General features: G+C 68.9%; 133 protein-coding genes and 3 pseudogenes. 59 read left to right on the plus strand and 77 right to left on the minus strand.

The genetic code is table 11. From position 1 onward, the window contains the following. Nucleotides 1-217: 217 nt before the first annotated feature. Nucleotides 218-1120, plus strand: a complete 903-nt coding sequence (locus ACFULQ_RS04725; protein ID WP_383538144.1) for an aminoglycoside phosphotransferase family protein — start codon at nucleotides 218-220, stop codon at nucleotides 1118-1120. Between the two features lie 221 nt (nucleotides 1121-1341). On the opposite strand, the pseudogene ACFULQ_RS04730 reads toward ACFULQ_RS04725, so the two are convergent. From ACFULQ_RS04730 to ACFULQ_RS04750, 5 genes and pseudogenes are all read right to left on the minus strand, one after another. Next, nucleotides 1342-1455 (minus strand): annotated as a pseudogene (locus tag ACFULQ_RS04730) (IS5/IS1182 family transposase); the annotation flags it as partial. Between the two features lie 27 nt (nucleotides 1456-1482). Continuing rightward, a complete protein-coding gene (locus ACFULQ_RS04735; RefSeq protein WP_383538146.1) occupies nucleotides 1483-2010 on the minus strand; it encodes a hypothetical protein in 528 nt (175 codons plus the stop codon). A gap of 101 nt (nucleotides 2011-2111) precedes the next feature. Next, a complete protein-coding gene (locus ACFULQ_RS04740; protein WP_383538148.1) occupies nucleotides 2112-2474 on the minus strand; it encodes a transposase in 363 nt (120 codons plus the stop codon). A gap of 512 nt (nucleotides 2475-2986) precedes the next feature. Next, nucleotides 2987-4135, minus strand: a pseudogene (locus ACFULQ_RS04745) (serine protease); the annotation flags it as partial. Next, entirely contained in the window at nucleotides 4132-4470 is a 339-nt protein-coding gene (locus ACFULQ_RS04750) for a CU044_2847 family protein (RefSeq protein ID WP_383538150.1), read from the minus strand. The pseudogene ACFULQ_RS04745 and the gene ACFULQ_RS04750, both read right to left, overlap by 4 nt. Before the next feature lie 205 nt (nucleotides 4471-4675). Between ACFULQ_RS04750 and ACFULQ_RS04755 the strand changes: the two genes are divergently transcribed. From ACFULQ_RS04755 to ACFULQ_RS04780, 6 genes are all read left to right on the plus strand, one after another. Then, a complete protein-coding gene (locus tag ACFULQ_RS04755) occupies nucleotides 4676-5020 on the plus strand; it encodes a hypothetical protein (protein ID WP_383538153.1) in 345 nt (114 codons plus the stop codon). Nucleotides 5021-5830: 810 nt separating this feature from the next. After that, nucleotides 5831-9580, plus strand: a complete 3750-nt coding sequence (locus ACFULQ_RS04760; RefSeq protein ID WP_383538156.1) for a LamG-like jellyroll fold domain-containing protein — start codon at nucleotides 5831-5833, stop codon at nucleotides 9578-9580. A 97-nt stretch (nucleotides 9581-9677) separates the two neighbouring features. Then, nucleotides 9678-16259 (plus strand): RHS repeat-associated core domain-containing protein, encoded by a 6582-nt coding sequence (locus ACFULQ_RS04765; RefSeq protein ID WP_383538159.1) that lies wholly within the window; start codon nucleotides 9678-9680, stop codon nucleotides 16257-16259. A 51-nt stretch (nucleotides 16260-16310) separates the two neighbouring features. Next, nucleotides 16311-16778 carry an SMI1/KNR4 family protein gene (locus tag ACFULQ_RS04770; RefSeq protein WP_383538161.1) on the plus strand — a complete coding sequence of 156 codons (468 nt, stop codon included), beginning with the start codon at nucleotides 16311-16313 and terminating at the stop codon, nucleotides 16776-16778. A gap of 1289 nt (nucleotides 16779-18067) precedes the next feature. Next, nucleotides 18068-18502: a hypothetical protein gene (locus ACFULQ_RS04775; protein ID WP_383538164.1), complete on the plus strand. Its 435-nt coding sequence runs from the start codon at nucleotides 18068-18070 to the stop codon at nucleotides 18500-18502. After that, a complete protein-coding gene (locus tag ACFULQ_RS04780; RefSeq protein ID WP_383538166.1) occupies nucleotides 18499-20004 on the plus strand; it encodes a UvrD-helicase domain-containing protein in 1506 nt (501 codons plus the stop codon). Before ACFULQ_RS04775 ends, ACFULQ_RS04780 begins: the two co-directional genes overlap by 4 nt. Before the next feature lie 210 nt (nucleotides 20005-20214). Here the strand turns inward: ACFULQ_RS04780 and ACFULQ_RS04785 are convergent, their stop codons facing one another. From ACFULQ_RS04785 to ACFULQ_RS04830, 10 genes are all read right to left on the minus strand, one after another. Beyond that, nucleotides 20215-21237 (minus strand): branched-chain amino acid ABC transporter permease, encoded by a 1023-nt coding sequence (locus ACFULQ_RS04785; RefSeq protein WP_383538169.1) that lies wholly within the window; start codon nucleotides 21235-21237, stop codon nucleotides 20215-20217. Continuing rightward, nucleotides 21234-22097 (minus strand): branched-chain amino acid ABC transporter permease, encoded by an 864-nt coding sequence (locus tag ACFULQ_RS04790; protein WP_383538171.1) that lies wholly within the window; start codon nucleotides 22095-22097, stop codon nucleotides 21234-21236. The genes ACFULQ_RS04785 and ACFULQ_RS04790 overlap by 4 nt, the downstream gene beginning before the upstream one ends. A gap of 55 nt (nucleotides 22098-22152) precedes the next feature. Beyond that, a complete protein-coding gene (locus tag ACFULQ_RS04795; RefSeq protein ID WP_383538174.1) occupies nucleotides 22153-23355 on the minus strand; it encodes an ABC transporter substrate-binding protein in 1203 nt (400 codons plus the stop codon). Next, complete coding sequence (locus tag ACFULQ_RS04800) at nucleotides 23352-24992, minus strand: ATP-binding cassette domain-containing protein (RefSeq protein ID WP_383538177.1); 1641 nt, start codon at nucleotides 24990-24992, stop codon at nucleotides 23352-23354. Before ACFULQ_RS04800 ends, ACFULQ_RS04795 begins: the two co-directional genes overlap by 4 nt. 332 nt (nucleotides 24993-25324) lie before the next feature. After that, entirely contained in the window at nucleotides 25325-25825 is a 501-nt protein-coding gene (locus ACFULQ_RS04805) for a VOC family protein (protein ID WP_383538180.1), read from the minus strand. Between the two features lie 42 nt (nucleotides 25826-25867). Beyond that, on the minus strand, nucleotides 25868-27547 hold the full coding sequence (locus tag ACFULQ_RS04810) for a thiamine pyrophosphate-binding protein (RefSeq protein ID WP_383538184.1): 1680 nt from the start codon (nucleotides 27545-27547) through the stop codon (nucleotides 25868-25870). 31 nt (nucleotides 27548-27578) lie between these two features. Continuing rightward, nucleotides 27579-28343: an SDR family NAD(P)-dependent oxidoreductase gene (locus tag ACFULQ_RS04815; RefSeq protein ID WP_383538186.1), complete on the minus strand. Its 765-nt coding sequence runs from the start codon at nucleotides 28341-28343 to the stop codon at nucleotides 27579-27581. After that, entirely contained in the window at nucleotides 28340-29221 is an 882-nt protein-coding gene (locus ACFULQ_RS04820) for an SDR family oxidoreductase (protein WP_383538189.1), read from the minus strand. The genes ACFULQ_RS04815 and ACFULQ_RS04820 overlap by 4 nt, the downstream gene beginning before the upstream one ends. A 5-nt stretch (nucleotides 29222-29226) precedes the next feature. Next, the gene (locus ACFULQ_RS04825; protein ID WP_383538192.1) at nucleotides 29227-30735 is read right to left on the minus strand and encodes a carotenoid oxygenase family protein; all 1509 of its coding nucleotides are present in this window, start codon (nucleotides 30733-30735) and stop codon (nucleotides 29227-29229) included. A 34-nt stretch (nucleotides 30736-30769) separates the two neighbouring features. Then, nucleotides 30770-32239 carry a benzaldehyde dehydrogenase gene (locus ACFULQ_RS04830; RefSeq protein ID WP_383538195.1) on the minus strand — a complete coding sequence of 490 codons (1470 nt, stop codon included), beginning with the start codon at nucleotides 32237-32239 and terminating at the stop codon, nucleotides 30770-30772. Nucleotides 32240-32432: 193 nt separating this feature from the next. On the opposite strand from ACFULQ_RS04830, the gene ACFULQ_RS04835 reads away from it, so the two are divergent. From ACFULQ_RS04835 to ACFULQ_RS04870, 8 genes are all read left to right on the plus strand, one after another. Continuing rightward, nucleotides 32433-32927, plus strand: a complete 495-nt coding sequence (locus ACFULQ_RS04835) for a VOC family protein (RefSeq protein WP_383538198.1) — start codon at nucleotides 32433-32435, stop codon at nucleotides 32925-32927. A gap of 5 nt (nucleotides 32928-32932) precedes the next feature. Next, nucleotides 32933-34600, plus strand: coding sequence for a bifunctional 3-(3-hydroxy-phenyl)propionate/3-hydroxycinnamic acid hydroxylase (locus tag ACFULQ_RS04840; RefSeq protein WP_383538200.1), 1668 nt, complete (start codon nucleotides 32933-32935; stop codon nucleotides 34598-34600). After that, entirely contained in the window at nucleotides 34597-35439 is an 843-nt protein-coding gene (locus tag ACFULQ_RS04845) for a fumarylacetoacetate hydrolase family protein (RefSeq protein WP_383538203.1), read from the plus strand. Before ACFULQ_RS04840 ends, ACFULQ_RS04845 begins: the two co-directional genes overlap by 4 nt. A 65-nt stretch (nucleotides 35440-35504) precedes the next feature. Further along, nucleotides 35505-36290 carry an IclR family transcriptional regulator gene (locus ACFULQ_RS04850; RefSeq protein ID WP_383538206.1) on the plus strand — a complete coding sequence of 262 codons (786 nt, stop codon included), beginning with the start codon at nucleotides 35505-35507 and terminating at the stop codon, nucleotides 36288-36290. Nucleotides 36291-36961: 671 nt separating this feature from the next. Next, a complete protein-coding gene (gene dctA / locus ACFULQ_RS04855; RefSeq protein WP_383538208.1) occupies nucleotides 36962-38392 on the plus strand; it encodes a C4-dicarboxylate transporter DctA in 1431 nt (476 codons plus the stop codon). Then, nucleotides 38392-39543: a glycerate kinase gene (locus ACFULQ_RS04860; RefSeq protein ID WP_383538210.1), complete on the plus strand. Its 1152-nt coding sequence runs from the start codon at nucleotides 38392-38394 to the stop codon at nucleotides 39541-39543. Before dctA ends, ACFULQ_RS04860 begins: the two co-directional genes overlap by 1 nt. Nucleotides 39544-39614: 71 nt before the next feature. Further along, complete coding sequence (locus ACFULQ_RS04865) at nucleotides 39615-40514, plus strand: LysR family transcriptional regulator (RefSeq protein WP_383538213.1); 900 nt, start codon at nucleotides 39615-39617, stop codon at nucleotides 40512-40514. 122 nt (nucleotides 40515-40636) lie between these two features. Beyond that, the gene (locus ACFULQ_RS04870) at nucleotides 40637-41728 is read left to right on the plus strand and encodes a tartrate dehydrogenase (protein WP_383538216.1); all 1092 of its coding nucleotides are present in this window, start codon (nucleotides 40637-40639) and stop codon (nucleotides 41726-41728) included. On the opposite strand, the gene ACFULQ_RS04875 is transcribed toward ACFULQ_RS04870, so the two are convergent. From ACFULQ_RS04875 to ACFULQ_RS04905, 7 genes are all read right to left on the minus strand, one after another. Then, nucleotides 41725-41922 carry a hypothetical protein gene (locus ACFULQ_RS04875; RefSeq protein WP_383538219.1) on the minus strand — a complete coding sequence of 66 codons (198 nt, stop codon included), beginning with the start codon at nucleotides 41920-41922 and terminating at the stop codon, nucleotides 41725-41727. The two genes, ACFULQ_RS04870 and ACFULQ_RS04875, sit on opposite strands and share 4 nt — an antisense overlap. Before the next feature lie 149 nt (nucleotides 41923-42071). After that, entirely contained in the window at nucleotides 42072-44183 is a 2112-nt protein-coding gene (locus ACFULQ_RS04880) for an acyl-CoA dehydrogenase family protein (RefSeq protein WP_383538221.1), read from the minus strand. Nucleotides 44184-44387: 204 nt separating this feature from the next. Continuing rightward, the gene (locus ACFULQ_RS04885; RefSeq protein WP_383538223.1) at nucleotides 44388-45473 is read right to left on the minus strand and encodes an NAD(P)-dependent alcohol dehydrogenase; all 1086 of its coding nucleotides are present in this window, start codon (nucleotides 45471-45473) and stop codon (nucleotides 44388-44390) included. Between the two features lie 27 nt (nucleotides 45474-45500). Next, a complete protein-coding gene (locus ACFULQ_RS04890) occupies nucleotides 45501-47018 on the minus strand; it encodes an aldehyde dehydrogenase family protein (RefSeq protein ID WP_383538225.1) in 1518 nt (505 codons plus the stop codon). 24 nt (nucleotides 47019-47042) lie between these two features. Beyond that, entirely contained in the window at nucleotides 47043-47444 is a 402-nt protein-coding gene (locus ACFULQ_RS04895; protein WP_383538228.1) for a Zn-ribbon domain-containing OB-fold protein, read from the minus strand. A gap of 14 nt (nucleotides 47445-47458) precedes the next feature. Next, the gene (locus tag ACFULQ_RS04900) at nucleotides 47459-48634 is read right to left on the minus strand and encodes a thiolase family protein (RefSeq protein WP_383538231.1); all 1176 of its coding nucleotides are present in this window, start codon (nucleotides 48632-48634) and stop codon (nucleotides 47459-47461) included. A 33-nt stretch (nucleotides 48635-48667) separates the two neighbouring features. Further along, complete coding sequence (locus ACFULQ_RS04905) at nucleotides 48668-51880, minus strand: crotonase/enoyl-CoA hydratase family protein (RefSeq protein WP_383538234.1); 3213 nt, start codon at nucleotides 51878-51880, stop codon at nucleotides 48668-48670. Nucleotides 51881-52178: 298 nt separating this feature from the next. On the opposite strand from ACFULQ_RS04905, the gene ACFULQ_RS04910 reads away from it, so the two are divergent. After that, the gene (locus ACFULQ_RS04910; RefSeq protein WP_383538237.1) at nucleotides 52179-53093 is read left to right on the plus strand and encodes a LysR family transcriptional regulator; all 915 of its coding nucleotides are present in this window, start codon (nucleotides 52179-52181) and stop codon (nucleotides 53091-53093) included. A gap of 58 nt (nucleotides 53094-53151) precedes the next feature. On the opposite strand, the gene ACFULQ_RS04915 is transcribed toward ACFULQ_RS04910, so the two are convergent. Together ACFULQ_RS04915 and ACFULQ_RS04920 are read right to left on the minus strand one after the other, a co-directional pair. Beyond that, the gene (locus ACFULQ_RS04915) at nucleotides 53152-55521 is read right to left on the minus strand and encodes an acetyl-CoA acetyltransferase (protein ID WP_383538239.1); all 2370 of its coding nucleotides are present in this window, start codon (nucleotides 55519-55521) and stop codon (nucleotides 53152-53154) included. A gap of 56 nt (nucleotides 55522-55577) precedes the next feature. Then, nucleotides 55578-56540 carry an SDR family NAD(P)-dependent oxidoreductase gene (locus ACFULQ_RS04920; RefSeq protein WP_383538242.1) on the minus strand — a complete coding sequence of 321 codons (963 nt, stop codon included), beginning with the start codon at nucleotides 56538-56540 and terminating at the stop codon, nucleotides 55578-55580. A gap of 259 nt (nucleotides 56541-56799) precedes the next feature. On the opposite strand from ACFULQ_RS04920, the gene ACFULQ_RS04925 reads away from it, so the two are divergent. Then, nucleotides 56800-57597: an alpha/beta fold hydrolase gene (locus ACFULQ_RS04925; protein WP_383538245.1), complete on the plus strand. Its 798-nt coding sequence runs from the start codon at nucleotides 56800-56802 to the stop codon at nucleotides 57595-57597. Nucleotides 57598-57733: 136 nt separating this feature from the next. Further along, on the plus strand, nucleotides 57734-58162 hold the full coding sequence (locus tag ACFULQ_RS04930) for a TetR/AcrR family transcriptional regulator (RefSeq protein WP_383538247.1): 429 nt from the start codon (nucleotides 57734-57736) through the stop codon (nucleotides 58160-58162). Nucleotides 58163-58186: 24 nt separating this feature from the next. Here the strand turns inward: ACFULQ_RS04930 and ACFULQ_RS04935 are convergent, their stop codons facing one another. Beyond that, nucleotides 58187-59059 carry a helix-turn-helix transcriptional regulator gene (locus ACFULQ_RS04935; RefSeq protein WP_383538250.1) on the minus strand — a complete coding sequence of 291 codons (873 nt, stop codon included), beginning with the start codon at nucleotides 59057-59059 and terminating at the stop codon, nucleotides 58187-58189. Between the two features lie 380 nt (nucleotides 59060-59439). Between ACFULQ_RS04935 and ACFULQ_RS04940 the strand changes: the two genes are divergently transcribed. Next, nucleotides 59440-60918, plus strand: a complete 1479-nt coding sequence (locus ACFULQ_RS04940; protein WP_383538252.1) for an aldehyde dehydrogenase family protein — start codon at nucleotides 59440-59442, stop codon at nucleotides 60916-60918. Between the two features lie 182 nt (nucleotides 60919-61100). On the opposite strand, the gene ACFULQ_RS04945 is transcribed toward ACFULQ_RS04940, so the two are convergent. After that, nucleotides 61101-61412 carry a hypothetical protein gene (locus tag ACFULQ_RS04945; RefSeq protein WP_383538255.1) on the minus strand — a complete coding sequence of 104 codons (312 nt, stop codon included), beginning with the start codon at nucleotides 61410-61412 and terminating at the stop codon, nucleotides 61101-61103. 457 nt (nucleotides 61413-61869) lie between these two features. Beyond that, on the minus strand, nucleotides 61870-62460 hold the full coding sequence (locus tag ACFULQ_RS04950; RefSeq protein ID WP_383538258.1) for a TetR/AcrR family transcriptional regulator: 591 nt from the start codon (nucleotides 62458-62460) through the stop codon (nucleotides 61870-61872). A gap of 118 nt (nucleotides 62461-62578) precedes the next feature. Between ACFULQ_RS04950 and ACFULQ_RS04955 the strand changes: the two genes are divergently transcribed. The 6 genes from ACFULQ_RS04955 to ACFULQ_RS04980 all read left to right on the plus strand — a co-directional run bounded on the left by ACFULQ_RS04955 (nucleotide 62579) and on the right by ACFULQ_RS04980 (nucleotide 65852). Then, entirely contained in the window at nucleotides 62579-63316 is a 738-nt protein-coding gene (locus ACFULQ_RS04955) for an SDR family NAD(P)-dependent oxidoreductase (RefSeq protein WP_383538260.1), read from the plus strand. Nucleotides 63317-63363: 47 nt separating this feature from the next. Further along, on the plus strand, nucleotides 63364-64302 hold the full coding sequence (locus ACFULQ_RS04960) for a cyclase family protein (RefSeq protein WP_383538263.1): 939 nt from the start codon (nucleotides 63364-63366) through the stop codon (nucleotides 64300-64302). A 47-nt stretch (nucleotides 64303-64349) separates the two neighbouring features. After that, entirely contained in the window at nucleotides 64350-64754 is a 405-nt protein-coding gene (locus tag ACFULQ_RS04965) for a nuclear transport factor 2 family protein (protein WP_383538266.1), read from the plus strand. Between the two features lie 89 nt (nucleotides 64755-64843). Then, complete coding sequence (locus ACFULQ_RS04970; RefSeq protein ID WP_383538269.1) at nucleotides 64844-65494, plus strand: DsbA family protein; 651 nt, start codon at nucleotides 64844-64846, stop codon at nucleotides 65492-65494. Continuing rightward, nucleotides 65487-65642: a hypothetical protein gene (locus ACFULQ_RS04975; RefSeq protein WP_383538271.1), complete on the plus strand. Its 156-nt coding sequence runs from the start codon at nucleotides 65487-65489 to the stop codon at nucleotides 65640-65642. Before ACFULQ_RS04970 ends, ACFULQ_RS04975 begins: the two co-directional genes overlap by 8 nt. Before the next feature lie 21 nt (nucleotides 65643-65663). Further along, entirely contained in the window at nucleotides 65664-65852 is a 189-nt protein-coding gene (locus ACFULQ_RS04980) for an enoyl-CoA hydratase-related protein (RefSeq protein WP_383538456.1), read from the plus strand. Nucleotides 65853-65910: 58 nt separating this feature from the next. On the opposite strand, the gene ACFULQ_RS04985 is transcribed toward ACFULQ_RS04980, so the two are convergent. The 3 genes from ACFULQ_RS04985 to ACFULQ_RS04995 form a co-directional block, all read right to left on the minus strand. Beyond that, on the minus strand, nucleotides 65911-66225 hold the full coding sequence (locus ACFULQ_RS04985) for a hypothetical protein (protein ID WP_383538273.1): 315 nt from the start codon (nucleotides 66223-66225) through the stop codon (nucleotides 65911-65913). Between the two features lie 172 nt (nucleotides 66226-66397). Next, nucleotides 66398-67573 carry an FAD-dependent monooxygenase gene (locus ACFULQ_RS04990; RefSeq protein ID WP_383538276.1) on the minus strand — a complete coding sequence of 392 codons (1176 nt, stop codon included), beginning with the start codon at nucleotides 67571-67573 and terminating at the stop codon, nucleotides 66398-66400. Nucleotides 67574-67745: 172 nt separating this feature from the next. Further along, nucleotides 67746-68627: a LysR family transcriptional regulator gene (locus ACFULQ_RS04995; RefSeq protein WP_383538278.1), complete on the minus strand. Its 882-nt coding sequence runs from the start codon at nucleotides 68625-68627 to the stop codon at nucleotides 67746-67748. A 549-nt stretch (nucleotides 68628-69176) separates the two neighbouring features. On the opposite strand from ACFULQ_RS04995, the gene ACFULQ_RS05000 reads away from it, so the two are divergent. The 5 genes from ACFULQ_RS05000 (at nucleotide 69177) to ACFULQ_RS05020 (ending at nucleotide 76575) form a co-directional block, all read left to right on the plus strand. Further along, on the plus strand, nucleotides 69177-69767 hold the full coding sequence (locus ACFULQ_RS05000; RefSeq protein WP_383538280.1) for a TetR/AcrR family transcriptional regulator: 591 nt from the start codon (nucleotides 69177-69179) through the stop codon (nucleotides 69765-69767). A 273-nt stretch (nucleotides 69768-70040) separates the two neighbouring features. Further along, the gene (locus ACFULQ_RS05005) at nucleotides 70041-72266 is read left to right on the plus strand and encodes an MMPL family transporter (protein ID WP_383538282.1); all 2226 of its coding nucleotides are present in this window, start codon (nucleotides 70041-70043) and stop codon (nucleotides 72264-72266) included. Between the two features lie 128 nt (nucleotides 72267-72394). Continuing rightward, nucleotides 72395-73183: a LuxR C-terminal-related transcriptional regulator gene (locus ACFULQ_RS05010; protein WP_383538285.1), complete on the plus strand. Its 789-nt coding sequence runs from the start codon at nucleotides 72395-72397 to the stop codon at nucleotides 73181-73183. Next, nucleotides 73123-73878, plus strand: coding sequence for a response regulator transcription factor (locus ACFULQ_RS05015; RefSeq protein WP_383538288.1), 756 nt, complete (start codon nucleotides 73123-73125; stop codon nucleotides 73876-73878). Before ACFULQ_RS05010 ends, ACFULQ_RS05015 begins: the two co-directional genes overlap by 61 nt. 240 nt (nucleotides 73879-74118) lie before the next feature. Next, nucleotides 74119-76575 (plus strand): family 78 glycoside hydrolase catalytic domain, encoded by a 2457-nt coding sequence (locus ACFULQ_RS05020; protein WP_383538292.1) that lies wholly within the window; start codon nucleotides 74119-74121, stop codon nucleotides 76573-76575. Nucleotides 76576-76638: 63 nt separating this feature from the next. Here ACFULQ_RS05020 and ACFULQ_RS05025 read toward each other — a convergent pair whose 3' ends face one another. Next, nucleotides 76639-77610: a LacI family DNA-binding transcriptional regulator gene (locus tag ACFULQ_RS05025; protein ID WP_383538294.1), complete on the minus strand. Its 972-nt coding sequence runs from the start codon at nucleotides 77608-77610 to the stop codon at nucleotides 76639-76641. A gap of 164 nt (nucleotides 77611-77774) precedes the next feature. On the opposite strand from ACFULQ_RS05025, the gene ACFULQ_RS05030 reads away from it, so the two are divergent. The 12 genes from ACFULQ_RS05030 to ACFULQ_RS05085 all read left to right on the plus strand — a co-directional run bounded on the left by ACFULQ_RS05030 (nucleotide 77775) and on the right by ACFULQ_RS05085 (nucleotide 97745). After that, nucleotides 77775-79226 carry a hypothetical protein gene (locus tag ACFULQ_RS05030; protein ID WP_383538297.1) on the plus strand — a complete coding sequence of 484 codons (1452 nt, stop codon included), beginning with the start codon at nucleotides 77775-77777 and terminating at the stop codon, nucleotides 79224-79226. Beyond that, entirely contained in the window at nucleotides 79223-79630 is a 408-nt protein-coding gene (locus tag ACFULQ_RS05035) for a hypothetical protein (RefSeq protein ID WP_383538299.1), read from the plus strand. Before ACFULQ_RS05030 ends, ACFULQ_RS05035 begins: the two co-directional genes overlap by 4 nt. Before the next feature lie 321 nt (nucleotides 79631-79951). Beyond that, the gene (locus tag ACFULQ_RS05040) at nucleotides 79952-81010 is read left to right on the plus strand and encodes a LacI family DNA-binding transcriptional regulator (RefSeq protein ID WP_383538302.1); all 1059 of its coding nucleotides are present in this window, start codon (nucleotides 79952-79954) and stop codon (nucleotides 81008-81010) included. A 93-nt stretch (nucleotides 81011-81103) separates the two neighbouring features. Next, the gene (locus tag ACFULQ_RS05045) at nucleotides 81104-82516 is read left to right on the plus strand and encodes an ABC transporter substrate-binding protein (RefSeq protein ID WP_383538305.1); all 1413 of its coding nucleotides are present in this window, start codon (nucleotides 81104-81106) and stop codon (nucleotides 82514-82516) included. A 7-nt stretch (nucleotides 82517-82523) separates the two neighbouring features. Beyond that, entirely contained in the window at nucleotides 82524-83516 is a 993-nt protein-coding gene (locus ACFULQ_RS05050; protein ID WP_383538308.1) for a carbohydrate ABC transporter permease, read from the plus strand. Continuing rightward, complete coding sequence (locus tag ACFULQ_RS05055) at nucleotides 83513-84394, plus strand: carbohydrate ABC transporter permease (protein WP_383538311.1); 882 nt, start codon at nucleotides 83513-83515, stop codon at nucleotides 84392-84394. The genes ACFULQ_RS05050 and ACFULQ_RS05055 overlap by 4 nt, the downstream gene beginning before the upstream one ends. A 42-nt stretch (nucleotides 84395-84436) precedes the next feature. Further along, the gene (locus ACFULQ_RS05060) at nucleotides 84437-85942 is read left to right on the plus strand and encodes a glycoside hydrolase family 32 protein (RefSeq protein WP_383538314.1); all 1506 of its coding nucleotides are present in this window, start codon (nucleotides 84437-84439) and stop codon (nucleotides 85940-85942) included. Continuing rightward, nucleotides 85939-86883, plus strand: coding sequence for a carbohydrate kinase (locus ACFULQ_RS05065; RefSeq protein ID WP_383538316.1), 945 nt, complete (start codon nucleotides 85939-85941; stop codon nucleotides 86881-86883). Before ACFULQ_RS05060 ends, ACFULQ_RS05065 begins: the two co-directional genes overlap by 4 nt. Nucleotides 86884-86915: 32 nt before the next feature. Next, nucleotides 86916-88526: a glycoside hydrolase family 13 protein gene (locus ACFULQ_RS05070; protein WP_383538319.1), complete on the plus strand. Its 1611-nt coding sequence runs from the start codon at nucleotides 86916-86918 to the stop codon at nucleotides 88524-88526. Nucleotides 88527-90051: 1525 nt separating this feature from the next. Continuing rightward, nucleotides 90052-96291: a DNRLRE domain-containing protein gene (locus ACFULQ_RS05075; protein WP_383538322.1), complete on the plus strand. Its 6240-nt coding sequence runs from the start codon at nucleotides 90052-90054 to the stop codon at nucleotides 96289-96291. A 57-nt stretch (nucleotides 96292-96348) separates the two neighbouring features. Beyond that, entirely contained in the window at nucleotides 96349-96570 is a 222-nt protein-coding gene (locus ACFULQ_RS05080) for a hypothetical protein (protein WP_383538325.1), read from the plus strand. An 860-nt stretch (nucleotides 96571-97430) separates the two neighbouring features. After that, complete coding sequence (locus tag ACFULQ_RS05085; protein WP_350837810.1) at nucleotides 97431-97745, plus strand: thioredoxin family protein; 315 nt, start codon at nucleotides 97431-97433, stop codon at nucleotides 97743-97745. Between the two features lie 267 nt (nucleotides 97746-98012). Here ACFULQ_RS05085 and ACFULQ_RS05090 read toward each other — a convergent pair whose 3' ends face one another. After that, nucleotides 98013-98420: a hypothetical protein gene (locus ACFULQ_RS05090; RefSeq protein ID WP_383538328.1), complete on the minus strand. Its 408-nt coding sequence runs from the start codon at nucleotides 98418-98420 to the stop codon at nucleotides 98013-98015. Nucleotides 98421-99127: 707 nt separating this feature from the next. On the opposite strand from ACFULQ_RS05090, the gene ACFULQ_RS05095 reads away from it, so the two are divergent. The 3 genes from ACFULQ_RS05095 to ACFULQ_RS05105 all read left to right on the plus strand — a co-directional run bounded on the left by ACFULQ_RS05095 (nucleotide 99128) and on the right by ACFULQ_RS05105 (nucleotide 101164). Beyond that, entirely contained in the window at nucleotides 99128-100483 is a 1356-nt protein-coding gene (locus tag ACFULQ_RS05095; protein ID WP_383538330.1) for a hypothetical protein, read from the plus strand. A 76-nt stretch (nucleotides 100484-100559) separates the two neighbouring features. Then, nucleotides 100560-100832, plus strand: a complete 273-nt coding sequence (locus ACFULQ_RS05100) for a hypothetical protein (protein WP_383538333.1) — start codon at nucleotides 100560-100562, stop codon at nucleotides 100830-100832. A 74-nt stretch (nucleotides 100833-100906) separates the two neighbouring features. After that, complete coding sequence (locus ACFULQ_RS05105) at nucleotides 100907-101164, plus strand: DUF6207 family protein (protein WP_383538335.1); 258 nt, start codon at nucleotides 100907-100909, stop codon at nucleotides 101162-101164. Between the two features lie 10 nt (nucleotides 101165-101174). Here ACFULQ_RS05105 and ACFULQ_RS05110 read toward each other — a convergent pair whose 3' ends face one another. The 3 genes from ACFULQ_RS05110 to ACFULQ_RS05120 all read right to left on the minus strand — a co-directional run bounded on the left by ACFULQ_RS05110 (nucleotide 101175) and on the right by ACFULQ_RS05120 (nucleotide 103883). Further along, entirely contained in the window at nucleotides 101175-102101 is a 927-nt protein-coding gene (locus tag ACFULQ_RS05110; protein ID WP_383538337.1) for a DUF4238 domain-containing protein, read from the minus strand. A gap of 72 nt (nucleotides 102102-102173) precedes the next feature. Further along, complete coding sequence (locus ACFULQ_RS05115) at nucleotides 102174-102473, minus strand: hypothetical protein (protein WP_383538340.1); 300 nt, start codon at nucleotides 102471-102473, stop codon at nucleotides 102174-102176. Between the two features lie 150 nt (nucleotides 102474-102623). Then, nucleotides 102624-103883: an MFS transporter gene (locus ACFULQ_RS05120; RefSeq protein ID WP_383538458.1), complete on the minus strand. Its 1260-nt coding sequence runs from the start codon at nucleotides 103881-103883 to the stop codon at nucleotides 102624-102626. Nucleotides 103884-104138: 255 nt separating this feature from the next. Here ACFULQ_RS05120 and ACFULQ_RS05125 point away from each other — a divergent pair, with 255 nt between their 5' ends. Together ACFULQ_RS05125 and ACFULQ_RS05130 are read left to right on the plus strand one after the other, a co-directional pair. Next, on the plus strand, nucleotides 104139-104663 hold the full coding sequence (locus ACFULQ_RS05125) for an ATP-binding protein (protein ID WP_383538343.1): 525 nt from the start codon (nucleotides 104139-104141) through the stop codon (nucleotides 104661-104663). A gap of 68 nt (nucleotides 104664-104731) precedes the next feature. Continuing rightward, nucleotides 104732-105100, plus strand: a complete 369-nt coding sequence (locus tag ACFULQ_RS05130; protein ID WP_383538346.1) for a hypothetical protein — start codon at nucleotides 104732-104734, stop codon at nucleotides 105098-105100. 210 nt (nucleotides 105101-105310) lie between these two features. Here ACFULQ_RS05130 and ACFULQ_RS05135 read toward each other — a convergent pair whose 3' ends face one another. Beyond that, on the minus strand, nucleotides 105311-106183 hold the full coding sequence (locus tag ACFULQ_RS05135; protein WP_383538349.1) for a class I SAM-dependent methyltransferase: 873 nt from the start codon (nucleotides 106181-106183) through the stop codon (nucleotides 105311-105313). A gap of 118 nt (nucleotides 106184-106301) precedes the next feature. Next, a complete protein-coding gene (locus ACFULQ_RS05140) occupies nucleotides 106302-106946 on the minus strand; it encodes a chloramphenicol phosphotransferase CPT family protein (RefSeq protein WP_383538461.1) in 645 nt (214 codons plus the stop codon). Between the two features lie 183 nt (nucleotides 106947-107129). Here ACFULQ_RS05140 and ACFULQ_RS05145 point away from each other — a divergent pair, with 183 nt between their 5' ends. Next, nucleotides 107130-107843, plus strand: a complete 714-nt coding sequence (locus ACFULQ_RS05145) for an HAD family hydrolase (protein ID WP_383538464.1) — start codon at nucleotides 107130-107132, stop codon at nucleotides 107841-107843. 171 nt (nucleotides 107844-108014) lie between these two features. Here ACFULQ_RS05145 and ACFULQ_RS05150 read toward each other — a convergent pair whose 3' ends face one another. The 5 genes and pseudogenes from ACFULQ_RS05150 to ACFULQ_RS05170 all read right to left on the minus strand — a co-directional run bounded on the left by ACFULQ_RS05150 (nucleotide 108015) and on the right by ACFULQ_RS05170 (nucleotide 113873). Then, nucleotides 108015-110576 (minus strand): tyrosine-type recombinase/integrase, encoded by a 2562-nt coding sequence (locus ACFULQ_RS05150; protein WP_383538352.1) that lies wholly within the window; start codon nucleotides 110574-110576, stop codon nucleotides 108015-108017. Then, nucleotides 110479-111678 carry a tyrosine-type recombinase/integrase gene (locus ACFULQ_RS05155; protein WP_383538353.1) on the minus strand — a complete coding sequence of 400 codons (1200 nt, stop codon included), beginning with the start codon at nucleotides 111676-111678 and terminating at the stop codon, nucleotides 110479-110481. Before ACFULQ_RS05155 ends, ACFULQ_RS05150 begins: the two co-directional genes overlap by 98 nt. After that, nucleotides 111563-112051, minus strand: coding sequence for a hypothetical protein (locus ACFULQ_RS05160; RefSeq protein WP_383538467.1), 489 nt, complete (start codon nucleotides 112049-112051; stop codon nucleotides 111563-111565). The genes ACFULQ_RS05155 and ACFULQ_RS05160 overlap by 116 nt, the downstream gene beginning before the upstream one ends. Before the next feature lie 87 nt (nucleotides 112052-112138). Then, nucleotides 112139-112468, minus strand: a complete 330-nt coding sequence (locus ACFULQ_RS05165) for a hypothetical protein (protein WP_383538356.1) — start codon at nucleotides 112466-112468, stop codon at nucleotides 112139-112141. Nucleotides 112469-112656: 188 nt separating this feature from the next. After that, nucleotides 112657-113873 (minus strand): annotated as a pseudogene (locus ACFULQ_RS05170) (IS256 family transposase). A gap of 525 nt (nucleotides 113874-114398) precedes the next feature. On the opposite strand from ACFULQ_RS05170, the gene ACFULQ_RS05175 reads away from it, so the two are divergent. Together ACFULQ_RS05175 and ACFULQ_RS05180 are read left to right on the plus strand one after the other, a co-directional pair. Further along, the gene (locus tag ACFULQ_RS05175) at nucleotides 114399-115169 is read left to right on the plus strand and encodes an aminoglycoside phosphotransferase family protein (RefSeq protein ID WP_383538357.1); all 771 of its coding nucleotides are present in this window, start codon (nucleotides 114399-114401) and stop codon (nucleotides 115167-115169) included. Between the two features lie 217 nt (nucleotides 115170-115386). Further along, nucleotides 115387-115704 (plus strand): carbamoyltransferase C-terminal domain-containing protein, encoded by a 318-nt coding sequence (locus ACFULQ_RS05180; RefSeq protein ID WP_383538360.1) that lies wholly within the window; start codon nucleotides 115387-115389, stop codon nucleotides 115702-115704. Here the strand turns inward: ACFULQ_RS05180 and ACFULQ_RS05185 are convergent. The 3 genes from ACFULQ_RS05185 to ACFULQ_RS05195 form a co-directional block, all read right to left on the minus strand. Then, nucleotides 115701-116810, minus strand: a complete 1110-nt coding sequence (locus ACFULQ_RS05185) for a glycosyltransferase family 4 protein (RefSeq protein WP_383538361.1) — start codon at nucleotides 116808-116810, stop codon at nucleotides 115701-115703. The two genes, ACFULQ_RS05180 and ACFULQ_RS05185, sit on opposite strands and share 4 nt — an antisense overlap. Before the next feature lie 656 nt (nucleotides 116811-117466). Beyond that, nucleotides 117467-118762 (minus strand): hypothetical protein, encoded by a 1296-nt coding sequence (locus tag ACFULQ_RS05190; RefSeq protein ID WP_383538364.1) that lies wholly within the window; start codon nucleotides 118760-118762, stop codon nucleotides 117467-117469. Nucleotides 118763-118812: 50 nt separating this feature from the next. Next, the gene (locus tag ACFULQ_RS05195) at nucleotides 118813-120063 is read right to left on the minus strand and encodes a nucleotide sugar dehydrogenase (protein ID WP_383538366.1); all 1251 of its coding nucleotides are present in this window, start codon (nucleotides 120061-120063) and stop codon (nucleotides 118813-118815) included. A 66-nt stretch (nucleotides 120064-120129) separates the two neighbouring features. Between ACFULQ_RS05195 and ACFULQ_RS05200 the strand changes: the two genes are divergently transcribed. Beyond that, a complete protein-coding gene (locus ACFULQ_RS05200) occupies nucleotides 120130-120903 on the plus strand; it encodes a glycosyltransferase family 2 protein (RefSeq protein WP_383538368.1) in 774 nt (257 codons plus the stop codon). A 122-nt stretch (nucleotides 120904-121025) separates the two neighbouring features. Here the strand turns inward: ACFULQ_RS05200 and ACFULQ_RS05205 are convergent, their stop codons facing one another. Next, nucleotides 121026-121949 (minus strand): TauD/TfdA family dioxygenase, encoded by a 924-nt coding sequence (locus ACFULQ_RS05205; RefSeq protein WP_383538371.1) that lies wholly within the window; start codon nucleotides 121947-121949, stop codon nucleotides 121026-121028. 230 nt (nucleotides 121950-122179) lie between these two features. On the opposite strand from ACFULQ_RS05205, the gene ACFULQ_RS05210 reads away from it, so the two are divergent. Then, complete coding sequence (locus tag ACFULQ_RS05210; protein WP_383538373.1) at nucleotides 122180-122674, plus strand: hypothetical protein; 495 nt, start codon at nucleotides 122180-122182, stop codon at nucleotides 122672-122674. A gap of 96 nt (nucleotides 122675-122770) precedes the next feature. Here the strand turns inward: ACFULQ_RS05210 and ACFULQ_RS05215 are convergent, their stop codons facing one another. Continuing rightward, nucleotides 122771-123262, minus strand: coding sequence for a LexA family protein (locus tag ACFULQ_RS05215; RefSeq protein ID WP_383538375.1), 492 nt, complete (start codon nucleotides 123260-123262; stop codon nucleotides 122771-122773). A gap of 233 nt (nucleotides 123263-123495) precedes the next feature. Between ACFULQ_RS05215 and ACFULQ_RS05220 the strand changes: the two genes are divergently transcribed. Further along, nucleotides 123496-124740 (plus strand): IS110 family transposase, encoded by a 1245-nt coding sequence (locus ACFULQ_RS05220; RefSeq protein ID WP_383538377.1) that lies wholly within the window; start codon nucleotides 123496-123498, stop codon nucleotides 124738-124740. Between the two features lie 17 nt (nucleotides 124741-124757). Here the strand turns inward: ACFULQ_RS05220 and ACFULQ_RS05225 are convergent, their stop codons facing one another. From ACFULQ_RS05225 to ACFULQ_RS05245, 5 genes are all read right to left on the minus strand, one after another. Further along, nucleotides 124758-124922: a hypothetical protein gene (locus ACFULQ_RS05225; protein ID WP_383538380.1), complete on the minus strand. Its 165-nt coding sequence runs from the start codon at nucleotides 124920-124922 to the stop codon at nucleotides 124758-124760. A 195-nt stretch (nucleotides 124923-125117) separates the two neighbouring features. Further along, complete coding sequence (locus tag ACFULQ_RS05230) at nucleotides 125118-126512, minus strand: glutamine synthetase family protein (protein WP_383538381.1); 1395 nt, start codon at nucleotides 126510-126512, stop codon at nucleotides 125118-125120. Beyond that, entirely contained in the window at nucleotides 126509-127933 is a 1425-nt protein-coding gene (locus ACFULQ_RS05235) for an amino acid permease (protein WP_383538469.1), read from the minus strand. Before ACFULQ_RS05235 ends, ACFULQ_RS05230 begins: the two co-directional genes overlap by 4 nt. A gap of 190 nt (nucleotides 127934-128123) precedes the next feature. Further along, complete coding sequence (locus tag ACFULQ_RS05240; protein ID WP_383538384.1) at nucleotides 128124-129116, minus strand: hypothetical protein; 993 nt, start codon at nucleotides 129114-129116, stop codon at nucleotides 128124-128126. Between the two features lie 499 nt (nucleotides 129117-129615). Further along, a complete protein-coding gene (locus ACFULQ_RS05245) occupies nucleotides 129616-130134 on the minus strand; it encodes an ATP-binding protein (RefSeq protein WP_383538386.1) in 519 nt (172 codons plus the stop codon). Nucleotides 130135-130292: 158 nt separating this feature from the next. Between ACFULQ_RS05245 and ACFULQ_RS05250 the strand changes: the two genes are divergently transcribed. The 4 genes from ACFULQ_RS05250 to ACFULQ_RS05265 all read left to right on the plus strand — a co-directional run bounded on the left by ACFULQ_RS05250 (nucleotide 130293) and on the right by ACFULQ_RS05265 (nucleotide 135051). Further along, complete coding sequence (locus ACFULQ_RS05250; RefSeq protein ID WP_383538387.1) at nucleotides 130293-131549, plus strand: XRE family transcriptional regulator; 1257 nt, start codon at nucleotides 130293-130295, stop codon at nucleotides 131547-131549. Continuing rightward, on the plus strand, nucleotides 131534-132076 hold the full coding sequence (locus ACFULQ_RS05255) for a GNAT family N-acetyltransferase (protein ID WP_383538390.1): 543 nt from the start codon (nucleotides 131534-131536) through the stop codon (nucleotides 132074-132076). The genes ACFULQ_RS05250 and ACFULQ_RS05255 overlap by 16 nt, the downstream gene beginning before the upstream one ends. Nucleotides 132077-132153: 77 nt before the next feature. After that, the gene (locus ACFULQ_RS05260) at nucleotides 132154-132882 is read left to right on the plus strand and encodes a prepilin peptidase (protein WP_383538472.1); all 729 of its coding nucleotides are present in this window, start codon (nucleotides 132154-132156) and stop codon (nucleotides 132880-132882) included. A 303-nt stretch (nucleotides 132883-133185) separates the two neighbouring features. Continuing rightward, nucleotides 133186-135051: a DUF2637 domain-containing protein gene (locus ACFULQ_RS05265; protein ID WP_383538392.1), complete on the plus strand. Its 1866-nt coding sequence runs from the start codon at nucleotides 133186-133188 to the stop codon at nucleotides 135049-135051. Nucleotides 135052-135580: 529 nt separating this feature from the next. Here ACFULQ_RS05265 and ACFULQ_RS05270 read toward each other — a convergent pair. From ACFULQ_RS05270 to ACFULQ_RS05385, 24 genes are all read right to left on the minus strand, one after another. After that, nucleotides 135581-139009 (minus strand): hypothetical protein, encoded by a 3429-nt coding sequence (locus ACFULQ_RS05270; RefSeq protein ID WP_383538395.1) that lies wholly within the window; start codon nucleotides 139007-139009, stop codon nucleotides 135581-135583. Beyond that, nucleotides 139009-139461: a TadE/TadG family type IV pilus assembly protein gene (locus tag ACFULQ_RS05275; protein WP_383538398.1), complete on the minus strand. Its 453-nt coding sequence runs from the start codon at nucleotides 139459-139461 to the stop codon at nucleotides 139009-139011. Before ACFULQ_RS05275 ends, ACFULQ_RS05270 begins: the two co-directional genes overlap by 1 nt. Beyond that, nucleotides 139461-139904, minus strand: a complete 444-nt coding sequence (locus tag ACFULQ_RS05280) for a TadE/TadG family type IV pilus assembly protein (RefSeq protein WP_383538400.1) — start codon at nucleotides 139902-139904, stop codon at nucleotides 139461-139463. Before ACFULQ_RS05280 ends, ACFULQ_RS05275 begins: the two co-directional genes overlap by 1 nt. A 14-nt stretch (nucleotides 139905-139918) precedes the next feature. Continuing rightward, on the minus strand, nucleotides 139919-140344 hold the full coding sequence (locus ACFULQ_RS05285) for a TadE/TadG family type IV pilus assembly protein (RefSeq protein WP_383538403.1): 426 nt from the start codon (nucleotides 140342-140344) through the stop codon (nucleotides 139919-139921). Then, complete coding sequence (locus ACFULQ_RS05290; RefSeq protein ID WP_383538405.1) at nucleotides 140344-140664, minus strand: hypothetical protein; 321 nt, start codon at nucleotides 140662-140664, stop codon at nucleotides 140344-140346. The genes ACFULQ_RS05285 and ACFULQ_RS05290 overlap by 1 nt, the downstream gene beginning before the upstream one ends. 36 nt (nucleotides 140665-140700) lie before the next feature. Further along, nucleotides 140701-141585, minus strand: coding sequence for a type II secretion system F family protein (locus tag ACFULQ_RS05295; RefSeq protein WP_383538408.1), 885 nt, complete (start codon nucleotides 141583-141585; stop codon nucleotides 140701-140703). Then, nucleotides 141582-142541 (minus strand): type II secretion system F family protein, encoded by a 960-nt coding sequence (locus ACFULQ_RS05300; RefSeq protein ID WP_383538410.1) that lies wholly within the window; start codon nucleotides 142539-142541, stop codon nucleotides 141582-141584. The genes ACFULQ_RS05295 and ACFULQ_RS05300 overlap by 4 nt, the downstream gene beginning before the upstream one ends. Then, a complete protein-coding gene (locus tag ACFULQ_RS05305) occupies nucleotides 142538-144025 on the minus strand; it encodes a CpaF family protein (RefSeq protein ID WP_383538413.1) in 1488 nt (495 codons plus the stop codon). The genes ACFULQ_RS05300 and ACFULQ_RS05305 overlap by 4 nt, the downstream gene beginning before the upstream one ends. Then, nucleotides 144015-144842 carry a hypothetical protein gene (locus tag ACFULQ_RS05310; RefSeq protein WP_020123817.1) on the minus strand — a complete coding sequence of 276 codons (828 nt, stop codon included), beginning with the start codon at nucleotides 144840-144842 and terminating at the stop codon, nucleotides 144015-144017. The genes ACFULQ_RS05305 and ACFULQ_RS05310 overlap by 11 nt, the downstream gene beginning before the upstream one ends. After that, nucleotides 144842-145486, minus strand: a complete 645-nt coding sequence (locus ACFULQ_RS05315) for an SAF domain-containing protein (RefSeq protein WP_383538415.1) — start codon at nucleotides 145484-145486, stop codon at nucleotides 144842-144844. The genes ACFULQ_RS05310 and ACFULQ_RS05315 overlap by 1 nt, the downstream gene beginning before the upstream one ends. Before the next feature lie 73 nt (nucleotides 145487-145559). Next, entirely contained in the window at nucleotides 145560-146447 is an 888-nt protein-coding gene (locus ACFULQ_RS05320) for an ATP/GTP-binding protein (RefSeq protein WP_383538418.1), read from the minus strand. Continuing rightward, a complete protein-coding gene (locus ACFULQ_RS05325) occupies nucleotides 146441-147046 on the minus strand; it encodes a hypothetical protein (RefSeq protein ID WP_383538420.1) in 606 nt (201 codons plus the stop codon). Before ACFULQ_RS05325 ends, ACFULQ_RS05320 begins: the two co-directional genes overlap by 7 nt. A gap of 512 nt (nucleotides 147047-147558) precedes the next feature. Next, a complete protein-coding gene (locus tag ACFULQ_RS05330; RefSeq protein ID WP_383538423.1) occupies nucleotides 147559-148473 on the minus strand; it encodes a replication-relaxation family protein in 915 nt (304 codons plus the stop codon). Beyond that, nucleotides 148464-151103: an ATP/GTP-binding protein gene (locus tag ACFULQ_RS05335; protein ID WP_383538425.1), complete on the minus strand. Its 2640-nt coding sequence runs from the start codon at nucleotides 151101-151103 to the stop codon at nucleotides 148464-148466. Before ACFULQ_RS05335 ends, ACFULQ_RS05330 begins: the two co-directional genes overlap by 10 nt. After that, on the minus strand, nucleotides 151079-151705 hold the full coding sequence (locus ACFULQ_RS05340) for a hypothetical protein (protein ID WP_383538428.1): 627 nt from the start codon (nucleotides 151703-151705) through the stop codon (nucleotides 151079-151081). Before ACFULQ_RS05340 ends, ACFULQ_RS05335 begins: the two co-directional genes overlap by 25 nt. Continuing rightward, the gene (locus tag ACFULQ_RS05345; protein ID WP_383538431.1) at nucleotides 151702-152811 is read right to left on the minus strand and encodes a C40 family peptidase; all 1110 of its coding nucleotides are present in this window, start codon (nucleotides 152809-152811) and stop codon (nucleotides 151702-151704) included. The genes ACFULQ_RS05340 and ACFULQ_RS05345 overlap by 4 nt, the downstream gene beginning before the upstream one ends. A 38-nt stretch (nucleotides 152812-152849) precedes the next feature. Then, nucleotides 152850-155666 carry a hypothetical protein gene (locus tag ACFULQ_RS05350; protein WP_383538434.1) on the minus strand — a complete coding sequence of 939 codons (2817 nt, stop codon included), beginning with the start codon at nucleotides 155664-155666 and terminating at the stop codon, nucleotides 152850-152852. Between the two features lies 1 nt (nucleotide 155667). Continuing rightward, nucleotides 155668-156024 carry a hypothetical protein gene (locus ACFULQ_RS05355; RefSeq protein ID WP_383538437.1) on the minus strand — a complete coding sequence of 119 codons (357 nt, stop codon included), beginning with the start codon at nucleotides 156022-156024 and terminating at the stop codon, nucleotides 155668-155670. After that, the gene (locus ACFULQ_RS05360; RefSeq protein ID WP_383538439.1) at nucleotides 156024-158714 is read right to left on the minus strand and encodes an ATP-binding protein; all 2691 of its coding nucleotides are present in this window, start codon (nucleotides 158712-158714) and stop codon (nucleotides 156024-156026) included. Before ACFULQ_RS05360 ends, ACFULQ_RS05355 begins: the two co-directional genes overlap by 1 nt. Then, nucleotides 158711-159265 (minus strand): hypothetical protein, encoded by a 555-nt coding sequence (locus ACFULQ_RS05365; RefSeq protein ID WP_383538475.1) that lies wholly within the window; start codon nucleotides 159263-159265, stop codon nucleotides 158711-158713. Before ACFULQ_RS05365 ends, ACFULQ_RS05360 begins: the two co-directional genes overlap by 4 nt. Before the next feature lie 23 nt (nucleotides 159266-159288). After that, the gene (locus ACFULQ_RS05370; RefSeq protein WP_383538477.1) at nucleotides 159289-159612 is read right to left on the minus strand and encodes a hypothetical protein; all 324 of its coding nucleotides are present in this window, start codon (nucleotides 159610-159612) and stop codon (nucleotides 159289-159291) included. 23 nt (nucleotides 159613-159635) lie between these two features. Continuing rightward, a complete protein-coding gene (locus tag ACFULQ_RS05375) occupies nucleotides 159636-160574 on the minus strand; it encodes a conjugal transfer protein (RefSeq protein WP_383538441.1) in 939 nt (312 codons plus the stop codon). A 1565-nt stretch (nucleotides 160575-162139) separates the two neighbouring features. Then, on the minus strand, nucleotides 162140-162466 hold the full coding sequence (locus ACFULQ_RS05380; RefSeq protein WP_383538444.1) for a hypothetical protein: 327 nt from the start codon (nucleotides 162464-162466) through the stop codon (nucleotides 162140-162142). A gap of 44 nt (nucleotides 162467-162510) precedes the next feature. Beyond that, on the minus strand, nucleotides 162511-163329 hold the full coding sequence (locus ACFULQ_RS05385) for a sulfotransferase family protein (RefSeq protein WP_383538447.1): 819 nt from the start codon (nucleotides 163327-163329) through the stop codon (nucleotides 162511-162513). Between the two features lie 1116 nt (nucleotides 163330-164445). Here ACFULQ_RS05385 and ACFULQ_RS05390 point away from each other — a divergent pair. Both ACFULQ_RS05390 and ACFULQ_RS05395 read left to right on the plus strand, forming a co-directional pair. Then, a complete protein-coding gene (locus ACFULQ_RS05390) occupies nucleotides 164446-165882 on the plus strand; it encodes a hypothetical protein (RefSeq protein WP_383538449.1) in 1437 nt (478 codons plus the stop codon). After that, entirely contained in the window at nucleotides 165879-167333 is a 1455-nt protein-coding gene (locus ACFULQ_RS05395) for a hypothetical protein (protein WP_383538452.1), read from the plus strand. The genes ACFULQ_RS05390 and ACFULQ_RS05395 overlap by 4 nt, the downstream gene beginning before the upstream one ends. A 453-nt stretch (nucleotides 167334-167786) precedes the next feature. Here ACFULQ_RS05395 and ACFULQ_RS05400 read toward each other — a convergent pair whose 3' ends face one another. Beyond that, entirely contained in the window at nucleotides 167787-169847 is a 2061-nt protein-coding gene (locus ACFULQ_RS05400; RefSeq protein WP_383538455.1) for a hypothetical protein, read from the minus strand. Nucleotides 169848-170338 lie beyond the last annotated feature (491 nt).

Below are 170338 nucleotides of genomic sequence, written 5' to 3' on the forward strand. Positions count from 1 at the left end.
ACCGTCCCCATCGGTACCCGGACCCTCTTGCGCACCTCAGTCCCGCACTCCAAGAATCGCCACATAAATCAACGAAATAGGTTAAAACGACCTCTGAGTGCCTGTTCCTGATCCGAACATGACAGGCAGGCTTTGTGATCTCTCGCAGTGAAGGTCGTTCGGCTAGATCTTCTGGAGAGCGAGAGCCGCTCCACCTGCCCCAGTACTGTGACTTCGCATGACCGACTCTGAGATCGAGATCACCACCGACCTGGTCCGCGAGCTGCTGCAGGAGCAGCATCCGGACCTTGCGGGGTTGGCCATCCGTGAAGTAGCGGGCGGCTGGGGCAACCAGATGTGGCGCCTTGGGGACGAGTTGGCCGTGCGCATGCCGCGCATGGAAGGTGCCACGGATCTCCTGCGCAAGGAGTGCCGGTGGCTGCCTGTCCTGGCCCCGCGTCTTCCGCTCCCGGTTCCGACGCCTGTACGGATCGGTCAACCGTCCGCGCGTTTTCCGAGGCCCTGGAGCGTTATGACGTGGGTCCCCGGCGAGCCACTGGACTACACCTCGATCAGTCGCGGCGACCATTCGGCCGACACTCTGGCGGGTTTCCTCAGGGCACTCCATGTGGAGGCGCCCACCGAGGCGCCCACCATGTCGGACCGGGGCGCCCACCCCAAGAAGTGCACGGACGGCTTCGAGGATTTCCTGCAAGGCGTTGCCCCCGGCGGCCTTGCCGCCGATGTCCGGGCCGTCCGGGCCGTCTGGGACGATGCTGTTGCGGCCCCCGAGTGGGAGGGTCCGCGGGTATGGCTGCACGGTGATCTCCATCCCGCGAATGTCGTCGTCTCGGACGGGACGCTCTCGGGCGTGATCGACTTCGATGCCATGTTCGCCGGCGATCCGGCGTGGGACCTCGCAGCCGCGTGGGTGCTGCTTCCCGCGGGCGCGGGCCGACGGTTCTTCGAGGTGTACGCGTATGCGGACGAGGCGACGGTCCGGCGCGCCCGCGGGCTGGCTGCCATGAAGAGCCTCTTCCTCATCCTCATGGGCCAGGCCGGAGATCGGGGCCTTCCGGGCGGCAAGCCGACCTGGGGACCCGCAGGTCGGGCAGCGCTCGATCGTGTTCTGGCAGCGTGATGAGGTTAAGCATCGTGTTCTGGCCCGCTGCCGTGGTGTGCAAGTCGGAGGTCAGGGAATCGGTGTTGCGGAGCCTGGCCAGCTGAACTGCCTCATGGGAAAGTGGTCGCCCGGTCGGGAACCCGGGCTGATCTGGGTGGAGTTGCCGACCGTGAACTTGAGAACGATCAGTCCCGGTTGGCCTCGCGGGAGGCGGGCTGTCCGCTCCGGCGGGAAGACCGGCGGGTGATGCGCCTGGTCATCAGCGTGATCGCGGCCCAGGTGATCAGAGATTCCGAGTGCTGGATGAGCCGTTCGTAGTCCCGGGCGTGACGGCGGGCGTGCATGATCCAGGCGGGCTCTGTCCGCAGTTCCGTGATGGCCTAGAGTCCGGCAGGGTCGGAAGCACTGGAGTCAGCTCGGCGTGCCGACTGCCGAATCGAGAAGGGCAGCGGTTCTTGACTGCCGCGAAGGACGTTGATCGCCTCGGCGACCGCTGCAAAGTACCCGCCTCTGGCCTCGCGGTACTGCGTGCTGCCCGTCCGTTCGCCTGCGGCAACGGTTTCACGGTAGCGGCGCAGGGCATCTAGAAGAGCTTCGCAACCAGCGACAATCTCTGGTGGCGACGAAAGGGCAAGCCGATAACGCCAGGTGTAGAGGTCCGCTTCTCGGAAGGCTTCGCGAGCGCGTTGGTTACCGTCCTCGGTTGGAGGCTGGTCTTGGTGCGCGACGTTCCAGACGATGTCTGCACTGCGAGCGACGGCTGCGATGAAGTCGGCGCGGAGCTGTTGCTGTGCAAGCTCTATGCGCTCCCGCTTGTCGCGTATCCACCTAGTTCGGTCGGCCAGCAATGTGGAACCTACGCCGATCGCAGCGCCAACGAGCGTGCTGACGAGCGGAACCACGTCCATGTTTCCCCCTGGAAGGTCCATTGCGCGCATGTGGGCAGAACCTGCCCACTACGGCCGCAATGTAGGTATCCCTCCAGTTGTAAGTCTGCACTCCCAGATGGTCAGGGCTGGGTGAGGATCCGGGTTCGGAGCAGTTCGAACGAGGCTCTGCCGTACATAGCCCGCTTGAGTGTCTTCACCCGGTTCACGTTTCCTTCGACGGCTCCAGAGCTCCACTGGAGGGTCAGGCCGGCGGTCACTGCGTCGAGGTCCTGGCGGAGGAAGCCGGCGAAGCCCTTCATGGGCTTCGGTGCGTCCTGCTCGGCCTGCCGGATCCACTCCAGCAGCAGGTGTCCGCGCTGGTGACGGACCATGTCGGCGAACGTCCGGGCGAGGTCGCAGGCCCGGGTGATGTCGGGGCAGGCGAGCCGGACTTGAAGGAGCCGCTCGTCCCGGCTCTGGGTGAGCGTCTCCCGGGGCCGCATGATCCACGAAGTGATTTTCCGAGGACTGGGGACGTCGGCCCGGACCGGTTCGGCGGTGCCCGCGCGGAGCGGCGAGGTGTTTGCGGACGACCTGGCGGCTGCCGCGATAGCCGCGAGCCTGGATCTCCAGGAAGAGCTGGGTGCCGCTGGCCTGGCCTTGGGCTTCGGTGAAGCGGGCGTTGAGGTATGCCTTGAACGGCTCCAGGACGCCGTTGGGGCGACGCTCGCGGGCGGAGGCCAGTAGCTCGTCGAGAGCGGTGTCGCGGAAGCGGCGCACGGTCTTGCGGTCGAGGCTGAGACGGCGGGCGATGGCGCTGATCGTAGGCCAGCCACGGCTCCATCGTCGTCCAGTGCTCCCAGGCGATGCCGACGACGCACCCGCCGGCGACGGCAAGGAGACCGCCCACTGCCACGGCAGTCCTGGCGGCAACCTGGACGCGGCCGTTCAGCAACGTCTCGTCGCGCCAGTACGCGGGCCACCTGTCGGAGGTGAGCAGGCCGGCCATGCCCGGTTCGACGAGGCCGTCGAGCGAGCCGTGCCGGAGCGTCGCGACGATGCGGAGGGTGCGGCCGGATGTGGGGTGTACGGTCCGGGCCATCGCCACGGCCAGTGCCAGCAGTCGGCGCGCCTCCTCGGGCTCGGTGGCGGCGATCTCCTCGAACTGATCGAGGAAGAGGATGTGGCCCTGCTCACCGCTGCGGGCGAGGAGTTCATCCATGAGCAGGGGGGCGGTTTCGGCCAGGTTCCCGTCCGTGGCGTCCGGTTCGACCTCCAGCGCCCGTGCCAGGGCTCGTACCGGGCGGGCACCGCGGATGGGTCGGAATGCGGTCACCGAGTAGCCCCGGGAGCGGAGTTCGGGCAGCACTCCGGCACGTACGAGGGAGGACTTGCCGCTGCCCGACGCGCCGACGACGGTGTACCGCAGCACCGCGTCGGTCACCCGGCGGACATCCGTCTCCCGACCGTAGAAGAACTCCGCGTCTTCCTCCCGGAACGGCTCCAGGCCTCGGTACGGACAGCGTCGCAGTTCGGGCTGCAGTTCGACCAGCGTGGCGGACGGTACGAGGTAGGCGGTGTCCTCGCGTTCGCCGCGGGGCGTTGCCACCACCATGCCGATGACGCCGCCGAGTTCTTCGTCCCATACGGGGCACCCGCTGAATCCTCGGGAGATGCGGCGCAGTCTGTCGTACTCCTCGGACAGCGCGATCCAGCCGGCACCGACACGGTCGCGCACGCGGCCCTGCGCCCACTGGCCGTGGTCGCTGCCGGCCGGGAAGCCCACTCTGAAGCGGTGCCCCCACATCTCGCTGCTGCTGACCAGGGGCACCGGGCGGACTGTCTGCGGGAGTTCCTCGGGCAGCCGCAGCAGGGCGATGTCCCCGCTGCCGTCCTCGCCGACCGGTTCCCAGGAGGAGACCCGGACCGGGTAGGCCCGCCGTACGTGCGACGCGTCCCGCAGCAGCGGGGAGTCGAGAGTGACCGTGCCGTCGGGGAGGTCTCCGGACCGCTCCGCCTGCTCCGTGCCAAGCGCCTGCGCGACGACGTGCGCGCAGGTGCACACGGTGTCCGGCGCGATGAGGAATCCGGCTCCGGCCACGGTGCCGTCCGGCGCCAGCACTCTCGCAACCGCCGGCGCGAGACGGTCGACGGGGCTGCTCATGGCGGGTCGGCCGGGCTCGCGGAGGCGGAGTTGTCCCAGGTCGCGGTCACCGTGAAGCTGGCCTCGGTCGCCGCCCTGGCCACCACGACCCCCGCCCCAGCCACGACCGTGATGCCGAACTGCACGGTCATGGTCTGCGGTACGGCGGCCAGTCCCCGTACCGTGTCGACGACCGATTGCAGAGCGGGGCGTACTCCGGCGAGCGCTTCGTCCAGGGACTGGGCCCCCTGGCGCAGACCATCGGTCAGTCGTCCCACCCGGTCAACGCCCGGCGGAGCCTCCCCCTGCACCTCGACCAGGAGCACGCTGCCGTCCGCTAGAGCCAATTCCCCCATGTGCGACATGGTTTCCCCCGACCAGCCGTCATCCACCGCACTGTAGCTATTGCAGCCAGTGACATCCATGAGCACAAGACGGGGAGGACAGGAGGGTGTGATGAACTTTTGTCGCCTGCGTGAGCGGGCGGCCTACGATCCGTCACCGTGTCGACGCGCCGGGAATCGTGGGCAGGGTGTGGGATTGTCCGAACTGGAGCAGATCATGGCTCGCCGTAACGAACTGGACGCGCCCGCCGAGGAGTTGGCCCAGCGGTTTCAGGAGGTCGAGGCCGAGCGGGAGGAGTGGGGGAGCGCTGAGCGGGTCCTGCTCCGCCTGGCCGAACGGACCGGGCCGATACGGAGGCCGCTGGGGCGGGTGTCCGGCCGCCGTATTCCATGGGTTCTGTGGCTGTCGGGGTTCTTCACCGCATCAAGTACAAGGGGGGGTACGACCCGTTCGGTGCCGTACCGCCCTTCCGTGATGGGTCAGACAGCGGGTTCGGCGGTCGGCACGGCCGCGGTTGCCTCCACCTGTGTCGCGGCGGTCCGGCCGGGCAGGGCCGGGTGATCTGGGCCGATCCGCCGAAGGCGCGCCCAGGTCACGCACCCCTGGTCGCCGGGATGGCGGCTGCGGCAATAAACGAGCCAGCTGTTGCGTCACCTTGTTAGGGGATCCAGTCCGCGTCGACTGTTGTGCGGCTCCAGCGGCCGAAGCTGTGAACTTCCTGTGTTTCCATCGGTCATCTTTGCATTCCTTTGTCTTTTCTTTCTCTTTCTGGGGAGCACTTACAAGCCACCGTCGCTCTTGCGTCGACGCTGGGATGTAGGTGCTGAGAACGTGCTGGATGTGATCCGCATGTCGACGCAGGTAGGGGCGGGCGGGGGAGTGGGAGCTGGTCGTGGCTCTGTGGTGGTTGGCCGTCAAGGCTGTGTGTGCATTTTGCTAGTGCTGATCAGGTGCATGAGTGAACGAGTGATGCGTCCCAGGGGTTTGATTTGCCGCGTATAGATCTTTCATAGAACTTTCTCCGCAGAGAAGAGAGTCTCTGCTGCTGCTCAGCTGGCGGGGCAGTGTGCAGCGCGTGCCTTGTTTGGTGTGGATTGTTTGCTGAAGTGACTCCTTGACTGGCCGGAGTGACTCCTAGTCCGTGCGCCCTTGCCGGACGACGCGCGTCGGCTCCAGGGGTGTCGCTCGAGTGTCGTGTGCCTGATCTGTAGGGCCGTTGTTCTGGACTCCTTCCGTCCTGTTTAGTCATTTGTGTGTGGCTGGATCTTGCTCAACTTGCTTGTGTTAGCCATTGACCGGTTGCGAGAGGGACGGTTCTGATGAGGCGGCCATAAGGGCGGAGTAAGAACTCCGTGAACGGTTGGGGTGGGGATGGCGTTTCTTTGGCGTGCGCGCTCGGCGGTTGGCGCGCGTAGACGGGTCGCTGCACTTGTGGCGGCGGTCGCTGTGACGGCTGCCTTGCCGACTCTGGTCCTCCCGCCGGCGGGAGCCCACGCGGACGACACGACGACGACCAGCCAGGCGACGCCCGAGGCTCGCGCGGATGCGGAGAAGGCGGCGGAGACTGGTGAGCAGGTTGAGGTCGTGGGTGAGCGCACCCCGTACACCACCACGTTGGCCAATCCGGACGGTGTGACGTTCACGCTCAAGGACTCTGCCGTTCCGGTGCGGGTGAAACAGGCCGACGGTTCCTGGGCGCAGCCGGACGCGACCTTGGAGGAGCGGTCGGACGGTTCCGTCGGGCCGAAGGCGGCGGTTGCCAAGATGTCCTTCTCGGGCGGCGGCTCCGGCGCAGACCTGGTGAAGCTGTCGCTCAACGGGCGATCGCTGACCGTGGGGTGGCCAGGCACTTTGCCGAAGCCGACCCTGGACGGTGACTCCGCGGTGTACGCGGACGTCCTGCCCGGCGTGGACCTGCGGATGACCGCCACCACCGAGGGCTACCGCGAGGTGCTCGTCGTCAACTCGGCCTCGGCCGGGGCGAACCCGGACCTGAAGAAATTGTCTTTCCCGGTGAAGGCCAAGGGGCTGACTCTCCAGGATGGCGGCGACGGTGGCGTGTCCGCGGTCGACGACGACGGCAACGCCATCTTCCGTTCTCCCGCCGCCCAGCAGTGGGACTCGGCAGGCGACGCCACCGTGACCGCCTCCGCCACGCCCGAGGACTCATCGGGTTCGGCGTCCCAGGCCTCGTTCATGACGACGGCGCAGGACACCGCCACGGCGGAGACCGCGGGTGACGACGGTGAGGTGACGCCGGATCCGGCCGAGGGGCCCAGCGACGGGGACTCCTCCACACGTCTGCCAGTCACCGCGGAGCAGACCGCGATCACGGTGACACCGGACGCGTCGATGCTAACTGACGACTCCGCGGTGTTCCCCCAGTACATCGACCCGGATGTCGGCATGACGGCCTCTGAGCGGACCTTGCTGTCCTCGGACGGGGACACGTTCTACAACTTCTCCGGGGGCGACAGCGGAAAAGGCGTCGGCTACTGCGGCACCTACGTCACCGGGGGTGTCTCGTACTACTGCGGCTCCGGCTACAAGAACCGCATGTACTTCGAGTTCTCACCGGCGAAGCTGGCAGGCAAGCACGTCCTGGACGCCACCTTCGCCATCACGGAGAAATGGTCGATGTCCTGCACGGCGTCGTGGGTGGACCTGGTGCGCACGGGAAACATCTCGTCCTCGACGAACTGGCCGGGCCCGACGGCGAACTGGGACTTGATGGTGGACCGGGACGTGTCCGCGGGGCGCGGGTCGGCCTGCGATCCCAGTCAGCCCGCCGCCCCGATCGAGTTCAACGACAACCCCGCCGAGACCAACGAGAACCTGACCTCGACCGTGACGAAGTTCGCCGCCGGCGACTTCTCCCGGCTGACGCTGATGCTCAAGGCACACGACGAGAGCGATCCGAACAGCTGGAAGCGGTTCGACGACGACGCCGAACTCGATGTCAAGTACGTCGGCATTCCCGCCAAGCCCACGAAGATCGGCCTGGTCGTCGGGACGAGTGTTGTCTGCGAGACCGACCAGTCGGATCCGCTGGTGGTGTCCAGCCCGACGCCCTCACTCGCCGCGACACCGCAGACCGCGGCCGGCGGTGAGTCCGGGGCTTCGCTGCGGATCGCCTACGACGTCGACAAGTACAGCTCCAGCACTTGGTCGGACGCCTACGAGGCGGAGCGGCCGACCAGCGGCTATGTCGGAGACAACGTGTCGCCCGGCACCGTGCCGACGTCCACGCTGACCGAGGGCACGCTGTACCGCTACCGGGCCTGGACGCGCTCGTACTACAACAGCGGGGCCGACTGGCTGTCCGGGCCGTCGAACGCGTCGACGACGGGCTGGTGCTATTTCAAGGTCGACCCGACCCGTCCCAAGGCCCCGGGGATCGCCCTGTCGAGCCCGTACTCGGTGTGCAACAGCCCCTGCACGGCGGCGGGCGGACCGGGCACCGATGTGACGTTCACGTTCAGCGCCGCCTCCGGAGATGCGGCCACCGTCACCGGCTACCAGTACAAGATGTCGTCCTCGGCCGCCTGGTCGTCGGTGATCCCGGCCTCGAAGCCGACCACCGTGTTCACGCCACCGGCCTCGGGCACCTTCACCGTCTTCGTACGGGCCGAGGACTCGTTGGGCTGGGGTGCCACGAATTCGGTGGACTTCCTGGTCGCGGAGGGCAGCGGCCCGATCGGCCAGTGGCACTTCGACGAGGCGAGCGGTGTCGCGCTCGACACGTCCACGACGGTGGCGGCGGAGCAGGACGACGCGACCCTCTCCGCGACCGGCGCCTCGCGTGATGGCCGTGGCCGTCGCGGTGTGCTGACACGGGACGCGACAGGAGCAGAGCTGGCGACGCCGGTGACGGACACCGGTCTGACCCTCGACGGTTCCGCTGGTTACGCGGCCACCTCGGGCGCGGTGGTGGAGGCCAGGTCGTCGTACACGGTCGAGGCCTGGGCCCGGATGGCTGCCGCCCCGACCCACAACTACGTGGTGCTCTCCCAGACCGGCACCGGAAGCACACAGCCCGGTTTCGCGATCTACTACTCCACCGCCTACAGCAAGTGGATCTTCAACTGGCACTGGGTCGACTCCTCCGGCACCTGGCACTACGTGCGTTCGTTCGCGGACGCCACCTCGCCACCGGTGAAGGTGTGGACGCACCTGGCCGGGGTGTACGACGCGAAGGCAGGAACGATCCAGCTGTACGTCAACGGCAAAGCCCAGGGCAGCCCGCAGGCCGTGCCGAGCGGAGAACCCGAAGCGGACACCGGCCCGCTAGAGTTCGGTCGCGGAAACGCCGCCACGGCAGGCGCCTTCACGGACTACTTCGACGGTCAGATCGACGAGGCCACCGTCTGGCAGCGCGCCCTGTCGCCGGATGAACTGTCCACCGAGGCACAGCTGAAGACCAACGACAGCTTCGCGGCCGCGGAGCTGGTGGCCGACTGGGATCCGTCCACGGCGAACGGCACCACGGTGACCGACACCACCTCCGGCTACGGCTCGGCCTTGACCCTGTCCGGCGGCGCGACGCTGGACGGAACCGGGATCGTCCTGGACGGCACCGACGACGCGGCGACCGCACCGGGGCCGCTGGTGGACGACACCGGTTCCTTCACCGCGACCACCGCGGTACAGCTGGACAGCGCCACGCTCGCGGCGAAGCCGGTGGGCTATGTGGGACAGGTGCTCGGACAACGCAGCTCAGACGGATCCGGCTGGGGCCTGTGGTACCAGCTGACGGGAACCGACACCGACCCCGAGACCGACGCGACCATCCCGGTCGGCTTCTGGCACTTCGGCCGACTGAACGCCAACGGCAGCTTCACCGGAGTGGTCTCCGACACCGTGGCCGACCTGGGCAGCGCGGTGCGCCTGACTGGCGTGTTCGACGCCCAGGCCGGGACGGTCAGCCTCTACGTGGGCGAGGCGCAGAACGGCGACGCGACCGCCTACACGGCGACGGCGGGGACCGGCGACTTCGCCGTCGGCAAGGCGTATGTGAGCGCGGCATGGGGTCACTATCTGCCCGCCACGGTCAGCGACATCCGAGTCTGGGCCGGCGCCATGGCCGGACAGGAGCAGATCGCCGAAACGGTCGGGGACTGACCTCCCGGACATCCTGGCGGGGCGGCCCCATGCTGCCGCCCCGCTCCGCACCGCGCCATCTTCAGTCCCGAATTCCCTTTATTGATGCCTTTCTTCCATGTGTGAGGGGTTTGTTGTCGTGAGTGCCGGTATACGGGCCCGATGGCTGCGGGCGACATTCCATCCCGCCTTCCTGCTTCCCGCGAGAAGTCCTCACCACAGAGGTGCGGGACGCCGCAGACACAGAGCGGTCACCGTCGGTGTGTCGCTCGCACTGGCCCTGGCAGGTCTGAGCCCCGCGGCCGCCGAGGCCGCATCCGGAACCAAACAACTCGTGCCCAGCGTACCGGCGCAGCGCTCCGACACGGTCAAGACGGTCACCAGCCTGGGCGCACAGAAGGCCCGCAAACAGGTGGCGGCGCAGAAGGCCGCCAACAAGAAGCAGATCAACGCCGCGCTCGCGGAACAGAAGGCCACCTGGCCCCACGCAGCCACCGACACCGCCGAGCTGCCCCCATCCGGCACCGCCGGACTGTCTGCCGGAGGACTGCCCATCACCGTCCGGCGCGACAAGGGCACCAGGGCGGCCGCAGGGTCGGTCACTGTCACAGTGCTCAGCCGCAAGGCGGCGGCAGCCGCGGGCATCAAGGGCGTACTGCTGACCGCGAGCGCCGAGAGCAGCGGCAGAGCCCAGGTCGACGTCGACTACAGTGCCTTCGCCTCGGCGTACGGCGGCGACTGGGCGGGCCGTCTGCACCTGGTGCGACTGCCGAACTGCGCGCTGACCAGTCCGGCGAAGGCCGCCTGCCGTGCCCAGACCTCCCTGGACTCGCGCAACGACGTCACCGGCCAGAACGTGTCGGCCACGGTGCCGCTGGAGCAGACCTCCCTGCCACGGGCCGATGAACGCGCATCCCGTTCGGACTTCCGTTCGTCCGCGCTGACGCAGGAAACGGCCTCCTCCGCGACCGTGCTCGCGCTGACGGCCACTTCGGGAGAGTCCGCGTCGGGATCGGGCAACTACTCCGCCACGCCACTGTCCCCGTCGTCGAGTTGGCAGGCGGGCGGCTCCTCCGGGGCGTTCACCTGGAACTATCCGCTATCCACACCCCCCGCGGCGGCAGGCCCCTCGCCGACCCTCTCCCTGGACTACGACTCGGGAAGCACGGATGGCAAGACGGCATCCACCAACAACCAGTCCACCCAGGTCGGCGAGGGCTTCGACCTGACCGCCGCGTCGTACGTCGAGCGCTCGTACGCGTCCTGCGACGACGACGGTCAGACCGACAAGCACGACCTGTGCTGGAAGTACGACAACGCCTCGCTCGTGCTCAACGGAAAGTCCACCGAACTGGTCAAGGACGACACCACCGGAGCCTGGCACCTCAAGGACGACGACGCGTCCACCGTCACCCACTCCACAGGAGGCGACAACGGCGACAACGACGGCGAGTACTGGACCGTCACCACCGCAGACGGCACCAAGTACGTCTTCGGCCTCGATAAACTGCCCGGCGCCGACACCCAGCGCACCAATTCCGTCTGGACCGTCCCGGTCTTCGGCGACGACTCCGGCGAACCCGGCTACGACCAGGGCTCCAGCTTCGCCGACCGTTCCCTCACCCAGGCGTGGCGATGGAACCTCGACTACGTCGTCGACCTGCACGGCAACGCCATGTCGTACTGGTACACGGCCGAAGCGAACTACTACCCCAAGAACGGCGCCTCGACCGCCAACGCCGCCTACACGCGCGGCGGCTACCTCACCAAGATCCTCTACGGGCAGCGGGCCAGCACCCTGTTCACCGGCACCGCCTCGGACGAGGTGACGTTCTCCTACGACGAGCGGTGCACCGCCTCGGACTGCTCCTCGCTGACCAGCTCCACCTCTGACAACTGGCCGGACGTGCCGTACGACTCCATATGCGCCAGCGCGGCCGACGACTGCGACACCTCCAGCCCCACCTTCTTCACCCGCAAGCGCCTCACCGGCATCAACACCCTCGCGTACTCGGCCGCCGGCTCCGCCTACACCGCGGTCGACTCCTGGACGCTGACCCAGAAGTTCCTGGACGGCCAGGACATCGACAACACCTCCGACCAGACCCTGGCACTCTCCTCGATCCGGCACACCGGCAAGAACGGCAGCGACATCGCCCTGCCGCCGGTCACCTTCACCTACCAACTGCGGCCGAACCGGGTGGACTCCACCTCCGACGACATCCTGCCGCTGAGCATGCCGCGCATCGCCTCCATCACGTCCGAGACCGGCGCCATCACCACCGTGACTCTGTCCGACCCGGAGTGCGTACGCGGCTCGAACATGCCAGCGTCCGAGGACAAGGACACCCTGAGCTGCTATCCGCAGTACTGGCACATCAACGGCGCCACCGAAGCCTCCCTCGACTGGTTCAACAAGTACCGCGTCACCGCCGTTCTCAGCTCCGACCCGACCGGCCTGGGCCAGGGAGTCCAGACCTCCTACAGCTACGCCGACCCGGCCTGGCACTACAACTACGACCCCCTCGTCCCCTCGGATGAGCGAACCTGGTCGCAGTGGCGTGGCTACGGCAAGGTCACCACGACCACCGGCGCAGCCGACACCACCCAGTCCAAGACCGTCAGCATCTACATGCAGGGCATGGACGGCGACAGACAGTCCGACGGCAGCACCGCCTCCGCCACCCGGACCGGTCTGAACGTCTCAGGCCTGGACGTCCCCGACCTCGCCGACAGCGACCAGGACGCAGGCTTCCTGCGCGAACAGGTCACCTACGACGGCGACACTCCGGTCACGGTGACGGTCGATACTCCCTGGTCCCAGCAGACGGCCAGTCAGCAGAAGTCGTATGCCGCCATCAAGGCGTACTACCTCCGCACCGGCCAGACCTCCACCTCCACATATCTCACGAACTCCGCGACCTGGCGCACCCGCACCACCAGCACTAGCTACGACGACTACGGCATGGTCACCCAGGTCAACGACACCGGCCAGACCGGCGTCAGCGGGGACAACACCTGCACCCGCACCTGGTACGCCCGCAACACCGCCATCGGCCTGACCGGCCTCGTATCCCGCACGCGGGTCGTGGGCCAGGACTGCTCCGTGGCCGAAAGCAGCCTGGCGCTGCCGACCTCCTCGGCCTCCCGCGGTGACGTGCTGTCCGACACGGCCACGGTGTACGACAACACCTCCGCCACCGCCTGGTCCGCCACCCAGACCCCGACCTTGGGCGAGGCCACCTGGACCGGGCGGGCCTCCGCCTACCCCGCGTCGACCACCAACGGCGAGCGCTATCCGACGACTTGGCAGACGGTCGCCACCACCACCTACGACGACAGCGGCAGCACCACCGGCCTCGGCCGGCCGCTGACCGTCACCGACGCGGCAGGCAACACCACGACGACCACGTACACCCCCACCGACGCCGGCCCGCTGACGAAGACCAAGGTCACCAACGCCAAGTCCCAGAACACCTACGTCTACACGGACTACGGATCGGGGCTGCCCACCAAGGTCTACGACGTCAACAACAAGATCACCGAGACGACATACGACGCGCTCGGCCGACAGACCGCGACCTGGCTACCCAACCGCTCTCACTCAGCGGGCCAGACCCCGAACTACACCTACGCCTACAGCGTCACCAGCGATGCCCCGTCCTGGGCGTCGACCGCCGCGATCAAAGCCGACGGGACCACCTACAACACCACCTACACGATCTACGACTCCCTGCTGCGAACCCTCCAGACCCAAACCCCCACCCCCGACGGCGGCCGCCTGCTCACCGACACCCGCTACGACAGCCGGGGCCTGGCCTACGAGACCTTCGCGGACGTCTTCGACTCCGCGAAGGTGCCCGACGGCACCTACACGCGGGCCGAGTACGGGGGCGCGCCCAAGCAGACCGAGACCGTCTACGACGGCGCGGGCCGGGCCACCAGCAACAGCCTGTACGTGTACGGCGTCAAGAAGTGGACCACCGCGACCAGCTACACCGGCGACTCCATCGCGACGAGCGCACCGAACGGCGGCTCGGCGACCCGAGCCATCACCGACGTCTTCGGCCGCACGGTTGAGAAGCGCTCCTACTCGGGCGCCGATCCGGCCGACACGTCCTACGGCGCCGGGGCCGGAGCCGCCTACACGTCCACCAAGTACACCTACACCCTGGACGGCAGTCCCTCCACCGTCACCGGGCCGGACGGCGCCCAGTGGTCCTACGGATACGACCTGTTCGGCCGGCAGACCTCATCAACCGACCCCGACCTGGGCACCACGACCACCACCTACACGAACCTCGACCAGACGGCCACCACCACCGACGCTCGCGGCACCGAACTGCTCTACGGATACGACGTGTTGGGCCGCAAGACCGACCAGTGGCAGACCGCGATGACGAACGCGGACAAACTCGCCCACTGGGACTACGACACCCTTGCCAAGGGCCAGCTCGACGACTCGATCAGCTACGTCGGCGGCACCGCGGGCAGTGCCTACACCCGCAAGGTCACCGGCTACGACAGCCTCTACCACGCCACCGGAACCCAGCTGATCCTGCCGTCCGGCGACCCTCTGGTCACCTCCGGCGCGGTCACGGCGACCCTCGCCTTCAGCGCGTACTACAACATCGACGGCACCCGGCAGTACTACAGCGAACCCGCCGCCGGTGGCCTGAGCGGAGAGACCGTCGACTACGAGTACGACGGTCTGGGGCTCCCGACCGACGTCGGCGGAGCCACCGGCTACCTCCTCGCCGCCGACTACAACGCCCTCGGCCAGACCAACCAGTACACGCTGGGCACCTCCACGGCCTCTACAGCAAAAAAGGCGTACATCACCAACACCTACGAGGAAGGCACCGACCGCCTCACCCGCAGCCTCACCACCGACGCCACCCGCAGCGTCCAGGACCTGAACTACACGTACGACGACGCCGGCGACGTCACCTCCCTCTTCGACAACGCCAACCTCTCCGGCACCGGTGCCACCGACTACCAGTGCTTCAGCTACGACGGCTACCAGCGCCTCACCGAGGCATGGACCCCGTCCAGCGCCTCCTGCGCCACCAGCAGTCGCACCACCGCCAACCTCGGCGGAGCCTCCCCGTACTGGACCTCGTACACCTACACCAGCAGCGGCCTGCGCACGACAGAGACCGCGCACACGACCAGTGGAAACTCCACCCACACCTACTGCTACAGCGCCACCAAGCCCCATCGTCTGACCGCGACCACGACCACGTCGTCCTGCGACGGCGTGAGCGCCACCTACGGCTACGACCAGATCGGCGACACGACCACCCGTCCCAACGGCACCGACACCCAGTCGCTGACCTGGAACGCCACCGGAAAACTCGACACGGTCACCGAGAAGTCGAGCAGCGGCACCACCAAGAGCACCACCAGCCACGTCTACGACGCCGACGGCAACCTCCTCATCCGCCGCAACACCGCCGGCGAGACCGTCCTGTACCTCGGCACCACAGAGGTTCACCTCGACACATCCACCTCGACCGCCAAGCACTGGGCGCAGCGCTACTACAGCGCCGGCGACACGACGATCGCTCTGCGCACGAACAAGGGCGGAACCGAGAGCCTCTCGTACCTCTCCGGAGACCAGCACGGCACGTCCACCGTCAGCCTCGACGCCACCACCCAAGCCGTCACCAAGCGCTACCTGACACCGTTCGGTACCGCACGCTCCGGCGGCACCGGGACGTGGTCGGACGACAAGAGCTTCCTGGGCAAGAGCACGGACCCCACCAGCGGGCTCAGCTATATCGGCGCACGCGCCTACGATTCCGCGCTCGGCCGCTTCCTCAGCGTCGACCCCGTCCTCGATGCCAGCGACGCGCAATCCCTCAACGGCTACTCCTACGCCGACAACAACCCCGAAACGCTCGCTGATCCCACGGGCCTGGAAATCGGGTCCCGGCCGAACTCGTGCCAGTACGACCTGAGCAACTGCCCCAAGAAGGTACAGAAAGAGGTCGGTTACGACCCGAAGACCGGGACCGCGGACCCGAGCCGGGGAACGGCCACCACCAGCAGCAGAGGAACCGTCGAGAAGCTCAACCATCCGAAGCTGCCCACCGCGCACCTGTCCACGACCGGGGCTGCCGCGATAGGTGCCGGTCTGTACCGGGAGGCCATGAAGGCGGTCGCAACCTACCTCGGAAAGAACTCGTGGGCCTACAGCAGGTTCACCCTCGTGCTCTCACGCGTCTACGTGAACACCGTGGACGGGGTCGTGCCGCGCATCATCGGATTCGTGAGCAAGGGCGGAATCGACGACAAACTCCTCGACATCCTCACGGAGATGGAAGTCACCGTGTACAAGGCGGCACCCGACTCGGGCAAGGGGCATGCCGAGGACTCCGCGCGTGACTTCAAGAAGGACGCCGCCAGACAGGTGGAGGACCTGGGCGGTGAGATCACGGAGGTGGACAACGCCTACGTGACGAACCGGGTCTGCTCGGAGCACTGCGGGAGGAGCCTCACCGAGTACCTCGGGAAACCCGGAGTAGAGGTCACGGAGGGAAGCCATGGATTCCTGGAAGGAAGGGTCGTCGACGAGGGAACCCTAGAGGAATTCAGGGACGCCTACGGGGCAGGACGGGCCATAGACGTCATGACACGGGCGATGGAGGCCGGGTTCCTGTCCGAGGGGGCTGGAATGGAGGACGAAGAGAAGTGACCACCAAAGGCCAGCTTGACGGAGACAAGGGAAGGTCAGACCATGAGCGCCATGACCGACGATGAGATCATCGCCGCCGTAGGTGCGGACCTCGCAGCAAAGGAACCGACGCCCCCGGCAACACCGGACGCGGTAGCCGAAGCGGAACAAGTGATCGGATATCCGCTTCCCCCGCTGCTGCGGCGCCTTTACCTTGAGGTGGCGAATGGTGGATTCGGTCCCCGTGGAGGCGTCCTAGGAGTTCCCGGCGGTAAATGGCGCGGAGACTGGGCGGACATTGTGGACGCCTACCAGGCGTTCTCCGAAGCCCCCGACAGTCCGGTTCCGGCTGGATTGGTCTGGCTGTTCGATTGGGGCGATGCCATCTGGTCCCTCGTGGACTGCCGTGATCCCGCAGGGCCGATGTGGGGATGGGACCCCAACGACGGCCTTGACCGTGCGCTTTTTCCCCAGGGAAAGAATCTCGCGGAATGGCTTGCTGGGTCGCTCGCCGGAACGGAAACTATTCCGACCAGGTAGAACAGCTATGGGCTGTGTCCAGGACGAGTTCGGCGCGGGTCTGGAAGCCGGTCTCCCAGACCCGCCCCCCGAACGTTGACCGCCCTCGCGTCGCAACCGTCATTGCGGCTCTCCGCGTACCCGACATGCTCTGCTCCTCCTCGCACAGCGCCGTCCCTGTGCAGCAACTAGGACGGCTCATGCGCGACAGTTCCCAGCTCAAGGATGCCCGCAAGCCGCGACAGCGGCCCTGGACCGGAACGACCAGCGCATGATGACGCCCCGTCGCTCCAAAGCCCTAATTCCACGGCGCACCCTACGGAGCACCGAGACGATGGTCAGGGGCCCCGGTGACCTGTGCGATGTGACCGCTGCGAGGCCGTCGATCAACACACCGACGGCGCTGGGGGACCGTCGGCCTGATCCGGGCGAGCTGACTTGGCGGAGCCGCCCTCAGGGGAGGGCATCGCTCGCAGGCGCCGAGGCCGCTTGTATGGACGGCGCCCGCGGACCGCTATCACGTCGTCTGGTACGTCCACTCGGCCGTGCGGAGCACTGGGAAGGGTCAGAGGTTTATCAGTGAGGATTCCGCGGCGTACCGTTTCCTCGACGGTGAGTCCCTGCCGCTGTGCCAGGGTGTGGAAGGCTTCGCGTTCTCGCTGCCAGTTCAGGGCACGCTCGGCGGCCGTCTGGCGGACGTACTCATCCGGGGTCAGGCCTAACAAGGACGCGTGGGCGACGATGGCGTCTTGCTCGGCGGGTGTGAACTCCACAAAGAACTCCTGAGGTTGACCGACCGGCTCGGCTGGCATCTGTTCTGCACTGCCAGTACCCCGCCCAGACCGTCACGCTATCGCAGCGTTTGCCCGTCCGTATTGCCTGGTTCAGGCCTGGCAGTGGTGCGATATCGGATGTTGATGTGGCGGCTGCTTTGCCACAGTGGGGGAGTGGCTGATGATTTCCGGTTTCTGGCGTTGCGGGCGTTCGCGCGGCCGCCGCGCCTGTTGGTGGTGGTGCCCTCTGCCGAGGCGGAGTGGGTGCGGTGGGCGGCGGCAGGGCTGGGCGCGCTGAGCCGGGTCCGGGGAGGCTGTGCCGGAGCGGTCGTTCCTGCTTCAGTAATTGATCATCCTGCGCTGGCGGACGTGATGCGGCGGATGCAGCCTGACCACGTATTGGCGTACGTGCCTTCCGGCGCCACGGTCGAAGGGATCTACCCGGGGGCCATAAGCCGGGCCTTGGGCGGCCTCGAGGGCGAGACGAGACGTCAAGCCGAGAGTCTCGCCCGCTCGGAGGCATGGAGCCTCGGGGGGTTGCCGGATCTTGAACCGGCGATTACGGCGCTGCGGGAGCGGCTGAGCGTGAATGCCGCCCGCCTACTCCCGCTCGCGGCCAACCGTGACGCCACCCGCCTCATGGCCCTCCTGGCCGCCAAGACTCCCCGCCGGGCCGCACACCGGCTTGCGGCACGGCTGCACTACTCGGACACCGACCACACGGTGCTGCTCAACGTGGTCTTCCCCCCAGCCACGCATGCCGCCCTCGAGGCTCAGGCTCACCACGCCGCCCAAACCCCCGAGCGCTTCCTGGAACTGGCCGTCCGCCGCGCCCTGGCCGAGCGTGCCGACCAGGAGACCGACCGCCTCGACCGGGCCGTACGCCAACTTCTCGCCCATACCCTCCCCGCCTACCTCCTGTCCGCCGTCGGTCAGGCACTCACCCGACTCCCCGAAAGCCTCACCCCATGAAATCCACCGACGAACAGACCGCCGCCGCCGACGCCTTCCACACCGGCGGCCACCTCGCCCTGCAGGCCGGCGCCGGCACCGGCAAGACCACCGCCCTGGCCCTGCTTGCCCACAGCACCAACCGCCGCGGCCGTTACCTCGCCTACAACCGGGCCATCGCCCAGGACGCACGCGCACGCTTCCCCGCCACCGTCCAGTGCAAGACGGCCCACGCCCTCGCCTACGCCGTCGTCGGCCACCGCTACACCCGCCGCCTGAACGCACCCCGCCGCCCGGCTTGGCAGACCGGACAAGCCCTCGGCCTGACCAAAGCCGTCCGCATCGGCGATCGCGAGATCTCCCAACGAGCCCTGTCCAACGCCGCCCTGCGCACCGTCACCCGCTTCTGCCACACCGCCGACGAGATCATCACCCGCCACCACGTGCCCCGCCTGCGCGGCCTGGACGACCCCGGCCTCCACCGCGAACTCGCCACCCACATCCTGCCCTTCGCCCGCAAAGCCTGGGCCGACCTGCAGCACCCCGACGACGGCGCCGTCCGCTTCGACCACGACCACTACCTCAAGATCTGGGCCCTTGCACGGCCGCGTATCCAGGCCGACTTCCTGCTGCTGGACGAGGCCCAGGACACCAACCCCGTCGTCGAACAGATCTTCCTCGCCCAACGCGAGCACGCCCAGCTGGTCATGGTCGGCGACTCCGCCCAGGCCATCTACCACTGGCGCGGCGCCAAAGACATCATGACCGGCTTTGCTGGCACTCACCTGGCCCTGTCCCAGTCCTTCCGCTTCGGCCCCGACCTCGCCGCCGAGGCCAACCGCTGGCTGCACCTGGCCGACGCCCCGATCCGTCTCACCGGCACCCCCGCCGTCCCCACCGAACTCGGCCCCGTCACCCAGCCGGACGCCGTGCTGTGCCGCACCAACGTCGGTGCCATGGCCCAGGTCATGACCCTCATGGCGGCCGGCTACCGGGTCGCCTTGGCCGGGGGAGGGGACAGCCTGCAGGCTCTGGCACTCGCCGCCCGCGACCTGAAGGAAGGCCGCCGCACCCACCACCCCGAACTCATCCTCTTCCCCTGCTGGAGCGACCTGCAGGACTACGCGGCCCACGACCCGGCCGGACGCGACCTGCAGCCCCTGGTCAACCTCGTCGACACCCACGGCACCGACGTCATCCTCACCGCCGTCGCCCGCCTCGCCCCCGAACCGCACGCCCAGGTCACCGTCTCCACCGCCCACAAAGCCAAAGGACGCGAATGGCCCCGCGTCCTCATCGCCGACGACTTTGCCCTCCCCAAGGACAACGCGACCGATGGACAAAAAGGCACCACGACGCCACCCGACCCCATCGACGACGCCGAAGCCCGTCTGGCCTACGTAGCGGTCACCCGCACGCGCCACCGCCTCGACCTGGGCGGCCTGTCCTGGATCCACGACTACCCCGACGGCACTCCGCCCGCTGCGACGTCTTCCTCCCGGGACTCAACAAGACTCGGCTGATCGCACGCATCGATGAGAAGTTCGAACGCCATACCTTGCCGCAACCCAAACACCATCAAGTGGGCGATGTTCGGCCGGTGGTGGACCAGAGTGCGAGAACGCTGAAGGACCCGGGCGGGTGCCCCTGCAATCGAACACCGCCCCCCTCCGCGACCGCTGACCAGGATCTGAGCCCGGGACCCCGTGAACGGAGCCAGGCCAGGGAACACGTCAAGCGTGCTCCGGAGTCCGCGTGATGGCGTTCGAGCCGGTGTCCGTTGCGGTGAGTGCGGCGCGGCGGCGGGTGAGGGGAAGCCGGATGGCTCGGCAGATCAGGGGCCAGGCTCCCTGCGGGGCGAACCGCACGATCGCGATCAGCAGGACTCCTTCGATGACCATGGACAGTGTCTGCTGGTTTTGGAGCGCACGGGTCAGTCCGTAGTAGACGATGCCCACACCGGCGACGGGACCGAGCACGGTGCCGGCGCCGCCGACCACGGACATGAGGACGGCGTTCAGGCTCCAGTTGACGCTCGCCACGCCGTCCGGGGAGATGACGACGAACTGGAAGGCGATCACGGCTCCGGCCAGACCGGTGAGCGCGCTGGTGGGGACGAGGGCGGCGAGCCGGTGCCGGTAGACGGAGACACCAAGACCGGCGGCGGCCGGTTCGTTGTCGCGTACGGCGGCGATCCGCAGGCCGAAGGCGCTGTGCCGGACGTACAGGGTGAGCGCCATGGCCAGGGCGGCGACGAGGACCGCGATCTGATACAGGTTGCCGCCGCTGGGGATCCGCTCCGTGGGGAGGGTGAGGCCGCTGGCACCGCCGGCCCAGTTCCAGTTGCTGAGCAGGGCCTGGATAGCGATGGAGACGGCCAGGGTGCCCACGGCGAAGTAGTCGCCGCGCAGCCGCAGCAACGGTACGGCGAGCAGCAGGGCGAGCAGTGCCGCGCCGACGCCCGCGCCGAGGAAGGCGACGGGCCAGGGCAGGCCGGTGTGGGCCAGGATCAGAGCGGTGGTGTAGCCGCCGGTCGCCATGAACGCGGCGGCGCCGAGGGAGATCTGGCCGCTGAAGCCAGCGAGGACGTTCCAGGCCTGGGCGATGGTGAGATACGTCAGCAGGGTGACGCTCAGGTCCAGCTGTCCCAGGGAGAGCACCGGGGCGAGCGCGAAGGCGGCAACGGCGAGGGCCGCGAGGGCGGCCGCAGGCCACAGGGCCTTCGACACCCCTGCTGGGACGGACGGGGTTTTCATCCGGTGGCCGCCTTTCGGAACAGGCCCTGGGGGCGTACGGCAAGGACGAGGAAGAAGGCGAGGTAGACAACGACGTCGCGCATGCCGCCGCCGAACAGTTGGACACTGGCCGACTGCAGGACGCCGAGAGCGATGCCGGCGAGGAGGACCCCGCCGACGCTGCCGATGCCGGCCAGGGCCATCACGGCCATGCCGGTCAGCAGCAGTGGCAGCCCGCTGGTGGGAGTGAAGCTCTGGGCGACGCCGGTCAGGACCCCTCCGGCCGCGGCCAGGGCCGCGGCTCCGGCGAAGGTCATGGCATACACCGTCGACACGTTGATGCCGAGCACAGCGGCCGTGGCCGGGTCGGCCGAGGCCGCCCTGACCGCGCTTCCGGCACGCGTACGGGTCAGGACGACGTGCGTAGCGGCACACAGGACGGTGGTCAGCGCGAAGGCGATCAGATAGATCGTCTGGATCCGCAGGCCGAGGACGGAGATGCCCGAGTCGGCATAGGGGGCGGGCAGGCTCTTGGGGTGGGTGCCGAACACGCCCTGGAACAGTGCCTGGGCGAGCAGGGACAGCCCGAAGGTGGCCACCAGCGGGGCGCTCTTGTCCCCTCTCAGCAGAGGGGTGAGCAGATGCCGCTGGAGGGGATAGGCGATCAAGGCGACGCCCGCCATGGCGAGGGGCAGGGCCAGCAACGGGTCCCAGCCCGAGTCCACCACCAGCAGGGACGCCAAATAGGCGCCAGCGATGACGAGTTCGCCGTGGGCCAGGTTCATCAGGCCCAGAACGCCGAACACCAGGGAGATGCCCAGTCCGATCAGGGCGTACAGGCCGCCGGAGAGAATACCGGCGGCCAGGACGTCGAGGGTCACGATGTGCTCCGTTCGCTCACACTCGTAGTGGGTCGTGGTGCGCTCATGCCGGGCCTCAGCCGAGCCCGGTCAGCGAGGCGAGCGGGGAACCGCCCTTGGCCGGCCAGACCTGCTTGATGACGCCGCCTTCCCACTGGCCGATGAAGGTGGGGGTCACGCTCTTGTTCTCCACGAACTTCACGGGGCCCTGCGCGGAGACGGTGGTGCTCTTGGCCAGTGCCTTGTTGATGGCGTCGGCGTCAGTGCTCCCGGCGGACTTGATGGCGTCCATGAGGATGGTCGCCTCGTGCAGTCCGAGGGCGACCGAGCCGAGGTCGGTGAGGTTGGTGTACTTCTTGCCGTACTTGCTGACGATGAGGTTCGTGTCCGGAAGGCCGGCCGTGTCGGACCAGTTCAGCTGGACGAGGGTGCCGTCGCCGAGCTTGCCGAGGGAGCCCCAGCCGGGCGTCTGCGCGCACTGCACACCGACGGCGACCTTGGGCTTATAGGCCAGGGCTTTCATCTGCTTCCACATCGCGAAGCAGTCCGGAGGGGCCATGGCAGCGATCAGCACCTGCGCGTTCGAAGACTTCCCGGCCTTGATGACGTCGGAGAAGTCCGTGGTGCCGGTGGGGACGGCCTTGGTGGCGGTGATGGTGAAACCGGCCTTCTTGCCGGTGGCGCCCCACAGCTTGCCGGTAGAGATGCCCTGGGCGTCGTTGTTGGTGACGATCAGTGCCTTCTTGTCGGTCTTCGCCCCGGCAGCGACGGTGTAGAAGTCCTTGGCCCCGTCGGCGAGCGACTGGAAGGAGTCCCAGGTGTAGCCCTTGCCCTTGGGCAACAGCTCAACGGGGAGCGCGCCCATGACCAGCGGCACCTTCAGTGCGTCTGCCTGGCCCTGCATGTCGATGTTCTGCTGGCAGCACGAGCCCAGCAGCCCCACGACGTGGTCCGTGAGCGCCAGGGAACGCACCTGCTGGACCATGGTGTTGGTGTCACTGCGGTTGTCGAGCACCTTCAGCTCGACCTTCCGCTTCTTGCCGCCCACGTCCAGACCGCCCTCGGCGTTCACCCGCTGCACGGCCAGGAGGTAGCCGTCGCGGATCTGGTTGAGGACGGTGGTGCCGGACAGCGAGATGCTGGTCCCGATGACGATGGGGCCGTCGTCGTTCTTGCCGCCGCTGCTGCTGCTCGAGGCGTTGCCCGCACAGCCCGCGGTCGCAGCGAGCAGTGCGGCCGCGCCGAGTGCGTGGATGCGGCGGCTGGTGGATCTGATCACGAGAGGTCTCCTTCGGATGCGCCGAGCGGACGGGGAGCAGAGGGGACGGGGGGTGGGGAGGAGCCGGCGGCGGATGCGTCGTCGGCAGTGCCGAAGTAGGCGGCGTCCAGGGCCTCGTCACTGAGCAGGGCCTCAGGGGCACCGCTGTAGGAGACCCGTCCGCGGGAGAGCACGACGGCGTGGTCGGCGATGCCCAGCGCCCGCTTGACGTTCTGCTCCACCAGCACGATCGCGACGCCCTGGGAGTTGATCTCGGCCAGCGCCCCGTACAGGGCGTCGATGGCCACCGGTGCAAGGCCGAGCGAGATCTCGTCGCAGATCAGCACCTGAGGGTCGGCCATGAGGGCCCGGCCCACGGCCAGCATCTGCTGCTGGCCGCCGGACATGGTCCCGGCCGGCTGGGCGGCACGCTCGGCCAGCACCGGGAAGATCGCGTGGACACGCTCCATACGACCGCGTACCTCATCCCTGGCCAGTGCCAGCGGGGCACCGAGCATCAGGTTCTCGGCGACAGTGAGGCCGGTGAAGATACGGCGGCCTTCCTGGCAGTGGGCGATGCCCAGGCGCGCCCGGTGGTGGGTGGCCATGCCGGTGATGTCCTGGTCGAGGGCGTGCACGGATCCCGACCTCGCCTCGACGGCGCCCATGATCGTGGCGCACAGAGTCGACTTGCCGGCCCCGTTGGCACCCAGCACGGTCACGATCTGCCCGGCCCCGACGCGCACCGAGAAGTCCCGCAGTGCGAGCAGGTCGCCGTAACCGGCGCTGACCGAGTCGAGAGCGAGTACAACGGCGGCATCCGAGGCCGTGGGGGTGGCCACACGTCGGGCGGCAGACGTCTGCGTCTCGTCGCCGTCGCCGAGGTAAACGGCACGCACTTCCTCGTTGGCGGCGATCTCGGCGGGTGTGCCCTCGACCATGGGGCGGCCCCAGTTGAGGACCAGGACGCGGTCGACGAGTTCTCGTACCACCCGCTCGATGTGCTCGACCAGGAGCACGGTGACGCCCTGGGCGTGGACCTGGCGGATCAGGTCGATCGCCTCGTCCAGCTCGCGGCCGACGAGCCCCGCCGCGACCTCGTCGAACATGAGCAACCGCGGACGGGTGGCCAGGGCCCGCGCCACCTCCAGTCGCTTCAGGTCCAGGACCCGCAGGGAGTCAGCGGGACGGGACGCCTTGGTGTCCAGCCGGCACTGAGCGAGGATCTCGTCGATCTCGCCGGGGGGCAGGTGAGGCCGGCTCGCCATGGCTCCGACGCGGACGTTCTCGCGGACGGTCAGGCCATGGAAGGGCCGTGGGACCTGATGTGCCAGGGCGACACCGCTGCGGGTGATGCGGTGCGCCGGCATTCGGTCCAGCCGCTGCTCACCCAGCCACACCTCTCCCTCGCTCGGGCGGTGCACGCCGGAGATCAGTTTCAGCAGCGTGCTCTTGCCCGCACCGTTCGGACCGATGACGGCGACCGCTTCTCCGGACGCCACCGACAGGTCGACGCCGTCGAGAGCCGTGACACCGCCGAAACGCTTGGCGAGTCCCTGCACTCGCAGAGGGGCCCCGGGAAAGGCGCTCGGCAGGGGAGCGGGGGTGGCCGCGGTACGAGGTCCGGCCCCCGGCAGGGGCGCATCCAGTTTCTTCACGCCGTGACTCCTCACCGCCGCGCCGGGAATGGCCCGGTGTCACGCGGCGAGTGGTAGACCGTAACTTCGCCGAAGCGTACGGTCCCTTATGTTGAAACGCTAGTCCTAATTTACGGGACAGCGAGGATGGGTGGTGGCTGTGGGCTGCGGAGCGGGGGGCGTGCTGGACGACGTGCGACTCTGCGGTGCGATTCCTGCCAGGCCGGCTTTTCTTGGTCGCCCTGGTGGTGGCGCACGTCAATCGCCCCTCCCAGTGAGTCCGGTTTCCCAGGAGGATGGTCCGATATATCAGGAGGCCCGCCCAGGCCCCCAGGAAGCCCGTGTCTGTGTGCTCAGAGGGATTCCCTGTACATCGCGGTGAACGTCGCGTTGAGGCCGGAGCTCGTTTCGATGAGTTCGGTCATGCCGGGAAGGACGTCGCGGGTGTCGAAGTAGGCGACGCGGGAGTCGGGCCCTACGGACGCGGTGAACACGGTTTCATACCCCTTCCGGTGCATCGCCTCCACCGCTGCGTCGAAAGTGGTTGTGGCGCGGCCGAAATGGTGGAAGCCGTAGCCCTGCTGGGTGATCACATCGCGGTGCACGGACGGGAGTTCGTCCGCGGGCTGGATGAGTTCGTACTGCATGTGCCCGCCGAAGCCGAGCGCCACGTGCGCGCGTGCCTGGGTGGGTTCGCCTCGGTAGCGGGGGTTGTCGCCCGCGAAGTCGCGCAGGACCGTCCACGGCCCCACTCCGAAGCTCTCGTTGAACCGAGCCATCGCCGCGTCGAGATCCTCGACGACGAACGCCAATTGGATGAGGCCGTCGGTGGGTTGGCCGAAGTCGAACAGCATGGGAGTTCCTGACGAATCGGACGTGTGCGGAAGAAGGTGCGTTCAGAACGGGCTGCCGCCCATGATCACCCGCTCCTCCGGCGGGATCGGGTCGAGGCTGACGTGGACCTCGAGGCAGGACGGCCGGCCGCTGTGGAGGGCCTTGGTGAGGGCGGGCCCGAGTTCGCCGAGGGCGCGGATCTGATGGCCGTCCGCGCCGAGCGCGATCGCTGCGGCGGCATAGGAACCGTTCTCCAGCCGGTTGTTGGTCACCCGGTCCTTGCCGTGAAGGATCTCCTGCGCGTGCAGAGTGGCGCCCCACGCCCGGTTGTTGAGGACGACGACGACCACCCCGAGCCCGGCACGGACCATGGAGTCGAACTCGCCGAGGCTGTAGCCGACGGCCCCGTCACCGGTCACCAGGACGACGCTCGTGCCAGGGGCGACGGCTGCCTGCGCTCCCAATGCGATGCCCATGCCGACCCCCATGGAGCCGAGATAGCCGTGGCAGAGGAACGCGGACACCGGCGTGCCGGAGATCGTCTCCGACAGCCAGAGATAGGTGAGCGCGCCGTCGGCGACGACCACCGATGCCTCGGGCACCGTCGCGGCGATGGCGCGCACCGCGTCATAGGGGTGGACGCGGTCGTCGTGGACGACCTGAGCGGCCACGGCTTCGCGTCGCCGGTGCAAGTGCGCCCGCAGGACGGCCCGCCAGCCGGTCAGATCCCGACCGTCAGCCTGCCTGAAGGCGAGTGCCCGGTTGAGGTCCTCGAACACCGGCAGCGGGTCGGCGGCCACGGAGAGGGCGACCGGCTGCAGGTGTCCCAGTTCGCCGCCGGAGGGGTCGATCTGCACCACCCGCGCGGCGCGCGGGATCAGCGCGCCCGAGCCGTGCGCGGTCGTGAGGCCGAACCGGAGCCCCGCCATGATCACCAGGTCGGGTTCGTCCGCGGACGGCAAGCCGTGTAGTCCTTGCAGCAGGCCGAAGCTGAGGGGGCTGGGCGAGATCGCGCCGAGGCCCTCATAGTCCGACATCAGCGGCAGGCCGAGTCGCTCGGCGAAGGCCCGTAGCTCGCCGTCGGCGCCGGACCTCGGCACCTCGGACCCGGCGATGATCACCGGCCGTCGGGCCTTTGACAGCAGATCCAGGATCCGGTCGGCCCCTGTGCCCGAGAGGCCAGGACCGTGGTCGGCGCCATGGACCAATTCCGTGGTCAGGTCGGGCAGGTCGACCTCTTCCGTCAGCACGTCCCAGGGAATGTCGACCAGCACCGGCCCGCGTGGTGCGGTGAGCGCGGTGCGGATCGCGCGGGCCAGGATGCGGGGGATCAGCGAAGCGCGCGTCACCCGGTGCGCCCACTTGGTGACGGGTGTCGCAACGGCCACCTGGTCCAGGCCCGCCTGCAGAGTGTTGGTCTGGTCGTCGGCCAGCGGCCCCGACGCGGCGAGGTAGAGCACGGGGGTGCGGTCCAGATGGGCGTTGGCCATCGAGGTCACGGCGTTGGTGAACCCGCCGCCAGCGGTGAGCAGCGCGACGCCGAGGGCGTTGCGCACCCGCGCGTAACCTTCCGCCGCGTGGCCCGCGTTCATCTCGTGCCGCACGTCCACGATGGGCAGCCGATGGTCGAGTGCGGCCTGGTACACGGAATCGATGTGCGCCCCGTTGATGCCGAACATCCGGTCCACACCGGCCTGTTGCAGGAGACGGACGACGAGGTCGCCACCGGACACGCGAGTCATGGAACTGTTCCTTTCCAGACGCCGGACGACGTCAGACACAGGTCTCGCCGCCGTCGACGGCCAGCACATGACCGGTGACGTAACTGGCCCGGGGGGAGGCGAGCCAGTACGCGGCTTCGGCGACCTCCCGCGCGTCGGCCACGCGGCCGAGCGGAGTCGCGGCGGCGGCGCCGTCGGCGTCGAGGTGCTCGTGTTCCTCCAGGTGCCGCAGCATGCCGGTGCGGGTCAGGCCCGGGGCTATCGCGTTGACGCGGATCCCGTGACGGCCGTGCTCGGCGGCCGCGGACCTGGTCAGCCCGACGACGCCGTGCTTGAACGCGGAGTACGCGGCCCCGCCCCCGGCATTGCCCACCAGGCCGGCGACCGAGGAGGTGTTCACGATCGCGCCGTGCCCCTGGGGCACCATGACGGCCAGTTCGTGCTTCATGCACAACCACACGCCACGCAGGTTCACCGACTCCGACAGCTCCCAGCTGTCGCTGCCGAGTTGCTCGATCGGCGCCACCGGGGGTGCGATTCCCGCGTTGTTGAACGCGGCGTTGAGAGCGCCGTAGGTGTCGACCGCCGCGGCGACCATGTTCTCGACGTCTTTCTCGACCGACACGTCCACCTGGACGAAGATCGCCCTGCCGCCCGCCGCGGTGACGGCGGCGACGGTGTCGGCGCCGGACTCGCAGCGGTCCGCCGCCACGACGGCCGCGCCGCGCTCGGCGAACAGTTCTGCTGCCGCCCGCCCGATGCCCGAGCCGGCGCCGGTCACGAGCACGACCGATCCCTCCATGCCCTGCGCCGTCACCGTCGGGCCTCCGCCGCAGTCAGGACCTCGTCGTAGACGGGGTTGGCGAGCACCGACCTTTCCACCGCGGCACGGTGCGGGTTCTCCCGGCCGGTGGGGACCGATGCGAGGATCGCGTCGAACCGCCGGGCGAGCAGGTCCCGGTGCTCGGGATGGGTCAGGACGTAGAGGCTTTCCTCCTGTATCGCCAGCAGGACCCGCTCGCCGACTTCCCGCGGCAGCATTGCCGTCCGGTGCAGGTCGGCCTCGGCGAGGGCGCCCGGCGCCTGCGACCCTGGGCGGCCAGGGGGCGGCGGACCCTGGTGGATGTTGGTGCGGACGATCCCCGGTGTCAGGACGGACACGTTGACGTGGGTGTCCCGGAGTTCGGCCGCCAGCGCCTCCATCAGCCCCACCACACCGAATTTCGCGGCCACGTAGAGCGCTCCCGGGGTGCCGAGCAGACCGCCGATCGACGCGGTCGAGACGATGTGCCCCGGACGGTCGGCGGCCAGCATGCGCGGCAGGAAGGTCCGGATGCCGTTGAAGACGCCCGTGAGGTTGATGTCAAGCACCCAGTCCCACTGCTCGAAGCTCGCCTCGACCGCCGGTGCGAGGAAGCCGACGCCCGCGTTGTTGACCAGCACGTCCACGCCGCCGTAGTCCGCGTCGAGACGGTCGGCGACGGCGGCGAACGCCTCCCGGTCCCGCACGTCGAGCCGGATCGCTTCGGCCTGGCCGATCCGCGCGAGTTCGCGTTGCGCGCTCTGCAGCGTCTCCGTGACGACTCCGCAGATGACCACGTTCATGCCGGCGTGACACAGCACCTGCGCCACGCCGAGACCGATGCCGCTGTCCCCGCCGGTGATGAAGGCGGTCCTGCCCGCCAGATCTCGCACGGCGCTCAGCCGTCCCTGCGGTGGGCGGCGATGGCCCGATCCAGGGCGTGGTGGTCGGCCCAGCTGCCGTGGAAGCCGAAGGGCACCCTGCTGGGGAGCTTGACCCGGGCCAGCGGAGTGCGGCGCAGGTCGGCGGCGTCGTGGATGAGCAGTTCGCTGAGATCGGTGGTGCGGTTCCACCACAGGGACAGCAGGTAGCCGTCGTCCTCGCTGTGGGCATTCTCACGGGCCACGAAGACCGGTTCGCTCGGGTTGGTCAGACTGTCCGGGCCCTCGACGACGGTGGTGCGGTCGAGGAGGTAGTCGTGGCGGGCGAGGCCGTCGGACATGGTGTCGTCGGCCAGGCCGCGCGTGGTGACGAAGTAGCCGTAGCGGTGCGGCCGGCCCGTGCAGGCGTCGTTGATCTTGGGGAACTCCCCGAAGACTCCGCTGATCATCTCTTCCGTGGCCCGGCCGGTCGCCAGGTCGACGCGCCACCGGTAGGGCATGGCCGGCGGGAACCACTCATGGGACCCCATCGGCGTGGAGAGGCGGTCGACGGGGCTGCCGAGCCGGTCGATGCGGTGACCGTCGACGACCAGCTCGCCGTTCTGTTCGTCGGCGTTGTAGAAGTGGGTGTTGGCCCAGTGGCCGCCGAGTTCGTGCCAGGTGACGTCGTGGGTGTGGCGGTTCATCAGGACGATCTGGACGCCGTGTTCGAGGGAGTCCTCGTCCCAGACCACTCCGGGCCTGCTCTGCGCCACCAGGTCGAGGCGGAACTGGGCGGGGGTGACGAAGAAGACCGCGTACGTGTCGCTGACGGCGAAGTCGTGCATAAGGACCGGCACGCCGATGTCGAAGGAGTGCGAGTCGATGATCTCGGCTGTCTTCACGTCGGCGCGGTACCAGGTGATGACCGGCCCGGTGGCGGCGAAGAACAGCATGTCGCCGGTGTCGGGGTCGGTCTTGTAGTGGCCGGTGCACAGGACGTCGATGCCGCCGTGGAAGTCGTAGGTGCCCAGGGTGCGCAGGGTCTCGGGGTCCAGGGCGTGCGGGAGTCCGCCGTCGAAGTAGACGATCAGGTGGTCGTCGAAGAGGCCGGCGTTGATGTTGGCGACGTTCTTGGCGCGCGGGGCGCCCTCGGGCAGCCGTCCCGGAGTGCCGCCGTTGACGAAGCCGCTGTAGACCGCCTCCCCGGCCTCGACCTCGACCTTCATCGAGTCGGTCTCCACCCAGCGGGTGCGGTAGGCGGCCATGCCCTCGCGCAGGTAGATCCCGCACACCATGCCGTCGCCCTCCCACCAGTGGTAGCGGTCGGTATTGCGGGGCTGGAAGCGGGGGTTGGAGGAGACGCGGAACAGCGCGCCCGCGAGGTCGGCCGGTATCTCTCCGTCCACCTCCAGGTCGTACGCCTCGCTCTCCTCCGTCCAGGGCGCGAACGGGCCGTTGAGGAACTTGTTACCGGTCGGCCAGTCGGCCTTGGCAGGCGGCGGGGCGGTCCGACGGGGAACGACGGTCATGGGGTCCAGGGGCATGGAACTCTCCGTGCGGCTCTGTGGGGTGGGGCGATCAGAAGGGGTAGTGCGGGAGTTCGCCACGTACGGTGACCCACTGCTGTTCGGTGAAGGCGTCGAGGTTGGCGGCCGCACCGCCGTGGCGGGCCCCGGTGCCGGAGTCGCCGACCCCGCCGAAGGGGATGAGCGTCTCGTCGTTGACCGTCTGGTCGTTGATGTGCACCAGACCACTAGGGATCCGCTCCGCGAGGGCCAGGCCCTTCATGACGTCCCGTGTGAGGATGCCGAGGGAGAGCCCGTACTCGGTCCCGGCGGCCAGGGCGGCGGCCTCGTCGAGGTCCCGGAAGGTGACGACGGGCGCCACGGGCCCGAAGATCTCCTGGGCGTAGGCGGGCGCGGTGAGCGGTACGCCGGTCAGGACGGTCGGACGGTAGAAGAGCTCCTCGTAGGTGCCGCCCGCGGCCAGGTGGGCCCCGGCCCCGACGGACTCGGTGACGATGCGGTGGATGGTGTCGCGCTGGCCGGCGTCGATGACCGGTCCCAGGGCGACCTGCTCGGTGGTCGGGTCGCCGACCGGGAGCGCGTCGGCGTGCTGGGCGAGCAGGGCGGTGTACTCGTCGGCGACCGAGGCATGCACGAGGTGGCGGCTGCTGGCCATGCAGATCTGGCCGGCGTGCACGAAGGACCCCCAGGCGCCCACCGAGGCGGCCTTCTCCAGGTCGACGTCGTCCATGACGACGAGCGCGGAGTTGCCGCCCAGTTCCAGGTGGACCCGCTTGAGATGTTGGGCTGCGGCGACACCGATGGCGCGGCCGGCGCGGGTGGAGCCGGTGAACGCGATGACGGGGATCCGCGGGTGCTCGACGACGGCCGCTCCGACGTCCGCGCCGCCGGGCAGGACGTGCAGCAGACCGGGCGGCAGGCCCGCCTCCTCGAAGATCCGGGCGAACACGACGCCACCGCTGACCGCGGTGCGCGGGTCCGGCTTGAGGACGACCGCGTTGCCGAGGGCGAGTGCCGGGGCGACCGCCCGCATGGCCAGGATGATCGGCACGTTGAACGGCGCGATGACACCGACGACTCCGACCGGGAGGCGGCGGGCGAAGGACAGCCGCTGTTGTCCGGAACGCAGCAGCTCGCCATAGGGTGCCCCGGCGAGGGCGGCCGCCTCGTGACACTCCTCCGCACCACCGCTGGTGACCTGGAGGGTGGCGAAGGGCCGGATCGCGCCGGACTCCCGCATCAGCCAGGTCTCGATCTCCTGCTGGTGTTCCTCGAACAGACGCGCGGCGCGGCGCAGTACGGCAGCCCGGTCGGAGTAGGGCCGTGCCGCCCACTCCCGCTGGGCGCGCGCCGCCCGCTCCACCGCCCTGTCCACGTCGGCGGGCGTGGCGGAGCCGACGCGGCCCAGCGCCTTGCCCGTTGCGGGCTCGACGGCGTCGTAGACCTCGCCCGAGCCGCTGATCCATTCTCCCGATCCGGAGAAGACGCGGCCTTCCCAGGTGCTGCTGTCCAAGAGCGTCATGGTGTCCCGTTCCCAAAGTCTGATGTCCCGCATATTCGGACTTCTATAGCGTGATACAGGACGCTGCATCGGAAGGGGCCGCTGCGTCAAGAGGTATGCGGCTGTGATCTCGTCTTGCTCTGTTGACCCGGCCCGCCCATCGTCCTAGTGTCCTATTAATCGAAACTATCATCCTGCTAAAGGAGACGACAAGATGGCGATCACTGGGCTGGGGCACACCGGCTTCTGGGTCGACGACCTGGAGACGATGCGCGACTTCTACGAGCGGGTCCTGGGCCTGACCGTCACCGACGAGGACGAGCAGCAGGGCATCGTCTTCTTCTCCGCGCGCCCCGATGAGGAGCACCACGAGTTCGTCCTCCAGCGGGGCCGCACCGCACCTCCCGGCGCCAAGCTCACCCACCAGGTGTCGTGGCGGGTGGACTCGCTGGACACGGTCATCGACTTCCACCACAGGTTCCGCGCCGAGGGCATCGAGGTCCAGCAGGAAGTGACCCACGGCAATGCCATCGGGATCTACTTCTTCGACCCGGAGGGCAACCGCAACGAGGTCTATCTGCGGCTGGAGCGAGACGTACGCCAGCCCTTCCGCAAGTCCCTCGACCTGGACCTGTCCCCGGAGGAGATCTTCGCCGAGGTCGAGCGGCTGCTGACCGAGGGCGGCCCCGCCTACCAGCCGGTCCAGTGACCGCCATGCCCACGGCCTCCCCGGCACCGCCGGTCCTGGTGGTCGGCGCCGGCCCGACCGGACTGACGGCCGCCCATCTGCTCGGCTCCAGGGGGGTACGGGTCGTGCTGGTGGAACGCAACGCCACCACCAGCAACGACGCCAAGGCGATCAGCCTGGACGACGAGTCGCTGCGCACCCTGCAGTCAGCCGACGGCCTTGACGAGGCGGTCTACCCGATCATCGTGCCGGGTACCGGGACGAGGTACTTCGGCGTCGGCGGGCGGCCCCTCCTGCACGCCCGCGGCACCGGCGACCAGCGCCTCGGACATCCTTTCAAGAACCCCTTCGCCCAGCCCGACCTGGAGCGAGTACTGCGCGAACAACTCGACCGGCTCCCGAGCGTCGACGTCCGCTTCGGCACCCGGTTGACAGACCTCACCCAGGAACCCGGCCGAGTGCGCGCCTCGCTCCGTACGGGCGGGGAGGACGGGCCGGTGGAGGAACTGGAGGCCGCGTATCTCCTTGGCTGCGACGGCGGCCGCAGTACCGTGCGCGACCTGCTGTCCGTCCCCATGCGCGGGCGCAGCTTCCCGGATGTGTGGCTGGTGGTCGACACCCTTGAGGACACGCACGACCAGCGATTCGGTATGCACCACGGAGATCCCGACCGGCCCGTGGTCATCGTCGCCGGTCGGGACGGTCGCTGCCGTTACGAGTTCCGGCTGAAGCGCGGAGAGTGTGCGGCTGGGTCGCCTCCGCCGCTCGCCCTCGTGCGTGAACTCCTGGGCCCCTACCGGGAAATCACTCCCGGGCAGATCGAGCGTGCGGTCGTGTACAGCTTCCACGCGCTGCTCGCCGACCGGCTGCGCGACGGGCGCTGCTTCCTGCTGGGCGACGCCGCACACATGATGCCGCCGTTCGCCGGACAGGGCCTCAACTCCGGTCTGCGGGACGCGGCCAACCTGTGCTGGAAGATCGCCGACGTCCTGGCGGGCCGGGCGGGCGACGCCTTGCTCGACACGTACGACACCGAGCGCCGCCCGCACGCCCGAGCCGTGATCAACCTCTCCGTACGCCTCGGCCGCGTCGTCATGACGACCAGCCGCCCCCGCGCTCTGCTGCGTGACCTGCTGGTGCGCACAGCCATGCTCACCCCGCCGGGACGCCGCTATCTGACCGAGATGCGCTACCGCCCCGACCCCCGCGTACGGAAGGGGGCCGTCCTGCACGCGGAAGGCCCGGGCGGTGCGTTCGTCGGCACGATGCTGCCCCAGCCCCGCGTGCTGCACGGTCCGCACCATCGCCCCACCCGGCTGGACGACGTGCTCGGACAGGACTGGAGCCTGCTCGGGATCGACGTGACCGACGCGGACTGGACGGCCGTCGAGCGGGCCGGCCTTCCCGACGCAACCGCCGTGGACGTCTTCCTGGACGACCGCGCGCCGCGTGACCGAGCCGGCCGTGCGGGGATCGCCGACGCCGACGGCCGGCTCGACGCCCTCTTCACCGGACTGACCGGCTTCTTCGTCCTCGTACGCCCCGACCGCCTGGTGGCCGCCGTCTTCACCTCCGACCGGGCCGCGGACGTCGGAGCGCAGCTGAGGTCCTTCGCCGCCCGGCCCAGGACGGACGACGGTGACCTCGACCTCGATCCCGAGATCCAGCACGACTCCCAGGGAGTGCCCCGATGAGACTCAGCACCGTACGCGTCGCCGACGGCCGTCACACCGCTGCCGCCCGACAGGAAGGAGACGAACTCGTCCTACTGCCCCACTCCGACGTCGGCGCGCTGCTCGCCACCGGCGAGGACTGGCAGGAACGGGCGACCGCCACGGACGGCGAGCGCGTGTCGCTGGCCCGGGCCTCACTGGCTCCGCTCGTCCCCCACCCCAACAAGATCATCTGCCTGGGCCTCAACTATGCCACCCACATCTGGGAGATGGGCCGCCCGACCCCCACCCACCCCACCCTGTTCGCCAAGTACGACGGCTCCCTCATCGGCGCCCACGACGAGATCCACATGCCGCCGGTCAGCGACGACCTCGACTGGGAGGCCGAGTTGGCGGTCGTCGTCGGACGCCCCGGCCGCCATGTGCCGCGTGAGAAAGCCCTGGAGCATGTGGCCGGCTACACCGTCGCCAACGACGTCACCGTGCGGGACTGGCAGCACCGCACCCGAGAGTTCCTCTCCGGCAAGACCTTCGAGGCCACCACACCGATCGGACCGACACTTGTCACCTCCGACGAACTCCCGGCCGGGGCCTCGGGGTTGACCATCTCGTGCAGTGTCGACGGCGACATCGTGCAGAAGTCCAACACCGCCGACCTGCTCTTCGACGTGGGCGACACCATCGCCTACATCAGCACCATCATCACGCTGCTGCCCGGCGACCTGATCCTGACCGGAACCCCGGGCGGCGTGGGAGCCGGCCGCGACCCGAAGGTCTTCCTGCGCCCCGGCCAGGAACTCCTCACAGCAGTGGAGGGCATCGGGGAACTGCACAACACCGTCGTCAAGGACCGGCTGTAGACCGGGCGAGCGGACGGCCGGGCACAGTCTCCATCACGCCGCGCCCACCCGCTACAGTGTCTCGCATGTCAGGAAACACGTCCCCCAGCTACCGCGACCGCAACTCCACGGCCGACCGGGCACTCGACATCCTGACCATGTTCGACGACGTCCATCTGGTCGTCTCCGGGACGGCCGTGGCCGAGCGGCTCGGCGTGGCACGCTCCACCGCCTACCGCTACCTCCAGAGCCTCGTCGCCGGACGGTTCCTCGAAGAGGCCCCCGGCGGCGGGTTCCGGCTCGGCCTGCGGGTGCTGGAGATCGCCCGGCTGGCCCGCCGCAGCTACGGCCTCTCCGAAGTCGCCATGCCGTCGATGGAGGACCTCGCCGTCGAGACGCACGAGACGGTCCTGCTCACCCGCCGCACCGGCGACCTCGTCGTGTGCGTGGACCGTGCGGAGAGCACCCGCGCGGTCCGCATCTCCTACGAGCGCGGCAGCGCTCTGCCCATCAACGCCGGTGCCTCCGCTCTCGTGCTGCTGGCCTGGAGCCCTGAGGATGAGGCCCGCAGGCTGCTGGAGAACGCCGAACTGCGCCGGTTTACCCCGGCCACCCTCACGGATGTCGACGCGCTGATGGAACGCCTCGGCCGTATCCGCCGCATCGGCTATTCCGTCACCCGCGGCGAACTGGACCCGGACGTGGTCGGCGTCGCCGCGCCGATCCGGGACGAGAACAAGAATGTGGTCGCGGCCGTGAGCGTGGCCGCCCTCGCCTCGCGGCTGTACCCGGAGGCCGAGGCGGAGATCGCCCAAAAGGTCCTCGCTACCGCACAGGAGATCAGCGACCGGATGGCCGTCGTCGCAGGATGACCCCGCTCGGGCGGGAGCCCGTCGTCCGGGGCCGCCACCTGATCGAGGTGTGGTCCGACCGGACATCCTGATCAGCATGGGACCTGCATTCGCCGTCTTCGTCGGCGGTCGTCGTCCCTGGCCCGCCGTGCCGTCCCGGCCGGGGTGGGTGAAGTAGAAGATGTACGCGGTGCCACCGTGGGCGACCACATCGGCGTGCTGCCCGATTATCCCGTCGTCGGGGCGACTGCCGGGCTTGTTGAGGATGAGGCCCTGGTGCTCCCAGATGGTGGGTCGTCGGAGCGCAGGATGCCTTGGCCGCGGACGTCCAGGGGCGTCGGCCTCGTTCCTCACACCGACCATGGGTCGCGGTACGTGTCGATTCGGTGCAGCGAGAGGCTGCCGGACATCGGTGTCTCCGTTTCGGTCGGTTCGATCGCGGACAGCTACGGCAGCGCGGGCACTCCGCCCTGGCATGCTCGGCCCGCTCGCGTGTGAAGTCCGCACCCCACCCACCAGTAACCCGAGACCAAGCAACTCGACGCGTCTCCAACTGCGCGAGGAACAGATAGGCCCTGCCTATCCGGGGCATCGGTTTTTGGTCGTGGACCCTCGACCGATGGCCCGGTTCACTGTCGCTCAAGCTAGCGCGGACCGATCGGGCTCGGTGCCGCGTGATCAGGGAGGCTGCAATGACGCATACCCCGGGCAACCAGCGAGCCGAGCAAGCCACGCGCATCGCCGCGAAGCCGTGGTATCGGCAGTTGTATGTTCAGGTGCTGGTGGCGATCGTGATCGGTATCGTACTGGGCTGGAAGTGGCCGGATCTGGCCACCGACATGGAGCCGATCGGCACGACGTTCATCACCGCGATGAAGATGCTGATTGGCCCGATCGTCTTCCTGACGATCATTGGTGGCATCGCTGGCGTCGCGGATCTGAAGAAGGTTGGCCGCACCGGTATCAAGGCGCTGGCCTACTTCCAGGTCGGGACGCTCGTAGCCTTGCTGACGGGGCTCGTGGCGATCAACGTGTTCCGGCTCGGCGACGGCGTGCACGCCGATCCGTCGACGCTGAAGACATCGGGCGACGCGAGCCAGTACATTTCGCAGGGCGAGCACCAGCACTGGTGGGAGTTCCTCACGAACATCGTGCCGAACAGTTTCTTCGGCCCGTTCGTCGAGGGGAACATTCTTCAGGTGATCTTCCTGGCTGTGGTCTTCGGCATCGCCATCAAGATGGTCGGCAAGACCGGCGAGCCGATCATCGCGGCCGTGGGGCGGCTCACCGACGTCGTCTTCAAGGTGTTGTCCTTCGTCATGAAGGCTGCGCCGCTGGGCGCCTTCGGCGCCATGTCGTACGCCATCGGCAAGTTCGGCCTGTCCACGCTGACCAGCCTCGGCTCGCTGATCGTCCTCTTCTACGTCACCTCCGCGCTGTTCGTCGTGCTCGTGCTCGGCGGAGTGCTCGCCCTGTACGTGCGGCTGAACATCTTCCAGCTCTTCCGCTACTTCAAGGAGGAGTTCTGGCTGGTCCTCGGCACCTCCACCGCCGAGCCCGCTCTGCCCGGGCTGATGCGCAAACTCCAGTTCATGGGCGCGGATCGCTCCACGGTCGGATTGGTCGTCCCGACCGGTTACAGCTTCAATCTCGACGGCGCGGCGATCTACCTCTCCCTGGCCACCCTCTACATCGCCCAGGCCACCGACACGTCCCTTTCGATCGGCCAGCAACTCGGTCTCCTGGCCGTCATGCTGCTGACGTCCAAGGGCGCCGCGGGAGTTGCCGGCGGCGGTTTCATCGCCCTCACGGCGACGCTGTCGACGGTCGGATCTGTCCCGGCGGCGGGCATCATGCTCATCTTCGGCATCGACAAGTTCATGTCGGAATGCCGGGCCCTGGTGAACTTCTTCGGCAACGCCGTCGCCACACTGTTCGTCGCCAAGTGGGAGAACGGTCTGGACCTGGAGCGGGCGCGGGCGGTGCTGGCAGGCAAGGCAGGAGATCCGCCGATGTCCGCCGAACCGGCGATGGACAGTGCGCCCGATGCCGATGCCGATGCCGGGCAGAGGCGGCCGACCGCAGTGGCGTCTGCCGCCCGGCCCGCCGAGGTGACGTCCTGATGGTGTCCGTGCTGATCGCCCCGGACAAGTTCAAGGGCTCCCTCAGTGCCGACGAGGTCGCCCGCGCCCTGGCGGGCGGGCTGCTGAAGGGCGCCCCTCACGCCCGGGTCAGCCGGCTCGCGCTGGCGGACGGAGGAGAGGGGAGCGTGGCCGCGGCCTGTTCGGGCCGGTTCGAGACCGAGAAGGTCGTGGTGACCGGGCCGACCGGACACCCGCTGACCGCCCGCGTCGCCGTGCACGGGCGAACCGTCCTCGTCGAGGCCGCCGCCGTCTGCGGACTCGGCGTCCTGCCCAACGGTCGCCCGGCACCCCTCACTGCCACGAGCCGGGGTATCGGCCAAGCCGTCCAGTACGCGCTGGCGGGCGGGGCGGACACGATCGTCCTCGCGCTGGGAGGCGTGGCTACCACCGACGGCGGCGCGGGCCTGCTGCAGTCCCTCGGTGCCGCCCTGACCTGTGCGGACGGCACGCCGATCGGCCCCGGCGGCCGAGGACTCGCCGACCTCCACACGGTCGACCTCACCGAAGCCCGTGCCGCCCTGAACGGGGTCGACCTCGTTCTCGCGACGGACGTGGACAACCCACTGCTCGGACCGACGGGCACAGCCGCCGTCTACGGGCCACAGAAGGGAGCGACAGAGAGCGACGTGCGCCAGTTGGACGACGCCCTCGGCGCTTTCGTACGACGGCTGGAGGCCGCGGGCGTCACGGACGCCGCCCGACTCGCCCAGGCCCCCGGAGCCGGGTCGGCCGGCGGGCTCGGATATGCCGGGATGCTCCTCGGCGGACGGGTGCAATCCGGCGCCGACTACTTCCTCACTCTGCTCGGCGCGGACGAACTCCTCGCCGACAGCGACTTCGTCGTGACCGGGGAGGGGAGTCTCGACGAGCAGTCCCTGTCGGGCAAGCTCCCGGTCGCACTCGCCCGGCTCGCCCGCGGGCACGCCACAGCGGTGCACGCCGTGGTGGGCCGGTGCACGTTGCCCTCGGACAGGACCGCCCCCCATTTCTCCTCCGTCCAGGCCCTGACAGATCTGACCGACCGGGACTGCGCTCACGACAGTGTCCTGTCCGCCCGGCTGCTCGCCCAGTGCGGACAGACTCTCGCCGACCGCTGGATCGTGCCTCAAGGAGCGGAAACCAGCAGGTGAGAGCGGACAGCTGTCGATCACACAAGGGATAGGTTGGCTCCGGACCGCCTCAGACCGACCGCGGAGGCACCTTGGACGCCCGGCAACTCGAGTACTTCCTCGCCATCGTGGAGCACGGCGGCTTCAGCAAGGCCGCCGCCGCGCTCCACGTAGCCCAGCCCTCCCTCTCCCAGGCCATGGCGAACCTGGAGGCCGACCTCGGGGTCGCCCTGTTCCACCGGGTGGGCCGGGGTGTCGTCCTGAGCGAGGCCGGCGCGCAGCTGCTGGAGCCATCCCGCCGCGTCCTGCGGGACCTGACGGTCGTACGAGACACCGCGGCCGCACTCGCCGGCCTGCACGGCGGCACCGTCGAGGTCGCCACCATGCCCTCGCCCGGCATCGAACCCCTCACCACCCTCATCCACCGCTTCGCCGAACTGCACCCGTCCGTGACGGTGAGCACCCAGGCGGCCTTCACCCCGGACGAAGTCGTCTCCCTGGTCCGCAGCGGCGCCTGCGAACTGGGCCTGCTGGGCTCGGCGAGCCCTGTGACCCCGTCCGGACTGGACGTCCTGCACATCGAGGACCAGCCGTTCGTGGTCGTCGCCGCGCCCGGCGGCAGCCTCCTGGACGGTGTCACGATCCATCCCGAGGACCTTGCCGGGCAGCGACTGATCGCGTCCCGCACGGGCAGCCTGATGCGCAGCATCGTCGACGATGTCACCGCGGGAGGCGCCGGCACGGAGATCGTGACGGTCGTCGACCACCGCACGTCCATCCTGCCGCTGGTCCTCACCGGGGTGGGCGTGGCCGTGCTGCCCTCGTCCTGGACGCGCCTGGCCCGGCGCTGCGGCGCCGTGGTGGCGCCCGTCGAGCCGACCGCCCACCTGCATGTGACGATGGTCAGCCTGCCCGCCCATCTCACCCCGGCCGCCCGCGCCTTCCTCGCCCTGACCAGATCGCTGGCCGAGCGCCGGGGAGGCGACACCTGAGCCGAGTCCGCCGTCGGATCTATCGGCTGAGTCTATGGGTCGCATCGGAAGCAGGTCTTGGACGCGCCCCTACGGCGCTGTGTTGACTCGAACCGACCGCACACAGTGAGCCGGAGGTCCCCATGCCAGCACCCCGCACGTTCCGTATCGCAGCCATCCCCGCCGACGGCGTGGGCAAGGAGGTCGTCGCCGCCGGGCGTGCCGTCCTCGATGCCCTGGCCGAGAACTCCCGGGGCACCGACGACGCGTTCGCCTTCGCCTGGGAGGAGTTCCCCTGGGGCTGCGAGTTCTACGAGCGCACCGGCAAGATGATCGACGACGACGGCCTGGACCGCCTCAAGGACTTCGACGCCATCTACTTCGGCGCCGTCGGCTGGCCGACCGTCCCTGACCACATCAGCCTGTGGGGTCTGCGTCTGAAGATCTGCCAGAACTTCGACCAGTGGGCCAACGTCCGCCCCGTGAACTTCCTCCCCGGCGTCACCAGCCCGCTGCGCAAGGCCGACGACACCGAACTCGACTGGGTGGTCGTGCGGGAGAACAGCGAGGGCGAGTACGCCGGTCTCGGCGGTCGCAACCTCGGCGGGCGTGGGCCGGGCGGCGAAGTCGCCGTCCAGTCGGCCCTGTTCACCGAGGTCGGCTGCGAGCGCATCATGCGCTTCGCCTTCAACCTGGCCCGCACCCGGGCGCACAAGAAGGTCTCGTCGGTGACGAAGAGCAACGCCCAGCAGTACGGCATGGTGCTGTGGGACGACGTGTTCAAGCGGGTCGCCGCCGACTACCCGGACGTGGAGACCGAGAGCGTCCTCGTCGACGCGATGTCCGCGAAGTTCGTACTGAAGCCGGAGGACCTGTCGGTCGTGGTCGCCTCCAACCTCAACGCCGACATCCTCTCCGACCTGGGCAGCGCCCTCGCCGGCAGTCTCGGGCTCGCCGCTAGCGCCAATCTCAACCCGGAGCGCCGCTTCCCCAGCATGTTCGAGCCCGTCCACGGCTCCGCGCCGGACATCGCGGGGCAGGGTCTGGCCAACCCGATCGGCGCGGTCGGCAGTGCGGCACTGATGCTGGAGCACTTCGGCCTGCCTGACGAGGCGGCCCGTCTCCTCAAGGCGATCGAGGCCACAACCGCCGCCGGGATCCTGACCCGCGACGTCGGCGGTACGGCCTCGACGGACGCCGTCACCAAGGCGCTCATCGACGCGCTCAAGAGCTAAACGGCCGTCCTGCCTGGTCGCTTGCCGCCGGGCGGCCGGAGCACAGCCGCGATCGAATGCGTGGTGCTCTCCTTCACCTGCTGAGCCTCTTCCGACCTGCCGACCTGCCGACCTGCCGACCTGCCGACCTTGCGGTGCGCGGCCTTGTCCTTGAGCCCGGTGTTGATGCAGGGGCGGTCGCCGAGCACGGTCACCCCTCGCCATGCTCGGCCAGGCCCGAGTTCCATCAGGCCTTCACATCTCGGTCGTGGCCGGCACCGGATCCCGCCGTGCGCTGCGGGGGCCCAGACAGTGGGGGAGCGAGAGCACACGGCGGCGCCGAAGAGGGGGAGGGGGTGGGTGATCAGCGGGGCAAGCCCAGGCCCCGGGCGATCATGCCGCGCTGGATGTCGTTCGTTCCGCCGCCGACGACATACATGATGGACAGACGCAGGCCGTACTCGAAGGCCCCGCCGCCGAGCGCGCCGGGTGCGGATGCCGATAGCGCGGCGTCAGGGCCGAGGATGTCCAGGACGGCCTCGCCGAACCTCTCGGCGAGTTCACCGGCCAGGACGCCGGCCATCGGGGCCGCGAGGCGCTCGCTGCTGCTCTGGCCGGCGGCTTGGAGCCCGGCCGCGACCAGGACACGGGTGGCCTGCACACCGACAGCCAGTTCCGTCACCAGAGCGCGGGCGTGGGAGCCGCGCGGGCCGGCTGCGGCGCCGGAGCCCTGGCGGGCGAGGGCCAGCAGGTCGTCGAGTTGGCGGTGCAGAACGGCGGCGATGTTGCCCATGGCGACGCGCTCGCTCGCCAGGGAATCGGTGATGACCTTCCAGCCAGCGTTCACCTCGCCCACGCGCAGATCGTCCGGGACCCGGACATCGTCGTAGAAGACAGTGCAGGAGATCTCGCCGGACAGCGCCCGGTGCTGCTGCACGGTGATGCCGGGAGTGTTCATAGGGACAAGGAACATGGTGATGCCCGCGTGCCGGGGGGTGGCGTCGGGGTCGGTCCGTACCGCCAGCCACACCCAATCCGCCTCGTGACCGCCGCTCGTCCACAGTTTCTGCCCGTTGATCACCCAGTCCTCTCCGTCGCGGACCGCGCGGGTGCGCAGCGAGGCGAGGTCGGAACCGGCCTCCGGCTCGCTGTAACCGAGGCAGAAGGTCAACTGTCCGTTGCGGACGAGCGGCAGGAACCGTTCCTTCTGCTGCGGTGTGCCGTGCCTGAGGACCGAGTCGCCGAGCAGCGAGACAGCGCCGAGCGCCTTGATGACGGGCGCCCGCCGGTAGGCGGCCTCCTCGTTGAGGACGACCTGTTCGCTCAGCGGGGCACTCCGGCCGCCCGCCTCCTCGGGCCAGGTCAGGCCGAGCCAGCCGCGGTCCGCGACCGCTCGCACCAGTTCCGCGTCCTCTCCCATCTCGATGCGGCCGAGCTTTTCGGCGTACATGTCGAAGAAGGCGCGGACCTCGGTACGGAACGCCTCGCCCGTCTCGCCCAGCTCGCCCTTCGGCAGTGATCCGGTGCCCTCGACGAGGGTGTCGGCCACGTCGCCGCAGGCGCGGGGCAGGTTCCGCAGACGGGCGAGGTCGCCGTGGACGCGGCGGAACAGCCAGGGGGCGTCGTGCTCCTCGAAGTAGCCGATGGCTGCGAGAGTGTGGTGTGCTCCGAGCTGGACGCGGGGGGCGGCGGTACGGGCGTGCTCGATGGCGATCTCGGCTGAGAGGAGCCGGTCGGGCAGATTGTGCTCCAGAGCCTGTACGGCGTCGGCGACCAGCAGGTTGCCCGCGCCGACGTCGATCTGGCAGGTGGCGGTGCGCTGCTGGACGGCCCCGAAGGAGCCGATGATCTTGCCGAACTGGCGTCGTTGCGTGGCATGCTCGACGGCCATCTGATGGGCGTGCTCGGCCGCCGCGAGGGCACGGACGGCCAGCTGGAGGCGGAGCAGGACCACTGCCTCGTCGGCGGTGTCCGCGGCGATTTCCATGGTGAGTGCTGGCTCACCCGGTGTCACCGTGGACCAGGCCGGGACGGCGAGGCCGGCCGTCTCCTCCGTCTGTGTCACGGGGCGTAGCACCGCCGTGCCGCCGGCCGCGGGGAACGTGAGCAGGTGGGTGGCCTGCCGGCCTGCGTCCAGGTGCCGGACCTGCGGCTCGCTGCCGTCGCCGACACAGGCGACGACGCGCACCTCGCCTCGGCCGATGCCGTCGATCAGGTTCTCGTCATGGGCGAGGAGACGGGTGGCCACGAAGGCGTCCATCACGGGCAACGGGCAGGCCACCCGGCCCAGTTCACGCACCGCTGCGACAGCGGCAGCAAGTGCTCCTGCGGCGCCGAGCTCCAGCCAGCCCTGCTCGGCGGCGGACTGCCACAATTTCAGCAGATCGGCCTCGGGGGCGGTGACGGGGCCGGGCCAGTGGCGCGTGAGCGTCCCTTGCACGCTCTGGGCGAAGCTCGACACCTCGTCAGGGGTCATGGGAATCAGAGGGGCGGCGGCAGGCATGCGGTTCCTCACAGGTTGGAGCGGTTCAGGGCGTTCACCGAACAGAGTCCGTCGGCGATGCGTGCGGCCCGGCGGCCGCCTGTGTCGCGGCGAAGGCAGGAGGCGCGGCGCTGCGGGGTGGGCCCGCTTGCTGCGGGAGGCCGAGGCGGCGGTTGGGGCGTCGGCCCGTGCCTCGGCTCAGAAGGTGAGGACGGGTTTGACGACGTCTGTCTTCATGGCCGCGACCGCTTCGTTGATCTCCTCGAAGGGGAAGGCGGTGACGATCCGGTCGACGGGGAAGCGGCCCTGCGCGTGCCAGTCGAGCAGGAGCGGGACGAAGTCCTGCGGATTGGCGTCGCCCTCGATGCAGCCCCGGATCGTCTTTCCGTAGCCGATGAGGTCTCTGACGTCGATACCGGCGTCCGTCGGGCCGACGGCGACGAGGGCCAGCGAACCCAGAGGAGCGAGCGCCCGGGCGGCGTCGCGGATCACCGTGGGGACCCCCGTGGTGTCGAAGGCGTGGGTGGCGCCTCCCGAGGTGAGGTCCCTGATCCGGCCGATGGTGTCCTCACCGGATGCGTCGAGTGTGTGGGTGGCGCCCACCTGCGCCGCCAGATCGAGCCGCTGCTTGGAGAGGTCGACGGCGACGATAGTCTCGACGCCCAGCGCGGCCCCCGCCATGACCGCGGCCATGCCGACCCCGCCGGTTCCGAATACGACCAGGCTGGAGTCGGGGCCGGGCCGCAGCACGTTCACCACCGATCCCGCGCCTGTCTGGAACCCGCAGCCCATGGGCGCGGCGGTCATCAGGTCGGTGCCCTCGGGGACGACGACCACGTTCTCGCGCGTGGTGATCGCATGGCGGGCGAAGCTCGACTGGCCGAAGAAGGAGGACCACGCGTCGCCGTCCCGGCCTGTGAGGGTCGCGCTGCCGTCTGGGCGGCGTCCGGCGGCGTTGAGGGCCTCGAACCGCTCGCAGTACGACCGGTGTCCGGTGGCGCACCGTGTGCAGGTGCCGCAGCTGCCGTAACTCAGGACGACGTGGTCGCCGGGCCGCACGCCGGTGACCTCGGCGCCGGTTGCCTCCACGACACCGGCGCCCTCGTGCCCGAACACGGCGGGGATGCCGGCGGGCAGCATGGCCTTGGTGGCCAGATCGGTGTGGCAGACGCCGGTCGCCGTGAGGCGGACGAGGATCTCGTCGGGGCGCGGGTCGGATATCTCGATGTCCTCCATCGTGAAGCCGGTGTCGGGTCCGCGGGAAACGGCGGCCTGGGTGCGCATGTCGTCCTCCTGGCGCAGGCGGTCTTCTCAGGGCCGGCCCGCAGGCTCGACGTCGAGGCTGCGGTGCCGGATGGCGTCGAGGGTGTGGGCCACGAAGCCGCGCAGGGCATCCGTCTCGGCCTTTCCGGCCGGGGGCAGGATCTGCTGGGCGAGCCCGATCGCAGAGGTGCTCGCGGCCACGGTCCGGCGGTGGCTGAACGTCAAGAAGCCGGTCTTCCCGGAGTACGCGCCCATGCCGCTGCGCCCGACGCCGCCGGACGGCGCGCCCTCGATCCCCCAGTGGATGGCCAGATCGTTGCGGGAGACACCGCCGGAGGTGCTCCGCGTGATGAACCGCTGGAACTCGCTTCCGTCGGATCCGAAGAAGTAGGCGGCGAGCGGGCTGGGCCGGGCGTTGACGTAGGCGATGACCTCGTCGAGATCGTCGTACGGGTACACGACGAGGACAGGTCCGAAGACTTCCTGCGACGCGATGGTCATGTGCTCGGTCACGTCCAGCAGCACAGTGGGTGCTATGCGACGTCCGGCGCGCCGGGGCAGGACGTCAACTTCCTCCGACGCGGCGATGGTCACTACGCGCGCGCCCTTCGCCTCGGCGTCGGCGACGAGCGCCGTGACCCGGTCGAAGTTCTTGTCGTCGACGATGGAGACCACGTCCGGGTTGTCCAGCCAGGTCGGGAAGTGGGCGCGGACGGACCGCTGGCAGTGGTCGACGAACTCATCGAGACGGGCGCGGGGTACGAAGACGTAGTCCGGGCAGAGGCAGATCTGACCGCCGTTCAGCAGCCGTACGCCGCAGATGCGTTCGGCGGCCCGGGCGACGTCCGCGTCCGAGCCGAGGACGACGGGGTTCTTCCCGCCCAGCTCCAGTGTCACCGGGACCAGGTTCGCCCCGGCGGCCGCGGCCACCTTGGCGCCGACCCCGGGGGAACCGGTGAAGATGAGGTGGTCGAAGGGGAGTGAGGAGAACGCCGCCGCGGTGGTGACATCGCCGCGTATGACGACCACTTCCTGGGGGGACATGCGCGTGGCCACGGCCTGGGCGAACACCTCGGCGGTCCGCTCGGGTACCTCCGAGAACTTGATCATCACGCGGTTGCCGGCGGCCAGCGCCTCGATCGCGGGCTGGACGACCAGGGCGACCGGGAAGTTCCAGGGCCCGACCACGCCGACCACGCCCTTCGGGCGGGTCTGGATGAAGGCGGGCGTCCCGGCTTCGGCGGAGCCGGGGACCTCCTCATCCGCCATCCACGCCTCCAGGTTCCGGCGGATCGCCTCCACGCCGGGGATGGCGCTGACGATGTCGCTCGCCAGGTTCGCCAGCGCGGGGCGCGAGCCGAAGTCGGCGTCCAGGGCGGCGGACAATTCCTCGGCGTGTTCCAGGACGCAGGCGAGGAAGCGGTCGATGCGTTCGAGCCGCACGCCGACGGAGGGAGGTCCTTCTTCCAGGAAGGCGGCTCGCTGCGCGTCAAGGAGACGGCGCTGGAGGTCGGGCGAGGGATCGACCGGCAGGGGTGTGGTGACGTCCGGTGGCAGAGTGCTCATCTGGGGTCTTCTCCCGTGCGGCGTTCAGACGGTGGGGCGGAAGACGGGGATCGCCTCGCCGCCCTCGGGGCGTTCGAAGGCGACGACGACGGACATCCCGGCCCAGGGGCGCTCCCCGGGGCCCAGGTTCCGCAGGGGGGCGTAGAGCCAGGGCCCCTCGGTGAGTTCGATGAGCGCTGACACGGCCTCGGAGGCGGGAGCGCCGTCGCGTGGACGGCCATGGACGGCGGTCCACGCGACCACGGTGCCGGTGCCGGCGGCCGCCGCCCAGGTCGCCGCAGGGGTGTGGCAGACGGGGCAGGCGCCGGACTGGGGGGCGGCGTGCGCCCCGCAGGCGGTGCAGCGGCGGATCAGGAGTTCGCCGCGTGCGGTGGAGTCGAAGAAGACTTCGGTGGCGGTGTCGCGGTGGATGACGGGCACGGTCATGGTGGCTCCAGGGCTCAGGCGTGGGGGTGGGGGCTGAGGACGAGCGTCGAGTGGTGGGCGAAGCAGCCGCCGTTGCCGCTGACCAGGACGACGTCGTGCCGGGGCACCTGGCGTTCGCCCGCCTCGCCGCGGGCTTGGATGACGGCCTCGGACAGCGGGGTCATGCCCCACAGGTAGTACGAGGAGAGCTGACCGCCGCCGGTGTTGACCGGCAGTGACCCGCCCGGGGCGAGCGCCCCGCTCGCCGCGAAGGCCCCGCCCTCGCCCTTGGCGCAGAAGCCGTAGTCCTCCAGGGTGAGGAGCACCGTGAAGGTGTAGCAGTCGTACAGTTCGGCCACGTCAATGTCCTCGATGGTGACCCCGGCCATCTTCAGGGCCGCCGGGCCCGCCTGGGCGGCGCCGCTGACCAGGCCGAGGTCGCTGTCGCGGTTCATCGGGTAGCCGGGGTGGGCCTGCGCCCAGCCCAGCAGGTGGACCGGTGGCTTGCGCAGATGGGCGGCGCGTTCGGCGGTGGTGACGATCACGGCGACGCCGCCGTTGCTGACCAGACAGCAGTCGAGCAGATGCAACGGCTCGGCGATCAGCCGCGACGCCTGATGGTCCTCGACCGTGATCGGGTCACGGAACTGGGCCCGTGGGTTCATGCCCGCCCAGGCCCGCTGGGCCACCGCGATGTGGGCCATCTGCTCGCTGGTGGTGCCGTAGGTCTCCATGTGGCGGCGGGCGGCCACCGCATACTGCGGGGTGGCGCTGATCATCCCGGCCGCCGCGGTGAGTCCCAGCCAGCCCGACGTGCCCAGACCCGCACCTGAATACAGGGCGCCCGCGGAGGTCTTCTCCTTGAGCGGTGCGTCGGCGAAGACGCAGGCGATGGCTTCGGCCATGCCGGCGCGGACCGCCATCGCGGCGTACTGCACCATGCCGCCGGCGGTGGAGCCGTACGCCTGCATCTCGGACAGCAGCCGCAAGTCGCGCAGGCCCAGTTCGGTCTGCAGGCTAAGCCCCACGCCCGGCATGACGCCGCTGCTGGTGAGCAGGCCGTCGATGTCGGAGAGGGCGAGACCCGCGTCGTCGGCGGCGCGGCGGACGGCGTCGGCCGCAAAATCGGCGGCGCTGCGGCCGTACACTTTGCCCGTCTCCGTGATGCCGAGGCCGGCGATGACCGGGCCTCGGGCGGTGTCAGTGGTCACGATGGTCAACTGCCTTTCTCCGCGGACCGGTTGTCAGCGGGCTTGCCAGACGGGGACACGCTTCTCGGCGAAGGCCCGCGGGCCTTCCTGCGCGTCCTGGGACACCCAGATCCCCTGTGCTTCCTGGTCGGAGAGCTTCCAGGCGCTCTGCTCGGTATCGATCCGTCCGTCGTTGATGCCGCGCGCGATGCGCTTGCTGGCCTGGACGGAGAGCGGGGCGTTGGCGGATATACGGTCGGCCAGGGAGAGTGCCTCGGCCAGCACCTGGTCACCGGGCACGACCCGGTTGACCAGGCCGAGCGACCTGGCGGTGGTGGCGTCCAGCGTGTCGCCGGTCAGCAGCAGTTCCATGGCGACCTTGGGCGGCAGCTGGGCGGCGAGACGGAAGGCACCGCCGGCGCCGGCGAGCAGGCCCCGCTTGACCTCCGGCAGCCCGAAGGACGCATCCTCTGACGCCACGACGAGGTCACTGGCCAGTGCGATCTCCGTGCCGCCGCCGAGGGCGAAGCCCCGCACGGCGGCGATGGTCGGCTTGCCGATGTGGTGGTTGACGTAGGCGGCGAAGCCCCATTCCTTCGTTTCCGGCGGCATGATGTCCTCGCCGCGGGCGACCGCTTTGAGGTCCGCGCCCGCGCTGAACGCCTTGTCGCCGGCGCCGGTGATGATGACGACGCGGACCTGCGGATCACGGTCGGCCTCCTCCAGTGCCGCGCCGATACCTCGGGTGACCGCCGCGTTGATCGCGTTGCGGACCTCGGGCCGGTTGAGGGTGATGACCATGACGTGGCCGTGACGCTCCACCAGGACCGGCTGGGGGGTGGGATTCATGGGGGGTGTCTCCTTGGCGGACGCGTAGGTTTCAAGCACTCCTCGGGCGATGAGCTGGTCGATGTCGGCGTCGGACAGACCGAGGAGTTCGCGGCTCAGCTCGCGGGTGTGTTCGGCGGGCAGCGGAGCGGGGCGCAGTGGCGGGTCGGCGAGGTGGAAGGAGTGGGCGAGGCGGGCCTCGGTGGGCAGCGGCTCATCGAGCGTCGGCTGCCGCAGCTCGGCGAAGAAGCCGCGCGCCGCCAGGTGCGGGTCCCTCAGCAGCTCGCCCACACGCAGCATGGGCGCCGCCGGGACGCCAGCCGTCTGGAGCAGCTCGGTGACCTCGTGAGGGGTGCGTGTCTGCGTCCAGGACGAGATGGCCTCGTCGATCCGGGCTCGGTGGGCGCGGCGTCCCTCGGCGTCGGCCAAGTCCGGGTCGGCGGCCAGGTCGTGGCATCCGACGGTGGCGGACAGCCGCTGCCAGTCGGCCTCGTCGCGTACCCCGATCACACACCACTGATCGTCTCCCGCGCAGGGGTACACCCCGTCCGCCGTCCCGTGCGGCAATCCCGGGACGAGCCACTCAGCCGTCAACTGCTCCGCCAGCGCGTCCAGGATGACCTCGGCCTGCGCGATGCCGACCGTTCCGCCCCGCCCCAGGCGGCGCAGCCGAACCAGCAGGGCGATCACGGCCGCCGCACCGACCCGTGCCACCACGTGGTCCGGATAGATCGTGATCGAGTCGCTGTGTCCGTTCGCGTCGCCCGGATAGCGCCACAGGTCGCTCAGGCCGGTCGAGGCGCGCACCAGCGGGCCGTAGCCCAGACGGCGGCTCCACGGTCCGCTCGCCCCGAAGGCACTGCTGTCGGCGATCACCAGGTGCGGGTTGAGGGCCAGGAGGACGTCAGGACCGAGCCCGAGGGAGTCGAGAGTGCCGGGCTTGAAGTTGGACAGGACGACATCCGCTTCCGCGGCGAGCTGCTTGAACAGGGCGACGCCCTGCGGATCGCGCAGATTCAGACCCAGTCCGCGCTTGTTGCGGTGTCCCCAGGAGGCCGACGCGGTGATCACTTCGCCGGTGAGGGACTGCCGTCCACCGTCGGGGAAGGCACGGTTCTCCACCTTGATCACGTCGGCGCCGTGGTCGGCCAGCATCCGGCCGAGCTCGCCTCCGGCGACGATCACGCCGAGGTCAAGGACGCGCAGCCCGGCGAGGGGGTGTGTGCGCTCGGGCCGCGCGTTGTGCTGACGCGTCTGGGGCTGTCGTGCCCCAACCGCGGCGCGGATCTCGGCGAACACTTCGCCGTTGTGTTCTCCCGGTAGCGGAGCCCGGCGGTGCGCAGCCATGCGGACGCCGTCGATCTCCAGGAAGCCCGTGGGCACGCGTGCCGCGAGAGCGGGGGAGAGCTCCGTGTCCGTGAGCGCACGGCGCTCCAGGTAGTGCTCGGCGTGCAGAGCCTCGCCCGGGCTCAGCACGGCCGCGATGGGGACTCCGTGCTCCTGGCCTTGGCGTACGAGGTCGTCGCGGGTGCGGTCCGCGAACAGGGCGGCGATCAAGGCATGGATCCGGTCCGCTTCCTGGAACCGGAGGGCGATCCTGTCGTAGCGGGGATCGGTGAACTCCTCCGGTTCCCCCAGCCAGGCCCGCATGCCGTGCCACTGCCGGGGGTTGAGCACGGCGATGCGGACCAGGCCGTCGGCACAGGGGAAGATCGGGTACAGGTGCCCGGCCGCGGGGCGTCCGGGCGGCAGGTCGGCGGGGCGGAGCCCGCCGGTGGCGGAACCGCCCATGCCAAAGCCTGGGTCGATGACCTGGGTGGTGGCCTCGTGCACGGAGAAGTCGACGTGGTCGCCATGCCCGGTTTGAAGGCTGTTGTAGTGGGCGAGCAGCGCCACCAGAGCGGCCTGGATGTTGGCGGCCTCGGTGACGATCGAACCGGGCGGCGGCAGCGGCGGGCGCCCCGGCAGGCCGGAGCGGGACAGGAGGCCGCTGAGGGCCGCGTGCACAGCGTCAGTCGCGGCGTAGCCCACATATGGTCCGGTCAGCCCGAAGTCGCTCACCGTGAGCAGCACGAGCCGCGGGTTGCGGGCTGCCACCCGCTCGTATGTCAGGTCTTGCGTACTCGGCCGTTCGGACTCGACCCAGATGTCCGCCGTCTCCAGCAGCGCGAGCAGAGCACGGCGGCCCTCCTCGGTCTCCGGATCGAGGATGACGCCCCGCTTGCCCGCGTTGCGGACGGCGAAGTAGAGACTGGTCTCCTCGTGCAGCGGCGCCTTACGTCGGGCGCGGGCGCCGCCTGGCGGTTCCACCAGGATCACGTCGGCACCCAGGGACGCGAGGAAGCGGCCCACTCCCTCGCCCCGCCCGTCGGTGGTGTCCACCACCCGCACCCCTTGCAAAGGGGCCTGCGTGACGCCGCCGATCACTGTTTCGCTCATCGTCCGCCTCCGAAACCGGGCCTGCCGCGCCGCACACCGACGCGAGGCATGGCGGACCTGCCCGAGGCCGAGGCGAAGGGGGTCACGTCCGGGGCACGGGGAACACACGGCCGTACCAGCGCGCGTCGGAGATCTGTGGCAGTTGCATGTCGGCCGTTTGAACTCCGCGTTTCCGTGACCCAGCCTCGCCCCGGGCGAAGGCATCTGTACACGTCCGTTTCGCTGATGTGCACGTGTCCGCAACGGCAACGTCGCAGGTGTCTGGAGCCGGGCGCGGGACCGGTGATCTACTGGCCTCGTGGACATCCAGCAGCTCCGCTACTTCCTCGCCGTCGCTGACGAGTTGCACTTCGGCAGGGCAGCGGAGCGCCTGCACGTGACCGCCTCACCGCTGAGCCGCCGTATCCGGGAGCTCGAGCACGAACTCGGCCGTGAGCTGTTCGTCCGTGAGCATCACCACGTGGAACTGACATCCTTCGGTGACGTCTTCCGTGAACGGGCGCACGAGGTGGTCCGCGCCTTCGAGGGCCTGCGCGACCTCGCACGCGACCATGCGGATGCCGTGCTCTGCCGGGTCGGGGCGGCTCCGCTGGCCCCGCCGAAGGTCCTGGACGCCGTCCTTGACGTTTACGCAGAGATCGCCCCGGACGTCGAACTGCCCATCACTCTCGCTCCCTCAGCCGAACTCCTTGAGGAATTGACCGCGGGCCACATCGACCTGGCTGTCGTGCATCTCCCGGTCGGCCAAGCCGACCTTGAGAGCCTGCTCATCTCCCGGGGCTCGTTCGGCGTGGCGATGACGGCCGACGACGAGTTCGCCGACCGCCCCTCGCTGACCCTGCGGGACCTGCGCCGCCGTCAGGTGCTCATGACCTCTGCCAAGGTGCATCCCTCGGTGGTGGCCGAGAGCAGGGCGGCGCTGGTGGAGGCCGGGGTCACCCGACTGGTCGACCTTCCGCACAACGACCTGGTACAGCTCGCCGCCCATGTCCTGCGCACCGGCGCTCTGGCGATCACCGTTCTCGGTGACGACCTCCCCGCCACGCGGATCTACGATTCCCCCGCCTTCCGCGTCGTGCCGCTCGACGAACCCGCAATGGGCCTGCGAGCCGGGCTCGCCTGGCGCAAGACCGCCGAGGAACACGTGCCGGGCCTCCGAGACGTGCTCGCCGCACTGAAGGAGCGCTATGAGGACGAACCCGTGACCTCGTGAACCGGCGCCGCCCCGGGGCCGGTTCCGGGCGCAGAACCGGGCCCTTCCTGCAAGTCCCTCAGCGGCCCACCCACCGCGGCTTGCGCTTCTGGGCGAAGGACAGCATGCCCTCGATGGCGTCCTCGCTGACGAAGAGTTCGTCCAGCACGGCGCTGGGGTGCCGGGTGGCCGCCACGGTGTCGGTGATGCCCGCGGTCTCGGTCATGAGCCTCAGGGTGGACCGTATCGCTGCCGGAGACCCTTCGAGGATCCGCGCCGCCATTTCCCGCGCGGCGGCCAAGGCCTTGCCGGGCCCGGTGATCTCGGTGACCAGGCCCCAGCGATGTGCCTCCTGCGCACCCATCCGACGGCCGGTCAGGAGCATCTCGGTGGCGACCTTGGGCGGCAGCGCTCGCGCCAGCCGGATTGCCCCGCCTTCGCCGGCCACCAGACCCACCCGGACCTCGGTGAACGCGAACTGCGCGGTGGCGTCGGCGACGATGAGGTGGCAGGCGAGGGCGATCTCGAAGCCGCCGGCCATGGTGTAGCCGTTCACCGCGGCGATGACGGGTTTGGTCATGCCTTCGCGGTGGGTGAGGCCGCCGAACCCGTTCTTGGGCACCCACATCGGCTTGCCCGAGGAGGAGTAGCGCAGGTCGTTACCGGCGCAGAATGCCTGCTCTCCGGCGCCGGTGATGATGGCGACCCACAGGTCGGGGTCAGCGAAGAAGCAGTCGAAGGCGTGCTCCAGCTCGTCGTTCGCCATCGGGTGCAGGCAGTTGCGCACCTCCGGTCGGTTGATGGCCACCTCCAGGAGGTGGCCGTCGCGGCGAACGGTGATGTGCTCGTAGGACTCGCGCAAGACAAGCGGGGGAGTGGGCAGGAGCTGTTCCATCCGCTGCGGCGTGGCGGTGACCCGGTTGCCGTACCCGAAGGAGCGCACGAAGACGCGCTCGCCGATGGGCTGTTCGGCCACGAGCAGGTCGAGCATTTCGGTGTCGCCGGGCTGTGTCATGGCCACGAAGCGGCGGCCGTCCCGCTCCAGCCGGCCGATGACGATCCCCGTCTTGTCGCCGGATCGCCCGTATTTGACTGTGAACGTCTCGATCGTTGCCCACCCGTCGGCGTGCTTCGCCTCCACGGGGGCGGGCACCGTGTCGAGCTCGGACTGCAGATCGGCGTCGTTGGAGGGTTTCCACTCGGCCGGTGCGGTGGAGTAGACGCCGACCGAGTACTTGCTGAGGAAGCCGCCGTTGGCGCCGACGAACCCGAAGGAGCCGGGCGCGCTACGGGCCCGGTGCACCGTCTCGGCGAGGCCGTGCATCGAGTAGTTGTTGCCCGGACCGCCGAAGAACGGCAGCCCGCCGGTGAGGGTGAGACCGCGCGGGTCGTCCTCCTTGAGACCGAGGCCCTCGGTGACGGCGAAGACGGCCACAGGGAAACAGCTGTAGAAGTCGAAGGTAGCCACCTCGTCCACGCCCACGCCCGCCATGTCGAGTGCGCCGCGTGCCGCCGCAACCGCTGCGGGAGCCGAGCCGAAGTCGGCACGGTCCATCAGGTCGCGTTCACGCAGGTCGGCGCGGCCGTGCAAAAACACCCACCGCTCCTGCGGCACGCCGAGCCGACGGGCCGCTGCGACGGACATGAGCAGGACGGCCGCGCCCTGGTTGACCTTGTCCCGGGCCACGACATAGCGGGTGTAGGGATCGGCGAGGAGGCGGTTGTCCCCGGTCGGCGTGACGAGTTCCGCCGCGGACCGCTCGACGGGAGCCGCGGCATGCGGGTTGGCCGCGGCGACCTTCGTGAACGGTGCGAATAGCCGGCCGACGGAGGCGGCGTATTCCTGCCGGGACTGCTTGAGCCGGGCCCGGCGGGCGTTCTCCAGCAGGGCGTACTGGGAGGGCGCGTCGGTAAGCCCATGAGCGCTGCGGTGCATACTCGCCAACCCCTGCATGCCGTACCCACGGTCCTCCAGCTGGCCGCCCACCTGCTCGGACCAGTCGGGTCTGTCCTCGGCTCCGGTGAGAGCCTGCGCGGTGGAGATGGCCTCAGCGCCGAAGACCAGGGCCACCTCGCACCGGCCTGCCGCGATGGCGCCGGCGAGTTCGTTCACCAGATGCTGCGGGCTGTGGCCGCCCGTGATCTCCAGGATCGCCCGGCGCGGGTCCGCCCCCAGACGAGCGGCCACCGACCGCGGGAAGTTGTCGGAGCGACCAAGCGGGGCAGGCATTCCGGGCGCCGAGATCTCGAACTGGCGTACCCCAGCGACCGTGTCGATGGCAGCCGTGACCTCCGTCGCGGCGCCGCTGTCCGCGAGGGCCTCCCGGGCGGCGTCGGCGGCGAGTTGGACGGGCGAGCGCTTGCGATAGCCGGGGCTGCCCAACTGCTCGGACACCTGGCCGACACCGACGAGCACGGGGGTGCGGGGGTCGAGTCCGTCGTACTGCATCTGGGTTCCTCTGGTCCGTGAGATCTGTGGTCCTGTCGGTGTTGCGTGCGCCCTGATCACCGCGCGCCGGTGAGCCGCAGGGACTCCTCCCACAGCCGGTCGGCGCCGGCCGGGTCGAGGGCGTAGGGGGCGACGGCGTTCATGTGCTCAGCGGCTTGCGTGGTCATCGACGGCGGGCTGGTTACGGGCACCGCCTCGGCGCAGTCCGCGAAGTACCGGCCGCTGACGCCCTCCAACAGCGGCGACGCGGCGGCCAGGACCGGGGTGGCCGCGCCCTGCGTCGCCGTCTTGATCAGATCCTTGACGCCCTTGAGCATCTCGCCCATGCCCTGTGACCGTGGCACGTTGCGGAAGAGGTTGGTCATGGCGGTGCCCGGCGAGGCTGCGTTGACGGAGATCCCGTCGTCGGCCCAGCGCGCGGCGGCGCCGACGGCGAAGAGGATGTTGGCGGTCTTCGACTGTCCGTAGGCGAGCATCGGGTCGTACGGCCGGAAGGCGAAGTGGAGGTCGTCGAGGACGACCGGCGACGACAGGTGCATGCTGGAGCTGACCGAGACGACCCGTGCGTCCCCGGCAGCCGTGAGTGCCCTGTGCAGGCCCACCGCGAGGGCGAAGTGCCCCAGGTGGTTGACGGCGAACTGCTTCTCCCAGCCGTCCGGAGTCAGTTCCCGTTCCGGCAGCGCCATCACGCCCGCGTTGTTGACGAGGATGTGCAGGGGGCCGTCCCATGCGGCGACGAAGGCGGCGACCGACGTCCGGTCGGCCAGCTCCAGTTGAGCGATGTTGACGTCCTTGTTGCCGGTGTCGGCGGTGATGTCGGCTGCGGCCCGCTCTCCGGCCGTCGTGTCGCGCACCGCGAGGGTGACCTCGGCGCCGGCGGTCGCGAGGGCCCGGGCGGTCTCGAATCCGAGCCCGGAGGAGCCACCGGTGATGATTGCCCGCCTTCCTGCCAGGTCGACTCCGGCGACGACCTCGGCAGCGGTGGTGCGGAGTCCGAACGGTGTGTTGATGAGTGTCATGCCAGCAACGGTCGGCGAGCGTCCATGCGGTACCCAGTGCCCTGCCGACCCTAGGAGTGACAGGACCAGGCTGTGCGACGCCCGCGAATGGATCCGCCCCGCCCCGCGCCTTTCACGTTGCCCTTGCGGACACGTGCGCGTCAGGCAAACGGACATGTACGTGGGCTCCAGCCTGCGGCAAGGATGCACCTCGCCAGGTTGTTCATCGGTTCACGGGTCCTCCTCCCGGGGAGCTGGCCCTACGCAAAGGAGCGTCACGATGGCCTTCTTCATCCGGGACGACGACGTGCGGCTCTTTCATACCGACGAGGGCTCGGGGCCGGCGGTGCTGCTGTTGCACGGTTGGGCCTGCGACTCTCACGACTGGAGCTGGCAGATCCCCGACCTCCTGACGCAGGGATACCGGGTGATCGCCCTCGACCATCGCGGTCACGGCCGTTCGTCGGCGCCCCGCGGGGACTATCTGCCACAGACCCTCGCCGACGACGCCGCAGCCCTGATCGAAGCGCTGGGCATAGGACACGTCTTGGTGCTGGGCCACTCCATGGGCGCGGTGGTGGGCTCCGCGCTCGCCGTGCGCCGACCCGACCTCGTCAGGGCGCTCGTTCTTGTCGACCCCGTCTACACGGCCGACGACCTGACCGATCCCGTGGTCGAGGCCATGAGCGGACCGGGAGCCGCCGGGATCGCTGCGGAGGCGTTCGGCGGGGCCTTCTACACACCGCGTACACCGCCATTCCTCAGAGCGTGGCACCGGCGCCGGGTACTCGGCACGCCGGACCATGTCGTCGGCGGTTGTATCCACGGGCTGTTGGGCAGCGAGGGACTCGGGCGGTGGCGCAACGCCGCCGGATATCTGCGGGACCGCACCTGCCCTCGCCTGGCCGTGTACGCCGACGCCAAGGGCGCCGACCGGGAGCGCCAACTCCCACTGGGGCCGTACGACAAGGTCGAGGTGTGGGAGAAGAACGGGCATTTCCTCCACCAGGAGAACGCCGAGCGATTCAACTCCCGCATGCGGAGCTGGCTGAACGCACTCCCGGGGGCGCCTTCCTGAACAGCCCTAGAATCTCGGGCGGGTTCGGGTACTCCCGTCCCCGCCGCGGCCGGTCGGTCACCTCACCTCCGCACGTGGCCCCGCTGCAGGGCTGCGGGTCTCCGTCGGCGCATGGGCGTGTCGGCCCGGCGCGGGCGTGGACAATGCCACGCTCTACCGGCACTTCCCTGCTCGCGACGCCCTCCTCGTCGCGGTGTACACCGCCGAGGTCGAGGCACTGACCGACGCCGCCCGCGAGCTGTTGGAGACGACGCAGAACGGCCACGGGCTCAAGGCATGGCTGCGCGTAATCATCGACCACAGCACTGCCCGCAGGGGCCCGGCCCCGGCTTCGCTCTACACCGTCGGCGAGCGCAAGAATCTTGTCTGCCGCTGGCACGACCCGCTGGTGGCAACGACCACCGAACTGATCACCGACGGTCGCGAGCATGGCGCCGCCCATGGGGATGTGAGACCGGCGGAACTGCTCATGATGGCCTACCCCATCGCGGCCGTCGCCGAGTCCACCCCCGATGTCGGCGAACCTCTCCTTGACATCGCCTTCGACCGCATCACCCCCTGCTGAGCGCAGGAGACGTGCAGGCTCAGCTCATGGACGCTGGACGTCCTGGGCCGCGCGTTCGGTGTGAGTGGACTCCGGTGTGGAGGCGAGGGCGGCCAGCAGGGTGAGGCGCTCGGATGTGGGGGTGCCGGGTTCGGCGTGGTAGATGACGAGGGTCTGCCGGTCGGTGTCGGTGATCAGCAGTTTCTCTTGACGCAGTTCGAGGGGACCGACCTGAGGGTGTTCGAAGGTGAAGGCCCCACTGCGCTTGGGGCGGACCTCGTGCCGGGACCACAACTTGCGGAAGTGCTCGCTGCGTACGGACAGCTCGCCGACGAGCTCGTTGAGGGTGGGGTCGTCGACGTCGGGGCCGACGAGGGCGCGCAGTGCGGCGACCATGCCCTCGGCGTTGACGTCCCAGCCCCCGTACGTGGCGGCGGAGGCGGGCGCGAGAAAGGTGGAGCGGACCAGGTTGGTGCCGGGAGTGAGGATCGGAGTGAGGGCCTGGGCGAGCGGGTTGGCGGCGAGCACGTCCATCATGCGGCCGAGGACGTAGGCGGGCGTGTGCGGCCAGCTGCCGACGAGCTGCCGGATGCCGTCGGGGGCGCGTTCCGGGCGGCGGGGCGCCGGGCGCCGTCGGGAGCGCTCCGGGCGGGCGAGACGGTGCAGGTGGGCGTTGGCATCCCCGTCGAGGTGCAGGGCGCGGGCGAGGGCGTCGAGGACCTGCGCGGAGGGGTTGCGGTCACGGCCCTGTTCCAGGCGCAGGTAGTAGTCGGCGCTGATACCGGCGAGCAGGGCCAGTTCCTCCCGGCGCAGGCCGGGCACCCGGCGCCGTCCGGACGAGGCGAGACCGACATCCTCAGGGCCGATCTGCTCACGGCGGGCCCGTAGGTACTCGCCGAGGGCGTTGTCGTTCACCATGCCCTCCACGGTACGGCCGCCTGTCGCGCCGAACCTGGTCCTGTCACCCCCAGGATCGGCGGGGCTCTGGGTAAACCGTGGGCGGTGGCGCACCGTGGCAGTCATGACACGGATCCCGACGCCTCAAGGGCGCGGGATCGGCGCCGAGGTCGCCTTCGCCGTACGTGTCAGCGGCCGGTTCTTCGCCGACAGCGCCGAAGTGCTGCCGTCACCCGGCGGCCCCGCCGATGGCACCGGCCACCAGCGAGTTCATGCCTGCCAGCGCTCCCTACGCACCCGCCCCGGCGGGCGCCGACCGGCGGTGGGAGGACTCGCCACGGCTCATCGGCGTCCCGGCAGCCGGCTAAAAGTCAACGACCCCCTTCGAGGAGCCAGTTCGCATGTCCACAGGTCTTACCAACCCCACCCCCGCCCACGTCAGCCGTGAGGAACTCGACCGGCTCGTCGAACTGCAGCGGGCGGCCTTCCACCGGGAGGGCCCGCCCAGCGCGGAGGTCCGGCGCGGCCGGATCGACCGGCTGGTCCTCGCCGTACTCGATGCCGCCGACGAGCTCACCGCCGCCCTGACAGAGGACTTCGGCCGGCGGCCGGTGGCCCTGACCAAGGCGGGGGAGGTCCTCGGCCTGCTCGGAGAGTCGCAGGTATTGCGCGAAGGACTGGAGGAGTGGATGAAGCCGGTCCCAGTCGAGGGCCCGGTCCCGGCCTTCGTCCAGCAGCAGCCGCTTGGCGTCGTTGGGATCGTCACCGCGTGGAACCTGCCCGTCGGGCTGGCGGTCCGCCCGGCCCTGGACGCGCTGGCCGCCGGCAACCGTGTGATCATCAAGTTCACCGACGTCCACGTCCGCACCGGCGAGGTGTTCGCCCGTGCCGTGTCCAAGTACCTCGGCGAGGACGAGGTCACCGTGGTGTGCGGGGATCTGAAGACCGCCCAGGAGTTCTCGGACCTGCCCCTGGACCACATCCTGTTCACCGGCTCCCCCCAGGTGGGCAGGCTCGTGGGCCAGGCCGCCGCGGCGAACCTCGTCCCCGTCACCCTGGAGCTGGGAGGCAAGAACCCCGCCGTCGTCGCCCGGGACGCCGACCTGGACTTGGCCGCCGAGCGCATCGCCGGCAGCAGGATGAGCAACGGGGGCCAGGTCTGCCTCTGCCCCGACTACGTCTTCGTGCCCCGGGAACACCTGGACGACTTCACCGAGCGCCTGCGGGCCGCCCTGGTCCGCCTCTTCCCCACCTACACCGACCACCCGGCCGCGGTCTCCCTCGTCAACGACCGCAACTTCGACCGGGTCCTGGGCCTCGTCCGTGACGCCGAGGCGCACGGCGCCCGGAAGATCACCTCGGTCAACGAGGAGCCGTCCCGCGAGCTGCGCCTGATCCCGCCGACGCTGCTGCTGAACGTCCCGGAGGAGGCGGAGATCTCCCGGGAGGAGATCTTCGGGCCGGTGCTGGTGATCTACGCTTACGCCGACCCCGCCGAGCCCGTCGCGTACATCAACGCCCGCTCGGCACCGCTGGCCGCGTACTGGTACGGCGAGGACAGCGAGGACTTCCGGCGCTTCCTGGACGGTACGACCTCCGGCGGCGTCACCCGCAACGACGGCCTCCTGCACGCCGCCCTCAGCAACGCCCCCTTCGGCGGGGTCGGCGGCTCCGGATCCGGGGCGTACGGCGGCAGGACCGGCTTCGACACCTTCACCCACCGGCGCACCGTGGCCGCCCAGCCCGGCCCGCAGGGCGTCACCGCGACACTGGTCGGCGCCCCCGCGCTCGCCCCGGAGGTGGAGGCAGGCCTCGACCAGGCCATCAAGGTGTCGGCGGCGGAGATCCGGACCCGCCTCGGCCAGTTGACGAGCGGTTGACGCGGCGGCCCTGCACACGCCCTACCAGAGCCTGTGCAGGGCTGTTGGCCGTCTGCCCGCTGGCTCTGCTCATGAGAACGGGCTCTGGCACCACTTGTGTGATCGCGCTGAGTCACCAGGGCGATGTCTTGTACCGCCGCGACCGCCAACTTACTGGTCTGCAGTGTCCCCGCGAACGCCCCTCAGATCTCCTCGACGACCAGCGAGGACGTCGTGCCGTCGACATCCGCAGCCAAGGCCATGGTGTCGGCCGTGACGACGGTGCTGCGGCCAGAGAATCCGGCGTCCTCGTACAGGGTCACCCGGAAACCCTGGTCGACGGCCATGGAGCTGATGGTGTCGTTCAGGGCTCCCAGAGCCTCGGTGTCGTAACGGCCGATGGCCAAGTGGCGGTAGGCCCCCCGCATGTTGGGCTCCGCGTAGACGACGACTCCTCCGCCTAGAGACTTAGGCGGGACATTGCCCTCGTAGACCTTCACGTACAGCGTGGCCACGTTTTCGCCTCCACGGATCTCCCAGCTCGGACCGACGGCAGAAGTATGTCCGTATAGCAGGCGAAATAGTGGCCTAGTGGCGCTGTGTCCGGCGCGCCATGTCTGGGGGGACGGCGGGAACATGCGTGCCGGCTATCCGCCATCCTCACGGCGGGCCGTTCATCCATGCAGGTCATGGCTTCGGACTCTCCCGTAGCCGGAACCCCGCTGTGCCAAGCCCGCACAACGCCAGCGTGAATCGTGACGGAGTTCATTGCCGCCCTCTCGGCGTATGCGGGTCGTCGGCTCCGATTCGCCACCGTCGGTCGGGCCTCGCCCCATCCCCCTGACCAGGTGCGGCGCTTTTGCGCGGGAGGGGGGCCATGCGCCGGCCGGGACGGGACACCGACGCCTACGGGCCTACCCGCACGCGCTTGTCGATGTCGGGAACGGACGCGAACTGTGGCCCGCGTGCCTGTCAGTTGGCGGGTACCACCTGGGCGGCGAGGACGGCGGCGGCCATCAGTTCCTCGCGGGGCGCGTCGGAGGCGGCGTTGACGGCGAGGCCTTCGGCGGTGGCCATGAGGAAGCGGGCCAAGGTCTTACAGTCGGTGCCGGCCGGCAGGTCCCCGTCCGCCACGGCCTTCTCGAATCGGTCCTGTACGGCCCGCCGGTAGTCGTCGCGTGCGGCCTTGAGCACCTCCACGATCGCGCGGCCGTCCTCGCCGGAGGCCAGTCCCGCCTGCACGGTCAGGCAGCCGCGGGGCTTGCCCGGTGTGGTGTAGGCGTCGACCAGGCCGGTGAGCAGCCGTAGCGCGACGTCGCGCGCGGTGGGCTGGGCCAGCGCGTCGCGGGACAGCGGCGAGCGGGCATGGGCATAGCGGTCCAGGACCTTCTCGAAGAGCTGCTGTTTGTTGCCGAAGGCCGCATAGAGGCTGGGCGGGCGGATGTCCATGGCCTCGGTCAGGTCGGCGATCGAGGTGGCCTCGTAGCCCTGGCGCCAGAACAGTTCCAGCGCCACGTCCAGCGCGGCCTCCTCATCGAAGGCGCGCTTACCGCCTCTGGGCATGACGTTCTCCTCCCTTCCCGGGCCTTCGGGCACCCGGTTGCACGATCGCTTTAGCGGTCGTTACAGTGTAGCTGTTCACCGCTTTAGCGATCGCTACAAGGAAAGGTGGGTGGCTCTCATGGGCAAGCTGGACGGCAAGACCACGGTCATCACCGGCGGAAGCAGCGGGATCGGCCTGGCGACCGCCCGGACGTTTGTCGCCGAGGGCGCCCAGGTCTACATCACCGGCCTCGACGCCGAGGAACTGGCCGAGGCCCAGGCTCGGATCGGCGGCGATGTCACCGCCGTACAGGTCGACATCTCCCGTCTGGAAGATCTCGACCGTCTGTGGCGGCAGGTCAAGCAGGAGCGGGGAGGGGTCGACGTCCTCGTCGCCAACGCCGGCCGCGGTGAGCAGGCCACCCTGGCCCAGGCCACGCCGGAGCACTTCGACCGGATCTTCTCCGTCAACGCCCGGGGCACGTTCTTCACCGTGCAGAAGGCGTTGCCGCTGCTCAACGACAACGGCTCCGTCGTCCTGATGGCATCCGCCGGACACCTGAACGGCGCGGCGGAGCGCACCGTCTACAGCGCCACAAAGGCCGCCATCCGCTCCTTCGCCCGCACGTGGGCGAGTGAGCTGAAGGGCCGCGGGATCCGGGTTAACACGGTCAGCCCAGGACCCATCGACACCCCGATCATCGACACGCAGGACGACCCGGACGCCCTGCGCGCCGCCCTCGCGGCCATGGTCCCCCTGCGCCGCCTGGGCCGGCCAGAGGAGATCGCGGCAGCCGTGCTGTTCCTCGCCGCCGACGACAACCGCTACACCACCGGATCCGACCTCGTCGTCGACGGCGGCCACACCCAGATCTGACCACCACCACAACACCACGGCTGCAAAGCCCTCTTGAGGAGAAACTCATGAACGACACCACGACCTGGTCGCATCACGCACTCGGCAAGGAACTGAGCAACTGGGGACGGTGGGGCGACGACGACGAGATCGGCACCCTGAACTTCATCACGCCCGCCAAGCGCGTCGCCTCGGCCCAGCTCATCAGGACAGGCAAGACGTTCGACCTGGGCATGTCGTTCGGCAAGGAGGGCCCGGCCGGCCCGAACACCTTCCGCAACAACCCCCAGCACCTGATGACCCTGCTGCCCTCGGACAGCGCCGGCGCCCCGGACGGCATGTTCGGCACCGACGACCTGGTGGTCATGAGCCTTCAGGCGGCCACCCAGTGGGACGGCCTCGCCCACATGGGATACGGCGGCCACTTCTACAACAACGTGCCGGCCGCCGCGGTGAACAACTTCACGGGCGCTTCGAAGGACTCCTTCGACAAGGTGGCCGGACGCCCCATCTCGCGCGGGGTGCTCCTGGACATCGCCGCACTCAAGGGCGTCGACCGCCTGGCGGACTCCTACGAGATCACCGCCGCCGACCTGACGGCAGCCGAGGAACGCCAGGGCGTGCACGTGGAGTCCGGTGACATCCTCTGCGTGCGCACCGGGTGGCACCGCTGGTTCGCCGAGGGAGACCGCGACCACTACATGGGCGAGAACGAGGCCGGCCTCGGCTTGGACACCCTGCGCTGGCTGTACGACCGAGAGGTCGCTGCCGTCGCCGTGGACAACTGGGCCGTCGAGGTCTACCCGTCCCCGATCGAGGGCACCTACGCACCTTTCCACCAGGTCGCGATCCGGGACATGGGCCTGACCCTCGGCGAGATGTGGGACTTTGAGGCCCTGGCCGCCGACTGTGCCCAGGACGGCGTCTGGGAGTTCCTCCTGTGCGCCCCCGGCCTCAAGATCACCGGCTCGGTCGGGTCCCCCATCACCCCCATCGCGCTCAAGTAGAGGCCGCGGTCCTTCGGATCTGGAAAAGCGGGCAAGGAGTACGCGTCATGAGTGAAACCGACAACACCGCTGTGGTGCTGCGGTATTTCAACAGCTTCGCCGCGGGCGACGCGGAAGCGGCATTCGCCCTGCTGGACGAGCAGGTGGTGTGGTGGGTGTCGGGCAAACCCGACCAGTACCCCTCCGCCGGCAACCACAGCAAGGCCGAGGTCATCGAGATGCTGGGCCGGGTCGGACAGATCATGCCGAACGGACTGGACATCAAGGTCACGTCCATCACGGCCCAGGATGACCGGGTTGTGGCGGAGGTCGAAAGCCGCGGCGTCTCCGCCGCCGGAAAGGTCTACGACCAGCGCCTGGTCTTCGTCCTCCAGGTGCGGGACAACAAGATCTTCCGCATCCGGGAGTACCTCGACACTCAGCACGCCGTCGCCGTCCTGGCGACGGCCTGACCCCCGGTCCCGGGAATTGCTCCTGATCACAGGACATCCCCGGGGTCCACAGCAGTTGACGTTCGGTTCCCGGAAGGCAGCGCACCGACATGACATCCCCCCGACTGACGATCGACGTGTGGGCAGACGTGCTCTGCCCCTGGTGCTACGTCGGCGAGCATCGTCTGAGCACCGCGGTCGCGCAGTCCCCGCACGCGGCCGACATCGACCTGAAGATTCACACCTGGCAGCTCGACCCGAACGTCCCCACCGAGATCAGCTGGATCCCGGAGTACCGGGTCAAGAGGTATGGGGTGACGCCCGACCAGGCGCGTGCCATGGAGAAAGACGTGGCGGGGCAGGCCGCCGCCGACGGCCTGCCCTATGCCCTCGACCGACCGGTGCGCAACACCCTCGACATGCTGCGCCTGGTCCACCTCGGCAACGAACACGGCGTCGGGCGGCCGTACATGGCGGCGATGCAGGACGAGCTGTTCGGCGGCAACCCCGACGCCTTCGGGCACGACACGCTGATCCGCCTCGGCGTGAACCTGGGCGTCCCCGCGAACGAGATCCGCTGCGTTCTTGCCTCGGACCGCTACGCCGACGCCGTACGGGCCGACCACGCGGCCGCCGCCGCCCTCGGTGCCCGCGGAGTGCCCTTCACCGTCCTCGGCAACAGGTTCGCCCTTTCCGGTACGACGAGTATCGCTCAGTACACCGACGCCATCGAGCAGGCGTGGGAGCACGTCCATGGCTGACACCCCCTCCATCCCGTCGCCACTGGAATTCATCGAGACCGGCCCGGACGACGGCTGGTGCGATGTCGAGACCGGAATCTGCACCACCACCGCAGCCGACCAGGAAGGCCCGCTCCCCGACAGTGAAACCGCCGTCGGCGACAAGTGACCCACGCTCGGCGCAACTCCACTGGCGGCCGACGGGGGCGAGGCCGCCCGGCTGCTGCGGGCGCTGCCGCCTGAGGTCGCCGACGTGATGCTCCCCACGGGCCGCCGGATGGGTGCGGAGGAGGCGCATCGCTGGGGCCTGGCCACCGAGGTCACCGGGCCCGGCGAGGTCCTGGATGCCAAGCGCAAGCCGCGGTGGGTGGGCCGCTGAGGGACTTGCAGGAAGGGCCCGGTTCTGCGCCCGGAACCGGCCCCGGGGCGGTGCCGGTTCACGAGGTCACGGGTTCGTCCTCATAGCGCTCCTTCAGTGCGGCGAGCACGTCTCGGAGGCCCGGCACGTGTTCCTCGGCGGTCTTGCGCCAGGCGAGCCCGGCTCGCAGGCCCATTGCGGGTTCGTCGAGCGGCACGACGCGGAAGGCGGGGGAATCGTAGATCCGCGTGGCGGGGAGGTCGTCACCGAGAACGGTGATCGCCAGAGCGCCGGTGCGCAGGACATGGGCGGCGAGCTGTACCAGGTCGTTGTGCGGAAGGTCGACCAGTCGGGTGACCCCGGCCTCCACCAGCGCCGCCCTGCTCTCGGCCACCACCGAGGGACGATCCTTGGCACCGTGCGCTGCGGAGGCATCCTGGACATCGCATGATCGCGGCATCCAGGAGGGAGTCACCCGCATCAGAACGTCGCAGGGGCAGGCTCGCGGAGTGAGAACACCGGTTGAGGGCCGGATGGCTCTCTGCGTCAGGTAGGACGGAGGCGCGTCAGTAAGCCTCCTGAGCGAGTCGCGCCTGTGCTCCCGGTATGCCGAGCTTCACCATTTCTTGTTCGTCGGGTGTCATGTCAGCCCTCATCTCCTGCTTGAGCAGAGCCAGGGACATGTCGGCGACGAACAACGCACGGTCTCGGCGCCTGGCGTACCACGCGTCCAGAGCCACGGGCAGAGCGGAGTGCTCCGCCAATGCGGTGGCCAGGGTGACGGCGTCCTCGACCGCCATGGCAGCCCCCTGGGCCAGATGAGGAGGGCTGGTGTGGGCGGCGTCCCCGGCGATCGCGACCCGGCCGCGGTACCACGGCTCGCGGACCGTGACGTGCTCCAGGGGGGTGTAGTTGATCTCGTGAGCGCCGGTGATGGAATCCCGCAGCGCCCCCAGGGGCCCTGAGAAGCCGCGCATGCGTTCGTGGACGAGTCGAAGGAAGTCCGCTGGGTGGTGACGCGGATTGCCCGGTTCCGGGGTGACCAGGGCGATGTACATCTCGTCGGCGCTGATGGGCGTCAGGACGGCCTTGACGTCCTTGTCCATGACGAAGCGGATCTGGTTGAGATCGGCAGGCCGGGGCATCTTGACTCGCCAGTTGGCGAACCCGGTGAACGTCGGTGTGTAGGTGTCCGCGAACAAGTGCGCGCGGATGCGGGAGCGGACGCCGTCGAAGCCCACCACCAAGTCGTAACGACTGCTCGGCGCGCCTTTTCGGCGCAACGCCGCACCGTGCTTGCCGGTCCAGGTCGCAAGCTCGACGTCGATGCCGGTGCTGTGTTCGGCCATTTCCCGGACGGTGACGCCGGTGATGATGTTTGCGCCGGCCTTCTCGGCGGCCGTGCGCAGGATGCCGCTGTACAGCGGTCTGCTGATCGCGTTGTTCGACGGTTTGCCATAACGTCCCTCCGGAGGAGGGACGGCGGCTACCTCAAGGCCCGGCGTGTTCCATATGGTCAACGTCTCGAACGGGAACCCGACTTCCAGGCAGGCCTCGCGGACGCCGATTTCTTCCAGGGCGGCCAACGCGTTGTTCGGCTGATTGAGACCGACGCCGAGGACAGACCCAGGGCCAGTGGCCTCCGCGACGTCCACCTCGATCCCGCGCCGGGCCAGAGCCGTGGCCAGTGTCAGCCCGCCGATGCCGCCACCTTGGACAAGAACCTTCCGCACAGCGCTCATCGCTTCACTCCCGGGCGACCTCTCGGGGCTGCAACACGGGGAATCGTCATCGACCCTCCTTGAGGGGCCAGGCTGGGGGAGATGACGGCACTGTAAAAAGAGCCTGGTTCGCGGGGAACTCACGATCAGCGATGTGGCTTATCGATCGGATCGATGAGCTGTGGATCGGCCGCTACCGGCCGCTGATCTCGTGGGCGGCACGCAGGACGACATCCCGGAACCACGTGTGGACAGGATCGTCGTCGTATACCGGATGCCACCACATCGCCACGGACAACGGCCCGGCGTCGACGGGGCAGGGCAGCACACGCACGTCCTCCCGGTGCGGCATCAGATGCAGGAGCCGCCTTTGCAGCAGAGCGATTCTGTTGCTGCCGGCTACGTGCCCGGGGACGGTGAGGAAGTGATCCGTGACCACCTGTACGTGCGGTTCGATGCCCTTGACCCGCAGTTCCGCCATGCCGTGTGTGGTGCCGACCGAGCTGTGGAAGGTGGCCACCCACGGCAGTGCCTGCAGGTGTTCCATGGGCAGGACCTCCCCGACCGCCTCGTTGTCGGCGGCCACCAGGCAGACCCACTCGTCGTCGTACAGGGCTTGGGAATGAAGGTCGGTGACGAAGCCGTGCGGCATGATGACCAGGTCGGTGCTCAGCATCCTGGCGTCGGCCCGGTCCAAGGGCTGTACGACGTTGCCGATCAACCGTAGGCGAGCCCGAGGCGCCTCCCGTGCCAGCCGGTCGACCACCGCCGTGGCGAGCACTGTTTCGGCGTAGTCACTGACCATCAGGGAGAAGTCTCGGGGCGTCGACGCCGGATCGAACTCCCGCTGCAGACCGAACACCCGCTCAGCCCCGGCGATCGCCATCCAGGTGCGCTCCCGCAGTTCCGCCGCCAGCGGCGTCAGCAGGTACTGGTTGCCCGCCCTGGCGAGCAGTTCGTCACCGAAATGCCGGCGAAGCCGTGCCAGGGACGCCGACATGGCCGGCTGCCCCACTCCCATCTCCTGCGCGGCCTTGCTCACGCTGCGCTGCCGCAACAGCGCGTCAAGAGCCATCAGGAGATTCAGGTCCAAATTCCGCAGCTGCACGTTCCCCATCCGATTGCTTCGACCGACACCGAGACCTTCGCACCGCCGCACACCCCCCGGCAGGGCGCTGGACCGGAAGGGGGATGGACTACGACACCGGCGCCGGGGGTCGGGCCCACCAGCCGTCAGCGTATGGCTGTCTGCGACCAGGGGCAGGCGACCGGCATTCGTCCCGTGACCCGCGACAGCACCCCGTCGAGCGTCTCCGAGTAGACCGGCGTTGCGCGTAACACCGTCTACAACCACCTGAAGGACAAGCCGGCGCGCCATGCTGGCCGTGCTCGTCTCTCGGCACACGGACGACGTGGGTATCAGCGCCGACGAGAGGCTGATCGCCGTCATCGCGGTGGCGACGAGCGCCCGTTAACGGCAAGCGCCGGGAGGGCCGAGAGGGTTTGCTCCCACGTCATGAAATGTGACCCAGGGCACATAGAAAACGGTGCCGTTTTCTCAAGGGCCTGGCTAGGCTGAAGGCGTCCAGAAAACGGTAGCGTTTTGCGAAGGGGGAGGCGGGGCATGGCGGAACAATCGATGGCTGCCCGCAGTCGTTTCACCCCTTTGCGTGCGGCCCAGCTCTATGACACTGTGCTCGATCTCCTGCGCACAGTCGGATACGACGCGCTGTCGATGGAGGCCGTGGCCACCAAGGCGCGGTTCAGCAAGGCCACCCTCTACCGCGACTGGGGAGGCAAGCCACAGCTGGTCGTTGCCGCCGTGAAGTACCTCAGGCCCGTGCGGATCGATACGATCGACACCGGCTCGCTGCGCGGCGATCTGTACGCCCTGGCCGACCACTCCCACAACAAAGAGCTCGCGCAGGACATTGCCCTGCAGCTGGGACTGAGCCACGCCATCTTCGACAACCCCGAGCTCCGCCAAGCCCTGAGGGAGGTGATGATCAACCCCATCCTCGATGACATCCATGCCATCCTCCAGCGCGGCGTCCGCCGAGGCGAGGTCGCCCCGGACAACCCGGCGTTGGCTCTCGTTCCGCCGATGCTGTGCAGTCTTGCTGTCGCCCGTCCGCTGCTCAGCTGCGAGGCGATGACTCAGGACGATGTCAGGCGGAACGTGGAAGCACTGGTTTTCCCCGCTCTCGGCATCTGACCGGCCCCGTTCGGGCCGTCACGCACCGGTCTTCCCCGGCGTAGGGCGCGCATCACACTCGCCTCCCGCCCTCGGCCTCCCCATGCCGTCGGGCTCTTGCGCCCCATCCGCCGGCGACGGCCGCGTGATCGAGGCACCTTTCTTTCTCCCCCGCGTGCCTGCGCAATTGAACACTTCCCCCACCTGACGCGCGCCGCTCACGTCGTCGGGCCACCCCCACACGCCCTCATGCCCTGACGGGCGATCCCAACGACTGACCGAGAGAGCAAGCTCATGGCAACATTCCTGTACAGACTGGGGCGGACCTCCTTCCGGCGACGCCCTGTCGTCCTCCTCGTCTGGCTGGCCCTGCTGGGCGCGGCGGTCATCGCCGCTCTCAGCGCGCCGGCCACGAAGGCGCTGCCCTTCACGCTGCCTGGGGCGGAGTCCCAGAAGGCGTTCGACCTGCTGGACGAGCGTTTCCCCGGCTCCAGTTCGGACGGCGCCACCGCCCGGATCGTCTTCAAGGCCCCCGAGGGCCAGACGATGGCCACCCCGGCCAACAAGGCCGAAGTGCAGAAGGTGACCAAGGAGATCGCGAGCGGCTCCGACCAGGTCGCCTCCGCCGTCGACCCCTACACCGCCGGAGCCGTCAGCAAGGACGGCTTGACCGCGTACATCTCCGTCACCTACAAGGTGACCGCGGCCGAGGTAGACGCCGACTCCCACGATGCGCTCGACAAGACCGTGGAGCAGGCGCGAGAGTCGGGGCTGACTGTGGAAGCGGGCGGAAACGCCGTCAAGGTGGCGTCGCACGGTGCGGCCGCCGAGGTCGTCGGTGTGATCGTCGCGGCGGTTGTCCTGGTCGTCACCTTCGGTTCCCTGGTCGCCGCCGGACTGTCGCTGCTGACCGCCCTCATCGGCGTCGGTATTGGCTTCCTCACCCTCGCCGCGCTGAACTCGCCCCTCGAACTCGGGGACAACGCAGGGGTGTTGGCCCTGATGCTGGGGCTCGCGGTCGGCATTGACTACGCGTTGTTCATCGTCTCCCGCTACCGCTCCGAACTCGCCGAAGGACACCCCAAAGAGGAGGCGGCCGCCCGCGCCACGGGCACCGCCGGATCCGCGGTGGTCTTCGCCGGCCTGACCGTGATCATCGCGCTTGCCGGTCTCGCCGTGGTCCACATCCCGATGCTGACCAAGATGGGCCTGGCCGCCGCCGGATCCGTCACCATCGCGGTGATCATCGCCGTCACTCTCGTACCCGCCATGCTCGGCTTCGCCGGCGACCGGGTGCTGTCCAGGCAGAGGTCCGGCAAGAAGAAGCCCGCCGAGGCGAACGGCGCGGAGAAGACCCCGATGGGTGTGCGCTGGGCACGGTTCGTGCTGCGGCGTCCCGTCGCCGTCCTGCTGGCCGGCGTCGTCGGCCTCGGTGTGATCGCCATCCCGTCGGCCTCCATGACCCTGGGCCTGCCCGACGACGGTGCCCAGCCCACTGACACCACCCAGCGCCGCGCCTACGACCTGCTCTCCGAGGGCTTCGGCGTCGGCTTCAACGGCCCCCTCGTCGTCGTGGTCGACGCCGCTCACAGCGGCGCGCCGAAGACGGCTGTTGCGGAGGTGGCCAGCAGGATCGGCAAGCTCGATGACGTGGCCGCCGTCGCCCCGGCCCGCTTCAATCAGGCCGGCAACACCGCGATCATCACCACCGTCCCGTCGTCCAAGCCGGCCTCCGAGGCCACCGAGAAACTGGTCGAGCACATCCGGGACACCGGCTCGGCCATCGAGAAGGACACCGGAGCGAAGCTGCTTGTCACCGGTCAGACCGCGGTGAACATCGACTTCTCCCAGAAGGTCAACGACTCCCTCATCCCGTACCTGGTGCTGGTCGTCGGACTCGCCTTCATGCTTCTGATGGCCGTCTTCCGCTCGCTCCTCGTCCCGCTCAAGGCCGCCCTCGGCTTCCTGCTCTCCGTCCTAGCCGCCCTCGGCGCCGTCGTCGCTGTGTTCCAGTGGGGTTGGCTCGCGGGCGCGATCGGCGTGGAGGAGACCGGGCCCATCATGAGCCTGATGCCGATCTTCATGGTCGGCATCGTCTTCGGGCTGGCCATGGACTACGAGGTCTTCCTGGTCACCCGCATGCGGGAGGCGTACGTCCACGGCGAAGGACCGGCACAGGCCGTCCTCACCGGCTTCCGCGACGGCGGGCGCGTGGTCACCGCCGCCGCCGTCATCATGATCGCCGTCTTCTCCGGCTTCATCGGCGCGGCCGGGGCCATGATCAAGACGATCGGCTTCGGCCTCGCCGTCGCCGTCCTCTTCGACGCCTTCGTCGTCCGCATGGCCATCGTGCCAGCCGTCCTGGCCCTGCTCGGCAAGTCCGCCTGGTGGCTGCCCGCCTGGCTCGACAAGATCCTGCCGAACGTGGATGTGGAGGGCGAGAAACTCGCCCATTCACCTTCCCCGCATACGGGTTCGGGACCGGACAACGACGACCGGCACCAGCCCGTCCCCGTCTGACCCCACGTCGACGCCCCCGGAGCCACGTGCGCACAACGCCTCGGCGCCGGGGGCCGACCGGACCACCCACGCATTCCGCACACCGCTCCCGTCACCCCGGTGAACCCCCCACACTGGAGCAGTCCGGCATGATCACTGTTCTCCTCACCGACCCCCACGCCCTGCACCGCCTCGGCCTGCGCACTCATCTCGTCGCCCAACCCGACCTGGCCATCGTCGGCGAGGCGACCACCGGCACCGAGACGGCCCGTATGCACGAGCGTCTGCGTCCGGACGTCGTTCTGCTGGGCAGCGGCCTGCCGCCCACCGACGTCACCACGACCGTCCGCCGCCTCAGACAGACCCGTATCCCAGGCTTCGCACCGCCCCATGTCCTCGTCTTGAGCTCACAGGACCGCGACGAGCACGCCCACGAGGTCCTGCGCGCCGGAGCCGACGGATTCCTCCCCGCCACCACCACTCCCGGCGAACTGATCGCGGCCCTGTTCACCGTGGCCGCCGGGGGCGCCATCGTCTCGCCGCGCCTGGCCCGCACCCTCATCCACGTCGTCTGTCACGACCCCCGCCCCGAACCCCCTATGCCCAAGTGTCAGTTGGAAGTCCTCACCGAACGTGAACGTGACGTCCTGAGGGCGGTGGCCGCCGGCCGGTCCAACGCGGAGATCGCCGCGCAGCTCTCCATCGCCACGACCACCGTGAAATCCCACGTCCGCAGCATCCTCACCAAGATCGGAGCCCGCGCCCGCGTCCAGGCCGTGATCTGCGCCTACGAATCCGGACTCGTACGCCCTCCCCTAACCCTGGACGCCCCTTCCTTGCCAGCCCCCCACCGAATGAAGAACCGCGAGGAACTGACATGCACGTACTTCTCGTTGAGGACGACCCCGCCATCGCCGTACCGCTCGAACGCGGCCTGAAGCGTTACGGCCACACGGTGCGGCGGGCGGCCACCGGAGGGCAGGCCCTGCGCGCCGGAACCGCCTGGGACGTGGTCCTGCTCGATCTGGGACTGCCGGACATCGACGGACTGGACGTGTGCAGACAGCTGTGCGCCGACAGTGACGTCTCCGTCATCATGATCAGCGCGAGAGGAAGTGAGACGGACAAAGTCGTCGGTCTTGAGCTCGGCGCTGATGATTACCTCGTCAAGCCCTTCCAGGTGCGGGAACTGGTTGCCCGTATGCGCGCGGTGCAACGCCGCCGCGTGAGCGTCCCGCCGCCCGCTCCGGAACCTTCCGAACCCGGCCGGCCCGGCGTGGTGATCGACATGCCCGCGTCCGGACGAACAGCCGACCGGTACGGCCGGGTGGTCATCGACCGCCAGGCCCACCGGGCCTTCCTCGACGGGACCGAAGTCGCACTGCCGCCCCGGGAGTTCGCCCTGCTCGCCTTCCTCGCGCAGCAGCCGGACGTGCTGATGACGCGCGAGACGATCATGGCTGCAGTCTGGGACGTCAACTGGTTCGGTTCCACCAAGACGCTCGACACCCATGTCTCCGCTCTACGGCACAAGTTCGGCGATGCCCTGACCATCCAGGCGGTACGAGGAGTCGGCTTCCGCCTGTCGGTCGGTTCCGGGACCGCCGCCCCACATGTCTCTGCATGTGAATGAATCGATTCATGAGGTGGAGCTGTCGAGAGCGATGTGGCCGGTCACCGGCCCTTCGCAGCGCAGGAAAAAGGCAGGCGATCAGCCATCTAAGACCAGTTAGAAACGTTTAAGTACGCCTATTGACTCGAAATGCGCCTCCTCACTAGCGTGCGCCGAAACGTTCCAACTCGGCGGAGCGCTGCGGGCCCTCGCGTGCCACGCGGCCCTGCCCGGCGGGTTCACTGACAAGGAGGGAATGGCATGCCTCTCAACAGGTCGGCCACGCGTCGGCAGGTAGTGGGTGCCGCAGCCGCGGCCGTAGTGCTCGGCATGATGAACCCCGCACGCAGCGCCGCGCTTTCCGGCGCCCCGTCGGCCACGGCCGTCGGTGCCGAGGACGGCTGGACGGCGCAGTGGATCGGGCGGGACACCCCGCCGGTGGCACCCGAGCTGGGCAAGCAGAACCCCGCGCCGCTGCTGCGCCGGAGGTTCGGGCTCGGCAAGCGCGTCGCACGAGCGGAGTTCAGCATCGTCGGACTGGGCTACTACGAGGCGTGGATCAACGGCCACCGGGTCGGTGACCAGGTCCTGGATCCGCCGCCGTCGGCTTACGGCCAGACCGCGTACTCGCGCACGTTCGACGTCACGAAGGCGCTGCGCGGCGGAGACAACGCCCTTGCCGTCACCTTGGGCCGCGGCTACCTCAGCACCCCGTCGACCACTCCGGCCACGATATTCGGCCTGTCAAAGGCCCCATGGACGCAAGAGCCCCGGCTTCTGGCCCAGTTGGACATCGTCTTCAGCGACGGCACCCGGCGCCGGGTCGTCAGCGACGACACGTGGAAGATCACCGACGGGCCGACCCTCGACGCGCTGTACTTCGGCGAACACTATGACGCCCGCCGGGCCAGACCCGGCTGGACCAGCCCCGACTACGACGACTCAGGGTGGGAAGACGCGCACGTGCAGCCGGCGCCCACCCAGCAGGTGGTGCCCGCCGACATGCCCCCGGTCAAGGTCACCGACACCTTCGGCCCCGTCAGTTCCACGCAGCTGAAGACCGGCACCCGGGTCTACGACTTCGGCCGCACGACGGCCGGCTGGGCGCGCATCACGGTCAGCGGCGCACCCGGAACGACGGTGACCCTCATCTACGGCGAGCAGCTCAACGACGGCGGCACCGTGTACCAGTCGGGCATGCTCGGACCTGCAGCGGTCAGCCACCTGGACACCTACACCCTGGGCGGCAAGGGGGTGCAGACGTGGGAACCCAGCTTCACCCGGCACGGTTTCCGCTACGTCGAGGTCTCCATCTCAACACCGCTGACCTCGTTCGGGATCGAGGCCCGCGTCGCGCACACCGCGGTGGCCTCGACCGGCCGCTTCGACAGCGCCAACCCGCTGCTGAACCAGATCCACGCCAACCAGCGTGCGTCGCTGCTGGACAACATGTGGGGCATTCCCACCGACACCCCCTGGCGGGACCGGCAGGGCTGGACCGCCGACGCCTACCTCTACCTCGACTCAGCAGCCCTCAACTTCGATGTCCAGGGCCTGTACCGCCAGTGGCTGCGGACGTTCCGGGAATCCCAGCGGGCCGACGGCAGCCTGCCGATCATCGCCCCGGACCCCGGCGGCCTACCCCTGTTCAACGACCCGTCCTGGTCGGGCACGTTGATCTCTTCTACATGGACCCACTACCAGCACTACGGCGATACCGCTGTCCTGTCCGACAACTACCAGGCCATGGCGCGCTGGCTCGACCTGATGGGCGCCGCCCTCGCCAAGATGGGCGGTCTCTACACCGGCTTCTCCTTCGGCGACTGGTCGCCGCCCGGCGCGGAGAACGCCGCCACGGTGGCGCTCAGGCCACCGGAGGGCTCCCTGCTGACCGCCAACGCCGACCTCTTCCACGAGGCCCGCCTCCTGGCCCGGATCGCGAAGGAACTCGGGAACTCGGCGGATGCCGCCCGGTTCGACGCCATGGCCGACGCCCTCGCCGAGAAGTTCAACGAGACCTTCCTCGACGCCGACGCGGGCGTCTACCGCACGAACGTGGACGCCGGCTACCGCCAGACGTCCAACCTGGTGGCCCTGGCCTACGGCCTGGTGCCCGAAGAACACCGGGACGCGGTCTTCGCCAATCTCGTCAAGGACGTCACCGAGCGAGGCAACCACCTCAACACCGGGGCCATCGGCACCAAGCTGCTGCTGCCGGTCCTGACCGAGAACGGTCGCGCCGACCTCGCTTACAAGATCGCCGCCCAGAGCGACTACCCCAGCTGGGGCTACTGGGTGAAGCAGGGCGCCACCACCTCGTGGGAGACCTGGTCTATGACCAAGAAGGACCTCTCGATGAACCATCCGTTCCTGGGCACCGTGGACGATTGGTTCTACCAGCATCTGGCGGGTATCCAGGCGGCTGCTCCCGGCTATGCCAAGGTGCTCGTCGCTCCGGTCGTGCCGGACGGCCTGCGGTACGCCTCCGCCCAGGTGGCCACCCCGCGCGGTGAGGTCAGCGCCGGCTGGCGCCAGGAGAGAGGTGGTCTGATCCTCACCGTGAAGGTGCCCGCGGGGACGCCGGCCGACGTCCGCGTCCCCCTGACGGACGGAACACGAGGCGTCACCGCGAGCCGGGGGGCGACCGTCGTGGAGCGGACGGACGGTTACGTCACCTACCGCGTGCGGGCCGGGACGCACGTCTTCCACGCGTCCTGACCGGGCATCGGGCCCGATGCCCGCCCCGTTGGCGGGCCCGGGCCCGATGCTTGGCTGGCTTGTTCACGTGGACAGGCGGACAACGACCTCAGCCGAAGCCGCACTCTCCCAGATTGTGCGGCCGAGCGGCGTCTGCTGACCGTTCAGCTCCGCCTCCAGCCAGGTATGCACACCTGCGAGACGGTCGGAATCGACCAGGCGTGTCGTGGTGAGCGCGGGCAGTGCCAAGCGGCCTTCCACGGTGTCCTCGGCCCCGATGACCGCCACATCCGCCGGGACCCGCCAGCCGAGATCCGCGGCCGCGGCCAATACGGCAAGTCCATGGCGGTCGTCGGCCGCGCAGATCGCCGCGCCCGGCGTCCGGGCCAGTGCCGACAGGGCCGTCACGGCGCGGGGCCGGTCGAGCGGCAGAGTGAAAACCACGGGCTGCGGCATCCCCCGCCGCTCGCACTCCTCCCGTACGCCCTTCAGCCGGTGCTCGGCCACCACGCGTCGGCTCGAAGGCTCAGGAAGCGCGTAGTGGACCGTTTGGAAACCGCGGTCCGCCAGGTGGGCCACCTGGGCGCAGCCGATTGCCCGCTCCCAGGGCCGGTCCGCCGCCTCCGGATCGGTCTCGACGGCGGGGAATCCGAAGACGTGCCGGGCTCCGGCGGCACGCATCTCCTCACAGGTGCGTGCCGTGACGAAGGCGAACAACGCGACACCGACAGGCTGCAATGCCGCGACCACTTTCACCGCCTCTGCCTCCTGCAGCAGGGTGTGCGTGACGACGGTGTAGCCGAGGCCGGACAAAGAATCGACGACCGCGCCGTTCCAACGCTCGCTGACATCCCCGACGAAGGTCGGGTCGAGGACCAACAGGACAACGTTCGAATGCCCGCGGCGCAGAGCGGTACCCACAGGGTTGCGCACATAGCCGAGCTCGGCGACCGCCGCGGCCACGCGTCGCTTCGTCTCCTCGCTGATCGTCTGGGACTCCTTGCCGTTCAGCACATAGCTGACCGTGGCCACGGAGACCCCGCTGAGCTTCGCCACGTCCCGGATCGTCGGACGGCGTACCCCGACACCCACTCGCCCAGCCCTTCCTCGACTTCAACCAGGGTATGCGCTGCTTAACGCCGTGGGTGCCGGGGCCAGCCGGCACTTGGTAGTGCAGCCATCACTGACGGCCGCCCAGCAGAGCGACAATGTGTGGTCACATGATGCTGTCCGGCTGGCTGGACAACGGACAGCATCAAACCCTGTCCATAACGGCCCGGCCCGATCCGCTGGCGGCACTCCACGCCCTGCTGGACGACTACCGCCGCCGCGGGCAGCCGCTGCCCGCGGCCCCGCCGAACCTGGCCCTTGCACGTCACCATCCCGAGACCTCCCCGAGCAGCAGCTACCTGGCCCGGCTGGTGGGTTTTCCCGAGCGCCGACTCGCAAAGGGCGCAGCGTCCCGGAGAATGATCGCCGAGGCTGCCCGCGAGCTCGGCGTGGACACCGACTGCCCCCTCACCCACGTTGTCCAAGGCCGGCTGGAGGGCAGCCCTTGGCTACAGCGCATCTCGTACTACGAGGCGGCCCGGCTGGAGCGGCTTTTGCAGGTGTCCTGCTGGACCGTGATCGCCTACCTCTCTGGCATGCGCGATTCGGAGATCAAGCACCTTCAGCGCGGCTGCGTCAGCGTGCAGCGTGACCCGGACGGCCAGATCTACCGATACCGGCTCAGCAGCCTGGCCTTCAAGGGCGAAGACGCCCACGGCGCCAAGGCCACCTGGGTCGTCACCGCCCCCGTCGCCCGCGCCGTCGCGGTCCTCGAGCGCCTCCAGCCGCAGGGCCAGTCCTACCTGTTCGCCAAACCGCCCAGCTCACCCAGCCACCGACAGCGCCAGGACGCGCACCATGTGCCGAACAGCAACACCACGAACCGCGACCTGGCAGCACTGATCACCTGGATCAACACCTACTGCGCCGCACACCACCGCCCGGACAGCATTCCCCAGGTCAAAGGGCAGATCCCGCATCTGACCACCCGGCAGTTCCGCCGCACCCTGGCTTGGTTCATCGCCCGCCGACCGGGCGGCACCATCGCCGGCGCCCTGCAGTACCGCCACCAGGGCATCCAGATGTTCGAGGGCTACGCCGGCACCAGCGACTCCGGCTTCCGCGACGAGGTCGAGGCAGAACAAGCCCTCGCCCGCGGCCAGTACCTCGTCGGCATGAGCACCGACAACGACCGGCTGGCACTGACCGGCCCGGCGGGCGCGGAGGCCGAAGAGCGGCTCGCCGAGTTCGCCCGCCACACCGTCTTCGACGGCCAGGTCGTCACGGACGAGGCTCGGCTGCGCCGCATCCTCGCCCGACACGACCCGCACCTGTACCCGGGCACCTTCATCACCTGCGTCTACAACCCCGACCGGGCCCTGTGCCACACCCCAACCGGCCCCACCGATACGCCGGCCCTGGCCGACTGCCAGCCGCTGGCCTGCCGCAACGCCGCCCTCACCCCCACCAACCGCTCCGCCGTGACCGACCACCTCGCCTCGCTGGACACCGCCCTCGCCGAAGGTGATCGCCTCGCCCCCTACGTCCGCCACCGCCTCGAAGCCCAGCGCCGCGACACTGCCGTCTTCCTCGCCCGACACGCCCCGGAGTCCCCGCCGTGAAACGTGCCCTGCCCGACGCCGACACCGTCAAGGCTGCTATCGACACCGTCCTGGACGAGGCGTCGGTGAGCGGACGGCGGCCGACCGTGACCGCCATCGAGCGGCATCTCGGCATTCCCCACGCCACCTTCCACCGCCACTACGCCGACCTGATCGACACCCACTTCCGGCCCCGGATCCCCGTGCCCCGCGCCGGGTTGCACACGGACCGGCCACAGACCGCCGCGGCGAAGGAGGAGAACCTCCGCCGGCTGCGGCAGGAGAACGCAGACCTGCGCCGAACCCTCGCCCTGTACGAGGAAGCCATCCGCCAACTCACCCTCGAAAACGGCGCCCTGCGCAGCGGCGCCACCGTCGTCCCCCTGCCTGCCCGTAGCCGAACCTCCCCACAAGCACGGACCTGACCTTGGGCCCAGTAGGGTCCGCCCAGCGCGAGCGGGGATGGTCGCGCGTAGATGTGACCGTGTGGCCCTGACTCCCCCCGATCGAGCCGATGCTCGCCGAGGCGAAGGACCTGCCTGCGGACGGCCGTCGGCCATGAGGTCGGCTCAGCACAGCAGGTCGAGGCTCTCCACCACGACACGTACGCAGAGCCGGGCGAGGACATGCTGCGGCCACGAGTTCGTAACGAGCCATTGACAGCGGCTTCGGCCGCAGGCACTCTCAGTGCACGCGGTTGGTGAAACGATTGGCCAACCCGGTTTCCACCACTTTGGGCAGGGGTTATGGCGCGCCGGATCGGGATCAAGGACGTGGCTGCGGCGGCAGGCGTGTCCGTCACGACCGTGTCGTACATCCTCAATCGCGTGGAGGGGAAGCGGGCCAGCGAGGAGACCCGTCAGCGCGTCTGGCAGGCCGCCGAGGAACTTGGGTACAAGCCGAACAACCTGGCCCGGGGGCTTCGCACGCAGCGGTCGCAGACCATCGGGTTCATCGGCGACGAGATCGCCACCACCCCGAACTCGGGCCGGATCATTCTCGGCGCGCAGGAGGCCGCGGCGGCTCAGGGCATGCTGCTGCTGCTGGTGAACACCGGCGGGGACCAGGACTTGGAGCGGCGCAGCATCGACATGCTGCTGCAGCGTCAGGTCGACGGCGTGCTGTACGCGGCGATGTACCACCGGGTCGTGGAACTCCCCGAGAGCCTGCGCTCGACGCCGACCGTGCTGCTGGACGCCCGCTGCGAGGACCCCTCGGTGCCCTTCGTGGTGCCGGACGAGGTCCAGGGCGGTCACACGGCGGTGCGTGAGCTGATCGAGCACGGGCACCGCAGGATCGGCATGACGGTCGGCGTCGACGACATTCCCGCGCTGCAGGGCCGTATCGAGGGCTATCGCAAGGCGCTGGAAGAGGCGGGCATCGCGTACGACCCCTCCCTGGTGGCCGCCGAGAAGGCGGAGGCCATCGGTACGCCCGCCGGGGACGCGGATGCCGGTTACCGTGCCGCGCGGCGCCTGCTGACACTGGCGGAGCGCCCGACCGGGCTGTTCTGCTTCAACGACCGCATGGCCGCCGGCGCCTACCGCGCGGCGGCCGAGCTGGGTCTGTCCATCCCCGGTGATCTGTCGGTGGTGGGCTTCGACAATCAGGAGCTGGTCTCGCAGACGCTGCATCCGAGGCTGAGTACGGTCCAGCTCCCGCACTACGAGATGGGGGCGCGGGCTGTCGCACAGTTGCTCGCGCTCACCGGAACGCCGGACTCGCCACCGGGCCCGGTCACGCAGGAGATGCTGCCTTGCCCGCTGGTGGCGCGGGCATCGGTCACTTCGCCGCCCCGGCTCTGAACCCGGGACGGCGAAGCACTCGCACAAAGACAGGCGGCCGCTGCAATCGGTCGTCATTCCTGTCTGTACTTGGAACACAGTGAGGGTACACGTATGTCCTCTGGGGACTTCAAGACTCAGCTCAGCCGCCGCTCTCTGCTCAGAGCGGGCGCCGCATCCGTCGCGGTGGCGGGCGTGGGCTCGTTGGCGGCCGCCTGCTCGTCCGGCTCCTCCTCCAGCTCGTCGGGCTCGAAGACGCTGAAGGTGGCGATCTTCACCGACCAGACGCAGGCGGACAAGATGCAGAAGGCGGCGGCGCAGTTCGAGGCCGCCCACAAGGGCGCGGCGGTGAAGTTCATCGGCACCACGGGCACCGACTGGAACGACTTCTTCAGCAAGCTGCTCACCCAGATCTCCGCGGGCAACCCGCCGGACGTGTGCTGTGTGGCGACCGAGGGCCTGCAACTGTTCGCGGCCAAGGGCCTGGCCGAGCCGCTGGACGACTACGTCAAGCGGGACGCGGCCGAGCTCAAGTCCTACTTCGCCGACGTCCATCCGGCGCTGGTCGAGGCGATGATGTACCAGGGGCACCTGTACGAACTGCCCACCGACTTCAACGCCGGCAACATGTTCTACAACACCTCCCTGTTCAAGAGCGTCGGCGTGGAGCGTCCGGCCGACGACTGGACCCGGGACGACTTCCACACCATCGCTAAGAAGATCTCCGCCAAGGGCGGCAACACGGTCGGCTACGACTGGGTCGTACGGCTGTGGGGCAGCTGGACGTCCTGGATGTACGCCAACGGCGGCAACCTGCTGACCGAGGGCAAGTGGGACGGCGGCGACTGGCTGTGGAACACCTTCTACCCGAACGACCCAGCCGCCTCCGGCCGCAAGGGCGGCTGGCGCTGGGGCGACCCGACCGCGAACTCCGCGCCCACCGTCGAGTCGCTGGAGTACCTGATCCAGCTGCAGAAGGAGGGCATCTCGCCCAAGCCGGACGTCGGCGGCGGCACCACCCTGCAGGGCCTGTTCGCCAGCAACAAGATCGGCACGGCCATCGGCGGCGGCTTCTGGGCGGGCGGCCTGCACAACGCGGGCATGGCGGATGACGCCTTCGACGTGCAGTACTTCCCCAAGTGGCAGTCACAGCGCCACCTGTTCGGCTCCGGCGGCTACGGCATCATGAAGTCCTCCAAGAACAAGGACCTCGCCTGGGAGTTCTTGAAGACCCTGGTGCAGCCGAAGAACATCGACCTGCTGATCCCGGGCAACGTCACCACCCCGGCCCGCAAGTCGATGCTCACGGCCGAGCGGTACGCCACCACCGGCCCCAAGCACTGGAACGTCTTCTACGACACCCTCACCAAGTTCCCCGAGACCGCGCCGATCCCGGCCCCGCCGTACTACCAGGCGATGGCCATCGCGCTGAACAAGCGCACCACGCAGGCGATGTCCTCGGGCAAGGCGAAGGCGGCTCTCGACGGGTTGCAGAGCGACCTCGAAACCGCCGCGAAGACGGGATGACCCGCTGATGTCCCAGCCTGTCCAAAGCCGCAGCCGCGCGTCCGCCCCGGCGGGCGCGCGGCCCGGCCGCCCCCCACAGCCGGCCGGCGACCCCGCGCTCGTGCGGCGCCGCGCCCAGGCCCGGCGCGCCCGCCGCGAGACGCTGTTCGGCTACGGGATGGTGTCGCTGTCCCTGCTCGTGGTCGTCGTCTTCACCGTCGGGCCGATCCTGGCCTCCTTCGTCCTCGCCCTGTTCAAGTGGGACGCCATCTCCGACCCGCAGTTCGTGGGCCTGGACAACTTCCGCACGCTCTTCAGCGACACGTCGGTCACGCACTCCCTTGTGGTGACCTCCGGCCTCGCCGTGATGATCGTCTTCCTGCAGGTCGTCCTCGGCCTGGGCCTGGCGCTGCTGGTCGCCCAGCGCGCCTCGAAGATCGTCCAGAACCTGTTCCGGGCGGCGTTCTTCCTGCCGATGCTGGCCTCAGCGGCGTCGATCTCGATCGTGATGGCGTACGTCTTCAACGACCAGTTCGGTGTGATCAACTACTACCTGGGCCTGCTGCACGTGCCCCAGGTGTCCTGGTTGAGCTCCACCGGCGGTGCGACGGCCACCATCGTGATCGTCGCCGTGTGGCAGCAGCTGGGCTTCACGTTCATCCTGTTCGTCGCGGCTCTCGGTTCTGTGCCGCAGGATGTCCTGGAGGCGGCGCAGATCGACGGCGCTTCCTCGGCGCGGATGTTCTGGCGGATCAAGCTCCCGCTGATCAGCCCGACTGTGCTGTTCGCGTCCACCGTGGGCCTGATCAACACCATGCAGCTGTTCGACCAGCCCTATGTGATGACCAAGGGCGGACCGGGCGACTCGACGTACACCACCGTGCTCCTCGTCTATCAAACGGCCTTCCAGAACCTGCAGTTCGGTTACGCCTCGGCCATCTCGGTGCTGCTGTTCGCCGTCCTGCTCGTCATCACGGCCGTGCAGTTCACGGTGAGCCGAAAGTGGGTGTTCTACGCATGAGTGCCATTCTCGACAAGCAGCCCGCGTCGGCCCTTCCCGCACCGCGCCGCCGTCGTCGTCGTGTCAGCGCCGGAAGGCTGCTGGCTCTTGCCGTGCTGATCGTGGCGGCCGTCCTGGTTGTCGCCCCGCTGGTGTGGGCTCTGTCCACCTCGCTGCGCACGCCGGCCACGAGCTTCGACCAGCCGCCGAAGTGGTTCCCCACGGATCCGATCTGGTCGAACTACCGGGCCGTGTTCGACAAGGTCCCCCTCGCCACGTTCTTCCTCAACAGCACGATCGTCACCGGGCTCATCGTGGCCGGCCAGCTCATCACCTCGACGATGAGCGGCTACGCGTTCGCCATGGTCCGCTTCCGCGGCAGCAAGCCCCTGTTCTGGGTCATCCTGGCGACCATGATGGTCCCGGTCCAGACGACCATCATCCCGGTCTTCCTGATCATCAAGTACCTGGGCCTGACCGACAGCCGCATGGCCCTGGTCCTGCCCGCGGTCGGCGGCGCCTTCGGCACCTTCCTGATGCGCCAGTACTTCCTGCAGATGCCCCGCGAACTCGGCGAGGCGGCACGGGTGGACGGGGCCTCGCACTTCCAGGTCTTCGCCCGTATCTACGCCCCCATGGCCCGCGCCCCGATGGCCACGCTGGCAGTGCTGACCTTCTCCGCCTACTGGAACGAGTTCTTCCGCCCGCTGATCTTCCTGCAGTCCACTGACAAGTTCACCCTCCCGCTCGGGCTGGTGAGCCTGCAGGGCAGCAACGGCACCGGCAGCGTCTCGATCGTCCTCGCCGGGGTGATCATCGCTCTGATCCCCAGCGTGCTGATCTTCCTGGCCGCCCAGCGGTACTTCGTCGAGGGAATCGTGTCCGGCTCCTTCCGCTGAGCCCTTCCCCCCGGCTCTTTGCACTCCCTGAAAGGCACGCGTGTGTCCACCGCGCCCTCCCACTCCCATGACGCCCACCGTCCCGTCGCGCACCTGCGCCCGCCGGCCAACTGGATCAACGATCCCAACGGGCTGGTCTTCCACGACGGCACCTATCACGTCTGCTACCAGTACAACCCCTACGGCACCCGGCACGCGAACATGCACTGGGGCCACTTCCGCAGCCCCGACCTGGTCAGCTGGGAACCCCTGCCGATCGCCCTGACCCCCACCCCCGGGGGCGTGGACGAGGACGGCTGCTTCTCCGGCAACGCCGTCTCCGACGGCGACCGCATCGTCGCCTTCTACTCCGCCTACCGCCGCGACCGCTGGGACCAGCCCGTTACCACCGCCACCTCCCACGACAACGGCCGCACCTTCACCCCCCGCGGCGACCTGCTCATACCCGAGCCGCCCGAAGGCACCACCATGTACCGCGACCCCTACGTGTGGCGCAACGGCAAAGGCTGGCGGATGCTGGTCGGCGCCTCCCTCGCCGACGGCCACGCCGCAGTCCTCCTTTATGACTCGCCCGACCTGGAAACCTGGACCTACCGGGGCCCCTTCCACACCGGCGTACCCGAGCCGGTCGGCCCGCCCGAGGCCGGCCTGCTCACCGGCGAGGGCTGGGAGTGCCCCCAATACCTCCCGGCGGCCGACGGCTCCGGGTGCGGTGCTCTCATCGTCGCGGCGTGGGACGACCACGACGGCCCCCGCTCCGTGCTCGCGCTGGCAGGCGACGAACGCGACAACGTTCTCCACCCCAGTGCGCCCCAACTCCTCGACCATGGCCCCGACTTCTACGCTCCCGCCCTGCTGCCTGCACCTGGCGGCCGATGGCTGCTGTGGGGCTGGTCCTGGGAGGCACGCCAGGAGGAGTGGTCGGATGCCGACGGCTGGGCCGGCATGCTCACCCTGCCCCGCGAGATCACGCTGACCGAGGACAGCCGTATCCACCAACAGCCTGCCGATGAACTCCTCTCGCTGCGCGGCCGGCACACCATCCACGCCACAGGACAGGTACCCGACCCCATTCCGGTGGCACTGGGCCAGGTCGGTCACAGCTTCGACCTCACCGCGCGCCTGGAAGCCACCGGCACCGCCGGCCTGCGCCTGATCACCGCCCCGGACGGCACCGAATACCTCGACATCCAGCTCGATGCCGATGCCGGCCAGTTGGTCGTCAACCGGGACCACGCCTCCCTCGACCCGCGCGCCCGCGGCGGCACCTACACGATCCCCTGCCCCACCGGGCAGCCCGTCGACCTGCGCGTCGTTGTCGACCACTCCATCGCGGAGATCTTCCTGTCCACCGGCGAGGCACTCACCGTGCGCTTCTACCCCGTCGGCGAACGGCACTTCTACCCGGTCCGAGATCACTGGCGTCTTGAAGCCCGCGCCACGCGGGGCGCACACCTCAATTTCACCGTCGACGTCTGGGAGCTGCAGCCGCTCCAGATCAAGGAATCAGCTGTCGCTGCTCCGAGCCGGAAAGGACGTACCTCATGACCACGGTCGTCATCGGCGAGGCCCTGGTGGACCTCGCCTGGCACACCGGCGGCGCCCACGTCGTCCCTCACCCCGGCGGCAGCCCCGCAAACGTCGCCGTCGGACTGCACCGCCTCGGCCAACCTGCCGCCCTCATGACCTGCTGGGGCGACGACCCGCCGGGCGACCTGGTCAGCGCACACCTGGACTCCATCGGCGTCACCGTGCACCGCCTGCCCAGCGCCTCCGGCCGCACCACCATCGCCCTCGCCTACCTCGACGACGCCACCGGCAGCGCCCGCTACGACTTCCTCGCCGCCTGGGACCCCCAGGACATCACCCTGCAGGAAGGGACCACCCTGGTCCACACCGGCTCACTCGCCGCCGTCGTCGAACCCGGGGCGACCCGCATCGTCGAGACCTGCCACGCGCACCGCAGCCACCCGGGACGGGCCGTCTCCGTCGATCTCAACGTGCGCCCCGCCGCCCTGCCCGACCGTGACGCCTACCGCGCCCGGGTCGAACGGCTGGTCGCCGCCGCCGACCTGGTCAAGGCCAGCGACGAGGACCTGGCCTGGCTCTACCCCGACCTCACCCCCGAGGCCGCAGCACGCGCCCTGCTCGCCCTCGGCCCGCGCCTGGCCGTCATCACCCGCGGCGCCCAGGGCGCAACCGCCCTCACCGCGCACCACGAGATCACCGTACCCGCGCCGCCGGTGCACGTCGTCGACACCATCGGCGCGGGAGACGCCTTCCAAGCCTGTCTCCTCGACACCCTCCTGCAGCCGGACGGCACCCTCCACATCCCTGCCACTGCCGCCGAACTGGAAAGCGCCCTGCGCCGGTGCGTCACCGCCGGCGCCCTCACCTGCGCCCGGGCAGGCGCACAACCACCCACCAGCGAGGAGATCACCGCGGCGCTGACAGCCGAGGACCAATCCCTCGCACCCACCACGCGATAAGTCCCTCCAAGCCCTCGTCAAAGGACCCCGCCATGTCCACCAACTCCCCCTGGTGGCGCAGCGCCGTCATCTACCAGGTCTACATCCGCAGCTTCGCCGACGGGAACGGCGACGGCGAAGGCGACATCGCCGGCCTGCGCTCCCGCCTGCCCTACCTCAAGTCGCTCGGCGTCGACGCCCTGTGGATCAACCCCTGGTACACGTCACCCATGGCAGACGGCGGTTACGACGTCGCCGACTTCCGTGCCATCGACCCGCTGTTCGGCACCCTTGCCGAAGCCGAGCAGCTCATCGAGGACGCGCACCGGCACGGAATCCGAATCATCCCCGACATCGTGCCCAACCACATCTCCGACCAGCACGTCTGGTTCCAGGCCGCCCTGACGGCGGGCCCCGGCAGCCCGGAGCGCGACCGCTTCATCTTCCGTCCTGGCTGCGGCCCCGACGGTGCCCAGCCGCCCAACAACTGGGTGTCCTGCTTCGGCGGTCCCGCCTGGACTCGCGTGCCCGACGGCGACTGGTACCTGCACCTGTTCACACCGCAGCAGCCAGACCTCAACTGGCAACACCCCGACGTGCACGCCGAGTTCGAGTCCATCCTGCGCTTCTGGTTCAGCCGGGGCGTCGACGGCTTCCGCATCGACGTCGCCCACGGCCTCATCAAGGACCCCGAACTGCCCGACCTGGCCGACAGCCAGACCCCGCACCCCCACTGGGATCGCGACGACGTTCACGCCATCTACCGCACCTGGCGCACGATCGCGGACGAGTACCCGGGTGAGCGCACCTTCGTCGCCGAAGCCTGGACCGACACCCCCGACCGACTCGCGGCCTACGTCCGCCCCGACGGCCTGCACACCGCCTTCAACTTCGACTTCCTCATGGCCAGCTGGGACGCCAAGGACCTGCGTGCGGCCATCGACGACTCCCTCACCATGCTCTCCTCCGTAGGCGCACCGGCCACCTGGGTGCTGTCCAACCACGACGTCATGCGCCACACCAGCCGCTACGCCCGCCAGAACGTCAAACGCTGGATACCCAACGTCCCCTACCTCCCCGACGGCGCCGCAGACCTGGACCTAGGCACCCGCCGCGCCCGCGCCGCGGCCCTCCTCATGCTCGCCCTGCCCGGCGGTGCCTACATCTACCAGGGCGACGAACTCGGCCTCCCCGAAGTCGAAGACCTGCCCGAGGCCGTACGCCAGGACCCCGTCTGGGAACGCTCCGCCCACACCAACCCCGGCCGCGACGGCTGCCGCGTCCCCCTCCCCTGGGCCGGACAGACGGCACCCTTCGGCTTCAGCCCCGAGAACGCCTCCGCCGCACCCTGGCTGCCACAACCAGCGAACTGGAGCGAGCGCAGCGTGGAGGCACAGACCGGCGATGAGACGTCCATGCTGGAGCTGTACCGCACCGCCCTGAAGCTCCGACGCGACCACCCCGCCCTCGGCGACGGCACCATGACCTGGCTCGACGCCCCCGCCGGCGTCCTCGCCTTCCACCGGGAACCCGGCTTCACCTGCGTGGTCAACCTGTCCACCGACCTCTACCGGCTCCCCGACCACACCGAGGTCCTGCTGGGCGGCGGCCCGATCACGGACGGACTCCTGGAACCGGACCACGCTGTCTGGCTCAAGGGCTAACCCTCCACCCCAGGGGCTACAGCCCCTCTCAGTTCGCCAGGGCCTCTCCGGTGTCACTCCCCGCCGACCGGAGAGGCCCTGGCTCATTGGACAACGGACACCTGCAAAACCTGTCCATAACTTCGGCTCGGCAGCACTGCCGGGCCGAAGATCGGGCACGGACACGGGAACGGTCACCATCGGTTCCGGCAGCGTCCACGTCACACCGGATCCCTTCCACCAAGAACTCCGATGCTGTCCTGCCCGTGACGACCTGATCCCGGTCGGCGGGATGGCGACGGCTCGGCAACATCTCCTGCACCAACCCTTGCGCCTTCTCCTGCACCGTCTCGTGCGACTTCTCTTGCGCGGGGCTCGGCAACGACGGGAAGTTTGGGCAGGTCAACCCAGCGTATGCGCGTGGTCGGGGGTCTGACATCCCCGTTGCGACCCCTTTCGCCCATGCCCTGACTGAGTCGAGGAGGAGGGAGGGCAGGCTGGGCGGCGCGGACGCGGCCGGGGATCAGGGCGCGTGCTCGCCCTGTTGCGCGTCGGCTCCGCCGCCGCGCCGCCGTGTGCAGCATTTCCCAGCACGCACGGGAGGCCCGAGACCTCGCCCATTCGAGGGAATCGGTGGCTGGTGTCTTCGGCCGGTGCGCTCGCGCCGGTTAGCATCCTGCCCGGCTAGTGCGTACTGCCGATCACCGCCTGCTTCCGGAGCCACGCCGCCAGACGCGGGGGTCAAGGTCCTGCGGGGCCCGCTCTGTTCCGTTCTGCGTTCCGTCGTATCCACGGCAGTCGTACGAGCCGGGGTCGGGGGCGGACGACGCCGAAGGGAGTAGGGCCGTGCGTCCAGCCGGTGCGTTTCTCCTTGACCTCAGCTCAGGTCAAGGAGAAACGCACCGCCTCCGCCTCGCCGACTCCACCGCACCACTGTCGGCGGCCGGGACTCTCGGAGGAGGCGTCCGGGGCCGGGACGAGTCCGGTGTGCTGTGCCCATCGGAAGGCGGTGTGTCTGCGACCACCTAGGGGGTCAACGGCAAGTCCACCCTCACCTCCGGCAAACTCAAGCGCCGCCACTGTGGAGGCCGACTTCTGCGCGGCTGCTTTGGGGTCGGGCCGGGAGGGACCATGGTGCCCGACGGTACGTGACGTGCCGTCAAGAATGGTTTCTTCTGAATTGCGTCCTATTTCTCCCGTATCCCGTAAAGGATTGATCAAGGTCGCCGCCGTGGCGACCGTGCGGGCAGCCGCGATCGCCTGGCGAAGCAGGGCCGTATGTACATATTTGTAACCCCTGTCGAACTGCTGACGGTGAGTCACCAAGTGTCTCCTTGTGGAGATTTTTGCGCCTGCTTGACGATGTGAACAGGAGTCACAAAGTCCCCATGTGTGGGCGATGTAAAGATCTGCCGTCGTTGCTTCACCAGCAGAAAGATCACGGGGGTTGTCCGTGCGTAGCAGATCACGGTCCGGCAGATTCGGCAGAGGCGGTCGATCGGGCGGTACACGCCGTTCGTCGTCTCGCATACGCGCGATAGGGTTGGTGGCCGCCGCCGTCCTCGTTGCCGAAGCTGCTCTCACCCTCGCCGACACCGGCGCGGCGGTGGCTCTCCCGGACGACACCGCCACCTCCGCCGCAGCGTTGACCGCATCGGCGGACACTCACTACGGCGCCGCCGAAGCCAAGGACCCCACCTCGGCCCTCCTGATGGCCCGGCTGCAGGACCGAAAGATCGAGGTCTTGTCAGAGCGGACCAGCGACTCCACGACCTACGCGCTGCCCGACGGCAGCATGCAGACCGCGGACTACGCCGGGCCGATCCGCGTGAAGCAGGACGGCGACTGGCACGACATCGACACCGACCTCTCCGACACCGGCCCGGACCTGGAGCCGCAGGTGGCCGCAGCGGACATCGCGGTGTCGGACGGCGGTGACACCACCCTCGCCTCGGTCACCAAGGGGTCGGATTCCTTCGGCCTGGGCTGGGCGGACAAGCTCCCCACCCCGACAGTGAAGGACGACACCGCCTCCTACGACCTGGGCGACGGGCAGACCCTCTCGGCGACCGCGCTCGCGCAGGGCTTTTCCGAGAACATCACCCTGGACAGCCGCCCGTCCGACAAGACGGTCAGCTACCGCATCCCCATGCGGCTCAAGGGCCTGACCCTGTCCCAGGCCGACTCCGGACATCTGCTGCTTAAGGACGGCGGCGGCAAGCTGGTCGCCGAGGCGCCCGCGCCGATGATGTGGGACGCGAGCAAGGACCCGGCCTCCGGTGAGTCCGCTCACCAGGAGCAGGTGGCGACGAAGGTCGAGACCGCCGACGACGGCTCGCAGACTCTCGTCCTGACCCCGGACGCCGGCTTCCTCGACACGGCCACCTACCCGGTCACCGTCGACCCCACCTCCACCCTGGCCGTCACCACCGACACCTGGGTGCAGACCCCGGACTACCCCGACTCCCAGGTCTCCTCGCAGGAACTCAAGTCGGGCACATACGACAGCGGCACCGACATCGCCCGCGCCTACCTGAAGTTCGACGTCTCGAAGTTCGCCGGTACGCACATCACCTCGGCGACGATGAAGCTGTACAACTACTACTCCTCCACGTGCTCCACCTCGGGTGCTGAGACCCAGGCCCGCCGGATCACTGCCACCTGGTCCTCGACGTCAGTGACCTGGGCGGCCCAGCCGTCCACGACCACGACCGGCATGGCGACCAACACCGGTCACTGGGGCTACTCCTCGTCCTGCCCGGCTGCCTGGTCGAACTGGAACATGCAGTCGATGGTGCAGGCCTGGGCGGATGGTTCCACCAACTACGGCATCCAGCTGCGCAGCGCCGACGAGACCGACGCGACGACTTGGCGCCGTTTCCGGTCGGCGAACTACACCACCTCTGGGTACGCCCCGCAGCTGGTCGTCACCTACAACTCCTACCCGGCCAAGCCGACGTCCGTCGCCGTGTCCCCCTCCGCGGTTAACGCCTACAGCGGCAAGCGGTACGTGACGACATACACGCCGACCCTGTCCGCGAAGGTCTCCGACCCGGACGGCTCCACCGTCAAGGCCCAGTTCGAGATCACCAACGACCCGGCCTACTCGGGCGAGACGTCGTACTCCTACACCGCCACCTCGTCCTCCGTCGCCTCCGGCGGCACCGCCACGTTGGCCGTCCCGAGCGCGAGCCAGCTGGCAGCCGCGCATCTGCGGCTGCGGGTGCGTGGCTACGACGGCACGGACTACGGCGCCTGGTCGTCGTACGTCTTCTTCGTCCCGAACGTGGCCAAGCCGAACCCGCCCACGATCTCCTGTTCCCCCTACTCTTCCGGCAGTTGGACGGACAAGTCGAGCAGCGGCGCGACCTGCACGCTGTCCACGACCTCCACCGACGGCGCCGGCTACCAGTGGGGTCTGGACGACAAGGCCGTGCCCAACAGCGCGCTGGACACCACCGACGGCAACGGCGGCCAGTCGCAGACCATCACCGTCAATCCGGGCAACGGCTGGCACACCCTGTACGCGCGGACCATCGACTCCGGCGGCAACATCTCCACCTCCACCACCTCCTACGCCTTCGGCGTCGGCAAGGCGGGGCTCGCCTCCCCTGTCACGGGTGACACCACCGACGACGACGTGACCCTGTCGGCCACCCAGTCCGGGGCCTTCACCGGAGTGACGTACCAGTACCGGATCGGCGACAGCGTCGCCTGGCAGCCGATCCCGGTGACCTACGTGACCAAGAGCGGCGGCTCGGCGCTCTCCTCCTGGCCGCTCTCCTTCTCCGCCACCGCGAACCCCGACGACCTCACCTGGGCGGCGACCAGCCAGCTCACCGACGACGGTCCGGTGCAGGTGCGGGCGCTGTTCACGGACGGCACCAACACCTACGGCACCGACGCGGCCACCGTTACCCTCGGCGCCAAGGCCGACAACGCGACCATCAGCGCCATCGGTCCCGGCACGGTCAACCTGCTCACCGGAGACTTCTCCCTCGACGCCACGGACGCCGGCGCGTTCGGCACCGCCGTCACCCGCACCTTTTCCTCCCGCGAGCCGCTTGCCGGGGCAGGCCAGCCGGGACAGGTCGCGGTCTTCGGCCCGAACTGGACATCCGGGATCACCGCGTCCACCTCGGACTGGACGTACATTCGCGCGACCTCGACCACCTCGGTCGCCGTCGTGGACGCCGACGGCGGCCAGACCGGCTTCACCCTCAACGCCTCCGGTGGCTGGACCCCCGAGCCGGGCGCCGAGAATCTCACCCTGACCCTCGCCGGCGACACTTACACGCTGAAAGACTCCGGCGGCAGCGTCACCACCTTCGCCAAGGTCGCCGGCACCGCCTCGACGTGGCAGGTGAAGACCTCATACACGGTCAACAACTCCTCCGCGAACACCACCACCGTGTCCTCGCGGGCGGTCACCCTCTCCGACGGGAGGATCCTGGCCGAGCCGCAGTACGTCATCGCGCCCACCAGCGCGGTCAGCTCCGCAGACTGCATTTCTGACCCCTCCAAGGCCTACTGCCGGGTCCTGGAGTTCGTCTACGCCTCCGGCACCACCGCGACCTCCACCGCGTTCGGTAACTACGCCGGACAGGTACAGCAGATCAAGCTGTGGGCCACCGCCCCCGGCGGCACAGCCTCGACTTCGACGCCCATCGCCCAGTACGCCTACGACACCTCGGGCCGCCTCCGTGAGGCATGGGACCCGCGCCTTGGCACCCCGCTGAAGACGGCCTACACCTACGACAGCGCAGGCCGGGTGGCCACCGAGACCGACCCGGGCGAACTGCCCTGGACCTTCACCTACGACAAGGTCGGTACCAACGGCGACGCGGGCGACGGCATGCTGGTGTCCGCCTCCCGCCCGACCCTGAAGCCGGGCACCGCGTCGACCACCGACGCCACCGCCACCACCAGCGTGGTCTACGACGTCCCGGTCTCCGGAACGTCCGCCCCGAACAAACTGGATCCGGCCACCACCGCCACCTGGGACCAGCACGACAACCCGGTCTACGGCGCCGCCGTCTTCCCCGCCTCCACCACCACCCCGTCCTCCCACAATGGCGCTGACCTCGGCTCCGGCGCATACACCACCGCGACGATCAGCTACCTCGACGCCAACGGCCGCGAGGTCAACACCGCCGTGCCCGGCGGCCACATCGCCACCACCGAGTACGACACCGACGGCAACGTCACCCGGGAACTGACTGCGGGCAACCGTGAGCTGGCTCTCGGCACAACGAACAGCTCCGACCCCAGGCTCGCAGGGGCCATCGCGGGCGCGAGCAGCACCGCGAGCGCGTCCGAGCTGCTTTCCACGCTCACCGAGTACACCACCGCCACGGATGGCGTGTCCCTGGCCTCAGACGTCTACGAGCCGCTGCACACTGTCACGCTCCAGCACGCCCTCCCCGGCGGCACGAGTGGCGCCGACCTGGCTGCCGGTACCGAGACCCTGGCCCGCGCGCACACTGTCTACGCCTACGACTCAGGCCGTCCGAGCGATGCCACGGTCTCCGACCTGCTGACCTCGACGACGGTGGGCGCGAGCGTCTTCGGTTACCCGTCTGACGGCGACATATCCAAGGACACCAGCACCTACGACTGGTCGACGGGCCTTCAGCTGACCTCGGTCACCGACCCCTCCGGCCTGGCTCTCACCACCACCTACAGCTACGACGGCGACGGCAACCTGCTGTCCGCCACCGGCCCGAACAAGAACTCCACCACCCAGACCGTCACCACCTACTGGTCGGCGACCGGCTCCGGCACCTGCCAGGGACGCCCCGAATGGGCGGGCCTCACCTGCCGGGTGGCGCCCGGCGCCGCCATCACCGGCGGCGGATCGAACCCCACCGAACTGGTCACCAAGTCCTACGCCTACGACCGCTTCGGTGAACCCGTCACCGTCACCGAGACCGCCAACGGCTCCACCCGGACCACGGCGTACACGCGAGACGCGGCAGGCCGGGTCATCAAGAAGGCGATCAGCGGCGGACAGGGCACGGCCACCCCGGACACGACGTACACCTACGACGCGTCCACCGGCCTGCTCTCCACCCAGACCGCCAACTCCCAGACCATCACGCACACCTACGACAGCCTCGGCCGCCAGATCTCCTACGCCGACGGCTCCGGCAACACGACGACCACCGCGTATGACACCCTGAACCGCCCGGCCACGGTCACGGACTCGGTGCCGTCGACGACCACCTACACCTACGACGCCACCACCGGCTACCCGGCCAAGGTCACCGACTCCGTCGCCGGAACCTTCACAGCCACCGGCTACGACGCCGACGGCGACCTCACCGCCGAGACCCTGCCCGGCGGCTACACCCTCATCCAGGACTACAACACCGTCGGAGCACCCACAGGCCGCACCTACACCGACTCCTCCAGCACCACCGTCCTCGACGACCAAGCCGACTACACAATCCTGGGCACCGAGGCCGGCCACGTGGAGAACAACGGCGCGCCCACCGACACCGGCTACACCTACGACGCGGCAGGCCGGCTCACCCAGGCCCAGGACGACACCGGCGCGACCTGCACCACCCGCGCCTACACGTTCGTGTCCTCTACGAGCTGGGACCGCACCAAGCTCACCACGGACGCCAGCACGACGGACTGCGCCGACACCACGGCGACCACCACGTCGACGGCGACGCACACCTACGACAGCGCCGACCGCATCACGGACACCGGCTACACGTACGACGCATTCGGCCGCACCCTGACCACGTCCAACGCGGCGCTCACCTATTACACCAACGATCTGGCCCGCAGCGAGGCGACCAGCACCACCAGGCAGACCTGGACCCTGGACGCCGACCACCGCCAGGCTGTCACGGCCAACGCCACCAGCACCGACGGCGGCACCAGCTGGACCACCGGCACGACGGCGACCAACCACTACGCCGACGACACCGACAGCCCGGCCTGGACCGCCGACTCCTCCGGCACGATCACCCGCTCGGTCCTGGACCCGGCCGGCGCCCTGGGCGCGACGACCTCCGCAAGCGGTGCCATCACCCTTCAACTCGCGGACCTGCACGGCGACATCGCAGTCACCCTGGCCACCGCCACCACAACCGCCACCGCCTACTCCTACGACGAGTACGGCAACACAACGAACACCTCACGCTACGGCTGGCAGGGAAGCTCCCGCCTCGCGAGCGACACCCCCACCGACCTCACCCTCATGGGCCTGCGCCTCTACAACCCCACGACCGGCCGCTTCCTCCAGACCGACCCCGTCTCGGGCGGCAGCGCGAATCCGTACGACTACTGCAACGGCGACCCGGTCAACTGCGCCGACACGAACGGCCAGTGCCCGTCATGGAAGCACCCGATCAAGAAGGCCGCGTGCAAGGCGGCCGTCTGGGCCACCGAATACGGCATCGAGGCAGTCGGCGAGGTCTTCTGCGGGGCCGTGGCCACCGTCGTCTTCGCCCTGTGCAGCGCGATCGTCACCGGACTCTCCGCCGCAGTGTCGTACTACGTCGAAACACGCTGGGACGGCGGCTTCTCCTGGGGCGAGGCGATCAGCAACTTCGTCATCGCCGCTTTCGCCGGGGGAGTCCTCGGTGGAGCCACGATGAAATTCCTGAAGAGCAGCACCGGAAGAAGGTTCCTCCGCAAGACCAGATCATTCCTGGCCAGAGCAGCGGAGACAGTGGAAACGAAGGTTGCCAACAAGGTCGGCCTGCACCTCCACCTCTCGGGTCTGGTGACCAGGATCACCAACGTGGTCAAGGAGAGGCTGGGCTAGAAAGATATGGAGAAGCCAGACAAAACCGGTAGGCCAGAGATGACTGTGAAGGCAGAAATGACAACAGAGTCGGATGAGAAGAAGCGAGGGTTCTCGCTGCTGCGATTCACCCTCATGCTGATCGCCATCGCGCTCGCCCACTTCGCGACCGCTGTCGCCTTCGGCCATTCCGTCACGAGTGCTCTGGCGACCTTGGCCGAGGACACGGTCATGCTCATCGTCGTGGTTTCGGCGGTCGCCTACATCAGGACCAGGATGCGGCGGAAAGCACAGAGCTAGCTTCAGCCAAGGCGGCATCGGGGCGACGGCCGCGTGCCGTATACATCGCTCCGACGTGGCCCTACCCAGATGTGCGGCCCGACACGGCACTACTGGGGCGGGCAGGGTCGTCCTGCCTGGCCCCGCTGCTGGGTCAGCGTGACTGGACCCAGGGACCGCTGTACGCACGGCGCCGCGGACCGCGGTCGCGGCCCCCGTCGGCCTCGTACGCGAGGCTCAGCGCCCAGCGTGTGCGGACTGCACTCCGGATGGACGGTGGTGCGCATCGTAGTGCGCACCGAATGGACGGTGGTGCGCACTGGATGGGCGCACCACCGCACCAGCGCGCACTCACCCGGTGCGGTGGTGCGGTCAGCGGTGGAGAGCCACCACGTTCTCCACCACCGCGCAGGCCCGCGCCACCTGTGGCTTTATTCACGAGAACGAACAGCAGATGTTCACCACTTCGGGAGGCAGTTCAGGGCGTTCAGCAATCGAGCACTGAGCTGCGGGAGGATCCTACGAACAGGAGCGCCCTTCGTGGGGCTTGTGCCGCACGAACGCACCCCGCGTGCTCGGCTGTCGAGGCGAATCACGGCCCGTCTATTCGGGTGGTACAGCGCGGTTCGGCCCCGCGTCGTTCCAGGTGAACCGGTACGCGTTGACCACGTGAACACCAACACGCACACCCCCCGCCCGGCACCGCCCCGCTGGCGCCGGCTGTGCCGGACCGCCGCCGCCGTCCTGGGCGTGACTCTCGCCGCAGCACAGTCCGTCAGCGCGTCACCGGCCACATCCCGCCCCGCGAACCAGGAAGCGCCAGCCAGGGCGGCGCAGCAGGCAGGCATCGAAGCTCCCGCCGTACACGTCGGGGAGGGGCTGTGATCAAGGTGACTAGCACCGAGCACTACGGCGAGCTGCTCAACGCGGAGCCGAAAGTCATCGCCATGTTCACGGCCAACTGGTGCGCGCCCTGCAAGGCCATCACGCCCGAATTCGAGTCCCTCTCAACGCAGTACGAGACCGTCGCTTTCCTGTTCATCGACATCGACATCAACGAAGAGGTGGCCGAGCAGTACGGCGTCTCCGGCCTGCCCATGTTCCTCACCTTGCGGAAGGGGCAACAGATGGACACCCTCAAGGGGGCCAACGATGTGGCGCTCCGCCGGATGGTTCGGGTATTTGCCGCGTCCTAAGCCCGCACCTCCCCCGACCCTCGCCGAACTCAACGACCTGACCGGTAGCTCTGTTCACGAGAACAAACATCCCCCGCACCTAGCTTGGATCACGGCTCTGGCCAACGATCAGGAAGACTCCTCCCGTAAGGGACCGCCTTCCCACGGCCCCGCCGCTCCCCAGCGGCGGGGCCGCATGGCTTTCAGGACTGACAGAGCATGCGCCGCAGGTCGACGTTCGATTCCGCTCCGGCTTCGGCGCCTTCCAAACTGGCGAATAAACGCTGCTCAAACTCGCGAGCAAAGCCACACCTGTGCATCGCGCAGCGCACGTAGAGCTGGCACGACGTCCTTCGGTGCGTCGGCGAGGACCTGGCCGACGAAGTGCGCGATGGTGCAGGCGATCCCCGGCGCGGCAGCCGCGGGGGCGTGCGTGGCCCACTGGCTGATCGCCATCAGATAGATGACGCCGACCTCGTCCACGACGAAGGAGTCAGCGCAAGGCTCGGTGTCGTCGGACAGCGCGGTCACGGGGAAGACGATGCGTTCCGCGATGGCCGACAGCAGCCCTGGTAGCTGCTCCACCTCGGGCACGAGCCGCGCCGCCGTGGCGTCGTCGCCGGCCGCCACGGCCAGGACGTAGTCGAAGCCGAGCTGGACCAGTTGCGGGGGCAGCGAGGGAACGATCGGGGACATGGACAGCTCCTGACGTACGGTCACCGTGCCGGACAGGGCAACATCCCCGCAGCGTCAGCCCGCCGGCCTGTGGACAGAGGACAGAGGACAGAGAACTCTCCACCCTGAGCCGGAACGGGCGAACCAGGGCTGCAAGGGCCAAAGCGGGCCCCTTGACCAAGGCGGTCGGCCCGACCACGAGCCCCACCATGACCCCTTGTCCAGGTCTGCAACCGCCCTGACCGCGGCCACGTTTCTCCTTGACCACGGCTGCTACCGGTCACGGTCAGACCGCGGACAAGGGGGTCACCTGCACGCTGCTCCCTCAAGTCCCCGCCCACCAGGGCGGCCTGAAGCGAAGGAGCCGCCGCGATGACCACGCACCGACCCCTGGCAGGCGCCCGCCCCGACCACAGGCCCGACCACCACCGGGCAGGCCGCCGCGGCCTCCTGCCGTCGGCGCCTGCGATCCCACTGCCGTACCCACTTCCGTGCCCGGGACGAGCGCGGACCGCATTCCCCCTGGCCACCACAGCTTTTCGACGCTGCGGTGCAGCGTCACAACCCTCTTCTCTCCTCCTCTCACTGACCAAGCCCTGGGAAATAGGTGGGGGTGGGGTGTCAGTGGTGGAGGCGATCATCGGGTTCAGGGCGCGCCGGGTGCCCTCTGCGGCCGGGGACCGGCGCCCGGCCGGTGGCCGGACGCCGACGACGGGAGGGCGGAGCTGATGGCGAAGCGTAAGGAGAACGAGGCGGGATCGTCGACCGCGTACCGCGCCGATGCGCTGCGCGTGCTCGGGGTGCTCAAGGCTGCGACGGCGGACCAGATCCAGCGCCTGTCCTCACCGCACCTGACGTACCGACACACCCTCAAGGACACCGCGGCCAAGCGGAAGGACGCGCGCACCGCCTCCCACCGCGGTGCGCTCAACGATCTGCGACGGCACGGCCTGGCCGTCGACGGCGGCCGCACCCGAGGCGGGGAGGAGGTGCGCCTGCTCACCAAGGACGGGCTGGCCGCCGCCGGCCTCGAGTTGGACCGGGGGCCGGAGGAGATGGGCGGCATGCCTAAGAGCGCGGGACGCTCGGGTGCCTCGCACCCGATGACGGTCATCGCGATGATCCGCCCGAAGCCCGATCTGGAGCTGGTGGCCGGTGAGCCGGCCGAAGCCGTTGCGGCCGCCCAGGCCTCGGTCGACGCACCCGACGGGATCGGCACCCTCACCTCCTACGCCACCGAGGTCGCCCTCCCGGCAACCGGCACCTGGCGGAATCCCGGCGTCGGCTGCGCGTGGGCCGACATCGTCCTCACCGCTCCGGAGGCCGGGCTGCCGCTGTTGTTCATCGAGGCCGACAACTGCACTGAGGAAGCGCCGATCATCGCGGCGAAGTTCGACAAGTACGTGCGTCACTTCCACCGGACGGTGAAGGACACCGACGGCCAGGACAAGCCGATGTGGCGCACCCGCTGGTCCGCCCCCGCTCCCCAGTGGGGCGACGCGCCCCATCCGCCGGTCCTGCTCGTCTTCCACCAGGTCGGCAAGCGGACCGCCAGGACGCAGATGGAGCGTGTCGCCGACCTCACCCGCAGGCACTGGCAGGGCCAGTGGGCCGAAGGCGGCTTCCGCATCTACGACGGGAAGATGGCGATCGTGGCGACCACGCTGGAGCTGCTGCGCGAGCACGGCCCGGCCGGTCCCGCGTTCCGGCGCTTCGGCCGCGACGGCTACCAGAACCTCTGGGATGCGATCGGCAACCCTCGCCGGGATGTCGGCCTCGCCCGCCGTGCTGAAGAGGGGCGGCGCCGTCTCGCGCAGGAAGCCGCCGAACGTGAGGCTCAGCGACCGGTGTGCAGGGACTGCGGACAGAAGTTCACCGATGCCCGGTGGAAGGCCAGCATCGCGGTCGACTGGGGCCGCGGGGACAGTCACCCGCACCTGTGCGACGACTGCAAGGCGCGTGTGCTCGAGGCGGAGCGGCAGGCGGAACAGATCGAATGGGAGCGCCAGGAGCAGGAGCGCCGGGAGGCGGAAGTGGCGCAGGACTCGAAGGCCGGCGGCTGGCTCGAACGCTGGCGGAGCTGACCCGGCAGCGCGGGGGCTTGCTCAGGACCACCTGGGCAAGCCCCCGTTGTCGGTGGCGACTGCGAGGCTGCACTGTATGGACAGCGACGATGAGCAGCTGCTGCGCGGCCGGATCTACGGAGCCGACCACGACCACCCGGGCCCGAAGCCGGGACGCAGCTACGCCGAACTGGTGGGCGGACCGCTGGACGGGCTGCTGCTCGACATCACCGGCTGGAGGCCGGTGGAGATCGGCGACGGTGTCTCCCTCCTCACGGAGCTCGGGCAGTTCGGGCCCGGCGGGCGGGCGCTGTACGACCCGCGCCCTGGCGACCCGGCCCGCTGGGACTGGGGCGGCGACAGCCCCTGACAGCCCGCCACTCGGTCGGGTGAAGACACCGCCGCGGCGGAACCCTCCCCGGCCGCCCGGGCGTAGTGCCGTACATGGACCCGATCAACGAGGTGCACGTGAGTGAGCCGGGCCTGGTCGTCGTTGACGTCGCGGCCGCCGACGACGCCACCGCCCTAGCTTTCCAGCAGCTGCTCGCCGACCAGTGGGCGACAGCGACAGCGGAGCAGACGACCCGCGAGGCGGGGGAGCCCGGCGTACGGCTGCGCTGCTACATGGACTTGAGGCAGCCGGTCGGCTCGGATGCTTCGGCCCTCGTGCCTCCGCAGGTCTTCACAGAGGTACAGCGATGACGATCGCCTGTCAGGTGGTGCGGTTCCCGGCCAGCCGTCGCTGTGCGGCGCGTTCCACGAACGGCTCCAGGCCGCTCTCGGGGTGCAGGTACACGTAGCGGTCGGCGGCTTGGATCTGCACGGCGTTGAGGCGGTCGACGAAGGACCGGGGGACGGTGAGCGTGACGTCCTCGGGGCCCAAGGACAGCAGGTGCTTCGGGCCGATGGGAAGGATGAGGGTCTGAGCGTCACCGAACGCCATGCCGTACATGGTGCGGCTTTCCTTTACGGACAGGGGCAGGGCCGGGTTGTCGCCGATCAGGAACTGGCCCGTCTCGGGCGTGATCACCTCCAGCCGCCGCGTCGACGCCAGGTCCCGCATTTTGTGGAAGGTGTCCTCGATGCTGGTGCGGAAGAGCTTGCCGCTCTCGCGGTCGCGCATAACCGTGGACCGTTCGATGAGGCGTTCGGCGAAGGCTCCCAGGGCAGCCGGGCCGGACAGATATAGGCCCGTCTCGCGCAGTGCTTCGAGGCGCAGCTGCTCCGGATACTGGGTGAGCACCTTGGCGAGCAGGCGTGTGCGGGCCCGCTCGACCGAGTCGGTGTGCACGTCGCGGTAGTGGAGCGACCGGACGTAGTGGAGCACGACCAGGTCGCGCAGCACGTCCACGTGAAGAGGGTCGGCGAACGGAGTGCCGACGTGCACGGCGGCGAGCGCCGCAGGCACGCGCCTCTCCACGTCGCCCCACAGTGCTTCAACGGCTGGGGAGTCGACGGCGACGAAGTCCTTGACCCAGCCGCATCGGCTGGTGGGCATCCGCTTGTGCACGCGTCCGGGGTTGTGCAGGTCGAACGGGAGCAGCTGCAGGCTGCCGCCCTTCGGCTCGGGCGCCGTGAACTCTGTGAGCAGGACCTGGGATATGAGGTGTTGCCGCGATGTGTGCTGTGCTGTTCCCACACGCCGAATTCTGCCAAGTGCCCCTCGCCACCCGCTCAGAGTTTCCCGGCTGCCGATCCGCAGGGTCGCCGGTCAGTGCAGCCGGACCACGGTGACGACCGAGTGCCGGGTCGTGCCCGCCACGACCTCCACCACCACGTCACCGGCGGCGGGGGTGTAGGTGTCGCCGGCGTTCGTGGACGCCTGCCCGGCCTGGGGGACCAGGTGGGGGCCGACGACGGAGGCGAGCGCCGTGGTCAGTCGCTGGGACAGCGCGACGCGTCCGTCGGGTAGCCGTACGGCGAGTGCCTTCGGATGTCGCGCGGTGCCGGTGAAACCGACCACGGTGACGTCGACCGTGTCCGCGTGCCGGACCTTCGACCTTCTCTGCACCAAGTCAAGCTGGGCAAGCCGTGAAGACGGAGGCTGACTGACGTCGGGTGCTGCCGAAGACCAAGAAGGCCGAGCCCCCCGCTTGAGTTCCGAACGGCGAGCACCGGCGTCAGGTGTTCGTGAGCAGCGCCGAAACGGTCGTCACCGTGACTACACCCGTTTCGCCCCCGAACCCTGCGGCAGCGAGCCATCAGCTGTGTCGTGGTGAGAGCCGATACGGTCCATCTGCCTCCAGGCTGGGAAGATCACGGGGCACAGCGTGGCGAGCAGGTACACACCGCCGACCGCCAGCAGCGAGAAGGGCAGGCCGACCGAGTCCACGAGGAAGCCCGCGGCCAGACCGCCCAGCGGAGTGACCAGCTGGACCGAGGCCGTTGTCGCGCTCAGCACGCGGCTGCGCAGGGCCTCCGGCACCGTCTCATACGTCACGGTGGCCACGATGGGGTTGAGGACACCGAAGGCGAGACCCTCTACCCCCATGATCACGGCCAGCGGGAGGAAGGTGTCACTGAAGGCGGCCACCACGAAGCGCGGCAGGCCCCCGATGAGAAACGCGATCGTGAACACAGGCCACCGCCGAAAGCGGCTGCCCACCGCCCCGTAGACGAGAGCCCCCGTGAGCGCGCAAACCCCAAACGCCGCGTTCAGCAGACCGAGATCGACGGCACCGTCAAGCTCCTGGCGGGCATGCACGGGCAGGAGCACGGCGCTCCACCCTTGGTCGAGACCCCGGGTGACCAGCGTCATCAGGCACAGACCCAGCAGCAGCGGCGTGGCCGCCACGAAGCGATACCCTTCCGCGAGTTCACGACGGTAGGCGCGCAGCGACGCCGGCTCGGCCCGTCGTTGGGCCTGCGCCTCGGGCAGGCCCCGCACTCCGAACGCGAACAGTGGCGCCGCCACGGCGAAGGTCGCGGCATCCACCAACAGGACGTTCGCGGCTCCCAGTACGGCGATCAGCACACCTCCGAGGGCGGACGCCGTCAGCGCCGCACAGCGTGCAGCACCGTCGTACAGCGAGGCCGCCCTGGTCAACGGCATTCCGGCGCGTGCGGCGAGGGTAGGCAACAGCACGCCGCGAGCGGTTTCACCCGGCGCACGGAACAGCCCTGTAATCGCCATCAGCACGCACAGCATCCACAACTGCAGGATGCCGGCGAACTGCAGCAGCGGGATCGCCGCGACGGCGGCCCCGCAGGCGAGATCCGAGGCGACACTCAGCCGCCGTCGCCCCATCCGGTCGATGACCGGGCCGGTGACGAGCGCGGCGAGCACTGCGGGCAGCAGAGTGCAGAACGCGACGATTCCGGCCTTGGCGGCACTGCCCGTGCTTTGGAGCACGAACCACGGCACGCCCATGTAGGTGAGGCAATTCCCTGCGATCGAAACGAGGTTGGCGGCAAGAACCATTGCCAGAGGACGGCGATCAACCGTCCCGAAGTCTTCGGACACTACGGTGGTCTCCCAAAGGGGAAGCGCCCACCCTGAACGAAGCAGGTCAGCCGGTGGGCGAAGCGAAGTGATCAGCGTCTGGCGCGCATGACGAGGCGCACCGCGGTGCGGTGTTCACAAGCAGCGCCTCCAACACTTCGCCGGGATGACCACCCGGCACCTCCACGCATTGTGACCTCGGGCACCGGCCCGTCGCAACGACAATCCGCCCTCATGGCGTCTAGGCCACCTGCTGCCCCAGACCGTGCCGACCGAATCCCGCCGCGCCGCCCTCGCGCTCTCCCTGACCGTGTGCAGCAGTGCGGCGTGGGTGGGCGCTTCGCTGGGCGGCGTACTGGGCGCCGCCATCGGGCCCGGCTGGGGGCCTGGCCGTCGCCGCGTCCTCCCTCGGCGCGGTCGCCTGACGGACACGCGGGCCGCATCTGGGACGGTCGCATCCGCGAGCTCATCCGCCCCGGCCTGCTCATCCTCGACGACTTCGCTATACGTCAGTTGTCCGCCTCTCAGGCCGACGAAGTCTACGAACTCGTCTGTGAGCGGCAGGGCAGGTATCTGATCATGACCAGCAACAGGGTGCCCAGCGACTGGTATCCCATGTTCCTCATCCCGGTTGTCGCCGCGCTGCTGGACTGGCTGGTCAACTCCAGCCAACAGGTCATCATGAACGGCCCCAGCTATCGGCCCAACAAGCGGCCCAAGGGCCCGACCGAGAAGCCGGGCACACCCTCGAACGGCTGATCTGATGCCCCTCCGCCAATGTCACAGGCCCCCGCTACTCTCACGGCGTCGAGATCAAGGAGGACCCAGTGCTTGAAGGCGTGCTGATCGCGGAAAGTCTGCGGCTGGGAACGGAGTTGGCAGGAGTGCCGCTGCACATCACCAAGATCGCCAGAGTGGAGGTGAACAACGCGGCGGCCGAGCAGCCGCAGCAGTGGACTCTCCTGGACTTCGCCGCCGAGGAGACCGACGCCGAGCGTCTGGCCGAGCAGCTGGCTGCCTGCCTGGCCCCGACCGGGGGCTGGTATGTCAACTACAACACCACCACGGAGGCGTTCGTGATCTTCGCCGATAAGGTCTTCCGCTATCCGCGCAAGCAGGCCGAAGGCCGTCGGCAAGCGCAGAACTACGCGCGCTCCATCGGCATCCCCGAGTCACAACTGGACTGGCAGGACTGACCCGTCGGGCCCCGCATCACCAGCGGGGCCCGACCGCAGCTACAGCCACCACCTGGGGAATCACGTGACCCAGGGGGGGTGGGGAATCGGCTGACCGTCGGCACCCTCATACGCTGGCGACAGCTGAAATTGTCGCTGTGACTCGTGTCGCCGTGGCCCACAGGTCTTCGCGTTCATCATGGGGTTCTGCTGGACTGCTGCGGATGGGGGTCACGGCGAGCTTTGGACGCGTTGAGCGGTGTAGGTGACAGTTAGGCGCGGGTCTGCGACCTGGCCGCCGAGCTCGTCGACGAGCGAACCGAGGCGAGTGAGGAACTCTTCGCGGTCGGGCGCGGAGAGTTCCGCGATGTTCGGGAACGTGGACCACTGATCCCGTGCGGTCTGCGGGGTCAGGATCTGCTCCCATTCGATGATCTCGACGGAGACGTTGTCGAAGTAGCCGCCCGTGGTCAACTGGCTGCGCCACCGGTCGGTGTCGAGGACGTGCGAGCGGCTGTCCCGGTAGCCGGTCCCGCCGGGCAGCAGGTCGTGGTAGACCTCGTCGAGCCTGTCGCGGAAGAGCGTGGGCCGCTTGACGTCGCCGAAGTCGTTCCACCACGCCGCCAGCCAGCCGCCCGGACGCACCAACCGGGCGATTTTCGCGGTCGACGTGGCCGGGTCGAGCCAATGCAGCGCTGTCGCCGCCGCCGCGAGGTCGAACCCGCCTGGCAGGTCTGCAGCCTCGAAGTCACTGACGTGGACCTCCAGCCGGTCACAAGCGTGATCGGCGACGAGGATCGCGGCCAGGCTTTCGCCGGGCTCGACCGCGACCACGTGCGCGCCGGCCGCCAGCAGCGGCTCGGTGGCCAGGCCCGTACCGGCACCGATCTCGAGCACCCGCGTACCGGGCCGCAGTCCGCAGCGCTCTGCCAACAGGTCGAAGACCGCGTCCGGGTACCGTGGTCTGCCTCGTTTATAGGTCAGCGCATCGGCGTTGAACGACATCCGGCGAGCTGCGCGCGTCGTGTCAGCCATCATCGATCGCTCGGCGGTGACAGCTTCCTGAGGAGCTCCGGTGTCGAGGTCAGATTCTTGATCGTCCACTTCGGCAGTCTGCCAGCTACGCCTTACGGGGCCACAGGATTTTCGCCCCGGGTGCCATGCGCAGCTGGGAGCCACAGGTGGTCGCGAAACCTCGTGATGCTGCACAGCAATGCCGCGCTCATTTCGTCACGTCATAACCAGAAGGTGGCGGCTTGACAGGGAGGTTCGCTTTGAGCCTCTCGAATGCGGTGGGCGTCGAGCGGTGCGACAGGAAGTTCTTGATCTGTTGAGCACAGTCGGCCGGGCTGGCGGTGCTCGTGTCGCACTCGATGTCGTAGAGGCCGTGGGCATGGACCTGGGTGATCTGGCGTGCGGCCAGCCCTGGCGTGCGGTCTGAGCGCTCCTGTTCGCGCCGTTGGAGTTCCGGCAGAGGACAGTGCACTCCGACCAGCATCACGTCTTTGGGGGCGAAGAGCGCGACACAGTCGAGTAGGTGCCAGGGCTCGCTCAGGACGTGATCGACCACGATGTTGTTGCCTGCTGCGGCCATTCCGGCGACCGCACGGTGGAAGCCCATCAATGCACGCCTGAGCAGCGAGGGTAGTTCCTCCGAAGCGATGGCCCGCTGGGGCCGCATGGCATCGAGCATGTCCACCGGCATGTGGAAGTACATGTCGTCCAAGGCCGTGAGGAGCGCCTCGGCGATGCTCGACTTCCCGGAACTCGACGTGCCGTTCAGAAAGATGATCAGTCCTCCGGCTGACTGCGAAGCACCCGCCGAGTTCGCACACTCGTGCGATTCATTTGCTCTTGGAGTCGCCATGATCTTCCCCCTCTTCATGAGTCGCCCGTATCCGATCATGATGCATGCGCAGACGCCAGCCCGTTTGAGGGGGAGAGTGACGGCGGCCAGCAGCAATGGGGGACATTCGTTCACCACGCCGAACCGGGACAGCATCAGATTGCTTACTGTTCGAAGGTCAGTAGATGGAGCGAAGATGTGACCATGCATGGTCATCGCGTCACCCACGTTCTGTTCGACTTCTTCGGAACCCTGGTCGATCATGCTCCCGGCGGCCCCGACCGCGACTTCGCCCGTTCGCACGACCTCATGCGAAGCCTGGGCGCCGCGCTGCCCTACGACGAGTTCCTGGCGGCATGGTCGAAGACCTCGGAGCAGTTCGCAAAGCTCAGTGACATCGACAACCGCGAGTACTCGATGACCGACATCGGCACGGCATTCCTGCGCGATGTCCTCGGCCGTCCACCGGCACGCGCCGCCGTCGACCAGCTGGTGCGCACCTATTTGTCGCAATGGAACAAGGGTGTGCGCCACCTGCCAGACATCGGCGGCCTGCTTACAGCGTTGGCCGCCGATTACCGGCTCGCGATCGTGAGTAACACGCAGGAAGCCGACCTCGTCCCGAGTCACCTCGAAGCGATGGGAGTGCGGCAGCTGTTCGACGCGGTGGTGACCTCATACGAGGTCGGCTGGCGAAAGCCGCACCCCGCCATCTACACGGCCGCGTTGAACGAACTCCGGATTGCTCCCGGCGCGGCCGTGTTCGTCGGCGACACCTACGAAGCCGACTACTGCGGCCCCCTGCGGGCTGGGATCCGCTCGCTCCTCATCGACCCACACCGCGGCGCTGCCATACCCCACGAGGCCCGCCTCTCCTCGATCTTCGAGGTGTCTGCCCGTCTCGCGGCACTCAACTGAGCAGACCGTGATCGACAGCACGCGACCCAGTACCTTTGACGATCTACGAGGTGGACTCCTCCACCATCGGCCGCGCGATCCCCTGGGGTCTGTGAACGTCTCGGCCCACGAACGAAACCGCTCGTTGAAGGCGATGGCCACGCTGTCTTCTGCAGGCGCACATCCCGGTCGTCAGCTGTGCGGAGAGGGGACAGTTGGGATGCCGAGGTTGACGAGGGCGCGGCGTGTGAGGCGGGCCGCGTCGGCTTGCTTGGTGCGGACGAAGGTCAGGGTCAGGTCAATGCCCTCGATCTCGCCGAGCCACTGCTCCTCCTCGGCTCGCTTTCTGCGGAGGAGTAGGTCTTTCTCGATCTCCGCGAGCCTGGGGAGCATCTTCGGGTTGACCTGCAGCATCGGGCATCGGATGCAGGCGTGTTCGTGCTGGCAGGGTGATCCGTAGGGGCGAGCGCAGTTGCCCAGTTCGACCTTCCGCTTGTCGAAGTGCTCCTCGAACTCGGACCGCTCCTCGGAGGTGATGTCGGCGTACTCGTCCTCAGGCCGCAGGGACCGGCGGTGGTTCAGGAACTCCTGGTAGGACTTGACGATGTCCTCGGCGAAGACCGCGACATACCCCTGAGTGGTCTGGAGATTCACGTGGCCGAGCAGGGCGGCGCCGATATGGATCGGCAGGCCGCCGTTGACGATGTCGGTGGCGAAGAGCCTGCGGAAGTCGTGCGGGGTGAACGTCATAGCGGCGAAGGCGTCGTTCGTCTCGGCGATCCTCTTGCAGGTGCGGCGGAGCATCTTCAGGACGGTGCCAGCCGCAATGACCCCGCGGATGGTGCCGATCTTGCGTTGCAGCAGGAACGGCATGGGCTCTGACCAGGTCTTTTCATGAGGGTCGTAGCGGCTGACCAGTGGGATCGGCGTTCCGTGGGGCGTCTGCCGGCGGACGATCTGCGCGACGGCGTGGAAGAGCTCGGCCGACATCGGGATCACCCGCTCTCGGTCGCTCTTGGAGGGTGCCACCACCAGCAGAGCGATGACTTCGCCGTTGGGGCGTTGGTACTGGCGGATGCTGAGGTGGGTCAGTTCAGTGAGTTCCTCGACCCGGATGCCGCTGTGCCGCAGGAGTTCGACGGTTGCCCACTCCCAGAAGGCGACATCCTCAGCCTTGGTGACGTCGATCGTCTTGCCCGTGCGGTGGTCGACGACTCTGACGGCCGGATCTTCGAGGAGCCGGGCCTTGCGCTGGTCCGTTTCGGAGTTGGTGCGTTCATAGCGGTGTCCATCGAGGGTGAACGCGCCGCCCAGCGGGGCGCCGCGGCCGGCTTGCAGCAGGGCGAACAGGTGCTCGCGCTGTGCTTCGACATGCTGGACGAGCGCGGGCAGCAGGGGCTGACGCACGCGCGTGCGGTCGGCCATGTTCCGGTTGTTCTCGCGGCGGCGCTCGCCGTATCCCTTCAGGTCGCGCGGCAGAACGGGGCAGGGGGCGACCCACTGGGCCCACCTCTCCGGCTCGGTAATGGCCCAACTGTGAAGGTCGACATAGAGGCCGCGGACGGACAGCAGGATCATCTCGAAGTGCTTGCGGATCTTCGTCTTGTCGTTCGTCCAGTAGCGCAGATCGGTCCGCCACTGGTCATAGACCTCCGGGCTGAGCACGAGGTCCTTCTGACCGGGGTTGATCTTCTCGATGCTCACCCAGAACAGACTCACCAGGTAGCGGGCAAGCGTCCGGAGCGTGCTGTAGTCGGAATCTGCACGACGGCGGGTCAGGTAGTCGATCAGGAGCTGACGGACCTCGCCATTCTGGATGGGGTAGCTGTCAACGAGTTCTTCGACCGTCTTCTGGCCGTTGTAGACGAACATCCGCAGGGTCGGTGGCGTGCCGTGCGGGAAGTGTCCGGTGCTGTGCAGCACCTCCCAGGCGGCAAGAGCACCGAAGCCGGCGTCTCTTTTGCCTTGGCTGTGGACGTTGCCCAGCTTCTTGACCTCCAGTGCGTAGTGCAGGAGTGCAGAAGGGGAAAGGTCGGCAAGGTCGATGCCCTGGGTGGTCAGCGCGCAGGTGAGGTCGAACTTCGCCCGCAGCCGGTTCAGGGGGTTCATCTGGGGGTGAGTATCGATCGCGGCGAATACTCCGTCCAGTTGAGGGTCGCGCTGAAGCCTGCGGAAGAACTCGGGGTAGCGGATGAACATGTTCGCCCTGAACCCCGGCAGCGACGGTTGGACGACCCGCAGGCTGAAGGCCATCCTCAATGCGGAGGTCAGGTTGCTGCTGTCGTAGCCGACACCTGGTCTGGCCAGGGTGTTCACCGAGGGCGCCTTCTCGTCGTTGAAGCCGCTGGCCTCCCAACGCTCCTGCCAGGTGGCGCCGGGCAAGGTCTCCAGGTGGCCGAAGAGCATCCGGACGCCGTGGCGGCGCTTCTCCCTGACTGACTTCTTCTCGCTTGGGATGAACTCCATGGCCAGGTGGCAGAGGTCCTCGACGGAAGCGGCTGTCAGGTCCCCGAACGGGGCCGGCGGATACTCGGGCTTCGGGGCCGGAGCCGCTTTGAGGACGGCTGCCTGGAACTTGGTGCGGTCCTTGGGCTGACGGACCTCATCGGGCTGCATCCTCCGCTGGCGGACCGTGTAGGTCTCGACCGTGGTCCGGTTAACCACCGAACACCGCCTTGAAGTCGTCCGGGTCGTAACCAGGCGCGATAGTCCATGCGACGCGTGGCCGGTTGTAGTGCTGCTGAAGCGCGTCAAAGAGATCTTCGACCCGGGCGTTGAGGTAGCGGCCGGTAGTGGCCAGGTCGGTGTGACGCATGATCATGCGGACCTGGGCGAGCGTGAGGCCGGGGTCGTTGGCCATCCGATTGGCGGCGGTGTGCCGCAGGTCGTGCAACGTCCAGTTGGTGCCGAGCTTGTTGTTCGCGCGCTGGATGATCCGGCGCATCGCCCAGTAGCTCAGCGGCCTTTCGGGGCCCCGCCGGGTCCGCAGCACCGGTTCATGTGCTGGCGGCAAGCCGGTCTGATCGAGGTAAGCGGCCAGGACCACCAGAGCCTGCGGGCTCACAGGCACCGGCTCGCGGACCTGCGTGCCCTTGGTGACGACGTAAATCTGCTGGCCGGACCAGTCGATGTCATTGGGCGTGATTCCCAGAAGTTCGCCGGCCCGTGAGCCGCTGGAGACGTAGAGCAGGACGGCGGCCCGGTCCCGGTCGTGTGTCATCGCGGCGAAGAGCTCGTCCCACAGCGCGTCGGGGATGGCCCGCGGATCGGTGCTGCGAACCCGCTGGCGGAGCCGGGCCCGTCGGAACGGCGGCGCAGGCGTGTCGGGATCGCGATGGGCCAGGGCACGGCCCTGAGCGGCCGATTCCGGCACTGGATTCACCAGGGGGCCGCGGTTGTGGTGGCGGTGGAAGGCGTAGAAGCTGCTGATGACCGTGAGGTTGTGGTTGATCGTCGCTGGCGCGTAACCGGCCCTGAGGTAGGGCTTGCCGGTCCTGGTGTTCACCGAACCCGGCGGCGGAGCATCCGGCCTCGTACGCCGGCGTTGCGGGTTCTCCGCCATCCGAAGCCAGCCCACCAGTGCGTATGCCTCAGCCTGGGTGGCGCGGTCCCACGGAACGTCAAGGAACCACAGCAGCCGGTACCAGCGCAGCATGTCGTACGCGTAGCTGCGATCGGTGAGCGGGCGGTTGTCGTCAAGTGCAAGTTCTCTCAGGTACGGGGTGACGGGCTCAACGACTTCACCTGAGGCGTCGTGAACGGCGTATCCGGGGTACTTGGTCTCCAGCTCGACAACGGAGCCGACACGGGGGACCGTCGCTCGCCCCTCGACCACGTCGCGGTGGCGGTCGTGCATACCTCTCCTTGGGGCTCGGGATTGCCCTGGCCAACGAGCCAGAGAAGGTGCAGTTAACACACCAGACCCTCTTGCCCGGCGTATACACCGATAGGAGGGGCTTGGCCACGAGCCCCTCCACCCCTGTTCCCTCAAGCGCGGCAAACCAGAGCAGCGCCTCTTCCGGGTCGGTGGTCGACCAGACCGGCTCGATCGGCGGGTCGACCGCGGCGACGACGTCCAGGAGGACCTGGCGGCGCTCGCGGTAGGGCCGCGATCGAAGGTCGGGGAGGCCTGCGGCGGGGTGGGCCGAGGATGTCGAAAGCGACGAAGGTCGCGGTGATGCCGATCTCGAAAATTCCTCAGTGTCGCTCTTCGTCCCCAGTTGGTTCACGAAGTGAACCAACTGGGGAAAGTGGGGAGCGGAAAGCAGAAGGACTCACCGATCGCTGGGTCGATGAGTCCTTGAGTGCGGGGTGGGTCAGTGGGACGAGACGAAGCCCGCCGACTGGTCGAGGTGGAATGGTGAGCCGGGGCTCGCCGACGTCCAGCCGCCGCTGAGAGCGGTTCGGATGCTGTCAGCCACTTGGGCGGGCAGGATCGGGCTGCCTTGTGTTCCCAACCAGTTGCTCGGGTGGGGCTGGTTGGTGGTGACCACCAGCGTGGTGCCGGGAGTGTCGGCGTGTTCGACCGCGTAGGTGAGGGGTGACCGGACCAGGCCCTGGTCGTAGGTCGGCCGTCCGCGGAGTCGCCACCGGTAGGCGGTGCCGTCGACGTTGATGAGCCGCGATCCCTTTTTGACCAGTGCCATGTCCACATCCTTTCCCGGGTGACAGTAGTGAACGGCGACTGATCGTGTCCTGCCGATTCCCGGCGGACGGTGTCAGTGTCTGCGCATCGGGATTACGTCCCGGCTTACTGCTGGGATGGTGGGTCGAGCGGCCTCAGGAGTGGCCAGCAGGGCGACGATGGTGGGTCATGTCCCGCTGGGTGGTGTAGTCAGGGCAGCTGTTTCGGTTCCGGTTGTGGGGTGATCTGCGGTTCGAGCGGGGTCGGTTGGGTGGTGAAGAGCTCGGCCATGGAGGCTTCGGAGAGGTAGCGGCGGTCGAAGACCTGCCATTCGTCGTGGAGTTCAGCGAGGACTGCGGCGGCGAGCCGGTCCAGGGCGGCGGGGTTGGGGAAGACCTGGACGACGTCGGCCCGTCGTTTGATCTCCCGGTTCAGCCGCTCGAGCGGGTTGGTCGACCAGATCTTCTTCCAGTGCGCCGGCGGGAAGTCGGCGAATGCGGTGATGTCGGTTGCCGCAGCCAGCAGCATCTTCTTGACCCGTGGGAATTGCCGTCCGAGCATGTCGGCGACCACATCCAGCTGGGTGCGGACCTGCTCGGCGGTGGTCTGCGCGAAGACGGTGCGGATGGTGGCCGCGACCATCTCTCCCGAGCCCTTTTCGATCACTGCGAAGACGTCCCGGACGAAGTGAACCCGGCAGCGCTGCCAGGCTGAGCCGAGGAAGACAGTGCGGATCGCGGCCACCAGCCCGCTGTGGCTGTCGGAGATGACCAGCTGGACGTTCTCCAGGCCGCGGGCTGGAAGCGAGCGCAGGAACTTGGTCCAGAACGGCTTCGACTCGCTGTCTCCGACCATCAGCCCGAGGATCTCGCGGTGCCCGGTGCCTGCGAGGCGATCCGGTGATTGACCCGGGCCTTGCAGTAGGTGGCGTCGAGGAAGACGTAGGGGAAGACGGTGTGATCGAGCGGCCGTTCCTTGAACGCGGTCAGTTCCTCGTCCAGCTCGCCGCAGATCCGCGAGACCTCAGACTTCGAGATCCCGCTGTCCGCGCCGAGTGCTTTGACCAGGTCATCGACCGAGCGGGTCGAGACACCGTGCACGTATGCCTCCATCACCACGGCGAACAACGCCCGGTCGATGCGCCGGCGCCGCTCCAGCAGGGAGGGGAAGAACGACCCGGACCGCACCTTGGGAATCTTCAGATCGAGGTCACCGGCCTGCGTGGTCAGCAGGCGTTCGCGGTGTCCGTTGCGCCAGGTCGTGCGCTTGTCGGTGTGCTCGCCCGGGGCTGCACCGATCACATCGGTCGCCTCGGCCTCGATCAGTTCCTGCAGGATGCGCTCGCACACCACCCTGATCGCTTCAACTCCATCGGCCCGACGTAGTGACTCCAGCAGCCGCATCAGCTCAGACTGGGACAAGGCCATCGCGTGCTCCTCCGGTCGAACTGCCCGTTCACCAGGGAGACTTGCGTGATGGCCTGCCCTTGTTCAGGGAGCATGCATCGCCAGCGGATGCACGCCCCGGGCAGACACCCGCGCGTTCCGGGACCCGGCCCGGCTACACCACTTCATGGGACGCCATCTGAGCCCGATTTGTACAGCCAGGTACGGGCAGCCCTGAAACTCGGGTACCCCCGCCTGCGCCTGCGCGAAGACGTCCAGGATCCAGAACCGAGCTGCGATCCCGACGTCTCAATTTCTCCGGCGATGCCTCGCCGGACACGCCCGCCCTTCCACGCTGCGTACAGTCAAGGCGTCGCCGCAGTCACCGCGCAGCTGACACAGCCCCATGGGGCTGTTGCTGCACCCACGCGATTCGGAGAAGAACCCTTCATGGCCCAGAACACATCTATGCCATCTGACCTGCGGCGATGGACCAGCAGCCACCTGCCCGGAGCGGACAACGTCACGGACGTGTCTTGGCCCCGGGGCAGTTCCATGGTCTGGCGGGTGGGCTCAGGCCCTGACGCGGTCTTCGTGAAGCGCAGCCCGAGCCCGACGGACTACGAGCGCGAGATCCAGGGTTATGCCTACGCGTCGCGTGCACTGGCCCCCCACGAAGCGCCCCGCCTCCTCGCCGCGGACACCGACCTTCAGGTCATCATGACGTCGCTCCAGCCGGGCGACATCGTGCGGGGCCTGCCTCTCGAAGCGGCAGCAGAGCGGCGCGTGTACGAACTCGCCGGCGCTCTCCTGCGGCGCTGGCACGATCACTCCGCCCCGGCCTCGGACCAAGGCCTCGCGGACACCCGGGCCTCCATGTCCGACCAGGCGCAGGAGGCCACCGCTTGTCTGGCCAGCACCGCCGAGCGCCTCGACCCCGCACAGCGGAAGCTTGTGCAGTGCGTCGCCGAGGAACTGCCGCAGCTGACGTCCGGCCTGCCAGCCGTGTTCCGGCACGGTGACTACTCCACCCGTAACTGGATGTGGCACCCGACGCACGGCCACGGCTTGATCGACTTCGCGATGTCTGCGCCCGGCCTCGCCGTGGAGGAGTTCGTGTGGCTGTGCGGCGCGGTCTGGGTCGTGCGCCCCGACCTCAAGGCCGCCTACTTCTCCGGCTACGGCCGCCCGCTGTCGGACACCGAAGAGTGGGTGCTGCGCCTGCTGACCGCGCGGCTCGGGGTCTCCTATTTGAACTCGGGCCTCACCAAACATGAATCCGCTCTCGTTGAGCGCGGCCATCTCATCCTCACGCGCATGACACACGAGTACCAGTAGCGGTCCAAGCCAGCCACATTTCTCATCCAGGCACAGCCACCATGGCGGTGAACCGCCCGTCCCGCGTGCCCTGAGCACAGGCCCTCCGGACGCCTCCCGCCGGCGCACGCACCCGCCGGTCCGCGATCCGGCTCCGGTCTGGTCGAACGCCGCCGTACTCCCTTCACGTGGCCGCGCGAGAGCGACATCGCCCGTACGGCAGCCCAGATGATCCCCGATGGGAAGATCATTGGCTGGTTCCAGGGCGGCAGTGAGCTCGGGCCCCGTGCGCTGGGCCGCGCGGATCCTCGCCGATCCCCGCACCCGCGACAGTTCACCCGCGTACGGAGCACTGATCGCGCACATCTACCAGCTCACCGGCGTGCCCGTTGTCCTGAACACCAGCTACAACGACCGCGAGCCCATCGTCGAGATTCCCGCACGCCCTCGTCACGTTCCAGGCCTGCGACCTGGATACCTTCCTCTCATTGGCAGCAGTCTCATTCGCTGGATACGCCTCGGGAAGGCGGCTCATGATCGCGTTTCGAGTTTTTAGGAGGTAACGCGGAGCGTCAGCTCACGAAGCTGACGGCCGGTAGTAGTGATGTCGTATCGGCGCGCGTTATCGAGAGCCGCCTTCGTCAGGGCCTTGCGCCAACGGAAGTCCCGGCCCAGCTTGTCTAGGGCCACGGCCAGCGAGCACGGATCGCCAGGAGTATAGGGAACGCCACCGCTGCCGAGGATTTCCCTAACACCAGGAAGATTGGAGTAGGCAACAGCAAGCCCATGGGCTTGAGCCTCTATTAGGACGAGCCCGAAAGCTTCCAGACCCCTGGTCGTGAAGACGAAGGCGTCGAAGTCCGGCAGGCGACGGAACACTTCGGCGCGGGGCAGGAAAGGATCAAAGTGAACCCGGTCCCGGAGCCCAAGTTCAATAGCCCGCCGTTCCAGATACTCCCGTAGGGTTCCTTCGCCGATCACGGTCAAATGATGCGGCAGATCAGTTAAGGCGAGGGCTTCGACCGCGGTGATCGTGGATTTGTTGTCGTCCAGGCGACCGACGTGCACCAACGAAAGCGGTCCGGCTTCGGTAGGCGGTTGATCGCGTACCCGGGCAGCGCTCAAAGGGATGCCCCACGGGATGACGGTGAGTCGATCGGTGAATCGGCGTCCAGTAAGACGGTCGATGCGGTCGGCGAGGGCGGAGGTCGGAGCCACGATCGCGGCGCTTGCGGCCGCAACTTCATTGAGGCCCTCGCGTTCCGACGTGCTGCGCTCGGCAACCATCACCTCGGGGCCGTGGGCGATAGCGATGATCGGGATGTTGCCAGCAGTTCGCGTGAAGGCCAGGCTGAGGGCGAACCCGAGGTACTGGGCGTGAATGACATCTGGCTGGATCTTCTGGACGAGCGCACCGACCTCACGGGTCAACTCGTCAACGTAGGGGTCGAAGTCGGGGCTGTGGGGACGTTTCGTTGTGGAGAGGATGGCCAGCTGATCAAATGCGTCCTTCCAAGCCGGAATGACCGGTTCCCTGCCCAGGAAGGTCGTGTGGATTTCCGGCATAGCGCTGTAAAGGTCGTTGACGAGGATCATGCCCCCGGACGAAGGCGCGGAGGGGCGGTTGATGCCGGTCAGGATGTTGAGGAGCTTGGCGGTCATGCAGATACTCCGTTCACGGATAGCCATTGGCCGGGAAGCGACGGTCGGTTCCAGGGACTAGTCGACTCGGGCACCCGCCAGCTGTCGGGGGCGCGGGGCCTAACTGAGCAGATACGCGGCCTCGCCGCCGTCCCGGGCCGACAACAGCCGCTTGAACTGTGTGTACCGCTGCTCGCTCAGTGTGTTCTGCCACCCCGTCAGGGACCGCACATCGAACTCCGTGTGCTCCTACCACTCGAGCACGATCTAGTCGAGCTGCTTAGGCGACCCGCTGGCCTCCATCGAAGATGAGACCGAGCATGTTGATGGGCCAGGCCGAGCGCGACAACTGGAAGCGCGGGGCGAGCAGCTGCGGTCTTCCCTCGAACGAGATCGCCGTTCCTTCGTTGGCCTCGCAGGCAGCGTCTCAAATGGAAACTCTCCCTTCTCGGCGCTGCCACCCGGAAACTGGCACACCTTCGGTTGACCAGCTGTACGCAATATCAGGGGTCGGTCATGCTCGTCGGTGAAGAACAACGCCGCCTACATCGCGCATCGCGGCAGGGACGCTACGAACTCCTCTGCCGGCAGAATTTCCTGACTCCTTGTGTACCTACTCGTATTTCATTGAGCATAAGATGAGTTCTTCCCGCCACGTGGACGATTTCCACGACGGTCTACATCTCGCGGTGGCGTGGAGGGGCCCACCACGACGCCAGGTGCGGTGTGAGGACGGCCGCAACCTCCTCAGTCGGGTGTAGATAGCCCTTCCCGTCCGGCTCTGCTGTCCACACCTTGACTGTTGAGCTGGGGTAGGCGGGATTGATTCCAATCTCTCCCTTGGGGAGGATTCCGTTGAATGGCGTGGGTATTCCCTCACTATTCCAGTAGTCCCATGCCTCAAGTGCCTTGGCTTTCTCGAAGAAGTGGTACAACTGCCGGTAGCGGGGCAGGTAGCGGATCTCGCGGAAGACCATCTGGCCGATCAGTCCAGGTGCGGCTTTTCGGAGCGTGGCGAGATCGGCGCCCTGGAAGGTGACCGATGCTGCGTCCTGGGACGGGTGCAGCGCGGTCCGTGCGAACAGGTGGGACAGTCGTCTCCGGACGTAGTCGGCGGCTCCGGGGCCGAGAGCCGGTTCCAGGCCTTGGACGATCTGGACGAGCCGGTGATGGCGTGGATTGAAACGGGCCAGGTCAAACAACTGGTCCATGCTGTCCACGGCGGCGAAGGCTAGTCGTTTGTAGAGCCAGGTGTTGAGCTCGCCCGCCTGGGCATGTGTTTTGGTCTCCGGCGTGGTGGAGCGGAGCATCAGGTATTCGGACAGGACCTCGAAGTACAGATAACCGAGAAACGGCACGTGGGCCACTGCCTCGGATAACTGGTCGATGAACTGGGGGGCAGGAGTGGCATGGCCAGCGGCGTTGTGCAGGGCAAGGTCGAGGAACGCGGCGGCCGCGTGCAGGCCGGCCAGCACGGCGCGGTCGAGCTGGTCGTTCTCGGCCCGGGTGAGGAAGCTCTGGTAGCGCAGGTAGATACGCAGGTGGATGGCGCCGAGATGCAGGTAGTCCACGCCCTTGGGCCGGATCGGGGCATCCGGCGTGACCTCGAGGACCATGGGCGTAGTGGAGGGCTTCGTCCGCATCAGGTAGGCGCCGAGGTTGTGGGGGCGCAGTCCCCCGCGCTGGCTGGTGAGAGGTGAGCAGTACAGGGCTCCGACCAGGCATCCGGTGGAGACGTGCAGCTCCCTGCTGGCGCGGATGGCGTCGATGTCCTTGGTGGTGTGCAGCAGGTACATCGGCTTTCCGCTGATGAGAGCCTCGGTCATGGCGTTGTGCCGTATCAGCCAGCCGTTGGGGGTTGAGTGTTCCAGGTAATGGCGCCAGTCACTCTCGCTTTCGGTCAGGGAAGTAGGAATGTGACGTTGCGCGGGACTGGTGTAGTCCGTATGGGCGTGTTCCCATTCGTCGCGCAAGAGAACTCCCGTGGATGGAGGGTGGGCGAAGTCGGAGGGATTATGCGAGGTTAAAGAGTGTCGACGTTCGGCCCGGAAAGGCGGTTTCGGCAGTCGAGAACATAGGTTGCGCATTTCTCGATCATCTTGAGGTCGAACCGCGGGTGGTCCATGAGAAGAACCACCGCGTCAGCGGCCTGCATCTCGTCCGGGGTAGCAGCGACCAGGGGCACTCTCAGCTCGGCGGCCTCGCCGTCCTTGATGTTGGGTTCGGTGCCACGGACATCGGCACCGAGATCGCTGAGAAGTTCGGCGATTCGTGCCGAAGGGGAGTTGCGAAGGTCGGTGGCGTTGTACTTGTAGGTCATGCCAAGCAGCAGAATCCGAGATCCGCTGACGGGCATGCCGCGCTTATTGAGTGCTTCCACGAGACGCCGGACGACGTAGTCGGGCATGTGCCGGTTCACGTCGGCGGCGAGTTCTGCGAACCGGAATGGGACGCCAAGCTCCTGCTGGGCCTTCCACGAGAGGAACATCGGGTCAACGGGCAGGCAGTGCCCGCCGACCCCCGGGCCCGGGGTGAACCGGGTGAATCCGAAGGGCTTGGTCGCCGCGGCGTCGATCGCCTCCCAGACGTCTACGCCAAGGGAGGCAGCCAGCATCGCCATCTCGTTGATCATGGAGATGTTGACGAACCGGAAGGTGTTCTCCAGCAGTTTGGCCAGCTCGGCGACCTTGGTTCCGGACACCGCTACCGTGGTCTGGAAGATGCCGTCGTAGAAGCCCTTGATCACATCGAGTGATTTGGCGTCGATTCCGGACACTAATTTCGGGGTCCCGCCGAATGACCACCGCTTGTTTCCGATCCGCTCGGGGCTGAATCCGGCCAGGAAGTCCACCCCGGCCTTGAGGCCCGACACCTCTTCCAGGATCGGTACCAGCAGCTCCTCAGTGGTGCCAGGATAGGTTGTGGATTCCAGGACGACCGTCGTGTCGGGGCGCAGGTGCGCGCCCAGGCTCCGTGCGCAGGACTTGATGTAGGTCAGGTCAGGCGCGTCGTCCCGCAACGGGGTCTGCACGGTGATCACCGCGATGTCGAAGCCCGCCAGCGCGTCGGAGTCGGAGGTTGCTGAGTAGGCCCCCGAGTCCAGCACCGCGCGCAGCCGCGCGTGATCCACGTCCCGCACGTAGGACTGGCCGGCGGCGAGCTGCTGGACGCGGTCCGTGTTCACGTCGTAGCCGACGACACGGTGACCCACTTCTGCGGCGCGCACGGCGAGGGGAAGCCCGACGTAGCCCTGACCTGCGACAACTATCTGCATGGCAGCTCCTACTCGATTGCGATGCTTGAATGGACCGTCATTCCTGGTCTGGCAAGGAGAAGTGCTGTGCCCCTGGTGTCGGTCGTGATGCCCGTGTACAACTCGGCAGCCACCCTCGGCGCGGCCGTCCGATCGGTACTCACCCAGACCCACAGTGACGTGGAGCTGCTGGTCACCGACGACCAGTCCTCCGACGGCTCCATGGATCTGCTTCGCGAGATCGCCCAGCAGGACGAGCGCGTCCTGCCGGAGCTGGCACCTGAACGGGGCGGTGCGGGCCGGGCCCGCAACCTGGCGATTCAGCGGGCCCGCGGGGACTACATCGCCTTCCTCGACAGCGATGACATGTGGCTTCCGGAGAAGACCGAGAAGCAACTCGCCTTCGCCGCTGAGGGGGATGCGCCGCTGACGTTCACCTCGTACTTCAAGATGGACGCCGACTACGACGGCGAGAGCACCGACTGGGTCCCGAACGGGCGGGTGGTCCGTGCACGGGCGCACGTGGACTACCGCGCGATGCTGGTCCGCGACTACATCGGTGCCCTCACCGCCATGTACGACCGCAATGCCCTGGGCACGAGGCTGATGCCGGAGATGCGCAAGCGCCAGGATTACGCCCTCTGGCTGTCGATCATGCGGGACGGTGCTGAGGCCCGAGGTCTGGATGAGCCGCTTGCTGTGTACAGGGCCCACCAGGCGGGATCGCTGTCCTCCAACAAGCTGTCGCTCGTGCAGTACAACTGGGCCTTGTACCGCGAGCACGAGCGTCTGTCGGTCCTGCGGGCGACGCGGGCGCTGGCAGGCGCCGTGTGGCAGTCGCTGAGCAACTCGCGCATCTAGATCCGCGCCCGGGTTCGGGCAGCCCCGGTGCGCGGCCGATTCCGGGGGCGCCCGACCGGCCGCCGCCCCGTGGCCGTGCCGCGTGTTCGGAGGCTGGCTCCGGAGAGGCACTCGGCAGATGGTCACTGGTAGCGCTGGCTGACTACGCTGGCCGAACCATCGCTGGCCGGCGCGCGCAGGAACAGCTGGAGGAGTAGCCGCCGGTCGGAGACCGGGATGGACTCCTGACCGCTGTGGAGCGCCTCCCGACCGTGCAGGAAACGGCGCTGGTTCACGATGAGGTAGTCCCCGGACTGGAGCATGAAGGAGACCTGACCCCGGACGAGTTGCTCAGCGAGCTCCCTGGCGGCGCCGGCGTGCGACTGGCTGAGCTCGGACCTCTCCAGCATCTTGGCGGTGAACCGGACGAACCCGTCACCCGGGTCGGCGCTGTCCAGGATCGGGAACGGCTTGCGCTCCTCGCCCACGCCGAACAGGTCGAAGAAGGTCCCGTATTGGTAGGCCGACTCGGCCAGTAGGGCGCGGCTGTCCTCCGGCAGGCGCGTCACCGCCGCGTGGGCGTCGGAGAGGATGCTCAGGCCGCCGCCGAGCGAGTCAGGGCGAACGCACAGGAGCGTAGCGAAGTCCGGGGGCAAAGTCCCGTTCACGAGGTCCATGTGGAACGCGTTGTACCCGATGCCACTGGACTTGCCGGGGTCCTTATCGACCTTGACCCCGATGTCCTTCCACAAGGGCCACCGCGGGAAGGGCGAGAAGGGAATCGCCACCTCGGCCGCAAAGCCCGTTACCAACCGCAGGAACCGGCCGTCGTCGCCCCCCAGCGCCTTGGCAAGGTTCCCCAGGCGCAGCACCGCGTATCCGCCGCCCTCTCCAGTCAACGCATGGCGCAGGGTCGCGGCAGTCTCGTCGAATCGCGGGGCGGCCGTCAACTCGGTCCGGTACTCGTTCAGGGTGATCTTCGCCAGGAACGGTCCGTCCAGCTCCCATGGCGGGAGAGGAAGGTCGATCAGAGCGGCTTCGAGTTCGTTCGGGACGTCGATGAACACGTGGGAGCTTCCTTCACTCTTGGGGGTTTCGAGGCGTCGTTCTGGTGCTGCTGTCGTCCGGGTGCTGAAGGCGGTCCGATGAATTGGGGCGCTCCCGCGTGGAGGGCGGTGGAGGTGGAGGATTGTGGTCCGTCCGCGCCGGGATGCGGCCCGCCCTGGAGCCATCTGCCCCCGACACAGTGGGAATCGAGACAGGGGACACCATCTCCGTTCGAGGGGCGCTGCACGGGATGCCCGACGAGCATCTCGACATCTCCGCTAGCCAGCGTGCGCGGCGCCGCGTGGGTGCGCCAGGCCGTGAACGGCGTCATGTGCTCGTCCAGTTCGGCTGGGCGCATCCATCGCGCGCCATTGATGCTGTCGCCGAACACGAACTGCGTGTCCTCGCGATGACCACGCAGTCGAAGGAAATTGACCCCCTCCTTCGACAGAGCGCCGGATGGTGCTGCTCGGGCATGTGGTGCACGGCCAGTGAGCGGCCCCGGCTCGAGCGTGGTGCCGAGCTTCGTGCTGAGGTTGCGGACCGGGCCGTGGAGGATCGGTTCGTTCCCGTTCACGTAGCCGCCTGGTCGATCCAGGGTCATTGTTCCTCGCTCCGGAGGCAGTTCGTCGCTTTCTCCGTTATCAGTACTGCGCCAGCGGAGTTGCGGATGATGCCCAGCGCGCTCATGCGGCGCGGGTTGGTGGAGTGGTCACGTTCGGTCTGCACAGCGCTTCTCCTCTGAGTGGATCTCGGAGGCGGGGGAGATGGAATCCGGGACCGGGTGGGGGCAAGGGGGCAGCCGGGCACGGGGCTGATGCGGTGCTGGACGGGGGCTGGCCTAGGAGGGATGAGCGCTGCCCACGGGGTGGGTGACGGCGGTGACCTGGCCGAAGACGCCTGCGCGGGGGTTGGCGCCGTTGGCCAGGTTCAGGTGTTGCACAGTCAGCAGGGCTCCGGCTTTCAGGGCGCGGCTGAGGGCGGGCGAGAGGGCAACGCGGAGGATGACAGGGGACTCGGGTTCCTGGTCTTCGCCGGTGGTGAGGGCGGGGCAGCCCACGTGGCGCAGGGGCGGGAGGGGTGGGGTTTCTTGGGCGTTTACGATCTCGTACGTCCGGGTCTTCTTCGGCTCGTAGCGGATCACGCCGGCCGCTTTGAGCTGTTGGAGGTGGTGTCGCACGCTGGGCGGTTGCAGCCCGACGTTCGCACCGATCTCCCGCAGGGTGGGCGCGTAGCCCCGCAGTTGGAGGGCGTCGCGGATGAAGTGGTAGATCCGCCACTGCATCTCGGTCAGCGCGTTGGTTCGCGGGGCGCTGTCGGCGTGGGTGGTCACTGGTGGACCCTTTCTTCTGCGGGCACCAGCTGGGTGCTCGTGGTTGGATGCCGGTGAGAGCCGGGGTGACGGCCCTGGGTGGTCGCTTTGCGAGAGCCCGTATGACACTGCCGCCCCCGGCTCTTCCGGAGCTGTCGACCGGCAACAGAGGGACGCGCCGCAGAGCGCCAGTCAGTGACCGCCCGGGGACCAGCTCCGTCACCGGCCTGTCGCCGACAGGCACGAGGAGAGCTGTGGCACTGCCCGAGAGCACGTACTACGTCGGAATCGACTGGGGCTCGACCGAGCACGCGGTGTGTGTGCTGACCGAAGCCGGCCGCGTGAAGAGCGAGTTCGCCATCACCCACACCGCCGTCGGGTTCGCCGATCTGGCCCTGCGCCTGGCCAGGCTCGCGACCGCCGAGGACATACCGGTGGCGATCGAGCGGCCCGATGGGCGTCTGGTCGACCTGCTGCTGGAGGCCGGGCATCCGGTGGTGCCGGTGAAGTCCAACGCCATCAAGGCGTGGCGGGACGCCGAGGTGCTCTCCGGCGCGAAGTCCGACCCGGGTGACGCGATGGTGATCGCCGAGTACCTGCGGCTGCGGCACCACAAGCTCAGCGCGGCCCGCCCGTTCTCGTCGCAGACCAAGGCCCTTCGCACCGTGGTCCGCACCCGCGACGACGTGGTGCGGCTGCGGGTGATGGCCACCAACATGCTCTCCGCGCTGCTGGACGCCTTCTGGCCCGGCGCCAAGTCGCTGTTCGCCGACGTCGAGTCGCCGATCGCGCTGGACTTCCTCACCCGCTACCCGACCCCGGCCTCCGCCGCCGCACTCGGTGACAAACGCATGGCCGCGTTCTGCGTCAAGCACTCCTACTGCGGCCGTCGCAGCCCCGCCGACCTGGTCACACGCCTGCGTTCGGCCCCGGCCGGTGTCACCGGCGAAGCCGGGAGCGAAGCAGGCCAAGACGCCGTCACCGCCCTGGTCACCGTGCTGCGGACGCTCGGGGCGGTGAAGAAGGACCTGGACCGGTCCGTCGCCGCCCACCTGGGCCAGCACCCCGACGGGCGGATCTTCACCTCGCTGCCGCGGGCCGGGCAGGTCAACGCCGCCCAGATCCTGGCCGAGTGGGGCGACTCCCGCACCGCCTACGACGGACCTGACGCCGTCGCGGCCTTGGCCGGCGTCGCTCCGGTCACCAAGGCATCCGGACGCATGCGCGGCGTGTCCTACCGGTGGGCCTGCATCAAACGCCTCCGCCAGGCGGTGACCACGTTCGCGGACAACAGCCGCCACGAAAGCGCATGGGCGGCGGACATCTACCAACGGGCCCGGGGCCGGGGAATGGACCATCCGCACGCCGTCCGCGTTCTGGCCCGTGCCTGGATCCGCGTGATCCACCGCTGCTGGCTCAGCCACGAGCCCTACCAGCCCGACCGACATGGAGGACTGCAACGTCTCACAACCCCACCACCACTCGCTCAAGCGGTGTGAGGTTGACACAGGGGGTGTCATGCGGTGTCACCGTCCGGGATGAAGGCCGTGCAGCCGTCGGCGTCGTAGACGGCGAGCGAGTCCCATTGGTCAGTTTTGAAACTGAACCTGACTGCTTGCTGGGTCAGGTCGAGCAACAGGTTCAGCACGACGTTGAGCACGGTGAAGCGGGTCTGGGTCACTGAAGATCCTGTCCAGAAGGCATTGGCCTGATCGGCTTCTTGGGCCCCCGTCCCCCGGGGCCACCGTCTTGTCCCGGGGAACGAGGGCGTTCGGCACGCCCCGTCGCCGAGCGGGGAGTTGTTCTCGACGACGGGGCCGGGGACCCGCGCACGGCAGTGGCTACGACGGGGCTGCCGCACGCGGGGGTCGAGGGGTCAGGCCGTGGCGAACTCTCGCCGCAGGTCGAAGTCGTTCACGGCCATCCGGTGCGCGGCGATCTCGTGGCGGGCGGCGTTGATGTAGTGCGCTACGCCGGCAGCGGTGAGCAGGTCGGACGGGGGGAGGGGGCTGGTCTGGAGCGCGGCGAGCGCCTCCTCCAGCGAGCCGGGTACTGGCGTGGCCCCGGCCCAGTCGAAGGCGTTGCCAATACACGGTCGGGGCGGTTCGAGTTTGTGGTCGAGGCCGTACTGCACAGCAGCAAGGACCGCGGCAAGCGCGAGGTAAGGGTTGGCGTTGGCGCCAGGCAGGCGGACCTCTAGGTGGAGGTTGTCGCCGTGGCCGACGACCCGCACGGCGCAGGTGCGGTTGTCGCGGCCCCAGGTGAAGTTCACCGGGGCGAAGGTGCCGGGGACCAGCCGCTTGTAGGAGTTGGGCGTGGGCGCGTACATCAGTGCCAGGTGGGGCAGGACATCGAGCAGCCCGGCGATGGCGTAGCGGGTCAACTCCGGCATCTTTCCGTCAGTTTCGGCGAACAGGGGGATGCCGTCGCCGGTCAGGGAGAGGTGGATGTGGCAGCCGCTGCCGACGCCGGTCATGGGCGCGGCCATGAACGTCGGCGCCATGCCTAGGCCCTCTGCGATTGTCCGAGCCGCGTGCTTGAAGAGCAGGTGGGTGTCAGCTGCGGCCATGGGATCGCCGTAGGGGAACGTGACCTCGATCTGCCCGGGGGCGCCCTCGGTTTTGATTGCCTCGATCGGCCGCCCCACCCCGGCGAGGCACTCCTCCAGGTCCTCGACGTACCGGCGCATTGCCCGAGGATGATTGAGGGCGTAGTCCAGGTTGCCCCCAGTCAGCGGCTGTATCCCACGGTGGCCGGCCTCCTCGGCGTCGGTGTTGCCGTCGTGGCAGAGCACGAACTCGGTCTCCAGCCCGACCTGGGCGATGATGCCCCGGTGGGCGAGGCGGGTGAGCTGCTGCCACAGAATCTGCCGGGGAGCCACACCGACCGGCTGTCCGTCGTGACCGATCGCGTCGGCGAAGACCAGGGCGCTGCGCGGCATCCATGCCAGTTGGTAGACGGCCTCCGGGTCGGGGAGTAATCCCATGTCGCCGTAGCCGGTGTCGAAGGAGGCCAGCGCGAATCCGTCCAGCGGGCGCATGTCGACGTCGGTGGCGAGGACGTATGCGCACATCTCGGCGCCGCCAGCCGCTATGTGGTCGAGGAAATGGGTGGCGCCGATGCGCTTTCCCTTCAACCGGCCCTGCATGTCGGGCACAGCTAATAGGACCGTGGTCACGGTGCCGCGCTCCACCAGCTGCCGTAGGCCCTCGAAACCGTGCACAGCGTGCCGCCGCCCGGTGTTTGCTGAGGTGTTGGGTGTCTGATTCATACGACGTTCTCCGCCATGTCGTCGCGCTCGGCCGCGGTGCCGTAGGCGGGTATGCCGTAGCTTCGCCGGCCGCGGGTTGACCACAGAACGGCGGCGAGAGCCAGTACCGCCAGCAGGGCGAGGGGGGCGTAGTTGAAAGTGTCTGCGGTGACCGGGCTGACTGCGGGGAGGCAGAACAGGACGGTCACGAAGCCGACCCACATCACGGCGAGCCAGCCGATCGGCTTGCTCCAACGGCCCAAGTGCCAGGGGCCTGGCGTGAAGCGTCTGCCGGCTCGGAGCCGCAGGTAGACGGGGATGGCGTAGGCGGGGGTGATGCCGATGACGTTGATCGAGGTGATCGCGGTGTACGCGGTGACGGAGTACAGCGAGGGCAGAGCGAGGATGAAGGGCACGGCGACCGACAGCCACACGGCCGCAATGGGGGTCTTGGTCCGGGCGCTCAGCCGTCGCCAGGTGCGGTGGAACGGCAGAGCGCCGTCGCGGGAGAAGGCGAACACCATGCGGCTGGCCGACGCCAAACCGGCATTCGCGCAGAACAGTTGCGCCATGATGACGACCAGAAGCAGGACCTTGGCGGCACTCGGGCCGAGCGCGTCGATGAGGATCTGGGCGGGCGGAACTCCGGTCGCACTGCCCACGGTGCCGGCGTAGTCCTGGATCGCGAACAGCAGCCCGGCCAGCAGGACGAAGCCCACCACCCACGACCAGAAGATCGAGCGGACGATCCCCCGGGCGGCGCTGATCTGGGCGTGCTTGGTCTCCTCGCTCAGGTGCGCTGAGGCGTCGTAGCCGCTGAAGGTGTACTGCGCCAGCAACAGCCCGAGCAGACCGACGTAGAGAGGGTTGCTCCACCCGGTGCCGTTGGAGAACTCCCCGAACACGAACTGGGGGGCTTGGTGATGGGAGGGCACCCAGACCAGCGCTCCCACGATCACTGCGACGCCGGCGAGGTGCCACCACACGCTGATCGAGTTGAGTATGGACACCAGGCGCACGCCGAACAGGTTGAGGGTGGCCAGCAGCAAGAGGATGGTGGCGAAGATCCCTAACGTCCGCTCCGGGGTGGGGGTGATGCCCCACTGGAGGTTGAGCCACGCTCCGGTGAACAGGGCGGTGCCGTAGCAGCCGCCGGCCATCCCGCCGAGCAGGCCGAGCAGGTTGAACCAGCCGGTGACGTAGCCCCAGCGCGGTCCGCCCAGCTTGCTGGCCATGAAGTAGAGGGCCCCGGAGACCGGGTAGGCCGAGGTGACCTCGGCCAGTGCCGCGCCGACCGCCAGCACCATCAGGCCCACGAGGGCCCAGCCCCACAGCATGACGGCCGGTCCACCCGTGGTGAGCCCGAACCCGAACAGGGTCATGCACCCGGACAGGACACTGATGATGGAAAAGCTCAATGCGAAGTTACCGAACGGGCCCATGCGGCGGGCCAGTTCGGGCTGATAGCCCAGGCGCCGCAGCGTCGCCTCGTCGTTCAAGGAGTGACGGGCAGTTCTCGGGGAAGACAACGCAGTTACCTCCGAAGCAAGGGGTGAAGGGGTCGGGACACTGCGGCGTGCAAGGCACGACATCGGGCAGTAGGCGGGGCCCGGCAGGCGCAGCGTGGGCCCGTCATCGGCGTCTCCCCACATGGAGCGGCCCAGTTTCCGGATCCCGCACGTAACGGCTGCGAGCCCGCTCGAACTCCTCCAGCCACCGCTCCGGCGCGTCAGCGACGTACTTCCACGGCACCGGCGTGACGAAAGGCCCGATCGCCTCAAAGACCGCATCAGCCCCCACGCCTAACCCACCCGAATGCAGCGCCTGCGCCAGATGGTTCAAGTCCAGCGGCGACCACGACCTGGCATCGGCCTGCGGAAACCACCAGGCCAGCGCGCGCAGCGTGTAATGGGAGACCGGATCCCTCGTCCAGTACAGGGGCGTGAGCTGGCCCTTGGCCCGTTGGCTTCCGTAGTACTCCGCGTGGAGATACAGCGGCAGCAGGACGAGCGGTGACCCTGCTGGCGCCCAGGTCGACACCCAGCGCACGAAGTCGTAAGCGTTCGCCCCGTAGGCCTGCATCGCCTGCAGCATGCGATGCCACGCCTCGCGATTGCCCGGATCACGCTCCTGGACCTCGCGAAGCAAACCCCACGGCCCGTACGGCAGCATGTACTCCCAGGCCTGCACCCGGTGTTCGGGCCGACGCTGGTACACGTCAGGAGAGTCCACCTGCGCTAACGCCAGTAAGCCCACCCATGGCACGGGGTCGGCAGGCCAGCTTCGCGCCGCCTCCCAGCACGCCCTCCGCGCACGATCAGCCAGCGACCCCACGCCCCGCTGTCCGGCACGCTGGGCGTTCAGTGCTCGCTCGACCAACACACGCGCCCGCATCATCACCGCGTTGACGTGTGGATCCTCCTGCAACCACGCCTCGACGGCGTCTCCATGGGCCGCTGCCGCCGCCAGGACCTGGCTTCGTGAAGTCCGTAATCCCCACGTGGCGCAGGTCTCCAGCAGGGCTTTCATCGACCGCCATCGCCCCGCCCGCACGTCGTCCAGCACGACGCGCAGCGCACTGTCGAAGCCAGCCGGGTGGAATGCGGGCTGAAAGGTGCCACTCATGGACACACCCCATGCCCATGGGCGTGTGGCGCAGCCCCCTCCGCCTCAACCGTGCGCCGCCTCAAGGTGAGGAAAAACAGCGGGTCGGGGCTGGTGTTCAGTGTTTGGATTGGGGTCATCAGGGCCTCAGAGGTATGGGGAAAGCTCGCTGCTATGGGGGCGCGGCGGGTTGGACGAGGGCAAGGCAGCCCGGCAGACGCCCAGGAGTGCGCTGCCGTGCGACGGGCGAGCGGTGGTCCACGCGGGGCTTCAGGCAGGCTTGATCAAGGCGTGACAGACCTTTCCGTACCCACGGGGCATAGCGATCTTGGCTCCGAGCTGACGCGGTCCACGGGCCGCAGAGCTGCTCGCCTTCAACCGACTCCAATGTCATCGCTTCCTCGACTTCGGGGAAGTCGGCGCGCGCCTCGAGCACCGGCCGCGCCTCAATGTTCACGGGAGCAGGTAGGACTGGCTGAGGTACGGCTGGATCAGGTGTGTGCGTCGCTGGCCGCCGTGTTCACAAGACGGCTGGTTGAGGTGCGTGATGACGCTGCGAGGGTCGGCGTGGGGGGGCGTCGGCCGTGTCCCCGCGCAGCCCGTCGCCCCCGCCCTGTCCATGCGGCGGGTATACCGGCAATTCGCCCCACACCTCCTTGCCCAAGCGATACATGTCCGTTCCCCAGCGCTCGCAGAGAGCGTCGACCAGGAGCAGGCCCCGGCCGCTGGTGAGGAGTTCGGCTCCCGGCTTGTTCATTTCTGGCAGCATGCGGGCGTTGTCGACCACCCCGATCCGTACGAACCGTGGGTTGGAGCGGGAGGCGACGACCCTGATATAGCAGGAGTTGGTGTGCTGAACCGCGTTGGCCACCAACTCGGTCACGACGAGAACTCCTGAGTCCGTCAGGTGCTCCATCTCCCACGCATTGAGCGTCGCGCGTACGAGCTGCCGGGCGATCTCGGCGCTCTCCTCCAGACCGGGGAGGATCGCGGAGAACTCCGGACTCCGGGCGGGGTAGGGCTGCGCTGGCACGATCATCTGAACCTCAGGGGGGTCGGTGTACGACGGCCTTCCACCAGTCAACGGCCCTGGACGCCATGCGAGGAGGAAAAGCCGGCCGCGTATGCATCGCGTACTACCGGAAATTTCCGGGTGCCCAGGCCTTCTGACGGTGACTCAGTGGCTACCGTGGAGGTGTGGAAGGGAACGTGAGCCTCACCGCTGCCATGGCCGAGCTGGGCTTCACCCAGGCCGAGTTGGCCGAGAAGGTCAACGGCTTGCTGCGTTCTCGCGGATGCGACGGAACGGTCAGTGACCGAACTGTCCGGAATTGGGTGACCGGAAAAACCAAGTGGCCCCACCTCCGCCAGCGGGAAGCCTTAGAGGCAGTATTCGGGTGTACGGCCGAGGAGCTGGGCTTCCACCCGCCTGCGGCACGCTCCATCACCGATCCGGAGTCACCTGTGAGGCGCAGGACCTTTTTCTCCGCTACCACCGGAACCGCAGTCTCCGTCGTGGCGGCCGATTCTCGACCCATGAGGGTGGGTTCTTCCGATGTGATCCGGCTCAGAAGCGGTTTGGACGCACTCATGGCCTTGGATGACAGCCGAGGAGGTCATGAGGGACTAGAGCGTGCGGCGTTGGCCGGCGCAGACGAAGCCCTCGGAAAGCTCGCCCAGGCGGCCTCGCAGCGCGTCCGTCAGCGCTTGTTCTCCCTAGCCGCCGACTACACGGCAACGGCCGCCTGGTCAGCCCTCGATGCCCGTAGACTCGATCAGACTCAGCAGCATCTCGACCGTGCCCTGTACCTGGCCGGAATGGCCAAGGACCCAATGGTGGAGATGAGGGTCTGGAACTCCTACGCGATGCTCGCCCATCAGCGGCGCGAGTACACACAAGCAGTGGACGCCGGATATGCGGCCCAGGCAACAGCCATCACCCGTCGGAATCCGCTGTTCTCGTCCCTCGCGCACGCTCGTATTGCCATCGCCTATTCCAACCTCGGTGACGAGCAGGCCGCTATCCGCTCCCTGGAGTACGCCAAGGAGGCCCTGGGAAAGGCGTCTACCGACGAGCCCCGGCCGAGCTGGATGGCCTTCTACGGGGATGCTGAACTCTCCGCCATGGCGGCTATCGTGAAGGACCGGATCGGGCGGCCTGCGGACGCTGAGGCCGAGTCTCACCGGGCGCTCGGGACGATTCCGCAGCAGTTCCGCCGGAACCGTGCTCTGGCCATCACGCGGCTTGCTCTGGCTCAGCTCCACCAGCGGGACGTCGACCAGGCGTGCGACTCCGCGTCCAAGGTGTTCGATCTCATGGCGGGATACCCGCTCCCCGGCCGCATGCGGACGCTCCTCGGTGACTTCCACCGCGATTTGATCACCCTTGCGCCGGACGCCGGGGTCGCACGAGAGTGGGGAGACCGCTTCCGAGCCGAATGGAGTCGATCTTGAGTGCCGCTGATCTGGTTGTCCGCCGTTACTCCCATGACGACCTCCCGAAGATCCGCCAGACGCTGATCGACGTACATGCCAATGCCTACGCAGATGCGATGGATGACGAGTTCAACCAGCGCTTCCCGTGGTTCGTAGACAACTGGGGCGGCAACCCGGCCTTCGACTGCGTGATCGCGTACGACGGTGATCAGGCGGCGGCCTTCGCTTACGGCGCCCCGGCGACGCCGGGGCGCGAGTGGTGGCGCGAGCACGTGCACCCCGCACCGGAGAAGCACCAGACCTTCGCCTACTCGGAGCTGGCCGTCCGGACGCAGTACCGGAAGATGGGCGTGGCCGAACTGGTTAGCCGGGCCCTGCTCGAGAACCGAGACGATGACTTGGTGGTCCTCCTCGTCGACACCGACCACCCCAAAGTGCAGCAGATGTATGAGTCCTGGGGTTTCCGGAAGGTCGGGGAGCGTCAGCCGTTTGCGGACTCTCCGGTGTACGCCGTCATGCTTGCTGAACTGCCCTTGGGTTTCTGAGTGTCGGTTACCTTGACCGTCTTGTCGAAGTTGAGAGCGTGCAGGACGGGGCTGAGCTTAAGCTCCCTTCGGTGGAGATGTCGTGGATCACCGTGGCGGCCGTCCTGTGGGGTGCTGGCACAGGCTTGCTAGTACCGCGCGTTGTGTACCGGCTCTCTGTGCCGTGGGGAGAGGCGTCGCGGACTGCGTGTCCGGCAGGACACCCTTTGGAGGGGATCAGGTCGGGGTGGCTGGGGCTGGCTCATTGCACTGACGGGGACAGGTTCGGGCCCAGTACATCCGTCATCTCCGCGGGGGTCGCCATGGTCTGTGGTGTGCTGGCCGTGGCCACTGGGGCCCGTCCCGAGTTGGTCGTGTGGCTGTTGCTCGTGCCAATTGCGGTGGTGCTCGCCATCGTCGACGTGGCGGTGCACCGGCTACCCGACGTCGTCATGTTGCCGTTCGTGGCATGCGCGCTCGTCGGCCTGGGAGGTGCCGCGCTGATGCCCGGCGCCAGCGGCAGTTGGCGGACTGCGTTAATGGGTTCTCTCACGCTCGGCGCCTGTTACCTGGTGTTATTCCTGATCAACCCGGGGGGTTTCGGGTTCGGCGATGTGAAGCTCGCTCTTGCTCTCGGGGCTGTCCTCGGGTGGTACGGATGGGGGGTCTGGCTAATCGGAACGTTCGCCGGGTATCTGTTCGGCGCTTTGTTCGGCATCGTTCTCATTCTCGTGCGACGTGCCGGTCGCAATGCGTCGATCCCATTTGGCCCGTTTCTCCTGACTGGCGCTTTTGTCGGGATCCTCTTGGGTTCTTGCACCGTGTGAGCGTGCGAATCGGACGGATCGCGGGCTGGGCGGCGACTCAGAGGAGTTGGAGTGGCGTACGCCGCGCGCGCATGGCTGGGGGCTGGGGGAGTCGGTCGTCGATGAGGCGACTCACTCCGTTGCAACGGGCCAGGTGTGCGCTGAGTGGCCGCCGCAGCGCGTTCGGGTTGCTGAGATCGAGGCTGCTGGTGGCACGGTAGATGAGGAACACGCCCTCCGTCTTGTTCCTATACCCCACAACGGGCTTTCACGTGGCAGTGTGAGAGCTGCTCAGTTGAGAGAAGGAACGAGGGGAGCGGGACGATGGCCGCGGGGAGGGGCGGGTTAGCCGAGCTGACCCGGGCGCATCGGGTTCTCATCGGCGTCGTCGTGTTCGGGGCCGCGATCATCGCTGGCATCGGCTTCGCGGGGTCATACGCTGCTGTGCGTGAGCTGGCACTGAAGAAGGGCTTCGGAAGCTTCAGTTATGTGTATCCGATCGGCATCGACGCCGGCATCTGTGTTCTGCTCGCCCTGGACTTGCTCCTGACCTGGATCCGCATCCCCTTCCCGCTGCTCCGACAGACGGCCTGGCTCCTGACAGCGGCCACGATCGCCTTCAACGGCGCGGCGGCGTGGCCCGACCCGCTGGGCGTGGGCATGCATGCGGTGATCCCGGTGCTGTTCGTAGTCGCCGTCGAAGCGGCCCGCCACGCGATCGGCCGCATCGCCGAAATTACGGCCGACAAGCACATGGAGGGCGTCCGCCTCACCCGCTGGCTCCTCTCCCCGATTCCGACCTTTCTACTGTGGCGCCGCATGAAGCTGTGGGAGCTGCGCTCGTACGAGCAGGTAATTAAGCTCGAACAGGAACGCCTCGTCTATCAGGCAAGCCTCCACTCCCGCTTCGGCCGCGCCTGGCGCCGCAAGGCCCCGGTGGAGGCACTGACGCCGCTCCGCCTGGCCCGCTACGGCGTTCCCCTCGCCGAGACGGCCCCGGCCGGGCTGGCCGCCGCTGGCATCGACGAGCCGCCGGTTCAGTTCACCGTCGAGCGGGCCCCGATTCCGACACAGCGGCAGAGCCCCGAATTCGAGGCCGGGATCGGCCAGGAGCAGGAACCCACGAATGCGGGCGGCGGGGAGCTCCAGATGATGGGACAGACGAGAGCCGCGCACCCCGAGAAGACGCACGACCTTGGAGATACTGGGAACGCCCCGCACTTCGCCAACGCCTACCAGGAGTGGGTGGTGGCCTTTGGATTCGAGCCCACGAGTGCGCAGTTCGCTCTCTGGCTCCAAGACCAGTACGGCATCGCTACAGCGGCCGGTGGGCCGCTGTCCGAGGAGCAACTCGAACCCCTGCTGACGCTCTTCAAGGAGCGTTACGCGCCCTCCGCCGATCTTGAGACAGATCCTCAGGACGCTCTGCACGGCGCGGGCGACGGCTGGGGCGACTACTTTTACAACGCCTGGCTCGCGTACGCGCAGGAGCACGGTGTCTACCCCAATGCCGCCGCCCTCGCCACGTACGTCTACGGACGGGACCAGATCACAGGCGGAAACGGTCAGCCCATCACGGCGGAAGACCTGGAGGGATTCGTCGCCATCTTCCGCCGGCGCGAGTTCGACGAGACGGAACCGGCCTCCGGTGACCAAGAGATCGCCGACTCCGTTGAGCCCCTCCTCAACGCTGACGAGCCCGAGCAGGCTCCGGTCGGTGCCGGCGCCCAACCGGCCAAGGAGCATCGGCCCTCGCGTGTGAGTGCCGCCATCGACACCCCGCGGTCAGGGCCGGAAGACTCAGCGGGGCCGCGAGCGGCCCTCACCACGGTCGATCGCTACTACCAGGCATGGATGGAGTACCAGACCGAGCACGGCGAGGAGCCGACGGCTGAGCAGCTCTCGCCCTATCTCGCGCAAAAGGACATGCACGGCCGGGGCGGCAAACCGGTCAGCCCTGCCACTCTGCGCCGGTACTTCCTGCCGTTCCGCGTCTACAACGTCTGGGCCGAGCACCGGCTGCGCAACGACCAGCCGGAGGCGGACGCCGTCGCGCAGGACTGCGCAGCCCGAGGCATCACAGCCCAGTACAATAAGCCCGTCACCACCGGCTACATCACCGAGAACACCATCGACTTCGAGCGCCGTCGGCAGGCCCTCCTACGCCATCACGCCGACGCACAACAGTAGGGCCAGCCACGGTGCACCGTTGCGCAGCCAGCAACTCGCGACGCGGATCAGGCTGCGCAATCGGAAGAAACCCCTGATCAGACACGCATTGCGCAGGCATCGTGATCACTGCGCAGACCTGCGCAGTGCGGTTTTGCGCGGTCCGATTCCCTGAACGCGTCCTGACGAGAAGGATCCATTGCGCATCGCCACCGACGCGACGGTCCCGGACCTCGACCTCCTCCTGTCTGGCCTGCACTTGGCGATCCTGGAACACGTCGGATCGGCTGACGCCGTCGACCAAGGGACCTACCGCCGGCGGGCACTCATGCACTTCCACGGTGACGGCCGAAGGGCGACGTGACGAGCCTCGACGACCTGGTGCTGCGCGCGCAGGCCGTTGCGCGCAGCGTCCGCGACACCCTGGCCGAGTGGTGTGCACGCCCTCCCGCCTTCCATGAGGCTGCCGAGGAACTCCGCGCGTACGCAGCCCGCGACGTCGCCTCGCCCCCGCCAGCAGTGACGCGCCAAGCACCTGCTCACACATCGGCTAGAGGGCCTTGCGTGCCGCCGGGCCCGGGCCGTTGAGTAGCTCGCTGATCAGCTGTTCGGTCTCCGTCTCCAGCGAGCAGTCGAGCGCCCGATTGATCTGTTGGACGCGGGTGATGGCGGTGTGCAGTCCCTGACGGTTGCCTGCTGCGGCCTCAATCCTGAACCAGTCGCGATACAGCAGTTCCGCAGTATCGTCGACGTCGAGGCCGGTCGCGACGGCCTGGCGTGCCGCGCTGAGGTCGTAGTGCGGACCCGTGGGCGTGCGGTAAGTGGCCACGGTGTGCGCGACGTCGATGATGCGCGTGATCATTTCCTGCTGGTATGGCTCGGCCCAGGGCAGGGGCTTGCCGCCGAACGGCCGGCCCCGCACGAGCGTGAGGGCCCTCTCCAGTTCGGTCAGGCCGGCCGGTCCCAGCGGCAGGGCGCGCTCGACGAGTTGGAGGAAGCGGGTCCAGTCGCAGCGCACGCCGGGGGAGAGCCGGTAGGGACTCTCGCCGGTCTTTCGGCGCGGCACATAGGGGTCGCCGGTCGGGTCGTTCCCCAAAGAGCGGCGCAGGCCCTGCATCCGGGCGTTGAGGGTGCTGAGCGACCAAGGGCTGACGGGATCCATGTCGGAACACAAGGCGTCGGCGCTCCGCCCGGGCCGGAAGAACAACAACGCGGCGAGTTGCGCCATCCTCGGGCCGTGGCCGGTGCTGTCCACGCCGGTCACCTCGACCGGGCCCAGAACCCGGATCTCCGGCGCGTGCAGGTCGTGCGCCTCGCACTCCTCGGCGGAGTCCTCGCGGTCGTCAGCTTCCGCTGCCTCTTCTGCCGTGGTGTCCGCGGCCGCCACGGGCTCGGGGGCCTGGGGCGCTGTTGCGGTTTCTGGGCCTGGCCGGGCGTCGGCCTGAGCTGACGTCGTGGGCAGGAGCCGAAGGCCAGCGGGATCGGAGGTGGCGGCGAGCAGAGCAGGGAAGACCTCGCCGCCCAGGTCCGCCGCCACTGCCAACGAAGGACTCGCGGTAGCGGGCGTGGGCGCGATGGGTTCCTCCGCTGCGGGAGGATCCGGCTGCTGCACCGTCTCAGGCTCGTCCGGGACGTCCTGCCAGGGACCCTCGGCAGGATGGGACGGTTGCCCGGATACCTTCAGCGCGGTGGTGATCTGCTCGCAAGCGGCGTGCTCCAGACGCTGCACCGTGATGTCGATGCCGGCGTACTCGAGGGTCTGCGGCCCGCTGAGTGAGGCGTTGAGGATTTCCGCCTCAGGGAAGTGTGCAGCCGCCGAACTGGCCGGGGCGATCAGAGTGACGGGCACCGTGCCGGACTTGTCGATGACGTCGGCGAACCGCCAGGCCGTGTCCGCGTCCAGAGATGACGCGCACAGCAGCAGATACGGCTGATGCTGGGTTTCGGGCATCTGGTGCGCTTCCAGCAGCCGCTCGGACAGATCACGCAGAGCGTGGGCGGCGTGCTGCATGTGGGCGATCCGCGCGGTGGGCAGCAGCTGCGGCAGGTCCTCACCGAACCCGATCGTCACGACCTCGACGTCACTCGCCCACGGGCTCATCCCGAGCTCCAGGGCGAGAGAGGTGCACACCTCGGAGATGTGGACCGGGTTGCCGTCCAGCAGCAGCGCAGGCAACTGCGCGAGGTTGAGTAGCAGAAGCTCACCGGCCTCGGTGCTGCCGACCGTGACCAGCCCTGGATACAGTGCCGGCACCTCGCGGGCGGCCGCCTCGTCCAATAGGACCGCGTCGGAGGGCAGGATCCACCAACCGGCCTGCCCGGAGACGAAGGGCGCCTGCGCCTCCTGGGAGAGATCCTCGGGCAGCACCTCCACTGCACGGGCGCCGATCCGTGCGGCCCGCAGCGGCGGCACGACCGCAGGGTCCTCCTGGGCCGCCCGGTGGGCCAGGGTCCGCAGCGCCACGTCCAGGCGGGCAGCTCCCCCCGGCTCGGCGGCGGCCGCTAACTGGGCTTCCGCGGTGGATGTCTCCGACGCGATAGCGATCTTCTCGCCGGGCCTGCGGCGGCGGCGCTGCAGCGTCCTGCGCAGGGCGAGAGCTCCAGTAATGGCGGCCGCCAAGAGTGCGCCGGCGCCGAGAACGGTGCGCAGGTTCAGCGGGCCTCCGGCCGGAGCCGTCACCGGGGACTCGGACGACGGGGCGGCGGGTGACGATACAGCGGAGCCGGACGACTCAGCCGATGGCGAGGCGGCAGAGGGCGAGACGCTGCTGCTCGGCCGGAGCGTCGGGGAGGCCGATGCGGACGGAGCAGCCTGATCCTGCCTACCGTCCTCGGCGGGGCGGCTCGCCTGAGTGCTGGGAGCCGACGCGTCTGGTGCGGGAGCAGCGGTGCGGCTGGGCTCAGCCGCATGTTCCTCCCCTGCGCTCCCGCCAGGCGACTGCTCACCGTCGGGGCTCTGCGTGGCCGGGGGAGTGGCCTCTCGGCTCTCCGACTCAGCACCGTGGCCGTGGTCTTGGGGCGGCTGGTCGGGCTGGGAGCCGGGCACGGTGACCTGCTGTCCCGCGTAGATGACGTCCGGGTCGGAGATGGCGGGCAGCCCGTTCGGCTGCGGCTTGTCCCGGCTGGCCTCGAACAGGCGAGGCCACTCGTCACCGTCGCCCAGCTCTTCCTCCGCGATCTTCGACAGGTAGTCGCCGGAGTGGACCGTGACGACGTGCTCGCGCTTCTCGTCGGCAGCCGGGGCGCCGTCCTGCAGCTGCGTACGGATGCCTCCTGCTGCATCGGGCATCTCCAGCTGCCAGCCGGGCTGCAGAAAGCTGTTCGCGCGGAAGACTTGGCCATCGACCATGGTCCGGCCCTCGTTCAGGTCGGCGATCTCCCGCCACCGTTCGCCGTCTCCCAACTCCCGTTCGGCGATGCCCCACAGGCTCTCGGCGGGCCGCATCTCGCGCACCGTGTACGACGTGCGGGATGACGAGGTGCTCGTCGCGGACACGGGGGCGTGATCGGCTTCGGTGGCTTGCGGGGCCTGCGTCGTGTGGCCGGGGACGAGGGCTCCGGTCTTGGCAGGCGCGGCCTGCGCGTCGGAGGCCAGAGCCGAACTTGTGGGCAGCAGGACCAAGATGCTGCCGATCAGAAGCGCGGCGGCCCGTTGTGAGGAGCCCAGACCGCGCGGGGCGCGCCAGGTGCGGCCCCGCAGCTGTGCGATCAGCTCGCGGACGGCGCAGAACGCGAACTGCGCCCACCCGATCCAGCCGACCGCGACGAGTAGCAGTAGAAACACCGCCCCGGTGTCCTGCCGGTCCAGCAGGTGCCTGAGGTCGTCGTGGGTGGCGTCCCAGATGGCCGGGGTGGCCCAGGCCAGCAGCAGCGGCAGCCCGGCGACCGCGGCGGCCAGGACGATCAAGCTGAGCACGGCTTTGAGGGCCCGGGCCAGGGTGCGGCCGGCCGTCGCGGCGGGGGAGGGGGTGGTGCGCATCAGTTTCCTTCAGGAGCGGTGACGCCATGCAGGAGGGTGGCCTTGCCATGGCCGGTCACCGGCAGAGAGCCGATCCCAACCACCGACAGAAACTTCGTGTCGTAGGAGGTGGTGACGTTGACGGTGAGGGTCTTGCCGTCGCCTGACACGCTGACCGTGCCGGTGGCGTCGGCGGAGCGCAAGTAGGCCTGGGCGGCGGCCGCTGCGTCCTGGGGATCCACGACGATTGCTGTGCCGTTGATGGCCTCGGCGGGATCGATGGCCTGCCCGCCCGCCCGGGCCGCTTCGCCGGCGACGTAGTCGGCGCGTTCCGTGGCGCGCATCTTGCTCCCGCCGTCGACGGCGACACCGATGATCCCGATCAGCGCGATGACGCAGACGGCGACGAACACGGTGATGCCTCCGGAGTCGTCCAGCCGTGTTTTCCAGTGGTCTGCGTGAGGGAAGATCATCAGTCACCCCGCTGCCGGTACTGGTCCACTATCGAGGTCGCCGTCGACGTGAGGGTTTTGGCTCCCGGCACGCCCGGTAGCAGAAGATCGGACAGATTGACCGTGCAGGTCACGGTCGCGGAGACCGTCCCCACCTGGCCCACCGGCACGCTGAGGCCGCCCGTGTTGATGCTGACGGACGTCGACGCGCACTTGATGCCCTGGTCTGCAAGGGACTCCGCGGCCGCCGACTGCGCGGCGCCCTGGGCGGCCGCTGCTGTGCGGTGGATGGACGCTTCTCGCGCCGCGTCCTCCGCCGCAGAATCGATCTTCGCGCCGGAGGTCACGATCCGGCCGCCGGCGATCGCCATGCACAGGAACATGATCAACGCGGGCAGGAGGATCGCGGCCTCGATCGCGGCACTCCCCTCGTCGTTGCGGACGCTGCGAGCCCAACGGGCCATGGATCGCACGTCATTCACTCCCCGGGGACGGTCCAGCGCTCCAGGGGGCCGGACGCTGACTGCGTGATCTGCAGGCCCGCCACCCCCGGGATCATCGACAGGGCCGTGCCCGACACCCTCACCCGTACCCGCTGCCCGTCGCTGCTGGCCACGACGCTGTAGCCGCGCAGGCTGTCACCAGCGGTGCGCCTCAGCACGTCCTGGGCCTGGGCGGCGCCTGCGGCCGGGCTCGACTGGTAGGCGCGGGCGGCGGTGAGGCCTTCGCGGGCGGCGGTCAGAGCGATCTGCCGGGCGTAGTACCACATGGAGGCCTGGATGACGGCGACCGTGGCGAGCAGCACGAATGGGAAGATGATCGCCATCTGGATGTTGGTGTCCCCACGGTCGTCGCGCCATCTTCGCCCCTGCCACCAGCTCTTCAGCTTGTCCGGGGCTGGCATCACAGGCCGTTGAGCTGGCCGTTGTACTTGGCGATCACGACGGCGATGGTCCCGGCGATGAGGACGGCACCGGTGACGGCGGCCACCCAGATGATGACGGTCGTGGTGGAGATGTCGCCACGGTCCGGTCGCCGGGCGGCCTCCTCAAGGCCTTCCTGTACGCGCGTGGTCAGGCGGACGACCGCACCGTTCGCGCGTGCCCACGCGCGCGCTGCACGGCGGCTACGTCCCGGTCCGCGGAACGCGGTGTGCGGGCCGGTGTGCGAGTTGGTGGTCGCGCGGAGCACAGCACGACGGGTGCGGGCTGCGGTGTGCTTCATGTTCCGTACCTCTCTGGGGTGTTGAACGTGGTGGTGTCAGACGGTCAGCATGCGGATCACCGCGGGGAACGCCATCAGCAGCATCACCAAGACGGCGAGCAAGGCGCCCGGCGCGGTCATTTTCTCGCTGGCTGTGTTCGCCTCGGCGGCCTGATCTGCGAGGAGTTCAGCGTTGAGGGCGGCGGTGCGGGCTCGCAGCGCCTTGTAGACGGCGGCGCCGTCGGTGGCGCTGCCGCGCATGATGTCGGCGACATCGTCGAGGACGGGCAGTTCGTACTGGGCGGACAGCTCGGTGAGTGCCTGGTAGGGCGGGATCTTCTCCAGGCGGGCGCGGCGCAGCGCGGCCTGCAGATACAGGAAAGGCCAGCCCTCGCCGACCTCGGCGGCTTTCTCCAACGCCTCGGCGGGGCCGGCGTCGGCGGCCCGCTTGAGTGCGACCAGGTCGAGGTAGGCGGACAGGGCGTGCGCGAATTCCTCCCGTGCCCGCTTGGCCTGGTCCCGCACGGCGAGATCGGGGGTGATGAACAAAAGCCCGGCGATGACGAGTCCGACGACGGCGGGCACGTAGAACGGCAGGCCCACGCCCGCGATGGTCCACGGAATCGTCGCGATGACTGGGCAGAGGAGGCCCAGCGCGGCGAGCGCGGTCTTCTTCAGCATGAACTGGCCCGGTCCCTGACCGAGCAGGGCGAGGTTTGTGGTGGGGACGCGGACTCCCGGAAGCCGCTCGATGCGGGCCAGCAGCCACCGTCCCCAGATCTCGTCGCGGTCCAGTTCCGGCTCGGGCAATGTCAGGGTCGCCGGGGCCGTGCGCCTGAGCGCCGGTCCCAGCGCGGGCTGCGGCTGCAGGAGTTCACGGATCAGCAGGGCGACGCCGGCGCCGATCGTGCCGCCGGTCAGGACCACGGGGATCAGGTTCACGGGGTGGCTCCTTCCGGCTCGCGGGCAGCGGCCGGCCCATGGGACTCCGGTTCCGGTGCGGGGGCGGGCAGACGGACGGTGCTGCTCGGGTCGGTGACCAGGAACCGCGGGATGCGGCGGAAGTTGCCCAGCTGCCGCATCAGGGCGAGCACGCCGACGAATCCGGCCGTCAGGAACGCGAGCACGAGCTGGCCCAGGAGCGTGGAGTAGGGCTTGGTGTAGGACGGCACGAAGAACCCGGCTACGACGACCCCCACGGTGATGATGGTCATCCAGCGCACGGTCGTCCGGGGCTTGGCCCGGTCTGCCTCGATGGCGCGCTTCTTGGCGACCTCCTCACGGACGGTGCCCGACAGGTCCTCCAGCGCCTGGGCAAGGCCGGGGCCGCGGTCGTTGACGGACAGGATGAGCGCGGCGACCACCTTGTCGGCGGTGACATCGTCCAGCTCGTCGGCGAAAGCCCGCAGGGCTCCTTCCGGCCGCCATCCCAGGCGCAGCCGGTCCGACAGGTTGATGATCTGCGGGGCGAGCTCCTCTGGCGCCCCCTGCCGGCTGGTGACCATCGCCTGTTCGAGGCCCATGCCCAGGCGCAGCAGGCCGGCGAGCCGCTGTGTCCACTCGCTCAGCGCCTCCAGCTGGCCGATGCGGTCCTGCGCCATCTGCGCGGGGGTGATCAGCCACGGTACGCCGATGACGCCGGCGCCGAGCAGCACGCCGCCGACGAAGTTCCCGGATACCAGCCACACGCCCGCGAAGACCACGGCGCCCGCGACCATGAGGGTCCGCCGGCGCATCCGGGTGTCTTCGCTCTGAATCTGCCCACCGCGCAGCGCTGCCTGCCAGCGCCGGTGCAGCGGGGCCCGGCGCGGAGCCGTGGTGCCCACGACACCCGCGACAAGACCGACCAGGCCTCCGGTGACGGCCATGCCGCACAGCAGTCCGAACAACAGCGTCATCGGCCCGCCCCCACTTGTAGCGGGAGCGGCGCCGACCAGGCCCCGTAGGGCTGTTGCAGGAGCGAGGAGTCGAACCCGACACGGCGCAAGTCATCGATGCAGCCCGGGTCCATCCGGGGCACGGCCCGAAGCTCTCCCCACTCGCTGCCGGGGGAGAAGATCGAGTTGGTGGCGGGGCGTCCGTTCTCGCCGATCCCGGTCAGTTCCAGGACGTGGGAGACGTAGCGGTGGCGGCGGCCGCCGATCTGCGTCTCGTCCGTGATGTCGACGTAGACGATGAAGTCCAGGCCGTTGGCGGTCTGCCGGTAGGCGAGCTGCTCGGACAGGTTCCCCTGGGCCAGCGCGTACAACTCGGCGATCCGGTCGAAGATGATGTCCGGACGGCGGGCGTGGATCGTGCAGAGGTTGCCGCCGGATCCGTTCGTCAATGCCTGCATCATTGCGACGACTTCGGGCCCGCGGACCTCGCCGACCACGATCCGCTCCAGCGACATCCGCAGCGCCGGGTGCATCAGGTCCAGGAGTGTGACCTCGCCGGCGCCGCGCCCGGTGACGTCCTTCTCACCGTTGGACTCGCGGCCGATCAGGGAGACGACCTGCCGGTGGTAGCCATTGGCGTGGGCGAACAGCTCATCCTCGGTCTGGATGGTCGCAAACCGCGTCTCGGGGTCGAACTCCTTGAGCATCGCCCGCAGCAGGGTGGTCTTCCCGGCCTTCTGCTTCCCCGCGATCATGATGTTCTTCTCCGCGCGCACGCACGCCCCGAGGAACTCGCGCAGGATCGGGTCGATCGTGCCCAGCCGTACGAGGTCGTCAAGATCGGCGTGGGAGACCCGGTGCCGGCGGATGACCGCATAGGTCATCGGACCCAGCCCGGTGATGGCCTGCAGACGCGAGCCGTCCTGCAGAGACAAGGCGAGGGTGGGGTTCGCCGTGGAGATGGTGCGCTCGTTGTGCCCCGAGCCCCGGGCCAACTCCCTCAGCAGTTCCAGCAATTCCTCTTCCGACTCGGCGATCGGCCCCACCTTGCGGCGTTCGCCGTCGCCGTAGTCGAGCCACACCTCGTGCGGGCCCTGAATGATGATGTCCTCGACCCGGTCATCGTCCAGATACGGCTGAAGCCTGCCGGCCCTAAAGAGCAGGTCATATACCGCGCGCCGCAGCGCCTCGTCCTCCTGCGGCGTCATGGCCTGGGCGTCCGACCACAACGCGACGGCCTCGGCGATCCAGTTCAGGCAGCGCTGCTCCTCGCTGGCCATGTCCATATCGGGCTTGGTCTTCAGCAGCTCCTCGCGCTGCTTCGCGACCTGGGACGCGATGTCCCGGGCCACTTTATAGTCGACGGTGACCTGAGGGACTGCCACGCCGAGCGCGTGGGTGCTTGAGACAGCACCGGCAGGTGACGGGTTGCCATTTCTCTGGGATAGCAGCGTCGGAGGCGGCGGAGCCACGCTCGGGTCGGGGTGCAGGGGCCTACCGTGCACGGGTCACCTCCCCGCCCGGGGTACGCAGGTTGCGGGGATCGAGGCGGGCCCGGCGCAACGCGACCCGCTGCACCAGCACCGTGCTGGCAGTGCGCGCGGCCTTCATGAGCGACGACTTCGTGAAGTGGCGCGGCTGCTCGGCCCCGTCGGACAGCACCCGGGCGTCCTTCGGCGCGTACGGCAGCGTGGCCACCACCGGCACCTGGAGGACCCGCTGCACCTCACCCGCCGGATACGGCCCTTCATCAATCATCACGACGCCGACATCGCCCACGCGCTCTTCGAGCGTGCGCACTCGGCCCTCGGCCGCTTGCAGGCAGCGCAGCGTATTGCGGACCACGACGAACACGGCATCCGCCTGTTCCGCCAGGATGCCCGAGGGTCCGGAACCTCCGCGACGGCCGAGATCGATCAGCACGTCGTGCTGGGTCTGGGCGTCGATGCCGCGGAACATCTGCGCCAGGATCTTCCAGACCGAACCCAGACTTGCCGCCTGGGCAGGATCGGTGAGACCGGGCAGTAGCAGCCGGTCACGCGGGGACTCCTGCTTGCCGTCCTCACTGCTGAGGTCGATCAACTGGCGCCAGAAGGCGTCGCTGAACTCGTTCTTGCGGGCGGCGACCGAGAGATTGCGCAGCCCGTACCGGTCGCCGAGCGAGCCCTGCAGTAGACCGTGCAGCACGGCTCCGCCGTCCGGGTCGCACTCAGCGAGGATCATCCGGCGGCCCGGGTCCAGAGGCCACGACAGCAGCAGAGCGAGGGCGCTCGTGGTCACGCCGGGCGCTCCGCTGCACCCGGCGAGCGCGATGACGGCCATCAGTCACCGTCCGGAGCAGCGAGGACCAGGCGCAGAGTGCCGGCCGCCTCCCATGCGGCGGCTGTGGGGCCGTCGGTCGCGGCGGTGGCGACGTCGACGACAACGATTCCCGTCCCGGGTGCGGCTCCGGACGCCTTCACGACGCGGCCGTCGATGGTCTGCGGCGTGGCACCGGACGTCTTGTCCGTGTCCGTGGTGCCCTGGGCCGGGACGTGGACCAGCTGAACCTTCTGGCCCGGCACCAAAGCGGTGGCCGGGATCTGCTTGGGTTCCAGGCCGATCGGCACCAACTGCTCGCCGGCCTTCACCAGGTTGTCCTTCGTCACCTGCGAGGGGGAGAGCAGGGAGCCGGGCTTGAGCTCGACGGCGGCCCGCTTGCCCACCACCGACTTCAGGTTGTCGGCGCGTACCGCCTTGACGGCCGGGTCCAGGGCGAGCGAGGCCTTGCCCAGGTCGTCCTCGGTGAGAACCTGGCCGACCTGGACGTCGCGGACCACCGTCACGACGTCCGTGCGGTTGCCGACTTGGAGCAGGAGTAAGGCAACTCCGGCGCCGCCGGCGGCGATCAGCGCCAGAGACAGGGCGATGATGCCTGGTCGTCGCCTGCGCGCTGACACCCGGGGCGGCGTGACCGGTCTGGCCACGCGCCCTTGTTGGGGGAGGCCGTTAGGGGCTGTGTCTACTTGAGTCTTGCTCACCGTTCTGTCCTTCCGGCGGCTACCTGACGACCTGGACTTCGCCGACCGCCACCTGCACGTTGGTCTGCCGGACCTCGGTGAGCTGGCCGGCTTGTCCGCCGCCCTGCCAGTTGATCGTCCACGTTGAGGTCGCGGTCACCGGGAACTTGGCGCTCTGGGCACCGGCCGACGTCTTGGAGTACACGTGTCCGCAGGTCGGGGACTGGGCCATGCCCTCAGATGACGTGTAGGGCGTGCCCGGTCCGTTGCACGTCACGCTGGCGCCGTCGCCCATCTTCCACTCGATCTTCGACACCTTCGCGGTCGCGGTAACAGTGATCCCTCCCGCCGAGGCCGACGCGGTGTTCGGTCCGTACGTTGTGGCGCTCTGGTTGACCCACATCCACATCGGGACACCTACGGTGTACTTCCCGGCCGCACGCGGACTGGCGATGTCCGGACCAAGCAGAGTCATCGAGTCGACGGCCCGCTGCGCCAGGACAGCCGGGTCGACAGTCTCTTGCGGAGGCAGATCGGCCAACCAGACCATCCGAATGATGGTGTCTCCGTCGACGCCACCCCAGCCGCATGTCTGTTCGTACACGGCTCCGTCGCCGGGTTCGCGGCCTTCCCAATCCAGGCTGCCGGCTGGTGGCTGCGGGTCTGCGAGCTTGTAGACGCAGACCGTCTTGTCGGTGGGGTCGCCCCCTTCGGATGAACCGCTTCCACCTGTTCCGTCCGTGCTGCCGCTGCCGCTGCCGCTGCCGCCTGCTTGGCCGCCGCCCTGTCCGGGGACGTCTACCTCGACCTCGCAGTCGTACAGGCCGCACTCGATACCGCCGGGGTCATCGTCCGCGTAGCTGGTGACAGGGACAGAGAGTGTGGCCAGGACGGTTAACACGGTGATGGCAGTGCGGCGCGTCAGCATGACTTCCCCTGGGGCTCATCGCGGGTGACGCGCCAGCCTCCCGGGTACTTCTCGACGGTGCTGAGAATCCGGTACTTCGTCAGCCGGTTCTCCGGTTGGGCCACCGGCTTCTTGGTTTCGGCATCGACCCTCCGCCACTTGGAGATGTCCAGGCAACTGGAGACGGTCGCGTTGGGGACCTTGCCCGAGGCATCGACCTTGGTGACGGTCTGGTCGGTGAGGGCGACGCTGCCGGTGTAGATGCGGCCGCGGTCATGAGCGCGCTTGGCATCTGCCTCGGCGTTCTTCAACGCGGCAGACGCGGCGTACTTGTCGAGCTGCGCGTTCCTACCCGTGGAGTCGGCGTAGAGCTTCTCCATCTCCCGCCAGTAGGCCCCGTACACCGCGATGACGGTGGCATCGACGGTGGTGGCAGACGCCGAAGGGGTCGGCGACTTGGCTGCAGACCTGGAGTTGGCGTCCGAGGGAGATGCGGCATCTGGATCGTTGGAACTGCAGCCGGCCAGAGCCACCAGACCGCCTGCCAGGAGCAGGGCAGTTACGTGCTTTCGGATGCGCACCGTGGCGGGCGCTGGCTGGCGGTCTAGTGATCGCTTCACTTTTCCTCCCCGTTCAGTGCTGGCTGATTGGGCTGAACGTCCCAAATCGCCGCTCGGAAACCGACTGTGTGCCCTGCATGAGCTGCACCGATGACCTGTTGGTAGTCGAGAGATTACGCATATGCCAGTCAACATCCCACTAGTAAAAAGAAGTTCTCGCAGGCAACTTGGGTGATATCTGGTCACAACGGGTCGCGAAGGTCGACAAGTCTTCATGCCGAAAAGCGGGAGTGTGGCCGGTTTTCGGGAATGCGCCACTTGGCGGGATCCGGCGCGCCGTATTGACTCGACGTTGTCCCTGCGCGGGCCGCCCACCGACGGGTGGGATTCCGGACTGCGAACCCGGGTGATGGGTACAGCATGCGACGTCTCCTGGTGTCGGTGTGCGGCAGTGGCGACAGACGTGAGTCCGGCGCTGCACTTGCGTAAGTTAGATGTTCGCGTACGCAAATTGCAAGGGGGTTTGAGGTTCAGTTGCAGGGTTGCGGCATTCGCACGTGGCACACGTGGTTTCACAGCTCGGTCCATGGGCGGGCCTTGTCGCCGACCAGTGGAACCCACACATCAGCGGTCGGGCCGTACGCGTCCAGGTCCTCCAGGACGGTGGCCCCCAGCGGCACTTCTCGAGCGAACTCGGCCACAAGCGGATGGTGGGCGACCATGGCCTTCAAATCGCTGATCCGGTTGTCCATCGCCTGACGTCCGGAGCCGGTCAGCACGAACAGGACCCGCGGGTACACGGGATACCAGCGCAGCCAGCCCCGGCCAACCGTCTGCCGGCGTCGGCCGATCGCCTGCGGCTCGTACGTCCACAACCGCGCATATTCGATCAGTTTCGCCGCCAGGCGCTCGCTGCTCATGGTGGCGCGGTCGACTTCGACGAACGCCCGTAGTTTGCGTCGCTGTTGGGCCTCGATGAGCGTGTAGTGCATGACCGCGTCGGCCACGACCTTCTCTCCGTCGCCGATCGCGTGGAAGACCTCCGGGGTCCAGTCCAGGTGACCGTGCTCGTCGCCGCGGCGCCGGGCATCCGCGACGAACGCCAGGTGCGTCCGCAGGACCGTCAAGGTGTGCGGAGTCTTCAGGGAGGCGGCGGTGGCCGAGGTGATCGGATACGGCGGCCGGCCCCGCAACGCGGGCCAGTCCCGGGTAAGGCGGGCGCCCTTGTGCGTCAGGTACCAGACCCGGGTGCGATGGGACTGCGGCAGCACGACAAAGTCGACCAGGCGCTCGCCGAGCAGATCGTTCAGCCGCTCCGAGACCGACTGACGGGAACGGTCCGGCCGTAACAGGACGTGCAGTTGGTGGGTGGAAGCCATACGGTGCTGGGCGAGCGTGGCCAGGAGCTGATGCTTGAGGGGCTCGGTGGGACTGGGTGTGAAGCCCGCCGGCGCCCGCTCCGTGTCCCGGGCGGCGGTCAGGTCCATTCGTTCTCCTTCTCCTTTTTCGACAGGGGGACAGCGGCGGCGTCGGCGGGTGCGTGCGCGGCGAGGAAGGCGGAGACCCGGCCGAGCTGCCGCGCGGCGCGGTCGGTGAGCTGGCCCAGCGGGCGTGCTTCGGCGTTGGCCTGCGCGGCCCGCTCCAGCTCTCCGACGTGCTTCGGGCGGGCCTGGGCGGCGAAGACGGCGTCGAGATGGGGGCCGCGCAACCGGATGGGGCCGACACGGCGGCCGTGGACGTTCAGGGAGACGTAGTGCTCGAAACGCTCCATGGTGGCCACCCGGTCCGGGCTCGGGTTGTCGCCCCACTCCGCGGTGACAGGCGCAATCGCTGACTTCGACCCGGCGGTGGTGGCCAGCGTGGACGCGTTCTGCACCAACGACAGGCGCACCGGGGTAGGCAGGCGGGACAGGAGCTGGGTCATGCCGTGGACGTGGCACCGGTACTTGCGCAGATCCTCGAACATGGCGGCGATGGTCTCCGGGGCCGCGCCGGTCAGGGTGATCAGCTCGTCGAAGTACGGCCGGAAGGGCACCCGCTTCTCCTCGGGCGTATCGCGCCTGGAGCGGGCGGCCCGCAGCAGATCACGGGCGAGTAGCGCCGTCACCAGGCGGTCGGTGGGCCCGTTGCCGCCCGGGCACACCCACACGATCATCTTGGAGTCCATCGCCGAGCGGATGTTGTAGACCCCGACCGGCTGGCCGAGGAAGGCACGGGTGACCGGGTTGCCGGCCAGTCGGGTGATCGGGTTGAGGACTACCGCGAACGCGTCGGGCGGCAGGGTCGGGAACACCGCCTTCCACCATGAGCGGGTCTCTTCGTCCAGCCGGCCCGCCACTGCGGTGAGCGCGGCTTTGCGAAACGGCGCATCGGTGAGCAGGGCCCGTACGTGGAAGATCGTGGCCTGGTCCTCGGGCTGGCCCGCTTGGCAGGCCGCCTCGTTCACCGCGACCAAGACGGTGAGCGCGGCGGTGAGGATGGTCAGTGCGCGCGGCGCGGTCGCGTCGTCCCAGGCCAGTGCGGAGGCGTAGGCGTCGGCGATCGCCTCGACGACCTCGTGCGCCGCCTGGCCGTGGTGCATGCCGAGCGGATTCCACGAACTGACGCGGGGGTTGGCGCCCAGCCCGTTGAGGTCGACCAGCGCGATCCGCGGCATCAGCTTCTCGTGGGCGAGGAACGGCATCGCGCGCGGCCAGGGGTCGCGGTGCGGGTCCACGAAGACCAGCCCGCCGCCCGCGTGCGCCCAGCCGATCGCCTGAGCGAGGGCCCGCTCTGTCTTGCCGCCGCCGGCCTTGCCCGTCCCGACCTCGAACAAGGTCTCCTCGGCGTACGTGGCGACCAGCCGCTCCCGGCCGTCTGGGCCCCGGTAGATGCCCTGCAGCAGCAACTCGGGCTTGCCGAACTCGAAGGTGGGCAGGTCCCCGGCGAGTACCGGCAGCCGGCAGTTCACGGTGGGGGGCTTGAGCAGGCCGGTGAGTTCCTCCAGGCGCACCCAGTTGGCGCGGGGCGGCTGGCAGCGCCCCAGGTTCCAGCGGCGCTCGAAGCCGTGCTGGGTGGGCCAGTGGTCGGCGCCGATCCGCCACGGGCCGAGCCGCCAGCCGCGCATGGCCCACCGGGAGCGACCGCCGAACACATCGAACGCTGCCTGCATCTGGGCGAGACGGGCCTGGGCGCGGCCCTCGGTGTTCGAGGCGCACATCACGAGCAACTGGACGCGGACCAGGTGGTCGTCCTCGGCGAGCTTGCCCAGCGCCTCGGCCGGCTCCACCCGGCGGGGCACGGGCGGCATCACCAGCCGCCTCCCGGTACCTGAGCCAGGTTTGTCACTGAGGAGTTGCTGCAGCTGCCCGCCCCAGGAGTCCTCGATGCCGCTGGCGTCCTGCCGCAGCCACCGCGCAGCGCGCTGGGCCTCACGGCGTTCGGACCTGCGCGCGGCACTCATCAACTGCAGGCGACGAGCCCGGAGCGCCCACTTCGGAGCCCGCTGGATGTCGAGCCTGATCTCGGCGAGGTCGCCGAGCTCTGCACGCAAGTCGGCCACGGCGTCGACGAGCGGCTGAAGCGGGTCCGGAGTGAGCGGCACCTCGCGCAGCGGTGAGGTGAGCTTGCCCCGCAGGATGAACTCGGCTCGCACCGTGTGCGTCCGCGGCTCGTCCACGATCGGCCTCGCCCGGTTGACGGTGACGTCCGGCCCGAACGGGGTGATGGACAACAGACGTTCACCGCCCGCCGGGCCCTCGATGCGGTAGCGCAACGGTGTACTGCCGTCCGCGCGCAGCCGGATCTGAACCGCCTTCGCGCGGCGCGGCACCCACCAGGGCATGGCCGTCGATGCGCGGGCAAGCTGAACACCGCGCCGGAAGATTTCCTCCAGGCCAGGGTCGAAATGCCGGTTGGAGACGAGCTCCAGGGCCATCCGCTCAGCCGATGCCTTCGCCGCGAGCCGACGCACCACCAGCTCACCCACGCCCCAGCACACGGCGATCGCCAGAGCGAGCAGGTACCAGTGGTCATAGAGCCAGCCGACGGCGTTGACCAGGCTGGTGACCAGGACGAGTAGTTGACCCGGGGCCGTGTCATCGGCCCGGTCCGTCAGGTACGGGGCTGCGGAGTCCACGTCGCTGCTCCCATCTTGATAGTGCGGGTGAAGAACCAGTCGGTGATGCGGAGGTCGGTGAAGGTGCCGCCGCGGTCCATGCCAGCCCACACCAGATGGACCACCGCCTTGTCCGGGCTGCCGTCGCGGCGGGCGATCGCGGCCTGGATACGAAAGCGAGTGGTGGCGAACGCCGGGGCTACCGCCTGGCCGGAGTCGGGGAAAACCTCTGGCCACCTCGCGCGGCCGACTCCCGTGGCGTCCGCGCGAAGCAGCGAGCGACCGGCGGCAAGCAACTCGCGTTCGTCGTTGGAGGGAAGGTCGGCGGGCCATGCCATCTCCAGGTTCCGCTGGACCGCCGGGTCGCCGGCCACGCCCTCGCCGTGCGGCGGCAGAGCCGACTCGACGGCCGACGGGGTCGATGCCGCGGACGTCCTAGAGGGAGCCGTGCCAGCGGTCGGCTCCCTGGCGGGGGGCACGTTGGCCTCCGTGGTCGCGCGCGCCGTCGAAGCCGGGGAGGGTGGCTCCTGAGCGTGCTGCACGCCCAGCAGGGCGACACCCGCGGCGGCGAGGATGACGGTGCTCAGCAACAGCAGGCGCGGTGAGCGCGGGGTGGTGGTCACAGCAGCCGGGCTCCCCCAGCAAAGCCCGAGATCGCGTTGACGGAGTCCAGGCGCACCACGGTCCCAGGACGGGGAGCGTTGACCATCTTTCCGCCGCCGACATAGATCCCGACGTGATAGATGGTGGAATCACGTCCGGGAGCGGTGGCGTAGAAGACGAGGTCACCAGCCTTGAGCGCACTGGTGCCGAGGCTGGCCGGGATCCGCTGGCCGACACCCGCCTGGGCGGCCGCGACGCGCGGCAGGCTGATACCGACCCTCGCGTACGCGTACTGCGTCAGCCCGGAACAGTCGAAGCCCCTGATGGTTGTGCCGCTCTTGCCGCTCGGCGAGCAGCAGATCCCGTAGGAAGCGCCGTTCGCGTTGCCGCCGCCCCATGAGTAGGGGACCCCCCGCTGGGATTGCGCGGCCTCGATGACGGTGCGCACCGTGCCCGTGACGTTTTTCAGGCCCGGGTCCTTGGCGGCCGCCGTGTACTGGTCGATCCAGCCCAGCACGTTGGCGACGTATGCGCCCGACTGGTTGTACTGCAGGACTGCCGCTTTGAGCTGGCCACGCTGGGTCAGGTCACGTCCCTTGCCGCACAGGTAGATCGCCGCGCCGAGCGCGGCATCGTCCGCGTTGTGCGGGTCCGCCCTTCCGTCACCGTTGGCGTCTTCGCCGACACCGTCCCAGGTGGAGGGCAGGAACTGGAAGGGGCCGACAGCACGCTCCGCGCTCGCGGTTCCGTCCCAGCGGCCGTTGTCGGTGTCGGGGAAGGAGGTCGTGTTACCGCCGGCTCCGGACCCGTTGAGGAGCACTCCATAAATGCGCGGGCGGATGTCGCCGTTGCCGGCGATGTTGCGCCCGACTGCATGGTTGGACTCGACCTTGGCAATCCCCGCGAGGACCGGCCAGTGCATGCCCTGGCATGTAGGCACGTGCTGGCCGACCTGCTGGACGGCCTTCTTGTAGGCAGTGAGCATCCGCGGCGGGATGTCCGCGGCGCTGCCGCCCTCGGCGATCCCGCCGTCGTCCTGGGCACCCGACTTCAGCGCGACGTACGCGCTGATCGCGTTGCCTACCGGTGCGGCACAGCACACGGCGGCGAACAGCAACAGCGCCACCACACGCCCCCACCGCGCCATCCGGCGCCGGGTCGGCCTCATTCGTCCTCACCGTCCTCCGGCTGCCGGGCCCGCTCCTGACGAAGGCGCTCTGCGTCGGGCGCGGTCCTGCGCATCAACTCCTGGAACCGGGCCCGGGCCTCGTCACGAGCGGCGCTGCGAGCGCTGCCCCCTCCGGGAAAGATCGGCCCGGACCGCGCGGGTGATGGGCCGGCCGGACGCCGGGGCCCACCGCCTGCCATCACCGTCGGGGACGTCGGCGGGGCGCTCGGCCGGGGACCGGCTGCAGCCGTGGTCGCAGCTGCGGGCGCGCTGGCCCGCGGTGAGGCCGGCCGCGTGCGGGCCGGGGAGCCGGAAGAACCGGTCGGCCGGGGAGCTGGTGCCGGGCGGCTGGGCAGACGACGGCTGAGGAAGGGGCCGGGGCCGCCGCTGTCGTCGGTGTGCTCCCGCAGGACACGGGAGACATGACGGCCCGTGTCCGCCCACGCCCGGCCGTCCTCGCGGATGGTGTTGCCCCAGACCCGCACTTGCTGGCGGGCGTCCTGGGCGTAGCGCGATCCTCCCGACCGGGCCCGGCGGACGTTCGCGGGAAGACCGACCGTTGCCCCATAGGCGGTCCGGCCCCTGCGGTTGAGGATGCGGTAGCCGCGGAAGCGGACCAGTCGGTTGTGGGTTCGGGTGGACAGCAGGGTGCGGTCGGTGTTCTGGTCGTGCAGCACCTGGCCGGAGGCGCGGTCGACGACCTGGCCCTGTTCGTTGCGGTAACGGTCGGGTGGGCCTCCAGGGCGACGCGGGCCCGTGCCACCCGAACCGTCGCGGCCGTCCGGCGGGTTGCCGCCCGTGTTCGGGTCGCCGTCGGCGGTGGGCTTGCGCCACTTGGCCAGCTGCTCTTTGTCCGGTCGCTTTCCGATCAGCAGCCAGTGCGCGCCCTTCGTGCTGAGCCGCGCGCCCAGCCCGCCCACGGCGGCGGCCGCGGTGAGCGGGGCGAGGCCTCGCCCGGCTTCAGCGGTGGCGTCGGCGAGGATGCCGCCGGTGTCGACAGGCAGGCCCGCACCGTCGATGAGGGAGGTGAGGGCGCCCATCAGCCGCTGGCGGGTGCCGAGCATCCCGTACCGGCCGCTCCCACCGCCCGTGAAGGTGCGCAGGCCGCCGCCGTATCCGCCCATCGCGGCGGGGGAGTTGAGGGCGAGTGCGGCGCCGAGCTCAGAGGTGTCGCCGGGCAGGTGGGTGCCGCCGACCTTGGCGTAGCGCATCCGCATCGCCATGCGCCTGCCGAAGGACGTGATCCCGGCCAGCAGACGGCGGTGCCCGGCCGCACCAGCAATGGCGAGAACATCAATCAGCAGGATGCGCTCGACCATCAGATCGGGACCGTTGGTGACGGTCGCGTCGATGGCGATTCCAAAGAAGGGGATGAAGGCGCAGATACCGACGACGGCGAGGCACGCTACGCCCCAAAGAGACAGCCACTTCCACACCGACTGGCGGGCGGGCCCGGGCAGCATGCCCGCGATGAAGGTGACGCCACCGACGGCGGCCGCCCCGGCACACACGCCCTGGGTACCGAGCAGGACGATCGCGCTGGACAGGAGCATGCCGCAGATGAACAGAGCGGCGATCAGCAGCAGGAAGGCGCCGCCGACCCGCCACCAGGTGGGCTGTTCCGCGTAGGCGGCGCACGCCTTGCCGACATCCCCGGCTTTCTTCATGTCCGCCAGGAACGCGGCGAATGCCTGGTCCTCTTCGGACACCACCGGGCTGGCGGCATCCAGCAGCTCACCGCCCGGGGTCAGCTCGGGCAGTTTGCCGGTGAGTTCCTTGGAGGTGCCGTCCTGCTCGCAGATCTCCTTGGCCGGGCCTTTGAGCAAAGAGCAGTTGTCCTTCACCTTCTTCAGCTTCTCGTTCTGCTCCTCGCAGTACTTCCGCGCCGGCGGGGCGATCAGAGAACAGTCCGCGCCCCCGTTATCGCCGTCGCTGGTGTAGGCCTTGTATCCGCCGGAGACCCATTTCAGATGAACGGCGTAGGCCTCGCGGTCGGCCTTCTTCGCGGGGTCGAGGATGCGCCCGTACTCCAGCAGCATGAACGGCTTGACCACCAGGGCGTTGGTGATCGAGTCCTGCAGGGGGCGGGCCACGTCTGCTGCTGAGACGGGGGCTTCCTCTTCACGCTCCAGGCACTGGAGTTCGGCGTTGCCGGCCAGGTCTGCGCAGGGGTCGGTGCTGGCGATCTTGCCGCCCCAGTCGTAGGAGTTGACGCTCTCCTGGGCGACCTCGGCGGCCACTTGCTGGGTCTGCCCCAGCGGCCCGTTCGCGGCGAGCAGGTAGTCGGGGCGGACGAAGGTGGAGGCGGCGAAAGCCGCGATCAGCAGGGTCAGGAAGATTTCCCCCAGACCGCGGCCGACTCGGCCGCGCACCATCATGAACCCGGCAAAGACGAAAGCCCAGGCCAGCAACAACCCCTTGATACCGAGGGCGTCGACGACCACATGGTTGTAGGCGTCGGCGACCTTCTGCGCGGGGGCGGTGAGGATCGTCAGCAGCGGAAACCGGAGAGCGACCTCGATGGCCCAGCCGGCCAGTCCGACCAACAGCCGGATGATCGTGAACAGGCCGGACAGGGCGAAGGCGAGGGCCTGCGTCTTGAAACTGACGATCGAGCCCCCGTCCGCACCCAACTCGTAGCCGTTGATCGGCAGACCCTCGGAGGAGTCGATGTTCAGCGGGGCGAGGAGGTCACCGGTCTCACTGCTGCTGCTCGCCGCGTACACGACCTGGCTGTTCACCATGACGAACACGCCGGTGAGCAGCACGACGGAGGCGGCCGAGCGGAGGGTCGCGCGGTCTGGACGGAACATGTCAGCGCCGCCTTTGCCCAACAGGGCTCCGCAGCCGCCACATCACGAGGGCGGCCACACCGGCACCGGCCGGCACGAGCCGCCACGCCGCACCGGCAACACCCGGCTGCTCGGCGGGTGCTGCGGTCGCGGTGCCGCGCTCGCAGTAGTCCTTGGCCGGACCCACGATCAGCGCGCACGGGTCCTGGTCCGATGGATGGGTGTCCGAGGCGAAGGCCTGCCCCGTGCGCGGCCACCACGCCTGAGGCACACCCACCCTGACGGTCAGGACGAGCACGCCGACCACGACAGCGACCAGGGTCAGGACACTCGCGGCCGCGGTATGGCGACGGGAGCGTTCCCAGGTAGAAGCAGTCATCAGACGAGTTCCTTCGGACGGGACCCTGCGGCCTCACCGGCGAGCGGCTCAGGCGCCGACGGCGAAGCAGCGCTCGCTCTGCGTCCCGGTGTGGTCGTGATGGACGTGGCAATGCGCGGGATACGGGGGATGGAGACCTTGACCCGGCCGGTGTTCTGCCGCGGGCAGGTCAGCAGGAACTCGCCCTCCCGGCCCTTGCGGCCGACGGGGGACAAGCCAGTGGTCACCAGCCGCAGCAGCTCGCCGTCGTTCGGGTCAAGGCCCACGAACTCCAGACCGCGGCGAGCACGTTCGCGGTCAGCAGTGCGGGCGAGCGCGCGGTAAGCCATCAGGCCGCGATCGGGGCCGAGTTCCACGGCGTCGTGGGAGGCAGCAAGGAGGCCGGCGCCATGTTTGCGGCCGTCGTGGAGGATTTCGTGGACCAGCGCCGTGCCCTCGGCCGACGACGTCAGCCAGTACAGTTCGTCGGCCACTACGGCGGTGAACCGTTCGGGGTCCTCAAACGCTGTCTGCCGGGCGAGAGCGGCGATCAGGTAGAGCACCGCGCGGCCGATCAGGGCCTCCAGCGGCTGCTGGTGCAGCACCTCCGGGTTGTCGAACGCGGCCTTCGGCGGCAATTTCAGCCCCGCCGTCGTGATCACGATCATGTCGGAGGTGCTGGACGCGTCCAGGTGAACTGGCGGCAGCGTGGGGTCGAAGACCATCCGTGCCAAAGAGTTGGTGGCGACCACGCGGACGAGACCGGCGAGCGTGGACGCCGCGTCCTGCCGCTTGCCCACCTCGCTCCTGGCCATCTCCTCGAGGACTTCCAGCACGCGGTGCATGGACGGGGTGTCACTGGCGGCGGCCTGCTCGACGGCGTGGTGAAGGACCTCCCCGTTGGTGCTCATCGGGCCGATCCCCAGCTGCAGAGTGAGGTAGGACAGGGCGTAGTGACGCCCCTCAGGCCCGTCGAACATCCGCAGCGGGTCGATGGACACCTCGGCTTGGGCGGCGTCGATGATCTGCACGCGCCCCTTGGCCGCGGTGCGGGCAAAGTTGGCCCACTCGCGTACGGGGGTGCGGTCGATGCAGATGGCGCAGCCGCCGCGCGCCCACACCGCTTCCGAGATCAGCTTCTGCAGGACGCTCTTGCCCGCCCCGAGGTCCCCGACGATGCCCATAGACGCGGACGCGTCCACCTTGGGCGCATCCGCCACGTTGATCATGACGGGGCGGGTGGTGCCGCTGTCCAGGTCGATACCGAGGAACATCCCATTCGGGTCGCCGACCTCGGAGGCGGTGAAGGCCCCGCCGAGCGCCCAGTCTTCGGAGACCTGGTGCTGGGTGAACTCCCGCACGACACCCGGCCGTACGGTCCCGGGCAGGCCGAGCATGAACAGGACCTCCTGCAGGCCGGCCGGGCGCACGGCCCGGTAGTCGGCGCCACCCAGCAGCGCCGCCAGGGCGCGGGCCCTCGCGTCGCACACGGCGGCGGTCGGCCCCCACACCGTCAGCACGGTCACGGACTGCACCTCGACCTCCACACTGGTCCGCGACAGGCGGGCGTCCAGCTCGCCCAGATCACGGGCGGCCTCGGTGAGCGAGGTGGGCGTGCCGGTGGGGCGGGTGTCGTACTGGTCGGCCTGGTCGATGAGTTCGTTCTTCTTGCGCCGTACTTGGTCGCGGGCTTTCTCCGCCGGGACGAGGGTGAGGTCGCTGGTGTAGTCGACGGGGAAGTCGAGCGTTTCCAGCTGGGCGAAGAGGTCGGCGGCGTCCTGACTGACCGCGGGCGGGCACTCGGCCAGAGCAAGCTGCGCCTGATAGCCGGTGCCGGTGTCGGATTCGATCTGCAGCCAGCGCCGTCCGAGCGGCGAGCCGGTGTTCACCCGCCACCAGGTCTTCCGCCCGGAGCGCGTGATCCGGTCGGAGCTCTTGAGGTCACGGGTGTCGTCGAGGTCGGGGTCGATGCCGCCTTCCTGCAGGCGTACTTGGCCGAGGTCGGCGTAGCTGGGGGAGTGCAGCACGCCGTCACGCAGTTGCCCGCCGTACAGCTCGCTGGATTCGGCTTGTGTCAGCAGCGGCTCGGCCAGGCCGCGGTGCAACGCGTGCTGGATCATCCACACGACTTCCGCCGGGCGGGCCGGGCGGAAGGCGATGCCGCCGGCGAGTGCGGCCTCCACCCGGGAGGCCTGCTCGCGGTAGGCGGTCACCTCCCGTTGCGCCACTGGCGCCGGGCGCATGCCGAGCGTGGGAGACATCTCCGCCCACGCCGCGCCGAGGGTGGCCGATAGTTGAAGGCCGCCTGTCTCGGGTTGGAGCGGCACCGCGAGCCACAGGGTGCGGTGGTGCATCTCCTGGTCGTCCAGCAGATCCAGGGTGGCTTCGACGTTCTCCACCCAGGGGTGCGGGCCGTCGTCCGGTGCCGTGTCGGCCGGCTCGATGCCCTCGATCATCTTGAGGGCGATCTCGCCCGGGTCGACCTGCGCGCACAGCCCGAACAGCCGCGGCGCCCCGGACAGCGACCGCACCAAGTGTGTGATCTTGGCGAGCTGTTCGTCACGGACCGCAGCGGGCACATAGGTGCCCTGCACGGCCTCCTCGTGCTGCCCTTGTGCGTTCGGGCCCGGGTGCAGGCGGTAGAGGGCCCAGACGCTGCCGTGCGTCGACCACACCAGGTGCCCGGCGATGTGACGGATCGGAACTTTCACCGCACACCCCCGCCCTGCTCAGCCAGCGCGAGCAGCTGCTGAACCCCCGAAACCGGCCCCACCGGCACCGCGGGAGCAGTCGGCTCCCTGTGCTGGTGCGTGGCCGAACGGCTGGGGTCTGGTTTCGAGTGGGGGGCTCGGTCGGTGCGCGGCTGCACCGTAGGGGACGGTGTCGCTGCCACGGCGGGGACGGGCGCGTCCTCGATGGTGAAGCCGCCGGTCAGGGGGTGGGGTGCGTGGTCGCGGGCGGCGCGGCCGCCGATCCGGCCGCCGCGGGGTTGCCGGAGGAGCAGAAGCCAGCCCAGTGCTGCCTGCAGCGGGGCACGGCCGGCGATCTTCGGACGGCGGACGGCCCAGATCGAGAGCAGCCAGGCCGCGATCGGGATCGGTCCCATCCAGGACCACCAGCTGATGGTTTTGATGAGGAGGAAGCCGCCTGCGACGGCGACCGCGATCTGGGCGGGTGTGTAGGGGCCGAGTGGGATTTTCCAGTCGGCGACTTTGCCGAGCACCCACGGATGCCGGCGGGCGGTGGTGTAGAACCGGCTCATCCGGCCCGCGGTGGTCGTGGCGCTCACAGCCGGCCTCCGGCACCGGTGGGGTGTTCTCGTGCGACGGGGGCAGAGCCGTGCACGGTGCCGGGGTTGGCGGGTGCGCCCTTGGCGGGGTTTTTGATCTCGTCTTCGAACATGGTGGCGAGGCTGTCGCGGGAGTTGTAGAGCCCCAGCGCGATGATCATCAGGAGCAGGGCGCCGATGCCTGCCTTGAGCGAGAACTTCTGGATCATGATGGCGACGACGAGGACGAGCAGACCGGCCTGGAGACCCTTGGTTGCCCAGTCCTTGAGCATGGTGATCCAGCTGTCGCCGAGGTCGTCCAGCTGCCCGGCGAGGACCATGCTGTTCACCGTGTTGACTGTGTTCACCGGGCATCCCCGTTCTGGGTTGTTCCGGACTCAAGTGCTGTGACGTCCCAGCGTCCCGAGCGGGCTGTGAGGGTGAGCTGGTACGCCAGTGGCCATCGCCCGCCGGTGTCGCGGGCTTGCACCTGTGCGAGGACACGGACCTTCGTGCCGTCGTCCGGCACGCGTTCGGCGGCCGCGGCCTCCTCGACGGCCCACACCTGCTGCACGGTGAGGGCCGTGTAGGGGGCGGGGGAGAGGGGCGGCAGGCTCAGGCCGGGGGCGAGGTAGCGGTCCACTTCTGCGGCACCGGTCAGGTAGGCGGCGAGGAACTCCCCGACCGCGGCCGATAGTTCACCCTGCGGGACTCTCACCCCGTACGACGTCTTCGGCACCTCGGCGCGGGTGGGGCCGGCCACCACGGCGGGCGCGCCGGTCACGGTGAACGAGGTGCCCGCGCGATCGGCGGCCACCGGCACCGCGTAGTAGCGCACCGCTGTGTCGTTGTATTGCGCAGCCACTGTCACCGACCATGCGCCGTGCGCGCGTTGCGCGCTGCGCACCGCCGTCACAAGCTGCGGCGCCGGTTCCGCATCCGCAGCCGGGTCGGGCAGTTCGACGTCCGGCGCCATCGACTGCACAAGTCGCGCCTGCGCACTGGTGGCGTCATCCGTGCTGCTGCGCAGCCACGCGTGGACGAACAGCTGCGCATAGCCGGCCGGGTCGGCGGCTACCCCTGTGGTGCCCACGGTGGTGGGCGTGGCCGGGGTGGCCGCCTCGACCGTGGCCGGGGTGGAGGCGGTGGCGACGGCGACGGATAGAGCGAGGGGGCCGGCTGCGATGGCGGTCCAGACGGCCAGGCGGGACAGGCGTACGCGGCGCCGCATGGCCTCCAGCCGGGCGCCTGCCGCCGTCGGGGCGGCGGCCTCGCGTTCCGCGGGCTGCTTGCCAGTGGACATGGTCGAACTCCCAGGTCAGTACGGATGTTTCTGACCTTGAGGAAACCCGTGGGCCCCGACCCGACCACCGACCACGAAGGCCCGACCACGGTCACGATGGGGACACGAAGTCCGTGGTCGGGCCCGTGGTCGCCCCGACCACAGGCCCGACCACGGGCCGGCCGCGCGTGGGAACCGGCGCATCCTGGCCGCCCCAAGTCGCGCGGCCGACGACCGTGGTGAGGCCTTCCTGCCGCACGGCCGCCGCACCCGCACACCAGTGGGCAGACGGTCGCCGCCGTGGGCTGCGGCAGAGTCTGCGCAGTGCGGCACCCGAACCTGCGCATGAAAAGACAGGGAGGCCTCGCCGGACTGCGCAACCGCTCAGCACGATCCGATTGCGCACGATGCCCGGCCGGTTGCGCAGCCGCGTTGCGCAGCCTGGTTGCGCAATGGCCCGCCCGGCGCTGCGCAGTCGGGCGGCGCACCCCGCACAGGCGCCGGCTGAAGGCCCGTGGTCGGGCCGACCACAGGCCCGACCAGGGGCCGGCCGCGCGTGGGGACCGGTGCATCCTGGCCGCCACAGGGTCTGTGGCCGAGGCGCGTGGTGAGGCCTTCTTGCTGCACGGTCGCCGCACCCGCACACCAGTGGGCAGGTGGTCGCCGCCGTGGGCTGCGGCAGGGCCTGCGCAGTGCGGCACCCGAACCTGCGCACAAAAAAGACAGGGAAGCCCCGGGCGGACTGCGCAACCGCTCAGCATCAGCCGACTGCGCATGATGTCGGGCCGGTTGCGCAGCCGCGTTGCGCAACTGCCCCCCCGGGGGCTGCGCAGTCGGGTGGCGCACCCCGCACAGGCGCCGGCTGAGGGTGCGTGGTCGGGCCGACCATGGGCCCGACCATGGCAGCTGGGCGGCTGGGTTGCCGGATCGTGAGGGTTGGTCGGGGTTGGTGGCCGCCGCTCTGGCACGAGTGGTTCAGGAAGCCTGGGGCGGAGTGCGCAACCGTTTGGCACCAGCCGACTGCGCATGATGCCCGAGCCGGTTGCGCAGCCTGGTTGCGCAACGGCCCGCCCGGGGCTGCGCAGGCGGGCGGCGCACCCCGCGCAAGGCTTCGGCTGACGGTGCGTGGTCGCCCCGACCATGAGCCCGACCACGGCAGCTCGGCGGGCTGTGTTGCTGGATTGTGAGGGTTGGTCGGGGTTGGTGGGCGCCGCTGTGGTCGGGGTCGGTGGGTGGGCTGACGGCGGGGAACATGTGCATGCTTCCGCGCGCGGGAGCACCGGCCGCCCGACCTGGGTGGGCCGGGCGCGTTGCCGTGGCCGCCGTGCGTGGCGGGTGTAGGGGCGGTGGTGGGCTGCTTCGGGGCGGGGATCCGCCGGGGTGTGGTGGCGGGCGACCGGTTGACCCAGGTCGCGAACGCGCTGTTCCGTGTCCCCCGGTTGTCGTTCAGAGCGAAGGGGATTTCCGGGTACGTCTCGACGCGTGCCGACGGCTGGGGGGTGACGGTCGACGGTCTTGTCCGCCTGGGCTCTGACGGCGGGGAAGCGGTCCGTACCCGGCGGCTGCTTCTTCGCGGTTTGTGCGGGTCACTGGTCGGGCGGGCCGAGGATTAAGTGGCTGGCGGTGGTGGCGGACTGCTGGGGGTTCTTGGCCCCGGTGATGCACACCTCGATGTACCGGGTGCCACTGGATTCATGGCGGGCCCGCACGGTGACCAGGCCGTGCGCGGTGTGCGGGACGATCGCCACCACTCCGTTGCGGGCCAGCACTTCGGCCGTCACGCCGGTGCGCTCGGCGTCCGGCCCTGGGCCGGCGACCCGGTCCAGTACCTGCACCCGGCGCCCTTCGGCGGTCAGCCGCTCGGCCATCGCGTAGGCGGCGGCCCGCCGGTCGGCCAGCGTTCGCCCTGTCACCCACACCGTTGCGCCGGCGCACGTGCAGCGGCATGTGACGTCCTTCAACATCGGTACCCCCAGGTGCGGGTGATGTCGCGCAGTGCCTCGGGTACCTGTTCCGGGGCAGGCAGGGGCCGCGCCTTCTGGACCTTCCCGGACTTGATGTTCTCGCTCCAGTCACCGATGAACGGCACGAACGGGCCGTGATCGCTCTTGCGGTATGCGAGCATCTTCGGCGTCCACGGCACGCCGAGGTAGGTGCAGACCTTGCGCGTGACGTCGGCCGGCTTCTCGGTCAAGTCCTCGTAGCGGACCGTGAGTCCTGCCAGCTGGCCCCGGGCCGCTTCCACCGCGTCGACATACATGCGTACCTCCCGCACAGTCGCGGCCAGGTCGCGGTCCGGGCGGTTGTTGATCAGGGAGCTGACCATGGACGCCGGGTGGCGCAACAGGAAGATGTAGCGGGCCTTGGGCCAGCCCTCGTGCAGCCGCTCCCATACGCCCGCGTTGCCAGGGGTCTTGTCGACAATGATCTGTTTGCCGCTGAGTACGAGTTCGCGGTGCAGGATGCGGTCCCACAGCAGGTACTCCAACTCGCTCTGGTCGAGACCGAGTTCGGTCATCGCCTTCTTGGTGTACGGCTTGGTGAGGTCCACGGAGAGGGTGCGCAGGTGCATCTCGTGCGGAGCGCGGATCTGGGGATGGCTGTTGAGCAGCACCCGCAGCAGCGTGGAGCCGGAGCGTATGGAGGAGATGACGAACACCGGGTCCGGTACGAGGCGCCCGGCTGATCTCGGCGCGGGCGGCGGCTCGGCCAGTCTCCGCAGGCGGCTCCTCATCCCGCGCGCCACGCGGCGTACGTGCGTACCTGCCACGACCATCACTGTGCCTCCCTGCCCCTCGGCGTGCGGAACCTGAACCTCCTGTTGAGGGCTTGACCATGCTGTGGCCATTTCCTGGGTTCAGCATGGGCTGCGCATGAGATTCCGGTGAGAGAAGCCCCCGGTGGGGGTTGGCTGCAAGGCGGGAACAGGGGCTGGCACCCGCCGGCGCATCCTGGCCCCCACCAGCCCGCGGCCGACGACCGTGGTGAGGCCTTCCTGCCGCACGGCCGCCTGACCCATACACCAGTGCGCAGACGCTCGCCGCCGTGGGCTGCGGCAGGGCCTGCGCAGTGCGGCACCCGAACCTGCGCACGAAAAGACAGGGAAGCCTCGCCGGACTGCGCAACCGCTCAGCACGATCCGATCGCGCACGATGCCGGGCCGGTTGCGCAGCCGCGTTGCGCAACGGGCCGCCCGGGGCTGCGCAGTCGGGTGGCGCGTCCCGCGCAGGTGCCGGCTGACGGTGCGTGGTCGGGCCGACCACGGGCCCGACCATGGGCCGGCCGCGGGTGGGAGCCGGGGCATCCTGGCCGTCACAGGGCCTGCGGCCGGCGACCGCGGTGAGGCCTTCCTGCCGCACGGCCGCCGAACCCGCGCACCGGTGCGCAGGCGGTCGCCACCCCGCATACGAGTGGGCAGACGCTCGCCGCCGTGGGCTGCGGCCGAGTCTGCGCAGTGCGGTACCCGAACCTGCGCACGAAAAGACAGGGAAGCCCCGGGCGGACTGCGCAACTGCTCAGCACGACCCGATTGCGCACGATGCGCGGCCGGTTGCGCGGCCGTGTTGCGCAACGGCCCGCGCGGCGGTGCGCGGTCGTGTTGCGCAACTGCCGTGCGGGGCTGCGCAGTCGGGCGGCGCACCCCGCACAGGCGCCGGCTGAAGGCGCGTGGTCGGGCCGACCACGGGCCCGACCATGGCAGCTAGACGGCTGTGTTGCGGGATTGTGATGGTTGGTCGGGGTTGGTGGCCGCTGCTGTGGTCGGGGTCGGCGGGTGAGCTGACGGCATGGAGCACCTGCACGTTTCCACGTCCGGGAGTACCGGCCGCCCGACCTGGGTGGGCCGGGTGTGTTGCCGTGGCCGCGGTGCGGTGGCGGGGCCGGGGGCACGGTGGTGAGCCGTTTCGGGGTGGGGATCCGCCGGGGTGTGATGGCGGCGGATCAGTTCACCCAGATCGCGAACGCGCTGTTCCGGGACAGCCGTCTCAGCTTCAGGGCGAAGGGGATTTTCGGGTACGTCTCGACGCACGCTGACGGCTGGCAGGTGACGATCGCCGACCTGGTCCGTCTGGGTCCGGATGGACGGGAAGCGGTCCGTGCTGGGCTGCGGGAGTTGGAGGCGCACGGCTATCTGGTCCGTGAGCGGCTGCGCCGCGCGGACGGGACCCTCGGTGAGGTCGTCTACTGCATCACCGACCGCCCGGCCGCCTGGGACATGACGCGGATCGAAGCCGACTCGGTGATCGCGTCGCCGCAGGCTCAGCATGCCGGCGGGTTCGGGGCGGGGATCCGTAGGGGTGTGATGGCGGGCGACCGGTTCACTCAGGTCGCCAACGGCCTGTTCCGTGCCGCCGGGTTGTCGTTCAAGGCCAAGGGATTGTTCGGGTTGCTCTCCACGCACAGGGAGGGCTGGCGGATGACGGTCACCGGCATCGCCCGCCGGGGCCGTGAGGGTGAGTCAGCCATCAGGAGCGGGCTGAAGGAGCTGGAGCAGCAGGGCTTTCTCGTGCGGGGGCGCGAGCGCGGCGAGGACGGCACCCTGGGTGCGGCCGCCTACGTCATCACCGACCTGCCCGCCCTGCACAACAGCAGGTCACGGCCAGAGTCGGGTTTTCCACCGGTGGATGACCCTACGTCGGCTGACCGGCCCCGTAAGAACACCAGCACAAAGAAGACCACCCAGCAGGACACCAGAGCCCTCCCTCCCCGCGCCCGCGCACCGCGGCCGCGCGGCGAGGCGCCGCCGGCACCACGGACAACACCGCCCGCGCCCGCCGGCCTTGAACCAGGGGTCCTTGAGCCAGGGGTGCGGCTGCTGTTGGCGATCGGCGCCCAGCATCCCGGGCTGCTGCTGACCGGGCAGGTCCTTGCCGGGCAGGGGCGCATCGTCACCGCGATGCTGGATGCCGGCTGGACGCGTGAGCAGCTTCTGCACGTCATCAGCGACCGCCCGCTGCCGAGCCCGGTGCGCACCACGGTCGGCGCGATCATCGCCGCCCGCCTGCGAGCCGCCCAGGCCTACCCGCCGCCCGCGACCGTGGCCGGCCACCATCCCACGCCCGCGGGGCAGGACCCGTCACCGCGCTCAGGCACTTCCTCGGCCGCGCGCACGGTGAGCGAGGCCCTGACCTACCGGGCCCTTACCGAATGCGCCGGTTGCGGCGTACCCGGCACCGCTCCCGGCGAGGACCTGTGCCCGGCGTGCCTGGGCTGGCCGCCCTGCCGCACCTGCCCGGGTCCGACCCCCCGACGTGCCCGCCCCGATGGTGACGGCCGCTGCACCACGTGCGCCTGCGCGTTCATCGACCACCTGGAAGGAAGCACCCCGTGACACAGACGCCCCGCACACCGCCGCCGGCCGCGGCCGCACACCACGAGCGCCCCTTCGCCGGCGATGCGGGCCGGTGGGAAAGGAAGAGCCGTCGCGCTCTGCGCACCGGGCATGTCCGCGGCCACTCCTGTACGGCCTCCTGCGAACTCGTCCTCGTCCATGAACGCACCGTGTGGGGGTGGCTCGCCTGGACCGTCCCCGGCGACGGCAGCCGGCCCGACATCCCCCACCGGATCGGCGTGCTCACCCCGGGAGCGAACCGCGCCCAGCGGTTGGCCGTGCGCTGGCTGACCCGGCGCCCCGCCAGGCACCTTCCCGCGGGCACCGTCCCCGGATCCCTGCGCCTGTCGGCCGCGGCCATCGCCCTCATCAGTGTGACGGCCGGCCTGTTCGCCCTCAGCCGCGGCGTCCCGTTGAGTGTCACGGTGCCCGCGGTGCTGCTGGCCCCGCTGCTCACGCAGTACCTGCCCGGCCAGTTCGACGCCCGGGCCCGCGAGTACGTCCGCATCGCCGAAGGCGACGGTCCGTGCCGCTACCTGCAGCGACTCGCCGCCCTGCACACCGGCATCCTTCAGGCCGCCGCCGGCAGCGACCGCTACGAGGTGCGCCGCTCGGCTGAGATCGGCCACCACCTGCTGTGGGACGCAGCCGACCTCCTCCAGGACCAGGACACCCGCACGGCCTTGCCTCGCCTCATCGACAGGGAACGGCTGATGGTCCAGCTCGCCGGCCAAGTAGCCCAGCTCCTCCAGCGCACCCGCACCCACGCGGCCACCGGCGAGGCCGGTCAGCCCCGCCGGAGCTTCGCTCCAGGGGGCCCGCTCCCGCCCGGCTTCGCACCAGCGGCACCGCCAACACGGTCGCCCACGCCCGCCACTTCATTACTGAAGGGACACCGACCCATGATCCAGACTCAGCGCGACGACGAAGCCGGCTCCACGGAGGTCTACCTGCTGTTCGCGCACGAGCCCTACTACCCCGACGCGGGAACCCAGGAGATCAACACCACCGTGGTCACCGCCGCTTCCCTGCTCCACCCCCACGTCCTGCAGCCCGACGGCGCCCGCATCCACGACCGCCTCACCAAGGACCGCACACCGGGCGAGATCATCCCGCTGTCCACCCTCACCCATGAACTGGACGGCGGCGCCGGCTGGCCGTGGGTCGGCGACTGGGAGACGGTCACCACCGACCTCCTCCAGCTCGTCCGGCACGGGGAGTGCGACGCCCTGAGCCTCGGCCTGCCCGAGATCGCCCGCGCCCTCCTCTGCGCCGGCCCGGACACTCATGTGTGCGCTTTCGACGCCGCAGGCGGCCAGGACACCACCTACGGACCGCAGGAGCGCGCCGCCGTCCTGACCAAGATCGACATGTTCCTGACCTCCCTGGTCGCCGAGCGGGCCTTCTGGCCGGGCGACGGGCTCCTGGCGCCGCTCTCTCGCCGGGTGTGAGGCGCCCACCAAGGTTGGTTGTGCGGATCCGCACCGCGCGTTGTCCAGGCGGATCTGGAGCGCCTGCTGCACCGGTTCGTTCACCAGAACACCTGCGCGCCGGCGGCCGCCACAGGGACGAGGGCATCGCACGATCACCGCGGGCGGAGCATTTGGGTGCCTCGAGCGCGCGGCCAGTCTGGCTGTCGGTGGGGCAGGGTGTGACTGTTCTGTGTCAGGAGTGCCGAGACCGCAAGGGCACGCCCCGTCCGGGTGCGGTGAGCGGACTCGGTCCGTCTTTCGGCATCCTTGGACGGCTGGCTGCTGCGGCTGCCGGCTGAGGTGGGCGGGCCGCATGGCAGGGCGCACGAAAACTGCTGGGTGCCGGACACCTGACGCGCAGGCTTCAGGAAGGCGGCCGCTGGCCGGATCCCCTGCGGAGGTCGGAGGTGTGGCGGCGGGTGGGGGGTTGGGTCAGTCTCGATCATTCCTCCCGGGCGGGTTCAGCTCGGCGTAGGAGATCCGGGCGGCGAGCAGATGCGGGTGGTCGCGGGCCAGGTGGGATGCCATGTCCGGCACAAGAGCGGACAGGAGCGCGTGGGCTCCTTCCCGGTCGCCGGATTGCGCCAGGGCAAGGGCGAGTTGGTGTCGGGTGGTCAGCGTGTGCGGGTGGCTGAGCCCCAGGGTGGCCTTGCGGTCGTCGGCGATGTCGGCCAGTTCGCGGGCGGCGCGTTGCCAGTCGCCGGCTTCTCCACGGAACTGGGCGAGGGCTGAGCGGACGGCAAGAGTGTGCGGGTCGCGGGCTCCGAGGATCGTCCGGGAGTCGGTGAGCAGGTCCTGTAATGCTGCGATGGCCGGGTCGAGTTGGCCATCCTTGCCCTGGAACCAGGCCATGCTACGGCGGGTCGCCAGGGTCTGGCGGTGGTCGGCGCCCAGGACGCGCTGGCGGTCCGCCACGAGGGTTTTGAGCTGCGCGAGCGCTGCTGAGGGGTAGCCGGCCTCGCCGGTGTAGTAGGCGGCTTCGTGGCGGGCGGCCAGGGTGTCGGGGTGGCTGGCTCCGAGTGTGCGGGTCAGTTCACGGACGAGGTCGTTGAACGCGCGTGCTGATGCTGCGTAGTCCCCGGCGACACCCTGGAAGTGGGCCAGCTGGCGGCGCACGGACAGGGGAGCTGTTCGGCCTCTGGCCTGGGCCTGCAACAAGCTGATCGCCCGTCGCGGGTGTCCCGAATCCCCGATCACCAGGGCCAGCGCGAAGTCCGCGCCCGGGACGTGATCCTGCCGGGCCCGGTTCAAGGCGACGAGCGCGTGCTGCAGCCGGAGTTCGCCGTGTGCGACGAGCCCGAGGTCGTAGGCCTCGTCGCCGTGGACCAACGGCAGCAGTGTCTCCCACAGGTGATCAGGGACGGGCTCCAGGCCGTCGCTGCCCAGCAGGTAGTCGAAACAGGTCAGCCCTGCCGTGTCAGCCGACCTCGACAGCAGGCTGCTGGTGGCGCGAACGGTCCGGCACGCCCAGTCCTCGGCTTCCTCGAAAGACTCGGGCCGCAGGCACGCGCCACCGCGTGCCGTCAGATAGGCCTCGTGGGCCTGACGCACCCATTGCACCGGCACCGCTCTGCGCAGACCGGCGCGCCGGCAGTCCACCACCGCGGTGACCACAGCAGCCCCACGCGGATGGGCACCGCAGGCCCATGCGTTTCTCCAGAGGTCCACCAACTCGGGCCCGCAGGACAGCGACTCGGCTATCCCGAACCGGTCACAGGCCTGCAAGGCTGCGCCGATGCGCCTGCTCGGGGCAAGACCCCGGGTGCGTCGCAGCTCGGCCGGCGACCATAATCGTTCCACCCGAACGAGGGTGGCCCGGGCGATGACGGCACGCTCAGCACGCCACAGATCCCGGTCGGCGCCGGTCAGCCGACTTCCCTCATGGGTCTCGTAGCGCCGGTACTCCTCGCTGCGGATCGTGCCGACGAGCACCGCGGGGTGCGGCTGCCTGAGCAGATGATGGACGTGTGACACCGTCAGGCCCTCTGGACCCAGGTAGTTCTCCAGATCGTCCAGCCACAGCACGCTCGGTGCGCACGCGCGGGCCGCCTCCATCGCGACCGACACGCACGACCGGGCGAAGGGACGCACCCACGCGTGATCCGGAAGTGTCCTGCGTACCGCCTCATAAGCAGTACGCGACTTGCCCGCAGCGGATTCTCCGACCAGCAGGACGAACCCGCCGCGCCGCAGGAGGCCGGCCAGCTCCCCATCGACATCACGCTCGACGTAGGGCGTCTGGGACCAACTGTCCCGGCCTGTAGGCTGCGCCACCCAATCGGCAGGATCGTCGGCTTCCCGCACACGAGGCACCCGGCCCGGGCGCGCCCCGGCCAGGTTCTGCGGCCATTGCTCCTGGGACCTGACCTGCTCGACGACGATGCCCACCACAGCGGTCAACGCGGCACCGAGGCCCACGGCAACGGCAGCCGTCGTCCAGACCCGTACCACCGACAAGATCACCGCTACGGCCCCGGCTGCGAACGCCGTCACATACAGCAGCCGCCACCCCCCGGGCCGTCGTAGCCCGCCCGAGCGGTACGCACCCCTCCGCCTCGCCATTGCACCCCCTGCTGCATGACCCTGCGGCGCCGCCCCGGCCCCCGCTTCCACCGTGCCCGATGAAATGCACTCGGTGAAGCGTCCGCCCGGCTCCTGTCGCACCAGCAGGCACCTGCTGATGTCGCATGGCGCCGGGTGCCCGACCCGCCTTTACGGACTCGGGCCCGCCCCGTCCAGCTGCGCCGCCCCCGGCTCGCGGCAGCCGCCTCCTCGTGTGCCAGGGAGCCGGCCGGGCGCACAGTTCGTTCATGGCTGTGCAGGTGCGCGGACGGTTGGGGCGGCAGTGCACTCTGTGTGCCGTCACGTCCGAACCTGTCTGCGTCGTTGCCCCCGTTATCTTCTTGGCGGTCCTGCAAGAGGGCTGCTGGCCTCCGGGCCCGGCATGACTGGTCCCCCCTGTCGAAACGATGACCTGGGGGGTG

This window comes from Streptomyces sp. NPDC057253 (genome assembly GCF_042669125.1).
GTDB lineage: Bacteria > Actinomycetota > Actinomycetes > Streptomycetales > Streptomycetaceae > Streptomyces.

What these genes read in the sequence shown, in the direction of transcription:
- ACFULQ_RS04725 (WP_383538144.1), top strand. Translation starts at nt 218, where the DNA reads ATGACCGACTCTGAGATCGAGATCACCACCGACCTGGTCCGCGAGCTG.
- ACFULQ_RS04735 (WP_383538146.1), bottom strand. Translation starts at nt 2,010, where the DNA reads ATGGACGTGGTTCCGCTCGTCAGCACGCTCGTTGGCGCTGCGATCGGC.
- ACFULQ_RS04740 (WP_383538148.1), bottom strand. Translation starts at nt 2,474, where the DNA reads ATGCGGCCCCGGGAGACGCTCACCCAGAGCCGGGACGAGCGGCTCCTT.
- ACFULQ_RS04750 (WP_383538150.1), bottom strand. Translation starts at nt 4,470, where the DNA reads ATGGGGGAATTGGCTCTAGCGGACGGCAGCGTGCTCCTGGTCGAGGTG.
- ACFULQ_RS04755 (WP_383538153.1), top strand. Translation starts at nt 4,676, where the DNA reads ATGGCTCGCCGTAACGAACTGGACGCGCCCGCCGAGGAGTTGGCCCAG.
- ACFULQ_RS04760 (WP_383538156.1), top strand. Translation starts at nt 5,831, where the DNA reads ATGGCGTTTCTTTGGCGTGCGCGCTCGGCGGTTGGCGCGCGTAGACGG.
- ACFULQ_RS04765 (WP_383538159.1), top strand. Translation starts at nt 9,678, where the DNA reads ATGTGTGAGGGGTTTGTTGTCGTGAGTGCCGGTATACGGGCCCGATGG.
- ACFULQ_RS04770 (WP_383538161.1), top strand. Translation starts at nt 16,311, where the DNA reads ATGACCGACGATGAGATCATCGCCGCCGTAGGTGCGGACCTCGCAGCA.
- ACFULQ_RS04780 (WP_383538166.1), top strand. Translation starts at nt 18,499, where the DNA reads ATGAAATCCACCGACGAACAGACCGCCGCCGCCGACGCCTTCCACACC.
- ACFULQ_RS04785 (WP_383538169.1), bottom strand. Translation starts at nt 21,237, where the DNA reads ATGAAAACCCCGTCCGTCCCAGCAGGGGTGTCGAAGGCCCTGTGGCCT.
- ACFULQ_RS04805 (WP_383538180.1), bottom strand. Translation starts at nt 25,825, where the DNA reads ATGCTGTTCGACTTCGGCCAACCCACCGACGGCCTCATCCAATTGGCG.
- ACFULQ_RS04810 (WP_383538184.1), bottom strand. Translation starts at nt 27,547, where the DNA reads ATGACTCGCGTGTCCGGTGGCGACCTCGTCGTCCGTCTCCTGCAACAG.
- ACFULQ_RS04825 (WP_383538192.1), bottom strand. Translation starts at nt 30,735, where the DNA reads ATGCCCCTGGACCCCATGACCGTCGTTCCCCGTCGGACCGCCCCGCCG.
- ACFULQ_RS04830 (WP_383538195.1), bottom strand. Translation starts at nt 32,239, where the DNA reads ATGACGCTCTTGGACAGCAGCACCTGGGAAGGCCGCGTCTTCTCCGGA.
- ACFULQ_RS04835 (WP_383538198.1), top strand. Translation starts at nt 32,433, where the DNA reads ATGGCGATCACTGGGCTGGGGCACACCGGCTTCTGGGTCGACGACCTG.
- ACFULQ_RS04840 (WP_383538200.1), top strand. Translation starts at nt 32,933, where the DNA reads ATGCCCACGGCCTCCCCGGCACCGCCGGTCCTGGTGGTCGGCGCCGGC.
- ACFULQ_RS04845 (WP_383538203.1), top strand. Translation starts at nt 34,597, where the DNA reads ATGAGACTCAGCACCGTACGCGTCGCCGACGGCCGTCACACCGCTGCC.
- ACFULQ_RS04850 (WP_383538206.1), top strand. Translation starts at nt 35,505, where the DNA reads ATGTCAGGAAACACGTCCCCCAGCTACCGCGACCGCAACTCCACGGCC.
- dctA (WP_383538208.1), top strand. Translation starts at nt 36,962, where the DNA reads ATGACGCATACCCCGGGCAACCAGCGAGCCGAGCAAGCCACGCGCATC.
- ACFULQ_RS04860 (WP_383538210.1), top strand. Translation starts at nt 38,392, where the DNA reads ATGGTGTCCGTGCTGATCGCCCCGGACAAGTTCAAGGGCTCCCTCAGT.
- ACFULQ_RS04870 (WP_383538216.1), top strand. Translation starts at nt 40,637, where the DNA reads ATGCCAGCACCCCGCACGTTCCGTATCGCAGCCATCCCCGCCGACGGC.
- ACFULQ_RS04880 (WP_383538221.1), bottom strand. Translation starts at nt 44,183, where the DNA reads ATGACCCCTGACGAGGTGTCGAGCTTCGCCCAGAGCGTGCAAGGGACG.
- ACFULQ_RS04885 (WP_383538223.1), bottom strand. Translation starts at nt 45,473, where the DNA reads ATGCGCACCCAGGCCGCCGTTTCCCGCGGACCCGACACCGGCTTCACG.
- ACFULQ_RS04890 (WP_383538225.1), bottom strand. Translation starts at nt 47,018, where the DNA reads ATGAGCACTCTGCCACCGGACGTCACCACACCCCTGCCGGTCGATCCC.
- ACFULQ_RS04895 (WP_383538228.1), bottom strand. Translation starts at nt 47,444, where the DNA reads ATGACCGTGCCCGTCATCCACCGCGACACCGCCACCGAAGTCTTCTTC.
- ACFULQ_RS04905 (WP_383538234.1), bottom strand. Translation starts at nt 51,880, where the DNA reads ATGAGCGAAACAGTGATCGGCGGCGTCACGCAGGCCCCTTTGCAAGGG.
- ACFULQ_RS04915 (WP_383538239.1), bottom strand. Translation starts at nt 55,521, where the DNA reads ATGCAGTACGACGGACTCGACCCCCGCACCCCCGTGCTCGTCGGTGTC.
- ACFULQ_RS04920 (WP_383538242.1), bottom strand. Translation starts at nt 56,540, where the DNA reads ATGACACTCATCAACACACCGTTCGGACTCCGCACCACCGCTGCCGAG.
- ACFULQ_RS04925 (WP_383538245.1), top strand. Translation starts at nt 56,800, where the DNA reads ATGGCCTTCTTCATCCGGGACGACGACGTGCGGCTCTTTCATACCGAC.
- ACFULQ_RS04935 (WP_383538250.1), bottom strand. Translation starts at nt 59,059, where the DNA reads ATGGTGAACGACAACGCCCTCGGCGAGTACCTACGGGCCCGCCGTGAG.
- ACFULQ_RS04940 (WP_383538252.1), top strand. Translation starts at nt 59,440, where the DNA reads ATGTCCACAGGTCTTACCAACCCCACCCCCGCCCACGTCAGCCGTGAG.
- ACFULQ_RS04950 (WP_383538258.1), bottom strand. Translation starts at nt 62,460, where the DNA reads ATGCCCAGAGGCGGTAAGCGCGCCTTCGATGAGGAGGCCGCGCTGGAC.
- ACFULQ_RS04955 (WP_383538260.1), top strand. Translation starts at nt 62,579, where the DNA reads ATGGGCAAGCTGGACGGCAAGACCACGGTCATCACCGGCGGAAGCAGC.
- ACFULQ_RS04960 (WP_383538263.1), top strand. Translation starts at nt 63,364, where the DNA reads ATGAACGACACCACGACCTGGTCGCATCACGCACTCGGCAAGGAACTG.
- ACFULQ_RS04965 (WP_383538266.1), top strand. Translation starts at nt 64,350, where the DNA reads ATGAGTGAAACCGACAACACCGCTGTGGTGCTGCGGTATTTCAACAGC.
- ACFULQ_RS04970 (WP_383538269.1), top strand. Translation starts at nt 64,844, where the DNA reads ATGACATCCCCCCGACTGACGATCGACGTGTGGGCAGACGTGCTCTGC.
- ACFULQ_RS04975 (WP_383538271.1), top strand. Translation starts at nt 65,487, where the DNA reads ATGGCTGACACCCCCTCCATCCCGTCGCCACTGGAATTCATCGAGACC.
- ACFULQ_RS04990 (WP_383538276.1), bottom strand. Translation starts at nt 67,573, where the DNA reads ATGAGCGCTGTGCGGAAGGTTCTTGTCCAAGGTGGCGGCATCGGCGGG.
- ACFULQ_RS04995 (WP_383538278.1), bottom strand. Translation starts at nt 68,627, where the DNA reads ATGGCTCTTGACGCGCTGTTGCGGCAGCGCAGCGTGAGCAAGGCCGCG.
- ACFULQ_RS05000 (WP_383538280.1), top strand. Translation starts at nt 69,177, where the DNA reads ATGGCGGAACAATCGATGGCTGCCCGCAGTCGTTTCACCCCTTTGCGT.
- ACFULQ_RS05005 (WP_383538282.1), top strand. Translation starts at nt 70,041, where the DNA reads ATGGCAACATTCCTGTACAGACTGGGGCGGACCTCCTTCCGGCGACGC.
- ACFULQ_RS05010 (WP_383538285.1), top strand. Translation starts at nt 72,395, where the DNA reads ATGATCACTGTTCTCCTCACCGACCCCCACGCCCTGCACCGCCTCGGC.
- ACFULQ_RS05015 (WP_383538288.1), top strand. Translation starts at nt 73,123, where the DNA reads ATGCACGTACTTCTCGTTGAGGACGACCCCGCCATCGCCGTACCGCTC.
- ACFULQ_RS05020 (WP_383538292.1), top strand. Translation starts at nt 74,119, where the DNA reads ATGCCTCTCAACAGGTCGGCCACGCGTCGGCAGGTAGTGGGTGCCGCA.
- ACFULQ_RS05030 (WP_383538297.1), top strand. Translation starts at nt 77,775, where the DNA reads ATGATGCTGTCCGGCTGGCTGGACAACGGACAGCATCAAACCCTGTCC.
- ACFULQ_RS05040 (WP_383538302.1), top strand. Translation starts at nt 79,952, where the DNA reads ATGGCGCGCCGGATCGGGATCAAGGACGTGGCTGCGGCGGCAGGCGTG.
- ACFULQ_RS05045 (WP_383538305.1), top strand. Translation starts at nt 81,104, where the DNA reads ATGTCCTCTGGGGACTTCAAGACTCAGCTCAGCCGCCGCTCTCTGCTC.
- ACFULQ_RS05050 (WP_383538308.1), top strand. Translation starts at nt 82,524, where the DNA reads ATGTCCCAGCCTGTCCAAAGCCGCAGCCGCGCGTCCGCCCCGGCGGGC.
- ACFULQ_RS05055 (WP_383538311.1), top strand. Translation starts at nt 83,513, where the DNA reads ATGAGTGCCATTCTCGACAAGCAGCCCGCGTCGGCCCTTCCCGCACCG.
- ACFULQ_RS05065 (WP_383538316.1), top strand. Translation starts at nt 85,939, where the DNA reads ATGACCACGGTCGTCATCGGCGAGGCCCTGGTGGACCTCGCCTGGCAC.
- ACFULQ_RS05070 (WP_383538319.1), top strand. Translation starts at nt 86,916, where the DNA reads ATGTCCACCAACTCCCCCTGGTGGCGCAGCGCCGTCATCTACCAGGTC.
- ACFULQ_RS05080 (WP_383538325.1), top strand. Translation starts at nt 96,349, where the DNA reads ATGACAACAGAGTCGGATGAGAAGAAGCGAGGGTTCTCGCTGCTGCGA.
- ACFULQ_RS05090 (WP_383538328.1), bottom strand. Translation starts at nt 98,420, where the DNA reads ATGTCCCCGATCGTTCCCTCGCTGCCCCCGCAACTGGTCCAGCTCGGC.
- ACFULQ_RS05095 (WP_383538330.1), top strand. Translation starts at nt 99,128, where the DNA reads ATGGCGAAGCGTAAGGAGAACGAGGCGGGATCGTCGACCGCGTACCGC.
- ACFULQ_RS05100 (WP_383538333.1), top strand. Translation starts at nt 100,560, where the DNA reads ATGGACAGCGACGATGAGCAGCTGCTGCGCGGCCGGATCTACGGAGCC.
- ACFULQ_RS05105 (WP_383538335.1), top strand. Translation starts at nt 100,907, where the DNA reads ATGGACCCGATCAACGAGGTGCACGTGAGTGAGCCGGGCCTGGTCGTC.
- ACFULQ_RS05120 (WP_383538458.1), bottom strand. Translation starts at nt 103,883, where the DNA reads ATGGTTCTTGCCGCCAACCTCGTTTCGATCGCAGGGAATTGCCTCACC.
- ACFULQ_RS05125 (WP_383538343.1), top strand. Translation starts at nt 104,139, where the DNA reads ATGGCGTCTAGGCCACCTGCTGCCCCAGACCGTGCCGACCGAATCCCG.
- ACFULQ_RS05140 (WP_383538461.1), bottom strand. Translation starts at nt 106,946, where the DNA reads ATGGCGACTCCAAGAGCAAATGAATCGCACGAGTGTGCGAACTCGGCG.
- ACFULQ_RS05145 (WP_383538464.1), top strand. Translation starts at nt 107,130, where the DNA reads ATGCATGGTCATCGCGTCACCCACGTTCTGTTCGACTTCTTCGGAACC.
- ACFULQ_RS05155 (WP_383538353.1), bottom strand. Translation starts at nt 111,678, where the DNA reads ATGCACGACCGCCACCGCGACGTGGTCGAGGGGCGAGCGACGGTCCCC.
- ACFULQ_RS05165 (WP_383538356.1), bottom strand. Translation starts at nt 112,468, where the DNA reads ATGGCACTGGTCAAAAAGGGATCGCGGCTCATCAACGTCGACGGCACC.
- ACFULQ_RS05180 (WP_383538360.1), top strand. Translation starts at nt 115,387, where the DNA reads ATGGGAAGATCATTGGCTGGTTCCAGGGCGGCAGTGAGCTCGGGCCCC.
- ACFULQ_RS05185 (WP_383538361.1), bottom strand. Translation starts at nt 116,810, where the DNA reads ATGACCGCCAAGCTCCTCAACATCCTGACCGGCATCAACCGCCCCTCC.
- ACFULQ_RS05195 (WP_383538366.1), bottom strand. Translation starts at nt 120,063, where the DNA reads ATGCAGATAGTTGTCGCAGGTCAGGGCTACGTCGGGCTTCCCCTCGCC.
- ACFULQ_RS05210 (WP_383538373.1), top strand. Translation starts at nt 122,180, where the DNA reads ATGCCCGACGAGCATCTCGACATCTCCGCTAGCCAGCGTGCGCGGCGC.
- ACFULQ_RS05230 (WP_383538381.1), bottom strand. Translation starts at nt 126,512, where the DNA reads ATGAATCAGACACCCAACACCTCAGCAAACACCGGGCGGCGGCACGCT.
- ACFULQ_RS05235 (WP_383538469.1), bottom strand. Translation starts at nt 127,933, where the DNA reads ATGGGCCCGTTCGGTAACTTCGCATTGAGCTTTTCCATCATCAGTGTC.
- ACFULQ_RS05240 (WP_383538384.1), bottom strand. Translation starts at nt 129,116, where the DNA reads ATGAGTGGCACCTTTCAGCCCGCATTCCACCCGGCTGGCTTCGACAGT.
- ACFULQ_RS05245 (WP_383538386.1), bottom strand. Translation starts at nt 130,134, where the DNA reads ATGATCGTGCCAGCGCAGCCCTACCCCGCCCGGAGTCCGGAGTTCTCC.
- ACFULQ_RS05255 (WP_383538390.1), top strand. Translation starts at nt 131,534, where the DNA reads ATGGAGTCGATCTTGAGTGCCGCTGATCTGGTTGTCCGCCGTTACTCC.
- ACFULQ_RS05260 (WP_383538472.1), top strand. Translation starts at nt 132,154, where the DNA reads ATGTCGTGGATCACCGTGGCGGCCGTCCTGTGGGGTGCTGGCACAGGC.
- ACFULQ_RS05265 (WP_383538392.1), top strand. Translation starts at nt 133,186, where the DNA reads ATGGCCGCGGGGAGGGGCGGGTTAGCCGAGCTGACCCGGGCGCATCGG.
- ACFULQ_RS05270 (WP_383538395.1), bottom strand. Translation starts at nt 139,009, where the DNA reads ATGCGCACCACCCCCTCCCCCGCCGCGACGGCCGGCCGCACCCTGGCC.
- ACFULQ_RS05275 (WP_383538398.1), bottom strand. Translation starts at nt 139,461, where the DNA reads ATGATCTTCCCTCACGCAGACCACTGGAAAACACGGCTGGACGACTCC.
- ACFULQ_RS05280 (WP_383538400.1), bottom strand. Translation starts at nt 139,904, where the DNA reads ATGGCCCGTTGGGCTCGCAGCGTCCGCAACGACGAGGGGAGTGCCGCG.
- ACFULQ_RS05285 (WP_383538403.1), bottom strand. Translation starts at nt 140,344, where the DNA reads ATGCCAGCCCCGGACAAGCTGAAGAGCTGGTGGCAGGGGCGAAGATGG.
- ACFULQ_RS05290 (WP_383538405.1), bottom strand. Translation starts at nt 140,664, where the DNA reads ATGAAGCACACCGCAGCCCGCACCCGTCGTGCTGTGCTCCGCGCGACC.
- ACFULQ_RS05300 (WP_383538410.1), bottom strand. Translation starts at nt 142,541, where the DNA reads ATGACGCTGTTGTTCGGACTGCTGTGCGGCATGGCCGTCACCGGAGGC.
- ACFULQ_RS05310 (WP_020123817.1), bottom strand. Translation starts at nt 144,842, where the DNA reads ATGGCCGTCATCGCGCTCGCCGGGTGCAGCGGAGCGCCCGGCGTGACC.
- ACFULQ_RS05320 (WP_383538418.1), bottom strand. Translation starts at nt 146,447, where the DNA reads ATGCTGACGCGCCGCACTGCCATCACCGTGTTAACCGTCCTGGCCACA.
- ACFULQ_RS05330 (WP_383538423.1), bottom strand. Translation starts at nt 148,473, where the DNA reads ATGGACCTGACCGCCGCCCGGGACACGGAGCGGGCGCCGGCGGGCTTC.
- ACFULQ_RS05350 (WP_383538434.1), bottom strand. Translation starts at nt 155,666, where the DNA reads ATGTTCCGTCCAGACCGCGCGACCCTCCGCTCGGCCGCCTCCGTCGTG.
- ACFULQ_RS05355 (WP_383538437.1), bottom strand. Translation starts at nt 156,024, where the DNA reads ATGACTGCTTCTACCTGGGAACGCTCCCGTCGCCATACCGCGGCCGCG.
- ACFULQ_RS05365 (WP_383538475.1), bottom strand. Translation starts at nt 159,265, where the DNA reads ATGAGCCGGTTCTACACCACCGCCCGCCGGCATCCGTGGGTGCTCGGC.
- ACFULQ_RS05370 (WP_383538477.1), bottom strand. Translation starts at nt 159,612, where the DNA reads ATGGTCCTCGCCGGGCAGCTGGACGACCTCGGCGACAGCTGGATCACC.
- ACFULQ_RS05375 (WP_383538441.1), bottom strand. Translation starts at nt 160,574, where the DNA reads ATGTCCACTGGCAAGCAGCCCGCGGAACGCGAGGCCGCCGCCCCGACG.
- ACFULQ_RS05385 (WP_383538447.1), bottom strand. Translation starts at nt 163,329, where the DNA reads ATGGTCGTGGCAGGTACGCACGTACGCCGCGTGGCGCGCGGGATGAGG.